The sequence below is a fragment of the Roseivirga seohaensis genome (assembly GCF_001592945.1).
Taxonomy (GTDB): domain Bacteria; phylum Bacteroidota; class Bacteroidia; order Cytophagales; family Cyclobacteriaceae; genus Roseivirga; species Roseivirga seohaensis.
Genome location: NZ_LRPB01000045.1, coordinates 1 through 230686 on the forward strand (window position 1 = coordinate 1; position 230686 = coordinate 230686).

192 protein-coding genes (1 of these 192 cut by a window edge) are annotated in these 230686 nt (G+C 39.0%); 77 read left to right on the forward strand and 115 right to left on the reverse strand.

Features of this window, described 5'->3' with window-relative positions:
* Window positions 1-85 precede the first annotated feature (85 nt).
* From AWW67_RS11820 to AWW67_RS11835, 4 genes are all read right to left on the reverse strand, one after another.
* Window positions 86-1060: a GSCFA domain-containing protein gene (locus AWW67_RS11820; protein ID WP_062301983.1), complete on the reverse strand. Its 975-nt coding sequence runs from the start codon at window positions 1058-1060 to the stop codon at window positions 86-88.
* A 106-nt stretch (window positions 1061-1166) separates the two neighbouring features.
* Window positions 1167-1673, reverse strand: a complete 507-nt coding sequence (locus AWW67_RS11825) for an energy transducer TonB (protein WP_062301984.1) — start codon at window positions 1671-1673, stop codon at window positions 1167-1169.
* A gap of 100 nt (window positions 1674-1773) precedes the next feature.
* Complete coding sequence (locus AWW67_RS11830; protein ID WP_062301985.1) at window positions 1774-3336, reverse strand: FMN-binding glutamate synthase family protein; 1563 nt, start codon at window positions 3334-3336, stop codon at window positions 1774-1776.
* Window positions 3337-3495: 159 nt separating this feature from the next.
* On the reverse strand, window positions 3496-4146 hold the full coding sequence (locus AWW67_RS11835) for a head GIN domain-containing protein (RefSeq protein WP_082338237.1): 651 nt from the start codon (window positions 4144-4146) through the stop codon (window positions 3496-3498).
* Window positions 4147-4290: 144 nt separating this feature from the next.
* On the opposite strand from AWW67_RS11835, the gene AWW67_RS11840 reads away from it, so the two are divergent.
* From AWW67_RS11840 to AWW67_RS11850, 3 genes are read left to right on the forward strand one after another with little or no spacing between them, the layout of a single operon-like run.
* On the forward strand, window positions 4291-5520 hold the full coding sequence (locus tag AWW67_RS11840) for a bifunctional folylpolyglutamate synthase/dihydrofolate synthase (protein WP_062301987.1): 1230 nt from the start codon (window positions 4291-4293) through the stop codon (window positions 5518-5520).
* A complete protein-coding gene (gene trmB, locus AWW67_RS11845) occupies window positions 5521-6189 on the forward strand; it encodes a tRNA (guanosine(46)-N7)-methyltransferase TrmB (protein WP_062301988.1) in 669 nt (222 codons plus the stop codon). It abuts the gene before it with no gap.
* Window positions 6179-6838, forward strand: a complete 660-nt coding sequence (locus tag AWW67_RS11850) for a phosphatase PAP2 family protein (RefSeq protein ID WP_062301990.1) — start codon at window positions 6179-6181, stop codon at window positions 6836-6838. Before trmB ends, AWW67_RS11850 begins: the two co-directional genes overlap by 11 nt.
* Window positions 6839-6923: 85 nt before the next feature.
* Here the strand turns inward: AWW67_RS11850 and AWW67_RS11855 are convergent, their stop codons facing one another.
* Window positions 6924-8501, reverse strand: coding sequence for an ArnT family glycosyltransferase (locus AWW67_RS11855; protein WP_062301991.1), 1578 nt, complete (start codon window positions 8499-8501; stop codon window positions 6924-6926).
* Window positions 8502-8714: 213 nt separating this feature from the next.
* Between AWW67_RS11855 and AWW67_RS11860 the strand changes: the two genes are divergently transcribed.
* Complete coding sequence (locus tag AWW67_RS11860; RefSeq protein ID WP_062301992.1) at window positions 8715-11255, forward strand: PIG-L family deacetylase; 2541 nt, start codon at window positions 8715-8717, stop codon at window positions 11253-11255.
* Window positions 11256-11391: 136 nt separating this feature from the next.
* The gene (locus AWW67_RS11865; RefSeq protein ID WP_062301994.1) at window positions 11392-13113 is read left to right on the forward strand and encodes a sodium:solute symporter family protein; all 1722 of its coding nucleotides are present in this window, start codon (window positions 11392-11394) and stop codon (window positions 13111-13113) included.
* Here AWW67_RS11865 and AWW67_RS11870 read toward each other — a convergent pair.
* The gene (locus AWW67_RS11870; protein WP_062301995.1) at window positions 13085-13924 is read right to left on the reverse strand and encodes an ATP cone domain-containing protein; all 840 of its coding nucleotides are present in this window, start codon (window positions 13922-13924) and stop codon (window positions 13085-13087) included. The genes AWW67_RS11865 and AWW67_RS11870 overlap by 29 nt on opposite strands.
* A gap of 47 nt (window positions 13925-13971) precedes the next feature.
* On the opposite strand from AWW67_RS11870, the gene AWW67_RS11875 reads away from it, so the two are divergent.
* The 6 genes from AWW67_RS11875 (at window position 13972) to msrA (ending at window position 18695) form a co-directional block, all read left to right on the forward strand.
* On the forward strand, window positions 13972-15348 hold the full coding sequence (locus AWW67_RS11875) for an exonuclease domain-containing protein (protein ID WP_062301996.1): 1377 nt from the start codon (window positions 13972-13974) through the stop codon (window positions 15346-15348).
* 206 nt (window positions 15349-15554) lie between these two features.
* Window positions 15555-15749, forward strand: coding sequence for a hypothetical protein (locus AWW67_RS11880; RefSeq protein ID WP_062301998.1), 195 nt, complete (start codon window positions 15555-15557; stop codon window positions 15747-15749).
* Between the two features lie 156 nt (window positions 15750-15905).
* The gene (locus tag AWW67_RS11885) at window positions 15906-16817 is read left to right on the forward strand and encodes a class I SAM-dependent methyltransferase (RefSeq protein ID WP_082794032.1); all 912 of its coding nucleotides are present in this window, start codon (window positions 15906-15908) and stop codon (window positions 16815-16817) included.
* Window positions 16818-16894: 77 nt separating this feature from the next.
* A complete protein-coding gene (msrB, locus tag AWW67_RS11890) occupies window positions 16895-17440 on the forward strand; it encodes a peptide-methionine (R)-S-oxide reductase MsrB (RefSeq protein WP_071387129.1) in 546 nt (181 codons plus the stop codon).
* A 63-nt stretch (window positions 17441-17503) separates the two neighbouring features.
* The gene (locus tag AWW67_RS11895; protein WP_053225094.1) at window positions 17504-17980 is read left to right on the forward strand and encodes a pyrophosphohydrolase domain-containing protein; all 477 of its coding nucleotides are present in this window, start codon (window positions 17504-17506) and stop codon (window positions 17978-17980) included.
* 52 nt (window positions 17981-18032) lie between these two features.
* Window positions 18033-18695 (forward strand): peptide-methionine (S)-S-oxide reductase MsrA, encoded by a 663-nt coding sequence (msrA, locus tag AWW67_RS11900; protein WP_089082043.1) that lies wholly within the window; start codon window positions 18033-18035, stop codon window positions 18693-18695.
* A 53-nt stretch (window positions 18696-18748) separates the two neighbouring features.
* Here the strand turns inward: msrA and AWW67_RS11905 are convergent, their stop codons facing one another.
* From AWW67_RS11905 to AWW67_RS11915, 3 genes are all read right to left on the reverse strand, one after another.
* Window positions 18749-20608, reverse strand: coding sequence for a cation:proton antiporter domain-containing protein (locus AWW67_RS11905; RefSeq protein ID WP_062302002.1), 1860 nt, complete (start codon window positions 20606-20608; stop codon window positions 18749-18751).
* Window positions 20609-20752: 144 nt separating this feature from the next.
* Window positions 20753-21250, reverse strand: coding sequence for a DUF6265 family protein (locus tag AWW67_RS11910; protein ID WP_062302004.1), 498 nt, complete (start codon window positions 21248-21250; stop codon window positions 20753-20755).
* 48 nt (window positions 21251-21298) lie between these two features.
* Window positions 21299-22624 (reverse strand): DEAD/DEAH box helicase, encoded by a 1326-nt coding sequence (locus tag AWW67_RS11915; RefSeq protein WP_062302005.1) that lies wholly within the window; start codon window positions 22622-22624, stop codon window positions 21299-21301.
* 80 nt (window positions 22625-22704) lie between these two features.
* Here AWW67_RS11915 and AWW67_RS18890 point away from each other — a divergent pair, with 80 nt between their 5' ends.
* Complete coding sequence (locus AWW67_RS18890; RefSeq protein WP_141655448.1) at window positions 22705-22857, forward strand: zinc ribbon domain-containing protein; 153 nt, start codon at window positions 22705-22707, stop codon at window positions 22855-22857.
* Between the two features lies 1 nt (window position 22858).
* On the opposite strand, the gene lspA is transcribed toward AWW67_RS18890, so the two are convergent.
* From lspA to AWW67_RS11940, 5 genes are all read right to left on the reverse strand, one after another.
* Window positions 22859-23374, reverse strand: a complete 516-nt coding sequence (lspA, locus tag AWW67_RS11920) for a signal peptidase II (protein ID WP_053225090.1) — start codon at window positions 23372-23374, stop codon at window positions 22859-22861.
* Between the two features lie 234 nt (window positions 23375-23608).
* Window positions 23609-24106: a hypothetical protein gene (locus AWW67_RS11925; protein WP_062302007.1), complete on the reverse strand. Its 498-nt coding sequence runs from the start codon at window positions 24104-24106 to the stop codon at window positions 23609-23611.
* A gap of 706 nt (window positions 24107-24812) precedes the next feature.
* Window positions 24813-25298 carry a hypothetical protein gene (locus AWW67_RS11930; RefSeq protein WP_062302008.1) on the reverse strand — a complete coding sequence of 162 codons (486 nt, stop codon included), beginning with the start codon at window positions 25296-25298 and terminating at the stop codon, window positions 24813-24815.
* A gap of 168 nt (window positions 25299-25466) precedes the next feature.
* Window positions 25467-26846 carry a sensor histidine kinase gene (locus AWW67_RS11935; RefSeq protein WP_062302009.1) on the reverse strand — a complete coding sequence of 460 codons (1380 nt, stop codon included), beginning with the start codon at window positions 26844-26846 and terminating at the stop codon, window positions 25467-25469.
* The gene (locus tag AWW67_RS11940; protein WP_062302011.1) at window positions 26836-28206 is read right to left on the reverse strand and encodes a sigma-54-dependent transcriptional regulator; all 1371 of its coding nucleotides are present in this window, start codon (window positions 28204-28206) and stop codon (window positions 26836-26838) included. Before AWW67_RS11940 ends, AWW67_RS11935 begins: the two co-directional genes overlap by 11 nt.
* Before the next feature lie 224 nt (window positions 28207-28430).
* On the opposite strand from AWW67_RS11940, the gene AWW67_RS11945 reads away from it, so the two are divergent.
* From AWW67_RS11945 to AWW67_RS11955, 3 genes are read left to right on the forward strand one after another with little or no spacing between them, the layout of a single operon-like run.
* Entirely contained in the window at window positions 28431-30812 is a 2382-nt protein-coding gene (locus tag AWW67_RS11945; protein ID WP_062302012.1) for an ABC transporter permease, read from the forward strand.
* A gap of 20 nt (window positions 30813-30832) precedes the next feature.
* Complete coding sequence (locus AWW67_RS11950; protein ID WP_062302014.1) at window positions 30833-33244, forward strand: ABC transporter permease; 2412 nt, start codon at window positions 30833-30835, stop codon at window positions 33242-33244.
* Window positions 33245-33262: 18 nt separating this feature from the next.
* Window positions 33263-35668 carry an ABC transporter permease gene (locus tag AWW67_RS11955; RefSeq protein WP_062302015.1) on the forward strand — a complete coding sequence of 802 codons (2406 nt, stop codon included), beginning with the start codon at window positions 33263-33265 and terminating at the stop codon, window positions 35666-35668.
* 79 nt (window positions 35669-35747) lie between these two features.
* Here AWW67_RS11955 and AWW67_RS11960 read toward each other — a convergent pair whose 3' ends face one another.
* Entirely contained in the window at window positions 35748-37295 is a 1548-nt protein-coding gene (locus tag AWW67_RS11960; RefSeq protein ID WP_062302016.1) for an SDR family NAD(P)-dependent oxidoreductase, read from the reverse strand.
* Between the two features lie 167 nt (window positions 37296-37462).
* On the opposite strand from AWW67_RS11960, the gene AWW67_RS11965 reads away from it, so the two are divergent.
* Together AWW67_RS11965 and AWW67_RS19085 are read left to right on the forward strand one after the other, a co-directional pair.
* Window positions 37463-37957 (forward strand): RNA polymerase sigma factor, encoded by a 495-nt coding sequence (locus AWW67_RS11965; protein WP_062302018.1) that lies wholly within the window; start codon window positions 37463-37465, stop codon window positions 37955-37957.
* A gap of 20 nt (window positions 37958-37977) precedes the next feature.
* Window positions 37978-38544, forward strand: a complete 567-nt coding sequence (locus AWW67_RS19085; protein ID WP_176700046.1) for a hypothetical protein — start codon at window positions 37978-37980, stop codon at window positions 38542-38544.
* 75 nt (window positions 38545-38619) lie between these two features.
* On the opposite strand, the gene AWW67_RS11975 is transcribed toward AWW67_RS19085, so the two are convergent.
* Window positions 38620-39507, reverse strand: coding sequence for a dienelactone hydrolase family protein (locus AWW67_RS11975; protein ID WP_062302021.1), 888 nt, complete (start codon window positions 39505-39507; stop codon window positions 38620-38622).
* Between the two features lie 169 nt (window positions 39508-39676).
* Here AWW67_RS11975 and AWW67_RS11980 point away from each other — a divergent pair, with 169 nt between their 5' ends.
* Complete coding sequence (locus AWW67_RS11980) at window positions 39677-40981, forward strand: M20/M25/M40 family metallo-hydrolase (protein ID WP_062302022.1); 1305 nt, start codon at window positions 39677-39679, stop codon at window positions 40979-40981.
* A 10-nt stretch (window positions 40982-40991) separates the two neighbouring features.
* Here the strand turns inward: AWW67_RS11980 and AWW67_RS11985 are convergent, their stop codons facing one another.
* The 5 genes from AWW67_RS11985 to AWW67_RS12005 form a co-directional block, all read right to left on the reverse strand.
* A complete protein-coding gene (locus AWW67_RS11985; protein WP_062302023.1) occupies window positions 40992-41483 on the reverse strand; it encodes a hypothetical protein in 492 nt (163 codons plus the stop codon).
* 13 nt (window positions 41484-41496) lie between these two features.
* Entirely contained in the window at window positions 41497-42174 is a 678-nt protein-coding gene (locus tag AWW67_RS11990) for a hypothetical protein (RefSeq protein WP_062302025.1), read from the reverse strand.
* The gene (locus AWW67_RS11995; RefSeq protein ID WP_062302026.1) at window positions 42171-43472 is read right to left on the reverse strand and encodes a hypothetical protein; all 1302 of its coding nucleotides are present in this window, start codon (window positions 43470-43472) and stop codon (window positions 42171-42173) included. Before AWW67_RS11995 ends, AWW67_RS11990 begins: the two co-directional genes overlap by 4 nt.
* Window positions 43473-43596: 124 nt before the next feature.
* Window positions 43597-45006, reverse strand: a complete 1410-nt coding sequence (locus AWW67_RS12000; protein ID WP_062302028.1) for an MATE family efflux transporter — start codon at window positions 45004-45006, stop codon at window positions 43597-43599.
* 262 nt (window positions 45007-45268) lie between these two features.
* The gene (locus AWW67_RS12005) at window positions 45269-45961 is read right to left on the reverse strand and encodes an SIR2 family NAD-dependent protein deacylase (RefSeq protein WP_062302029.1); all 693 of its coding nucleotides are present in this window, start codon (window positions 45959-45961) and stop codon (window positions 45269-45271) included.
* A 53-nt stretch (window positions 45962-46014) separates the two neighbouring features.
* Between AWW67_RS12005 and AWW67_RS12010 the strand changes: the two genes are divergently transcribed.
* Window positions 46015-47133 (forward strand): BF3164 family lipoprotein, encoded by a 1119-nt coding sequence (locus tag AWW67_RS12010; protein WP_062302031.1) that lies wholly within the window; start codon window positions 46015-46017, stop codon window positions 47131-47133.
* Here the strand turns inward: AWW67_RS12010 and AWW67_RS12015 are convergent.
* The 3 genes from AWW67_RS12015 to AWW67_RS12025 all read right to left on the reverse strand — a co-directional run bounded on the left by AWW67_RS12015 (window position 47130) and on the right by AWW67_RS12025 (window position 49196).
* Entirely contained in the window at window positions 47130-47669 is a 540-nt protein-coding gene (locus tag AWW67_RS12015) for an HD domain-containing protein (protein ID WP_062302032.1), read from the reverse strand. The genes AWW67_RS12010 and AWW67_RS12015 overlap by 4 nt on opposite strands.
* Window positions 47670-47805: 136 nt before the next feature.
* Complete coding sequence (locus AWW67_RS12020) at window positions 47806-48339, reverse strand: DUF1648 domain-containing protein (protein WP_260311438.1); 534 nt, start codon at window positions 48337-48339, stop codon at window positions 47806-47808.
* Window positions 48336-49196 (reverse strand): poly(ethylene terephthalate) hydrolase family protein, encoded by an 861-nt coding sequence (locus tag AWW67_RS12025; protein WP_062302034.1) that lies wholly within the window; start codon window positions 49194-49196, stop codon window positions 48336-48338. The genes AWW67_RS12020 and AWW67_RS12025 overlap by 4 nt, the downstream gene beginning before the upstream one ends.
* 367 nt (window positions 49197-49563) lie before the next feature.
* On the opposite strand from AWW67_RS12025, the gene AWW67_RS12030 reads away from it, so the two are divergent.
* On the forward strand, window positions 49564-50013 hold the full coding sequence (locus AWW67_RS12030) for a ferritin-like domain-containing protein (RefSeq protein ID WP_053222589.1): 450 nt from the start codon (window positions 49564-49566) through the stop codon (window positions 50011-50013).
* 158 nt (window positions 50014-50171) lie between these two features.
* Here AWW67_RS12030 and AWW67_RS12035 read toward each other — a convergent pair whose 3' ends face one another.
* The 6 genes from AWW67_RS12035 to AWW67_RS12060 all read right to left on the reverse strand — a co-directional run bounded on the left by AWW67_RS12035 (window position 50172) and on the right by AWW67_RS12060 (window position 55740).
* A complete protein-coding gene (locus AWW67_RS12035; protein ID WP_062302038.1) occupies window positions 50172-50645 on the reverse strand; it encodes a hypothetical protein in 474 nt (157 codons plus the stop codon).
* Between the two features lie 316 nt (window positions 50646-50961).
* The gene (locus AWW67_RS12040; RefSeq protein ID WP_062302040.1) at window positions 50962-51915 is read right to left on the reverse strand and encodes a transketolase family protein; all 954 of its coding nucleotides are present in this window, start codon (window positions 51913-51915) and stop codon (window positions 50962-50964) included.
* 9 nt (window positions 51916-51924) lie between these two features.
* Entirely contained in the window at window positions 51925-52773 is an 849-nt protein-coding gene (locus tag AWW67_RS12045; RefSeq protein ID WP_053222594.1) for a transketolase, read from the reverse strand.
* A 24-nt stretch (window positions 52774-52797) separates the two neighbouring features.
* Window positions 52798-53247, reverse strand: a complete 450-nt coding sequence (gene bcp, locus AWW67_RS12050) for a thioredoxin-dependent thiol peroxidase (RefSeq protein WP_062302041.1) — start codon at window positions 53245-53247, stop codon at window positions 52798-52800.
* Window positions 53248-53249: 2 nt separating this feature from the next.
* Window positions 53250-55145 (reverse strand): M23 family metallopeptidase, encoded by a 1896-nt coding sequence (locus tag AWW67_RS12055; RefSeq protein ID WP_176700047.1) that lies wholly within the window; start codon window positions 55143-55145, stop codon window positions 53250-53252.
* The gene (locus AWW67_RS12060; protein ID WP_062302044.1) at window positions 55132-55740 is read right to left on the reverse strand and encodes a fumarylacetoacetate hydrolase family protein; all 609 of its coding nucleotides are present in this window, start codon (window positions 55738-55740) and stop codon (window positions 55132-55134) included. Before AWW67_RS12060 ends, AWW67_RS12055 begins: the two co-directional genes overlap by 14 nt.
* Before the next feature lie 173 nt (window positions 55741-55913).
* Here AWW67_RS12060 and AWW67_RS12065 point away from each other — a divergent pair, with 173 nt between their 5' ends.
* From AWW67_RS12065 to AWW67_RS12090, 6 genes are all read left to right on the forward strand, one after another.
* Window positions 55914-56720 carry a M48 family metallopeptidase gene (locus AWW67_RS12065; protein ID WP_062302046.1) on the forward strand — a complete coding sequence of 269 codons (807 nt, stop codon included), beginning with the start codon at window positions 55914-55916 and terminating at the stop codon, window positions 56718-56720.
* A 570-nt stretch (window positions 56721-57290) separates the two neighbouring features.
* Window positions 57291-58013, forward strand: a complete 723-nt coding sequence (gene ubiE / locus AWW67_RS12070; protein ID WP_053222599.1) for a bifunctional demethylmenaquinone methyltransferase/2-methoxy-6-polyprenyl-1,4-benzoquinol methylase UbiE — start codon at window positions 57291-57293, stop codon at window positions 58011-58013.
* On the forward strand, window positions 57962-58696 hold the full coding sequence (gene porT / locus AWW67_RS12075) for a type IX secretion/gliding motility protein PorT/SprT (protein WP_062302047.1): 735 nt from the start codon (window positions 57962-57964) through the stop codon (window positions 58694-58696). The genes ubiE and porT overlap by 52 nt, the downstream gene beginning before the upstream one ends.
* 301 nt (window positions 58697-58997) lie before the next feature.
* Entirely contained in the window at window positions 58998-59744 is a 747-nt protein-coding gene (locus tag AWW67_RS12080) for an SDR family NAD(P)-dependent oxidoreductase (protein WP_062302048.1), read from the forward strand.
* A gap of 32 nt (window positions 59745-59776) precedes the next feature.
* The gene (locus AWW67_RS12085) at window positions 59777-60367 is read left to right on the forward strand and encodes a hypothetical protein (protein ID WP_062302050.1); all 591 of its coding nucleotides are present in this window, start codon (window positions 59777-59779) and stop codon (window positions 60365-60367) included.
* Entirely contained in the window at window positions 60364-62937 is a 2574-nt protein-coding gene (locus tag AWW67_RS12090; RefSeq protein ID WP_062302051.1) for a M1 family metallopeptidase, read from the forward strand. Before AWW67_RS12085 ends, AWW67_RS12090 begins: the two co-directional genes overlap by 4 nt.
* 108 nt (window positions 62938-63045) lie before the next feature.
* Here AWW67_RS12090 and greB read toward each other — a convergent pair whose 3' ends face one another.
* The gene (gene greB, locus AWW67_RS12095; RefSeq protein WP_062302053.1) at window positions 63046-63561 is read right to left on the reverse strand and encodes a transcription elongation factor GreB; all 516 of its coding nucleotides are present in this window, start codon (window positions 63559-63561) and stop codon (window positions 63046-63048) included.
* A 703-nt stretch (window positions 63562-64264) separates the two neighbouring features.
* Here greB and AWW67_RS12105 point away from each other — a divergent pair.
* Together AWW67_RS12105 and AWW67_RS12110 are read left to right on the forward strand one after the other, a co-directional pair.
* Window positions 64265-64693: a pepsin/retropepsin-like aspartic protease family protein gene (locus AWW67_RS12105; RefSeq protein ID WP_062302056.1), complete on the forward strand. Its 429-nt coding sequence runs from the start codon at window positions 64265-64267 to the stop codon at window positions 64691-64693.
* A gap of 170 nt (window positions 64694-64863) precedes the next feature.
* Complete coding sequence (locus AWW67_RS12110) at window positions 64864-65517, forward strand: hypothetical protein (RefSeq protein ID WP_062302057.1); 654 nt, start codon at window positions 64864-64866, stop codon at window positions 65515-65517.
* Window positions 65518-65713: 196 nt separating this feature from the next.
* On the opposite strand, the gene AWW67_RS12115 is transcribed toward AWW67_RS12110, so the two are convergent.
* The 4 genes from AWW67_RS12115 to AWW67_RS12130 form a co-directional block, all read right to left on the reverse strand.
* Entirely contained in the window at window positions 65714-66883 is a 1170-nt protein-coding gene (locus tag AWW67_RS12115; RefSeq protein WP_062302059.1) for a tetratricopeptide repeat protein, read from the reverse strand.
* 29 nt (window positions 66884-66912) lie between these two features.
* Complete coding sequence (gene gyrA, locus AWW67_RS12120) at window positions 66913-69459, reverse strand: DNA gyrase subunit A (protein WP_062302060.1); 2547 nt, start codon at window positions 69457-69459, stop codon at window positions 66913-66915.
* Between the two features lie 90 nt (window positions 69460-69549).
* Window positions 69550-70665 carry a hypothetical protein gene (locus tag AWW67_RS12125; RefSeq protein WP_141655449.1) on the reverse strand — a complete coding sequence of 372 codons (1116 nt, stop codon included), beginning with the start codon at window positions 70663-70665 and terminating at the stop codon, window positions 69550-69552.
* 109 nt (window positions 70666-70774) lie between these two features.
* A complete protein-coding gene (locus AWW67_RS12130; RefSeq protein ID WP_053222608.1) occupies window positions 70775-71239 on the reverse strand; it encodes a hypothetical protein in 465 nt (154 codons plus the stop codon).
* Between the two features lie 255 nt (window positions 71240-71494).
* Between AWW67_RS12130 and AWW67_RS12135 the strand changes: the two genes are divergently transcribed.
* Entirely contained in the window at window positions 71495-71842 is a 348-nt protein-coding gene (locus AWW67_RS12135; RefSeq protein WP_062302216.1) for an arsenate reductase family protein, read from the forward strand.
* Window positions 71843-71850: 8 nt separating this feature from the next.
* Here the strand turns inward: AWW67_RS12135 and rpe are convergent, their stop codons facing one another.
* The 5 genes from rpe to AWW67_RS12160 all read right to left on the reverse strand — a co-directional run bounded on the left by rpe (window position 71851) and on the right by AWW67_RS12160 (window position 75518).
* Window positions 71851-72507, reverse strand: a complete 657-nt coding sequence (rpe, locus tag AWW67_RS12140) for a ribulose-phosphate 3-epimerase (RefSeq protein WP_062302063.1) — start codon at window positions 72505-72507, stop codon at window positions 71851-71853.
* 15 nt (window positions 72508-72522) lie between these two features.
* A complete protein-coding gene (locus AWW67_RS12145) occupies window positions 72523-74127 on the reverse strand; it encodes a S8 family serine peptidase (protein WP_062302064.1) in 1605 nt (534 codons plus the stop codon).
* Window positions 74120-74839 (reverse strand): hypothetical protein, encoded by a 720-nt coding sequence (locus tag AWW67_RS12150; RefSeq protein WP_141655450.1) that lies wholly within the window; start codon window positions 74837-74839, stop codon window positions 74120-74122. The genes AWW67_RS12145 and AWW67_RS12150 overlap by 8 nt, the downstream gene beginning before the upstream one ends.
* A gap of 117 nt (window positions 74840-74956) precedes the next feature.
* Window positions 74957-75199, reverse strand: a complete 243-nt coding sequence (locus AWW67_RS12155; protein ID WP_053222612.1) for a DUF6952 family protein — start codon at window positions 75197-75199, stop codon at window positions 74957-74959.
* Window position 75200: 1 nt separating this feature from the next.
* Window positions 75201-75518, reverse strand: a complete 318-nt coding sequence (locus tag AWW67_RS12160; protein ID WP_053222613.1) for a thioredoxin family protein — start codon at window positions 75516-75518, stop codon at window positions 75201-75203.
* Between the two features lie 166 nt (window positions 75519-75684).
* Here AWW67_RS12160 and trpF point away from each other — a divergent pair, with 166 nt between their 5' ends.
* Together trpF and AWW67_RS12170 are read left to right on the forward strand one after the other, a co-directional pair.
* Complete coding sequence (gene trpF, locus AWW67_RS12165) at window positions 75685-76284, forward strand: phosphoribosylanthranilate isomerase (RefSeq protein ID WP_062302067.1); 600 nt, start codon at window positions 75685-75687, stop codon at window positions 76282-76284.
* 59 nt (window positions 76285-76343) lie between these two features.
* Window positions 76344-76844 (forward strand): SixA phosphatase family protein, encoded by a 501-nt coding sequence (locus AWW67_RS12170; RefSeq protein WP_062302069.1) that lies wholly within the window; start codon window positions 76344-76346, stop codon window positions 76842-76844.
* Here AWW67_RS12170 and AWW67_RS12175 read toward each other — a convergent pair.
* The 4 genes from AWW67_RS12175 to AWW67_RS12190 form a co-directional block, all read right to left on the reverse strand.
* Window positions 76841-77740: a lysylphosphatidylglycerol synthase transmembrane domain-containing protein gene (locus tag AWW67_RS12175; protein WP_062302070.1), complete on the reverse strand. Its 900-nt coding sequence runs from the start codon at window positions 77738-77740 to the stop codon at window positions 76841-76843. The two genes, AWW67_RS12170 and AWW67_RS12175, sit on opposite strands and share 4 nt — an antisense overlap.
* Complete coding sequence (locus AWW67_RS12180) at window positions 77721-78665, reverse strand: glycosyltransferase family 2 protein (RefSeq protein ID WP_053222719.1); 945 nt, start codon at window positions 78663-78665, stop codon at window positions 77721-77723. The genes AWW67_RS12175 and AWW67_RS12180 overlap by 20 nt, the downstream gene beginning before the upstream one ends.
* A gap of 76 nt (window positions 78666-78741) precedes the next feature.
* The gene (locus AWW67_RS12185) at window positions 78742-79113 is read right to left on the reverse strand and encodes a cupin domain-containing protein (protein WP_053222617.1); all 372 of its coding nucleotides are present in this window, start codon (window positions 79111-79113) and stop codon (window positions 78742-78744) included.
* Window positions 79114-79130: 17 nt separating this feature from the next.
* Window positions 79131-80177: an adenylate/guanylate cyclase domain-containing protein gene (locus AWW67_RS12190; protein WP_062302072.1), complete on the reverse strand. Its 1047-nt coding sequence runs from the start codon at window positions 80175-80177 to the stop codon at window positions 79131-79133.
* A gap of 220 nt (window positions 80178-80397) precedes the next feature.
* Between AWW67_RS12190 and AWW67_RS12195 the strand changes: the two genes are divergently transcribed.
* The 3 genes from AWW67_RS12195 (at window position 80398) to AWW67_RS12205 (ending at window position 82678) form a co-directional block, all read left to right on the forward strand.
* Window positions 80398-81219 carry a glucosaminidase domain-containing protein gene (locus AWW67_RS12195; protein WP_176700048.1) on the forward strand — a complete coding sequence of 274 codons (822 nt, stop codon included), beginning with the start codon at window positions 80398-80400 and terminating at the stop codon, window positions 81217-81219.
* The gene (locus tag AWW67_RS12200; protein ID WP_062302075.1) at window positions 81216-82256 is read left to right on the forward strand and encodes a polysaccharide deacetylase family protein; all 1041 of its coding nucleotides are present in this window, start codon (window positions 81216-81218) and stop codon (window positions 82254-82256) included. Before AWW67_RS12195 ends, AWW67_RS12200 begins: the two co-directional genes overlap by 4 nt.
* Before the next feature lie 71 nt (window positions 82257-82327).
* Window positions 82328-82678 (forward strand): bleomycin resistance protein, encoded by a 351-nt coding sequence (locus tag AWW67_RS12205; protein ID WP_062302076.1) that lies wholly within the window; start codon window positions 82328-82330, stop codon window positions 82676-82678.
* A 9-nt stretch (window positions 82679-82687) separates the two neighbouring features.
* Here the strand turns inward: AWW67_RS12205 and AWW67_RS12210 are convergent, their stop codons facing one another.
* The 12 genes from AWW67_RS12210 to AWW67_RS12265 form a co-directional block, all read right to left on the reverse strand.
* The gene (locus tag AWW67_RS12210) at window positions 82688-84031 is read right to left on the reverse strand and encodes a VOC family protein (RefSeq protein ID WP_071387126.1); all 1344 of its coding nucleotides are present in this window, start codon (window positions 84029-84031) and stop codon (window positions 82688-82690) included.
* 7 nt (window positions 84032-84038) lie between these two features.
* Window positions 84039-85700, reverse strand: a complete 1662-nt coding sequence (locus AWW67_RS12215; protein WP_062302079.1) for an amidase — start codon at window positions 85698-85700, stop codon at window positions 84039-84041.
* 294 nt (window positions 85701-85994) lie between these two features.
* Window positions 85995-88679: an ABC transporter permease gene (locus tag AWW67_RS12220; protein ID WP_062302080.1), complete on the reverse strand. Its 2685-nt coding sequence runs from the start codon at window positions 88677-88679 to the stop codon at window positions 85995-85997.
* The gene (locus AWW67_RS12225) at window positions 88679-89008 is read right to left on the reverse strand and encodes a PadR family transcriptional regulator (RefSeq protein WP_053222624.1); all 330 of its coding nucleotides are present in this window, start codon (window positions 89006-89008) and stop codon (window positions 88679-88681) included. The genes AWW67_RS12220 and AWW67_RS12225 overlap by 1 nt, the downstream gene beginning before the upstream one ends.
* Window positions 89009-89373: 365 nt before the next feature.
* A complete protein-coding gene (locus tag AWW67_RS12230) occupies window positions 89374-90108 on the reverse strand; it encodes a DUF3307 domain-containing protein (RefSeq protein WP_062302082.1) in 735 nt (244 codons plus the stop codon).
* Entirely contained in the window at window positions 90090-90755 is a 666-nt protein-coding gene (locus AWW67_RS12235; RefSeq protein WP_062302083.1) for a hypothetical protein, read from the reverse strand. Before AWW67_RS12235 ends, AWW67_RS12230 begins: the two co-directional genes overlap by 19 nt.
* Window positions 90756-91116: 361 nt before the next feature.
* Window positions 91117-91602 (reverse strand): Mov34/MPN/PAD-1 family protein, encoded by a 486-nt coding sequence (locus AWW67_RS12240; protein WP_062302085.1) that lies wholly within the window; start codon window positions 91600-91602, stop codon window positions 91117-91119.
* Window positions 91583-93361: an E2/UBC family protein gene (locus tag AWW67_RS12245; RefSeq protein ID WP_062302086.1), complete on the reverse strand. Its 1779-nt coding sequence runs from the start codon at window positions 93359-93361 to the stop codon at window positions 91583-91585. Before AWW67_RS12245 ends, AWW67_RS12240 begins: the two co-directional genes overlap by 20 nt.
* Complete coding sequence (locus AWW67_RS12250) at window positions 93358-94470, reverse strand: cyclic GMP-AMP synthase DncV-like nucleotidyltransferase (protein ID WP_062302088.1); 1113 nt, start codon at window positions 94468-94470, stop codon at window positions 93358-93360. The genes AWW67_RS12245 and AWW67_RS12250 overlap by 4 nt, the downstream gene beginning before the upstream one ends.
* A 2-nt stretch (window positions 94471-94472) precedes the next feature.
* Window positions 94473-95087 carry a Cap15 family cyclic dinucleotide receptor domain-containing protein gene (locus tag AWW67_RS12255; protein WP_062302089.1) on the reverse strand — a complete coding sequence of 205 codons (615 nt, stop codon included), beginning with the start codon at window positions 95085-95087 and terminating at the stop codon, window positions 94473-94475.
* Between the two features lie 415 nt (window positions 95088-95502).
* Window positions 95503-96288 carry a TspO-related membrane protein gene (locus AWW67_RS12260; protein ID WP_062302090.1) on the reverse strand — a complete coding sequence of 262 codons (786 nt, stop codon included), beginning with the start codon at window positions 96286-96288 and terminating at the stop codon, window positions 95503-95505.
* 91 nt (window positions 96289-96379) lie between these two features.
* Window positions 96380-97306: a C1 family peptidase gene (locus AWW67_RS12265; RefSeq protein WP_062302092.1), complete on the reverse strand. Its 927-nt coding sequence runs from the start codon at window positions 97304-97306 to the stop codon at window positions 96380-96382.
* A gap of 129 nt (window positions 97307-97435) precedes the next feature.
* Here AWW67_RS12265 and AWW67_RS12270 point away from each other — a divergent pair, with 129 nt between their 5' ends.
* Together AWW67_RS12270 and AWW67_RS12275 are read left to right on the forward strand one after the other, a co-directional pair.
* Window positions 97436-98215, forward strand: coding sequence for a S1/P1 nuclease (locus AWW67_RS12270; RefSeq protein WP_062302094.1), 780 nt, complete (start codon window positions 97436-97438; stop codon window positions 98213-98215).
* A gap of 316 nt (window positions 98216-98531) precedes the next feature.
* Window positions 98532-99023, forward strand: coding sequence for a c-type cytochrome (locus tag AWW67_RS12275; protein ID WP_062302095.1), 492 nt, complete (start codon window positions 98532-98534; stop codon window positions 99021-99023).
* Between the two features lie 165 nt (window positions 99024-99188).
* Here the strand turns inward: AWW67_RS12275 and AWW67_RS12280 are convergent, their stop codons facing one another.
* From AWW67_RS12280 to AWW67_RS12315, 8 genes are all read right to left on the reverse strand, one after another.
* The gene (locus tag AWW67_RS12280) at window positions 99189-101798 is read right to left on the reverse strand and encodes an ABC transporter permease (RefSeq protein WP_062302096.1); all 2610 of its coding nucleotides are present in this window, start codon (window positions 101796-101798) and stop codon (window positions 99189-99191) included.
* Window positions 101795-102133 (reverse strand): PadR family transcriptional regulator, encoded by a 339-nt coding sequence (locus tag AWW67_RS12285; RefSeq protein WP_062302098.1) that lies wholly within the window; start codon window positions 102131-102133, stop codon window positions 101795-101797. Before AWW67_RS12285 ends, AWW67_RS12280 begins: the two co-directional genes overlap by 4 nt.
* 184 nt (window positions 102134-102317) lie before the next feature.
* Window positions 102318-103646, reverse strand: coding sequence for a Gfo/Idh/MocA family protein (locus tag AWW67_RS12290; RefSeq protein WP_062302099.1), 1329 nt, complete (start codon window positions 103644-103646; stop codon window positions 102318-102320).
* A gap of 65 nt (window positions 103647-103711) precedes the next feature.
* Window positions 103712-104431 carry a 3-keto-disaccharide hydrolase gene (locus AWW67_RS12295; protein WP_062302101.1) on the reverse strand — a complete coding sequence of 240 codons (720 nt, stop codon included), beginning with the start codon at window positions 104429-104431 and terminating at the stop codon, window positions 103712-103714.
* Window positions 104432-104496: 65 nt separating this feature from the next.
* Entirely contained in the window at window positions 104497-105117 is a 621-nt protein-coding gene (locus AWW67_RS12300) for a 3-keto-disaccharide hydrolase (protein WP_082794034.1), read from the reverse strand.
* 110 nt (window positions 105118-105227) lie between these two features.
* Window positions 105228-105767 carry a HEAT repeat domain-containing protein gene (locus tag AWW67_RS12305; RefSeq protein ID WP_053222633.1) on the reverse strand — a complete coding sequence of 180 codons (540 nt, stop codon included), beginning with the start codon at window positions 105765-105767 and terminating at the stop codon, window positions 105228-105230.
* 93 nt (window positions 105768-105860) lie between these two features.
* Window positions 105861-106901 (reverse strand): hybrid sensor histidine kinase/response regulator, encoded by a 1041-nt coding sequence (locus AWW67_RS12310; RefSeq protein ID WP_053222634.1) that lies wholly within the window; start codon window positions 106899-106901, stop codon window positions 105861-105863.
* A 58-nt stretch (window positions 106902-106959) separates the two neighbouring features.
* Entirely contained in the window at window positions 106960-108801 is a 1842-nt protein-coding gene (locus AWW67_RS12315; protein ID WP_062302102.1) for a PAS domain-containing sensor histidine kinase, read from the reverse strand.
* Between the two features lie 176 nt (window positions 108802-108977).
* Between AWW67_RS12315 and AWW67_RS12320 the strand changes: the two genes are divergently transcribed.
* Window positions 108978-110216 (forward strand): sterol desaturase family protein, encoded by a 1239-nt coding sequence (locus tag AWW67_RS12320; protein WP_062302104.1) that lies wholly within the window; start codon window positions 108978-108980, stop codon window positions 110214-110216.
* Window positions 110213-110584 (forward strand): hypothetical protein, encoded by a 372-nt coding sequence (locus AWW67_RS12325; protein ID WP_062302105.1) that lies wholly within the window; start codon window positions 110213-110215, stop codon window positions 110582-110584. The genes AWW67_RS12320 and AWW67_RS12325 overlap by 4 nt, the downstream gene beginning before the upstream one ends.
* A gap of 260 nt (window positions 110585-110844) precedes the next feature.
* Here the strand turns inward: AWW67_RS12325 and AWW67_RS12330 are convergent, their stop codons facing one another.
* A complete protein-coding gene (locus AWW67_RS12330; RefSeq protein ID WP_062302220.1) occupies window positions 110845-111675 on the reverse strand; it encodes a CvfB family protein in 831 nt (276 codons plus the stop codon).
* 51 nt (window positions 111676-111726) lie between these two features.
* Here AWW67_RS12330 and AWW67_RS12335 point away from each other — a divergent pair, with 51 nt between their 5' ends.
* A complete protein-coding gene (locus AWW67_RS12335; RefSeq protein WP_062302107.1) occupies window positions 111727-112824 on the forward strand; it encodes an endonuclease/exonuclease/phosphatase family protein in 1098 nt (365 codons plus the stop codon).
* Window positions 112825-112833: 9 nt separating this feature from the next.
* On the opposite strand, the gene AWW67_RS12340 is transcribed toward AWW67_RS12335, so the two are convergent.
* The 9 genes from AWW67_RS12340 to AWW67_RS12380 all read right to left on the reverse strand — a co-directional run bounded on the left by AWW67_RS12340 (window position 112834) and on the right by AWW67_RS12380 (window position 121899).
* The gene (locus tag AWW67_RS12340) at window positions 112834-113412 is read right to left on the reverse strand and encodes a YqaA family protein (RefSeq protein ID WP_053222639.1); all 579 of its coding nucleotides are present in this window, start codon (window positions 113410-113412) and stop codon (window positions 112834-112836) included.
* 25 nt (window positions 113413-113437) lie between these two features.
* Window positions 113438-114790: a M24 family metallopeptidase gene (locus AWW67_RS12345; RefSeq protein ID WP_062302108.1), complete on the reverse strand. Its 1353-nt coding sequence runs from the start codon at window positions 114788-114790 to the stop codon at window positions 113438-113440.
* An 83-nt stretch (window positions 114791-114873) separates the two neighbouring features.
* On the reverse strand, window positions 114874-115899 hold the full coding sequence (locus AWW67_RS12350; RefSeq protein WP_062302109.1) for a c-type cytochrome: 1026 nt from the start codon (window positions 115897-115899) through the stop codon (window positions 114874-114876).
* A 9-nt stretch (window positions 115900-115908) separates the two neighbouring features.
* Window positions 115909-117258 (reverse strand): hypothetical protein, encoded by a 1350-nt coding sequence (locus AWW67_RS12355; RefSeq protein WP_141655451.1) that lies wholly within the window; start codon window positions 117256-117258, stop codon window positions 115909-115911.
* Window positions 117259-117263: 5 nt separating this feature from the next.
* Window positions 117264-117677, reverse strand: a complete 414-nt coding sequence (locus AWW67_RS12360) for a YeeE/YedE family protein (RefSeq protein WP_053222643.1) — start codon at window positions 117675-117677, stop codon at window positions 117264-117266.
* 10 nt (window positions 117678-117687) lie between these two features.
* Complete coding sequence (locus AWW67_RS12365) at window positions 117688-118263, reverse strand: YeeE/YedE family protein (RefSeq protein WP_062302112.1); 576 nt, start codon at window positions 118261-118263, stop codon at window positions 117688-117690.
* A 95-nt stretch (window positions 118264-118358) separates the two neighbouring features.
* The gene (locus AWW67_RS12370; protein WP_053222645.1) at window positions 118359-119768 is read right to left on the reverse strand and encodes an MBL fold metallo-hydrolase; all 1410 of its coding nucleotides are present in this window, start codon (window positions 119766-119768) and stop codon (window positions 118359-118361) included.
* A 52-nt stretch (window positions 119769-119820) separates the two neighbouring features.
* Entirely contained in the window at window positions 119821-121548 is a 1728-nt protein-coding gene (locus tag AWW67_RS12375; RefSeq protein WP_062302114.1) for a SulP family inorganic anion transporter, read from the reverse strand.
* A 99-nt stretch (window positions 121549-121647) separates the two neighbouring features.
* Window positions 121648-121899 (reverse strand): hypothetical protein, encoded by a 252-nt coding sequence (locus tag AWW67_RS12380; RefSeq protein ID WP_053222647.1) that lies wholly within the window; start codon window positions 121897-121899, stop codon window positions 121648-121650.
* Between the two features lie 168 nt (window positions 121900-122067).
* On the opposite strand from AWW67_RS12380, the gene AWW67_RS12385 reads away from it, so the two are divergent.
* On the forward strand, window positions 122068-123693 hold the full coding sequence (locus AWW67_RS12385) for a M1 family metallopeptidase (RefSeq protein ID WP_062302115.1): 1626 nt from the start codon (window positions 122068-122070) through the stop codon (window positions 123691-123693).
* 3 nt (window positions 123694-123696) lie between these two features.
* On the opposite strand, the gene AWW67_RS12390 is transcribed toward AWW67_RS12385, so the two are convergent.
* Window positions 123697-124356, reverse strand: coding sequence for a metal-dependent transcriptional regulator (locus tag AWW67_RS12390; RefSeq protein WP_062302117.1), 660 nt, complete (start codon window positions 124354-124356; stop codon window positions 123697-123699).
* Window positions 124357-124479: 123 nt separating this feature from the next.
* Between AWW67_RS12390 and AWW67_RS12395 the strand changes: the two genes are divergently transcribed.
* Genes AWW67_RS12395 through AWW67_RS12405 form a run of 3 tightly spaced genes read left to right on the forward strand, consistent with a single transcriptional unit; the run spans window position 124480 to window position 129189 of the window.
* Entirely contained in the window at window positions 124480-126792 is a 2313-nt protein-coding gene (locus tag AWW67_RS12395; RefSeq protein WP_062302118.1) for a TonB-dependent receptor, read from the forward strand.
* 6 nt (window positions 126793-126798) lie between these two features.
* Window positions 126799-127296: a thioredoxin family protein gene (locus AWW67_RS12400; protein ID WP_062302119.1), complete on the forward strand. Its 498-nt coding sequence runs from the start codon at window positions 126799-126801 to the stop codon at window positions 127294-127296.
* Window positions 127297-127314: 18 nt separating this feature from the next.
* The gene (locus AWW67_RS12405) at window positions 127315-129189 is read left to right on the forward strand and encodes an Nramp family divalent metal transporter (protein WP_062302121.1); all 1875 of its coding nucleotides are present in this window, start codon (window positions 127315-127317) and stop codon (window positions 129187-129189) included.
* Window positions 129190-129260: 71 nt separating this feature from the next.
* Here the strand turns inward: AWW67_RS12405 and AWW67_RS12410 are convergent, their stop codons facing one another.
* The 3 genes from AWW67_RS12410 to AWW67_RS12420 form a co-directional block, all read right to left on the reverse strand.
* Window positions 129261-130049 (reverse strand): TIGR00266 family protein, encoded by a 789-nt coding sequence (locus tag AWW67_RS12410; RefSeq protein ID WP_053222653.1) that lies wholly within the window; start codon window positions 130047-130049, stop codon window positions 129261-129263.
* A gap of 40 nt (window positions 130050-130089) precedes the next feature.
* Window positions 130090-130497, reverse strand: a complete 408-nt coding sequence (locus AWW67_RS12415; RefSeq protein ID WP_053222654.1) for a hypothetical protein — start codon at window positions 130495-130497, stop codon at window positions 130090-130092.
* Window positions 130498-130609: 112 nt separating this feature from the next.
* A complete protein-coding gene (locus AWW67_RS12420; protein WP_062302221.1) occupies window positions 130610-131515 on the reverse strand; it encodes a sterol desaturase family protein in 906 nt (301 codons plus the stop codon).
* Window positions 131516-131636: 121 nt separating this feature from the next.
* Between AWW67_RS12420 and AWW67_RS12425 the strand changes: the two genes are divergently transcribed.
* The 5 genes from AWW67_RS12425 (at window position 131637) to AWW67_RS12445 (ending at window position 140291) form a co-directional block, all read left to right on the forward strand.
* On the forward strand, window positions 131637-134105 hold the full coding sequence (locus tag AWW67_RS12425) for a zinc-dependent metalloprotease (RefSeq protein ID WP_062302122.1): 2469 nt from the start codon (window positions 131637-131639) through the stop codon (window positions 134103-134105).
* A 256-nt stretch (window positions 134106-134361) separates the two neighbouring features.
* Window positions 134362-135648, forward strand: coding sequence for an OmpA family protein (locus AWW67_RS12430; protein ID WP_082794035.1), 1287 nt, complete (start codon window positions 134362-134364; stop codon window positions 135646-135648).
* Window positions 135649-135882: 234 nt separating this feature from the next.
* The gene (locus AWW67_RS12435; RefSeq protein WP_062302125.1) at window positions 135883-137580 is read left to right on the forward strand and encodes an amidohydrolase family protein; all 1698 of its coding nucleotides are present in this window, start codon (window positions 135883-135885) and stop codon (window positions 137578-137580) included.
* A gap of 11 nt (window positions 137581-137591) precedes the next feature.
* Window positions 137592-138956 (forward strand): amidohydrolase, encoded by a 1365-nt coding sequence (locus AWW67_RS12440; RefSeq protein ID WP_053222658.1) that lies wholly within the window; start codon window positions 137592-137594, stop codon window positions 138954-138956.
* A gap of 9 nt (window positions 138957-138965) precedes the next feature.
* A complete protein-coding gene (locus tag AWW67_RS12445; protein WP_062302126.1) occupies window positions 138966-140291 on the forward strand; it encodes an amidohydrolase family protein in 1326 nt (441 codons plus the stop codon).
* Window positions 140292-140441: 150 nt separating this feature from the next.
* Here AWW67_RS12445 and AWW67_RS12450 read toward each other — a convergent pair whose 3' ends face one another.
* The 7 genes from AWW67_RS12450 to AWW67_RS12480 all read right to left on the reverse strand — a co-directional run bounded on the left by AWW67_RS12450 (window position 140442) and on the right by AWW67_RS12480 (window position 157814).
* Complete coding sequence (locus AWW67_RS12450) at window positions 140442-142826, reverse strand: ABC transporter permease (RefSeq protein WP_082794036.1); 2385 nt, start codon at window positions 142824-142826, stop codon at window positions 140442-140444.
* Window positions 142827-142971: 145 nt separating this feature from the next.
* Window positions 142972-145311, reverse strand: coding sequence for an ABC transporter permease (locus tag AWW67_RS12455; protein ID WP_062302130.1), 2340 nt, complete (start codon window positions 145309-145311; stop codon window positions 142972-142974).
* A gap of 122 nt (window positions 145312-145433) precedes the next feature.
* Complete coding sequence (locus AWW67_RS12460; protein WP_062302131.1) at window positions 145434-147794, reverse strand: ABC transporter permease; 2361 nt, start codon at window positions 147792-147794, stop codon at window positions 145434-145436.
* Window positions 147795-147930: 136 nt separating this feature from the next.
* Window positions 147931-150282, reverse strand: a complete 2352-nt coding sequence (locus AWW67_RS12465) for an ABC transporter permease (RefSeq protein WP_062302133.1) — start codon at window positions 150280-150282, stop codon at window positions 147931-147933.
* 176 nt (window positions 150283-150458) lie between these two features.
* The gene (locus tag AWW67_RS12470; RefSeq protein ID WP_062302135.1) at window positions 150459-152849 is read right to left on the reverse strand and encodes an ABC transporter permease; all 2391 of its coding nucleotides are present in this window, start codon (window positions 152847-152849) and stop codon (window positions 150459-150461) included.
* 172 nt (window positions 152850-153021) lie between these two features.
* A complete protein-coding gene (locus AWW67_RS12475) occupies window positions 153022-155415 on the reverse strand; it encodes an ABC transporter permease (RefSeq protein ID WP_062302136.1) in 2394 nt (797 codons plus the stop codon).
* Window positions 155416-155441: 26 nt separating this feature from the next.
* Entirely contained in the window at window positions 155442-157814 is a 2373-nt protein-coding gene (locus tag AWW67_RS12480) for an ABC transporter permease (protein ID WP_062302138.1), read from the reverse strand.
* 426 nt (window positions 157815-158240) lie between these two features.
* On the opposite strand from AWW67_RS12480, the gene AWW67_RS12485 reads away from it, so the two are divergent.
* The 3 genes from AWW67_RS12485 to AWW67_RS12495 all read left to right on the forward strand — a co-directional run bounded on the left by AWW67_RS12485 (window position 158241) and on the right by AWW67_RS12495 (window position 161532).
* Window positions 158241-158621 (forward strand): endonuclease domain-containing protein, encoded by a 381-nt coding sequence (locus AWW67_RS12485; RefSeq protein WP_062302140.1) that lies wholly within the window; start codon window positions 158241-158243, stop codon window positions 158619-158621.
* A 180-nt stretch (window positions 158622-158801) separates the two neighbouring features.
* Complete coding sequence (locus AWW67_RS12490) at window positions 158802-160187, forward strand: sigma-54-dependent transcriptional regulator (protein WP_089082044.1); 1386 nt, start codon at window positions 158802-158804, stop codon at window positions 160185-160187.
* A complete protein-coding gene (locus tag AWW67_RS12495) occupies window positions 160177-161532 on the forward strand; it encodes a sensor histidine kinase (RefSeq protein WP_062302144.1) in 1356 nt (451 codons plus the stop codon). Before AWW67_RS12490 ends, AWW67_RS12495 begins: the two co-directional genes overlap by 11 nt.
* A 207-nt stretch (window positions 161533-161739) precedes the next feature.
* Here AWW67_RS12495 and AWW67_RS12500 read toward each other — a convergent pair whose 3' ends face one another.
* The 6 genes from AWW67_RS12500 to AWW67_RS12525 all read right to left on the reverse strand — a co-directional run bounded on the left by AWW67_RS12500 (window position 161740) and on the right by AWW67_RS12525 (window position 168334).
* Entirely contained in the window at window positions 161740-162630 is an 891-nt protein-coding gene (locus AWW67_RS12500; protein WP_062302146.1) for a 3-hydroxyacyl-CoA dehydrogenase, read from the reverse strand.
* 39 nt (window positions 162631-162669) lie between these two features.
* A complete protein-coding gene (locus AWW67_RS12505) occupies window positions 162670-163722 on the reverse strand; it encodes a phosphotransferase family protein (RefSeq protein ID WP_062302148.1) in 1053 nt (350 codons plus the stop codon).
* Between the two features lie 281 nt (window positions 163723-164003).
* On the reverse strand, window positions 164004-165200 hold the full coding sequence (locus AWW67_RS12510; protein ID WP_062302150.1) for an acyl-CoA dehydrogenase family protein: 1197 nt from the start codon (window positions 165198-165200) through the stop codon (window positions 164004-164006).
* A gap of 237 nt (window positions 165201-165437) precedes the next feature.
* Window positions 165438-166490, reverse strand: a complete 1053-nt coding sequence (locus tag AWW67_RS12515; protein ID WP_062302152.1) for an agmatinase family protein — start codon at window positions 166488-166490, stop codon at window positions 165438-165440.
* Between the two features lie 3 nt (window positions 166491-166493).
* Complete coding sequence (gene speE / locus AWW67_RS12520) at window positions 166494-167771, reverse strand: polyamine aminopropyltransferase (RefSeq protein ID WP_062302154.1); 1278 nt, start codon at window positions 167769-167771, stop codon at window positions 166494-166496.
* Between the two features lie 65 nt (window positions 167772-167836).
* Window positions 167837-168334, reverse strand: coding sequence for a SixA phosphatase family protein (locus tag AWW67_RS12525; RefSeq protein WP_053222680.1), 498 nt, complete (start codon window positions 168332-168334; stop codon window positions 167837-167839).
* Between the two features lie 145 nt (window positions 168335-168479).
* Between AWW67_RS12525 and topA the strand changes: the two genes are divergently transcribed.
* From topA to AWW67_RS12560, 7 genes are all read left to right on the forward strand, one after another.
* Window positions 168480-170978 (forward strand): type I DNA topoisomerase, encoded by a 2499-nt coding sequence (topA, locus tag AWW67_RS12530; protein WP_062302155.1) that lies wholly within the window; start codon window positions 168480-168482, stop codon window positions 170976-170978.
* A gap of 323 nt (window positions 170979-171301) precedes the next feature.
* Window positions 171302-173572, forward strand: a complete 2271-nt coding sequence (locus AWW67_RS12535; RefSeq protein WP_062302157.1) for an AAA family ATPase — start codon at window positions 171302-171304, stop codon at window positions 173570-173572.
* A 174-nt stretch (window positions 173573-173746) separates the two neighbouring features.
* Window positions 173747-174250 carry a MepB family protein gene (locus tag AWW67_RS12540; protein ID WP_062302158.1) on the forward strand — a complete coding sequence of 168 codons (504 nt, stop codon included), beginning with the start codon at window positions 173747-173749 and terminating at the stop codon, window positions 174248-174250.
* Window positions 174251-174370: 120 nt separating this feature from the next.
* Complete coding sequence (locus AWW67_RS12545; protein ID WP_062302160.1) at window positions 174371-176212, forward strand: Xaa-Pro dipeptidyl-peptidase; 1842 nt, start codon at window positions 174371-174373, stop codon at window positions 176210-176212.
* A 243-nt stretch (window positions 176213-176455) separates the two neighbouring features.
* Window positions 176456-177772 (forward strand): DMP19 family protein, encoded by a 1317-nt coding sequence (locus AWW67_RS12550; protein ID WP_176700049.1) that lies wholly within the window; start codon window positions 176456-176458, stop codon window positions 177770-177772.
* A 597-nt stretch (window positions 177773-178369) separates the two neighbouring features.
* A complete protein-coding gene (locus AWW67_RS12555) occupies window positions 178370-178891 on the forward strand; it encodes a DinB family protein (RefSeq protein ID WP_260311444.1) in 522 nt (173 codons plus the stop codon).
* A gap of 92 nt (window positions 178892-178983) precedes the next feature.
* Window positions 178984-179535 (forward strand): GNAT family N-acetyltransferase, encoded by a 552-nt coding sequence (locus tag AWW67_RS12560; RefSeq protein WP_082794038.1) that lies wholly within the window; start codon window positions 178984-178986, stop codon window positions 179533-179535.
* Window positions 179536-179639: 104 nt separating this feature from the next.
* Here the strand turns inward: AWW67_RS12560 and AWW67_RS12565 are convergent, their stop codons facing one another.
* The 3 genes from AWW67_RS12565 to tgt are packed head-to-tail and all read right to left on the reverse strand — an operon-like array spanning window position 179640 to window position 182772.
* Window positions 179640-180560: a DMT family transporter gene (locus tag AWW67_RS12565; RefSeq protein WP_053222687.1), complete on the reverse strand. Its 921-nt coding sequence runs from the start codon at window positions 180558-180560 to the stop codon at window positions 179640-179642.
* On the reverse strand, window positions 180560-181642 hold the full coding sequence (locus AWW67_RS12570; protein ID WP_053222688.1) for an LptF/LptG family permease: 1083 nt from the start codon (window positions 181640-181642) through the stop codon (window positions 180560-180562). The genes AWW67_RS12565 and AWW67_RS12570 overlap by 1 nt, the downstream gene beginning before the upstream one ends.
* Window positions 181642-182772, reverse strand: a complete 1131-nt coding sequence (gene tgt, locus AWW67_RS12575; RefSeq protein ID WP_062302164.1) for a tRNA guanosine(34) transglycosylase Tgt — start codon at window positions 182770-182772, stop codon at window positions 181642-181644. Before tgt ends, AWW67_RS12570 begins: the two co-directional genes overlap by 1 nt.
* Window positions 182773-182845: 73 nt before the next feature.
* Here tgt and AWW67_RS12580 point away from each other — a divergent pair, with 73 nt between their 5' ends.
* From AWW67_RS12580 to rsmG, 3 genes are read left to right on the forward strand one after another with little or no spacing between them, the layout of a single operon-like run.
* On the forward strand, window positions 182846-183955 hold the full coding sequence (locus AWW67_RS12580; RefSeq protein WP_062302166.1) for a glycosyltransferase: 1110 nt from the start codon (window positions 182846-182848) through the stop codon (window positions 183953-183955).
* Window positions 183946-184554 carry an RNA polymerase sigma factor gene (locus AWW67_RS12585; protein ID WP_053222691.1) on the forward strand — a complete coding sequence of 203 codons (609 nt, stop codon included), beginning with the start codon at window positions 183946-183948 and terminating at the stop codon, window positions 184552-184554. Before AWW67_RS12580 ends, AWW67_RS12585 begins: the two co-directional genes overlap by 10 nt.
* Window positions 184555-184579: 25 nt before the next feature.
* Complete coding sequence (rsmG, locus tag AWW67_RS12590) at window positions 184580-185209, forward strand: 16S rRNA (guanine(527)-N(7))-methyltransferase RsmG (RefSeq protein WP_053222692.1); 630 nt, start codon at window positions 184580-184582, stop codon at window positions 185207-185209.
* Here the strand turns inward: rsmG and AWW67_RS12595 are convergent, their stop codons facing one another.
* Window positions 185210-185608, reverse strand: coding sequence for a hypothetical protein (locus tag AWW67_RS12595; protein WP_062302167.1), 399 nt, complete (start codon window positions 185606-185608; stop codon window positions 185210-185212). It abuts the gene before it with no gap.
* A 72-nt stretch (window positions 185609-185680) separates the two neighbouring features.
* Window positions 185681-186916 (reverse strand): ABC transporter permease, encoded by a 1236-nt coding sequence (locus AWW67_RS12600; RefSeq protein ID WP_053222694.1) that lies wholly within the window; start codon window positions 186914-186916, stop codon window positions 185681-185683.
* Window positions 186917-187031: 115 nt separating this feature from the next.
* Between AWW67_RS12600 and AWW67_RS12605 the strand changes: the two genes are divergently transcribed.
* The gene (locus AWW67_RS12605) at window positions 187032-188297 is read left to right on the forward strand and encodes a hypothetical protein (RefSeq protein WP_062302169.1); all 1266 of its coding nucleotides are present in this window, start codon (window positions 187032-187034) and stop codon (window positions 188295-188297) included.
* 23 nt (window positions 188298-188320) lie between these two features.
* On the opposite strand, the gene AWW67_RS12610 is transcribed toward AWW67_RS12605, so the two are convergent.
* On the reverse strand, window positions 188321-188926 hold the full coding sequence (locus tag AWW67_RS12610) for a MiaE family protein (protein WP_062302171.1): 606 nt from the start codon (window positions 188924-188926) through the stop codon (window positions 188321-188323).
* Between the two features lie 131 nt (window positions 188927-189057).
* Between AWW67_RS12610 and AWW67_RS12615 the strand changes: the two genes are divergently transcribed.
* Window positions 189058-189963 carry a DUF3078 domain-containing protein gene (locus AWW67_RS12615; protein WP_053222697.1) on the forward strand — a complete coding sequence of 302 codons (906 nt, stop codon included), beginning with the start codon at window positions 189058-189060 and terminating at the stop codon, window positions 189961-189963.
* A 108-nt stretch (window positions 189964-190071) separates the two neighbouring features.
* On the opposite strand, the gene AWW67_RS12620 is transcribed toward AWW67_RS12615, so the two are convergent.
* Together AWW67_RS12620 and lpxK are read right to left on the reverse strand one after the other, a co-directional pair.
* Window positions 190072-191997, reverse strand: coding sequence for a putative porin (locus AWW67_RS12620; protein ID WP_260311450.1), 1926 nt, complete (start codon window positions 191995-191997; stop codon window positions 190072-190074).
* 16 nt (window positions 191998-192013) lie between these two features.
* A complete protein-coding gene (lpxK, locus tag AWW67_RS12625; RefSeq protein WP_062302174.1) occupies window positions 192014-193072 on the reverse strand; it encodes a tetraacyldisaccharide 4'-kinase in 1059 nt (352 codons plus the stop codon).
* Between the two features lie 41 nt (window positions 193073-193113).
* On the opposite strand from lpxK, the gene AWW67_RS12630 reads away from it, so the two are divergent.
* From AWW67_RS12630 to AWW67_RS12640, 3 genes are read left to right on the forward strand one after another with little or no spacing between them, the layout of a single operon-like run.
* On the forward strand, window positions 193114-194211 hold the full coding sequence (locus AWW67_RS12630) for a Nif3-like dinuclear metal center hexameric protein (protein ID WP_062302175.1): 1098 nt from the start codon (window positions 193114-193116) through the stop codon (window positions 194209-194211).
* Between the two features lie 10 nt (window positions 194212-194221).
* The gene (locus AWW67_RS12635; RefSeq protein WP_053222701.1) at window positions 194222-195001 is read left to right on the forward strand and encodes a zinc ribbon domain-containing protein; all 780 of its coding nucleotides are present in this window, start codon (window positions 194222-194224) and stop codon (window positions 194999-195001) included.
* Between the two features lie 10 nt (window positions 195002-195011).
* Entirely contained in the window at window positions 195012-196499 is a 1488-nt protein-coding gene (locus AWW67_RS12640; protein WP_062302177.1) for a tetratricopeptide repeat protein, read from the forward strand.
* Here AWW67_RS12640 and AWW67_RS12645 read toward each other — a convergent pair.
* The gene (locus AWW67_RS12645) at window positions 196477-197094 is read right to left on the reverse strand and encodes a histidine phosphatase family protein (protein WP_062302178.1); all 618 of its coding nucleotides are present in this window, start codon (window positions 197092-197094) and stop codon (window positions 196477-196479) included. The two genes, AWW67_RS12640 and AWW67_RS12645, sit on opposite strands and share 23 nt — an antisense overlap.
* Window positions 197095-197154: 60 nt before the next feature.
* Between AWW67_RS12645 and AWW67_RS12650 the strand changes: the two genes are divergently transcribed.
* Genes AWW67_RS12650 through menD form a run of 3 tightly spaced genes read left to right on the forward strand, consistent with a single transcriptional unit; the run spans window position 197155 to window position 200504 of the window.
* On the forward strand, window positions 197155-197574 hold the full coding sequence (locus tag AWW67_RS12650; protein ID WP_062302180.1) for a hotdog fold thioesterase: 420 nt from the start codon (window positions 197155-197157) through the stop codon (window positions 197572-197574).
* A gap of 3 nt (window positions 197575-197577) precedes the next feature.
* Complete coding sequence (locus tag AWW67_RS12655) at window positions 197578-198804, forward strand: chorismate-binding protein (RefSeq protein WP_071387128.1); 1227 nt, start codon at window positions 197578-197580, stop codon at window positions 198802-198804.
* The gene (gene menD, locus AWW67_RS12660) at window positions 198801-200504 is read left to right on the forward strand and encodes a 2-succinyl-5-enolpyruvyl-6-hydroxy-3-cyclohexene-1-carboxylic-acid synthase (protein WP_062302183.1); all 1704 of its coding nucleotides are present in this window, start codon (window positions 198801-198803) and stop codon (window positions 200502-200504) included. Before AWW67_RS12655 ends, menD begins: the two co-directional genes overlap by 4 nt.
* Window positions 200505-200508: 4 nt before the next feature.
* Here the strand turns inward: menD and AWW67_RS12665 are convergent, their stop codons facing one another.
* Window positions 200509-201633, reverse strand: a complete 1125-nt coding sequence (locus AWW67_RS12665) for a carboxypeptidase-like regulatory domain-containing protein (RefSeq protein WP_062302184.1) — start codon at window positions 201631-201633, stop codon at window positions 200509-200511.
* A gap of 19 nt (window positions 201634-201652) precedes the next feature.
* Here AWW67_RS12665 and AWW67_RS12670 point away from each other — a divergent pair, with 19 nt between their 5' ends.
* Window positions 201653-202726 carry an AMP-binding protein gene (locus AWW67_RS12670; protein WP_062302186.1) on the forward strand — a complete coding sequence of 358 codons (1074 nt, stop codon included), beginning with the start codon at window positions 201653-201655 and terminating at the stop codon, window positions 202724-202726.
* On the opposite strand, the gene AWW67_RS12675 is transcribed toward AWW67_RS12670, so the two are convergent.
* Window positions 202723-203526, reverse strand: a complete 804-nt coding sequence (locus AWW67_RS12675; RefSeq protein ID WP_062302224.1) for an XRE family transcriptional regulator — start codon at window positions 203524-203526, stop codon at window positions 202723-202725. The two genes, AWW67_RS12670 and AWW67_RS12675, sit on opposite strands and share 4 nt — an antisense overlap.
* A 125-nt stretch (window positions 203527-203651) precedes the next feature.
* Between AWW67_RS12675 and AWW67_RS12680 the strand changes: the two genes are divergently transcribed.
* Together AWW67_RS12680 and AWW67_RS12685 are read left to right on the forward strand one after the other, a co-directional pair.
* Complete coding sequence (locus tag AWW67_RS12680; protein ID WP_062302187.1) at window positions 203652-204329, forward strand: hypothetical protein; 678 nt, start codon at window positions 203652-203654, stop codon at window positions 204327-204329.
* Between the two features lie 114 nt (window positions 204330-204443).
* Window positions 204444-207719, forward strand: coding sequence for a WD40/YVTN/BNR-like repeat-containing protein (locus AWW67_RS12685; protein WP_260311447.1), 3276 nt, complete (start codon window positions 204444-204446; stop codon window positions 207717-207719).
* 69 nt (window positions 207720-207788) lie between these two features.
* Here AWW67_RS12685 and AWW67_RS12690 read toward each other — a convergent pair whose 3' ends face one another.
* Window positions 207789-208166, reverse strand: coding sequence for a hypothetical protein (locus tag AWW67_RS12690; protein ID WP_062302189.1), 378 nt, complete (start codon window positions 208164-208166; stop codon window positions 207789-207791).
* A gap of 127 nt (window positions 208167-208293) precedes the next feature.
* Here AWW67_RS12690 and AWW67_RS12695 point away from each other — a divergent pair, with 127 nt between their 5' ends.
* The gene (locus tag AWW67_RS12695) at window positions 208294-210858 is read left to right on the forward strand and encodes a hybrid sensor histidine kinase/response regulator (RefSeq protein WP_062302191.1); all 2565 of its coding nucleotides are present in this window, start codon (window positions 208294-208296) and stop codon (window positions 210856-210858) included.
* On the opposite strand, the gene AWW67_RS12700 is transcribed toward AWW67_RS12695, so the two are convergent.
* Window positions 210836-212236, reverse strand: coding sequence for a sigma-54-dependent transcriptional regulator (locus tag AWW67_RS12700; protein WP_062302192.1), 1401 nt, complete (start codon window positions 212234-212236; stop codon window positions 210836-210838). The two genes, AWW67_RS12695 and AWW67_RS12700, sit on opposite strands and share 23 nt — an antisense overlap.
* Window positions 212237-212419: 183 nt before the next feature.
* Between AWW67_RS12700 and AWW67_RS12705 the strand changes: the two genes are divergently transcribed.
* The 3 genes from AWW67_RS12705 to AWW67_RS12715 all read left to right on the forward strand — a co-directional run bounded on the left by AWW67_RS12705 (window position 212420) and on the right by AWW67_RS12715 (window position 217406).
* Window positions 212420-213769 carry a short-chain fatty acid transporter gene (locus AWW67_RS12705; protein ID WP_062302194.1) on the forward strand — a complete coding sequence of 450 codons (1350 nt, stop codon included), beginning with the start codon at window positions 212420-212422 and terminating at the stop codon, window positions 213767-213769.
* 142 nt (window positions 213770-213911) lie between these two features.
* Window positions 213912-216179 carry an aconitate hydratase gene (locus AWW67_RS12710; protein ID WP_053222714.1) on the forward strand — a complete coding sequence of 756 codons (2268 nt, stop codon included), beginning with the start codon at window positions 213912-213914 and terminating at the stop codon, window positions 216177-216179.
* Between the two features lie 573 nt (window positions 216180-216752).
* The gene (locus AWW67_RS12715) at window positions 216753-217406 is read left to right on the forward strand and encodes a hypothetical protein (RefSeq protein ID WP_062302196.1); all 654 of its coding nucleotides are present in this window, start codon (window positions 216753-216755) and stop codon (window positions 217404-217406) included.
* 388 nt (window positions 217407-217794) lie between these two features.
* Here the strand turns inward: AWW67_RS12715 and AWW67_RS12720 are convergent, their stop codons facing one another.
* Window positions 217795-218586 carry a TspO-related membrane protein gene (locus AWW67_RS12720; protein ID WP_062302197.1) on the reverse strand — a complete coding sequence of 264 codons (792 nt, stop codon included), beginning with the start codon at window positions 218584-218586 and terminating at the stop codon, window positions 217795-217797.
* A 310-nt stretch (window positions 218587-218896) separates the two neighbouring features.
* Here AWW67_RS12720 and AWW67_RS12725 point away from each other — a divergent pair, with 310 nt between their 5' ends.
* Window positions 218897-219565 (forward strand): hypothetical protein, encoded by a 669-nt coding sequence (locus AWW67_RS12725; protein ID WP_053224867.1) that lies wholly within the window; start codon window positions 218897-218899, stop codon window positions 219563-219565.
* 9 nt (window positions 219566-219574) lie between these two features.
* On the opposite strand, the gene AWW67_RS12730 is transcribed toward AWW67_RS12725, so the two are convergent.
* The 10 genes from AWW67_RS12730 to AWW67_RS12775 all read right to left on the reverse strand — a co-directional run.
* Window positions 219575-220663, reverse strand: a complete 1089-nt coding sequence (locus AWW67_RS12730; protein WP_062302199.1) for an o-succinylbenzoate synthase — start codon at window positions 220661-220663, stop codon at window positions 219575-219577.
* Entirely contained in the window at window positions 220663-221247 is a 585-nt protein-coding gene (locus AWW67_RS12735; RefSeq protein ID WP_062302200.1) for a riboflavin synthase, read from the reverse strand. Before AWW67_RS12735 ends, AWW67_RS12730 begins: the two co-directional genes overlap by 1 nt.
* 13 nt (window positions 221248-221260) lie before the next feature.
* Window positions 221261-221824, reverse strand: coding sequence for a 1-acyl-sn-glycerol-3-phosphate acyltransferase (locus AWW67_RS12740; protein ID WP_062302202.1), 564 nt, complete (start codon window positions 221822-221824; stop codon window positions 221261-221263).
* A complete protein-coding gene (locus AWW67_RS12745) occupies window positions 221821-222630 on the reverse strand; it encodes a patatin-like phospholipase family protein (RefSeq protein WP_062302204.1) in 810 nt (269 codons plus the stop codon). The genes AWW67_RS12740 and AWW67_RS12745 overlap by 4 nt, the downstream gene beginning before the upstream one ends.
* Window position 222631: 1 nt before the next feature.
* Window positions 222632-223480, reverse strand: a complete 849-nt coding sequence (locus AWW67_RS12750; RefSeq protein ID WP_053224872.1) for an MBL fold metallo-hydrolase — start codon at window positions 223478-223480, stop codon at window positions 222632-222634.
* Window positions 223481-223599: 119 nt separating this feature from the next.
* Window positions 223600-224751 (reverse strand): acetylornithine deacetylase, encoded by a 1152-nt coding sequence (gene argE / locus AWW67_RS12755; RefSeq protein WP_062302205.1) that lies wholly within the window; start codon window positions 224749-224751, stop codon window positions 223600-223602.
* Window positions 224752-224829: 78 nt separating this feature from the next.
* Window positions 224830-226224 (reverse strand): YfcC family protein, encoded by a 1395-nt coding sequence (locus AWW67_RS12760; protein WP_062302207.1) that lies wholly within the window; start codon window positions 226222-226224, stop codon window positions 224830-224832.
* A 165-nt stretch (window positions 226225-226389) separates the two neighbouring features.
* A complete protein-coding gene (locus tag AWW67_RS12765; protein ID WP_062302209.1) occupies window positions 226390-226794 on the reverse strand; it encodes a hypothetical protein in 405 nt (134 codons plus the stop codon).
* A 143-nt stretch (window positions 226795-226937) separates the two neighbouring features.
* Window positions 226938-229940 (reverse strand): WD40/YVTN/BNR-like repeat-containing protein, encoded by a 3003-nt coding sequence (locus AWW67_RS12770; protein ID WP_062302210.1) that lies wholly within the window; start codon window positions 229938-229940, stop codon window positions 226938-226940.
* Window positions 229941-230133: 193 nt separating this feature from the next.
* Window positions 230134-230686, reverse strand: partial view of a PorP/SprF family type IX secretion system membrane protein gene (locus AWW67_RS12775; protein WP_062302212.1) — the 3' portion only. It continues 998 nt past the right edge of the window; only the last 553 of its 1551 coding nucleotides appear in the window; its start codon lies off the right edge, out of view; the stop codon is at window positions 230134-230136.

Sequence of the window (230686 nt, forward strand, 5' to 3'; positions counted from 1 at the left end):
ATGTGTATAAGAGACAGCCTGATCCCTGATCCCTGATCCCTGATCCCTGATCCCTGATCCCTGATCCCTGATCCCTGATCCCTGATTAACCGATCAACTGCTTCCTCAGTTTTACCAGTTCCTTATCCACCTTCACCAAACCTTTAAGTTGCTCTAGCTTTTCAATGGTCTTTTGAAGAAATTTCTGGTGTGCATCAGATTCGGGGTGAAATGCTTTGTGTTTCATGGCACTGCGTATTTCGCCCCAGTTTTTAATAAAGGCCTTCGTTTCTTTATCAAAATAGACGTCCATAAACTTCCCCCAAATGTATTCTTGTGCCAATTGATTAGGGTGCAACATGTCCTTTTCATAAAAGCGATAATCCCTCAAATCGTCCATTAATAGCTCATAGGCGGGAAAATAGTCTACATCATCGGCATAAGTGCTAATCTGATGACAAGCCAGCCTTAGAATGCTTTTGCTCACCATATTCAATTCTAGTGTGTCTTTTACGTGTCGAATAGGACTGACCGTTAGAATGAATTTCAATTCAGGATTTTGCGTATGAAGCTGTTCTTTCAACAACATAAAAGCACTTGAAATTTCTTCGGAACTTAACAGTCTTTTATTGAATTGGCTTGCAGGAGTTTTATGGCAGTTGGCTACCAGCATTTGTGTCTTTTTTTCTTCATACACCCAAGCCGTACCCAAAGTAACGATAATGGTAGTTGGTTTCTTTAGCACTTTGGTAAGTCGGTTGCGTTGGCGGTTTATATGAGATTCTAGCTGCTCTTTAGATTTTCCATACAGCTCAGAATGCACCTTGTAGTTTAGGTGAATTCCATCTCGAACCAAATAACTATCTTCTGGTAATCGAGTTTCATCCAATGCCATTTCTATCAATTCAAAAATGGAAAGGGGATTAAAGATGATACCGAAGGGGTTATACTCAACCTTGAATTTATGCTGAGAGAGTTTCTTCCCAATATTGTCTGCAAAGCAGGAGCCAATCGAAATCAATGGATTTGATAACTGTATTTTGTGAGAAGAGGGTTTTGGGTTTAATTCGGTTCGGAACATGGGCAAAGATAACCAATGTAAGAATGGCTAAAAATAAAAAATGGAAGCCCGCTTTAGAGACTCCCATTTACTTGACTATGCACTCTTCTGACAGAAAGAGGTGTTGTTATAAGCTAGAAAGTGCTTTTACGATGGCTTGAGAATCGTCATCCACTTTAGTATCACTTCCAGATAATTTGAAAGCTACTTTTAAACTCATTCGGGCATTCACCAGTTTGCCTCGTTGTTTGCCAGGTATCCAATCAGGAGACAATTCGAGCATACGAACGGCTTCGGTATCGCAACCTCCACCAATACCTCTAATAACCTGAATGTTCTCTAGCTTTCCTTCGGTAGTCACAACAAATGACACAAAAACATTTCCTTCAATTCCTTGGTTTTTAGCTTGTTCTGGATACTTAAGGTTGGTCAAAAGGTGTTTTCTGTAAGCATCTGCTCCACCTGGGAAGGTAGGTGACTCTTCTACAATAAGAAATACATCATCTGAATTTTGTACACCAGCAACACCGGTGACTTGGCCAACTTCATCAATCGATTCAAGGCTGATGTCCTCATCGGAACATGAGAGTGCGGTGAATAGCAACGCAGCAAGTAATAATGTTGATTTTTTCATAGTAACTAAGTTTTATCCGAAGAAAACTATTTTAATAGTTAATAGCAAATAAACTTAGTTGTTTTTAACGAAAGTTATTGAAAAAGAAATTGATAGGGGATTAAGCCTTATCTTCTCTACCACCTAAATGCTCGCATTCAATCAAGTTTTGCATACTAATAAAGTCTACTGGCACTTTTTCGTAATTGTAGATTTGTCGAAGAGTAGTGGTGTAATTATTATCGCCCATACTCATGTCAACATCCGTCATTTCTAATTGACAAGGATGTTCGTAGCCGCAAGCGTGCGTAATCTCTAAGATTTCCTTCCTTAGCGTTTTGGCGTAATTATAAAAGCGTTCCGATTTAAGGGTAGGGTCAATTCCTGCTTGTAGCCATTTGTTTTGGGTAGCCACGCCTGCGGGGCAGGTATTGGTATGGCACGAGAGCGCCTGAATACAGCCAATAGAAAGCATAGCTTCTCTGGCAATGTTAATTAAATCGGCTCCCATACTAAAGGCCATTAATGCGCTAGATGGAAAGCCTAATTTGCCAGACGCAATAAACACTACACGATCAGTAAGGTTTTTACGCTTAAACATTTGATACACCTGTGAAAAACCAAATACAAATGGTAATGAAACGTGGTTCGCAAAGGCTGGAGGTGCAGCTCCTGTACCGCCTTCACCGCCATCAATCGAGATGAAATCAGGACCAATATTACGTTCTACCATCAGGTCTGTCAGTTCTTCCCACATGTCTAATTTTCCAACGGCAGACTTAAAACCAACAGGTAGGCCTGTGTTATTGGCAATGTCTTCTATAAAATCTAGTAACTCAGGAATGGTGCTAAAGGCAGTATGGGTCGATGGCGAAATCACATCTTTTCCCATTGGTACGTGTCTGATTTCTGAAATTTCTTTGGTGATTTTGGATGCAGGTAAAACACCTCCTTTACCGGGCTTAGCACCCTGAGAAAGCTTTACTTCTATGGCCCTAATGTATTTGTAATCGTTTACCAATTTCACCATTTTATCCATATCGAAATTGCCTTCCGGGGTTCTTACCCCAAAGTAACCGGTGCCAAATTGGAAAACGATGTCAGCCCCATGCTGGTGATGATAAGACAAAGAGCCTTCACCAGTATTGTGATAACAGCCTGCCTTTTTTGCTCCTTTGTTCAACGATTCTATGGCCTTTGCCGATAAGGAGCCAAAACTCATGGCCGAAATATTAACGATGGATTTAGGTCGAAATGGCCTTTTTCTTTTGTTATAAAGCCCCATTACTTTGGCGCAAGGAATTAAGTCTACCTGAGTAACATTAGGGTGATTTGGTGCTGGTTTATAGGGCAACATGGTGGGGTTGATAAACACAAAACCCGGAGAGGCTTGGTCTTGATCTGTGCCAAATCCAGTATAGTTATTTTGCTTTTTTGAAGAGGCATACACCCACGTGCGCTGACTTCTGTTGAAAGGAAGTTCTTCTCGGTTATTGGCTACTATGTACTGTCGTAGTTCTGGGCCAATTTTTTCGAGCATATACCGAATATGCCCAATGATAGGAAAGTTATGCGTAATGGTGTGTTTACGCTGAATAATATCTCTTAAGAAAAGGATGAATAAGAAAAACAAAACCCAGCCCCACCAAGGTACTGTAGCTAGAAATGATTGAATTGACTCCATAATCACAAATAAGTGTATTTTGGTCAAAGTAGTATTTCTTTACCAGCATTTAAATTTATTGATGGGTATTTTGTTATTGGGATGTAGGTAAATTCTATTTCACCTACAAAAATAAAGTGAAGGGACTGGCTTAATATGGTCTAGTCCCTTGATTGATTATTAATAACTACGGATGATTCTGCCAGAGCCAGATACTTTAGAATTGATTTGTGGATCGCCCTTGTAATAAACATCCCCTGAACCTGAAATTTTGATGGTTAAGGTTTCTTCAGCCGTTACCTTAATATTTCCAGAACCCGAAAGGCTTGCGTCAACTACTTTTGCGTTTAGGCCATAAGAATTGATATCTCCCGAACCTGTAACCGAAGCGGTCAAATTATCGACCATACCGCAAAGGTTGATTTTTCCGGAGCCACTGATTTTCAGCTTCAAGTTGTCCAAATCCAGGCAGTTTTCACTTTCAATATCTCCTGAGCCAGTAAGTGTAATGTTTTGGAAATCGGGTGCCGAAATATAGACTTTCAACCTTCTGGCTCTTCTGATGTTGTGATTGCTTTTTATGATGAGTTCCCCATTACTTACATAAGTATCTACAATAGGTAGTAGGTTTTCATGAGTTTCAAGCCGAAGCGTTTGCTCATCGTCTTGCAATAAGTAAACATCCGCTTCAATTTGTAGCCTTACAGAATGGAAGTCTTCCATCACACGGGTTTCGTTAGTAATTGGTCCATTTCCTGTGATATCATCAAAAGAACAGCTAGAAAGAGCCAAAATGGCAAAGGGCATTAAGAGTAAATGTTGTTGTTTCATTTTTTTGAGTTTGTTGTTGTACCCTTATGACGGTTGATGTTTGCCTCACACGTATGGAGAAGAAATATTTTTTTAGTGATGTGAAAAGAAGAACAAGAAGATTGATTTAGCGGCAAATAATCTCCGAAATACTATCTTCGCGCAGTGAACTATCAACAGACGCTCGACTATTTGTTTTCCGCATTACCCATGTACCAAAGGGTAGGGAATGTGGCCTTTAAGAAAGATCTTACCAATACTTTAAAACTTTGCGAAGCGGTGAGTAACCCTCAGCATAAGTTTAAATCTATTCATGTAGCGGGCACCAATGGCAAGGGTAGTTCATCGCATATGTTGGCCTCTATTTTTCAATCGGCTGGTTATAAAGTGGGGCTCTATACAAGTCCGCATTTAAAGAGCTTTACAGAAAGAATAAGAATTAACGGCCAACCGATTCCAGAACAAAATGTGGTTGATTTTGTGGCAAGAATTCAACCTACCATTGACAAAATTCACCCTTCATTTTTTGAAATGACAGTGGCCATGGCTTTTAATTACTTTGCCGAAGAGCAAGTAGACATTGCCATTATTGAAGTGGGTTTAGGCGGAAGGTTAGACTCCACAAATATCATCACTCCTGAGCTTTCATTGATTACCAATATTGGCTTCGATCATATGGATATGCTCGGCAATACTTTACAAGAAATTGCTTTTGAGAAGGCTGGAGTGATAAAACGAAATGTTCCTGTGGTTATAGGAGAGTCTCAAAATGAAACAACTCTTGTTTTTACCAAGAAGGCAAAAGAGATGAATTCGGAGTTGGTATTTGCAGATCAGGAGCCCTTGAATACGAGCGAATATTCACTTGATTTGCCCGGTACTTATCAGGCTAAAAATATCAAGGGCGTATTGGCCGCTGTTAATGTGTTAAGAAAGAAAGGCTGGGAAATTTCCGAAGAAGCCCTAGCGCATGGACTCGCCAATGTGCGAACTCAAACAGGTCTGAAAGGCAGGTGGCAAATTCTTTCAGAAGCACCGCTCACCGTTTGCGACACGGGCCATAACAAAGAGGCCTTCGACTACATCATTCCACAAATAGAGTCTAGTTCTTTCGAGAAACTCTACATGGTTTTGGGCTTCGTTAATGATAAGAAGTTAGACACTTTGATTCCTCGCTTGCCAGCTCAAGCTGAATTTGTTTTCTGTGAAGCCAAAGTACCACGGGCCATGAAGTTGGAACGCATTGAAGAGTTGGTTTCACCTTTTGGTTTGAAAGCGGATTTTGTTCAGGATGTAAATGAAGCAATTACTCTGGCCAAGTCAAAAGCCACAAAAAATGACATGATTTATATTGGAGGTAGTACCTTTGTGGTTGCCGAAATAGAAGCGTTATAAATGTCGAGACAGAAGCAGAAAAGGTTTGAAGAGTTAAAAGAACGTGAAAATGTTCTGGAAGATTACAAAGCACTCTACACTCAATTAAAAGGAAACTGGAACAAATTATACTTCAAGAATGACCATCCGATTACGGTCGAAATGGGTTGTGGCAGAGGTGAATACACTACGGGTTTAGCCAGGGTTTATCCCAACAGAAACTTTGTAGGCGTTGACGTAAAAGGCGACCGATTGTGGGTGGGCAGCACGCAAGCCATTGAAGAAAATCTTACCAATGTGGCTTTTCTGAGGGCTCAAATTCAGAGTATAGAGAGCTTTTTTGCCCCAAACGAAGTAGAAACCATCTGGATTACTTTTCCCGATCCTTTCAGAAGAGAAGGCGATGCAAAACGCAGACTGACTTCACCAAGATATCTTGAGTATTACAAATCATTACTCACCAAAAACGGTCAAGTGTTCTTTAAAACAGACAATACACCGCTTTTCGATTATACGCTGGAGCTGTTAAGCGAACGAAATGATATCATGGATTTAGAATATACTCGTAACCTGTATGATTCAGAATACATGGATGACCATTACGGTATTAAGACTAAGTTTGAAGAGAAATTCTATAACCTTGGTGAAAGTATTAAGTACATGAAATTTAGATTCAACCATGAAAAATAGACCATTTATAGACAAAGGAATGCAATGGCTTATACTGGTTTATGTATTGGCTTTCGGTATTTTAATGCTTCTGACCAAACATGGTGACTTTGTGCTTTGGCTTAATGATAGGCATACTAGCTTTGGTGATTTCTTTTTTCAGTATTGGACCTACCTTGGTGATGGGGTTTTGCTGGCCATTGTGGCCTTATATTTTTTGTTCACCAATCTGCACAAGTTCTATTATATGCTGATTGCCATTGCGCTCCAAACAGTGTTTGTTCATATTTTTAAACAGTGGCTTTTTGCTGGCGAACCAAGACCCAAGACTTTCTTTGCAGATCAGGTGGATAGCCTCAATTTTGTAGAAGGAGTTACCACCCGCGGTTTTGATAGTTTTCCTTCGGGTCATACCGCTTCTGCCTTTACTTTGGCTTTCGTGCTCATCAGTTTATGCAAGAATAAAACTTTAAATGTATTGATCTTTATGTCGGCTGTATTGGTGGGAATATCAAGGGTTTATATTCTTCAGCATTTCTTGAGAGATATTTACATTGGAAGTGTTTTTGGAATACTGGCTGCGCTTATCGCTTGGTACATTATGAAACCTTATGCGGATAAACCTAAGCTCCAAAATGGTCTGTCGTTTAAAAAACCCTCCAAAAGTTAAGAGGGTTATCTAGTCAATGTAAGTCGTTTCCAACTCAAACCAAAATTAGAACTTTTGGAGGGTTGTTACAATGGAGACTGTTATACTAATCCATTCCCCACTTCATCACTAAAGTAGTCGGGTTTTCGAATAAGTCTCTGGCTTTGTCCTGAAACTCTAAACCGGGAATGGCTTCCAGTTCTTCTTGAAATTCGGTACGAGAAATCAAATAACCACTGGGCTGATTTCCCATAATTTGCTTGATGGTCTCCACATCATTGTACATCGGGATTTCGCGTTTTAAGGCGAACACAAATGCAGGGTTAAGCCGTTTGAAGGCGATAATTGTTTTGCTCGTGTCCATTTCTGGTAAAGTCTGTCGAACAGGGTTCTGCCCATCTACTTGCGGGAAAATCAAATGGAAGAAAAGCATTATCGTTACACACCAAACGCTGATGTTCATCCACAATACGCTTTCAATGTTCTTTCTGGCAATGCCTTGTTTCAAAATGAAAATTCCTACCACAGCAAGTGGAATGAAATAAAAGGCAAGGTTCGTCAGTTCACTTAAGGACTTATCGCCCTTCAGCCCAAAATAAATACCAACAGGGAAACCAATCAACAGTATAGCATAGAAAAACAGGCCAATTCGATTTCCGAGTTTAGCAAACCATTGGTTATCGATTTTAGCAATGTAAGCCCCAATTAAAATGGCAATCAGAGGATAAGACGGAACCGTGTAGTTGGGCAGTTTGGTGCTACTAATCGCGAAAAACACTACAATCACTGAAGCTGAAATCAGTACATACATCATTGCGCTGTCCTTCCTTTCTTTCCAAGCATTTTTGAACGATGGTACTGAAAAAGGTATAAAGGCCAACATGCCCAAACCAAAAACAAAGGCCAAGGTTAACAATGGACTGCCGCTATGGCCTTCCATTGAGTCGGAAAAACGAGAGAAATTATGTTTGAAGAAAAATTCCTGAGTCCAAGCGCCATCCGTTTGAACATGCACGGCATAAAACCAAGGTACAGAAATCAATAAAGTCAGTAATAAACCTCCAAAGGGTTGTAAGCGCCAAATCGTTTTCCATTTAAACTCTTTTTGGGTAAAAAGGAAGATGAGGGCCGCCAAGCCTGGTAAACCTATCGCCACAGGGCCTTTGGTGAGTACACCACAGCCAATGGCAAAGTAGAAAGACAGCAACTGCCATTTGTTATTGGTTTTATAAGCTTCGTAAAACGAATAAAACGCCCATGTTAAAAAGAAGACCAAATAAGGGTCGGGCACCGACATATGGAATTGCAATGCCAAATGAATGGAAGAAATAAGTACCAATGCCGCGTTCAATCCTGCCTTTTCGCCAAAGTGTTTTCTGGCAAACAAAAAGGTAATCATGATGGTAAAAACGCCCATTAAGGAAGAAAAGAAGCGTGCGCCAAATTCGTTTACCCCAAAAATAGAATAGCCCGCAGCCATAAAATAATAATGAAGTGGTGGCTTGTCGGTACGGAGTTGGTAGTTGTAATACGGAACCACATAATCGCCACTTTCAAACATTTCTCTGGCCGCTTCTGCATTTTTCGCTTCATCCAATGCGTAAACATCCAGTCCGCTATTATTGGCATAGCATACCGCAACGGCTAAAACGAGTATAAGTAAAAGGGTTTTTTGTTTGCTCATGAACTGCCTGCAAAGCTAATTGATAATGGTTAAGAATGGGAATGAAATCTGAAAAGGAATATTCGATGGTAGAATTGGAGATGAAGTCGTTAGTTCGACATTTCTTTCTAAAATTGAAAAACTTATGCTCCATTAACAGAAATGCCACTCGGATAATCGATAGAACCTGATAACTTAGAAGCCGTTACAAGCCTGAATACTCATTAAAACCAAATGAAACACCTTTCTAAACTAATGCTTTTCTGCATTCTGCTTACTGCCTTTTCATCAGTAGGTAATGCGCAAGCGCCCAAAAAATTAGATGCCGCAGAAATAAAACAAGCCCTTAATAAACTGGAAGTACTGGGTTCGGTGCTTTACTTGGCGGCTCACCCCGATGACGAAAACACCCGCTTGATTGCTTACATGGCCAATGAAAAGAACATGCGGACAGCTTATTTAGCCATGACACGTGGAGATGGGGGACAAAACTTAATCGGTACTGAAATTCGTGAGTATTTAGGGATTATCAGAACCCAAGAGCTTTTGGCGGCCAGAAGAAAGGATGGTGGGGAGCAATTTTTCACCAGAGCGAATGACTTCGGTTTTTCGAAAGATCCGAACGAAACGCTAAATGTTTGGGATAAAGACGATGCTTTGGCCGATGTGGTTTGGAACATCAGACGCTTTCGTCCAGATATAATCATCACTCGTTTCGATACTACTTTGGTGCCGAGCGGAACCATGCACGGCCATCATACAGCTTCGGCCCGTTTGGCAATGCAAGCCTTTGATTTGGCCAACGATCCTACTAAATACCCTGAGCAGTTGAAGTATGTTCAGCCATGGCAGCCTAAAACCCTCTATTGGAACGGTTATAATTTTGGTGGAAGAAATGATGGAGAAGAGTTTGACGGTACTCCGGGTTATTTCACTATAGATTTTGGAGCGTACAATCCACTTTTAGGGCTTTCTTATGACGAAATATCTTCTTTAGGTCGTAGCGAACATAAATCTCAAGGATTTGGAAGCACAGGCCGCAGAGGCGAAAGCAAAGAAGTATTGATGTATTGGAAAGGGGAAAAGCCAAAGTCCGATATTTTTGAAGATATAAATACCACTTGGTCGAGAGTAAAAGGAGGAGCAGAAATTGGGGCTCTTTTGGAAAAAGCAAATAAGAATTATAGCCTCAGTAATCCTTCCATAATTATTGACGACTTAATGCAAGCCCGTGAAAAACTGGTGAAGCTTGAAAACGAGTATTGGAAAAAGGTTAAACTAGAAGAGCTTGATTTGGTAATTAAATCTGTACTCGGCCTTTATTTAGAAGTAGTAGCAGACGAAGAAACCAAAGTTAGCGGAGAGAAGCTTAGAATTAGTGTCGAAGCCATTAACCGTTCTGATGTGATGGTTGCACTCAATTCAATTGATTTTCCTGAACTCAATGAGAAAGCCACTATTACACAACCATTGGCCAACAATCAATCTTTTAGAAAGAACTTAGAATTTACCCTGCCGCAACTTACAAACTCACAGCCTTATTGGCTTCGCGAAGAAGGAACTGTAGGGATGTATAAAGTAGATGACCAAGCATTGATTGGGCTTGCTCAAAACCCAGACATTTTGAATGCTACGTTTAACTTGACAATTAACGGAAAGCCATATGCTTATGCTACATCTGTAGTATATAAAGAGAATGATAGGGTAGATGGAGAAGTATACCGACCTTTTGTGGTTACGCCACCTGTATTTGTGAACATTGCCGAAAGCGTTTTGGTATTTGCCGATAATTCGGCCAAAGAAGTAAATGTGGTAGTAAAAGCGGGTACCGATAACGTTTCTGGAAAGGTAAGTTTGGATTTGCCTTCAGGCTGGAAATCTAGTCCAGAAAATTTTGATTTCAACCTAAAAGGAAAGCAGGAAGAAGCACGGTTCAAGTTTCAGGTGTTGCCTCCAACCACTCAGCAAGAGGGACAGGTAACGGCCAAAGTGACTTACAATGGCAAGTCATATCACCAAGGTTTGAAGGTGATTGATTACAAGCACATTCCTCGACAAACGATTTTCCCTGAAAGTACAGCCAAAGTGGTACGCCTTAATTTGGAAAGAAAAGGACAGTACGTGGGTTATATTATGGGCTCAGGCGATGCCGTACCAGAAAGCTTAACGCAAATCGGTTATACCGTATCTATTCTTGATCCGAATACCATAACTGCAGAAAGCTTGGCTGATTTTGATGCCGTGATTATTGGCGTGCGTGCTTATAATACTGTAGATAGAATGCCATTTATTCAACCTGATTTAATGGAATATGTAAAGCAAGGCGGTACCGTAATTGCCCAGTATAACACTAGCATGAGAGACCAGCCAGAGATTGGGCCTTATCCTTTTCAAATTTCAAGAGATAGGGTAACGGTTGAAGACGCTGAAGTGCGAATACTAGCACCCGACCATCCATTGATTAATGGGCCAAATAAGATTACCGAGAAAGATTTTGAAGGCTGGGTGCAAGAGCGAGGACTTTACTTTCCAAACCAATGGGACGATCGGTATACAGCCATTCTTTCTAGTAACGACCCAGGCGATAAACCAAATGATGGCGGTTTGATTGTAGGGCAGTATGGCGAAGGCTATTTTGTTTATACCGGTTATTCATGGTTTAGAGAATTACCCGCAGGTGTAGCTGGGGCTTACCGAATTTTTAGTAATATGATTTCGCTTGGTAACGAAACGCCTAAAAGCACCAAGCTTAACCGAATTGAAAACAAACGCTAATGAGTGCGCAAACAGAACAAGAACTGAGGGATGCTAAACCTCCATTTTTTAAGAAGTGGTCTGGAATGTACTGGTTACTAATGGGTACATTGGCTGTATTAGTTCTATTGTTTTACTGGTTTACAAAATCATACGAATGAGTTGGATCGACTGGGCAGTGCTTTTCGGCACACTGATTTCCATTGTAGTTTATGGGGTTTGGAAAACCCGAGGCAATAAGGATATTGATAGTTATTTACGTGGTGGAGACGATGTGAAATGGTGGGCCATTGGGCTTTCCATTATGGCAACCCAAGCCAGTGCCATCACTTTCCTTTCTACTCCTGGCCAAGCTTATACCGAGGGTATGGGGTTCGTACAGTTCTATTTTGGTCTTCCAGTGGCCATGATTATCATTTCGGTGTTCTTTTTGCCGATTTACTATAGGCTGAAAGTTTATACTGCTTACGAATATCTGGAAACACGTTTCGATGTAAAAACCCGAATGCTCGCGGCTTTTATCTTCTTAGTGCAACGTGGTCTTGCAGCCGGAATAACAATCTATGCACCTTCAATTATACTTTCATCGCTGTTGGATTGGGATTTAAGAGCGACCAATATCGTAATAGGCGTTTTAGTAATTATTTATACCGTATCTGGCGGAACAAAAGCTGTGACACAAACCCAAAAAACGCAAATGGCGGTAATGATGGGCGGAATGATCCTCGCTGGTGTATTGGTGTTAAACGCATTACCTACTGGTGTGAATATGAACGATGCACTCAATGTGGCTGGTAAAATGGGTAAACTCAATGTTGTTGACTTTACATTTGACCTAAAAAATAAGTATAGTTTTTGGTCAGGAATGACTGGTGCGGTTTTTCTCTTCTTGTCTTATTTTGGAACGGATCAATCTCAGGTACAACGGTATTTATCTGGAAAAACCTTATCTGAGAGTCGCTTAGGGCTGATGATGAACGGTCTTCTTAAAGTGCCAATGCAGTTTATCATTCTCTTTATAGGGGTAATGGTGTTTGTGTTTTATCAATATAATCAACCACCAATATTTTTTAATGAAACGCTGAAGGAGCAAGTTTATGAAACTGATAGGGCTGATGATTTCCGGGCGTATGAAGATGAATACTCAGAAATATTTACAGAAAAACTCACCGCAGTTGAGGGACTTAATGAAGCGGTAAGAACTGGTAACGAAAAAGCCATAGAAGAAGCAAAAATAGCATTGAATGCACTACAAGCTAAATCTGATGAAGTAAGGAGTAGGGCGATTATACTCGTTGGAGAAGCTGTTGAAGGATCAGAAACTAAGGATACGGATTATATTTTCATGGATTTCGTTCAGAAAAACATGCCTGTTGGTATCGTGGGCTTACTATTTGCGGTCATCTTTTCAGCAGCCATGTCTTCTACATCGTCTGAATTGAATGCGCTGGGGAGTACAACCACCATAGACTTTTATAAGCGATCAGTAAAAAAAGACGGTAATGATAATCATTACCTGAGGTATTCAAAACTGTTTACACTTGGTTGGGGAATACTCGCAATTATTGTAGCATCTACTTTATCTCTTTTTGACAACCTGATAGAAGCAGTGAATTTGATTGGTTCTTTATTCTACCCAACTGTTTTGGGTATTTTCGTAGTAGCTTTCTTCTTTAAAAATATTAGAAGCAATGCGGTATTTATGGGTGCAATACTAAGCCAAGCCGTGATTATATTGGTACACTACTTAAATGTTATAGGTGAAGCTGGAGCTTTCACCATGGGCTTTTTATGGTACAATGCCCTGGGTTGTATTTTGGTGGTTTTATTCAGTTATTTTTTCAATTTAGTTAAGCCTGAGAAGCCATCGGTAGCGTAAGTTCACGACATTCTTCCTGAACTTTTTTATGTTTTCTTTTATCGATAAGATCGAGTGCTTCGTCAGAGTCTAAAAGCTGTTGGCAAAGCACGATGTCTTCTTTTAAAAGCAATTGCTTTTCCGCCTTTGTAAGCGAAACCAAGCAACTAATAGGGTAAAGGCCTGAGATTTCAATTCGATCCTTTAGGCTTCCTTTAGAAGGGTAATTCCATGCCATAATTCTAAGGCCGCTGCATTCTGCATATTGTATAGCATCTGAGGTGAAATTGGTATTGTCGACAATCCACCCTGTAAATTTCTTATTTGGGAATTTAGGTTGGTAATTGGCAATAAGGTCATTCATCCTAGAATGCACGTACAATGCAATTTTTACATCTGATTTATAACCAGGGTTGCTGTGGTACTTACATTCCATAAAGTGTATTTCAGTATCATTTTCGGCCCTAACATCCACTTCGTGTGTTACACATTTTCCTTTTAATGTAATTCCTGATTCTACTTTATAGCCTTGATATTCAAATAAATGAGCAATAAAAGCTTCGAACGGATAACCAGAAGGCCCTAACTCAAGAATTGCTTTTTTAAGTTTATATCGGCCAGCCAAGGCATTAGAAGACTTTCTGAGAATGCTATAAGCCCTTTTATAAATTTCCTTGGTGGAAATTCCTTCAAATAAACAACTGAGTACTTCTTTGGTGATTTTTTCAATAAGCTCTGGACTTGCTCCAGATTTGAATAGTGAGTTTTCTAGTTTCTCAATTTCAAATGGAACCAGATCGCCAGAGTATTTCTTAACAAGGATAGTATTCATTCAGTTAATGTTACGTATTGAAAACAAAACTTATGTAATTTGAAGCTGTGTACGCCATAGTCGATATAGAAACCACGGGCAGTTCTGCCAATTACGGAAAAATCACCGAAGTAGCCATTCTAATTCATGATGGAAAGCGTGTGGTAGACGAATATCAAACGCTTTTGAATCCTGAGCGGGTAATTCCAATGAATATTACTGCGCTAACGGGCATTTCGAATGAGATGGTAAAAGATGAACCTCGATTCTTTGAAGTGGCCAAAGAAATTTATCAAATGTTGGAGGGAAATATCTTTGTAGCGCACAATGTCAATTTTGATTATTCATTCCTTAAAAATGAATTTCAACAACTTGGTGGCACTTTAAACTTAAAAAAACTCTGTACGGTTCGGCTTTCTCGTAAGGTATTTCCAGGGTTGAAATCCTATAGTTTAGGCAATCTCTGCGATCATTTTGGTATAGCAAACCATGCACGCCATAGGGCAATGGGTGATGCTAGAGCAACTGTTGAATTGCTTGATTTGATTATTCAGAATGATGAAAATCACATTGCTAACTTCTTAAAGAAAGATTCTCAAGAAGGCTTTTTGCCACCTCATTTACCTAAAGCTGCTTTCGATGCTTTGCCAGAGTTTACTGGCGTATATTACTTTCACGATGCCCACGGTGAGATCATTTATGTAGGAAAGGCCAACAACATTAAGAAGCGTGTTAAAGGCCATTTTTCGAATACCGATGTAGTGTACAAACAAGGATTGAAGGATAAGCTCTACGATATATCATATGAAGAATGCGGAGATGAAATGATCGCTTTTTTATTTGAGTCTTCAGAAATCAAAAAGCATTTTCCGATTTACAACAAGGCCCAAAAACTCTCCAATGCTAAATACGGCCTCTATCATTATCAAGATGGAAAGGGCTTCGATCGATTGTCAATTGGAAAGAAAATGAAAGGCACCTTGCCTTTAATAGGTTTTACTTCTTTCGATCGCGCTCGTGATTATTTGATTGAACTGGTAAAGAAGTTTGAACTCGATCCTGAATTGTGCAGTCTGCCTGCATCTATGATGATGTATTTTGGCTATACAATTAAAACAGGCGGAGAAGGAGCGACAGAGCAGCGCGAAAGATTCAAAAAAGCCATTCAGAGTATTAAAGAAAACTCTCAGTCGTTTTGTTTGCTGGGGCAGGGAAGAACCCTCACTGAAAAGTCTGTAGTATTGGTTGAAAACGGAAAGTATTTGGGCTTTGGCTTTTTTGAAAACGATATGGCTTTTGATAGTATTGAGGATGTAAAGGCTATTATTACCAGGTACCCCGATACGCCCGATATCCAACGTATTATAAATCAGTATTATACAAAACGAAAAGTGATTCAATTTGCTACTCAAGTTCAAGAGCCTAATTATGGTCTTTTTGCTTAAGACTATTAATACGAACTATTCGTTATTCATTTCATAAGATTCCATCACTCAATATCCCTTGTTTTGGGTATGGAAAAAAACTTTTAACAATTTACCTTGAGCAAGGTTAAACCGTTAAAATAATTGTTTCATCAATTGAAAGGATTACGAAACAAATTGATGAGATAATCGCTTAAATAAGTATAGAATTCTCAAACTATAATACGATGAAAAAGACTAAAGAAATTCGAGGTAAACTATTGAAATACGCTGAAGGTAAACTACATGAATCTCAGGAGAAATCTGGGCGTATTATTAAGTATGTTAATGATGTGAGTACTGTGGGTAAAGAGCTATTTTATTCTAGTGTGCTAATGGCCGGCCACAAGTACTTAAAAGTGGAACAAGAAGGACAAGCATAGCCTAAGAAATCCTTACTTCTTACGTAAGATTTTAGAATCCTTTTTATGGATTTCGATTCCCGATATGGGAATTTTTTTTAGCAAAAATTACTTAAAATCTATTTTTGGCGATCTGGTAGGGCATTTGCGTACGTTAGTGTAATAAACGCAAGCGCTGTGAAAGATAGAATGAATATGGAAGGATTAATGGTTTGTCCGTTTACAAAAAAGTCGTTAAGACTAATGACGGAAAAGGAGCTTATTTCATTAAATACTCAAATTAAACATGGCGATTTATTCTTCTACCCTGGAGCACCTGTAAATATTGAAGTAAAGGCAGCTTTGGTTACCTCTCATCTAACTCATATTTACCCCATAATTGATAACATAAGTTATTTACAACGTAGAACAGCTATTGTTTCAAAAAACAGAACGGCCAATCATCTTAAAAGAGTACCTCAAGAAGAAATTGATCAATTTTATAGAGACTATGGATTTGGAGAAGGCAATGCGATTGAAAAGCCTACCAAAGAGCTTAAGAGTAACCCAATAAGTCAGGAAAAAGTAACTCAGTTAGCACGACTACTTCCTAAAGGAGGAGAGTACTTTATGAGCGTGGTAACCCACGATGTTGATTCTATTCACAACCTAACTTATGGGCGTTCATTCAAATACTATTTTCATATGGACTTTTCATTGTCAAGGTTGATGGCAATAAAAGACGAACTACCAGGAGAAACCATTTTAGTGTTGGGCGATGTAGATCACTTGCCTTTTGATAATAATTCTGTAGACGCCTTATTCTCATTTGATTACATCAATAACTATGATAAGGAAGTTCAAGAAATGGCATACGAGGAGTTGAAAAGGTGCCTAAAACCTGATGGCGTTTCAATCATGCTTTATGATAATTCAAAACCCATGCATGCAAGCAGCCAACTTAAATCTGATCAGCGATCAAAAAGAGCTTTGGGCGTAATTGCTCCGTGGAAAAAGATAAAGCTTCCTAATATCTTCTTTTACCCCATCCATAAAGAAGGAGATGCCCCACAAAGTATGGGTTTCTTTAGCCAAAGTATCGCCTGGTAGACCTTTTGTGTAATTCTTGTCAATCCAGTCAAACTATTTTTACGTTTATCAAGTTGGGAAGAAAAAAAGATAGTGATATGAAAACTAAGGTACTACTGATTAGCGGATTAATGATCTTACTTGTAGCAAGTGTTATGACGGTCAGGGGCGAGGAAGACGAACTGTCTGGAGTGGCTTTTGAGCAAGAAAAACCAAAATACGAGATTCAGTTAACAGAGAAGGAGTGGAGAGAAAGATTAACACCCTTGCAATATGCGGTATTAAGAGAACAAGCTACTGAAACCATGTTTTCTGGCAAATACAATAAGTTTTATGAAAAAGGAACTTATTACTCTGCAGCTAGCTTACAGCCTATTTTTAGCTCAGAAACCAAATATGATTCAAAATCAGGCTGGCCAAGTTTTTGGAAACCAATTTCTGATGATGCCATTAAATTGGTGAAAGACACAAGCGAAGGAATGGTGCGCTGGGAAGTTGTAGATAGTAAAAGTGGATCTCATTTAGGCCATGTATTCGAAGACGGCCCTGCGCCAACAGGTTTGCGCTATTGCTTAAATTCAGCAGCTCTAATCTTTGTTCCAGAAGGCGGAACGCCTCCAAAGTTTAAAAAAGACAATAAGTAGTTTACCAACCGCAAATAATTATTTAACATTGGCCTGTTTAATACAGGCCTTTTTATTTATACCATGAAAGAACCACAATCACTCAACTCAGTTGCTGAATTTCACAAAACATTCAAACACCCAATTCTAGAAACTCCTCAAATTCCGTCTGCCGATAGGTGCAAGCTTAGGGTATCGCTTATTGCAGAAGAGCTGAAAGAACTAGAAGAAGCCATTCAAGCAAACGATTTAGTTGAGGTAGCCGATGCCTTGTGTGATATCCAGTATGTATTATCAGGTGCTATTCTTGAATTTGGTTTAGGTAATAGTTTCAAAACCTTGTTTGACGAAGTACAACGCTCAAACATGAGTAAAACCTGCAAAACAATGGAGGAAGCTGAAGCTACACAAAAGCACTATATGGACAAAGATGGAACGGAAAGCTATATTGAGGAGTCGGACGGACATTTTTTGGTGTATAGAACTGCGGATAACAAAACTTTAAAATCGGTAAATTACTCTCCAGCCGACCTTAAGAGTATTCTGAACGACACTATTTAAAAACATATCGCTTGTAGATGGCGTTAGGGCTGTAAATAAAATAAAAATACAAATGCACATAGCCTATACATTAATAACAAGCCTGTTTCTCAATTTTGGAGTTTCTTCATGCTCAAATGTGAACTCAACAGAGTTAGTTAATCTGGAAGCAGAAGTTCAAAAAGGGAATGAAATAGCCACTTTTGCGGGGGGCTGCTTTTGGTGTACCGAAGCGGTATTTGAACGCGTAAATGGCGTTAAAAATGTGGTTTCGGGTTACACAGGAGGAAAAGAGAATAACCCCACTTATGAAGACGTAAGTTACGGCAGGTCAACCCATGCCGAAGCTATTCAAATTTATTACGACCCTAAGGTGATTTCGTATCAAGAACTTTTAGAGGTCTTCTTCTATACACACGATCCAACCCAAGTAAATCGTCAAGGTCCAGATGTAGGAACACAGTACCGTACAGAGGTTTTTTATCATGATGAGAATCAGAAGAAACTAGCTACCGATTATATTTCAAAGTTGAATCAGTCAGGAAAGTACAATAAACCGATTGCTACAAAAGTGACTGAGTACACTAAATTTTGGCTGGCCGAAGATTACCATCAGAACTATTACGAGTTGAACCCAGGTAACCCTTATATTATCAATATAGCTGTACCTAAAGTGAATAAACTAAAAGAACATTTTCCTAATTTGGTAAAGAAGAAATACGCTTCTGAGAAATAAGAGCTTGGCCTTAAATCTTTAATAATATTCAATAGCACTTCTTTACAGGAGTGCTATTTTTCTAATATGCTTCTAAACTCAGCTAAGGCGGCATGACTGCCAATTACTGTCATAATATCGCCCACCAATAGATGCGTGTTTCCGTGAGGGATAAAGACTTCTCCAGCTCGCTTTTGAATGACTAATGAACCAGCAGGAGGAAAAGGTACTTCCTTTACCAGTTTTCTATTAATATCACCACGGCTAATTGTTATCTCCTCCAGACGGTAATCTCCAAAACTTTCTGAAAGTGAAGAAACTGAATCTGGACTGGCAATCATATTTTCAATGTGGTTGGCCAAAACTACATCATGATCGATAAACTTAATTTCTCCTTGAGGGTCAATCAAATCATGTGTAGCCGATTGCTTTCTAGTAATAATTTTACTGTGTTTTAATTCATTTTTGATGTATCGGGTCAGCTCCTGATTCAAGTTGTTTGATTCTGTAAGAACAATCACAAGATCTGCTGACCTCAGTTTTAATCCGTCTACAACGCTCGCACTTAGGTTTTGAATGAATTTATAGTTCAAACTCTTTTTATCGAAGTCTGGCAATATTTCCTTCTTCTGGATTAGGGTTATGAAGGACATATCGTGCATTTTAAGCCTTTCGGCTAAGAATAAACTTGCCCTGCTTCCTCCAAAAACATAAATATTGTGGTGCTCTTCTTTTCCATTATTAAAGATCTTGTAAATGGAAGGCGAGATTAGACTTACCAAAATGGCCGTGGTTACAATTCCGGCATTATCGGCAGAACTAATTACATTTAAAGAAAGCCCGATTTGGGCAGCGGCAATGGTCAACCCCATTCTAGCAGTAAGTAATACACCTCCGGCTAAAGCCTTTTTCAACCCAAACACTTTAATCATGATTAAGGCTGGAATAAGCTGAGTAACAAAAAAACCAACAATTAAGGTGAGAATAAAGGGTATGGATTCTTGAAACTGAGTAAGTGCCGACAAATCTAAGTTCACCCCAACCATAATAAAGAAGATGGGAATAAAGAAGCCATAACTCATACCATCCAGCTTAAATAGCAATGCCGAACGCTCTTTGCTTACAAACAGGCTTAACAGGGTACCTGCAAAAAAAGCACCCATGGCCAATTCTGTACCGATTAAATGGGCAATTACCACAAAGAATAATAGTAAGGCCACAGCACCACGTACTCTAATTTGGCTGGCGGCATGTTCCAGTCTATAGAGCAACTGCTGAAAACTGCGCACTTTCATTAAACGCTTACCAAGCCAGTACACAACGATGAATACAATGAAAATAATGGCGAAAAGGAGAAGTTCTACCTGAAACCCTTTTTTCAGTACGCCTGAATAAATGCTAATCAGTATGATGCTCATTACCGTGGCAATGGCACCTTCCATCAGTAGAATCTGCCCAAACTTGCGCTTCAATTCTCCTTCTGCTTTTAAAATAGGTACAGTTATGCTGAGGGCTACGGTTGGTAATAAGAACATGTAGAATACGATGTCTACCTCCATAAATTGGTTCATTAACCATGCAAAAGGCAATGAAAGCAATAGCGAACCAAAATAGATGAAAAGGGCTACCAAAAGTGAGTTACTTACTAAATCTACAAATTTGATTCGGCCTCGGGGGAAAGATGAAATAATTTTGTTGACATCAATTTCCATTCCTGCCAAGAAGATTAGGAATAGAAAGCCAGTTTGTGCCAAAAAGCTTGTAATGGCAGTTTCTTCAACCCAGCCCAATACGAAAGGGCCTACCATTACGCCCATTACGATTTCGACAATTACAGAAGGTACTTTTGAGATTTCTAACCTGGAGAGTACTAAGGGTACTACCCAGGCAATAGACAGAATGATAAAAATTGGCCAGTATTCGAGGTTGTTCATCAAGGTTGTGAAAGTTCGTAATTTCCCTAAAATAGGTAAAAATGAACTGAGCCACGACTATAAACTTCAAAGAATGCTCGAGCCCAAAATATTTAAGGCTTTGAAAAGTAGAAATCGAAAATTGAAGAAATAAAGCTCAAACTATTATTTGCTAAACCTAAAGTACTTGAATTCAACTTCTTCTGCTTCTCCTTCATCGCTGATGACCACATACATGTGAATTTCATTTGCGGAGATACGCTTAATCGTAAACCCATCAAAATAAACGGCATTCTTTTCCACTTTTACCAAAGGGAACTCTTCTCGTTCATTTTTCTCTTCCCAGCCTGTGAGGTCACTGTTGAAGTGCTTTAAGCGAAATGATAGGCTACCGTTTTCTTCTACCAACTGGCAGATTTCGTAAAAACTGGTTTTACCTTCTGAAACAAGTTTGAAGGAACCCATCATAGAATCGCCCAAAGGAGGAGACCAAATTTCTTCTGTTATGCCTCCAAACGCTTCGCCACGCCAATGACCACTCAGCCAAGCGATATCGGCTAAAGTTGCTTTCGGAGATTTATTATTGCCAAGTTTTAAGGTGTTTTGACTAAAGCTGCTTAAACAGATAAAAACGAATACGAGAGATAGACTTAGCTTTTTCATGTTTTATTGAATTGACGAACCACAATGCAAATAGGGGACAACGGCTTTCTAGATTTCCGTAATCCTTACCTTTTTATTCTTCAGTTTAGTGTTATTCAGGGTCTTAATCAAACGTTTGGCTTCTATGGCGGCTACGGCAACAAAAGCACAGTCGTTTTTAATTTCTATCATGCCCAACTGATCTTTCTGCAATTGGCCTTGTTTGAAAAATAGTCCAGCAATATCACTTTTAGAAATTTTATCCTTTCTTCCTCCCGAAATAAATAGGGTTTTCATCAGTGGTTTTGGTGCCGAAATTTCTTCCAATACATCACGAACCCTTCCACTTTTAGGCTTAAGCTCAGAAATGAAATCAGGCAATTCTTCTTTTTCCCATTGTAGCACGTAGGCCGTTCCTTCTGAGTTCATTCTGGCGGTTCTACCGTTTCTGTGGGTGAATTCTGGCCCAGAGTTAGGCAAATGGTAATGGATAATGAATTTCAATTCTGGAATATCAATTCCTCTGGCAGCCAAATCTGTTGCCAATAGCAATTGGTAAGTACCATTTCGGAACTGAATAAGCGCTCTTTCGCGGTCTACTTGTTCCATTCCACCATAAAACACACCATGGTTAATTTCATGATCGAAAAGGTATTGGCTAATGCGCTCAATAGAATCTTTAAAGTTGCAGAACACAATGCCCGGCTGATCTCCAAGTCGGTTGAGGGTATCTACTAAAGTTTCCAATTTATCTCTATCGGGAGAAAGCACCAGTTGGATTTCAAGCGATGAGTCGCCTTTATCTGAAAAATCGAGAATTTGAGGCGACTTGAGCTTTACAAAGCCTGGTATTTCGGTTTCGTTGGTGGCCGAAGTCAAAATCTTCTTTTGCACATGGTTAAGCAAAGCGATGATCTCCATCATTTCTAGTTCAAAACCCACTTCTAAAGACTTATCGAATTCATCTAATACCAAGGTTTGTATGTCTTTTACAGGGAAAGCGTCACGCCTTAAATGGTCCGCCACACGGCCAAGAGTACCAACAAGGATTGCAGGTCTGTGCTTCAATTCCATTCTGTCTTTCGATGCTGGGCGCCCGCCATACACGGCATTGGCTTTAAAACCCGTTCCCATTTCTCTAATCACCTGTTCAATCTGAATGGCCAATTCTCTGGACGGCACCAAGATTAAAGCTTGTACTTCAGCGCAGTTCACATCTAGTGATTGAATAATAGGAAGCAAAAAGGCCAAGGTTTTTCCTGTGCCCGTAGGGGAAAGTAAGACTACGTTTGAATGCTGGTGAATGGCTTCTTGGGCCGCTTCTTGCATTGGGTTGAGTTTTTCTATTCGAAGCTTTGCGAGGATTTCCTCTTGGTTTTTATGGGCAGTTTGCATGGTGCAAAACTACTTGTATTTCAGGTATAAATAGAAAAGTGAAACGCTTTTGCGCTTTTATATTTTTTTAAATTGCCGAAATGAAAAAAGAATGTCCTTCATGCGCCATGGAAATAGATGCAGCAGCAAAAGTTTGCCCTATCTGCGCTTATGAATTCCCTAGGCAGTCAAAGGCTTTAAGCTGGGTAGCTATCCTCTTAATTGTGGCCTTGTTGTTATGGTTGGTGTTGTAGATTAACTGGCTTCCTTTACTTTTTCTTGGTCTTTTTTTGTTAAGAATTGCTCTAACAGAATTAAACCTGTACCAATCATTACCGATACATCGGCAGCATTAAAAATGCCTGTTCTAAAAACGCCACCTAAATCTATATGCACCATATCGGTTACAGAACCATAAAGAATGCGGTCATATAAATTGCCAATTCCACCACCAACAATAAATGATAGACCTACAATTGCTAATTTGGTGAGGTCTTTTTTAATAAGAAGGAAGACAAAAAGGCCTACCATCACCAAACCTGGTAAACCAAGCAACAGAATGTTTTTGAAAATAGGAGACAAGTCGGAACCCATGCCTAAGAAAGCGCCTGAATTCTCCACTTTGGTAAGAATAAGGGTATCACCGATCACTTCAATGCGCTCGTTATATTCAATTTGCTCGCGTGCCATTTCTTTGGTGACTTGATCGCAGCCTATATTAACGATGATAATGGCGAGAATAGCGATGATACGATTAACGTTTGACTTCATGGGATTCTTTTCAGGCTGCTAAACTAATCAATAGCTTATAAAATGAAGGCTGGTATTGGTGAAAATTATTTGGTTATGGAAATCTTAGTGGATATTAAGAGTCTTTGAATATATGAAAGATTACAGGTCTGTGCGTAGGGGTTTTATAAAGAGAAATCAGACTCAGTACATGAGTAAGAACTTTTTGTTTAGTCTAAAACAGTAATTTTTTACATACCTTATGTTATAATGTTTTTACTCACCAATTAATTCAGTTGTAACCTTTTTTAATAATTCCAAATATTCATTGAAATCATTTCTTTGTATTAGCGATGGTCTATATTGTTCTGGTGGGTAATGAGAAAGAGCATTTCTTAACTTTCCCCATTCAAGTAATTTATTATAGTCCTCATTATTTATCTTTTTTGAAATTTTTCTAGTGTAATCTAATTTTACTTTTAGTCCATGCATATCCTTTTCAGGAAAAAACTCTTGCTTTAAAATCCCTTCAAATATTCCTTGTAAGCGCCAAATTCCGAATTGCCAGATGAATAAATTGTCGATGAAAGCGTAATAACTTAAGTCAGAAATAGCTTCGGAGTCAGTTTTTTTAGCTTCTAATTCTTTTTCTTTAATTTCAATTTGTTTATTTCTATCATCAATTAATTCTGTGATTAATCTGTCCGTATAGTCGTAGTCAGAAATTGATAATCCGTATATGTGCCAATTTGTATTTTTAAGTTCTTCTCTCACTATATACTTTGGTTTCTCAAATATGCTACAATCTTACATAACGCTCACATTTATGAGCGATATATTTCCAATAGTTTACAAAAAGTGAGCGTTAGCACCCCAATACGGTGTACTATACGCACCTATTAACAAGTTATAAGTTTAGCGAAATTAATTTTAGAACAGTAACATTCGTTGGCTATTTAGTATTAAAATACTAATAAAGCCTGCGTTACTCGTCATTGCGAACCTGCTAAAGTCTTGCGAAGTGATAGTGTTTACGTGAAGCAATCTCCCCGCCCAGTTAACGAACACCTTAGATTGCTTCGTCATAAGCTTTTGCTATCGCAACGCTTATTTCTCGCAATGGCGCTCTGATTGAGCGTTTGTGGTGATTTGCATTCAAGAATAATGTGTGATTGAGGCTGTTATTAACCGAACATATCTGCGTTCACCGTCATTGCTCCTTCGCTGTAGCTTCAGCTCAAGCGTTGCGAACCTGCTGTACTTCTTCGCAGTGATGGTGTTAACGTGAAGCAATCTCCCCGCCCAGTTAACGAATGCCTTAGATTGCTTCGTCATAAGCGTTCGCTATCATAACGTTTATTTCTCGCAATGGCGCTCCGATTGGGTGTTTGAGGTTAAGTGTGGTCAAGAGGATGGGAAACAATCTCAAAGAAATTTCTTATCAGGTTAGGGTAAAAGTAGTTGACCAATATGCCCCATACTATTCAAAGCCTTTTTCCCATTCACTTCCTTGAATATCTCCTGCAATAACTAGTTTGTTTTTGAAAACCCACATGGCCATTGTGAATTTTTGTTTTGTTTTATCAGAAAAGAAACGCCATTCATTGTTTTCAACATTTGGGCTTCCCAAAAGCTTATTGGCTACTTTGTTAACATCTATGCCATCTTTTGCAGTTAAAATTATTTCGTAAACTTCTGCTGTACTTGTGCTTACATAAAAAATAGCCGATTGAAACTCTTTATCGTCTAAATTTGAGAGGTATACCCTTCTGAATGATTCTTCTGTCTTTTGATCTACGCAATTATCACATTTATTTAAAAGCTCTTGCTCGGTAGAGCCCAAGAAGATCTTCATTTTTGTTATAGCTTTTGGGAAGTACTTTTTCTGTTGTTGAAGGCTTTGCGCTTGAATAGATGTATAACTTAGAAGTAGTACTAGAATCGAGAGCTTTTTGAATAGTTTCATAGCTAATAAAGTCAATAAGTTTGAGTCGGTAAATCATCTATTCATAAACTATATTGTGCCTATGTCTACCGAGTAGTTGTTAGAAAGTTATAAAAAAATCTTTCAACGATCAATTCTTTAACGGAGAATAGCGGTTTAGTTTGTAGTAAGAGCACATAGGTACAAGATTTAACTTAAAACATTCACAGCCAGCTTTATTTTGAATTCAGTTGTTCCTTTGCTTCCGTCTACACTAAAGCTAATTTCGCCTTTATGGGCTTGTACAATTTGTTTGACTAAACTAAGCCCAACCCCCGAACCATTGGATTTAGTTGTGTAAAACGGAATGAAAATATTTTCCTGAATTTCTTGGGGAATGCCTCCGCCATTATCCATAATCGAAATTTGAAAACCACCAGATTTTTCTTCTAACTGGCTAGGTTGTTTTACCACTAAACGGATAGTACCCGTATTGGCTTCCACCGCTTCTTTGGCATTCTTCAATAGGTTAATGAGGGCTTGCTCCATTAAATCTGGGTCGATATGTAAGGTGAAGGCTTCTTTAGGCAGCTCCATATGGAACTGAATATTGCTTTGTGCCAGTGTAGGTTTAAAAAGCGAGGCAACGCGCTGGAAGTAAAGTTGGCCTTCAACAGGTTTGATTTGGGGCAGTGGCACGCGTGTTAAACTTCTGTAGGCTTCGGTAAAGGTCATCAGTCCGCCACTGCGGTGTTGTATGGCATCGAGTCCTTCATGTAAGGATTGGAGCTGCGCTTCGGTTAAATCTTGACCCGATACCCTTGATTGGTTTACAAAATGGTTAAGCGTAGTAGACAGTGAAGTAATAGGCGCTACTGAATTCATAATTTCATGGGTCAGCACGCGAATCAACTTTTGCCATGCCATCATTTCATTATTGTCCAGTTCGGTATGGATGTCGTGAATGGAAACCAAAGTGTATTTGGTTCCTCTCAATTTGAAAATAGAAGCCTTAATAGAAAGCTGAAATTCCCTTCCATGAATATTCACCTTTAGTAATTCATTGTGTCCAACCTCTAGTTGAATTATGGAGTTGTAAAGTGTTGAACTGATTGTTTTTATACTGTTTAGTGTAATCAGTTCTTCTTTACCTAATAGCTGCTTGAGGGCTTTGTTCGCCAAATGAATTCTTTCCTTATCATCATAAGAAAGTACACCAATTTCGAGCTGTTGCACTAGCACCGATAGGTACTGATATTCGTTGGCTTCGCGCTGAGAGGCCTCGATGAACTTTTGGTTCACTTGATTGAAACTGTCATAGAGCTTTTTAAAACTCTTGCCTTTTTTATCGGCTGAATACTTCAGGGTGAAATCATTATGGAGAATAGCTTCTAAAAAGTTCTTGGTGTCTTTGTTCGTCCGATTGATATAATAGAAAAGCTCAATCAGAACCGACAGAATGAAAATGACAATAAAGAATAGGCGAATGTAATTGAGGTCCTCAAAAATGTAGAACAACAAAAAGCCCAAACCCACAGTGATAAGGAGCAGTCTTATAATAATCTGAAACTGGAAATGCTTAGAGTTCATATTTCTCCATTCTACGGTACAAGGCACCACGGCTCAGCCCTAGTTCTACTGCTGCATTGCTAATATTTCCTTGATGCTTTTTGATACAAGTTTCTATCGCCCATTTTTCTAACTCTTCTAAGTTAAAGCTCTCTATTTGTGCGTTATCGCTGGTGTTTTGGCTATTTAAGTTAAAGTCCTGAACATGAAGTTGTTTGCCGTCACTCATAATTACCGCACGTTCAATGCTGTGTTGAAGTTCTCTGATGTTACCCGGCCAATCGTATTTCTCAAGCTTGGTAATGACGTATTCGGGCACGAAAAGCCCTTTCTTTCCATATTTGGTTTTATACAAATGGATGAAGTGCTTGGCCAATACAGGAATGTCTTCTTTGCGTTCGCGTAGGGGAGGAAGGTGGATTTCGATGGTATTGATTCTAAACAGCAAATCCTGTCTGAATTCATCTTCACTGACCATTTGCGGTAGATTGGCATTTGTAGCACAAATCAAACGGACATCAATGGCTTTGGCATCATTGGACCCAACAGGCACAATTTGTCGGTCTTGAATAACGCGTAACATTTTGGCCTGAAGTGGCTTGATCAGGTTACCGATTTCATCTAAAAACAAAGTGCCTTCATTGGCTGCCTCAAATTTCCCAATGCGGTCCGTTTTAGCATCGGTAAAAGCACCTTTCTTATGCCCGAAGAGTTCGCTTTCAAAAAGGGTTTCGGTAATGGCACCCATATCAACATTCACAAAAATGGATTTGGAGCGGTTGGAAGCACGATGAATCGCCCGAGCAACCAGTTCTTTTCCTGTTCCGTTTTCGCCTGTAATTAGAATATTGGCATCGGTATGCGCTACCTTTTCAATTTGTTGAAAAACCTGCTTGATCTTATCTGATTCACCAATGATTTCAGTGAAGGGGGCATCGAGCATGTCATTCAATATGCTTTGCTTCGAACTTAATTCCTTGACCTTATGCTTTGATTTGTTGAGTTGAAAAGCAGCCGAAACCGTGGTCAGCAGCTTTTCATTCTGCCATGGCTTGGTAATGAAATCGAAGGCACCCAGTTTTATGGCTTCTACGGCCAAATTGATTTCTCCATATGCCGTGATTAGCACAATGGAGGTTTCTGGGGAAATGCTTTTTATTTGTTTTAGGTAGTATAAGCCATCATTTCCAGAGCTTTCGCCTGTTTTGAAATTCATGTCCAGAATAACAAGGTCATAATCGTTTTCGGCCAATGCCGTTTCAATTTGAAGCGGACTGTTAATGCCTCGAACATCGTCATAATGCTGCTCCAATAAAATACGGATGGAAAGCATCACATAATTGTCATCGTCTACAATTAGAATTCGACCTTTGTTTTTCATAACTGCCTAAAACACCAAATTTATACCAAGTTTACAATATGCTGATTCATTTACTTTTAGTAATATGAATGTATTGAAAAGTGCCCAATTTTGGGCACTCCTGTTTTACTGATGGACAATTGAAAGGGCTTAAATCGACATGTTTGTGCGTAACTTATTGATATACAGAAAAATATATTCTTGGTTCAAAATTGGCCATTGGGGCATTGTCAAATACTCAAACTATGATTAAGAACTACTTCAAACTCGCTATTCGTAACCTCTGGAAAAACAAGCTGGTAACTGGCACCAACCTGATTGGTCTTACTTTAGGGATTTCATGCAGCCTACTTCTATTGCTTTATGTGCAGTATGAGTACGCAATGGATGATTTCATTCCTGAAAGAGAGAATACGTATTTTCTATATGGTACTCAAACTGGTGTAAATGCAAGAAAAGTGGGGCTTTCCATTGAGAATGACTACAAAGATTTATCGAGCAATTATGCAGGAATTAAAGAAACTGCGATAATTAGAAATAACAGCAGTGATTTTTACCCAGAAAATAACTCGACCAAGAAACTGAACATTGATTATTGGTATGCGAGCAGCAACTTCTTCGAGTTTTTTGGTTTCCCTTTAATCGAAGGAAATGCAGCCCAAGTACTGAATGACCCTTCTTCCATTGTAATTACAGAAAGCACCGCCATTGCCCTGTTCGGTACTTCCAATGCCATTGGAAAAACAGTAACCATGGCTGGGGTTTCGTCTGACAAAGCCTTAGTGGTGCGTGGAATTGCGGCTGACGTTAAGAATTCACATATCAAATTTAAAGCGATTATTCCTTGGGAAATGACTTTTCCTGATGGATCGCAACCCGCTAAAGGCTTTGCTTACTCGCTTTACACCTATGTGAAAACCACGCCAGGAGCCAGTATTGATGAAGTTCGAGCTTTAAAGAATGAAAGGTTAGCCAAGGAACCCGGTTTTGATGGAGACTTTAGCTATGAGTTTCTACCCGTAACAGATATGTATTTAAAGTCTGGGGACATTCAGTTTATGTCTTTCGCATCGGGGAGTGCTTCGGCCATTCAAACGCTCTTATTTATTGCCATTATCATTTTGTTGGTGGCTTGTATCAACTACATCAATTTACAGACTGCAAAAGGAGCGAGGCGATCGATGGAGGTGGGTGTGCGCAAAGTAATGGGAGCGCACAGAGGGCAGCTGATCCGTCAGTTTTTAGGCGAAGCCGTTTTGATTACGATCATCTCCGCGATATTCTCCATTTTGTTGATTGATGTAGGCTTATCGTCATTCAATCAGCTGACGGGTAAAGAATTTACCACGGCTACTTTAATGAATGAAGGTTTGCTACCTGTTTTATTGGGGGTTGTTCTTTTTACTTCTTTGTTTTCAGGGCTTTACCCTGCATTAGTGCTGTCGTCATTCCAGCCTTCTCAGGCACTTAAAGCTTCGGCACGTGAATCTTTAAAAGGAGGAAGGGCACGTAAAACATTGATGTTTGTTCAGTTTGTGATATCTATATTTTTGATCGCTGTTACCGTAATCACATTTAGACAAAATGAATTTTTGCACAATAAGGATTTAGGTTTCAACAAAGATCAAGTCATTACTTTCAGTGTTTCCACCAAAAATTTAAGTAGAAATTATAGGTCCTTCAAAAGTGAAATTGATGCCTATCCGGGTGTTGTAGCATCATCGGTGAGCACCGATGTATTGGGAAGCGGCTATACAAATAACTCTGGGCCGATGATGTCCAAGACCAATCCGGACTTGAGCGCAGTCACCACCATTTTTGGAGTAGACTTCGACTTTATCAAAACCTATGATTTGGAGTTGGTCAACGGTAGAGATTTCGATATCCAATCTTCATCAGACTCCACTGCACTTATCGTAAACGAAGCTTTTATCGCTCAACTCGGCTTAGATAATCCGATGGAAGACGAAGTGACGCTTTATAACCCCAATAACAGGGGAATGAAGATTATAGGCGTAGTGAAAGATTTCCACTTTCAAAAACTTCATCAGAAAATCAGTCCGGTAGCTTTTAGAATTGCCAACAGAAATTTATGGAATCTATCGGTGAACATTAAGGCAGAAAACATTACTGAAACCCTCGCATTCTTAGAAAGTAAATGGGCCGAATTTGAGCCAGATCAACCATTTACCTACAGCTTTATCAATGATGAGTTTGCGCGGTTCTATGCCAACGAAACCAGATTATTGAAGGCCATTAGCTTCTTTTCTATTGTGAGCATTGTACTCACCGCTTTAGGCTTATTCGGCATGGTCACTTTCGTGATTGAGCGAAAATTGAAAGAAATAGGTATTCGTAAAGTTTTAGGGGCTTCTGGTACTAATATCAACTTCATTATTCTAAAGGAGTTTTTGGTTGTGTTGGCCATTGCGGCTTGCATTTCAATTCCTTTGGCGCTTGGTGCTGGAAAAGAGTGGCTTTCAAATTTTGCTTACACTACCAATATTGGAATAATGCCCTTCGTGGTCGCGTTGGTTATTTCTCTAGTGATTGTACTGATTACCGTTGGTTTACAGGCCATTAAAGCCGCTAAAGCCAACCCAATAAATGCTTTGAAAAGCGAATAAAAACTTCAAAACAGCAAAAAATGTTCAAGAACTATTTCAAAATAGCCATACGAACCCTCTGGAGAAGTAAAGGCTACGCTTTTATCAATATCCTTGGCTTGGCCATTGGTATCACGGGCGCTACATTGTTGCTAACTTATGTCAATAGCGAACGAAGTTTCGATAAGTTTCATACCAACTATGAACGCATTGTTCGCCCCGTTTTTATTCAAGGAGGTGGAGCTGAAGGTGATCGATATTTTAGCCGGGTACCAGCCATATATGCAAGAACGTTGGTTGATCAACTGCCAGAAGTAGAAGAAGAAGTTACCTTGACAAGGCTTAGCAGCCAATTCAATGCTAACGTAAACAACGTTAATTTCACAGAAACTAATTACTTCATTACCACTTCTGATGTATTCTCTGTTTTTGACTTTGAATTGCTTCAAGGTAATGAGAAAACGGCTTTGGATGAACCGTTTTCAATGGTGGTGACACAGTCGCAAGCATTGAAGTTCTTCGGTACAGAAGATGTAATGGGTAAAACCGTAGATGCCTCAAGCTATTTGGGCAACTTCAAAATCACAGGAGTAATGAAAGACCTCCCTCGGAACTCCCATCTTGAAATAGGCATTTTATTAGGTCAAGAAACCTTAAATGGTACGAACACTGCTGACCTCTATGGTTCTTGGTCGAGATTTTCTTCCTATTCCTATTTGCTGCTTAAAGAGAATACGGAGTTAACCACTCTTTCAAATAAGGCCAACAAAATCGCTAAAGACAACATGCCAAGTGAGGTAGTGGCATCTAGCAGTTTCATGTTTCAACCTTTAGAGGATATTCATTTTCATTCTGCCAATATTGAAGGAGATATAGCCGCCTTTAAAGGAGAGGAAACTTACAGTGTCATTTTTACAGTCATCGCTATTTTCTTGATTGTTATAGCAGCGGTCAATTACATGAACTTAGCTACCTCAAAGGCAGTATTTAGGGCAAAAGAAATTGGAATTAGAAAAGTAGTAGGGGCTATTAGGCAACAACTCATCTTTCAGTTTCTGATTGAATCGTTCATGATTGCCTTTTTTGCACTGGTTATATCGGTGGGTATTACAGACCTTTCAATGCCGTTTTTCAATGAATTAACAGGACGTACATTTGAATTCAACTGGAGTACACTTTTGGAGTATTTGCCATTATTGATGGGCATTACTTTAGCCATCGGTTTGCTCTCAGGTATATATCCAGCACTTTTTATGACCAAATTTAAACCTGTTTCGGTGCTGAAAGGTGAAAATGTAACGGGTAGTGCTTTCAATTTGAGAAAAGCTCTTGTAGTGTTTCAGTTTGTGCTTTCTACTGTATTCGTAATTTCTACTTTGGTGGTATCAGACCAAATGAATTTCATTCGTGAAAAAGATTTGGGCTTTGATAAGGAAAACCTTTTGGTAATTGATATTAATAATGGTTCAATACGGCCAGTTTTTAAAACTATGCGGTATGAGTTAGAGCAGATTCCTGGTGTACAAGAGGTGGCTGTAGCTTCTAGAATTCCTGGAGAATGGAAGAACATTAATGAGGTAGAAGTAAGTTCTTACGATCAAGAGGGTGAGATTAGAGACTCTGTAAAGAGCTATTATATGAGTTTTGACCCCAATATGCTCTCTACTTTTAATATAAAGTTGAGAGCAGGTGAATTTTTTAGTGGGAATGACCAAAGTGATAGTACAAAGATTTTAATCAATGAAACTGCAGCCAAAAAATTTGGCCTTGAGAACCCAGTAGGCACTGTAGTGCAGCTTGCAGGAAGGGGTAAGGCAAACTATACTATTATTGGTGTGCTTGAAGATTTTAATTTCCAATCACTACATACCAGCTTATCTCCTTTGGTTATTGGTGCATGGAACAATCCCAATGCAGTCATTGATTACTTTATACTGAAGACATCGGGAAACCCAAAACCTATTATCGATGCCGCTGGTTTGGTTCATTCAAAGTTCGATACTCGAACCGTAATGGATTATCATTTCCTTGACAATCAATTAGAGGCTTTTTACGAAACCGAAAGAGAGGCCAATGTGATTTTCATAGCGGGGGCGAGTTTGAGTATTTTTATTGCATGTTTAGGTCTTTTTGGCTTAGCCTCTTTTACAATCCAAAAAAGAGTAAAGGAATTAGGAATTAGAAAAATACTTGGCTCAAGTCAGTGGGGAATCTTCTTTTTATTATCAAGTTCATTCGCAAAGCAAATACTGCTCTCTTTTGTGATTGCTGCACCAATTGCTTATTACATTATGAACAATTGGCTTGAAAATTTTGAATACAGAGTTGGTATTGGAGTAGGCGCATTTTTGCTTGCTGGATGTTTTACTTTTCTAGTTTCTATGCTCACTATAAGCTACAGAACTATAAAGGCTGTCAATTCCAATCCAATTGACTCTCTCAGGACTGAATAAACTCAAAAACAACACATCATGCTCAAAAACTATTTTAAAATTGCCTTTCGTACCCTTGCCAGAAGTAAGGGCTACGCTTTTATCAATATCCTTGGCTTGGCCATTGGAATCACTGGGGCCACACTTTTACTCACCTATGTAAAAGATGAAACTTCTTTTGATCAGTTTCACAGCAAAGCAGATGAGATTGTGCGAATAATTGTGGTGGATAAAACTGGTGAAGCACCAAGAAGATTTGCCGTTAATGCTGCTGTTTTTGCTTCTACTTTGGTGGAAGAATTGCCAGAGGTAACCAGTGCCACTACCTTGTTTATGCGAGGTGGACATATGAATTTCACCATAGATGGGGTGCGTTTTGCACAACGAAATTACTTCATCACCGATCCATCTTTCTTCGAAGTATTTGATTTTGAATTTTTGGAAGGAGATAGGGTTACAGCATTGGCTGAACCAAATTCTGTGGTGTTGAGTGAAAATGAAGCCATTCGTTATTTTGGCACAACCGATGCGCTAGGCAAAACCATTACCTCGCCATTTGCCGGAGAATTTAAAGTAACAGGCATTTCGAAGAATACTCCCGCCAATTCGCACATTAAATTTGACGTGCTGATTTCGCAAAATTATTCTGACCCGCAGTGGCAACAGATGCTCACCAGTTGGGAACAAATTGGGCCTAGTTCTTATTTAGTGCTAACCAAGGGAGCGGACATTGCAGATGTGCAAAAGAAAGCCGAAGCCATTGCCAATGAAAGAATGGGGGTGCCAATGGCAGATATGGTTGATTTTGAACTGCAATCCCTTAGTGATATCCATTTCGAATCGGCCAATATTGAGCAAAGCATAGCTCAAACCAGTGGTAATAAGAGTTATATCCTTATTTTCATTTCTATTGCTATATTCTTGGTGGTCATTGCCTCGGTAAACTATATGAATTTGGCTACTTCTAGGGCTGTTTTTAGGGCCAAAGAAATTGGAATTAGAAAGGTAGTAGGAGCCGTTAAAAAACAGTTGGTCACTCAATTTTTAATGGAGTCTTTGCTAATCACATTAATCTCCCTCATTGTCTCCATTGGTCTTACCGATCTCAGTATGCCTTTCTTTAATGATCTTACTCAAAAGAATTTCGACTTTAGCTGGGCTACTTTAGGAGAATATTTACCGATGCTTCTTGGGCTTACGGCTATTATTGCTTTACTCTCTGGAATTTACCCTTCCTTTTTCATGACCCGTTTTAAAACAGTAGATGTACTGAAAGGAGAACGCAAAACCAGCAGTCCGTTTGCTTTGCGCAAAATATTGGTGATTGCTCAATTTGCCCTTTCCATTATCATGATCATTTCAACCATTGTGGTAACCCAGCAAATGAACTATATCAACGATAAGAACCTTGGTTTTGATGATAGTAATTTGGTAGTGATTGATATTAACAATGGAAACGTGAGGGCCAACTTTAAAGCCATGCGAACCGAATTGGCCAATGTACCTGGAGTCGAGTCGGTATCTGTTTCAACCCGAGTACCAGGTGAATGGAAAACCATTAATGAAATTACAGCAGTCACAAATAATGTTAATCAACAGACTCGGGATTCGGTGGATGTTTTCTATATGGGCTTTGATGAAAATCTGATTGAGACTTTCGGTTTTAAATTAAAGGACGGAGTGAGTTTTGCTGGCGTTGACGCTACTGACAGTACTAAAATATTATTGAATGAGACAGCTGCGGCCACTTTTGGTTTAGAGAACCCAATTGGGGAAACCATCGAGTTGACTTCACAGGGAAGAAGTTTACGGGTGCAGATCATTGGTGTGGTGGAAGATTTTAACTTTCAGTCACTGCACAATAAAGTAGCACCAATGATTCTTGGTTATTGGAATAACCCTGCGGGTACTATAGATTACTTTACAGTAAAAGCTTCGGGCAATATGGCAAATGTGGTAGCGGGGCTTACGGAAGTGCACAATAAGTTCGATCAAGCTACGGCCATGGAATCACACTTTTTAGACAGTCAATTGGCGAATTTTTATCAGGCAGAGCAGCAGGCCAGTGTAATTTACAAGGTAGGAGCAGGGCTCAGTATTTTCGTGGCATGTTTGGGCTTATTTGGTTTGGCTTCTTTTACGGTTGAAAAACGAATCAAGGAATTGGGTATCCGAAAAGTGTTAGGTGCAAGCCAGTGGAGTTTGTTCTATTTACTTTCTTCCACTTTCGCGAAGCAAGTATTCTTGGCCTTTATCATTGCTAGCCCCTTTGCATTTTGGATTATGAAAAATTGGCTGAGTGGATTTGTCTATCATGTAAACATCAGCCCAATTGCGTTTATTGTTGCGGGATTAATGACCATGGTGATTGCTTTATTGACAGTGAGCTATAGATCAATTCTCGCCACCAAATCCAATCCAGTAGATTCGCTAAGAAGCGAGTAATAAAGCGTCTATAATATTATATTAAAACAGCCCTTTAATGAATTTCATTAAAGGGCTGTTTTTTTAATTGAAGAATAGTCTACCAATCTATTGGTCTGTAGTCTTTTAAAAATTTACCACACCAATGTTTTCCGGTGTTAATTCCGTCAAACAAAGGATCTAAAACTCGGGCGGCTCCATCTACAATATCCAGCGGTGGCTGAAAGTCGTGAACCTCTTGTTTCAACTTAGAAAGCTCAGCAGGATCTTCATCGGTTACCCAACCCGTATCTACAGCATTCATGTAAATTCCATCCTTCGCAAAGTCAGAAGCAGAAGTATGCGTCATCATGTTCAAGGCAGCTTTGGCCATGTTCGTATGCGGATGTCGGTCTTCTTTATGGAAACGGTGGAACTTGCCTTCCATGGCCGAAACGTTAATAATATGTTTCATGCCCGTGTTTTCTTTTCGCATTAAATTCGAAAGTCGGTTACACAAAACAAAGGGCGCTACGGCATTTACGAGCTGTACTTCCACCATTTCAGGTGTTTCAATTTGACCCAACCTTAAGCGCCAGCTGTTGGTCTTTCTTAGGTCAACTTGTTGCAAATCAGCATCTAATTGCCCTTCAGGGAATACTTCTTTGGTAGGAAGCGAATTATCGAAACTGTATGGGATTTGAGACAGCTGAGCAGAAGCCCTGATTCCAATACCTGGTTCTGGTGCATGCCAAGTCACTGAAAGGGCATTGTTCTTCTTGTCTGAAACACCCGAAGAAAGCGTTCTCAATTCCTGCAAGCAGTAATGATGATCAGCCAAAAGGTCTTTCACATAAGGCGTGAGTTTTTCAATTGGTTTTTCTTCATTCTCCATCAGGTGATGGTAGAAACCAGAAGGTCTTCTTACGGTTTGTGCCGCATTATTGATTAAAATATCGAGTCGATCGTATTTCTGCTCTATGTAATTACAGAAGATTTCCACACTCGGAATATGCCTTAAATCTAAACCGTGAATCTTTAGACGATGTCCCCAATCGGCATAATCTGCTTCTTTCGAATAACGAATGGCAGAATCAACAGGGAATCGGGTAGTGGCCACTACGGTAGCGCCAGCCCTTAAGAGCATTAAAGTAATGTGATAACCAATCTTAAGTCTGGAACCAGTAACCAAGGCTACTTGGCCGGTAAGGTCTGCGGTTTGAAATCTTTTGGCATAATTAAAGTCACCGCAATCTTTGCACATGGCATCGTAGAAATGGTGCACTTTAGTGTACACCGCTTTGCACACATAGCAGTTTCTAGGTGATTCCAGTTCTGGGGTATCCAGCTTTTCTGGTTCAACCAAAGAAATGAGTTTTGGCGCTTCAAAAACAATTTGCTCTCTGGCACTTCGAATACCAGTGGTTTTTCGGGCGTGTTTATCGCGCTCAATCATTTTGCGTTTGGCGGCTTTTTTAGCGTCCTTTCTGCGCCTTGCAAATTCTTCTCGGTCGGGACGGGTTAATTTTCCAGCCGCCATAAATAAGGCTACTCGTTGTTCCTCAGGCATTTCAAAGAGTTGGTTGGTATCGCCAATAAGGCGTTCCATTACTTCAATACAGCGCTGTATTTCTTCCTGACTTAGCTGTTTATCGGCCTCTTCTTTCATAAAACAAAGGATTGAAAATTATGGCTGCAAAGGTATACATTAAACCTGATTTCAACTTTATAAATGAAGTAACTCACCGAAGCGCTAAGTATGAAATTATAAAAATTTACGTCCTTGTGTAAGAAATCCATTGCCTGTTGGTACTAGTAATTTGAGAATAAGGCAAAATGACGGAAAACGAAATCAATCACATTTTTCAAACCTGGTTAAAGCAGCATAAAGCTTTACTATTTAAAATAGTGAGGTCCTATGCCTTTAACGAAGAAGACAGAGATGATCTTTTTCAAGAAATCGCGATTCAGGTTTGGAAGTCTGTGGCGAGTTTTAAGCAACAATCAGCGGTAACCACTTGGCTCTATCGTGTTGCGCTAAACACGGCCATCAAATGGACTACCAAGGAGCGAAAGCACCAAGATGGACATGAGTCGATTGATATTAGTCAACACATCATTGAAAGTCATCAACTGCCAGACGATCGGTTAGCTTGGTTGTATGAGGAAATTGCCCAACTCAATGAGGTAGATCGTTCACTCACCCTCTTATTATTGGATGGGTTCAGCTATAAAGAGATGTCCAAGATTTTGGGAATTTCTGAAAGCAATGTAGGAGTGAAGATCAACCGAATCAAAAAACATTTAACCACGAAATCAGAAAAATCATGATCGCCATGGAATTTAAGGAAATGAAAAAAATATGGGATACGCAGAACGATGAGGCACTTTATGTCATTAATGAAGATGCACTGCACAGAAGAATTAAAGCGAAGAAAGTAGGTACAAAAAGAAGAACCAGTTTCTCAGAAGTGGTACTTATTGCCTCTAACCTTTGTGCGGGAGGTGTAGTAATTATATCACATTTACTGAAAAATAGTGGCAATGTAGTTGCGGTCACTATGGGAGCTATGATGATGATTGTTGGTATGTATATTTTGTTTCTGCGTTCGCAAAGAATCAAAAGAGACCAGCAAACAGATGTTTCTATTTTGGGAGACTTAGAGAATGCGATTGAGAACATCAATTATAGAATTAAGCTTTCTCAATCCATGATTTGGTTCTGTTTGATTGTGATTGCACTCACTATGTATACTGTACTTAATAGCGATCAATCTGTGTTTAACATTGTCTTGATCTCGGCTTTCTTTATTGTAGGCTTTATTATGAGCCGTTGGGAACACAAGCGATTTAACCTTGGAAAAAAGAAGCAACTGCTAGACTTAAAGGAAAAGTTGATCAATGAATTTGAGATGTAATTTCAATCACACCACAAATAAAATGGCTTTTCTATTCAATAGAGAAGCCATTTTTTCTTGGAGATTTAGGTAAAACTAAACCAAATTATCCTTAAAGAACTTGATGGTTCTTGACCAGGCTAAAGTAGCAGCTGCTTCATCATAACGAGGAGTGGTGTTATTGTGAAAGCCATGGTTTACATCAGGGTAAATAAAGGCTTCATACTTTACATTATTGGCTTTTAGTACTTCCTCGTAAGCTGGCCACCCCGCATTCACTCGGGTATCTAAACCAGCATATTGTAACATCAAAGGAGCTTTTACCTTTGCAGCATCTTCTGCCGAAGGTTGACCACCATAGAAAGGAACTGCTGCGCCTAAAGTAGGTACTTTTACCGCCATCATATTGGCAATCCAACCACCAAAACAAAAACCGACAACGCCTATTTTACCATTACAATCGGGGTGATTGCGTAAATACTCATAAGCTGCAATGAAATCCTCTAGCATCTCATTTCTATCGCGTTTGCTTTGCATGGCCCTGCCTTCATCATCATTGCCAGGGTAGCCACCCAGCGGAGTGAGGGCATCGGGTGCCAAAGAGATAAAACCATCTACAGCAGCTCTGCGTCCTACATCTTCAATATAAGGGTTTAACCCACGGTTTTCATGCACCACAACAATTCCAGGTAGTTTACCGCTCGAATTGTTGGGTTTAGATAACAAACCTTTGATAGTTCCTCCACCTTTTGGCGAATTATAGTTTATATAATCTGAACTAATTCTTTCATCATCTGGGGCTACCAGCATGGTGTCTTTATAATTGGGCATCATAAAGCTCATAAGAGAACCGATGGTTATTCCACCAACCGCATAAAGGGAAAGCCTTTCCATAAAAGCCCTTCGGTCAATTTTACTATGGGCATAGTCATCGTACAGATCAAAAATTTCCGGATTGACTTCTTCTTTGGTTAGCTTTTTCATTTGAATATGGATTTGGTGGGTTTAACTTATTGATTGACTGTTCAATATAGCTGAAAGTTTAAGGCGAGACAAGAGGTGTTGTGTGATGAAGAACATAAAACGTTCATCAAAAAGGCTTTAATCAACTCAGATTTAAACCCTATCTTCATTCCCAATAAAGACCTAAATAATGAAGAAACTAACCGCCATATTTTTTCTGACTTCCCTGAGTTTTAATCTTTTCGCTCAAAAGGCAGAGGTTGAAAAAGCCTATACGAAAGAAATCAAGAACCTTACTTTGGAAAAACAGCTTGAAAAGGCTTTCCAAGTGATAGATGAGCTTGAGCCTCAAAGTCAAAGTGATTTGGTGCTATTGACGGAAATTGAAGCGCCTCCGTTTAAGGAAACCAAACGAGCCTTAAAGTATAAGGAAATGCTAGAAGAAGCAGGTGCTGATCGAGTTTGGATTGACGAAGTGGGTAATGTTTTGGCTTTAAAGAAGGGTACGAAAGGTGGTAGAACTGTTGCCCTAGATGCACATTTAGATACCGTTTTTCCTGAAGGTACCGATGTAAAAGTAAAATACAAAGGAGATACCATGTACGCCCCCGGTATTGGTGACGATACTCGAGGTTTGGTGGTAGTATTAACCACCTTAAGGGCTTTGAATAAGGCCGAAATTCAAACCGAAGCCGACTTACTTTTTGTGGGTACTGTGGGCGAAGAAGGCTTGGGCGATTTAAGAGGCGTTCGTCATTTGTTTGAAAAAGGTGAAGTGAAAATTGACGCTTGGATTTCAATTGATGGAGGTGCTATCGGTCGTGTCAATAATCAAGCGTTGGGGTCTAAAAGGTATAAGGCCATTTTTAAAGGACCAGGTGGACATTCTTGGGGTGCTTTTGGTTTGGGAAATCCTCATCATGCTATTGGAAAAGCGATTGACTATTTCGTTCAAGATGCATCTGAATTCACGGCATCTGGACCAAGAACAAGCTTTAATGTGGGCCGAATGGGGGGAGGAACTTCGGTGAATTCTATTCCTTTTGAGTCGTGGATGGAAGTAGATATGCGTTCGGTAAGTCCTGAACGTTTAAATCAAATTGACAAAATCTTTAAGGACGCGATGAACCGTGCCTTGGTAGATTACAATAATAGTGATATCAAAGGCGAGAAACTTACTTTAGAGCTTGAGCAAATAGGAGATAGGCCAAGTGGCGAGCTGCCGACAAGCCTAGCTTTGGTGCAACGTTCCATGGCCGCTACTGAGTATTTTGGTGAAGAACCTTCATTGACCAGAGGTTCTACCAACTCTAATATTCCAATCGCCTTGGGCATTCCAGCAGTTACTTTGGGTCGTGGTGGTGTAGGCTCAGACGGACATTCATTGACAGAATGGTGGTTAAATAAAAATGGTGCTGATGCCATTAAATTGGCCTTACTAGTAACTGTGGCCGAAGCTGGCTTGGATAAAAATAGAAGGATTAGTAATAAGTGATTTGGGGTAGTTACTTGGTAATAGTGAGCTTTATGTTTGACTTTATCTTGTTGAAGAATTTTTCTTGCCCTTCAAAGGTATAGCCACCAGAAATTAATAATGCAGAGAAAGATGAAGTTTCAATTTTGAGCTCAGTTTCAGCAATATAATATTCCGAATACCGGAGTCTAAAATTTCGAGCAATTTGAATTCTGACTTTAAATTTGAGTAAAATCCACATGAGAGAAAATGGGATTGGCGTTATTCGCTCTTCTCCTCTCACCAAGTGGATTGATTTAATTTCTTCGAAAGGAATTGGAATTGCAATAGAATTTGAAATGTAAAAAGTATGGATGAGCAGACCTTTGGTATATATTTCAAAAATGGCTTTTCGCTTTAAAATATCCTTTGGAAACAAGGCTTCCTCATTACTTTTAAACTCCTTCACATAATAACTAGTGCTACCTTTTAACTTGGGTTTAATGGGTGAACCAATAGCTAGAAGTTTTTGTCGGGAGTTCATTAATATCTACAAGTCAATTTCTGAATTTATTGACATTCCTATTCCAATAGTCTTCGATAAAACCCCATTTATTGTCCTTGTAGGTATCAATGATTGAATAGGGGAGATTATCTATTTCCGTGGAGCTATTGTCAGGTAAATATTTAACTATTCTGATTTGCCAATCTTTATCGTTCTCCGAACAACCTTCTCCAATAATGGTGGCTATTTTAACCGTTTTGAAATTCTCAATCTTGAAAAGATGGCTCAGCCAGTTCATATCGGCACAACCATTCTTAATATAGGAGTAGAAATAATCATGATCATTTTTGATTATTTGTGCGTCTGGAAAATCCCAAAAATCGAATACTCTAATGAACTCCATACGGGCGCTATCAAACAGGTATAACCAACTACGCCAAGTGTTATATGTCCAAGTTATTTTTAAGTCTATAAATCCATCTTGATTAAAATCAACGAATTCTCTACCACCACTAGGACCAGTATAATCCATGGAGTCAAGGAAAATAACCCTTCCATTCTTAGAGAATTTCAGAAACGAGTGCGTGGGACTATAGTGTTCTTCATTAAACTCAAGTCTGTTCCCTAAAACCATGAAGGTGGTGTCCCAAACAAAATCTTGCGCTAGCAAGGATATAGGAGAACATCCTAAAATTAATAGAATCGATATTTTATACTTGAGAAGTTTCATTTCAACCCACTTGCAGTCTGCGGATTGCTCAATAAAACCTTAAAAACTTCCCAGCGTTTTTCTGGCTGGTCTGCCGTTCCGCCTTGTTTTTCAATATAGTTCGCAACCAAGTCTCTACCAAGGTTATAATTGATTACATAGCTTCTGTATTGGTCGAAAAAGCGGGTGCGTTGCAAGGCACGATCGGGTTCGTAGAGTAAATATTTCTCAAGCCACTGGGCAGCTTCTTCTCTACTAATTTCTTTGTTTAAATATTTTCTAGCGGCTTCATTTCCTGCATAATCTAGCTTAGCACGCAACTCTTGGATTTCATAATACTGTTCTGCTTTGTTGGGGTCAATTCCCGCCAAAGGAAAAAGTACTTCCTTTTCGAACTCGATTCTTTCTTTACCAGGAAAAGCCACGTTAATACCATAGTTGGCGCTTCCTTCTGCAATAAGCGATTGAGGAGAGAAAAGTGGATACACTGAAAACTCTTTCCAGCCTTTTCCATTCACTAAGTTTTGTTCTAGCAAAGCATTAAAAACATGGTGTCCAGGGTAGCCTTCATGACAAGCCAAATCGATGGCCCTTTCAATGTAAATAGGGAAATCTGTGTTCAGTTGAATTAAACTCTGGCTGTTGCCCTGATAATAATTGTAACCTGACCAAGATTTATCGTTCACGTATTCTAAAGCGAAATTCTCATTTTCTGGAAGGTTGAAATGTAAATCAGTACGTTTTCGGGCTTCTGTAATGGCGGCCCTGAACACAGCGTCTAATTTATCTTTAGGGATCACAAACTGACTCGCATAAGCTGCGTATCGTTCTGAAATAGAACCTTCACCTTCAAGTGCCTGATCCAAATCGTTTAACAAACTGTCAAAATGCGATAGCTCATAATGAGGCGGTTCGGCATCGTATAATAATTTTGCTTCGTCATCGAAAGAGAATGATTTTCCAGCCATCATTTCTACTTTGGTTTTCACAGCTGTCAACTGCTTTTTCATCATGTTCAAGCGAGACTGTTCCAGTTCGGTAAAACCGTTACTGTTCACCAATGCTAGCTGACTGAGCAGGGCAGAAGCCCTTTCTATAAAGTCTTCTGAAGGAAGTACTTCAAGCTTTTTGCCTTTAGGTTTCCATTCTTCAGGGCCATAGTAAGCATCCACAAAGTCAGAGTCGTATTGGCCAATTTCTAATACCAGCTTTACATAGGCTTCAGAAATTGAATTCATTTCTACGGTCGATTCATTTGGTTTTCCGCAAGAGAGACAGAAAAGTATGGATACGATAAGTAATAGGGCTTGCTTTTTCATGACTTCAAAAATAGTGACGAGACTCAAATGTAATGGATTTATAAAAGTGCTTGAAAGTAGACGGTTAAAAAAACGCCTTATGCTGAAAATTCAACATAAGGCGCTCTCTGAAATTTGCAATATGCTAAACTTTAAAGGTTTTCCATTTTCCTTTTTTGAACCAATACCACGACACCGCAGCAATCAAGGTTTCGGAAAGCGTAATGGCCAAATAAACGCCCAAAGGCCCCCAATCCAGGATTAAGGCCGCCACATAAGCCACAGGTATTTGGAACAGCCAAAAGCAGAAGAAGTTGATCACGGTCGGCACTTTGGTATTTCCCGCGCCATTAAATGATTGTGTGAGCACCATGCCATAGGCATAGAAAACGTAACCAGCAGCAATTACTTGTAAACTCAAAGCACCAGCTTCTACCACGGCAATATCACCTTTAAACCAACCCACAATGGTTTTGGCAAAGAGCAGGTAGATGACAGAAATACTCACCATAAAAATGGCATTGTATTTAGCTGTTGTCCATACCGATTTCTCAGCCCTTTCGGGTTGGCCTGCACCCAAATTTTGGCCAACCAAGGTTGCTGCAGCATTGCTCATTCCCCAAGCGGGCATCATGGTAAACATCATTACGCGAATGGAAATGCCATAACCAGCCAATACATCGCTACCAAATTCAGAAATAATTCTGGTGAGGATTACCCAAGAAGAAGTTCCAATAATGAACTGACCAATGCCTCCTAAAGAAACCTTGATCAATCCCCACATGATTTTGCCTCTGAATACTAAATCCTTAAGCCCAACTTTAATCCGACTTCCTCCCATAAAGAGGACAACGAGCTGACCAACTACCGCCACTCCACGGCCGATATTGGTGGCAATGGCGGCACCTTCCACGCCATAAGCTGGAATAGGGCCAAAGCCGAAAATGAACATCGGATCGAGAATAATATTGATCCCGTTGGAAAGTACTAAAGTCCACATGGCGATGGAGGCATTGCCTGCACCACGGAAAACTGCATTGATTAAGAATAGGAGTACTACCGTAATATTTCCCCCAATCATAATTTGGGTATAACGATATCCTTCTTCGATTAAATCGGGTTCTCCACCCATTAAACCAAGAATCTCCTTGGGATAAATGATACCGAAAACGCCAATCACTGTAGCGATAATTGTACCTAGAAATATGGCTTGAACTGCTGTTTTAGAAGCACCTTCCATGTCCTTTTCGCCAGTTCTACGCGCTACAACAGCGGTGGCGGCCATACTCAAGCCAATCGCTAAGGCGTATACCAAGGTGATTACGGATTCTGTGAGTACCACTGTGGCAATGGCGTTGGTGCTTACCTGAGACACAAAAATCATGTCGACCAAAGCAAAAGTAGATTCCATCAGCATTTCCAAAATCATTGGGATGGAAAGCATAAAGATGGCTTTGCGAATGCTACCAGTAGTGAAGTCTTCTTCTTTACCGGTAATGGCTATTTTAAAATAGCGTATAAACTTCTTGATAGAAGATTTTGAAAAATCTGTCATTGTTGTCTTGAAAAATAAATGTAAAAATATGAGTAATAGGGGGACGAGCTATTTTACTTGCTCGCTTCTGCGACCAGTGCACGGACGGCTACTATGGTAAACACAATTCTCATAACTTCATGATGACGCAAATGTGGAAGTTTTTTTTCTTTTCTCAAAATTCAAGTGTAATCTGTCAGTAAGATTTCTTAAGCCCCATCCATGCCTTCCCCAAAGGGGAAGGTTTTGCAGCTGTGGTTTATAGGCTTCAGGGATCATTAAATTAAACGTAATCTTTCAGCAAAATTTCTTTGAGCAATTCCATTCCAGTAGTTGCCTTTTCCTGAATAAAATGATGGTTTGATCTACGGCTAATTTCTGGTTGATGTGGGTCTACAATAAACACAGGCGCATGATTACCTACATAATGCACCAAACTGGCGGCAGGATACACCACAAGAGAAGTGCCTACAATCACTAGAATATCGGCTTCTTGGGTAATTTTAGCAGCGATGTCCATCATGGGTACGGCTTCTCCAAACCAAACAATGTTGGGGCGAAGTTGATGACCTTTCTCGCAAAGATCTCCCAGCTTTAACTCCCAATGATCCATATCGTAAATCAAAGATTCATCGGCCACGCTACGGCTCTGAAAAAGCTGACCGTGTAGGTGAATTACTTGGTTTGAACCAGCTTGTTCATGGAAATTGTCTACGTTTTGCGTGATGATACTTACCTCGAAATGAGCTTCTAATTCTTTGAGAATTTCATGTGCCCTATTGGGTTTAGCCTCTAAGGCTTGCTTTCTGCGTTGGTTGTAAAACTCCAATACCAATTCCGGATTTTTGCGCCAAGCTTCGGGTGTGGCTACTTCGCTTACGGAATGGCCTTCCCAAAGTCCGTCTGCATCGCGAAAGGTTTTTAAACCACTTTCGGCACTTATGCCTGCCCCTGAAAGTACAACTAGCTTTTTCATAGAAATAACTTAACTTTAATCATTCTGAAATTCAAAGTAATATTTTTTCTTCTATGAGAGCCATAAGACATACTGCTACCTACTTAATTATTTTTTCTGTTTTTTCATGTAGTGCTGACAAAAAAGAAGCCTTGCTGGAAGAGGAACCATTGGTCAAAACCATTGAGGTGACTGAATTTCCAGTAACTATTGACCTCAGATCCAATCTAGATTCCGTTCCTATTTCAAGTCCTTTATATAAAATAAGGCAGATGATCAGTACGAAAGATCACTTGGTTTTCATGAACTTGGAAGAACCACTTTTTTCTGTCTATGACAATCAAACAGGGGAATACAGAGGAGCTTTCGGTTTTAAAGGAGAGGGGCCACTTGACTTAGAGTTTAATAACGCTAATGCCAGTAGTTTTAAGAGTTACGGAGATAACTTTCTGATTACTGATATGTCACGGATTAGAGTCTTATCGATCGACAAAAAGGAGGGGTCACAATTATTGACAAATGATGATGTTAAGATTTTGGAAAGTAAAAAACGAGCGAAAGATGCTGGCTTTTTTAATAATGCTTTTTTAGCAAACGACAACATGGTTTTCACCACCGATATGTTTACAAAGAAGCATTTTGTTTATATCGACTTAGAAACTGGGGAACAAGGAGATACAATTGATTTTCCTGATTTTCACCCCGAAATACCAGTTGAAGCTTATCATCACTTATATACAAGTCATACTGCACCGAGCCTCGATAAAAGAAAGTTTGTATTAGCTTATCAGCGTTTTCCAGTCTTAAGAGTTTATGATTTAAAGAAAGGTAGTTATACTCAGATCAATGTAAAGCCCGAAAATGAGCAAAAAAAGGATATTCAGGCAGACGCTCGAGGAAGAAGCATTCAAGGGTTAGGTATGTTTACCTATTACCAAAAGGTCGTAGTTAGTGAGAAATATATTTATGCTAAACACCAAGAAGGTAGCCTTGAAAGGGTGAATGGTGAGTTCGGGTCAGTGAAACACACTGGTTTAGAGATTCATGTGTTTGACTGGAATGGAAACCCGGTTAAAAAGTTACTGCTTCCAGATTGGGTGAATCCCTACACAGTTACCCAAAATGATGAATTCATCTATTTCTTTCACCCAGAAAACGAGAACTATTTGTACAGAAAATCAATGAAGGATTAAATATTCAACTCTTTTCTGTTTTCTTCCAACACCTTGATAATGAATTCAATGTGTTCGGTGAGGCCAACGCCTAAGAGTTCAACCCCTTTTTCTATTTCATCGCGCTCTACCTTGGCCGCAAAGCTTTTCTGCTTGAGCTTTTTCTTTACTGATTTAGCTGTTAAACCCTCAATGCTTTCTGGTCGAACTTGGCAACAGGCAATGGTAAAGCCTGTCAATTCATCGCAGGCGAGTAAGGCTTTGTCCAGTTTGGTTTCATATTCAACGCCCCATTTGGTGTAGTGGGCAGAAATGGCATGAGCGATTTTCTCTTCACCCATTTCCCTAAGCATATTTACAATTCGATTAGGATGTTCTTCGGGATAAGCCTCATAATCAGCATCGTGTAACATGCCTGTTATAGCCCATTCCTCAGAATCTTCTCCAAAATGCTTTCCGTAAGCTTCCATTACCAATTCTACACTTCGGGCGTGACGTAATAGACTTTCCCCTTTGGTCATGGATTCTAGAATGTTTCGTGCTTCTTCTCTGGTCATAGTGTCAAAATACGAGCAAAACCCTGATTTTAAAAATCGCAATGCAAATAACTAACCTTAGCAATTTACCATCACTCTAAGTTTGAATATTGAAAAGGGAAATCGTGAGAGTCTGTCTGTTCGGAGTGGTAGTCGCTTACTTAATCTTCGTTTTACCCAGCTTTATGGATTTTATGATGTAGTAGGTCATTGGAATAAAGATCATTCCTAATGTTAAAGGTAAGAACCAAACCCCTAAGCCTTCAGCCGTTCCGTTAATATTCTGTATAGTTCTAAATACAATCAGGCTAAAGATTATCACTAACACTAACTTCAACACACGTAATAACCGGGTAGCCATTGTATAGTTTTTTAGGGCATTTTCTTCAGTTAATACTTCAGTAGGATAGTTAAAAACATGAGGATATTTGTTCAGAATCGTCATGCCAATGTACAGCACCGAAGCAACGATTGGTAATGTTAACATGTTCCATTTGTTTCCAAAGCCATCTGCTTTTCCAGCTGCATTAAAGTGAATGGGTATGGTTTCAGGTAAATCCTGAAAATTAATGAATACTAAAACCCAAACTCCAATCAAGATCAGCCAGCCAAAAAGCTCCATGGCAACATCTAAACCCGACAATTTAAGTCTCAATATTGGGCGATCGTTTTTATCCTTTTTTGAATTCAATTTAAATTACTTTGATGTTTTGAAGCTGTTGAGTTTTGATTAAGTGCATTGGTACTTAGTAATTGACTATAACAGCCGTTTCCACGTACAAACAGTTCGAGCCAAGCGTAGGCTACATTACCTAAATCTCCGTTTCCTGTGTTTGGATAAAGCGGAGTAGAATGATTTCCTTCTGTAATTTCAAAAAGCATTTTTTTAGTGTTTGAAGGAGTGTAGTCATAATGCACATTCGAATGACTTGCTGGAGGGGCTGTAGGGTCAACTTGTCCGCTTAAGATCAATACTGGTGCGGTATGGTTTAAATCCGTTTCCACAAGTGTTTTAGGGTATAACCAGGGTGTTATCGCAATCACGGCTTTCACTCTTTTATCGAGCGCTGCGGCTAATTGTGCGCCACCGCCTCCCATAGACCAGCCGCCCACAGCGATGTTTTCAGCGTCTAGCTTATGGAATAAGGGCGAATCCGTTCTATTATTTTCTTGTCGAATGGTTTCCATACCATCTAGAAGTGCTTTGGCCCTTAATGCGGGGCTGTCGGTTAGAGCGTTTGTGCCAATTGTCATGGTAACATAACCACGTTCGGCAAGGTACCTTGCCCATAAGCTTACAGACCTTTGTGTGGCTTTGTAGCCAGGTACCAATACGATACTTTTTAAATTCCCTTCGCTATTGGTTGGGAAGTACAAAGTGGCACCATCATAATCATCACCGTTTCGTAATCCATCAGCTTCATACAGTGAATCCAAGGAGAATGGTGTGTAGGTTGAAACACTTTTTACTGTTATAGATTCGCATTGTCCGTAAACAGAATGCGATAACACACATATTAACAATACTAATAAGGTTCTGACTTTCATAATAGGTGATGGTTAATGGTATTTTTGATTAGGTGTAATGAAGATAAAAATACTTTTTACAAAATTATTTCTGTAGCCATGCTATCCCTCAAATTTTAACCTTTTTTATTTAAAGGGTAGTCATCACATTCCGTGGCAACCAGACTGATTTTAAAGGAAGTATTTGGGAAGTACATAATTGATTTTGGATGGCAAATATATTGGACTTTTTAACCTGTAGCTTCTTTCACCACTAGTGTGGAATTCACTCTACTGTTTTTTATTGATATGTTGATCAAAATCGCATATAGACTTAATTGAGAGGCCCTTATAGAACTGGCATAGTTCTTTCAAAAGGCTAGGTAACTTTTAATTAAAATATAGAAACATGAATTATACAGAAAAATTAGTCGACAAATTAAATGATGTTTTAAGACGTTCATATGATGCGATTCAAGGGTATGAAAACGCTATTGATGACATGAACGATGCCCAATTGAAAAACTTCTTTAAAAACCAAGTAATGGAAAGAACTAGGTTTGCTGGAGAATTGGCTTCTGAAATAACGGCTTTAGGTGGAGAGCCAGTAACTGAGAGCAGCTTTAAAGCAGCTTTACACAGGGCATGGATGGATTTGAAATCTTCAATAGCCTCTAATAACGCAGAAAAAGTTTTGCAGGAGTGTATTCGCGGAGAAGAAACGGCTAGTGAAGACTATAAAGACATTTTAGAAAGTGATCTTTCGCTTCCGCCAAGTGTAACTAACATGCTAAGAAGCCACAAAGCCAGTATTGACGCAACAGTAGTTAAGCTGAAAATGATGGAAAAAGTAGCTTAAGATACTAGAGTAGTTTATTTGTTTAGAGCACCGCATTTAGCCTTATAGTTAAATGTGGTGTTTTTTTATACCTAGATATTAGAAAAGAAAGCACCAAGATCACATAAGATTCTTTGTAGTGATTAGCTTAGAAAAAAAATGTCGTTGAATTGAAAAGGTTACATTATAAGAAAGGCTAAATCAGCTAAGGTAAGGGTCTGCATAACGAAAATTAGTGCACTCATTTTTCTTCCATGGCGATAAGCAAACCCCATAACCACGAGCACAAGCAATGGAAGGATAAGACCAGAATACCTCCTCAAAGAATCCGTGTGTATACTTTCATCTTCGCTTAGTTGATAGCGATTAACTTCTTTAAATATGCGAGAAAGACGGTAGTTCACAGTATCACCTTCATTAACTGTTTTTGCAAAGTCTTCCGACACAGAAAAATCGTGTTGTCCAGTAGTTAGCTTGAATGAATAATGATAGTTCTGGGCGGCATTGTAATACTGTTGGCGTTCGGCTTGTACTTTTATCACCTGATCTGTAAAGGATTTTCCGGGTAGCATAAAGTCCGTAATAATTACCAAGGCAATCAATATGAATAGACTGTATAAAAAGGGGCGCAGCTTAAATGTAGACTTGTTCATTGGCAAGCCCTAAATTAACAAAGCTTTTGGCCTTTGTGACATAATAAGAGAATTGGTTTTTCACCGCAAAGAACGCAGAATTCTACAATTTACCGTCACTCTGAGGTTGAAGCTTGAAAAGCGAAACCGCGAGAGTCTGTCTGTTTGGAGGGGGAGTGCTTAGTAATGACGCTTCGAATGAGGTTTGTTTATTTTAGACCTTGGTGTTATTTTGAAACATTGAGATTCTCATAGTTTGACAAATCCTGAAATAACAAAGCAAAAAAGCCCAATTCTCTCGAATCGGGCTTTCAGTATTTTAGGGTTTGAAGTGAAATTATTTTCTCTTCATTACTCTTTTAACGGCTTTCACGATGTTTTCAGCATCGATACCGTATTTCTTCATCAATTGCTCTGGCGTTCCACTTTCTCCGAAAGAATCATTCACCGCTACCATTTCTAATGGGGTAGGGAGGTTAAGCGCTAAAGTCTGTGCTACGCTATCGCCCAAGCCACCGTTCATTTGGTGTTCTTCGGCTGTTACTACACAACCTGTCTTTTTAGCTGATTCAATAATCGCTTGAATATCCAAAGGCTTAATGGTGTGAATGTTAATCACTTCCACGCTAATACCTTCCTTGGCCAATACCGCTTCTGCTTCAATGGCTTCCCATACCAAATGACCCGTAGCAAAGATGGTTACATCATTTCCTTCAATCATTTTAAGGGCTTTGCCAATTTCGAATTTCTGATCGGCTGGTGTAAATACAGGCACTTTTGGTCTTCCAAAACGCAAGTAAACAGGGCCTTCGTATTCAGCAATGGCTATGGTGGCCGCTTTGGTTTGGTTATAATCACATGGATTGATCACCGTCATGTGCGGTAACATTTTCATCAAACCTATGTCTTCCAAAATCTGGTGCGTTGCACCATCTTCACCCAAAGTTAAGCCTGCGTGAGAAGCACAAATCTTTACGTTTTTACCAGAATAGGCAATTGACTGACGGATTTGATCGTAAACACGACCCGTAGAGAAGTTGGCGAAAGTACCTGTAAAAGGAATTTTACCGCCAATGGTTAAACCAGCTGCTACACCCATCATGTTCGCTTCAGCAATACCTACTTGGAAAAATCTTTCAGGAAATTCATCGATGAAATCCTGCATTTTTAAAGAACCCACAAGGTCGGCACAAAGCGCCACCACTTCAGGGTTGGTACGTCCTAATTCCAATAAACCAGCACCGAAGCCAGAACGCGTATCTTTTTGATCTGTATATGTAAATTTCGTCATTGCTGCTTATTAATAGTCTCCAAGGGTTTCTTCTAACTGGGCCAAAGCGGTAGCCAATTGTTCATCGTTTGGCGCTACACCGTGCCATTTGTGCGACCCCATCATAAAGTCTACACCAGCACCCATTTCGGTTTTCATAAGGTTCACCACTGGTTTTCCTTTACCAGAAAGTGATTTAGCCAAAGTCATCGCGTTGATTACAGACTTCATGTCGTTACCATCGCTTTCGATCACATCCCAACCAAAGGCCTGCCATTTGGCTTTCAAGTCCTTAAGGTCCATTACATCAGAAGTAGGGCCGTCAATTTGCTGACCGTTATAGTCTACAGTAGCAATAAGATTATCAATTTTGTGGTGAGCTGCATACATTGCTGCTTCCCAAACCTGACCTTCATCAAGCTCTCCATCGCCCATCAAAACATACACGCGCTTGTCGTCCTTGTTCAGTTTTTTAGCTTGGGCTGCTCCACAGGCTACAGAAAGGCCTTGGCCTAATGAACCTGATGCTACTCGAATTCCGGGTAAACCTTCTTCAGTAGCAGGGTGGCCCTGAAGCCTAGAGTCCAATTTTCTGAAAGTGGCAAGTTCGGATACCGGGAAGTAACCGCTGCGGGCCAAAATGCTGTACCAAACTGGAGAAATGTGCCCGTTCGATAAAAAGAACATGTCTTCGTCTCTTCCATCTGGATCAAATGGCTTTTTGATGTCCATAATGTTGAAGTACAAAGCAGTAAGGAAATCGGTGCATCCTAAAGAACCACCTGGGTGACCAGAGTTCACGGCATGTACCATTCGTACAATATCACGCCTTACCTGAGAAGCTGTTTTCTCTAGGGTTTCAATACTAGGTTTATTCACGCTGTATTTATGATTGGTTAAAAATTATTTCAATATCTGAGCGGTGTGGTCTTTGGTTTTTACTTTCGAAATCACCTCTTCAATCACTCCGTTTTCATCAATTAAAAATGTTGTGCGGGCGGTTCCCATATAAGTTCTGCCATACATCGATTTTTCTACCCAAGTTCCAAACTGCTCATGAATGCTTTTGTCTTCATCGGCAATTAGCGGAAATGGAAGTGCGAATTTATTAATAAAATTTTGATGCTTCTTTGCCGAATCCGAACTAATCCCAACAATTGCGTATCCGGCCTCTAAAAGGGCATTATAATTATCTCTAAGGTTGCATGCTTCTGCTGTGCAGCCGGGGGTGTTGTCTTTTGGGTAGAAGAACAGAACTAATTTCTTTCCAGCAAAGTCAGAAAGCTTAATTGGGTTACTATCTTGATCAATTCCTTCAAAATTTGGGGCTTTATCGCCTGCTTGTAATGCCATGATTAAAGTTTTAATGTTAGGGTTTTCTTGTTTCCAGCGTAATCTGTAACTGTTAAAGCAAAATCTCCCTTTAATGGTTTGCTCTTATCTAAAGTTTCTGACCAAATTAATTTTCTTTTGGAGTCGTAGTTCATTAAAAGCCATTCTCCGTTAATGGTGGCCTCGTATTCTTTAATGCCCGAAAGTTCATCGTCAATATTGAAGTAGAGAATTCCGTTGCTTGATGCGCGTTGCTTAATTGTAGGGGGTATTACATCTTTCATCAATGTAAAATTACCAAAGGAGGAAATGGCAAACCTGATTTTACCCTCGTTCCAATTTCCACCTACAAAGCTTGCATTGCCCGAATTACTTAGCGCATAAGCTTTATATTGTTCAAGTGTATCGTATTCCAAAAGTGGAACTAGCTCTATTTCAACAATTCCTCGTAAAGCAGAAATTTCATCACCAATCTGTAGTACTTCTATTTTCTTTTCTTCATTTACGTAGTGCCTCGCTTTTAGGTAAAGCGTATCGAACAGAGTGTTTTTGCCGAAGGCTGCAGAAAAAGATTCAGAAAGATAGGAGTGTTCCTTTTCTGAAGGAATCATATCTATAAAGTCCATTTCCTCTTGATTGTCTCCGAAATCTATAGTTTTTGGCAGACCTTTATTCAAATCTATCAAGTAAACGTTTTCCTCGCTATCAGAATAGGCGGGTTCTAGAATGTGTGAACCTTGTTGGGTATACACAGTAATGTTGTTGAGTTCGTCTTTACGCTTTCTGTGAATTTGTAGCGTATTGTCTAATAAGTAAGAATGATTTCTACGGTCAATTTGAGTGAGCTCGGTGGGAGCAGCCTTTTCTCCTTTTACATTGAATGACACCCTACGTTGGTTGCCATAGGCATCGGCCAAAAGAATTTGGAAAAGGTAAATCGAGTCTTGCTGTGGATAAAAGAATCCACGGTCTTCCATGTCGTTGTAAAAGCCCAAACTATTACCATCATCAATATAAAGCTTATTATAGCGCCTTCTTGTTTCTTGCTCAGCTTGGTAATTTGTAAATGACTTGATATTGTATTGTAGAGAAAAATTGACAGAGTCAATTCTCTGACTGAACAGTAATTTTCGATTTTGATACACATCAATTTCCGGAACACCATTTTTATTAGCAGCGCCATCGAGTTTGTCGTGTGCCCAAATTTCGAAACCAATTTTGCCTGCGGTGCGAATGGTGTCGGTAATCACATATTCATTTCCTCGCTTTTCTAGGTTGAATTCGAACCTACCGAATTGCCCATTTACCCTTGAGTTGATGTTCATGGTTTTCAAGGCAATTTTTTCAGCAATAGGGGCGATATTGTCTTTGATTTCGGTGAAGCCGATTCGAAGAGGATCGAGCACCTCTTGATTGGCATCTCTAATTTCAAAATGAAGGTGTGGACCTGTAGATGAACCAGAATTACCTGAGTAACCCAATACTTCTCCTTTCTTCAATTTAAATCTTCCGCGATCAGGAAATAGGTTTACAGTAAATGACTTTTGCTTGTACTGACTTTCCAATACGTATTTGGCCAATTCATCATTAAATCGCTGTAAGTGGGCATACACCGTTGTGGTGCCATTGGGGTGAACCACGTATACAGCATTTCCATATCCCCCTGTAGACACCGCAATACGACTTACATAGCCTTCGGCAGCTGCATAAACATTGAGCCCTTCTACGCCATTGGTTTTAATGTCGAGCCCAGCGTGAAAATGCGAGGCACGCAATTCACCCATATTTCCAGCCAAATAATTCGTGCGCTCTGGCTGTATGGGAAATTGATAATAGCCTTTTTCGATCTTGCTATATTGGGCAAAGGTCGAAACAGTAATAAATAAAAAGGGTAATAATAAGAGTCTACTTAACCTCAACTTCCAACATTTTTTCATTCTCAATATAAGCAGTAAGTGTATCGCCAATCACCGTTTTACCAACACCCGCAGGTGTACCAGTAAAAATGATGTCTCCCTTCTTCAACGTAAAGTATTTCGAAATATGCTCAATGATGTCGTCAAAACTGAAAAGCATCATGTTAGTATTTCCATTTTGCTTTACTTCGCCATTTTGCTGTAAACTGAAATTCAAGTTGTTTAAATCAAACTTGTCTTTGTTCACAAATTCAGAAATAGGGGCAGAGCCATTAAAGGCCTTGGCTTTTTCCCAAGGTAAGCCTTTTTCTTTGCAGCGTTGCTGAACATCTCTGGCGGTGAAGTCAATTCCCACGCCAATTTCATCATAGTATTTGTTGGCGAATTTCTTTTCAATGTGTTTTCCTTCCCTACTTATTTTTAAAAGAATTTCTACTTCGTAATGAATATCATTTGAGAAATCGGGATGATAGAAAGGCGCATTATTTCTCAATACAGCGGTATCGGGCTTTAAAAACACTACTGGTTCTGTGGGGCGTTCATTGTTTAATTCTGCAATATGTTCTGCATAATTACGGCCAATAGCAACAATCTTCATTCGGATAAGTTTAGTTAAGGTTGGATAACTATAAAGGTAACAATGGACAAAATTAAAACTTCGATCTGATTTGACAACCTGTCATTTATGATCAATTTTGTGTAACGAAAGAATATGCCAGTATACCTTGTTGTTCAGGAAGATAGATTTTTAATAAAAGAGAATTTTTAGTGATGAGAAAATTAATAGCACTGAGTTTTATAGTAGCTTTAGTAATTGGTTGTACTACTGTGCCGATTACAGGTAGAAAACAACTTACTGGAGTGGTAGGTAGTGAAGAAGTGATTGCCATGAGTGCTGATGCTTACAAGCAAGTGATTGATTCGGTACAATTATCGACTAATCAAGAGCAAGTAGCCATGATCAGACGAGTGGGGACCAGAATTCAAAAAGCTGTAGAGCAATACATGAATAATAATGGTTATGAAGGGCTTTTGGATGGTTTTGATTGGGAGTTTAATTTGATTGAAAGTAATCAAGTAAACGCTTGGGCTATGCCAGGCGGAAAGGTGGCTTTCTATACAGGAATCCTTCCTATTTGTAAAGATGACCTAGGGGTAGCTGTAGTTATGGGGCACGAAGTAGCGCATGCAGTTGCTAAGCACGGTCAGGAGCGAATGAATCAGAACTATGCTAAACAAGTGGGTTTAAGTATTGGTGCTGTGGCACTAGGGCAGGATCCAACTTTAGCTCAGCAAATGGTATTTCAGGCAGTAGGCATTGGTACCGATATTGGACTGTTGAAATTTTCAAGAACGCATGAATCAGAAGCCGATGAATTAGGCTTGACTTTTATGGCCATTGCGGGTTACGACCCAAGTGAAGCACCCAAGTTTTGGGAAAGAATGTCGGCAGGAAGTAGTGGACAAGCACCACCAGAGTTTCTTTCTACACACCCAAGTCATGAAACTAGGATTGAAAGGCTGAATGCTGCTTTGCCTAAGGCTATGGAGTACTATAATAAGAGTACATTGAAGTAATTAATATTCAGCCTTTCGGGGCTTTTGAATATGTCAGGTAGTTATGCGGAGGGCTTTTGTCCTCCGTTTTTTTGTGGGTAAGGTTGTTTTGTTCTTTCAGGACTGTAGAATAGGGATTAGGTGTTTCGAAGGGCTTTACCCTTCGTTTTGATATATAGCCCTTTCAGGGCAATTCATGACTGGCCATGTTGGTGAAAGCACCAACGGGTCGTAATATGATAGGGATGGGCTGCAACCCATCCCTAGTTCTGTATAGTTTGATTTAGCCCTGTAGGGGCGGTAGGAAGGCTAATGAAAAAAGAATTGAGCTCCAGTCGTCTGTTGGGGAAAGCACCAAACAGGAGCAGAACTTTTTATATTACTGAAAAACACCGAAGCTTCGAGGCTTACAGCATAACTTAGCCTTGAAGTTAGTGCTGATGATTTCATTGAATTGGTAAAGCAATCTAATCCGCGTAATCCTTCAACCCCTAAAAATCTGCGATCACTCACAATTTTCACTGTAATTAATCGCAACAAAACTCTTATCCCCCCTGTTTCCTTCGTATTATTGCACCCAAATTCGAAAAAATGGCGGTTGTACCTTACAAAGAGAACCAAGCGAGTAAAAAAGAACAGGTGGCTGAAATGTTCAATAACATAAGCCACAAGTATGATTTCTTGAATCATTTTTTAAGCCTAGGCATAGATATTCTTTGGCGAAAAAAAGCCATTAGAATGCTGAAATCGCATCAGCCGAAGCAGATTTTAGATATTGCCACTGGTACAGGTGATTTCGCTATTGAGGCTTTAGCCCTTAATCCAGACAGGGTAGTAGGGGTCGATATTTCTGCAGGAATGCTAGAAATAGGTAAGCAGAAAATGAAGAAGAAGGGGCTCGATCATATCATTGATATGCAGATGGGCGATTCAGAGAAGTTACTCTTCGAAGACAATACCTTTGATGCCGTCATCGTTTCCTTTGGCGTAAGGAATTTCGAGAACTTAAAGAAAGGTTTGAGCGATATGCACCGCGTATTGAAGCCAGGAGGGAAGGTAGTCATTGTAGAGTTTTCGCAACCAAGAACTTTCCCAATGAAGCAGCTCTATAATTTTTATTTTAAGTCGATTTTACCTGTCATTGGTAAAGTAGTGTCTAAAGATCAGTCGGCTTATACGTATTTGCCAGAATCAGTAGCTGCTTTTCCTGATGGCGAAAGATTTTTGAATATTTTAGGGGAAGTAGGATTTAACAAAACTGAATGCAAGCCACTAACTTTTGGTATAAGCTCAATATACATCGGTCAAAAATAGTTTTCTTTTTAGCACTGTTCATTGCCAATTTAGCATTGGGGCAAAAAGCACCCATAAAGCTGAATAGGATTGGCAGTGATGATAAAAAAGCAAATTATGGCTTCTTTTTGGGCTATCATCAGAACTACTACGGAATAAAATACTCCGATGCCTTTGTAGGCCCCGATTACGACAATGTAACCTCTATTGTGTCTAAACAAAACTCTGGGTTTAACTTGGGTTTCATGGTGAATTTTAGGCTTGCCGATCAATTTACCCTAAGGTTTGTGCCGGTAAAAATTGGTTTGTACCAACATATGGTGCAATACAATATGACAGATGGCACAGTGGATGAACAGTTGATTGAAAGCACCCGAATAGAGCCTGGCTTATTTCTTAAATACCGCTCTATCAGACGCGACAACCTTAGAATGTACGTGATTGCAGGTGTAAGTGCTTCCATGCGTTCGGGTAAGGCTGAAGACTTGGTTGGTGTGGATAAGTTGGAAATAAGGAAAGGAAACTTGAAAGCTGAAATTGGCTTTGGCTTCGAAAATTATTTTGAGTTCTTCAAGCTTGAACCTGAAATACGCTACTCCAGAGGCTTGACGAATGTGCTTAACCCTTCGAACAACTTCTACTCGAATGGCATAGGCCAAATTACCACGCACAACTTCTCTATCTATTTCCACTTTACGGATTAGTTGTATCGTCCTGAAATAGGTTGACAAAACATTTCCTAAACCCTCTTAATAAAAGGGAATTGACCAGTGCTAATTTCAGGTGTTTGAAGTCAAACCTCAATAATGACCACCGAAGTACTCCCTCCTTGAAGGTGAATAATCGTTTCAACCTATTTGAGCATGAGACAATCCTAGTTACAAAAACGAGGATTAGTGGCGTATCTTAACCAATTGAAAATAAGCTACAACTCACATCATAAATAATACCTTCATACTTACCCATATTTCTTCTAAATTCGAACCTCAAGAATTTACAACAGGAATGAGCAAAATAGCAATGGTTACCGGAGCTACCTCTGGTATTGGTTGGGCTACTGCCGAAGCACTTGCCAAGGAAGGTTATCAATTGATTATCTGTGGAAGGCGAAAGGAACGACTTCAAGAATTGTCTGCGAAAGTGAGCGTTAAAACCCTAGAACTCATTTTTGATGTGAGTGATAGAGCTGCAGTCGCAGAAGCCCTTAATTCGCTTCCAGAGGAATGGAAACAGATCGATGTGTTGATCAATAATGCTGGAAATGCACATGGTTTGGGCAAAATTCACGAAGGAAATATTGATGACTGGGATGCCATGATTGACATTAACGTAAAAGGCCTGTTATATGTCACCAAAGCCATTGTGCCGAATATGGTAGAGCGAGGTGAAGGTCATGTGGTGAATATCGGGTCTATTGCAGGAAAAGAAGCTTACCCGGGAGGAAACGTATATTGCGGTTCTAAACATGCGGTAGACGCTATTAATACCGGCATGCGAATGGACTTGAACGGAACAGGGGTGAAGGTTTCTCAGGTTTGCCCAGGTTTGGTAGAAACCGAGTTTTCATTGGTCCGCTTTAAAGGCGATAAAGACAGAGCGAAAATGGCCTATGAGGGCTTTGATGCGCTTCGTGCCGAAGATATTGCAGACCTTATCCGCTTTATAGTCACTCGTCCTGCACATGTAAATATTGCCGACACGCTCATTTTACCTGCTGCACAGGCTTCCCCAACTTTGGTGGATAGAAACTGAGCTCTAATTTCTAGGAAAGAACAAGAAACACGATGAACGAAGAAGAATTCAATGACGAAGTGCCACAAGAAGGCCTTCCCATTCCAGAAATATTTAGAAATTCCGACACCAAGGGTTATATCACGCACTGTATTCAGTGCGATTACGAATTACTTAAAGGCGATCGGTCATACATGATCGAAAAGGTATTTAAAAGATACCCAAACCTTGATTCCACCCAAGTGCTTTTTGAGTACGGTATGTGCAGCGTTTGTTATGAAAAAATGAAGGACAGCCTGTCCGCAGAAAGCATGCAGAACCTTTCCAATTACATGATGAACAACATGGATTTTTCGGCCATGCAGCAGCGTATTGAAGAAAACCCAGAAGATCCTGAGAAATGGATGTCGCATTGTATGATTCACGGTACCCCAAAAGAAGAAATGACTGAGTATCAGGTGGCGGCTTCCTTTAAAGGTGATCGTTTGATGACGAATTTTATGCCTCCCTATATGATTGGAGGTTTGGCTTTAGAAGAATTAAACGGTTTGCTTTCAAAAGAAACCAAAGAAGACATGGACGGATTTATTGACCAGCATTTTGGCATTCCTCCTGAATTGAGAAAAGACTTTATTCTGATATGAAAAAACTACTTTTATTCTGCCTGCTTCCCTTTTTAATCTTTTCGTGTAACAGCAAAAATGAATTTGAAGGAATTGAAAATGGCGTTTCGTTGGCCTTGGCTAAATCCAGAAAGGCCATTGTTTCTAATATCAATTATACGCTCGAATTCAGGGTGCCAGAAGCGCTAGCTCAGCCCATTCAGTCGCTGGAAACTTTGACTTTTAACCTGAGCGATAACTCTGAAGACCTGCTTTTAGATTTTAGAGAATCAGCCGATAAGCTTAAAGGCATTATTGTCAACGATCAATCCACTGAAATCAATTTTAAGAATGAGCACATCATTATCAGTAAGGATTTATTGAGAAGAGGGAAGAACATCATTGAAATCAACTTTTTTGCAGGAGAAACCTCGCTCAACCGAAAGGAAGAGTTTATGTACACCTTGCTCGTTCCCGATAGAGCAAGAACCCTTTTTCCTTCATTCGATCAGCCTAATTTAAAGGCGACCTACGACTTAACTTTAGACTTACCTGAAAGCTGGACAGCCATAGCCAACGGGCCTGTGGCACTTTTAAGTGTGAAAGATGGCAGAAAAAACATTCAGTTTGAAAAGTCTGATTTGATCAGTACTTACTTGTTCTCTTTTGTAGCGGGCAAGTTCAAAACCGAAACTCGAAATGTGGGAGGTATGGAAATGACCATGCTCCATAGAGAAACAGACAGCGAAAAAGTAGCTAGAAACCTCGATTTGATTTTTTACCTCCATGGCGCTTCAATTCAATGGTTACAAGAATACACGGGCATTCCATATCCCTTTAAAAAATTCGATTTCGCGCTAATTCCTAGTTTCCAATACGGAGGCATGGAACATGTTGGCGCTATTCAGTACCAGGCGAATAGCCTCTTGTTAGATGAAGATCCTTCGCAATCTCAGTTATTGAGTAGGGCCAGTTTGATTGCACACGAAACCGCCCACATGTGGTTTGGCGATTTGGTCACAATGGACTGGTTCAATGATGTTTGGACCAAAGAAGTATTTGCTAATTTTATGGCCGCCAAAATGGTAAATCCAAGTTTCCCTGAAATCGATCATGAATTGAATTTCTTGGTGCGCCATTATCCTTCAGCTTATGGGGTAGACAGAACCGAAGGTGCCAATCCAATCCGACAAGAACTGAACAACCTGAATGAGGCTGGTCAAATGTATGGCGCCATTATTTACAATAAAGCACCAATTATGATGCGTCAGCTAGAAATGCTGATAGGAGAACAATTGTTTCAAGAAGGTATGCAAGAATATTTAAAAACCTATTCGCACTCCAACGCCACTTGGCCTGATTTGATCAATATTCTGGACAAAAAAACACCTGAGGATTTAAAAACTTGGAGTGAGGTTTGGGTAAATACGCCTGGTCGCCCAGAGTTTCAGTTAGAACTTGTTCGTGAGCAAGGAATGTTAAATCAGATGCGATTGAGTCAGTTTGACCCATTAGGAAAAAACCGAGTATGGCCTCAGGTATTCAGTGCGGCAGCTTGGCTCGATCAAACCAAAGTGTATAAGAAAATCATTTCAAAGCAGGCGGTTTTAGATATTGATCTACCTATTCTACGATTAGGAGACCTTGTTTTGAATGCAGACGGAAGAGGCTATGGTCTTTTTGAAGCAGACATCAATATGGTTACTCAGCGGTATTCACGCATGACCGATGTGGAAAAAGGGACCACTTTTGTGAACCTTTACGAGAATTTCCTCGATGGTAGAGTTCCTCGTGTTGGCTATATAGAAATGGTGAAATGGGTGATTGCGAAAGAGGAAAATGAATTGATTCTGAACTTGGTTTTAGGGCAACTCAACAATATTTACTGGTCGTATTTAACGGAAGATGAAAGGGCCAGCGTAGCACCTGATTTGGAACGTACCTTATACTTTTTAATGGAAACCAAATCTGAAAAGCCAAGTGTAAAGAAAATTTACTTCAATGCCTTCCGAAACATTACCATTACCCAAAACAACGTTGGACGTTTGTATGACATTTGGAATGGTACCAAAGTAAAAGGCTTGAATCTTTCTGAAAACGATTTGGTGGGGCTGGCTTCGCAATTGGCCATCCGTTTACCCGATAGGGCAGATGCTATTTTAAAACAGCAATTAGATTCCATTAAAAACCCTGACACCAAACGTAGATTCGAATTTGTGATGCCTGCGCTTTCTAATTCAAAACAAGTGCGTGATGCATTTTTTGAGTCGTTGAAGGATGAGAAAAACAGACAGACCGAGTCTTGGGTGCTTTCTGCTTTGGCTGCCTTACATCATCCATTGAGAAAAGAGTCTTCTGAAAAGTACATTCTGCCAAGTTTAGAATTGCTGAAGGAGATTCAAGAAACGGGCGATATTTTCTTCCCAACGCGTTGGTTAGATCAAACTTTAGGCAATTACAATTCGGCTTCGGCAGTAAAAACAGTGCGTAATTTCTTAAAGGATAACCCTGACTATAATGCCCAGTTGAAAATGAAGATTTTGCAAGCAGCAGACAATCTTTTCCGTTCAGAAAGAATTCTAGGAGGGAAGGAGAGTTTACAGCAGAAGTAAATTCTTATGAAACTCTAGCAATCTAAGTAAGTAACCCAATTATACTAATACCTTACTCATTTAAGCTAGAAAGTAGTTAACAAATAATGGAGTTAAACAGCTTGAAGTCTATTTCTGATACTCAATTTTAAGGATTTCCCATACAAAATCACCCATTTTGGTTTTAACGATTACTTCATCTCCAACCGTTTTATCAAGAAGGGCTTTAGCCATAGGGGAGTCCATAGAGATATAATTTTTGTTACCTATTAGTTCTTCGTAACCAACAATACGAAAACGGTTTTGAAGCCCTTTTTCTTTATTTTTAATTTCTACCCAAGCCCCGAAATTCACTTTTCCTTCTTGGTTGGGATGGTATTCAATCACTTTAAAATCATCAATACACTTACGCAAATAACGAACGCGATTATCAATTTCTCGAAGACGCTTTTTGTTGTAATGGTAATCAGCATTTTCTGAACGATCACCCAAACTTGCGGCCCATGTAACCTTAGCAGTAACGTCTGGACGCTCAACTCGCCACAAGTGATCATGTTCTTCCTTTAATTTTTCTAAACCTTCGGAAGTAATCAATTGCGAGCGGTTGAGTTTTGGTAGCGTTGATTCTGGGATTTTTCGCCTCATAATAAATGCCTTGTTTTGAAAAATTTCCGCAAGATAATAAATGATGGATAGCTTGTTAGTGCTTAAGCAGCAATGGATATTGTATAACTTCAACGGTTTTACCCTCCTGCAGAATCGTAGTGTTAGCAGGTTGTTGTTCCCAAAGGTGTTTTATGCTAAGAAGTGTAGCCAATTAGCCACATAGGAGGTGAGCAATGGCGCATGTTTGTGGTATTTGGATTTATCAAGAAATTCGAGGCCAGATTTGGTAATCCCTATAGCTCAAGGTCATAAGGTTATAAATTCTAAAAATCCAGTCCTGAGCCTCTTGTTCAGAACCAAACCCTTTTTTTAAAGGCTCCATAATTGGTAGTTTACCAGACTCAGCTTCATAATGAATTTTATATGCATCCCAAACAGTCTTCATGTTCAAAAAATCGATTAAATTTCTCTACATTAATAAAGCAATAGTTACGTAAATTCAAGTCTTAAAGTTTAGGGCTAAATCATCGGAAGTAGAAAACTTTCGATTAACATTACTCCTAAATTCGGAATCAATGAAACGTTTTTTATCGGAATTTAACTAATTGTTTATATTATAAATTAAATAGAAAAATTAATTATTTAAATCCTGAAATTCACCTTCAGAATTAAGGTTTATTACGGAATAAAAGATTTTGATTTACCTTATAGAATACAGATTTGAAGACCAAATAGCTAAAATATGAAATCAGAGTCTTATAAAATTAATAGGATTGGTCTTAATAACCTTCCAAAGCTCATGGTTCCAATAAAGCTCACGAACCCAGATAATGGGAAAGAGTTTTGTACTGAGGCCTTAATAGATACTGGTGCTGAAAAGAGCATATTCCCTTCAATGACAGTCCGAATGACAGGAAGGGACTTTCAGAAGACTAAATCCAATTTGGTTATTAACAATGGTTTAGGAGGTAAGAAGGAGTGTTATGAGCATGACTTTATCGTTCAAATTATGTCCAAAGGTTTTAAAGAAGTTATTTGGGCTTCAGGAGCTATATTAATTGACTGTTGTGAGGACCTAAAAAGTACCCCACTGCTTGGCGTTAAGAATATATTAGAAAATTTGAGAATTGAAATTAATTACCCCACTGGCGAGTTATCAATACACGCATAATATTATTTTAGATAAAAATTTTCTCTTTAGAAAAACGGGGGCAGAAGGAATCGCGGGGATGTGTCCGCCTTGTGCGGCTGGCCGATTATTCCTTCTTGAATTCTTTGTTTGCTTTCTGTTTAAAGACAGAAAGTAAAAGCCCAGCGGCTTGAGCGTTTAACTAAGTAAGAATGAGTAGTAAAGTAATAGTCTTAGGTACAATGCACGTTTCAGAAGGAGAGTGTAACGCCTCATCACTTCTCCAGATCGTCCACGAAATTTCTCCTAATACGATATACTTTGAGGCAAGCGAAATAAAATACCCTCAAATGCTTAAAGCAGTTGATTATTTTAATACTCCCGAAATTCAGGTATTACGAAAAATCGAAAAGGAATCTGCAATTGGAATAAAGCCAGTAGACTTAGATGATGACCCATTTGATGGCCGATTAGAAGCAATGCTAGAATTGTTTCCTAGACATGTCCCTGATTATGAGTACGCTTCTCTAATTCAAAGAAACGAAGCAATTAGGCTTGGATTCGGATTTTTGAATTCATCAGATAATGATAAAATAAACAGTGACAAGGCAGCGATGGAGAGAATCTTTATAGATAAAGTTCAGGATAAATTTATCAAGAAGACATACTCTGAGTGGCTTGAATGGAATGACCTAAGAGAGAATATTTGGATATCTAAAATTCACGAGCATATTCTAAAAATGCGAGCAGACAAAACGATGCTCATAATTGGATCAGCACACAGAATAAGATTAAAAGAGAAAGTTAGTAAGTTAAAGTTCTTAGACCAATCTATACCTGATTGGGAATTCAATTATTTCGGCTAAACGGACGTAAACGAGAAAATAGAGCATCAGCTTTGCCTGGCAAATCTTATGTGAAAGGCTGGCCAATGCTTATGTTAAATACTCCGCAAGCTCCGTATTACGCAAAACACTATGATTGTTATATAATTTATATTATGTTAAATTATAGTGTTAAAGAAGAAGGGAGATTGTTAAACCTCCCTTTCTCTTTATAATATTATTCTCCTCCGTCTAGGGCTTCTATTCTTGCTAGGATTGCATCTCTTTTTGCGTCCATTCCTAACTGATCATATACAGTACTTAAAGGGTTAAGAATGTAAATATCATTTGGTTTAGATTTCTCTGCTTTCTCGAAGTGAGGTAATGCCAATCTAAATTTAGCGTAAGCTTCTTCTCTTTTCTTATCGTACTCTGCATTGTCAGTAATATCGTTTGCAGCTTTTAAGATCTCAACTCCCTCGTTGAAATACACACTACCTACAACATAAGAAGCATCTGGGTAATCAGGCTGTAATTCTAAAGCTTTGTTAGCCGATTCTAAAGCTGCAGGATAATCTCCGGCATTATACTGTAAGAATGCAAGCGTATAATAAAGAATCGCAGTTTTATCGCCATTGTCGATATTCTTTTGAATTCCAGCAATCGCCTCATCTAATTTATCACCTTGAATTAAGATATCAATTTCGAAGTCTCTGTATACCTTTTCATCTGGAAATGCCTTTTGAGCCATTCTAGCATACTTCAAAGCGTTATCAAAATCCTTTTTAGTAAGATACATGTCGATAAGACCGTTGTAAGCGAAATTAGTATTCTCAAACTCTTCAGTTGATTCTACTACTCTGGTATAATACTTAATCGCATCATCTACCTTATCTGCATTATAAGCGCTATAACCCGCATAGAAATTCATAATCACATCTGCTTTAATATCAGCCGATAAACTAAAGTACTTATATGCATTTTCGAAATCGTCAACTTCGAAGTATTCGTTTCCTTTTTTGTTTAAAAGATTTTGAAGAAAGATAAAACCTTCACCACCACCAATAAAGTCATTGTTATTATTCATTACTGGCGGAAAATATAAGTCTTCCTTAAGGTCTGCATCTCCCTTTTCCACTGCAGTGTTAAAGTAAGCGAATGATTCTTTAGCAAGGTCAATGTTCTCCATATCAGCCTTAAACTGATATAATTTCGCTTTTCCAAGGATTACATACACCTCTGCATCGTCTTTGGTTTCAGCATTTTCTGAGGCCTGTTTGGCCAATGTAAGTGCTTCTGCGTATTCGCCTTTTTTCAGCGCCTTTTCGGCACTTTTTAGCACTTTCTTTTGTCCGTATACCCCCGCTACAAAAAACAATAGCAAGGCGGTAAAAAATAGCTTTTTCATGTTTTCTAGTCTCTTGTTTAGTTTAAAATTTACTCTTCTGTTTTATTTTCATTTTGGTTTTCGCCTTCAACTTCTGGTGTGTCAGTAGAACCTTCAATTGATTCTACATTTTCTACCTCATCTTCCGATTCTATTTTTTGAATCTTCTCAACTGATGAAATAGCATCACCTTCGTTTAAGCGAATAAGTTTAACACCTTGGGTGGCTCTTCCCATTACCCTAAGTGATTCCACCGATATTCTAATGGTAATCCCTGATTTGTTTATGATCATAAGGTCATCGCTATCGACCACCTCTTTTATGGCCACTAGGTTACCGGTTTTCTCAGTAACGTTAATGGTTTTTACACCCTTACCTCCTCTTTTGGTAATTCGGTAATCATCTATTGGTGAGCGCTTCCCATATCCGTTTTCAGACACAACTAATAGGTTAGCTTCTTCTCTGTTTACACATACCATGCCAATCACTCTGTCGTCATCTCCAGCAAGCCTAAACGCTCTTACTCCAGCTGCTGTTCTACCCATTGGCCTAACATCGCTTTCGTGGAAGTGAATTGCCCTACCAGACCTAGCTCCAATAATGATGTGATTATCACCGTTTGTGAATTTGACCTCAAGTAAGCGATCTCCTTCGTTAATAGTTATCGCATTTATACCATTGGTACGTGGACGAGAATAAGCCTCTAAAGAAGTCTTTTTAATGGTTCCGAGTTCGGTACACATCACTACATAATTGTTATTAATGTAGTCTTCATCCTTTAGGTTCTGAACATTGATTACTGCTCTGATTCTGTCACCTGGTTCTATATTGATCAGGTTTTGTACTGGTCGTCCTTTAGCAGTTTTACTACCTTCAGGTAATTCCCAAACTTTTTTCCAAAACACTTTACCAAACTCTGTAAATATGAGTAGGTAATCGTGAGTCATTCCAGTGAAAAGGTATTCGGTAAAGTCATCTGTTTTAGAGCCAGCACCTTTAGAGCCCACTCCTCCTCTACCTTGAGTTTTATATTCAGACAGCAGTGTTCTTTTTACATAACCCAAGTGAGAAATAGTGATTAACATTTCCTCATTCGGAATCATGTCTTCCGCACTAAAATCTTCGTATGAATGAATGATGTCTGTTCTGCGTTCATCGCCATAGCGATCTCTAATCTCAATCAATTCATTTTTGATGATTTCCATCCTAAGCTCTTCTTTTTCAAGAATTTCCTTTAGGTGGTTAATCAGCTCCATAATCTCATCATATTCCTTCTGAATTTTATCTCTTTCCAGACCTGTCAGTCTTTGGAGACGCATTTCCAAAATGGCTTTTGCTTGAATTTCAGAGAGTTCAAACTTCTCCATCAAGCCGTTTTTGGCTATTTCAGGATCTCTTGAATTTCTGATCAATGAAATTACTTCATCCAAATGATCTAAGGCTATTAAATAACCTTCTAAAATGTGGGCTCTTTTTTCGGCTTCATTCAGTTCGTACTGAGTTCTGCGAATAACTACTTCATGTCTATGTTCTACATAATACTTGATTAAGTCTTTGGTGTTGAGTGTATGCGGTCTGCCTTTTACAAGGGCCACATTATTTACACTGAAAGAAGATTGTAGCTGAGTGTATTTAAACAAATTGTTCAACACTACATTTCCAATAGCATCTTTCTTCAATTCATAAACAATGCGCATTCCATTACGATCCGACTCGTCACGTAAATCCGAAATACCTTCAATTCTCTTTTCATTAATTAATGCAGCCGTCTTTTCAATCATACTGGCCTTATTCACCATGTATGGAATTTCAGTAACGATGATTCGCTCACGACCTGAAGGCATGGTTTCAATTTCTGATTTTGCTCTCAGAACAACTCTACCTCTTCCGGTTTCAAAAGCTGATTTTACTCCAGTATAACCGTAAATGGTACCTCCCGTTGGGAAATCTGGTGCAGTAATATGCTGCATCAATTCCTCTGAAGATATATCGTTATTTTCTATATAGGCAATGGTTCCGTTTACCACTTCGGTTAGGTTGTGAGGAGCCATATTAGTAGCCATACCTACTGCAATTCCTGAACTACCATTCAATAATAGATTTGGAAGCTTACTAGGAAGCACCGATGGTTCTTTTAAGGAATCATCAAAGTTGAATTGAAAATCAACGGTTTCTTTATTGATATCAGTTAATAGCTCATCTGCAATCCTCCTTAGTCTGGCCTCGGTATAACGCATGGCCGCAGGTGAATCACCATCTACCGAACCAAAGTTTCCTTGCCCATCAACCAGCGGATAACGTAAAGACCAAGGTTGGGCCATACGCACCATCGTGTCGTAAACTGATGAGTCGCCATGTGGGTGATACTTACCCAACACCTCTCCTACAATTCTGGCCGATTTTTTATATGGTTTGTTCCAGTTTACCCCAAGGTCTAACATACCATAGAGTACTCTTCTATGAACGGGTTTTAGGCCGTCTCTTACATCTGGTAAAGCTCTTGAAATAATCACCGACATGGAATAGTCGATGTAGGCTCCCTTCATTTCATCTTCAATATTGATAGGGATGATTGTTTCGTTCGTTCCTTCTGCCATTTAGTCTAAAAATAGTTCGAAATATAATGTGGCAAGATACTAAAATTTGTTAGAGTAAAAGGGTAAAATGAAGACTAAAAATGGCGGTTTTTAATCGTTTCCTCCGCCATATTTCACTTTCTTCTTTTTGGTTTGACCGAACTGGCCAGTACGTGGATTTTGCGGTTGGAATATAGACCTTCCACGATAGATTTTACCGTTGAAAATATGCTCCATTTGTACCCGGTTTGCCCCATGTCTATTTCTAGGATATGTTGGGTATTTAATGAGTGCCCCAACATCAATGGTAAACAGGCTTAGCGAGTGTGCTGTGGTGATGAATTCATCCGACAGACTGTATTTCCTCATTTCGAAAGAAGGGCGCAAATAGAGTTTGAAATACTTCGAAACTTTCTTCTCTATAATAAAACCAACATTAAAGAAAGGATCATAGGTGACCAAGTCTTGATTAAGATGAGATGATTTGGTTTTCCAAACTCCCCCACTGGCATCGACTAGGAAGGAGAAGTCCATAAAAGTGTAAGCATTGTACGTTAGTGACCCAAAGAGTTTGGTAGTCGAAATTTTGGTTTCAGGTATATTGAAATATCTCAACCTGTCGTCCACCTCTTGATAATGAACTTTATTTGTAAACTTTAATGCACCTGTACTTATTCCTAGGCCTACACGAAGCATCTCTTTGTCAGACATTACGCGCTCACCTGTTGTTTTTAACCTCAGCTTATCTACTTTATTTAAAGAGAAAGAAATTCTTAAAGTAAGAGGATTGATTCTTCCACTATTTTTATAAATCACCGAAGCTGTATCGGTTCTTACGATTTGAGAATCGTCATCAACTCTATAAATATTTGTGGGTGTCAAATCATTGAACCAGTTAGAGTAAGCATTATATGGGCCTGAGGTAGATTCTTGACCAATCGGAACGATATAAAGCTGATCTCCTCTTGGATTACGAACTACAGATACATCTGTTAATTCATTCTCATAAAGAAAAAAACCATAGCCTTTCTCCAGTTGAAGATTGAACTTATTGAGCATTTCCCGCATGGGGCTTACCATTTTGGCCTCTTTTGGTTCTTGGGCTTCTCCAGGGGCAAAAGCTTGTACATCGCTTTTGTTTTTCTTTTTCCAAAATTGCGCATTAGCCTCTGCTGAAGCTAATGCTGAAAGTAGTACCAGAAGAATGAGTAAGCGTCCGTTTTTCAAGATTTGCAATGTTTAGACTAATAAAGGAAAACTATCGGATTTATTATCAATGACAAATAAAAAAAGGCCGCATCACTGCGACCTTTCTGACTTAGTATGTTAAGGTTGATTAAGGTTTCTCTGCTGCTAATTCAGCCATCATGGCGTCAATTTTAGCTTTAGTTTCTCCACCACTTGCATATGCTTTTTTTACCGCATTATATGCCGAAGCTCCTAAAGAATATTTAGCTAAATTATTCACTACAACACCTGCTGCATCTGTTCTGTCTTTCACTCTTTTCTGAACAATACCATAGAATTGTTTTTCAAAGTCTGAAGCATCTGCTGGTAATTTATTTACATCTCCTTTTGCCGCAGCATCTAACTCAGCGTATCTATTTCCATCAATCCCCTCTTGCTTTTCAATCAGATCATTAACATATGGGCTAATTTTGTCCGTAATAGCTTTTTGTGCCAACATAATAATGGCATAATCTTTCATGTCTTGATCAGTGATTCCTTGAGCTTTTACTGCGGTTGAAGTCAAAGTTACCATCAAGCAAACCAATACAGCTTTAGTTAAGTTTTTCATCATGTTTTCTCCTCTTAGTCGTTTAGTGTTAATTTTGATTTTACAAATAATAGCATTCGATCAAATAATACAAGAGAAAAATTGCCTAATGACTCAATTGACCGATATTTTTTTTTGTGTTCACCATTAGTTAGCACTATTTAACGATCTTTTTAGTTTATAGGCCAGAAATGCTTAATCATTGCAAATGAAAAACCTAGATTAGCTTTGCATTTAGTTTTTAGAATAGAAATTTGAAATATGAACCCAAATAGCACTATGAAAAAAGTATACTATCTCTCCACTTGTTCTACTTGTAAACGAATAATGGATGAGCTGAACCTGTCAGATTTTGAGAAGCAAGACATTAAAACAGAAGCTATCACTGCTGATCAGTTGGAGCAGATGAAGGAAATGTCGGGCTCTTATGAATCACTTTTCAGCAGAAAAGCAATGAAATTCAGGTCGATGGGGCTAAATGAAATGAACTTAGAAGAAAAAGATTACCGTAAATACATTTTAGAAGAATACACCTTTCTCAAGCGTCCAGTGTTTATAGTTAACAACCAAATCTTTGTTGGAAACAGTAAAAAGGTAGTAGAAGAATTAAAGGCCTTATTAAACTAAGGCCACTACTACCCAATTCTTTTCAATTCTTCTATGGTAGCCAAAGGGTCGATTGATTTAAACACGAAGCTTCCGGCTACAAGCACATCTGCACCTGCCTCCATTAACAGTGGTGCGTTTGTAGCATTTACTCCACCATCAATTTCAATTAGGGTTTTGGCATCGTTTTCGGCAATTATCTCCTTTAATTGACGTACTTTTTTATAAGTGTTTTCAATGAATTTCTGCCCGCCAAAGCCAGGGTTAACCGACATTATACATACCATGTCGATGTCGCAGATTATATCTTCGAGTAACTGAACATTGGTATGAGGGTTTAATGCCACTCCTGCTTTACAGTCGAGCGACTTAATTACCTGAAGGGTTCTGTGCAAATGATCGCAAGCCTCGTAATGCACGGTAATAGTGGCTGCTCCTGCATTTCTAAAGTCTTCCAAATAACGATCAGGCTGTTCGATCATTAAATGAACATCTAAAGGCTTTTTAGCATGCTTGTAAATGGCTTCACAAACAGGTAATCCGAAAGAAATATTCGGCACAAACATTCCGTCCATAACATCAACATGAATCCAGTCGGCTTGACTTTCATTCAACATTTCAACATCTCGCTGCAAATTGGCAAAGTCGGCAGCTAAAACGGAAGGGGCTATAATGGGTGCGTTCATGCCCCAAATATAAGGCTAATATTTTATGATTTTCTTCTTGAAACTGGTTCTTTGACCATTGATTCTAAGAATATAGATTCCAGCCGTTTGATTGCTCAAATCAATCTGAACACGGTTACTGCTCCTTTGTGGTTCAATTTGAAAGCTATTTACTTGCTGACCATTTATATCGATTAATGTTACAGTTGCAGATTCGCTCAAGAAGCCCTCTGGAAAGACGAGGTTAATAAAGCTATCTGAAGTTGGGTTTGGGTAAGCCAAAACTTCATTTTCTAACGGTTCTGGGGTAAAAGCCAATTCATAAGCCCTAATATAATTTGGTATGCCATAGCCCAATTCATTGTCTGGGCTATCGAATTGATGACCACTTTTTCTAATTAAATCCAACAACTCTAGGTTAGTGAGTTCAGGAAAAGCCTGCCAAAGACATGTTGCAAAGCCTGTTACCACAGGGCCAGAAAACGAAGTTCCATTCTGAAATGAGATATTACCAGAAGCGGTTATAACGGCTGTTCCCTGTCCTAATGCACTTACATCAGGTTTTATTCGGTTATCTGCAGAGGGACCAAAACTGCTAAAACTCGCCCTAAAGCCAGTAGCATCTATGGCGCCAACTGACAGAACATTTTCACTATCGGAAGGTGCAGTTATAAAACGCCATACTTTATTTCCTTCATTCCCTGCGCTGTTGATCAATGCTATGCCTTTAGTAGCTGCAATGTTAGCGGCTTTAGTGATAATTGCTGTTTCGCCATCCATATCGCTATAAGTATAACTCATGGTAGCATCATCAAACACACTGTAACCCAGTGATGTATTGATAACATCTACTCCGACACTATCAGCCATTTCTGCAGCAAAAAGCCAATTATATTCTTCTACTCGATACTCTCCTGATGCTTCGGTAACACATAAAATATAATTGGCGGCTGGTGCTGCCCCTATATATTCATTTGGGTTGTTGGCTGCTAGAATGGATAAAACCCTTGTGCCATGTGATTCATTGTTTTCAACAGTAGTGGTATTCGTCACATAATTCTTCTGAGCTACAATTTTGTTGGAAGTAAATAAATGTTGCAATGCCGCAATTTGACCAATGTTCTGAAAACCACCATCAAACACTCCTATTAACATTCCCTGTCCTTCAAAACTATCTTCATGCATTTCATCAATACCTAGCATGTTGTTTTGAAAGTCTGCCGCTCCTGCGTTAGCAAACTTACTGTTGGCTTCATTACCGCCTATGCCACCAGAGGGCACTTGGCCTGGCGCAACATATTCTACTCTTTCCACAAAACTTAAGGCTTCCACAAGGTTCACAGAGGACGTTTCCATTTCAACCAAAATGCCATTCATCCATTTGCTTCGGTGAATTGCCTTGATGCCTAAGTTGCTTAAGGCATCTATATAAGCCTGGTTTACGGGCAGGTCGTTTTCAGCAATTGAGATACGCTGTTTTTCCCTTCTTTGAATTGATCTTTGGGAAAGGTATTGACTTGGATTGCTAATGGAATATGGAGAGTTTAACTTATCGGTAAAGAAAACCATGTATCGGTCTTGGGCCGAAAGGCTAAAACCAATAAAGATTAATATTACAATTAGCTTAGTTTTTCTACTCATTTATAAAACCATGTGCATAAATGGTTTCTCTGTAAAATCGCCCTGATTCAATTTTTTCTTCGCCTAAGCATTCTTGGCGAGAACATATCTTCACTACATTATAGAGCTTAGAAATTAAACCAATACTATCGGCATAAATTTCTCGTCTTATGTTTCTGAAGGTAATTCCATCTTCATCATTTTCTTGCTCTATGGTCATGGTAGAGGTAGTCTCCAGGTCATTATTCACCGCTATATTGGTGAGCACCCCAAAGTTCAATATCTTAAACTGATCGGCTTCTTTAGTATTAAATATGTTTCCGTCCCAAACGCGTTCGGCCTGCGAAGGGAATACCATTTTTACGATTGAAATGTTGTTCTCGATCGAAACGGCCCTATCCTTTTCTATCCTAGCTGTCCAAACTGAATCTAAAACCCATGGTTGAGTATCGTTGTCGCGTGTTAAGCGATGGATGATTCTCGATTCCTCTCCTTGACTATTGACAAAAGATTGATGAACCTCTTCTCTCAATTGGTACACAAGTGTGTCGCTGATATCTACTGCTGAATACCTGATTTCACGTACATTATATTCGCGATACTTATTCTCCACCATAAAGAAATAACTCTTTCCTTGGTCGGCATCCGGTGCAGGAATTGGGTCTTCACCTGTTTGGCAAGATGAAAGTGCAAGAATGACAATGAAAAAGGATAAGCAGGCTTTTTTCCACATAGGACAAATATAGAACTTCAAAACAAACGAAATATCAATAGAATCAGTATAAAAAAAATGGTACTGCAAAAAGTATTGCACTACCATTTCTCTTTTTACCCGAACAAATATAAGGCTTTAGCTTATAGATGTCCTCACTTTTTGAGTGTATTCACGCAAGGCTGTTTTAAAATCAACCCCATTTTTTTCCATTTTCTCTAATATAAAAATGGCCGCAAACACATGTGTAAGTTGCTCACCCTCATCATCTCCTTGAATTTCTATGGCTGGTTTCTGCTCTTCCATCAAAGCTTCTTCAGCTGCTTTTAAATCTTCTAAGGCTACTTCCTCAACTAATTTTTTTATTACCGGAATCTTCATTTCAATTCAATTTCGAAATCATTTCTACTACTTGATCTTCTTTGTTGGAAGCAATGGTTTCTACCAACTCACCATTCTTAAAAATAGCGAAAGTAGGTAAATTAGATACTTTACCTAGGTTACGAGCAATTGGGCTTTCTTCTGCATCTACATCTAAGAATTTAATACCATCAAAACGCTCATCTGCTGATAGTCTTTTGAATTTCGGTGAAAACAATCTGCAGCTACCACACCAGCCAGCAAAATACTTTACTACCACTTTCTCATTTTCTTGAATTTCCTTTTCAAAACTCGTGTCGTTTACTAATACAACTGCCATTTGATATATTGTTCTTTGTTAAATATGCTTAAAAATCGAATTCTGATACTGTCTCTGCAAAGTAATCAGAAGCTTTAAAATTGTATGCAAAACAGCATTAATTCTATTAGTTTTGCCAGCATTCCGAATTCAAACAATCAATTGATTATAGAAAAACTCAATAGGCATGGCATTAAGAACTTTTGTAAAAGTAAGCGGTATAAATAACCTGAGCGATGCTCGCTATTGTGCAGGCATGGAAGTAAATCAGCTTGGATTTGAAATTGAAGAGAGTGCATCTAATTACACTGATATTCAGAAATATAAAGAAATTACTGAATGGCTTTCTGGTGTAGAATATGTAGGTGAAATATCCTCAGCCAATAGTGTTATAAAAGCGGTAATTGAAGGTTATCAGCTGGACGCCATCCAAGTTGAACATATTGAACAGATTAACGAAGCATTAGAAACTGGATTGGCAGTAAGCTTTTTAGCCCATGATATGGATTTGGTAAAAGCGGCCTGGGAAACTTCAGGTAAAAAATTGGCTTATATACTTCTCGATGCTTCTGAGATTGACCAAGCCATGCTTAATACTTTATCCAAAGATATTCCAATAGTTTTGGCCTCTGGGTTTACAGCAGAAACCGTAACAGAATTAGCCAAAAGTGACCTAAAAGGAATTGCCATTCAGGGAGGAAGTGAAATAAGACCCGGCTATAAAGACTTTGATGAAATGGCCGATATTTTGGAAACCCTTGAGATTGATGACCTTGCCGATGAGTAGTTTCCTTTACTAAACGCTAAAGAACTTTTTCTATATTGGCTTCAAATAATAATCAGACCATGAAAAAGTTCTTACTCGTTGCCCTGTTTTCTTTAAGCTTTTTAGGCTGTATTGCTCAAACCAATACGGAAGCGACTACTTTTATTTTAGTGCGCCATGCAGAAAAAGGAACGGATGACCCACGCGATCCATCATTAAATGAAGAAGGTAAGCTAAGGGCTGAAAAACTACACCGCATGCTATCTTCGGCTGAAGTTGCGGCTATTTATTCATCACCTTATAAAAGAACCAGAGAAACAGTTGTTCCCCTAGCCTCCCAACTCGGACTTGAAATTCAGGAGTACAACCCGAGTAAAAATAGTTTTGCTGATGATATAGTAAAGAACTACAAAGGAAAAACGGTTTTAGTGTCAGGTCATTCTAACACTGTTCCTGGTTTAGCGAATTACCTTTTGGGTGAAAAGAAATTTGAACAGCTGGATGAAAGTGAATACAGTAAAATATTCATTGTTACAGTTAATGAAATAGGAAAAGCCAGCGTAATGGTTCTGAATTATTAATTGCCTTTGCTTTTTGCCTCAATAGATTTTACCTGACGCAGGTAAATTAGCCCAATGAGCGAGCTAAACAGCGTGATTAGGAAAAATAGCGAGGCAAAAGCTAATGCCGCATTCTTATCTAAGTTGAAAAGATCTGGAGCAGCACCCAAAACCATTATACCTTCTCTTACACCAAGTCCACCGGGTAATGATATTGGAAATGCAGCAGCTACAGAGGAAGTTAAAAATAGCGTGAAGTAGTCTAAATAACCATCAGCAACGCTCAGGCTTTTCAGCATAAAAAATGCACATAGCACTTGCAGTATTTGCGAAACCAACGACTGTAAATTGGTAATATGGTTTACTTTTTTAAAGGTTGGAAAAAGAAAATAAACCAGAAGGTAATAGCATGGATAAGCGACAAACAATCCCACCCAAATGAGAAATCCGTAGCCTTGCATTAAGCTATATGCCTCTCCGCCAATAAGGGCCATAAGAAAAGTTAAGAAACCAAGTGCTACTACTCCGCTGATACGATCGAGCAGTGTGGCTGCAATTAAGCCTTTAACGGGTGATTTAAAACGTTTATTGAGCAAGTACACTTTATAGCCATCTCCCCCAATTCCTCCGGGGAAAACCTGATTATAGAGCATTCCCACATAATATAGCTTGAGGTTAAATTGGGCATTTAAATCAAGTTGAATGGCCTGAAAGAAATGATTGAGCCTAAATGCCGCTATTAGTTTGGATAAATTAAATGCTAAAACGGCCAAAACAAGCCAGCCAATATCCACCCCTAAAAGTCGGTTTTTATACTCTTCTAAGTCGATTTCGCCAATTACAAAGTAAATAGCAACTACGGCTATCACCAATTGGGCGGCTAGCTTAAGCCATTTATTACGCTTCTGCTTGTCCAACAAAGACTTCTTTTAAACGATAGACTTTCTTGTCTTGCGACTCATAATAAGTACGCATCATCAGTTCGGCAATAATTCCTACTGTAATGAACTGTATACCACCAAGTAATAGAATGGCTCCTAATAGCAATAATGGCCTGCCCCAAATATCTTCACCATAACCAAACTTTACCACTAAAAGGTAAATATTGATCATCATTCCTATGGCAAAGGTTAAAATTCCTAAACCTCCAAAAAGGTGCATGGGTTTTCTGAAGTACTTTTGGAAGAAGATCATTAGCATCAAATCGGCCATTACTTTAAATGTTCGATTGATACCGTATTTAGATTCTCCGTGAATTCGTGCGTGATGATTCACATTCACCTCGGTCATTTTAGCACCTTGAAGTTTGGCTAAAACTGGAATGAAACGGTGTAATTCACCATAAAGACCAAGGTTTTTGGCGATGTCTTTTTTATAAATTCTTAATGAACAACCATAATCTGAAAGACGAACGTCTGTCAGATTTCGGATCATCCAGTTGGCTATTTTACTCGGAAACTTACGCAACACAAAGCCATCTTGACGGTTGGCACGCACACCAGCCACCACATCAAATTCGCCTTCTTCTAGTTTAGCAAGCATGGTAGGAATATCGGCAGGGTCGTTTTGAAGGTCACCATCCATGGTTACGATGTATTCGCCTTGTGCCATATCAATACCAGCAGACATGGCGGTACTTTGCCCATGGTTCTTATTGAAAATCAAAAGCTTGGTGCGATTGTTTGCAAAAGATTTGATGTTTTTTACGGTATCATCAGTAGAACCGTCATCTACTAAAATTAACTCGTAATCAATGCCTTCTAGGGCTTCGTATTCTTTCTGACAAAGGGGAATAACGTTGTCTTCTTCGTTGTAAACCGTAACAACTACCGATAGCTTCATAGTGTATTTTTCTGCTTGCAAAATAAATGCTTTCAATCTTGAATACCTAACAGGACGTTAAGAGACTGAAAATGGTTCAAATCCATTCCTGATCGTTGTGCGTGCGCTCATGCTGCACTTCACCGGTATGTTGTGTTGCGGCAGGTTCGAAAAGCATCACCCAAACCTCTTCTCCGTTTTCTGTTCGTGGGTTGTGCTCTACTCCTTTCGGAACAATAATCATTTCTCCTTCTTTAATCGTTTCCGTTCTATCTCTAAATTCCATGATCAAAGTGCCCTTCCACACCAAAAACATTTCGTCTTCATTTTCATGGCTGTGCCAAACAAAATCATCCTTCAGTTTGGCCAATTTAACTAATTGACCATTGAGCTCTCCTATTATTTTGGGGGTCCAATGGGCTGAAAACTTGGAAAACTTCTCTGAAATATTGGCTTTAGTATTTTCCATAAGTTGATAGTGGCTTTTTAGGCCCTTTCTAGTGAGTAAATTTTTATCAGTTCATGCTTACCTCTCAATTCTTCTTCGCCAAGCAATTCTGGCTTAAAACCTGTCTGATGACGGATTTTATTATAGTAGCATTCTGAAACCAATAAAAGGCGATCGTATTGATTACATTTCTCTTGTATCCGAGATGTGATATTCATGGTATCTCCATGATAAGCGATTTCTCTTTTGATTTCACCGACTTCAGCCACACTAACTTCACCCTCGTTGATGCCCGCTTTAAAAACAGGCACAAGTCCGTATTTGGCCATATAATTGGCTTCACGTTTTTTTAGTTGATCTTGAAAAGCCCAAAAAGCCTTTAAACAAACTAAGTAGTCCATCGAAGGAGTCGACTTCCAGCTCAAAACCACTTCATCGCCTACATACTGGTAGACTTCAGCACCATATTCATGAATGGCTTGTAAATCGAAAAAACAATCCTGTATAAACTGACTGTAGCGAATATGCCCAAGAGTTTCGGCTATTGTGGTAGAACTCTTGAGGTCGATAAACATAAACACTCGGTTTTCTACGCGGGGAGTATAAAAATCACCTCTCAGTAATTTCCATAAATTACCATCGCCCAACGAGAGGTTGATTTGCCTTAACAAGGCCATAATAAAATTGACAAAGATGGAGTAAAAAAAGGCCAAAATTGCTGAAGGGTTGCTTATAAATTGCCAAAAATCGATTGGTTCATTAAAGCCAAGTGTAAATTTGATCATGAAATAAGCCATTATAAACATAATAGACATTATGACCACGTTGCTCACTAGCCCAAAGAGCTCTAATCTCCACAGAGGAATCCTTCGATATAAATAGCGCTCAATTTTAATTTGAGTTAAGCCAAACATAATACCAGCCAAAGGCCCAAAGATAATTACTAAGCGTAAAGCTTGTGCTGGTTCAGCAGTAGTAGGAACATGTAACGTTACACCATAGCTACGCATTATTACCCAAAAAATAATAGCTATGATCCAACCAATGATGTAATCTCGTAATATCCTTAGGTTTCTTTTCTTCATGCGAACTGTTAATGCGGCCCTAAGTTAAATCAGATATATTTAATGGCAATTTTTGAGTCAATCGAAATCTCCAGACTGGTAGAGAACTTAAGTAATGTTTGGAGCTTACGGAATTTATAGTGAATAAATCCAATATTGATTGCACATTTTTTTAAAGTAAAGTATTAGAACGAATATTTAATATCTTTGGCCCATGCCTCAAAGCTACAAAAGGTATAATTTGAAGACACCACTTTCGTTTAGCGTTTTGCTCTGTTTTTTCATTTTTGCTTGCTCAACACCAGAGGTTTCAAACACGGTAACCTTAGAGGTAAAGCATATAGAATTACAAAGCCCCAATGACATCCTTCCGCTGAAAGATTCACTAGTGGCTCCCCTATTGTATTCTCACATCAAGGGCATAGATACACTTGATGTGATTGAGAAAAAGAATAAGTTTATTTCTGCAGTTCTGCCTGCGGTTTTAGTAGCAAAATATAGAATTGAACAAAACAGAAATAAGGTAAAGAACTTACTCAAAAAAGAAAACTGGAGCGAACAGGACAGTACTTTCTATAAGCAACTTTGCACAGATTTTGGTACTGATAACCAAACGGTATTACTGAACCGAATGGTAACCCACCCCAACAGTATTATTTTAGCACAAGCCATAATAGAAAGTGGCTGGGGAAGTTCAAGGGTTTTTCAAGAGGCCAATAACATGTTTGGAATCTGGTCATATAGCCCAAATGAACCCAGAATAGCAGCTAAGTTTCAAAGAGATGGAGAAACTATTTACTTGCGTAAATACGAAGATTTTGCAGATTCTATTGAAGATTATTTAAAGACAGTTGCAAGAGTGAATGCTTATCGTGAATTTAGAGCAGCAAGACTTGTTACTTCAGACCCATATAAACTAATTTCCCATCTGTCTCATTATTCTGAGAGGCGCGAAGAGTATGTAATAGAACTCTCTGCTATGATTCGGTTTAATGAACTAACCAAGTTCGATAATTATATAATCGATCCTTCTTACATCAATTTAAGCGGCAGTATTCAATGAAATACCTTTTAACCTCAGCCTTACTTTTAATAAACACCCTAAGCATTTTAGCACAAGCAAGCATTAAACACGAAGTTACTTCTTTGGTGTATCACAGGTTTGGTGACGACCGATTTCCATCTACAAATATTGCTACTGAAACTTTTGAAGAGCATTTAAAATTTTTAAAAGCCCAAGGTTATACTTCTCTCACCATTTCCGAGGTGGTAGACGAAGTGAATGACAGCACAGCTGCGAAACGAAAGTTGGTAGCCATTACTATTGACGATGGTTACAAAAGTTTTTACGAAAATGGACTTCCATTACTCAAGAAATATGGTTTTAAAGCCACTCTGTTTGTAAACACTAAATCAATAGGTTATACCGATTACATGTCGTGGGAAGATATTCGCGAAGCACAAAAAGCAGGCGTTGAAATTGGAAACCACAGCCACAGCCATCCTTTCTTTTTAAGCGTTTCTGAACGAACACGAAATAGCTTTTTCAAAAGCGAAGTGCAGGAGAGTCAAAACCTGATGAAAACCAATCTCAACTTTACACCTAAAGTTTTTGCCTACCCTTATGGTGAACATGACGAAGAAATGAAGATTGCATTATCTGAAATGGGCTTTAAAGGTGCTGTTGCCCAGAATTCTGGAGTAATAACTGAATATTCCGATGTGTTTCAGTTTCCGAGGTTTCCCATGTCGGAGTCTTACGGAGATGTAGATCAGTTTAAAGACAAGATGAAAATGAAAGGATTAGCGGTAACCAATGCCGAAGCCATTTCTACGGGTTATAGTGGCAGTACCGAAAAGCCTAAAATACTTATCGAATTTAAAGAGAATGGCCTTTTTGTGGAATCCATGCAATGCTTTGTGCAAGGCAGTAAATGCGCTAAATCCATGAGAATTACGCGTGACGGAAATGTAGCTCTATCCATTCGTCCGCAAACAGATTTAAAAGCCCGAAGAACTTTATTCACCATTACCATTCCGGATTCTAATGGCAACTGGCATTGGTATAGTTTCTTGTGGGTCATTCCTGAAATTCAGTAACTTAAGTAGCAAATCAAACTTTCGCTATGGGGTTTTAGTTCTAATGTAAGGTGTTCCTAAACTATTGAATTATGTTAACCAGAATATGTCCTAAACTTCCAATGCGCATGAAGAGCGTGACTCAGGATTTCTATATTTCAAAATTGGGTTTTAACGAATTTGGAAATTATGAAGGCTACCTAATGGTAAAAAAGGATGATATTGAAATCCATTTTTTCGAGTTTAAGGAATTGGAGCCATCAGAAAATTACGGTCAGGTTTATATCCGAACCAATGATATTGATGGCCTTTATCAGTCTTTTGTAGACAACAACATTGAAATACATCCTGCAGGACATTTGCAATTAAAACCTTGGGGACAAAAAGAGTTTGCCATCCTTGATCCTGACAACAATTTGCTCACTTTTGGTCAATCAATTTAGGTTTTGTAGCTAATCATTGCCCAATGCCTCTAACAACTTTCCGTTTGCTGAATGTTCATTGAATTTATTAAACTCTAAAAAATAATTCCCCGGATCGAAGCCAACAAACCCTGAGTATTTACCTTCTTTATCGTTAGAGATACTATTCTCCCTCAGCTCAAAAGCTTTATGACCTTGCACATAGTTAAACCAACCTTCTAGGTCGTTTACCATAAAGCCTACGTTTACCGCTTTGTCCTTAGCATAAGAATGCATTCCCCTGCTCACATCTACCAAACCTATATAACTATCATCAGTAGTCCTATAAATCTTTGTCCATACCTGATCAGCGGCCAATTCAAAGCCCATTACATTTTCATAAAAATTCTGAAGTGGCAATAAGTCTTTGTAGTACAGCCAAGTAACTGAAGCATGAAAAGCCAAGGCTGTTTCATTATGTTTTGCTGAGGTCAATACATCATTGGTTTTAGCCAAATAAGGCACAAAGTTTTCATTCTCTTGGTGTTGTTTAAATAATTCAAATTCAAGCAAATAACCTTCTGGATCAACGGCAACAAATCCATCGTGAGGACCTCCCTCCTTTGGTTTATAAGTATACTTTATCTCTACTTTTTTCTCTTGCAAATAATCATACCATTCAGCCAACTGACGGGTAAGAAAAGCCACTGCCACAGACTTGGGTTCATCAGCAGAGTGCATTCCCTTGGCGGCATCAACCAGCGTAAGATATGACGAGTTTGAAATCTTTAATAAGTTTGCGTTATCGCATTCGGCCATAAGCGCCAAACCCATTACTTCAGTATAAAATTCAGTGGCCTTTTTTAAATCTTTGTAATACAGAAATACATTACTGGCTTTTACGCCAAAATCAGAAAGTCTTTTGTAATCAGTATTGGAAGCAATTTTATTGTTAATTCCCTTTGCCGAGTAACCCAGTAAGCGTCCAAGTCTTCTGGCAATTTCTTGCCTTTCTGCTCCTTCATATAAACCCGATTTTTCTAGCTTTTCTCTGTCTTCCTTTAATTGTATATAGGCATCATAGCTGTTGCCTTTATACAAAATGAGCACTTCTTTTCCTTCTGCTATTTCGCTATCAAATAAGTCAGTTTTTATCAGGTCAGCCTCTCGAACTAGCTTTACCCCATACTGATCGGCTATGGCTTTGGCCTTGGGCATAAACGCTTCCATATCCTCAATCGTCATCGGTTCGCTGAAAGCAATTTGCTTTGCACCACTATCGACCATTTCTGCAAATGCGGTTAAACTGCCCAATTCGCTACTCCATTTTTCGGGCTTATTACAGCCCATTAAGCAGTTTATTATCAATATTATAGCTAATGACTTAATTCTCATTTTAATATTATTTAGAAAACAAAGGTGGATGCTTTTCGTCAAAATCCGTCACATTTTGATACGCTCTGGCCAAGCCTAAAATCACCCCCTCATCGTATAAATTCCCAATTAAGGTAACACTAGTAGGTCGATTTCTTTGGTCGAAACCTGTAGGAATTGTCACTACAGGGTGTCCCGTTAGGTTAGTAGTTAGCAATTGGCTACCGCGAGAAGTTTGCGAAATGATTACATCATATTGCATAAAAAGGGCATTTACTTCTTCAATCAATTGTCTTCTCTGGCGGTTGGCCTGTAAGTATTCCACAGCGGGAATAAAGCGGGCTTGTCGTAACGAATTGGCCCTTGAGCCTCTTGTCTGCTCTACCATAAAATCTACTTCACCCGAGCGCACTAGATCATCGAAAAAGGCACCTGCTTCGGAACGCAAAATAATATCAAAAACATTGAAGGGATAATCTGAAGGAAGTTCGATGGCTGTGGGCGTAATTCCCATATCTTTAAATACAGCCAATGCCGACCTGATGTTATTTCCGGTAGCAGAAGAGTCTCGATCAATATCTCTTTTTAAATAAGCTACTTTAAGCTCGCTTGGCTTTTTGGTTGAACGATTAAAAGGTGCTGTGTTGGTTGTAGGATCTTTCGGGTCCTTGCCATAAATGGCGTCAAATACAATTTCGCAATCTTCAGCCGAACGACACATAGGGCCGATTTTATCCATCGACCAGCTTAAGCTCATTACGCCATAGCGGCTCACCCTTCCGTAAGTAGGTCGTAAACCGGTAATTCCGTTTCTAGACGAAGGTGAAGTAATCGACCCTAAAGTTTCTGTGCCTAAAGAAAAAGCCACTAAACCTGCTGCAGTGGCCGAACCTGGCCCCGCAGACGATCCGCTTGCTCCTTGGCTTAAGTCCCAAGGGTTTTTGGTTTTTCCTCCAAACCAAACATCTCCCCTGGCCAATGAACCCGACACCAGTTTTGCAATTAGCACCGCTCCTTGGGCTTCTAGTTGTTTAACTACGCTAGAAGTGTAATCGATCATTTGATGCTCATAAGGAGCCGCTCCCCAAGTGGTTGGATAACCTTCAACAGCCATCAAGTCTTTCACACCATAAGGAATGCCATGCAACATTCCTTTGTAGTTTCCTGCCGCAATTTCCTGATCTGCTTTTTTGGCTTGGGCCATTCCCAATTCTTCCGTTAGGTTGATTACGCTTTGAAGCTGGCCATCATAGCGCTTAATTCGGTCGATGTAGAGTTTGGTAAGTTCTACGGAAGTAATCTTTCTATTCTTTAACAGCGAAGCCAATTGCGGAATACTATAAAAGGCCATTTCCTCTTTATTGACAGGCAATTCTACGTTATCAGGAATAACAAATGGAGCGTTTACTTGAGCTTTTGGAATTTCAAAACCTGCAGGGTGCGGATCGAAAGTCATGGCAGGGAAAGTTTCGTTATGGGTTTCGTACTTCCTCAAGGTGTCATAGCCGCGCTTATTTCTACCCAAATACTGATACATGGTATCGATGGCATCTTTCCCGAAATTCATACCCATTAGCTTCTGCCCGCTTCGAATGTCCCTTTTTGTAAAACCATATTCATTGGTTTTACAGGCAGTGGAAAAGGCCAGAACAAAGCAGGTGGCCAAGATGATCGAGAATTGCTTATTCATAATATTTAGGTTAGAGGTTTTGTAATTGAATGTACAAGATGAAAGCTCAATAAAAAGTAAAAATAGGACGAGACACATTTTGCACGTTATTACAATAACCGAAATTCGGCAGTGATTTATAAGAGCAATTTACATCAGTGGAAAATATTATTTGGTGCACTATGTTCTCGCTATCAATAGAACATTTTTAATGTGAACAACGGAAACTGATCAATTCAACCTTTACTTATATAAAAAAATAATGGACTTCTCTTTCCGGGAAGTCCATTGTAGTCATAAATACATCTGTCTTGATTATTCCGTTCTCAAAGCCTTTACCGGGTTCGATTTGGCTGCTCTAATGGCATGATAACTAATTACCAGTGTGGTTAAGGCAAAAGCCAAAATGCCGCTTAGTAAAAACATGTCCACTCCTATATTGATTTGGTAGGCAAAGTCTTTAAGCCAATTGCTCATTAAATACCAGGTAAGCGGCACCGACAATACAATAGCGATAATCAGCTGCCAAGAGAAATCACTGAACAACATAGCAAATATTTTAATGGGTGAAGCGCCCAAGATTTTCCGGATTCCAATCTCTTTTACTTTCGTATTCACAATCAGAATAGTAAGGCCCAATAGCCCAATGCTGGCAATCAGTATACTTAAAACTGTAGCAATACCTACAATTTTATTTACCCTTGCTTCATCCTGATACATCAGACGCAACTTTTCATCTATGAAATCGAACCTCAATTCTTCGTTAGGGAAAGTGGAAGCCCAAGCTTGATCTAAGATAGATTTCACTTCCAAAAGGCTTGCTCCATTATACTTGAAAACCAATTTTGGAGTAGGCGAATCAGAGATACTAACATCGTTAATGCCAGAGAATATGAGTTGATCGTTTTGCGTAATCACCAAGGGTCTCACTGAACTATGCAGCGACTCAAAATTGAAATCTTCGGTAACGCCAATTATGGTGTGATTACCGAATTCTTCACCGGGTATTTTCTTTCCAATGGGTTCGGTTAAACCGAAATAGTCAACTGCCGCTTGATTAAGAATAACAGACTCTCTCTTGTCTAAATCCAGCGCAGGGTCAAAGTCTCTGCCTTCTTTTATTTGTATGTCAAAGCTGGAAATATAATAAGGGTCTACCACTAGCAAATTGAACTGCTTAAAGGCATCATTTTTATCATTAAAACCCACTTTCATCCATCCATTCGAACCAAAAATATGGCTTCCCATGGCTACATCCGATACATCAGGGTTGGCCTCCAACTTAGTTTTCAATAACTGACCATTCTTAAAACCTGATGTAAAATTATCGCCTAACCCCTGCCCCTCAGGATCTGGATATAAAGCCACCGACACCATGGCCTCACGGTTAAAGCCCAAATCTTCGTTCTGAATATAATTGAGCTGTTTTTTCATAATCAAAGTACTCGAAATCAGAAATACCGTGAGCAATAGCTGAAAAACCAAAAGTGATTTACGCAAAACGTTTTTTCCGCCCATGCTAGATTGACCACCCCTCAGTACATTGGTTAATTTAAGACTGGAAAGCACCAAAGCAGGATAAGCGCCCGTAGCCAAACCAATGCCCAAAGCCATTACAAAATACACCCAAAGCGACTCGAAATCAAAGGGCATTACCAAATTTGTATTGGCCAAATTGTTGAAAAACGGCAAGAGCAAATAGGCCACCACCAATCCAATCGTCATGGCAATAAAAGTAATTAGAACACTTTCTGATAAATACTGCCAAACCAAACCTGATTTCTGTGCGCCCACTACTTTTCTTACCCCAACTTCTTTGGCGCGCTTCATAGACTGCCCCATAGAAAGCGTGGTGTAGTTAATGCAAGCAATAAGTAGCACTAACAAGCCAATGGCTCCGAGTACATACACATATTTAGGATTACCCACGGGCATATTTCCCAAAGGGAAGTCAGGGTTTAAGTGGATGTCGGTGAGGGCTTGCAAGCCCAAAGTATATTCGCCTTCTTCCATCCTATCACCCAATACCGTTTTTATCATTGCAGGAAGTTTTTCTTCAACCGCTTTCAATGTAGAATTCTCTTTTACTAGCACAAATGTCTCTGGCGAAACATGAAACCAAGCTTGTAAAGCCCGTTTTTCGTACAGTAGCTCATCATTTGCATTCGAGATCATCATGTCAAAACTAAAGCCTGTATTCTTGGGCAAGTCTTGCATAATGGCCGACACATTGAATATTCTATTTTCTCCATTCATGAGTATGGAAATTGGTTCACCAATGGGCGTTTTGTTGCCAAAATACTTGGTCGCATAAGCCTCGCTAATTACGATGGAAGTTCTATCTGCCAATGGCTTTTCCTGATTTCCCATAACAATAGGAAATGTAAACATCTCGAAGAATTCCGGACTGGCTATGGCAATAGGCTCGTTGATTCTTGCGCCTTCTTCGCCTACCAAAAAGTTATTGCGGTTGTATTGCACCACTATTTCTATATCGGGAATGTGATCTTCCAGCGCCTTTTCTAAAGGAAGTGGCGAGTTGGTGTAAAAAAACTGTTGGTCGCCACCGTAATCTTCTAAAGTCCAGGTGCGGTAAATTCTATCTCCTTTTTCATGAAATTGATCGAAGCTGAGTTCTCGCTTTACATAAAGTGAAATAAGCAAAAAGCAAGCAATGCCAATTGAGATTCCAGTTACATTTAAAAGGGTATTTACCTTCTGCCGCCAAAGTACCCTTGCGGCAATTTTAAAGTTGTTGCGTGTCATTGTTACAATATTTGAGTTGAACCTTGTTGTTTTCTTGATATTGGACCATTTAAAAAAGCGCAGCACATTCCAGGCATAGCGCCAATTGGCACTTCGTTTTCCATGCACCCGATAGTTGACATGATAGATTTCTTCTAGGTCACCACTGATTTCTTCCAGAAATTCTTCCTTGCAGAAGAAAGTGAGGAAGCGAAACACCCAGCGTGGTGGCCTTATGAATTGTTGTTCTTTCATTAACTGCTGAATGAGATGTTGGGAATGCGGTTGTACAAGCTCATGCGCTGTTCTTGCACTTCGTCCAATGCCTTTTTACCAAAGGCAGTGAGTTCGAAAATGCGCTTTCTGCGGCCTCCCCTTTCATTAGTAGACCCGCCCATTTCAGATTTAACAAAACCCTTTTCATCTAACCGCCTTAAGGCAGAATGAATGGCACTGATATTTACCGATCGACCTGTCTCTTTGGCAATCTCATCCATAATGCCTACCCCATAGGCTTCTGGATAAAGGGCGCCTACGGTAAGCAGCACCAGTTCTTCAAATTCTCCGAGGTATGTTCCTTTCATGTGTATGGCTACGATTTGATTACTTACACAAATATAAAAGAAATATATCTTTCACTTATGTACAACTAATTAATATTGATACTGTAGTGAACTGTGGAATGGGTGTATTGGAATGTGAGGAAAAGTATTTAAGTGTGGAAGTATTGAGGTGTTGAGGTGTTGGAGTGTGGATGTATTGAAGTCGAAACCTTTGATAATTGCTTTTTGGTATTTGTTGTTTAGAAATGGACAGCCCTAATATTGCTACTACCCTAGTTGTCTTATTTGATTATGCTCTTCAGTATAGGCACACTTTTAATAATTATTGGCGCAGTCGTTTTAGCGAGAAGGAAAAGAGCTTAGATGGTCAAAAACAATAGAAGCGACTAATTAATCATCAGTTGAACGAGCAAGCCAATAAAAATAGCGAGCGTAAAGCTTAACAGCGTCCCGATTAATATGTACTCTGTCTTCTTTTGTTCTTTACCTTTCTTTAAATCTCCAAATCGAAAAACTGATTTTGCTGCTAATAAAAAGCCTATAGGTTCCCATTGGTTGAAAATGATAAAGGTTAAAATGAGTAGTCGTTCTATTATGCCAATCCATTTGCCTGCATCTTTTAGGCTTTCTTGGTTTTGTTTATCGCTTAATTGCTCTTGCCATGATTTGGTGAGGTAGCCAATCAGTACACCTGAAGGAAGAGCTACTATAATGTATGCAATAGCGATTATGAGGAACGTTGAATGAAATTCAAAGGAACTTAGATCAATCATTGCTGCGAATGGTTTTGGTATTAACAGCATCCATAGCAAGATAATGCTGATAAAGTGAGCAAATTGATCACCTAGATAAATCCACATGTTATCTTTCTTAATACTGATTTTTATCCAATCAATAATACCATGCGCAATTGCCATGGCCATTGGTGCCCACCAATTCGCCCAGTCGGCTATAAAGAGATAAGTCAACACCGCTACGATGACTAGGTGCCACCTGAATTGGGAAGACCTTGGGCCTTTTTCCCTCTTGCCTTTGACCATGCCGTTGGTTTGAAAAACAAAATCGGCCAAGAGGTGAGCTATTATTAACCTAAGGAGTATTGCTATTTCTGGTGAGTCCATTGTTGTGTCTGAGTTTCAAACCGTTTGATATAGGGCATCAATGCATCTATTCTACTGATGTCTAAACTTTTACTTACAGCTACCTGTGTTTTTCCTAGTCTATCTCCTATCTCTTTTTGTGTGATGCCTTGGTAGAGCAGGTTTAGGTAAACTGCATTGGCTTGAGCGGTTGTCCATCTTGCAACAATTGCTTCAACCATGGGTAAAACTGCTTTAAGCTCATTGTCTTGTTGCTCTTCACCAGTAACAATTGTTATCTCTTTATTCTTTTCTTTCATACTGTCTAAACTCCTACCCGACCTGGTAAAAGGTGCTCCACTTAGCTCGCGTAGCTGATTGTATTCAGGGTAATGCTCCAGCTTACCTATGCCCATAGCCATTCGAGCGTCCCATTGTATGGTTTGATTATTCCTTTCTGTCTGTTGTCTTTTTAGCCCTGCTTTTATTAAAAGGAGCATCAATAAACCTTGCTCAGGCTTTTTAGAAATGGCTTGAAAACTATCTCCCCTATAAACATCAATTAGGAATTGTTGATCTATTTGATCTCTTATGTCATTCGCTATTCGGTGTAAAACCTCTCTGAAATCACCTTCTATATCCGTAGACCTAATAATATCACCCGTAATAACAGCAGCAACTATCTTCATAGCCTTGAATTTATAACCTTCTTACGTTATAAACAAAGAATATAACCTTTAAAGGTTCTAAACAAGTAATAGAACCTCTAGCGGTTTTATTTACTCAGCTTCTTGTATCTCTATTATATTGATCTGACCTGTAATTGCTGCTGTAATTAAGGTTTCCGCCCTAGCAGACGAATGGTTATTTGAAGCCGCTGGCATTGCCGACTTTGTGGTCATCCAGCGCAATATGTCCTATTTGATTATGCTCTTCAGTATAGGCACACTTTTAATAATTATTGGCGCGGTGCTTTTGGCGAGGAGGAAAAGGGGTTAACCTTAAACAAACTCATCAGACTTATTGGGGTGGTCAGGCGAGTAACTTTTTCTAGCTTTTACATTTGCAGTGGAATTGATCGTTTATATTTATTCCAGTTAATCCGTTGTTGTTAACAAATCCGATGTAAAGCCCCCCGGTTCCTTGAATAATCAGAAGCAGAAAGGGTTCGTTTAAGTTGTTTCGTTTATACTGATCAAAGATCATCTTTAGATCAACCCCAGATGGTTTAGGGTGCTTTTCAGGGTGCGTATGCCATTCTCCAAGATAGATTGTCTTTTTTTTACTATTCGTAAACTCGTAATCAATGATACTCTGAGCAACTTTCTTGTTTCTTATAAAAGAAGTGCGACTTGATCTATCCCGAATTGAAGGCGTAGATACCTTCATAATGTAAACTCTATTGTTCTTTACCTGACCTAAAAGTACACCTCCAGCTTCTGGAGATTTACGGTCAGTCTGCTTGTAATTCCCCATTATCTCCAAAACGGAATCCAAAATGTAAATCTGGTATTCTTCAATCTGAATTTCCATCATCACCTAGCAAATTATAATTTATTGAACCTTCTATTAATCCCTTTCCATAATCTGATGCTTGAAGATTGAAATTATTCAAAATAGTTTTATCCCCAACCCAAGTAAAAGACTTGGCATTCGGCTCACCATTCGCAATGATTTTTGAAATATGTGGATAAAGAGCACCTAAAAAACTCAATACTTGATCAGCCGAATAAGGGGTGAAATTAGTTTGACATCCAGCCTCCTTCGATGAGAGAGCGGGATTACTCGATAGATACTCTGTACTACTAATAACGTTGAATTTAAACAGACCATTCTCATCGAATAGGCTACCATAATTGTTATGATTTGGTGTAATGTAAACACAATGCCCACCAACCAGATATGGTTCAACCCAAACAAACAGGATCGGGATTTTTATAATGTTTTCTGCTAGTTTACTTGCTATCCATTTCTCAATATTTTCTTCACCAATACATACGATCAAAAGGTTTGATTCATTTACATACTCAGGCTCATTTTCAACAACTCTGTGTATCGAAACATCTCTAGCAGTTACTTCTCTCGTTGGATTATTTTCTTTCAAAAAACCTTCTAAACCAAAAGCCTTGTTCTTATTCAAATAATCAAAGCCTAAGAAGTGTCTGCCGAGGTTTTCAACTTTTAGAATTTCTTTATCGATTAGACGAAACTCTGCACTTGGATGACTTTTTAGAAAATGAATGAGGTTCGACCCTATGCTCCCTACACCTGCAATTGAATAAATAATGGAGTTTACGGTTTTAGAATTCCGCCCCGAACTCCTTTTCTGCAACCTTGTTGAATTGAATAATTCTGGGCTGATTCTCTTTACCGGCTCACTATATTGAAAGGTAGAAAATGCTTGGAATGCCGTCAGTGAGCCTGACCGAAATCCATTTCGATTAAGCTTAGGGCGATTGTGTGACCAACCAAAATACCTCTGTTCGCTACTTAACAGTTTTGAGAACATAATAAGTTTAGGGTACTCCTGGCTATTCAGAAAAGCTTTATATGCATCGAAACTCTCAGGAGTCTCCTTTTTGACCAATTCAATTACATCCTTATTGGTTAGGTCGAATGGTGGGGTAAATTCACCTGTAAGGTTTCCAAGAAAGAAGGCCTGAGATTCTTTGAATTTTCTGCCGTGATTATTAAGAAAGGCCTTAAACCTTCTGGCAATACCCTCTTCCTGATGAATCACGTAAGATATTCTATTCGCAGGATTTTCTAACGAGATTAGTTTAATATTCGGGTTCAATGGTACTTCTACTAATAGGAGAAGATTTGTGAGGACTGTGTCTTTATTAGAATATTCGCCCTCCCAATATGCTGCAAACTCATCGTCAAAGTCGGGTTTGTTGGTGCCATTAATACCTTCTTCAATGATCCTCTTGGCTTTCCGTAAAGTTTCAATTACGACTTCTCCAGGAAGGTCAGGGTCAGGCTGCGCTTGATTGTCATAAGTGCAAACCAAGCGACTTACATCAACATGAGGAATGTATTTGATGCCTTCATAATCATCAGTTCCTAATATCACCTTTGGAAGTGATAGCGGAAAATCTGGAAGGAATATGAGATTCAACTTTACGTCTTGCTGCATCACATCTGGACCAGTAACTTCTGTAGAAACCTCCCATATATCTAATTTAGAACCAGGTAGAACTTTCTGCGCTTCCTTTTCAGAAAGAATTCGAACATTCTCTATGCGGCTTAGACTTTCATAAGCTACTTTCTTTGCCTCTTCATGACTAATCATGCACTCCTTGAATTGTTACTTTTTATCACCGGAGATGCTAAATAGGTCTTAGCTCCTTCAATTTCATCTTTTGCCAAATGAGTCGGAAACCGACTTCCCAAATGTTTTTGCCATTTTAGACTAGCGTCCTTTTGGTTGGGGTTTTCAAGCGCCTGATTCGCACTAGTAATAAAACTGTTAAGTACATTTCGGAAGTACTCCTTCTTTTCATCTGAATAGCCTCTAAATAAATCCTCACCTTTTGGAGTAGTAGGCCGGGGACATTTAAAACCGTTAAGTTCTAGCCAATTTTTAATGTTGACCAAAGTGTCGCGCAAGGCTACATCATCCCGATCACCTCCAGCAAAATTTGAATCAGAGCCCGCCAGTATTGTCATTACTACTCCTGGTGGCATATCTCCTTTCAAATGATCACCCCATGCTTTTAGGTACCGTACGATTCTCCGAAGCTGATGATCTGCCTTTCTTCGGTCATTTAACCACTCTTTATATTCTTCTTCAAAGAACTTGCTTTCCAAAATAAATTCAGCCTTAAATCCGGATTGAACCAAGTCTTCAAACCAAACTATGAATTCGATGGGGTTGCTTGTGTACCATCCATCTTTAGTATCAGCAAGGTCTGGTTCCTTGACGTTTATTGCATAATATATAGGAAGATCTACATGATAGTTGAAATCTCCGTTGACACCCTTATATTTCACCCTGACACACGTACTTCGGTCTTCTATCTCCTCAATTGTATTCTTACTTTCTCCTTTCTTGATGGACTGTATCACAAATTCATGAAAGGCTTCAGGATCAGGTCTGCTGTAACGGTCTCGACTACCCATAAAATAAACACCGTCATCAATATCGTATTCGTCTTCTTTTCTACTAGGATTGATGATCGTATCCATCACATAGGAACCTTGACTCTGAAACTCCATCTCCTCTTCGATGGTTATATTCAGACCTTCTAGCAGTAGCTGTTTCTCTTGTTTCAGTTCTCTAAATCCTCCTTTTATTCTGGATCTAAGATCATCTCGTCTCACTTTTAACAGGCCTCTCCTATCCCCATCAAGCTTAATCTCCCTATTGTACTCTTCAAATAAATTATGTGTGTTCGCCATTTTTAAAAATCATGTTGTTCGTTCTTACTTACCCATTTCAAATCGATGAATTTTCCTTTAGTGCTATATGGAAGTCTTTCTGTAAAATATCTCCCAGACAATACCTTGTCATTTGTACCGATCACCTTAATTATTTCGGTTCCGTAATGTGGAGGAAAACCTTGTTCCTGACTACCTTGATTTAGATATGAGTAAATCAGGTTGAAGTGTTTGTCACCGTTGGTTTTCTCAACATACATGCCTTGACTTTCGGAAAGTGAAGATGGCGAGCCATCAGTCTTTATTGTGAATGATACAACGGAGATTTTGCTACCTGTCTGATGGATGATCTTAACATGCTTCAAAACACCCTTCTTCACTTGACAATTCTCATCACGGAATTCATACTCTAATTGGCCTTCATATCTTCCTGAGAAATCATCAACCCAAAACATCCATGAAAAAAATTTGGTGTTCCAAAGCCACTTATCAATAACATACAGCAAACCTGTTATTACCGAAACTATGGAAATTGAAAGACCCCAGTAGTCCTTGGCTAAATACAGTACTACTGCCAGTATTGCTAGAAGAGTTACGAGAACTCCAGATTTATAATATTTGAAGTACCCGTTATTCATACGAGTTGTAAAAAAATGAAAAAGTACTTTCACCTCCTACTTTAATAGTATGTTGTGTCAAATTCATGAGCTGTTGATATCAGTAATAGTGCCAATCTATGGTTAACATGAGAATTACAGATTTTCATGACACAATTTCAGTGACATCTAGAATAATGTTGCATAAAAACCATTTTTTACCAAATATGTCAGAATTACTGACAGCGGCTATTCACAGATGACATATTTCAGTCTTAACTAGAAAGGATTTGTGTTACGGCTTTTATAGGCATGGGTACTTACTTCAATATACCTCCCAGTCGCCCCATAAAAAACGGCCATTTCGTTGACGAAAAACTGGTGAAACTCTTTCTCACATAAAAGTAGCCTCCATTGCCACTTCGTATTTAGGCTTTCCATCTGATCTTACATCAAATCACTTACTTACCAACTTTCTAAAAGGATTTGTCTCGTGGTTTTTATAAGCATGGGCGCTTACGGCAATGGTCAGTACTACAATCCAAAAAACAGCCGTCCATTGTATGCTCGGCATTTCGCCCCAATGTCTTACAGCTATGGCGGTGATGGCCCAGATGTCTACCACAGCAAACTCACGCATATTGCGGGTATAGACCATAAAAAGGTTAAGTAGTCCGGCCACAGAAATCATAATTAGGGTCCATGTGAGTTCACCAAAAACAGCTTCCCAACCTATTTTAGCCAAATAAGCGGCAATGTTGGCAATGGTAGCCACGGCTATCCAGCCACTATAGGCGCAGATGGGCCACCAAACCCAAGCAATTACTTTTAAAGGGGCATCCCAGCGCTCCATGTTTAACCTCAGAATAATCTGAACCAGGGAAAACAAGATCAAAAACATTACCATCACGCTGATGCCTGTTTGTTCATTCAACCAAAACCACAGCCATGCCGCATTACCAAAGTTGGCAATGATCAGCCAAGGGCCAATTTTTAAGATGCTGTCACAGTAGTCTGAGTTGGTAAAGGCCAGTTTAATCTGATGGATCCCCAAAACGATAAGGCCAATAAAGATGATCCCCCAAATGGAAAAAGCATAACCTGCAGGCGTAAATAGGTTGACATACTCAGCACTTAAGCCCCCTACCGTATTTCCATTGATGCCCGCAGTATTGCTCCAGTAGTTCCAAAAAATAACAGCAAAGATGACTAGGGTATTGAGGATGGCGTAGGTCTTTTTCATTTGATGGTTTTTTCTGTTTTGAACTCCAAACCCATAATTGATCGCGCTTGTTTAAAAATGGCATTACCATTATGGAAACGGGTTAAGGCTCCTACCTACTCGTCACCCCATAAAAAACGGCCATTTCGTTAACAAAAAGCTGGTGGAACTCATTGCTGATATAGAAGTAGCCACCATCGCCCCAATCAGTTCCCCACGAGTTTTTCAGGATAAAGCCATCGCTATCAAAACCTACAATTACTACTTCGTGTCCGCCATAAGCTTTTGGGTTTGGGTCGGTGCGTACTACTTTCAGTTCGCCTTTATGAATTTTCGGCAGTAGTTCATCGCCATACAGCCGCTTAGCTGCGTCCATAGTGATATTCGAGCTAATGCCCTTAATGGCAAAGCCCGAGCCTTCCAGCCTTAGCCTATCTTCTGGCTTTCCAGAATTATTCTGCCATTGCGGAGCATACACCGTATACCCCACGGGTATGGCTTTGTGGCCTTGGAGTAGCAATTGACGAATCAGATTAATATCTCTTCGCTCTTCCACACTAAAAACCTTCGATTGATTTTCGCCTACAAAAACTTTGGCTTTCGGAACATACTGCGCCATTAAAGAAACCGGCCCAATATCGCCTTCTAAAATCACTTTCCTCAGGTTAGAATCAAAGTCAGACCATTCTGTATAAATGGGGCTGTAAGGCAATTCATATTCGTTGATGAGTCCGTATTTGGCCAAACCAATGGCATAATTGGCTACAAAATCGCCAGCGGTAATATTGCCTTCCCCCATGTCCCATTCTACCATTTTACGAATGCCATAAATGTATTTTTCACTGATGTCTTTCGGGGCGCCTGGTAAAATTTCTAAAGCCGCAGCCACGGCAAAAGCAGTGCAAGTACCTCGGTAGCCTTGATTTTTTACAGGCGACTGATAGGAGCGATAATCGATTTTCAATTGCTGTGCCTTGGAAGTTTCAATTCCACCCCAAAAGAGAAGAGCAATACCAAAAAAATTGAACAGTGTTTTCATAAAAGTAATTTTTACTGAATCTATTAGATAATTCGGTTATTTCAAACTTTATTCATCTTGTCATGATAATTCAGTAATGCAGAAGCGATTGAATTTTTATAATCTTGCACTTGAAAGTATTTCGATTTTATGAAGAAGATTTTATTACTAGCCGCACTATTTATTTTCAGCGGCCATACGCTTAAAGACGAAACCGTTTTTTGGGGGCAAATTGGGCACCGTGCCGTAGGTCATATTGCTGATGGCATGTTAACAAAAAAGGCGCAGAAGCATGTAAAACGAGTTTTGGGCAATGAAACCCTGGCCGTTGTTAGTACTTGGATGGACGATATTAAATCGGACCGTTCGTACAGCTATGCCAACCCTTGGCATTATTGCACCATTCCTGATGGAATGACTTACGAAACCGCTCCTACTCAGGAAGGTGGTGATGTAGTTTGGGCCATTGAAAAAATAATTAGGGAATTGAAAGCGGGTGGTCTTACGCCTGAGCAAGAAGCGACTAACCTTAAATTCCTTGTGCACCTTGTGGGCGATATTCACCAACCGATGCACGTGGGCAATGGAAAAGACAGAGGCGGAAATGACACTAAAGTGGAATGGTTTGGCAGCAACACCAACTTACACAGCGTTTGGGACAGCCGTATGATTGAGGGCAAACAATACAGCTATACCGAGTTTGCGGATGTGGTAAACCACCCTACCAAAGCGCAGGTTAAAGAATGGCAATCGGCTACGGTTCGTGATTGGGCAATGGAATCAATGAGCTACCGCGATAAGATTTATGATATTCCTGAAAATGGAAGGTTGAGTTACGAATACTCTTATAAGTACTTCGATATTCTAGAACTTAGAATTGCCCAAGCGGGAGTTCGTTTGGCAGGCATTATAAATGATATTTATAAGTAAGCCAATCACATTCTTATTGTGTTCCGTCCCAAAATAGGTTGACGGTTTTTAAATAATTTATGTTGAACCCTTGGGGCTAGCCTCAAGGGTTTTGTTGTGTATAGGGAGGGCTACTTGATAATCAAGCCCTATGCATAGCAAGCACTTCTCTACTTAGGTTTTGGAGCTGAATTTTGAAGAATGGAAAGCTCAGCGTGGTGGCCTGTCATGTCTGCTATTTGGTAACAAATGTTACTCACTTTTAAATTAGAAATGTGTCTATTTACTTCGGGCTGCGTTAGCAGATTTTTTTCAACTTGATGAGACATTAAATTACATGAAACAGAAAAACATATTTTTGGCCTTAGGCCTATTATTTACAGCTATGTTATCAGCATTGGGCTGTAATAGTAAAAGCGATGTTAGCACAGAAGAGACTCAAAACTCGACCGATCAACCCACAGAGGTTATGGCGAATATTGATGCCGCTAACCTGCTTACAACAGTTTGTTATGCCTGTCATAACCCAAAAAGTGGGTCGCATGATGAAATGCTCGCTCCGCCCCTCGTTGGTGTAAAACAGCATTACTTAAATGCTACTGAAGGTCGTGACGGTTTTGTGGAACGCATGGCTGCATTCGTTATGAATCCGAATGAAGAATCTGCATTGATGAAGGGACCTATAAGACGGTTTGGATTAATGCCTAAGCCGCCAGTAACTGATGAGCAAATTAAGGCGATTGTTGCTTTTATTTATGATAATGAGCTTGCAGCTCCTGATTGGTTTGCGAAGCACGAAGAAAATATGCATGGCACGGATAAGAATTAAAGAAATAGCCAACTAATAGCTATTTCTTTAATTCTAGGATCTTTTTTTGTTACCAAAGTGAGCGTCTATCGCGGTTTCGTTTTTACTCAACTTCAAGCTTAAAAGAGGTTTATAAAGTGAATTATGTACTTGAACAGTCCAATAAATACCGTGACCTACATTTTTTTATTCATACCTCAGTGAATCGACCGGGTTGAGATAAGCGACTCTCAGGGTTTGCCAACTAACCGCAATTAAGGCAACCATAGTTACCACAAGCCCTACCAAACCGAAAACCCACCAACTAATGGCAACGCGATAGGCAAAATTATCGAGCCATTGTTTCATTAAATACCACGCCACAGGGCAGGCTAGAATGAAAGCAATGATTATAGAGTTCAGAAATGAACGGCTCAAAAGCCAGAACACATTGCTAGCATTGGCTCCATTTACTTTTCTAATGCCTATTTCTTTGGTCCTACGCTTGGTTTCGTGAAAAGCAAACGTGAATAAACCTACTGAAGACAACAGTAACGCAACGATGCTTAATGCCAAGTAGATTTTGCCTGTCTGTTGCTCTTTTGAGTACTGCTGAGCAATTTGATCTTCCATAGTGGTATAGGTGAAAAAAGCTTTTGGATTGATTTCTTGAAACAAACCTTCTAAAAACGCAAGCACCTCAGCTTGCTTTTCTGGCTTTACACGAATCAGTATATCGCTGTCCATATAGGTATAGTAAGAAAGCACTAAGGGGCGTATTTTTTGCGATAGGTGTTCATAATGGTAGTCTTTTACCACACCAATAATTGTATAACTCACTGATTCATTGGAGCGAGAATTAGTAGTAAGCTTTACTTGGCCAATATCATCGATGCCCCAATATTTCATGGCAGCCTCGTTAATCACCAGTTTTGGAGAGTTGTTCGTATCCAACGAATCAGTAAAAAAGCGACCTTTGACCAACTGTAAACCGAACAATTCTCTGTAATGTGGATCAACAGACATGCTGTTAACAGAATTGTAACCATCCTGCGAACCCACAACTTTCCAATCGTTTTGATAGGCAATATCATTAGGCATACTTCCTTGCGAAACAGCCAAAACATTAGGTTGTTCCTCGATGCGCGACATCACATATTGAAACTGGCGCTCCATGTTTTGCTGAGCTAAACTGTCTTGTGCGCCATTAGGCGACAATTCAAAAAAGTCAGTTTTAATAATGTTGGCTTGATTCAAGCCTGTGTCCTTATTCAGCATAAAACGCAGTTGAAGAAACACCACCGAAGTTGCAACCAAAAGCAATACAGTTACACTGTACTGTATGGTCGTCATTACCCGTTGTGAACGGGGAATTTTGAGCATATTCGCTTCCCCCGAAATGGCCTGCATCGTTTTAATTTTAGAAATTTGAATAAGTGAAGTGATAATCGAAATTATTACGATAACACCTATGGATGTCAGTAAGTTGAAGAGGTTACGTACTGGATTAGGATCCAGAGAAAGTCCTATTGTATTTACAAACCATGGGAAGGTAAATTGATAAAGCAGAAAAGCCATTCCTGAGGCTACTAAAAAATAGAGTAGCCTACTCACCACCACCTCAAAACCAAGGTCGAATTTACTCGCACCCATCACCTGTTTTACTCCGAGCTTCTTTACTAAAGTCAGTTGCAGTGTAGATTGTAAATTCACAAAACTGATGAGCGTAATAAGGAAAATGATAGCAGCGACAAACTGCATGGTCTGAAAGCTGGTGCTGTCGCCATATTTCGCAAAAAGTGAAATATTAAAGGGGCGATCATTATAGACCGTATTCAAGGGTATGGTGGAAATTTGGCTTTCAGGGAAGCGGGCATTTTCCCTGCCTAATGATTCAATTTGCTGATTGAAAGCCTCCCGATCAAAACTATAATTTGCCAAGAGCAAATCTTGCGGCATTCTTCGCCAAAAGCGCTTTGATTGCCTTGGAACTATAAAATCAAAAGAAATAGAACTGTTTGAAGGAATATTGGCTGTTATTCCAGCTACCTTATAGGTGCCCGTTTGGTCGCAGCGGATTGAAACCAATTTGCCCATTGGGTCTTCGTTACCAAAAACACGTTCTGCAAATTCCTGAGTGAGAACAATACTACTTGGATCGTTCAAAACTAATTCATCGCCTCGAATCAATTCAAAATCAAAGAAATCGAAAAATGTGCTGTCTGCAATCAATGCTTTCCCTCCAAATGCAACCTCATCCTTAATCAGCTTGATTTCATCTTCCCCATAAGTATGTACAATCAGGCTTTTCTCTATTTGCGGAAACTTACTGTAATCTAGATTGAAGATTCGTTGAACATGTAGCGGTGATAATTCAGCCTTGGGATTCAGTTTTGCTACAGCAATGTGAATTCGATCTGACTTGCCATGAAACTGATCCATGCTTTGCTCATTTTGAAGCCAAGCATTAATTAGTTGAAAACAAACGACCCCAAAAATGAGCGTAAGAAGGCTCATGGTGGCTACCATTCTGTGTTTGATGTAGTTTCTTGTTGCGCTTTTGACCATTAGTTTAAACATGCCGAAATAATTTAATTGATAGGAACCAGACATTCCACGGAGCAGACTGGGCCTTAATAGTTTGAGTGTTTCTATGATATATCGCCTTTTGGCACGGGCAGGAGAATACGCTTCTAGGTAATCTGTAAAAACCTCTTCCATGTCTCCTTCAATCTCTTCTAAATATCGAGGCTTGACCAAGCCTCGAAGAAGTTTAAGTGGCCATTTAGGTGGGTATATATGCTCTTTGGAATTCATAAATTTTGAAAACTTACTGAAACGTTTGGAATTGCGTTCCACAATTGAGCGCGAATATCTTTCATTTCGTTCAGTACTTTTGAGCCCGATGCGGTTACGGTATAAATTCGTTTGCGCTTACCCCCTCTTTTCTGGGTTGCTTCTCCAAATTCAGAATCTAAATAACCCTTCTCTTCTAGTCGCTTTAATGCTGATTGAACTGAACCTACGCTTAATGATTCTTTTAAACGAACTTCCAAATCGCGCTTAATTTCAACTCCATAAGCCTCTTCTCTTAAAACTAGCACAGTCAGTAGCACCAACTCTTCAAATTCACCAAGTTTTGTTTTCTTCATTTTATATTAATCGTAATTGCAGTAAATATATGTAAAACTATTTTATTCGCAATTGCAGTTTTAATAAAAGTGAATACGGTTGGCTATAATGTATACAGTTTAGCACAACAAAAAAGTCCCAGCCGTTGATTCGACTGGGACTCTAAGTAAGAAAATAAGTTTTTAGGAAATGAACCGAAGTCCATTAGAATTTTCGATACTCACCATCTAAAAAGGCATTGGCCTCTTCTTCTTTAAAACGGGCAGTTTGGCTGTTCCAGTGTAGCTTTTTGTTTGGGAATCGACCAGCAATAACACCTAATAGTATTGTTTCTGTCAGTCGAGCAGCGTATGAAAATGGTGCGCTAACCTGATCTTTCCCCATACAAGCATCCACAAACTGGTGATAATGCTTTTTACTCTCTGCACCATAGTCTTCCGTAGGACTACCTACATTTGAGAAAGGCTCCAAATCTATATCCACATATTCACCTTTCACAATGTGCTTAGGTAATTGCATAAAGTGCGGTAATAAAAGTCTCCCCTTCTCGCCCACAAACATAGCTCCTTGGTCAGGAAGCTGGTCGCCATTTGGCAATTTTAGATCTTTATGGTTTTTAGGCGCTCCCGGGCCATCGTACCAAACCCATTTAAATTTCTTGGTGGTATATTCTGTTCCTGGAAATTCGTAAGTAACAATATTGTTTTCTGGAAAGCCAAAACCTGTTGGTTTTCGGCATTTAGTGCGAATAGTTTTTGGAATATCTAAGGCCAAGGCATTGTAAGGAGTATCGAAAATATGTACGCCCATATCTCCTAACGTACCACAGCCATAATCCATAATTTTTCTCCAGTTCCCTGGATGATAAACTCTTTCTTTGTAAGGTCTTTCAGGGGCTGTTCCTAACCAAAGGTTCCAATCTAAAGTATCAGGCACAGGGTCGCTTCCTTCAGGGGCTGGACCATCAAAACCCCAGTTCTTTGGAGACCAAGCGTGCACAGCTTTTACTTTACCGATTATACCTGATTGTATTAAGGCTGTTCCTAATTTGTAATCATAAAATGAATGCACTTGAATACCCATTTGGGTAACTATGTTCTTTTCTTCTGCCATTTTACGCATGGCCCTGGCTTCAGTAACGTGGTGGGTCAATGGTTTTTGACAATACACAGGCTTATTCATTTCCATGGCCATCATTGAAGCAGGTGCGTGTGTGTGGTCTGGTGTAGAAACCACAACTGCATCAATGTCACTTCCCATCTCTTTCAACATTTGACGATAATCAGTATAGGTTTTAGCCTTGGGATGCATTTTAAGCGCAGCGGCCAGATTTTTAGCGTCTACATCGCAAAGGGCAGTAACTTCTACCGCGGGGTGCGATGCGATGGCTTTCAAATCTTCCATACCCATTCCTCCTACTCCAATATGGGCAGTTCTAAGTTTATCGTTCTTAGCTAAAGCCCAAAGAGATGAGGGCAACATAGAAGCTGAGGTAATTATAGCAGCGCTTTTTAAAAAGTCTCTTTTGTTCATAATAATGAATTAATGAGGGAATTAATTAATTGATAAATGAAAGAATGAGTCAATAAAGAAATTAATTATAGTTTTCTGATTTTGATGTTCTTAAACCAAAGCGGACTGTCGTGGTCTTGTAAACCGATATAGCCTGTTTTGAACGAACCGTATTTTGGGTAATCTTTCCATTTTCCAGCAGATTTTCGCTCATACCAATCGTCTGACCATGGCACAAAAGACACAATCATTTTCCCATTCAACCAATGCTCTACTCGCTCTGGGGTGAAAATAATTCTTGTTGTGTTCCACTCTCCTGCTGGCTTTACAATTTTTTGAGTAGTATCAGGTAAGTGCATGGCGTAATCTGCACCTGTCTTTTGCCATTCTTGGAGTTTGGCATTATTGATTTCCTCCCATTTAAGGTCATCTAACAATTGGTATTCAGGAGCTACAGCTGCTGGACCTCCTTCAATGCCTTCTTTCAAATGATAGAAAACACCACTGTTTCCACCTTCTGGAATTTTCCATTCTAAATACAATTCAAAGTTGTCAAACTCTTCTGCAGCATAAATAATATCTTTTCCTCCTTGGTGGTCAGATTCTAATCGTTTTTCGGTATCGAAGGTCAGTGCACCATCTTCGATAACCCATTGTGGAGGAAGTTTATCTCCATTATATGCCCTCCAACCCTCTGTGGTGGTGCCGTCAAATAGGTGAATCCAGCCATCGTCTTCAGTTTGAGAATTAGTACTACAAGCCGAAACAGTGGCTGCTAAAAATGTAAGTAGAAAGAGTTTTTTCATATTTAAGGTTGTTGTATTTGAAATTATGGTTTTGATTAGTTTTCGAGGAAACAATGCCAAGAAGTTTATTCTGTCACTATCGGGGTTAATTTTATGTTCTTCCAGCTTACTTTAATTCCTCCGCCATCGTGAATCTGAAGTGCTACTGCGCCCTTTCCAGCACCAATTTTTTCATCTACTAAGTGTACCATTTGAGTACCATTTAGCCAAGTGGTAACTTCAGGCCCTTCCACTCTAATTTTCATGGTATTCCACTCTCCCATTTTTAATACTTTGTCTTTTTCCGGATCAGGTTGAATTAACCAACCACGCCCATAAGATTCGTAAATACCACCCGTATTATCACCAGGAGGAGCTACTTCTACTTGCCATCCACTCACTTTAGTACCTTCAACAGTCGATCGGATAAACACTCCGCTATTGCCGTTGGCTTCTTGTTTAAAATCAAGTGTCAATTCAAAATCATCATAAAAGTCTTCCGTAGAAAGATAACCGTATTGGGCAGCAGGGCCACTTTCGCAAACCAGCAGTCCATCTTCTACATACCATTTTTCTTCACCGTGATTCACCCAACCATCTAAATTTTCACCGTTGAATAATTCAATGGTATTTGATTTTGGAGTGCATCCTGCAAAAAAGAGTGATAAAGCGATTGTAGCAATCGAATATTTGGGATTAAATCTCATAAAGCGTATCTAGTTTGGCCTATGGGCAAATTGAAAAAAATATCTAGCGCTGAATGTAAAGAATTACTCGGTTAAAAACGAAAGAAAATAGCTGACTGGTTAAATCACAATTAATTCTCGCTTTCGAGATTCTCTAAAAAACTCTTCAAATCATTTAGCCTTTGTTCGACTTCGATTTTTTGAAGGGCAAAAGCTTCGTCTTGTTTTACATTATTAGAATAATGTGCCCAATGCTTCTGCGCTTTTTTTAACACACGAGGTGTGATATTAAATTCTTTATGATCAAGTAAGTCTTCGGCTATTTTTGACACCTTAAAGCTTCCAAAAAGATAGAGTTTAAAAAGGTCTACGTAATTATTGCTTACATCAAATCCTTCAAGAGACATTAAAAGATCACCGAGAATTTCTTTGTTTTCTTTCTTATCAAATGCTTCGAAAAGTGGGGATAAAGCCGCTGAATTATTTTCCACCAAGCCTAAGGTTCTGGCAGCCATAAAGCGTGTTTCAGGGTTAGGATCGTTGAGCAAAGCAATCATTGCATTTACTACTTCTTCAGAACCAATACTTCCTAAATAATTTGAAGCGTTGAAGCTTTTGTCGTTTAGCTCGCCTGTGAGTTCTTTCAGTGCATTAGTGATTTCTATGGTCATTTGAAGGATTGGTTAGGTTTCGAAATTACATAAAATACTAGTAAGCACAATTGATCAACAAACGAGTAATTGTGTAAGCAACACTATTGGTCTTTAACACATTGGAAAGCTGATCTCATAGGAAGTACCTTCTCCCTTTTTCGACTTAAGAATGCATGTACCATTCAGCAGCTTTATTCTGCTGTCAATATTATTAATCCCAAATGTTGATTTAGTTTTTTTAATAGTTGACAGATCGAACCCACAACCATTGTCTTTAATCAGAATGTTGACAATGTTTTCTTGTTGAGTCATAGAAACGAGACAGTGCGTGGCCTGCGCATGCTTAATCATGTTATTGAATACTTCCTGCATAACCCTATAGATAGTCATGTATTTATCATCCGATATTTGGTCAGAATCAATTTGATATTCAAAGTCAACTTTTATGCTGGCCAGTGAACGAATATCTTCCATCAATTCATTCAATGCTAGCTTCATTCCGATATTCTGAAAAGCATTAGGTACAAGTGAATGAGCTATATTTCGAACCTCGTCTACGGAATTCTTTAAATGCTTCCTAGTTTTATCCATAAGAGCACTGTACTCTTCATTTACATTTTGGCTTTTCTTAATCAGTAAATCTAAGGTCAGCAAGCTTATTGTTAAAGTTTGAACCACTCCATCATGCAAATCTCTGGCAATCCTTGTTCTTTCTGTTTCCGCCCCTTTAATAATGGCATTAACGTAATTCCGCTCCATTTTATACCTATCCATGTACCATTGATGTCGTTCAATAGAGTATTCAATAGATTTCATTAAGTCTTTTGGTTGATAAACTCCTTTGACTAAATAATCTTGGGCTCCGCTCTTGATAATCTCTTTTGCTGTTTCTTGGTCTTCAAGGCCAGTAAGAACTATAATTGGAAACTTCGGTGAACAACTCATAAGTGACTCAAAGCTCTGAATACCGGTGGTGTCGGGCAGCGTTAAATCTAGAAAAGCCAAGTCAAATGTTTCATTTTTTAATAACTCTCTTACTTCTAATGAAGTAGAAAGTGCAGTCACATTGGAATCTGAAAGCCCTATCAATCGGAGGTATTCATTGAAAAGAAATACATCATTTTCATTATCCTCAATGAGTAAAATGTCCATAGTACATTATTTTAAGTTCGTAGTTTGGCCTAATAGATTTATGTCTATCGGCAATTTTCTATGCTTTTGGTATAGTAAAATAAAAAGTTGTGCCCACTCCTTTTTCAGAATCAATCCAGATTTGGCCATTATGTTGATTAACGACTCTTTTACATAGCGCCAAACCTATACCATTTCCTTCATATTGAACCTTTGAATGTAGTCTTCTGAAAGGCTCAAAAATTGACTCATGGTACTCAGGGGCTATTCCAATTCCGTTATCAGATATTTCAAATAAATATACTCCTTCATTCAGCTTCCAATCTATGCGAATTTCCGGAGTAGAATTCGTTTTTTTAAACTTGATGGCATTTGAAATTAAGTTCTGAAAAAGAATGTTGATTCTTCTCGAGTCACATTGTAGAGTTGGTAGTTTGTTTTTTGTAGTAATATTGACTTTGGATTCATTGATACTCGTAGCGAGGTCCTGCTCTAATTCACGAAACATGGCATCAAGATCCGTCATTTCAATTATCAAATCGTTGTTTTCTAGTCTTGAAAAAGAAAGTAGATCCGATATAAGGCCTTTCATGCGTCCAGCCCCTTTTTCAATAATTTCTAAGTATTTTTCACAGTTCTCGTCAACTTCACCAATTTCCATTCTGAGCAATTGAATGAAGCTGGTAATGGTTCTTAAAGGTTCTTGTAGATCGTGTGAGGCAACGTAGGCAAATTGCTTTAGTTCATCATTTTTCTTTTCTAGAAGCTCATTATATAACATCATAGATTCTTGAATCTGGATGTCTAATGTGTGGTCTTTTACTGCCCCTCTAACAACAATTACATTACCCGATTTATCAAATACACACTCTCCTTTTACGTGAATATGTTTTACCTTCTCTCCTATTTTGATTTTATGCTCAACATTGAAGTCTACTCCATTGGTTACGGTTTTTTCAATGGCTTTTTGAATTCTTTTTAAATCATCTGCATGAATGTAGTCAATATAGTTCTGTACAGAGAGAATTTTATCAGGGTTATATTCTCTTTCAAATAAATCATAGGTGCCTTTTGACCAATATAAATCATCAGTAGATACAAACCATTCCCAACTTCCTACTTTCGAAAGTTGTTCGGTTGTTTCAAGAAGGCGGGTTTTGCTTTTGAGTTTATGCTGAAGTTGATAACGATCAGTTATTAATCTGCCTTCTGGAATAAGTAAAGTTACTTCTCCTTTTTCATTAAGGATTGGGCGTATCGAAAAATCAACGGTCTCTCTAACATTAGCACCAATCACATGAGCATCAAACCTTATAAACTCGCCTTTTGCAGCCTTTTGAACCGATGAAATAAGGTTTGTTCTATCTTCCTCTTCTTGATATAAATCAGAAATTTCCCATATTTTTTTCCCAATAAGCTCATCTCTGGTTTTGCCGGAAAATCGAGTAATGGCTTTGTTTACTTCAATGAGCGTTCCATCGGTCTTCATCAACCCAATGAACTGAAACGTATTGTCAAAAATGCCCTGAATTTTCGTCTGCTGATCTTTGATTTCATCTTGAAGCAACTTGGCTTCAGAAACATCTTTTACAAAAGAAATAACAGTCTTCTGACCATCCATCTTTTCTCCCATAAATACGCTAAGCTCTGCCCAAAGCACTTTTCCTGATTTTGTAATATATCTTTTACTAATCTTATATTGATCAATTTCCCCACGAATCAAACTATTAAGTAACTCTTTGTTATACTTTATATCTTCAGGGTGAGTAATCTGCGCGAAATTCATCTCTACCAACTCTTCGTTAGCGTAACCTAGTAAACTAGAGAAAGTCTTATTTGCTTTAATTATCTTACCTTCACTATTTATGAGAGCAATGCCTATTACTGGGTTGTTAAAGATTTGGTTAAAAATGACTTTCATAAAAAGTGTCGATCATTGACTAGCATTATAAATTAAACTAAACATAAGCATATTTAAGCACAAAATCACACTCAATTTTGCGTAATGATTGCTTAATTACCACAATAGGACTTATGTTTAAAAACGCTTGAAACTTATTACCGAAGGTTATACATTAGGAAACTGATCGTTACAGTATGATAATTGACCCGACCGTTATTGCTATACCCGTTTATTTTCTTTTGATAGGAATTGAACTCATTGTACATCGCGTTCAAGCAGTAAAATCATACCGCCTTAATGATGCCATAACAAATATTAATTGTGGTGTAACCTCACAAGTAACAGGGGCTTTTCTCAAAGTATTGAGCATAGGAGTTTATACTTTAATATTTGAGAAATTTAGAATAATAGAATTGCCAAACTCAGCTCTTGTCTGGATAATGGCATTTATAGCTTACGACTTTTTCTATTACTGGGCTCACAGAATGAGTCATCAAGTAAATTTGTTTTGGGGTGGCCACAGCGTGCATCATCAAAGTGAAGAATATAACCTTTCTGTTGCCTTGCGGCAGAGTTCAACCCAAACTATTTGGACATTTGCCTTCTATATACCCATGGCTATTGCAGGTGTTCACCCTATTCTTTTAGTTTCGGTTTCAGGGTTCAATTTGCTATATCAATTCTGGATACATACCGAGTCGATCAACAAACTTCCTCGCTGGTTTGAGGCAATTTTTAATACGCCATCACATCATAGGGTTCATCATGCCAGAAACCCAAAATACATCGATAAGAACCATGCTGGAACATTTATAGTTTGGGATAAACTATTCGGCACATTTAAAGCTGAAGAAGAAAGACCTGTTTACGGTATCACAAAAAACCTCAACAGTTGGAACCCTATTTGGGCAAATATTGCGCATTATTCCGACATGTGGAGTGATGTCAAAACTATTCCAAAGTGGAGTGATAAGTTCAGATATGTTTTTGAAAAGCCAGGCTGGTTACCAGATTACATGGGTGGATATAGAGCACCAGAAGAAGTTGATTTAATTAAGTATAGAAAATTTGACACCCATACTGCTGCCAAACTAAACGTTTATGTATTGGTGCAGTACATCATTTTACTGGCCGGAACAGCCATGTTCCTTTTCAATTTAGATAAGATGGGCACCTCAGATAAGCTAATTTTTGCGGGAGTTATTATTTACTCGGTAGTAAGCTTTGGTGCTTTATTTGAAAACCGTAATTGGGGTTTCGCCATGGAATCGTTAAGGTTGATTTTTTTAGCACTCACAGCGTTCTATGCATTTTTTGGCCTTAATCCCGATCCCATAATGATTACAGTAGCTGCCGCTATTCTTATCATGTTTCAAATTTGGTTGATGCTGGTGCGCAAAGTACCTTTGCCAGCCAAAGCCCAATTGAAATGAAGTCATCAAAACTGGTTGTAATTATTCTCTCATTCTCATTACTAATCACAGCTTGTACAAAAAAAGCAGAAGTTGGTGATTTCGATTCTGTAAAATGGATTGGAGATCAAAACGGCTGTTTGAATCAGAGGTCTGAAATGGTACAGGACTTAATTAAAATCAAACCGAAACTATTGGCCTTATATCATAAATCAATAATAGAAGTATTGGGTAAGCCCGATGCTGAAGAACTTTACGAACGAAGTCAAACTTATTATTGGTACTATATTGATCCTTCTCCTAAGTGCGACCAACCTTCGGAAAACCCTAGAAAATTATCGATTCGTTTTACTGCAATGGGCATAGCCAACGAAATTGATATTAAGTAGCGATAAATGGATTTTCCTAATAACAGCTGTAAAACGCGGCATTACCACCTAAAAAATCCGTTATTCTATTTATTATAAAATAATATTTTACAATTCGGGAAAATTACCTAATTTAATGGTACCTATCAATCTAGCAATGATAGGTACTAACAAGCTTTAAGCCCTCTGTTTTCGAATGGAGTGTGTTAGTTTAATTAAACTAAGTTTAAGTTAGTTTTAGTTTTATAGGTAGTTTATGTGAAGGTTAGTCTCTCCTCAGGCTAACCTTCCGCTTTTAAACGCACCTCGTGATCAAAAATTTCTATTTGACCAGCTTTATACAAGCCTCCTAAAATTTTCTTGAAGTTCTTTTTACTCATACCCAGCTTATACTTAATTTCTTCTGGGTTGCTTTTATCTCCTAATGCCAAGCTACCAGTAGCTTTAATTTTATCCAACACCAGCTGGCTCATATCCTTTACGGCTTCATAACCTTGCTTTTGTAGCGAAATATCTATTTTACCATCTTCTCTAATGGCCTTTACAAAGGCAGTCCGCTCATCACCAAGCTCAACGTGGTCAAAGATTTCGTTATGGAAAATCAAGCCTTGAAAAGTTTTGTTGATGATTACCTTATAACCCAAAGTTGTTTCTTGCCAAATTAAAATGTTTACCTCCTCTCCTTCTTGTAGTTCATCATGATGCTGGCTAAGAAAAGGACCGATCTTAGAGGTTCCAATCATTCGATTAGTTTTAAAATCTAGTAACACCTTAACAACGTACTTTCTACCCACTTCCATTTTTTGACCTTGTTCTTTAAAAGGAACCATTAAGTCCTTTTCTAAACCTATGTCCATAAATGCGCCAACACTGGTGACTTGTTTTACTTCTAAACTTGCAATATCACCTACTTTAGCTAAGGGTTGAGCAGTAACCGCTACAGGTCGGCCAAGTGAATCAACATAAACAAAGACTTCAATTTCATCTCCAATACTGGTATCGGAAGGCACATATTTCATTGGCAAAAGAATATCTTCTTCGCCATTAGTTAAGTATAGACCAAAATCTACTTCACGAGCTACTTTTAATGTGTGATTTTTACCTATTTCCATGCCCATTATGATTTATCTTTTAACTAATTTGGTTCACTGATTGACAAAGTTATGATTAACCAATCGTGTTTTAGGTATTATGGTCAAAAAATAAACGCTGTATTATGCGGTTACTTCTTATTGATCTCTGTCCATGTTTATGGTCAAAAAGCGTATTTGGCCAGCGAATCCTTTGATCCAAGTCCAAGAAATGAAGATAGGGTCAGACTTGCCTTCTACAATGTAGAAAACCTTTTCGATTACTTTGATGATAGTTTAACGATAGACGAACAGTTTTTACCTCGAGGAGATCATTATTGGACCAAATCACGCTATACTGAAAAACAGAATAAGTTAGCCAAAACTATTTTGGCGATGGGCGGATGGGACGCCCCTGAATTAATTGGTTTTTGCGAAATTGAAAATAGGTATGTATTAGAGTCGCTGACACAGTTTACTCAGCTTAAATCGCTAGGATATGAAATTATACATAAAGACTCTAGAGACGCAAGAGGAATTGATGTGGCTGCTATTTACAGACCCGATAAGCTCAAATTGTTGAATTACGAATATTACCAACTCAATTTTCCCTTTGACATTGCAAGTCGTACACGCGATATTTTACATACAGTAATGGAGCTACCTAATAAAGATACCCTGCATTTCTTTGTAAATCATTGGCCATCAAAATTTGGAGGTGAATTTGAAACACAACCTAAACGTATGTTTGCAGCTCAGTTTGTTAGAACAAAGGCAGACTCTTTGCTTAAATTAAACCCTAATGCTCATATTGTAATTACGGGTGACTTTAATGACGAACCTGATGAGGAAAGTATGCTCAATGGGTTAGCGGTAAACACCGACATTAACACACTTAAACCAACAGACCTTTATAATTTAATGTACGAACTAAGGTTTGTGGCTGGTACTCATAGTTTTGAAAACAAATGGGGAATACTGGATCAGTTTGTGGTTTCTGGCAATTTACTGTTGAAACAATCTAGAACCCGCGTTCGTGATCGAACGGCTCAAATATTTGATATGGACTTCTTAATTATGGAAGGCGCTACTGGTGCAAGAAGACCATTCAGAACCTATCAAGGCCCAAAATACATTGGAGGTTATAGCGATCACCTGCCCATCATTCTAGACTTAATTTTAGCTTATTAAGCTTCTAGGTTAAATATAACCATCCAATTGCCAAACTATAATTCCATATACCACAAACCTTAAAATTCTGAATGAGGAGTAAATGAAATACTTTTTAGCTGGGTACGACATTGAACCCGTAAACAAGCTGATGAGTGAAAATGGAAGTGGAGTTAAAGCGGCAACAATAATAAATCCTCCCCCATACTGTTCATAGCGCCTCTGAAATTTGCGTAGTCGTCTTTTAAAAATTCGGTGAAAGAACTTCTTAGTACTTATCTTTTTTCCAACCCAATAATTAACCCATCCGGCAAAGAGTGAAATAACCGTCATTGTAGCTACAATTCCCGTATAAACCATAATTGGGTCATCAATGGACCATATCATAAAAAGTTCTGGAGGCAATATGCCCACGAAAATTTCGGAGATAAGGAAAATAACGAGCATAAGCCCATAATCATCTGAAACCCAATGCTCGATGGCGTCATGCTGTTCTTGAAAATAACTCTTAAAAAGTATAATGGCGAGAACCAGAACAGCCAAATATAAAAAGCCCTTAATCAGGTTTTTAGTAAAGTAGTTATAGAAACCCTTTTTCTGCTTTTTCATCTGCTGAAACTAATCAACTTAAGACTTATTTAGATCTTGCTGGCAACCTTGGAATGGTCATTATTTCATTCTGACGACCATCAATGTACCAAACACCCGATTTATCGAAAAAGGCCTCTTCTTCCAACATTATTCGAATTTCTTTTTTCCATTCTTGAATATATGTTGCAGCATTCAATTCAATTGAATAGGCAGTATTAAGATGCAAAGGGTAATCGCCTGTAACTGGTACGCCTCCTTGCGAATCCCACATACCCAAGGTAGTGCCTGATGCGTGACCATGATACCCAATTGGATGGGTATAAATTGAAGGTTTAATCCCTTCAGCAATGGCTTGTTCGCGAGACATTTTTAATACTTCGTTGCCGGTTCTTCCCTCTTTAAAATTATTGGTGAAAATATCTTGAAGGCGATTTCCATTTTTAAATGCTGTTTGTAAATATAGAGGTACTTCTGTTTCACCTGGGCGTAAAACATAGGCATGTTGCTGTTGGTCAGTGTTGAGTCTTAAGTAAGTAATTCCGAAATCGCAATGCAAAAGGTCGCCCGGAAGTATAACATTCTTTTCTGGTCGTTTAGAAAAAGTGCGTAAATGATCAAAGTTTTCTGGATCGGCCCTTTGTACATCAACTGTGGGGTGAAACCATGTTTGAAGACCAAGTTCTACCACTTTATCGCGCATCCACCACACTACATCTTCAGTAGTTGTTACTCCGGGGGTAATCACTTTGTCGGAGAAGGCTTCTTGGATAATCATGTGTGAAATTCGAACGATATGCGGATAAATTGCCATTTCGGCTTCTGTCCGGGTTTCTAACCAACCAATAGCTACTTTTTCTGCCGAGATGATTTTTGCTTGATCTTTCTTATCTAAAGCAGCAGTAAACTCTTCTAAATCGGTGGCTACTACCCCGTCTGTAATTCCAAAATACTTAGATTTATTGACAGCAATTTTCTTTGGGTTTCTTTCACGAATAATTTCAGCTACTCTTGCCCATTGGTCGGGTTGTTCTTCAGGGTTCCAAGCACTTTTAAAGCTTGAGCCTACATCGTAACGGGCTACGGCAATCGATTCAATTCCTTCCTTTTCCCCACGATCGAACATGATTAGAATTGTTCTTCTTCTGGCCGCTAGCCAAGTTGCTGGCAATAAAGTCTTGATTACGGGATCTTCATTGTATTCACGAGACATCACTACCCACATATCTACCCCTTCTCTTCTCATGATGCTTGGGAGGTAATTCTGAATTTTATCTTCCAGTAACCGATCAATAGTTTCGGCCCTGTCTTTCATAGAAAGAATGTGAGTACTATTGGCTTGAGCGTGTGCGGATGAAATGGCATAGGCCAGAAAGGCAAGTGTCAGAAATTTCTTCATGGTTTAAGGTTGTTTCCTAAAGCTATACAGATTTCCACTATACACAAAACCTAAAACCATTGTAGACTAAAGAATCCTTCTTACTATTTCGATTTCTTCATGCCAAACTCTTTTTCGTAATATTCCATTATGGGTTGAAATGGGCCATATTTGTGCTGCTCAGCGGAAAAAGCGTCTGTCCATGGACCATAAGGTGTGGAAACAGGTTTAAGTTTCTTATCAGGGAAATCGAGCTCTTTATTCGCCTTTTCTGGTCGGTCGAAACTGTTGATATATGCCGCTACATGATAAGCCTCTTCATCGGATAAAACAGGGTTATCCCAAGTGGCTTGTAAATATGGCATGTTACCCTTTATAAATTCTGCTGCGGTAATTACTCTGTGCATTCCAGCGCCATCATTAAAGGTATCATTGCCCCAAAGTGGTGGGTATTGATAAAGGCTGTTTTCATTAAGTCTTACCCCTTGACCATCGGCACCATGACAGCTTACACAATTTTTTTCATAAATAGTTTTCCCAGTTAACAAATCAGCCTTTACGTTCGGTAATTCGACCTTAACAAAGCCTTTATAGATATCCACTTTTTCTTCGGGCACATCTTCACTCAGCCACTTGATATAAGCAATCATGGCTTTCATTTCTAAGCTGGTTTCAGGTAATGAATCACCGTTCATGCTACGTTGCATACAGCCATTGATACGCTCTTCAAGAGTACCTATTTTATTTTCCCTCCCTCTAAACTGTGGGAATCGGTTAAAAACTCCAACAAAAGACCCAGCACCAGGTTTGGTGCCAGCCTCTAAATGACAATTCTGACAGGTGAGATTATTGCCTGCCAAACGCTTTTTTTCGTCAGCCGACAATGGCCCAATATACTGTGGGGTTTTGGTGATCAATTCGTGACCAAACCTAATCAATGAAGCCTGACTTTCGCCTTCTAAATCAGTAAGTACTGAGCGGGGTTTCCAATTGGCGGGGTCTACTTTTTTTGAGCGAAATGCTTCTGGATTAAATTGAAGCATCAAAACAAAAACAATTAGAACTACTAAAACCGACAATATCAGTTTCAGTATTTGACTAATCGCTTTTATTCCTTCAATAGGGTTCATTTTCCAATTTTAGAAAATGTAACTCAAAATCAAGTCAGAATGAAAGAAATCGGCACGATTAATTAGATAAGCGGAATTTGAAACCGTTTCTCCGGCCAAAAATCGTCCGGCCACATAGAGTTCTGCCGAAAAACCACGTAACTTATTTTTAGGGCTATACTTAATTGAACCATCTAAATGAGCAGTAGATGGTACTTGATATTTATTCTTAGAAGCATCTGTTGGATTTGGTAAACTGTGGTAGCCTAAACTTGAAAACATATTAAGCTTATAGTTTTCTTGATCTAAACTACTTTCCCATTTCACAACTACAGCTGTAACATCACTAATCCCCTCCACTCTAGTTCTTCTTTGGAAAGTATAGAAAGGCTCTTTCCCCCATTCTCTAGGCAAAAGTAGTCGACTTCCATCTCCAATTCTTGTGAAGGCCAAAGACAAAGCGCTTTTTGAAATGTCCTTCTTTACCATAAACCCAAAACCACTCGCAGATTCATCTTGCTTGTACTGAAGAATGCCAGAATTATTCCCTCCATCTCCTACTTTGGTTTGGTAAATAAACTGACCAGCAATATGCCAATCCTTATCCTCTCCTACATCAAATTTAGCTTCTGTAAAAATTGTGTTCGAAATATTGTCGGTGTAATAATTCCAAAATGCTAAATCTAGACCACCCGAGAATCGGTAGCCTAATTTTGTGATGGCTACAAAATTGGAATTAGTAGCTGTCCAGTATTGACTACCGCTGCCGTCTGTTCCCACACCAAGGCCTCCGGCCCCTATGGTATTACCAATATTCTCGAAATCTCCTGAAAATCGAGAGGCAATTCTGTCAATAAATGCGGCTTCGGCATTAAAACCTACTAGGGGTTGATATTTATACCAAAGCCCTTTTAGTGCATTTGGAAATGGCCAGCCCTCGCCATTTATGGTTGGTGAGTCTTCGATAAACCTTCCTACTCTAATCAAATGACTATCAAACTTAAAATCGAGATAAAGTTCAGGTAAACTAAATTCTGCTGAGCCAGACATTAGCCTACTGTTCCAAAGGTTGGCTTCATAAATCGGCCCTGAACCTGTTGTTTGATCTCTTTTGTCAATTCCGTCTGTACCATAATGAATCAATCCATTTCCAGAAACCCCAAATTTAAGCCAGTCGCGCAGCTTAATATGATAGCCAACTTTACCATAAGATGTTAGGATAGAGAAATCCTCTAAGTTTCCTTTATTGGAAGTTTGCATGTAGCGGGTGGTAACTGATCCAGACCAAAAACCACGTTCCCTTTCTCCTTCTTGGGCTAAAGCTGTAACAAATGGAAGGTTAAAAAAGCAAATCAAAAATAAAGAACGAGTCCGTTTCATAGTTTCTAATGTGGTAGTTTATGTCTTATTTTTCCGTAAACAAAAGTGCCCAAAAGCCCCGATGCGATGGCCACGAAAATAACAAACACACCATTACCAGCCAAAATAAACATAGGGCCTGGGCAGGCTCCGGTTAACGCCCAACCAAAACCAAAGATGATTCCGCCAAGTAAGTAACGCCAAATAGAGAGTTTCTTTGGTGCTATGACAATAGGTTCGCCCTTGGCATCTTTCATTTTGGTTCGCTTGATAATTTGAGTGATTATCACTCCTAAAACTACAGCAGAGCCTATAACCCCATACATATGAAACGACTGAAAACGAAACATTTCATAAATTCTGAACCATGAAATTAATTCTGCCTTGGTAAGTACAATACCGAATACAGTACCTAATATTAAATATTTAAAGTATTTCATTATCAGTAATTTAAGCAGGTAATATTAAAGGAAGAATAAAGTAGGTAATGGTGAGTCCACCGATAAAGAAACCAATGACAGCGATTAAAGAAGCAGGCTGCAAATCGCTCAAACCTGAAATGGCATGCCCTGAGGTGCAGCCGCCCGCATAGCGTGTTCCGAACCCAACACAGAAACCACCTAAAACAATAAATATCAATCCTTTCAGTGTGAACAGTGACTCGAAACTAAAAATGGACATTGGCACAATGTCGGCACCAGGGTTTTCTAATCCGTAGCCTTGAAGTTCAGTTATGGTTTTCTCTGAAAGCGCAATAGCATCACCGGAAGACAGGTATTGACTAGCAATGAATCCACCCAAAATAGCTCCTATGGCAAACACCAAGTTCCAGGTTTGTTTTTTCCAATCGAAATCGAAGAAATCGCATGACTTGCCTGCGCCAAACATGGAACAGATGGTTCTGAAGTTTGCAGAAAAACCAAAGCTGTTTCCGAAATAAATTAATGCAAACATTAATAATGCAATAGCCGGACCTGCAATCCACCATGGCCAAGGAGAGCTAACAATCTCAATAATATTATTCATAAGAAATCTGACGTGAGTAAAAAATAAAACCAGCTACCCTTGATCTAGTAGAGATCAAAAGTAGCCGGAAGAATGCTGTTTTAAACTTTATTTAGTTATTTAAGCGTTGTAGGGCAAACGAAATTTGTGATTGGTAAATCGGTTTCGCTTATGGCTTTAAAACCACCTGCCACATCAATCACTTTATCAAAACCTCTAGACTTAAGGATTGAAGAGAAAATCATAGAGCGATAACCTCCCGCACAATGAATGTGATAGGTTTTGTCTTTGCTGATTTTATCCATATTCTCATTAATGTAATCAAGAGCTACGTTTTCAGCACCATCAATATGTTCAGCAGAATACTCTGTTGGTTTTCTAACATCAAGCACATTCAAATTACCAGACTTAAATTCTTCTGCCAATTGAGTAGCCGGAATAGACTCAATCGTGTCAATCTCTTTTCCTGCCTTTCTCCAAGCCTCGATTCCGCCTTTTAAGTAACCTAATGTGTTATCATAACCTACTCTTGATAAACGAGTTACCACTTCTTCTTCTCTGCCTTCATCGGCCAAGAAAATGATCGGTTGTTTTAAGTCGGTAATTAGAGCACCCACCCAAGGGGCAAAACTTCCATCTATACCAATGAAGATAGAATTTGGAATAAATCCATCTTTGAAATCAACTTGATTTCTGGTGTCTAAAATTAATGCTTCCTGATGGTTAGCAATGGCTTCAAAAGTATCAACATCTAAAGGAACACTTCCTTTTTCAAGAATTTCGTCTAATCCAGAAACTCCTGTTTTATTCAACATTGCATTTTTCTGGAAATATTGCGGTGGAGGTAAAATACCTGTGGTAACTTCTTTAATAAATTCTTCACGTGTCATGTTCGCGCGAAGAGCGTAGTTCATTTTCTTTTGATTCCCCAATGTATCAGAAGTTTCTTTACTCATGTTTTTACCACAAGCCGAGCCTGCACCGTGTGCTGGATAAACAATTACATCGTCAGGTAAAGTCATGATTTTATTTCGAAGGCTATCGAACAACATGCTCGCTAAATCTTCTTGGGTTAAATCAGATTTAACCGCCAAATCGGGTCTACCCACATCACCAATAAAGAGAGTATCTCCACTAAATAGCGCTACCTCTTTTCCATTCTCATCTATCAATAAATAACTTGAGCTCTCTTGAGTATGGCCTGGAGTATGTAGCACTTTAAATTTCACATTTCCCAATTCAAAAATCTCACCGTCTTTGGCCTCATGAATATCAAAACTGGTTGTTGCATTTGGGCCATATATAATGGTAGCACCAGTTTTATTGGCCAAATCTAAATGGCCAGAAACGAAATCGGCATGGAAATGCGTTTCGAAAATATACTTAATTTTTGCTCCATTTTTTGCCGCCTTGTCAATATAAGGCTGAGTTTCACGAAGCGGATCAATAATAGCCACTTCTCCATTGCTTTCAATGTAGTAGGCTCCTTGAGCCAAACACCCTGTGTAAATTTGATCTATTTTCATCTCTTTATATTTTCCTTTTCATTGTACTTTATCAGTACTATATTTTTAACAATTACAATGTTTTTTCGTTCGCTTGCACGGCTAAATTTGCGTGCTGATTTTTAAAATCCTCTGATATACAATATGTCACAGCTTCATCGGTAGTCATAAAGAAAATTTCAGAAGCCTTTTCGCTAAACAAGTGATTTCTGTGGAAGGCATCGCGCACTGGACCAATTACTTCCGAAAAAATCAACTCTATTTCTTTCTTCTTCAAAGTATCAATCAAGTCACGAATGCCATCAATGCCAGTGGCATCAATGTATGATACTGGGCCTGCATCTATTATTACTTTTTTTAGTTTTCCTTCTCTCTTTTGTATTTCATTCAAAACCCATTCTTTAATGGTTTGAATATTTACAAAAGCAAATGGGGCATCAATTCTGATGATAAGTAGGTGTTCCCAAGATTCTAAATCTTTAAACCTTTTTTCATTTCGGTATTCTGTAAAGCCTTTTATTCTACCTAAAACAGCCATATGTGGGTTTGCGGCTTTAAAAAGTAATAGCAAGATTGACAGTGCCACTCCAGTAACGATACCTTCTACCATGCCAAAACTAAAAGTAACCAAGAAGGTAATTAGCATTAGCGCAAACTCCATTTTACTTGTTCGCCAAAGGTATTTGAGGTAAGCAAATTCTATCAAATTGACCACCGCAATCATAATAATAGAAGCTAGAATGGCCTTGGGTAAATAGTAAAATAAAGGAGTTAGGAATAGTAATGTAAGCGTTACAATTACCGCACTGATAATTCCTGCCAATGGTGTTTTAGCACCAGATTCGTAATTCACAGCTGATCGAGAAAAGCCTGCTGTGGCAGGGAAGGCTTGAAAGAATGAACCGAACATATTGGAAGCTCCTAAGGCAATCAGTTCTTGGTTTGGAACAATCTTATAACTCTTCGCTTTCGACTCCATGGCTTTTCCCACAGAATAAGCTTCAATAAATGAAATAACGGCTAATGTACCCGCCAAAGGCACCAGTGTTTTGAAATGTGATAATGTAATGTCAGGAATTATAAACTGAGGTAAACCAGATGGAATGTTTTCTACAATACTTACTCCTTGATTGTGAAGGCCAAGCCCATAAACCGCGGCAATACCAAGTACTAAAGCCAGAAAAGCACCTGGCAACTTCTTATTCCAACTTTTTATAACCTTGATTAATATAATTCCTAAAATGCCAATAACTAAAGTCAATACATGGGTACTCCCAATATTTTTGATTGCGGAAATCAGAATTTCATGACTGCGATTGCTCTTTACCAACTCCACCCCTATTAAATCTTTCAGCTGGTTAAGCGCAATGATGAAAGCTACTGCAGAGGTAAACCCACTGATAACTGGCTTTGAAAGCAAATTGGTAATAAACCCCATTTTTAGAACCCCCAATAAAAACTGTAATGCGCCTACGAAAAAGGCAAGTAGTATAGCGAAGGCCAAATAGGTTTCAGTTCCTTCTGTAGCCAGAATAGATATACCAGAAGCTACCAATAAAGAATCCATCGCTACGGGGCCAACTGCCAATTGGCGTGAAGTGCCCATAATAGCATAAATCAGTTGAGGGAAAATGGCAGTATATAAACCATATACTGGTGGTAAACCCGCAATCATAGCGTAAGCCATGCCTTGAGGAATTAACATTACACCAACTGCTAATCCAGCGAAAACATCACCATTCAGATTTTCTTTCTGGTAATTCGGAAGCCAACTAAGAATAGGAAATAATCTTCTAATCACTGAATGCTAGTTTGTCGAGTGTTGAATTACCCGATTGCAGAACAAAGATAACCAAAGTTAAAAGAAATGAATTGGCTATGTAACCTATGTTACATAGGGCTAGCAGTCGCAAGTAAAATCTTCAATATGTTTATAATTTTCAGCGTAGCATCCGTTAATGCTAATCACTTTGTCTAAAGGGATTTCAACCCCAGTACTCAGAATAATAGTTTCGCCTGCTTCGCTCTGACCTATACTTTTTATTAGTGCATCTACAGAATAAAACTCTCGGTATTCATTAAAAAAAGTGATTTTGGAAAACTGCTTACCAATGAAGCATTCATGAATTTTAGTTTCGAAAGAAGTAAGCATAGTAAGATCAGCAGTTAGGGCTTAATAAGTTTTCTCATTAACATAAAACGTGCGAAAACCCGTTTCAAATTGGGTAGAATAATTGACAATTACTTTATTCCATTTTTACACTTTAGTCGAATTGAAAAATAAGCCCAATAATTCTTAATTTCGATCAAAATTAAAGCCATGAGATTTACCTTTTTAATTTTCAGTCTTGTAATATCTGTATCGCTGAATGCTCAAAACTTTACTAGGCAAGATACGCTTCGCGGAAGCATAACACCCGAAAGAGCATGGTGGGATTTGACCTATTATCATCTTTCCATTAAAACCGATATTGACAATAAGTTTTTGAAAGGCTCAAACCTTGTGCAATACAAGGTGCTAAAACCAGCTCAGCGCATGCAAATCGACTTGCAGTCTCCTATGCGAATCACAAGAGTAACTCAAGCAGGAAAACCACTTAAGGTAGAACAAGAGGGCAATGCTTATTTCATAGAACTTGTTGGAAAGCAAACTAAAAATAGCGTAAACGAGATTTTAATCGAATTTGAAGGTAACCCTGTAGTCAGTAAAAACCCACCTTGGAGTGGTGGTGTAACATGGAAGAAGGACAGTAACGGTTTAGATTTTATCGCTACCAGTTGTCAAGGCGATGGAGCTAGCCTGTGGTGGCCAAATAAAGACCATATGTACGATGAAGTAGACAGCATGCTAATCAGTATTACCGTGCCAGAACATTTAATGAATGTTTCAAATGGTAGATTAAGGTCGGTAGATCAAAATGCAGACAAAACCAAAACCTATAATTGGTTTGTGAATAACCCCATTAACAACTACGGAGTGAATATGAACATTGGCGACTATGTTCACTTTTCTGAAGTTTACAATGGAGAAAATGGCCCATTGGATTGTGATTACTATGTACTGCGCGATAACCTAGACAAGGCCAAAGAACAGTTTAAACAAGCTTCATTGATGTTAGAAGCCTTTGAGCACTGGTTTGGTCCTTACCCTTTTTATGAAGACAGCTACAAACTGGTAGAAGTGCCTTATTTGGGTATGGAACACCAAAGTTCGGTAACCTACGGCAATAAATACGCAAATGGATATTTAGGGCGTGATGTAAGCGGAAGTGGTTGGGGATTGAAATTTGACTTTATAATTATTCATGAGTCTGGTCACGAATGGTTTGCCAACAATATAACCTATAAAGACATAGCCGACATGTGGATTCACGAGAGCTTTACCTCCTATTCAGAAAACATATATGTTGATTATCATTTTGGAAAGGAAGCGAGCCAAGAATATGTAGTTGGAATTCGTAAAAACATAGCGAACGATAAACCGATAATTGGTCCATATAATGTGAATGCCTCTGGTTCTAGCGATATGTACTACAAAGGCGCCAATATGCTCCACAACATCAGAACCATTATTGACAATGATGAAAAATGGAGAGGCATATTAAGAGGCTTGAATAAAGAATTCTACCACCAAACCGTAACCACAGCGCAAATTGAAAATTACATCTCTAAAGAGGCAGGAACAGACTTGTCGAAAGTCTTTGACCAATATTTAAGAGACACTAAAATTCCTGAGTTTGAATATAGCATTCAAGGAAGTCAACTTACATACCAGTGGAAGAAAGGTGTTAGTGGGTTTAATATGCCACTTGATATTATAGTCAATGGCAAAAAGGTAAGAGTAAAGCCATCCACAAAAGCACAGACTAAAAAGTTCGATAGCGCTATTCAAACAGTAGAAGTAGATCGAAACTATTACGTAACAAAAAAGGAAGTCGAGCAGTAAGGTTTAACCCACTCTTTCTACTAATAAACTTTCGCACACAGCTTGTGTGAAAGTTTCAGAAGCGCGGTTTTGATAACTTAAAACCATACTTCCATCGTAAGGCTCAATAGATTTGATTTCTATCTCCGTGCCTAAACTAAGTTCACGGCTGTTCAGAAATTTTAAAAATTCAGTAGAAGAATGACCAAGGGCTGCAAGTTTAACTTTTCGGCCTACACTAAATTTACTTAGGGGTTCATAAGCCGATTCGGATATATTACCATTCCTATCGGGTATTGGCGAACCATGCGGATCTACCAAAGGAAAATCCATTAGTTCATCCATTCGATCGAACAGTTTGGACGAGCTAACATGCTCTAGTTGCTCAGCAATCTCATGTACTTCTTCCCAACCAAATCCCATTTTCTCTACCAAAAACATTTCGGTAAGTCTGTGCTTACGAACAATTAACGCAGCAGCCTTTCTCCCCTTTTCCGTTAGCGAAAGTGGCTTGTACTTTTCATACTTCACCAAGCCCTTAGTTTTAAGGTTTTTCACCATGCTGTTTACGGTGGGATTACTCACGTTAAGGGCAGCGCTTAATTCGGAAATATTGACCTCAATTTTCCCAACAGATAGCGAGTATAATGCCTTTAAATAATTTTCCTCAGTTTGTGAAGCCATGTCTTTTCGTCTCTGTGAAAGCAAAAGTATAAAATTTGTTTTGATAAAATTTGTTAGAAGACTCTAACATATTAGTTTTGCATATCGAATTAATAAAATCGATTACTCTAGCACCTCCATTTTATGAAGCATTATATACTGATTACGCTTTTAGGAATTTGCTTACAATCAACTTCATTTGCACAAACAGGAACAATCTCTGGCACTGTTCGCGATCAATATGACGTACTTCCATACGCCACCGTAATCCTAGCAAATTCTAATATAGGAACAAGTACAGATGCGCGCGGTAAATTCAAATTGGAAAAAGTACCGAATGGCCAATACACTTTAACGGTTAGTTCTGTTGGCTATGAAAACTTTAACCAAGCCATTGAAATCACTGACGGAAAAACACTGTCAATTGAGGTATTCTTAACAGAAAGTAAATTAAACCTTAATGAAGTAGTAGTAACGGGTACCAGAACCGCCAAAAGGAAAATCAATACGCCTGTAATTGTAAACCTGATGGACAGTAAAGAATTGGACAGGGTTGTTGCTACAAATTTATCGGAAGGGTTACGCTTTCAACCTGGTTTAAGAATAGAAACGGATTGCCAAACCTGCAACTATACTCAATTAAGAATGAATGGTTTACAAGGTGGTTATTCTCAAATCCTCATCAACGGTCGCCCAATATTCAGTCCATTAACTGGACTGTATGGAATGGAACAGATTCCGGCCAACATGATAGACCGGATTGAGGTGGTGCGAGGCGGTGTATCGGCCCTATATGGCTCAAGTGCGATTGGCGGTACAGTAAACGTGATTACCAAAATTCCAGATCGAAATGAATATACCCTTACCAATACCTTTCAAAGTATTGATGGCCAAGCTGCCGACAATATTCTTTCCGGAAACGCCACTTTAATTAACGAAGATGAAAACGCTGGAGCAACATTCTTTGTGAACAACAGAACCAGACAAGCATTTGATGCCAATGATGATAATTTTTCGGAAGCACCTGAATTGAAGAATACTTCCTTCGGCACAAATCTTTTCTATTTACCTACCGAGGACCAAAAGCTTTCCATAAGCCTAAGCAGCATTAATGAATTTCGCTATGGCGGAGAAATGGTAAATAAGCCTGCACATTTGGCCCAACAGTCTGAGGAGCGCACGCATAATGTTTTTATGGGCAGCCTCGATTATCAGATCAACTTCAACGACAATAAAAACTCTTTCATCGTTTACTATGGTGGTCAAAAAACTGATCGGCAACATTACACGGGCATCATTCCTGATGATGATGATGAGTTAAATGAATTTCTGGCCAGCCCGCCTTATGGAGTTTCGGATGTAGTCACTCATCAAGGAGGTCTTCAAATGAATAATAGGTTCGATGAATTTTTAGGCGGAAACGCGGTTTTAACTTTTGGTACCGAATATGTTTATGACAAGGTCTATGATGAAATTGAGGCTTACAATTACCTTGTAAATCAAACCACCAGAAACATTGGCGCCTTTGTTCAGCATGACTGGGACGTGACTCCAAAGTTAAATTTCCTTTCAGGATTTAGGCTCGACAAGCACAATATGCTAAACAAGGCCATCTTTAGTCCAAGGCTATCGCTGCTGTATAAATTACAGCCTACTGCCCAAATTAGGTTGGGTTGGGGAACCGGCTTTAGAGCACCTCAGGCCTTTGATGCCGACCTTCATATTGCATTTGCGGGTGGCGGAATTTCAAGAATTTCATTGACCGATAACCTGAAAGAAGAACGTTCAAATAGCCTAACTGCCTCTTTCAATTACGATAAAGCTACCGAACATTTTATTGCAGGCTTCACTCTTGAAGGTTTTTACACCAATTTAAATGACGCATTTTTCCTTGCCCCATTAGGAACAGACGCATTTGGTGAACGTTTCGAAAAACGGAATGGTGATGGCGCCACCGTACGCGGAATTACCTTAGAAACTAGAGCAAATTTCGATTATGTTTTTGAAGTGGATGCTGGGTATACTTTCCAATCGAGCTTGTTTTCTTCGCCCGTTGAAAACATTCAAGGCTTGCCTAAAAAGCGAGAATTTTTAAGAACTCCAAACCATTATGGCTATGCTACACTTACTTATACACCCGTTAAAAATTGGTCGTTAAGCGGAAACTTGATTTATACAGGCGCTATGGAATTGGTTCATTTTGGAGGTGCAGCTACAGGGAACAATGAAGACAAATACTTCACCTCTCCTACTTTTACTGAGTTAGGAATAAGGCTTGGGCATATGGTAGACTTGCCTAAAATCAAAACAGGTATCGAGTTTTTTGGGGGAATCAAAAACGTATTCGATGCCTATCAAAGCGATTTCGACTTTGGTAAAAACCGTGATAGCAATTACGTTTATGGGCCAAGCTTACCTCGTACCTTTTTCTTCGGACTAAAAGTAAAATCCAATTAGGTGAGAATGGTAAAGAAGGCTCTCAACATATTCATCATATTCTTAATTTGCTTCAGCACAACCAGCATTACTGATAATGGGCTGTTTGCACAAAAGACAAGTCAGGTGAATTGGCTTAATTTTGAGCAATTAGAAGATTCTCTACAAGTGAAGCCTAAAAAAGTATTTGTCTTTTTTTATGCAGATTGGTGTACCTATTGTCATAAAATGGAGCGCGTTGCTTTTGAGGATGAATCGGTGATTGAGACTTTACAGAACGACTATTACGTAGTGAAAATGGATATTGAATCGGAGGAAACTATTGTGTTTGGCAATACCGAATTCAAGAATAAAAATATCAATAAGCGGAAGTCTGTTCATGAAATTCCTCTGATGATGGCCAGCAGAAAAGGGAAGCCATTTTCATTGCCTGCAATGGTTTTGTTAGATCAGAATTTCGAGGCTAAAGCCCGCTACTTTCAATATATAGATGCTCAACAAATGCTTGAGATATTAAAAAATTAGAATATACTTGATCAATATATGAACTCAGAATCGTTAAGCGAAGTCCATTCTTCGGTACGTACCGACAAAAAAGGTTGGAGAAAGGTTTTGGCATTTCTAGGCCCAGCCTATTTAGTAAGCGTAGGCTATATGGACCCCGGAAACTGGGCAACCGATATTGCCGGAGGTTCTGAATTTGGCTACAAGCTTATTTGGGTATTACTCATGTCCAATATCATGGCTCTGTTGCTTCAGTCGCTAAGTGCCCGATTGGGAATTGTGAAAGGATTAGATTTAGCGCAAGCTTCAAAAAATGCTTATCCAAAATGGGCTAATATTCCACTTTATATTCTAGCTGAAATCGCTATTGCCGCCTGTGATTTAGCTGAAATTGTGGGTATGGCGATTGGTTTAAGCTTACTATTCGACTTGCCTTTGATTTGGGGAGTAAGTATTACTGCCCTAGATACTTTTCTGCTGCTTTTCCTACTCAAAAGAGGAATGCGAGTAATGGAGGTGTTTATAATTTCATTAGTTTTCATCATAGGCGTCTCTTTCATCATACAAATGGTAATTGTAGCCCCTGTTTATGGCGATGTAGTGAAAGGTTTTGTTCCTTCAGATCTTGGCGGAAATGCATTGTACTTAGCCATAGGAATTATCGGGGCTACGGTTATGCCACATAATCTCTATTTACATTCATCATTAGTACAAACCCGTAAAATAGACCGTTCCTTTCAGGGTTTAAAAAAGGCCATTAAGTACAATTTTATAGACACTGCTATTGCCTTAAACATGGCATTTTTTGTGAACGCTGCCATTCTAGTTTTGGCAGCAGCAGCCTTCTATACCAACGGCTTTTATAATGTAGCCGAAATACAAGACGCTTCTTTACTACTAGAAAACCTCTTTGGCAATATTGCACCAACATTCTTCGCTATAGCGTTAATTGCCGCAGGGCAAAGCTCTACAATAACGGGCACGCTTGCTGGTCAAATTGTAATGGAAGGCCATTTAAACTTAAGAATTCAGCCTTGGCTCAGGCGATTAATCACGCGTTTACTGGCTATTGCTCCCGCCCTATTTACTATTATTTATTTTGGGGAAGAAGCCTTGGGAAGCCTTTTAATTCTTAGTCAAGTAGTTTTGAGTTTACAGCTAGGTTTTGCTGTAATTCCGCTTATTCATTTCAATTCAGATAAAAAAATGATGGGCGAATTTGCCATCAAACCTTGGGTTAAAGCGCTTGCATGGTTAATTGCCGCCATTATTGTTTATCTCAACATTACCCTAGTTATTGATGAAATAACTTCTTGGGCAGTAAACTCTGGAGATAATCAGATTTATATTTATACGATTGTTATTCCACTAGCCGTGGCTTGCCTTGCTCTATTGGTTTATGTATTTATTCATCCATTCCTTAAAAAGAACGAGCAGAATGAACAAACAGAAACCAACCATTTGCCTCACGGAAAAGCCGAAGACTTTTCTGAAGGAAAAATGATAGAATACAAGCACATAGGAATCACCATTGATTTCTCTGGGAATGACCAACTTGTAATTCAAAACGCTTTAAAGCAGGGAGGGAAATCGGCTACTTATATTTTTATACACGTAGTGGAAAGTGCGGCAGCGCGTTATTTAGGTAAGAATACCTTAGACAACGAAACCCAGTTGGATATTGATAACCTAAAACAATATCAGGAAATGTTGGAAGAGCTAGGTTATAAAACAGAGCAAAAAATAGGCTTTGGTAGCGCTCCAACAGAGATTGTTAAAATTGTGCAGGAGAGTAAAATTGATATGCTTGTAATGGGTGCTCATGGCCACAAAGGCCTTAAAGATTTGGTTTTCGGAACCACTTTAGATGTGGTTCGTCATAAAGTAAGCATCCCTATTTTGATTATTAGTTAATCGCAACAGGCTATAAAAAAGTAAAAAGGCATTAAGCGGAAACCTCCATTTAATGCCTTTTTTGATCGATATTAATCTCCGTCAATAATTCTTCCCAATCCTCCCAAAATAGAGCCCTCTCCTTTTGAAGAACCGCCCGCTCTTGGCGCGTGTTGGATGATTCTGTCGGCCAACCTAGAGAACGGTAAACTTTGTAAATAGACTGTTCCCGTACCCCTTAAAGTGGCTAAAAACAAACCTTCTCCACCAAAAAACATGGATTTTAAATTTCCTGCTCGCTGAATGTCATAGTCAATACCAGGAGAAAATGCTACGATACAGCCCGTATCAACACGCAAGGTTTCACCATTTAATTGCCTTTTTACTACCGTGCCGCCAGCATGCATAAATGCCATTCCATCGCCCTGGAGCTTCTGAAGAATAAAACCTTCGCCACCAAAAAATCCAGCCCCTAATTTTCTATTAAAAGCAATAGAAACGTTTGTTCCCATTGCAGCACATAAGAATGCATCTTTCTGACAGATAATGCTTTGGCCTATTTCGTTTAAATCAATCGGAATGATTTTACCGGGGTATGGCGCTGCAAACGTCACTTTACGTTTGGTATACCCCATATTCGTAAAGTGAGTCATAAAAATGGATTCACCAGTAAGCACTCGTTTTCCTACGCTTAGTAATTTCCCGAAAATGCCGGTATCTGGTTCAGAACCATCACCCATTTTGGCCTGAAAATCAATGTCCTCTTCCATCCAGTTCATGGCTCCTGCTTCTGCAATAACCGTTTCTTGGGGATCAAGCTCTATTTCTACCATCTGCATGTCATCGCCATGCAATTCATAATCTATTTCGTGCGATCTCATATATGAAATTTGATTTGAAATTTATCAAAAAGGAATATTCTCATTCTTTAGAATTAAGCCATTTCTCTGCTTTCTTTCTTTCTTTAAAAGCATGAAATTCAACGGGTTTCATACGTAAGCCTAAATCTATACCAGAAAAACGTGTAATAAATTTAGGAGATAGTACATGAGCCATATAACGCAAGCCAGATTGAACTGCCACAGGTACAACGTTTGCCTCAATCCACTCATTTATTTCTAAAAAATTACTAGTAAGTAAACTATTATCGTTTAATAGTTTTCGGCAGCCAGAAATTGCAAGAAGGTCTAAAAAAGCTTGAGTTCCTTTTTTAACATCCTCTAACTCTATATCTCCAATCCAGTTGATATAGATCCAACCGTTCTCCTGATCGAGGTTAGCCTCGTAGAAAATCTCGTTTTGGGCGTTTCTAATTATCTGTTTATTCATGTCGTTCTCTCTGCCATGATAAACCAAAAAATTGAAAAATTGATCTAAAACAGATGAAAAAAATAAAAAATCATTGTTTTAACTAAACTGAGGTTGTTTCACTATGGTACAGTTACCCGTTTTCAGATGTGTTCTTTTTACTAAAACCATAAGAAATTTGACCCCAAAACCCTTTAGGGAATTTCTTAACCCCAGGAAATCCAAGTTTGATGTTTTGGCCGCTATGCGGAATATAAGCTGTTCCGAAGATGTAATCCCAGAGGCTTAATGTCAGCCCAAAATTCACTCCTGTTCTTCTTTCCTTAGGTAAATCGTGCGCATGGTGCCACATGTGCATGTTGGGGTTATTAAAGATGTATTTTAAAAAACCTAGTCTAACATTAATATTGGCGTGGTTCCAATGCCCCACTGCTAATGTAAACATATGGACAAAGAAGAAATCATCGATACCAAAACCAATCATGGCCAACGGCAAGTATTCAATAGTACGATATACTATCGTTTCCATCCAGTGATAGCGCAAATGCGCAGCAAAGCCCATTTGTTCTACAGAATGATGCACTTTATGGAATTCCCAAAGCCTTGGCGAAGCATGTAAAAGTCTATGCACCCACCATTGAATAAAATCACGAATGATGAAAAGCATAAACAGTTGAGCAATTTTAGGCCAGGCTTCAATCTTTAGTGCTACTACATTGGTAAGCCCAAAAATGCCTAAAAAGTCGTTGAATAGATTTACAAATACATCAGAAAGGGCATTAAAAACGATAAGCGAAAAAAGAAAAAAGTTGAAGAACATATAGAAGGCATCGAGCCAAAAATCCTTTCTAAACTTTGGTTGTTCTTTTCTCCAAGGCCTCACCCATTCCCAAATAAAAAAGAACACTGAAAGAAGAATCAAACCCCAAAAATAATTTTGCCAAAGTGGCTTATAATCGTATTGAAATGTGATTTCATTCCAGATATAATTCGCATATCCGCTGTAAGACTCCTTTGCTAATTCCCAATACTTGTTCATTTCAATATTATCTGCAACCACTAACATAACCATTTACCCTTTGTGTTAAATAAAAGTTCCACAATAATGTCATTCAGTGTTCATTTACTCATTGGTCAAAAATTCATTTAACCACTTTAATATGAAATTGAAATTAAGAAACACAGCAATTTTAGCGTTGTCTTTCGCTACAATTGGGGCATTGCCTACGGAACTCAATGCCCAAAGAAAAAAGAATCAAACTACTACAGAACAGTCGGTTCCAGAAGTAAAACCAGAGAAAAAAGAAAAAGGATATTCAGACCTTATTAAAGGGTTAAACGAAGATGAAGGCCTATTCAAGCTTTATCAGAAAGACGATAAAGTCATGTTTGAAATTCCTAAATCTGAATTAGGAAAAGACATGCTTTGGGTAACGCGGGTTGTGGCTGTACCTGAAAATTTCGGTGGCTTTATTGGTAGTGGCTGGAAAATGAGCGAGCAAGTAGTTAAATGGGAGAAAGTGAATGAAAATATTCTACTTAGGTCTATTTCTTTTAACAATGTTGCCGACACTACAGATGCCATTTCTAAATCAGTAGCCGATAACAACCTATCTCCCATTATTGGCGCTTTTAAAATTGAAGGTCAACCTGATGATAAAGAAGCTTACTTAGTAGATGTAAGTAAATTCTTTACTCAAGACACAAAAGCCATTAGTGCGATAAGTAATAGCATGCGTTCACAGTTTCAGGTGCGTAGACTCGATACCGAAAAGAGTTATTTATCTTCAGTAAAAAGTTTTCCTATCAATATAGAAGTACGTCAGGTAATGACCTACGATGCTGGCAGACCACCTTCAAACTCTGAGTTGGGTTCAATGACAGTGGAAGTAAGTCAGTCTATGATTAAGCTACCAGAGAATAAAATGATGCCGAGATTGGCCGATGAGCGTGTAGGTTGGTTTACGCAAAGCAATATCAATTATAGCTCTTTAAAATTGAAAGGTGATCAACAGACCTTTTTACAAAGGTGGAGATTAGAACCAAAAGATCCAGCCGCATATGCCAGAGGCGAATTGGTTGAGCCTATCAAACCTATTATTTATTATTTAGACCCTGCCACTCCAGAAAGATTCGTAAAATGGTTTAAACTTGGAATTGAAGATTGGCAAGTAGCATTTGAAGCGGCTGGTTTCAAAAATGCCATTATCGCCAAAGAAGCTCCAAGCAAAGAAGAAGACCCAGATTGGTCTCCAGAAGATGCCCGTTATTCAACAGTACGCTATGTGGCCAGCATGACAAGAAATGCGGTTGGGCCTAGTACAGCCGACCCTAGAACAGGTGAAATCATTGAAAGTGATATTGTTTGGTTTCACAATCATTTAAGATCATACCGAAACTGGTACATGATTCAAACTGGCGCTGCCAATCCTTTGGCCCGAAGCCTTGATGTGCCTGAAGATGAAATTGGTGAAATGATGAGAGCGGTAATAGCGCATGAAATTGGCCACGCTTTAGGTTTGCCTCATAATATGAAAGCAAGTTCGGCCTACCCTGTTGAAAAATTAAGAGACCCTGAGTTTACCGAAGAATACGGTGTAGCACCTACTATTATGGATTACGCTAGAGTAAACTACATTGCTCAGCCTGGTGATGGTGTAACGCGCTTTATTCGTAAAATTGGCCCATATGATAAATATTCTATCAATTGGGGCTACAGAGTAATTCCTTCTGCCAAAACACCCGAAGCCGAGTCTAGCACATTAGACCAATGGATTATGGAAAAAGCCAATGACAAAATGTATCGTTTTGGAAGCAGCAATGGAAGTAACCCAGAAGCTCAAACAGAAGACTTGGGCGACAATGCAGTGAAAGCGAGTATGTATGGAATGGAAAACCTTAAAAAGGTAGTACCTAACTTATTGACTTGGACAACCACTCCTGGTGAAGATTATACCGAAACCAACGAAATTTATAATGAGATCATCGGCCAATGGAGACGTTTTACTGGGCATGTTACTACGGTAATAGGCGGTATTACCGAAGATTTAAAATCAGCCGATCAATCAGGGACTGTTTATAATGTAGTTCCTGAAGCATACCAAAAGGAAGCCATGGCATGGATGCAGAACTATGCTTTCAGTACACCAGATTGGTTATTAGATGAAGAATTGCTGCGCAGATTAGAAAGTTACGGTGCGGTAAATCGTATCAGTGCAACTCAATCTTCTTTCCTCAATTCGGTTTTAGACCCAACCAGAGCCCAAAGATTGATAGAAGCTGAAGCCTTTAAGGGCAGAAACACTTATACTATATATCAGCTATTTGGTGATATGAGGTCTGGCTTGTTTTCGGAACTTAAATCTGGTGCTCAAATAGATACTTACCGTAGAAACTTACAGCGAGCATTTGTTGAAAAACTTGAATCATTGATGACCACTGACTCGAATTCATTTCAAGCAAGACAGGTGAATGTTGCACAATCAGATATTCGCCCAGTAGTGAAGTCGGAATTGAAAACCCTTCAGCAAGAGATTAAAAGCAACAAAGGCAAATTTACCGATAGAGCAAGTTCTGTTCATCTAGAGGATTTGCTAGATCGAATTGCTGAAATTCTTGATCCGAAGTAGAGGTTTTTACATTCTAAAATTAAGGCTGTTTCAGTTAATTCTGTAACAGCCTTAATTTTTTATAAGCCAAAAATGGCAATCACTGGTATACCAATGTTCCCCACTTAATTACACAGTTGTGTAGAAAAACCACACACCAAATTTCTTATTTATATAACTATTATTAGTATCAATGTTATTATATTTGTTTTTAAGCCATAATTCATTGTCGGCAAGGTTCTAGTCACTCTGAGGTCAAAACCAAAAATTTAAAAACATGAAAAAGATAATAATACTACTAACATTCCTCTGCATCGGTGCAATGGCCATGGGTCAAACAAGTTATGACCGTTGGAGATTTGAAATCGGAACTACTCATAATAAATTGCGACAGAATTACGATGACGGTATGTTCAACTTCAGTGATATAGACCATGTAGGGTTTAGAGTTGCCGCTGACTATTACATTAACCCTAGCTTAAACGCAGAGTTAGCTTTATCACGAGGTAAAATGCAACACGAAAATGAGTTTAGAGCACTAATTACAGATGTTGTAACTCGTTTAACTTATAAGTTTAATAATGGATACATTATGAAAGAAGATGCATTTTTTGCACCATTCTTATCCACAGGTTTTGGTATCACCAATATGCAAGACCAAGAGTATTTTTACGGTGAATATGACGGTACACATGCATTAATTCCATTTGCAGCAGGTTTTAACCTTAACATAAACGATAAGACTAGTCTTGTAACCCAAGCTACTTACAAAAACACTATTGATGATACCTATAGCTATCTACAATATAATATCGGTGTTAAATTTTCTTTCCAGAAAGATACAGACTCTGACGGTGACGGCATAATTGATAGAAAAGATGCATGTCCTGATGTAGCTGGTGTTGGAGAAAATAACGGTTGTCCGTTAGCAGATGATGACAATGATGGTGTTGCAAATATTTATGATGCTTGCCCTAACGTAGCTGGAACAATGAACGGTTGTCCTGATAGCGATGGAGATAAAGTACCAGACATTTATGATGCTTGTCCAAATACAGCTGGTAACCCTGCACTTGGCGGATGTCCAGATTCAGACAACGATGGTGTAGCAGATGCTCAAGACCCTTGTCCAAATACTTACGGTACAGTAAACGGATGTACTCAGCAAGCTATTGACGCAATGAACCCACAATCAGAAGAAACTATTAAAGTGAAATTGATTGAAGCTGCTCAAGACATTCTTTTCGAATTAGATAAAGCTACCTTGACCCAAGGTTCATACGAAGCACTAGATGATATTTTGAAAGTTTTACAAGAAAACCCGAACATCAAACTTGACATCAACGGTCATGCTGATAGCACAGGGTCTGCCGATTACAATTACCAGTTATCTAAAAAAAGAGCTGAAACGGTAAGACAATACTTTATTGACAAAGGAATTGCCGCAAATAGGTTAATGTCTGAAGGTTTTGGAGAAAAAGCACCTAAAACAGGTAACGCAAGTTCAGGCGAAAGAGCCTTAAACAGAAGAGTTGATATTGATTTTGTAATCAACAACAACTAAGCACTAACTAGTTAGCATATATTGAAAGGTCATATCGAGAAATTCGATATGACCTTTTTTGCTTTAATGCCCCATATTCACTTCCTACTTAAAAATTGTATTTCAAGATTATCAGAAATTTGACTCTTCTACTCCTTCAAATCGAATAGTTACCACTCTTATATTTGCCTTTGAAAACAGCAACCGTTTCTTATATATTACATTTTTTATTTTCAACAATTCAAAGCGCTAAGAATGAAACTACTACTAATGAAAACCATTCGCGCGGTTTTCCTTATGCTGCTTACGGTAAGCACAATTGGCTTAAAGGCCCAAAGTGACCCTACCGGTGAATCAGCAGTAACCCGAACCTTCGCCATCACCAATGCAACGGTGATTCAGGCCCCTGGTAAGGAATTAAAAGGAGCAACCGTGGTGATTAAAAACGGCTTAATCGATGCCGTAGGCACCAACGTAACGGTACCTAAAAACGCTCAATTAATTGACGGCAAAGACATGTACGTTTATGCAGCTTTTATTGATGGCTTGTCTAACACAGGTGCAAAACGCCCTGAAAACATGCCTCGTCCTAACAACCTTTTTAGCCCAGATCCTCCAAACGATTATGCCGGAATTACCCCTGAGCGTAGTCTTGTAGATCAACTGGACATAGAAAGCAACACCATCGGTTCTTTGAGAAAAGAAGGTTTTGCTATCTCACACTCTGTACCTTACGGTAGAATGTTACCAGGTTCAGGTTCTATCATCCTTTTAGGTGATAAGAAACATGCCGATGACCTTGTTTTATCAAAAGATGTTTCAATGTTCACTCAATTTGCTGGAGCTCCTGGTGCTTACCCTGGTAATGTATTGGGTATTATGGCGAAATTCAGAAACCTATATCGCAATGCTGAAAACGACAAAAAGCATTTCGATTCTTACGCTCAAAACCCAAGTGGATTAGAAAGGCCAGAAAGAGACAGAGTAACTGAGGCATTCTTCCCAGTTGTGACTAAACAACGTCCGGTTATGTTTGATGTATCTGGTGTTCTTGAAGTGCAAAGAGCTATAAGGTTACAAAAAGACCTAGGCTTTAAACTGATGGTAGGTAACGTAAAACAAGCATGGGATTTAGGTCAAATGTTTAAAGAAAACGGCACCAATGTGTTCTTATCTCTTGATTTACCTGATGCGCCTAAAGAAGCTAAAGGAAAAGATAAGGATGAAATGACTGAAGAGGCCAAAAGATTAGAAGCTAGAAAAATGGACTTCTATAAGAAATATACAGGTCAAGCAGCCTCTCTTGCTAACACAGGAGTAAAGTTTGGCTTTTCTTCGCTTGATGTAGCCAGTAATAAAATAAAGGCTAATCTTTTGACTATGATTGAAAATGGTTTGAGCGAAAATGATGCACTTGCTGCACTTACTACTAACCCTGCTGGAATCTTAGGAATCGATAAAATTGCCGGTACAGTAGAGGCTGGTAAAATTGCCAATATCATGATCAGTAACGCACCATACTTCACTAAAGACTCTCAAATCAAATTTATGTTTGTAGACGGTGATAAATATGATTTCGAAATCAAAGAAAAAAGTGCTGCAGGAAATGGTAACAGATCTGCTGCTGCAGGAAACGACCCAGTGGTAGGTACTTGGACTTATAATTTCGAAACGCCACAAGGGGCTACTACCGGCAAAATGATCATTGGAAAAGAAGGTTCGGAATATAACGGAAAATTAACCAGCAATGATGGTGGCCCAGACAACGACATGCAAGAAGTGAGCTTCGTAAATGGCACACTTAGCTTTTCGTTCTCAATTGACGCAGGAGGTCAGTCTGTTGAACTAGTGGTCACAGGAACTGTTACAGGCAAGCAATACGATGCCGAGGTTTCTGTTTCTGCATTCAATTTCTCTACTCCGTTAACTGCTACTAAAGATGACGGCCAATAAAATCTGAAAACATGAAAAAGAATATTTTAATACTAACCCTTATTCTCTTTACTGGCTTTATTGCAAATGCTCAGGTAAAGAAGGGAGATGTGCTAATTAAGAACGCCACTGTTTTAACCATTACCAAAGGTACTTTGGAGAATACAGACGTTTTAGTTCGCGATGGCAAAATCTCTAGAATTGGCAAAAATCTTAAAGCTCCAAACGGAGTTCAAGAGATTGATGCTACAGGTAAATTTGTAATGCCTGGAATTATTGATGCTCACTCTCATATTGCCCTTAGTGCAGTAAACGAAGGAACAAGTCAGGTAACTGCAGAGGTAAACATGGGCGATGTTATAGATCCTTTCGATGTTTCTATTTACAGAGCATTGGCTGGTGGTGTAACTTCTACACACGCACTTCATGGTTCGGCCAACGTAATTGGTGGTGAAAGCGAAACTTTAAAACTTCGTTATGGAACTACCAATCCTGAGGAAATGAAGTTTGAAGATGCGCCAAGAACTATCAAATTCGCTTTGGGTGAAAACCCTACTAGAGGTGGTCGTGCTCGTGGTATTCAGCCATCTAGCCGTATGGGTGTTGAGGCCATGTTAAGAAACTCGTTTAACGATGCAATTGCCTATAGAGCCAAATGGGATGCCTACAAAGCAGACAAAAACCCAAGGAAAGTAGCGCCAGAATACGATTTAAGAATGGAGACCTTGGTTGATATTCTTGATGGAAAAGTTCTTGTTCATTGCCACTCTTACCGTGCCGATGAGATTTATATGTTGATGAAAGTTTTTACCGATTTTGGAATCAAAAAACTTACCTACCAACATGCTAACGAAGCTTACAAAGTAGCTTCAGAATTGGCCGAATTTGGTGCAGGTGCCTCTGTATTTGCCGATTGGTGGGCTTACAAATTAGAAGTATACTGGTCTACAGCCTATAATGCTACCATACTTACAAGAAATGGTGTATTGACTTCAATCAACTCTGATTCAGGTGAGTTGATCCGTCACTTATTTCACGAGGCGGCTAAAACACAAAAGTATGGTGACTTAAGCGATGATGAAGCCCTTTCTTTAATCACATTAAACCCTGCCAAACAATTAGGAATCGACAATAGAGTTGGTTCAATTGAAGTAGGAAAAGATGCAGATATCGCAATTTTCGAAGGTCACCCCCTATCTGTTTATGCCATTCCGGTAATGACTTTTGTGGATGGTGTTAAATATTTTGACAGAGCTACCGATGTTGACGATCAGCGCATCTATATCAACCCTGAAGAAACGGTTGAAAACATTTCTATTTTCAACCGTCATGATGAAGACAGATGTATGGAAGAAGGCGTAGTTAGTTTCGAGGCATTATTCTCCAACAAAAAATAGAAAGAAGCTATGAAAAGAATATTTCAAATACTCATTATCGCTTTAATCGTTCCACTTCTTTCTTTTGGGCAAGAAGACGACCAAGTGATGAAAGCAAGAGCGGGTAAATTCGCGCTCACAAATGCTAAAATTTATACCGTAACAAATGGTATTATCGAAAACGGTACATTAATCATCAACAATGGAATAATTGAAGCCGTTGGTGCCAATATTACAATTCCAGATGACGCGGAAGTAATTGACTGCAAAGGCAAAGAGATTTACCCAGGTATGATTGATTCTGGTACCAAAGTAGGTTTACAGGAAATTGAAAGTATTGATGTATCTCAAGATTACAGTGAAAGTGGTGCTTTAACTCCTCAAATGCAGGCTTTAACTGCGGTAAACCCTAATTCTGCTGTAATTCCTGTTACACGTGTGAGCGGTGTTACTACTGTATGGACAACTCCTAGCGGAGGGTTTTTACCAGGCACGGCTGCAGCGATCAACTTGTTCGGTTACACTCCAGATCAAATGTTTGCGGGTGCTAAAGGAATCATCATGAACTTTCCTTCTACCGCTGGTGGAGGACGTTTCAGAAGAAGATCTCCAGAAGAACAAGCTAAGGCTACTGAAAGAGCATTAAAAACAGTAAACGATGCTTGGGACAAAGCAGAGCTTTATGCTAAAATCGAGGGCGCTAATGACGTAAGGAATTACCCTGAAATTGAAGCTTTAGTACCTGTAGTAAAAGGCGAAATGCAACTTTTTATCGAGGCAAATGCAGCTAAAGATATTCTTGCAGCTATTGATTGGGTGAAAACTAGAGGATACAAAAAAGTAGTTTTAACTGGTGTTTCTGAAGGCTGGAGAGTAGCTGAAGAAATTGCTAAGTCTAAGATTCCTGTAATCGCTGGTCCTATTCAGGCCATTCCAACACGTGGTTCGGATAGATATGATGCAGCTTATGCCAACCCAGGAATTATGAGTGCAGCTGGTGTTAAAGTGGCTCTACGTACTGGCGATACTGAAAATGTAAGAAACTTACCTTACCATGCTGGCTTCGCTGCTTCGTATGGAATGGGAAGAGAAGAAGCATTGAAAGCTATCACTATCAACGCAGCAGAAATTTTGGGCGTTTCTAATAGTATCGGATCAATTGAAGTAGGTAAGAAAGCAAATGTTTTTGTTTCTACTGGCGACCCATTCGAAACGGCTTCTAAGATTACTGACTTGTTCATTGATGGCTACAAAGTACCAATGACTTCTCAGCAAATCAGATTGTATGATGAATTCTTAGATAGAACCCCAGGTGTTAAAAAGAATGACCCTGCGATTAAAATCATTAAGAAATAAGCACATTTCTATTACCATAAAAAAAGCGACTAGTGATAGTCGCTTTTTTTATGTCTATACCTCCTTGAGTTATTCGTGTATTGGTTATTCGTTAAGAGTGGGCTCCCGTCTTCTGACTTCCAGCAATAAGTATTCACTGACTGAGCTCTTTTATTCTTTCAATTTATCAATAGCGTTAACCCTAGAAGTTTTTAACAATTGAAATCCAACCACTAGAAGAACGGCCAGAAACATAATGAAGCTTACTAAAATAGCTTGTAATGGATTCAGGTCAATTCTTACAGCATAATCATTCAAGTACTGATTCATAAGCCAATAAGCTATTGGCAGCGCTATGGTCAAACTAACCCCAAGACTGGTGAAAAAGGGTTTTACTAAATGAAGGAAAAGTTCTAAGCTTTCGGCTCCGAGAATTCTTCTAATGCTGATATTCTTGAGTTTACTTCCTGCATACATCACCGAATAGCCAAGCAAATTCAACAAGGAAAGCACAAACACCATTGTAGATAAAAAGCCTGTTAATGTGGTAGCTTTCTCTTCCCTATCAACTGTCCAATCTTTCTTAGTTTCTAGGTTAATTACCTCAGGAGAAATAACTCTTTCATGACTTCTCCAAACTGCTTCTAGTTTCCTTATCAATTGGGCTGTATGTTCTCCATCATGTTTAATCAATATACTATGAAAACTATTTTTCTCACTTACCACAAACACTCTTGGATCAGCATCGGGGCTTGAAAGTCCCCAATCAGTGTAGTCCTTCGCTACCCCTAAAACCCTTCTGTTCACATCTCCAAAATTGATCACCTGACCAACTATATTATCTCCTAACTGCTTGGCCAAGGCTTCATTGATCACACAGGTACTATATATTGAAGGCACGTTAGATTCCGTGAAACTATTTCCTTCAACTATATCGATATCCATTAGATCAAAATAGTTATTGGCAACAAGTACGAGTGCTACATCATCCTGAATCAGTGTATCACCTTTATCATATTTTAAACTTCTATAACCATTCATAGTATATGGGAATGGCCCACCGGAGGTTCTTTTAACACCTTCAAGCGACTGTATCTCATTCAAAATTGCGGTGTAGTTCTCTTGAATTTTAGTGTCTCGCTCTATCTGAAATGCAAGCAGTGACTCTTTATTATAACCAAAATCGAAGCTAAGCATCTTTTTCACTTGCTCAATTTGAACCACCGTTCCGAAAACCAGAATGATAGTCACTACCAATTGAATTATCAATAAAACTCTTTTTAATCCAAACCCAGCACTTTGGGGGCCATTGTAACCCGTCAATATCTTAACAGGATTAAGCTTGGAGATTACAAAAGCTGGATAGAGTCCCGCTAGGATTCCTGTAATTAAGGTAAAAACAAACAATTCAATCAATAGATCAAATTTTGAATAATCAATACCAATGGGCACTCCAAAAAGTTTGGTGAAATAGTCACCAGTAAGCTCTAAGCTAACTATGGTGATCAATAAGGCCATAAAAGCATAGAAAATAGATTCTGATAATAGTTGCTGTTGAATGTCCTTTCTGTTGGCACCATTTACCTTCCTCACTCCTATCTCCTTAGATCGTTTAAGGGAAAGCCCTAAGGATAAAGACAAATACCCCACAATGGCACACAGCAAGATTCCCAAGGCTACATAACCCACGGTGTTAATTAATGCTTTGTTCGCTCCAATAAATGAAGAATTTTGAGCACCACCAGCATAATCGGCATAGGAATATCCCCAATAAGTATCGTTGAGGTTCTCCGAAAAAACACCGACAAATTTACCCTCGGGAAATAAGTTTTTATAGGTTCTAAAAAGGTTTTCCTCTAACTCATACTGATTAACTCCATTCATTACTTTAACATGGGTAAAGTTTACCCACGAATCCTTCCTTCGAGGATCATCCTTGTACATTTGCTCCCTAGTAAAGACAATGCCAGGATTAAGCAAGCTTTTAGATGGTACATCTTCAAAGACTCCAGAAACTTGAAAAGTGCCCTTTTTATGAACATTTATAGATTTACCTATTGGGTTTTCGTCTTTAAAAAGAATTTCCGAGAGGTTGGCGGAAATGACCACATTATTTATCTCACTGAAAGCATTAGCTTGACTACCAAACTTCAACGGAAAAGTAAAAACATCAAAGAGTCCCTCATCTGCATAATAACAGCTTCTCTCTTTAATGTAATCTTCCTCATTAGTGGTTAAGTATAACTCACCACCAGGCACAATATCTAACAAGCTTACGGATTCAATTTCAGGATGCAATACGCCTATTTCAGAAGCGAAACTGTAAGGTAAATAGGTGTGTCTCCCATCTTCTACCATTTCAACCATTACTCGATAAACCCTATCCGCATCTTTGTGATTAGAATTTCTCGTGTACTCAAAATCGATATATACACTGGCTATAATAAAGCAAAACATACCAATGGCCAATGAAAAGACCATGAGGGAGATGTACCATTTATTGTGTATGAAGTTTTTCCAAGCCGACTTTATATAATGCTGAGTATTTGAATTCATGGCTTTATCAATTTTAATTTAGTCCATTAGTCATTAGTGAAAACGAAAAACCACTTCTGACTTCCTTCTTCGGTCTTCCAACTTTCTTTCATTAATTTCCTTTTCTCATTCTTTCATTAATTCCTTCTCTCATTATCTCATTATTTCATTCATCTTTCAATATCTCCACTGGGTTAATCAAATAGGCTTTTATGCTGTGAATGGAAACAGTAATAAAAATCACGATGGAGGCAACGGCAATGGCTCCGAAGATTAAGAAGACAGGCATTTCAATTCGATAAGCAAAAGAACTGAGCCAATTGTCCATCCAGTACACGACTACAGGTACTGCAATAGCCACCGCAATCAGTAGTTTCCATACACTTGAAACATTAAGTGTTTTCTGAATACTCAAAAAGCCGGCTCCCAGCACTTTACGAATGCCCATTTCCTTTAACCTCCTTTTTACAGAGTATCCAGCAATACCGAACAAGCCAATAAATGCTACCAAAGCCGCAATCACCGTAAAGGTGTTTAACATGGTAATCATCACGTTTTCCTGTTTGTATTGAGATTCAATGCGGTCTTCAAAAAAGAAGTAAGAAGGTTCTCTCAGATTAGGGATGTCGTTGTAATAATCTAAAACTCTTTTAGTACTCACAGCCCAATTTGCTCCATCAAGTTTGACTAAAAACTGATTGCTTGGCGAGCCTTCAATTACCTGTTTAAAAATTACAGGTTTTATGAGTTCCTTTTTAGATGCAAAATGGAAATCACTGACTACACCAATAATTCTCCACGAAGAACTTGGGCTTAACGTCTTACCTACTGCAGTGTTTTCATCATAGCCTAATTTATGAGCAGCAGTGGCATTAATCATCACCAGATTAGCGGAATCGACATCTTCAGGTAAGAAATCCCTCCCTTCCAATAGCCTTACCCCCAAGGTTTGAAAATAATCGTCATCTATCTCAAAGAAGCTAAAGTCATAATCTTGTCCCTCAATGCTTACAGAAGACCCAACGTCATTTGGGAGTTGACTGCCACTACTGACCGACAATACACCTGGCAATTTTAACAATTCATTTTTATGTACTTCTCTAGTTCTCCAAGGCATGTTTTCCAATACAAGCTGATGATCTTTATCAAAACCTAGGTTTTCGTTTCGCATAAAGCGCATTTGTCGGTTAGCAGTAACCGAAACGCAGATAAGCACTACAAAGACCATGATTTGAAAAATACCAATCGCTCCAATCAATCGTTGGGAAGAGAAAATACCTTTACCATTTTTAAAGACTTGAACCACCTTTAATTTTGTACTCAAATAAGTGGGATAGAACGAGCAAACAAGGGCTATAAGCGAGGCGAACATAATGCCTTGGAGCAAAAGCATGGGCTGTGCTAAAACGCTGATGCCTAAATTCCTTTCTACTAAAACTTCTAGTTGAGGAATCAATAATTCCACTAAAATCATGGAAAGCACAAAGCTGATAAGGACATGCAATAAAGACTCGATTATAAATTGTTTACGCAGCTCTCTGCTGCTGGCGCCTGCCACTTTTCGAACTCCGATTTCTTTTGCTCTTTCTATGGATTGAGAGACTGATAAACTGATATAATTAAAAATGGAGCTCGCTAAAATGAAAATGGCTACAAATGCAAAAATAGAAACGTACTGACGGTCAGTTTTCTCATTCACTTCATCTTTTACATCTAAGGAGTAATGAACATCGGAAATGGGTTGTAAGGTGAGTTTTTTTCCTTTTGCCCATTCATTATTAGATGTATAGTGTTGTGTAAGTTTTTCCTTTAGGTCACTTATAATTGCATTCTCATCTAGGAGTAAATAACATTGCGCACCTACGTTCCAACTCCAAGAACCCTGACCATAACGGGCATGTATAATTTCATTGAGCATAATAACATCACCCTTGATGGATGAACTACTTGGTAAATCACGAAAGACACCATCAACTACATAATTCGCCTTATTATAATTAATTACTTGACCCAAAGCATCAGAAGTTCCATAAAATCTCACTGCTGTTGACTCGCTTATCAATACCGAATTAGGAGCCTCCAGAACCGTTTCATTAGTTCCATAAATATAATCTATGGTGAAAAAATCTAGAAACTCAGGATCAACAATTAGGGCTCCTATACCTGATTCTCCTTCGCTATCCTCGTTAAATGAAAATGGAACCGGCTTCTGTATGACTCTACTAAAAGCCTCAATACCTGGTATGCTCTCCACAAATTCAGGGGAAAAAGCATAGGACATATTGGCTTCCTTTTCTACACCGAAATCGCTTTCAAAAGTCTGTACTAACCTATAAATCCTGTCCTTCTTTTCATGAAACTGGTCATAGGCCAATTCATTCTGAAGAAAAAGGTAAATGATAAAGAATGAGCCCAAACCGATACTCAGCCCAAGGATGTTCAGACTTGCATAGAGCTTGTTCCTTCTCAGGTTTCTAAAAGCGACTTTGATGTAGTTTCGTAGCATGGCGATTTAGTTATTGGTTAATTAGTCATTAGTCATTAGTGAAAACAAAAAACCACTACTGACTTCCATCTTCGGTCTTCCAACCTTCTTTCATTAATTCCTTAATTTCTTCTCTCATTATTTCACTCATTCCTCAAAATATCCACAGGGTTTGTTCTAATGGTTGAAAGTGCTCTACTCAGTAATATTAATGCTGAAAAACAGAGAATGCTGATCACTGTAATGACTCCAAACGAGGCGTTCAAATCAATCCTGTTTGGAAACTGGTTGAGTGCGCTACCCATAAAGTAATAGGCCAATGGTATGGAAACCAGAGACGACAGCAGAATCAACCAAGCATAGGGTTTTCCTAAAATAAAGAGAATGTTATTTGCACTCGCGCCAAGTACTTTTCGAATACCGATTTCCTTGATTCGCTGTGAGGTTTGAAAAGTAACAAGTGAAAAAAGACCAAAGAGGGAAATGACTACAATTGCAGTGGTCACTCCATTAATAATTAAAGTAATGTTTTGTAGCATACTTAGCTTGGCCTCATAAGCGTCATCTAAAAACTGGTATTGATACGAATTCTTATAATCAAACTGATCCCATATGGCATCAATCTGCCCTAAAGTACTAGCCATATTCTGAGCATTTATCTTGATTAATAGGTTATTTACTCTTCCGCTGATTAATGGTGTTAACATCAAATCTCTCACTGTCGACATAGAACCACTAATGTGAAAATCCTTAATTAAGCCAATCACTCTTTTGGTACTTCCTTCAAAGATCAGTGTTCTCCCTATGGGATTCTCCATTTCGAGCTTTTGGGCTAAGGATTCATTAATTATGATTGAATTGTCGAAATCAGATGAAATTTCAGGATCAAAATTCCTTCCTGCTAGTAATGGAACTTCAAGCATCGTGATGAAACTTTCATCTGTTTCAACCCGAGGTACATTTCTAAAAGTTTTTCCTTCATATTCCAAGGTATTAAAGCCAAATGCACCTCCAGGAAGTGGCCCCGTTGTTACCCCTTCTACACCGCTAATATTCTTCACCTGCTGCATAAAAACCTGAGGCTTTTCAGACATCTCCTTCGTCATGCGAATACTCACCACCCTTTCTTTATTAAAGCCAAGATCGAAGTTGAGGTAATGGTTGATCTGCTTATTGGCCACCAAAAGCACAATGATCATAAAAGCGGAAATGGTGAACTGAAAAAAGAGCAAAATGCTGCGATGAGAAAAGCGAGAATGACCTTGCTGTTTTTGTCCTTTTAGTGCTTTCACTGGGTTAAAGCGAGACAACAACACTGCGGGGTAAATACCCGCTAAAAGACCACAGAACAGCGCATACCCCACTAAATAGCCCAAAATGGTAATGTCTTGATAGTCCATCTTTAGACTAATTCCCATAATTTGAGAAACGGAAGGCAAAAGGATTTCTACCATAATAACTGCCACCACCAAACAGAGTAAAGCGAAGAAGAGTGTTTCACCCAAAAACTGTTTGATCAGTTGATTTTGAGTAGCTCCATTAACTTTACGAATACTTACTTCTTTGGCCCTTTCCATGGCTTTGGCAGTCGCCATATTCACATAATTAGCCAAGGCTATAAATAACAGCAGAAGTGCCATTCCAGAACAGATGTAAATGATGTCTTTATTGGCACCTAATCCACGCTCACGATTGTTCATTGCGGCCCCACTGCCAGTTTGTGCCCAATAAGAATCAGCAAAGGAACCTAAAGCGGCATCCTCATATATTGAACCTTCAGGTTTATTAGTGTTATATAAAGAAGCTATTCGTTTTTGAATGTCATCTAAGTTGGCATTGGGCAAAGTTTTAATATAGATGAAAAATGTATTATCGCTCCAAGAGCCTAGGCTGGACATGCCATTCAGTGAAAAAGAAAAATGAGGCTGGAATTGAGAATTCTTAGGGAAGTCCTTTAAAACACCAGTCACTCTATAGTCTCCTTTGGTATCTACAGAAAGAATTTCTCCTACTGCGTTTTCCTTACCGAAATACTTCAGTGCCATTTCTCTAGAAATCACTACCGATTTGGGGTCGGTTAAGGCATTGGCTCTATTTCCATGGATAAATGGAAATGTAAAAAGATCAAAAAATGAATTTTGTAAAGTGTAATACTTCTCTGGTAAATAGTCTTGTTCATTCTTAACAACATACATGCTCCCAGCGCCAGACAGCGTGGTGGTCACGCCTTTCAAACCTGGTACACCTTCTCCTATTATATCAGCAAAAACAGCAGGGAGCAATTGGTTATAAGACCCTCCCATTTCCTCAATAAATTTGAGTTGAACAATATGAATATCTTCTACATCCTCATGAAACTGATCATAGGAAAGCTCGTAACGAACATACAGCCCAACCAAAATAAAACAGGCCATACCCACCGAAAGCCCTGTCAGGTTAATCAATGTAAATACCTTGTTTCTCTTTATTCCTCTTAGCGTGGTGGTGATGTAGTTCTTTAACATAGTGTATTGGTTTATTAGTTAATTGGTCATTGGTCATTGGTGAAAACGAAAACCCGCTTCTGACTTCCAACATTGTTTCATTAATTCCTTATCTCATTACTTCATTAACTCATTAATCCCTTCTCTCATTAATTCATTATTCACTTCTCAATACATCAACTGGGTTTTTCTGAACACTGAAATAGCTATGCAAACCAAGCACAGTAATGGCCAATACACCTACCATAATGATGGCTTGAACAAAGAATGGAGTGAGGTTTTCTAATCTGTATGGGAACTCGGCAATCCATTGTTCCAAGCCATAATAGGTAAGCGGAACGGCTGCTATAAAGGCCAATACTATCAGCCAAGTGAATCGCTTATTTAAAGTTTGCGCTAAGTGCAAATAGCTTGCGCCAAGTACTTTTCTGATCCCCACTTCTTTTTCTCTTAACTTATTCTCGAAAGAAGAGAGCGCAAAAAGTCCTAAGAAAGCCACCGAAACAACCATCAAAGTGAGGAAATCGAAAATAGTAATGAGCTGCGATTCTTTCTCATATGCAGGTGAGAAAAAGCCTTCAAGCTCAGTTAAGTTAGGGTCTGCTTTAACCCCTAGTTTATTGAGCGCCAAACGTACTTGCGCTTTCACGCTTTCCTTATTATTAGCTCTATACTTAAACTGAACAAAACCACTTGGATTAGCAGAATAGGTAATCATAGCGGGTTCGATTACATTTTTAGCAGAAGAGAAATGAAAGTCTTTCACTACTCCTACCACCCTTCTACCATTAGGCATTTTTGCGCCAATGGCTGGGTTCAAGCCGAGTTTCTTTTTTGCTGTTTCATTGATGATGACCAAACTGTCCAATTGAGATTTTGGTAAGTTAGAGAAGTCCGTCCCCTCTAAAACTTCAAGTTCAAAGAGCTCATTAAAATTTTGGTCAGCTGCACCAGAATAAATGGTAATGGGAACAGGTTTTCCATCTACCAAGATCATCATAGGTGGCGGAGGCGCAAACATAGGCAAAGGAGAAGAAGTTACTTTTTCGATTTGCGGAATAGCTTCTAGCGCATTTCTTACCGTCTGATAATCGAGCGATCGGCCTTCCTGATAAAGGCTAAAAGTCATTATGTTTTCCTCGTTATAGCCCTTATCCAAATTTATTAGGTAATCCGATTGCCCACGAATAACCAAGGCTGTAATGAGCAAACCAGTACAAATCATAAACTGTAATACGAAAAGTGATTTTCGTAGAATATTCACTTTGGATTGAGGCAGGACTCCTCTGAGTACTCCTGAAATACTGAAAGAACTCAATGAAACGGCTGGATAAATCCCAGAAATCACCACTACAAGAATGAGCACAGCAATAGGTAACAATAATAGCTGTGGAGCTTGACTAAAATTGATATCCAATTCTTTACCAATAAGTGGCTGGGCGTATGGCAATGCTAATTCGAGCCCAATTAACGCCACTATTAAAGCGCAGAAAGACAAAGCAAAAGTTTCTACCATTTGAGAAAGAACCAAACGGCTGCGACTCGCACCCATTATTTTTCGAATGCCCATTTGCTTTACCTTAGAAAAGGAAAGGGCTGTAGTAAGATTGATGTAGTTAAAGCAAGCAACAAATAGAATTAAGCCTCCAACAAGAGAAAAAATATATAAGTACTTTGATTGACCACCAAACAAGTTTTTAGCATCATAGCGTTCGGTTTGCCCATTGAGGTATAGATCAGAGAACTTAAGAAATGTAAGGCCATCCGCCACTTGAGTAACATCATGCAAGGCCAAAATTTGCTTGGCATCTGCCATCAACTCATTTGGTGAATGTCCTTCTTTTAATAGAAAATAGCTGAAGCCTGACCCATTCAGCCAATTGTCTTTATTGTAATCATAATTCGATATTTCGGCATTAATCGGCCCTAGAAAATCAAATTTCAAATGACTGTTTTTAGGAATAGGGTTGAGTACTCCTGCTATTCTAAAACTACCTTTATTTTGAAAAGTAAGCGTTTCTCCTAAGGGGTTAACTCCTGGAAAAAGGGTTTCTGCCATGGCTGAAGAAAGAATAATATCCGAGGGATCTGTCAGTGCCGTTTCTTCATTGCCAAATTTTAAACCAAAATCAAAGACTTTAAAAAGTGATGGAGAAGAGAAAAACAGTTTATCCGTTCGTATCCATTCATTATTGACCTTATAACTAGCATAAGAGTTTCTACTTATACTAACAGCGTCCAAAACAGCAGTACTCTCCTCTTTCAATGCATGCATCAGTGCATCAGATGGCCTTACTTTAAATGAAGTACCATCTTCTTTTTTCAACTCCAAAGACGACATATAAATGTTGTCAGCATTCTTATGCCAACGATCATAGGTCACTTCATCTCGAACATAAAGAGCTGTCACTAAAAAGCAGAACATGCCAATACTTAAACCTATAAGGTTAATCAATGTAAAGGCTTTCTCGCGTTTTAAGCTTCGGAGTATATTCTCAAAATATTTCATTAGTCGTTATGGTTTATTGGTTCGTTGGTCATTGGTGAAAATGAAAATCTGTTTTTGTCTTCTAACCTTCTTTAATTAATTCATTGTCTCATTCCTTCATTATTTCATTATCTCACTCATTCCTTATTTCATTAATTCATTAATTCATTAATTCATTCATTCCTTATTTCATTGATTCATTCATTCCTTAAAGAGTCCACAGGATTAGCATTGGCAGTTTTAAGTGATTGAAAGCTTACAGTGAGAAAGGCAATTCCAAAAGTGATTATCGCTGGCAGCAGAAATAAGCCCACACCAATTTCTATTCTATAAGGGAAACTCTGAAGCCATGTATTTACCAAGAAATAAGCAACTGGAACTACTATAATGAAAGACAGCAATACCAGTTTGGAAAACCCTGCATTCAACAATAGTAGCAGGTTTTGCACCGAAGCCCCTAAAACCTTCCGTACTCCAATTTCCTTCTTGCGCTGTTCGGCAGACAAGTGTGCCAAGCCAAATAAACCCAAGCATGAAATGAAAATAGTCAAGAAAGATGCGTTTGTAATAATGCTCTTCCATCGTTCTTCTTCGGCAAAAGCATTTTGATTTTCTTCTTCCAAAAACTTGAAAGATAAAGGCTGATATGGCTCAATCTTTCTCCACGACTTGAGTAATTCATCTTGGATCAGGCTGTCGTAACCAGACCTGTACCGAACCAACACCTCTGCATATTCCCCTGTGGATTTCCCTGAAAACAATACTAAAGGGCTAATTTTAGAACGAGCTGTCGCAAAATCGTAGTCCTTTACCACACCTACTATTCTAAAAACCTCATTGCCACTTCCATCGCCAAGAGTCGTATTTAAAGGTTCTTCAATGCCCATTTCTTTGATGAAAATTTCATTGACAATTACATTTTCTAGGGTGTCTGTGCCTCGATAAGTGTAATCTCCTCCTCCTATTAGCCTTCGACCTTCAATAACTTCAAGGCCTTTTAAATCCATATAATCTCCATCTATGATATTGGATATTCCAAGCAGTTTTTTACCCTTGAAATCATATTCTGAACCGGAACCGTAGCCATTAGAAAGTGCCACTCCAGTGAGGTTGGGGTTTGAGGAAAGGTCTGTTTTAATAATCGAAGCTTTGTCTTCGAACATAAACATGTCCATATAGACAAGGTTGGAGTCATCGAAACCTAAATCCTTATTAACCATAAAGCCAATTTGCTTATTAATCGCTACCGTTCCGACAACGAGAATTCCTGCTATGGCGAACTGAAAGAGCACAAGCGCCTTAGATACATAGCGTCTATTCGAAAGTCGGAGTTTGCCGTTAAGGCTGTCAATAGTAGAGAATCTCGAAATTGAAAATGAGGGATACACTCCTGCTAACAATGCTGTAGCTAATACCAAAAGAAGACATAAAACGAGTAAAATTGGGTTGTCTATTATACTCGAAGAAAACTGTTTATTGGTAAGTTGACCGAAGGCGGGCAGAAATAACTCAGCCAAAATAAGACCCAGAATAAAGGAAATTGACGATACAAAAAGCGCTTCACTCAAAAACTGTTTGGTCAATTGTGATCTTTTGGCACCAAGTACTTTTCTTACCCCTATTTCTTTTGACCTCGGCAATGACCTAGCAACAGTTAAATTGGCAAAATTGATGCACGCCAAAGCCAATATTAAAATTGCAATCCCACCCAATGTCAAAGCATGCGTGGGGTTACTATTCTTCTTTATTCCAGCCGAACCTCCGTTATAGCCTTTTGTAAAGTGAATGGCCGTTAAAGGTTGAAGGAAATTTTCTATTCCTCTGGCAAACTCACCGTCTTCTCCTGGGTTCTGAAGGTTTCGCACCTCTTTCATTTTTTGCTGAACCAGGTTGACATCCGCATCTTTACGAATCATGATAAAGGATGTGTTGCTAATATTGCCCCAATCGCGACTGGTAATAGCGCCTTTTTTGGCAGTTGTTGACCAAGGCAATATCACTTCAAAGTTTAGTGAAGAATTAGATGGAAAGTTCTCAATTACTGCATCTACAAAATAAGACTCGGGTTCACCAGAAATTTTGATTCGTAGCTCCTTACCAACCACATCCGTTTTTCCAAAGTACTTAGCCGCTACAGAACGCGTTATGACTATACCGAAATTGGATTGCAATGCAGTTTTAAAATCTCCATGAATCAGTTTAAAATCAAACAAATCAAAAATCTGAGGGTCAGCATACACTCCTTTAAACTGCCTTACATATTCTTCACCTTTCTGAACAATCAAAGTAGCATTGTTAATTCTGGCAAAGGCCTCAATCTCAGGAATAGATTCGGCATAGGCAGCAGCTTCAATTTTATTTGTTGCCGCTATTTTCCTTTCGTTGCCACCAAAATTCACCTTGGAGTTAATACGGTATATTCGATCTGAATTATGATGGAATTTATCGAAAGTGACTTCATCGTTGATGTAAAGAAAAATCAGCAAACAGGCTGCAATTCCAATGGCCAAACCACTGATATTAATAAATGAATACCCTTTATGTTTGATTAAGTTTCTAACCGCAATCTTGAAATAGTTCTTAAGCATATTATTGGTTCATTAGTACATTGGTCATTGGTGAAAACGAAAAGTCACTTCTGACTTCGGTCTTCCAACCTTGTCTCATTAATTCCTTACCTCATTCCTTCATTATTACATTAATCTCCTCTCTCCTTCCTTCATTGATTCCTTATACCCTTTACTCCTTATATCCGTTAACTCACTCATTCCTTAAAGAATCCACTGGGTTTGAAAATGCTGCCTTCACAGATTGATAAGAAACCGTTACCATCGCCACCATAACAGTCATCAAACCCGCGACAAGGAAATAATACCAACTCAAGTCAATACTATAGGCAAAGCCCTGTAGCCAGCGACTCATGGCGATATAGGCGATTGGCCAGCCGATAAGGTTAGAAATCAAAATAATTCGGACATATTCTTTAGAAAGCATCATCACAATTTTGGAGACATCGGCACCAAGCACTTTCCTGATACCAATCTCCTTAGTGCGTTTTTCGGCTAAATAGGAAGCCAAGCCAAACAGGCCTAAACAACCGATGGCTATGGCTAAAACCGTAAAAGTCAGAATGATTTGACTCAGTTGTTTATCCTTTTCGTAAAGCGCTTTAACAGCTTCGTCTACATACTTTAATTCAAACGGACGATTGGGAACTAGTGAAGTCCATACTTTAGCCATTTCTGCCTTAACCGACTCAATTCGAGCCATATTTACTTTAGCATATAGCAGTTGCTTATAGTCTTGTGGGCCAGTATAAACCGCCCAAGGTTCTATATCATTGTGGAAACTGGTAAAGTGGAAATCGTCAACTACTCCAGCGATGGTGCCCATCATACTTTCGTCTATTCCAAAGCGCTTGCCCACTGCTTCTTCAGGTGTTAAACCGAGCTTTTCAATGCCAGTCTTATTTACCAAATAGTAGACTGTAGTATCCCAATCCGACTTGTTCTTAAAACCTTCGCCAGCCAAAAGATCGAAACCAAAAGTTTCTAGAAAGTCTTGGTCGCCATACATACCTCTAAAGGAAATGCTGACATTTTTTGGCAGTCCATCCATCACTGCTCCCCAGCCAGAAAGCACATTAGAAATTTCGTTGTTACTTCCCGTTACTTCTTCTACTCCCGTAATGGTTTGGAATTGAGTTTTTAAAGATTTATAGGCATTTCGGGCTGCGCGATCTGGAAGTTTGAGATACACTACCTGATCTTGATTGTAACCTATATCGGTATTTTGAACATACCGGAGTTGATAGAAAATCACTAAAGTGCCAGTGATAAGAAATACACTCACAGTAAACTGAAGGGTCACTAGAATTCTTCGGAACATATTCCCCCCTTGAACATTGAAAGTACCTTTGAGTACTTTTACAGGCTGAAATGAGGAAAGGAATGAAGCAGGATAACTGCCCGAAATAATGCTAACCAGCAAAACAAAGCCGATCAATATGAGCATTAAACTAGGATCGCTTTGAAGGTCAATAGCCAGTTGAGTACCTGCCATTTGATTAAAAAAAGGCATTAAAACTTCGGCTAACACTACACCTATTACCACTGACAAAAGCGTAATCATAAATGTCTCTCCATAAAACTGAAGAATCAACTGCCGTCTATGAGCGCCCATTACCTTACGAATACCAACTTCTTTGGCTCTTTTTTCAGACTTAGCTGTACTTAAGTTGATGTAATTGATACAGGCGATTAGTAGAATAAAGGCAGCAATTCCCACTAAGGAATACAATAACTCCCTTGATATTTTCTCTGAGTAGTCGGATCCTTTGCTAGTATCAAAATGCATTAGGGTGATGGGCTCTACATCGAACGACATCTTGAACCCTCCAGCCGTCATCTGATCACCAAAATCATCTTCTATATATTGATTTAGCTTGCTTTTAAAGCTTTCGGCAGCTGATTTATCATTGAGTTTTACATAGCTATAATAGTTCATAGGAAACCACCTAGTATTATCAATTTGGCCAAAAATTGAATTCATAGATATGACCATATCAAAATCCAAAGCGGTGTTTCCGGCAGGGTTAGCTACTACCCCAGTAACTACAAAATCGCTACCGTTGGCATTTATCGTTTTGCCGTATGCATCGGCTGCGCTAGCAAAATACTTCTTAGCAGTCGATTCAGTCAATACAATCGATTGTTCCTCTGTAAGAGCATTGCTGGAATTGCCATCCAAGAAACGATATTGAAATACCTTAAAGAAGCTTGAGTCAGCATAAAAGACATTTGTTTCCGTAAATGTATTGTCTTCATACCTCACCAAAAACTCTCGGCCTACGCTCCAGTCAAAAACAAAAGTGGCTAATTCGGTTTCAGGAATATGCTCTAATGCCACCTGAGTAACTTTACTTGGGGCGATTGCAATCTGTTCTGTTTGTCCAGATGTTTCAAAAATGGAAGTGACTCGGTAAATTTTATCCGCATCGGGGTAAAATTTCTCGTAAGAGGATTCATTTCTGACATAAAGCAAAATGATGATACAGGCCATAATGCCCACCGACAATCCTGAGATGTTGATCAGTGAGTAAGCCTTCTGCCTTTTTAGGCTTCTAATCGCAATGTTGATATAGTTCTGTAACATGACCTTGTTGTTTTTAATTTTTGAGTTTATTCGTTACGTAATGAGTCCACTGGGTTTTTTCTGGCCGAATGAACTGACTGATAAAGTGTAGTAAGCCAGGCAAAAAGCATTACCAAGACCACTGGCAATGCAAAAAGAGGCCAATCAAGTTTAATTCTAAAAGCGAAAGTGTTGATCCAATCTTCAAGGAAATAATACACCAATGGAATCACCAATGCGGTACTGATCAGCAGCATACGACTGATACCACTGTTCATTAACCAAACCAAATGAATGTTTGAAGCGCCAAGTACTTTTCGTATACTGAATTCTTTTAGTCGTTGCTCAGCCAAGAATATAGTAAGCCCAAACAAACCGAGCAATGCGATTAAAATGGCCACTCCACTAAACGTGGTAAATATGCTGGCCAAACGCTGTTCCTTTGCATATTGGGCAGCAAATTCTTGATCTAAAAACGAGTATTCAAAAGGATAAAGATTGGCGAACTTTTCGTAAGTGGCTTGAATAGAAGCAATCGTGGCTTCCATGTTTTCAGGCTTTACCTTTACATAAGCCAAGTTATTGTCGTTAGGCCTATAAAGGTAAGCTGCTGGAGTTACCTCATCCTTCACCGAAAAGAAAACAAAATCTTCTACTACTCCCCCTAAATTTGGAACGCCCACATCATCCTTAAACACGTTCTTACCCATTTTATCTTCAATCTTCCATCCGCCCACTTTGGCCAAGGCTTCATTTACAATTAGAAAATCATTTCCCTCCTTACCTAATTCAGGTTGATAGAGCTTTCCTTCAAGCAGTTGTATGTCAAATTTTTGAAAGAAATCTTCGTCCACAGGAAAAATAGAAATGGGTGTAACGTCTTCGCTTCCATCAATTTCTAAATAAAACTGAGCCTGACCACCAAACACTTTTGGTCCTGCTCCTGTCATCCATTCAATTGATGGGTTTGAACTCAGCTCATTTTTGAAAGCCTTATATGATTGTTTGATAGCTTGGTCATTCAACGGAATTATAATCACTTGCTCTTTATCAAAGCCCAAGTCTAGCCCCTTTAAGTGCTTGAATTGCTGATAGATAACATTGGTAGAAATAAACAAACCAATACAAATAAAAAACTGAACTACCACCAATACATTTCTGAAAAGCAGACCTGATTTTCCTTTGGTTACACTGCCCGATAAAATTTGGGTGGCACTAAAACGGCTGAGGAAAACAGCGGGGTAAAGCCCTGCAAAAACGCCAATGCCTAAAACAGCCAATACCATAAATAAGTAGGTAATAGGGCTTTGATAATCAATGAATATGGAAGAGCCCGCAAAAGCATTAAATGAGGGCAGAAGTATTTCCGTAAAGCAAACTGAAAGCACTACTGCTATAAAAGCAAGAGCAATGGACTCGATAAAAAACTGCATGATAATCTGGCTTCTGTAACCGCCAACTGTCTTTCTTATCCCCACTTCTTTGGCTCTTTTAAGGCATCTGGCTGTTGATAAATTGGTGTAGTTTATACAAGCAATAAACAGAATCAGAAGCCCAACAAGCATGTACAACCTTATGAATTGCTTATCGCCAGTCTTCTTAAAAAATGAGTATAATTTACTGAAGTAAACTTCACTCACAGGTTCTAAACGAACACTCATGTTCTTAATATGAGGTTGAAGAAGTGCCTTAGCTTTGCTTTCAATAGTAGCAACCTCGGCTTCTTTATCAACCTGAACATAGAGTGGAAATGCAGACATCATTCCCCAATCTCGATAACGGCCATCTTCACCATAAGCTTTATCTGATTGCTCTATGGGTAGAATATACTTGAAGTCCATGTGGGTTTCTTGACCTAGGTCATTAATTACTCCAATCACTTTAAACACTCCATAGCCATTCAATTTTACGGTTTTGTTAATGGCGTTTTCCGCAGAATCAAAGAGCTTGTCAGCCTCAGACTTCGCCAAAACAAGCTCACTTACCGCTTGTTGATCTAGTGGCTTAGATTCCTCTAATACATCAAAATCAAATACATCGAATAACGAAGGATCAGCATAATGAAGAGACTGAATTTTAAATTTTCGCTGACCTGCCTCAACAACTAATTCAGAGGTTTGACCGAACCTCACTGTATTTTTAACCTCTGGAATACCTTCTTTTAGCAAATTCCCCATTGGAAATTGAGTCATGATTTCCCAATTGGGCTCAACTTGAGTAGAGTCATCTCTGGCAACCAAAACCCTATAGATTTCTTCTGAATGAGTGTGATAAGAATCTTTATCAAACTGCTCCCTCACATATAAGCTTAAGATTACAAAACAGATCAAGCCTACGGTTAATCCGAATATATTCAGAACAGAGTAAAGCTTGTTCTTTACTAGGTATCGAAATGCAATTCTAAAAAAGGAGGATAACATGAATTCTATTTAGGTTAAAACTAGAATGATTGAATTATTATACAAATACTGTTTGCTGCTATCCAACTGTCATACCAAAGTTAATTAACTATATATCAATAATTTAAAACAAACAAACTCTTACTAATTGGTCGCCATCGCACTTTGCCGTCCGCTAGCGGACGGCAGCATTTGTTTGTATATTCGACAAGCTTTTGATTTGTATCAAGATTGAAAGACAAATGTAAACCCATACTAAGGCGAGACATGATGAGACAAAATCCCCCCAACCCCCTTTAAGAAAGGGGGAAGGCTCCGAATAGACAACATTGGTTAGTTAAAGCCGAATACAGAAGGGTAAAGAAAAGATGAAGCAATATTGAAAGGAAATGGCATCGTTAATGCCTCCCCCTTGGCCAAGGGGGTTGGGGGATTGATAAGTAACTTATGACTAAATCATATTACAATAAGAAGCTAAAACCATTAGCTCGTGAGCTCCGAAAACATGGAACTCCCGGTGAGGCCATCTTGTGGGCTCATGTGCTCAGGGCAAAACGGTTTTATGGGCTTCAGTTTAACAGACAATTCGCCATCGAAAATTACATTGTTGATTTTATATGTAGAAAAGAAAGGTTGATTATAGAACTTGATGGCCGATCGCATGATGGTAAACAAGAACAGGACAGAACAAGAGATTTACGACTAAATGAGCTGGGTTATAAAGTCGTTCGAATTGCGGAAGTAGATGTTAAATATGACTTAAAAAATGTAATTAGAACGATTGAGGGCCATTTATCTGAAGAAACATTGAATAAACCAATAGAGTAGATGAAATCCCCCTAGCCCTCCCGAAGCTTCGGGATAAAAAAGGGGGACAGCTCCGAACAAGCATGAAAGGTTACTTCAATACGAAAGATGAAAAGACCAATAAACAGAAGGTGCAAAAATTGAAAGGAATCCATATCGTTACCGCCTCCCCCTTGGCCAAGGGGGTTGGGGGATTGTAAAATAGACATAATGAAACAAGGAAAAATACTAATCATAGACGACAATGAAGATTTACTAAAAGCAGCAAGGATTTATCTGAAGCGGCATTTTGGTCAAATTGATTTGGAAAAAGACCCCACACTTATTCCTGATTTACTTCAGAATGACGCTTACGATGTGATTCTGCTCGATATGAATTTCACCCAAGACGTGAACTCTGGGCAAGAAGGTTTTCATTGGTTGGATAAAATATTAGAGATCGACCCATCCGCAGTGGTTGTACTGATAACCGCTTTTGGTTCAGTGGATTTGGCCGTAAAAGCCATTAAAGCAGGTGCTTCTGATTTTGTAATGAAGCCTTGGGAAAACGAACAACTGTTGGCCACACTCCTTTCTTCTATTCGTCTAAGGTCTTCTAAAGAAGAGCTAAAGTTGATGAAAGATCGGGAGGATACTTTGACCCAAGACCTCGATCATAAATTCAAGGAAATTATTGGTCAAAGCGGATCGATGATTCAGGTTTTCGATACCATTGATCGAGTAGCCAGCACAGATGCCAACGTTTTAGTATTGGGTGAAAATGGAACAGGTAAGGAGCTGATCGCCAGATCAATTCATAGAAATTCAAAAAGAGCAGAAAAGCCTTTTATCAGTGTTGATTTAGGGGCTATTTCTGAAAATCTTTTTGAAAGCGAACTCTTCGGTCACGTAAGAGGATCTTTCACCGATGCCAAAACAGATCGGGCTGGACGCTTTGAAATCGCCAATGGAGGCACCTTGTTTTTAGATGAAATCGGTAACCTTTCGCTTCCCTTGCAAGCCAAACTCTTAACCGCAGTGCAAAACAGAAAAGTGAATCGAGTGGGGTCGAATAAGACAATTGATGTGGACATTCGCTTGATCTGCGCCACCAATATGCCACTTTACGAAATGGTGCAGAAAGGTGAGTTCAGACAAGATTTGCTCTATCGGATTAACACCATAGAACTGAAATTACCAGCTTTGAGGGAACGCATAGAGGACATTCCCCTATTGGCTGAACATTACCTAAAAGACTACGCTAAGAAGTACAATAAAGATATTTACAAGTTCAGTGAAGCCACCCTTAAGCGCTTGGAGAAATACAGCTGGCCCGGGAATGTGCGTGAGCTACAACATGCCGTAGAGCGAGCGGTCATCATGAGTCGTGACAACATTCTTCAACCCGAAGACTTCTTCTTCAATAATAATCAGCCTGTTCGCGATAAAGATGATATCAATTTGGAACAGTTTAACTTGGAAGATGTCGAGCGAATTCTAATCAGAAAAGTATTGGCCAAACACAATGGAAATATTACCCATGCAGCTCAGGAACTGGGTTTAACCCGTTCATCCTTGTACCGAAGACTAGAGAAATATGGGCTTTAATCGCTTTAGAATATTCGTGCTGATTCGCGTTATCGTTTTGTTCGTTACGGTAGCCACTTTCGTGTATTTGCTCTTCTTCGATCAGAAATATGTCACTACGGTGGTCACTGGTTTCTTAATCATTTTCGAAGTATTTGAGCTTTTTAATTACATAGAAAGCACCAATAAAAAGCTAGCTCGCTTCTTCGATGCTATCAAATACAACGACTTCAACATGAGTTTTACCCACGATAATAAACTGGGAAAAACTTTTAAAGCCCTGAATCTGGCTTTCAAAGATGTAATTGACGCCATATTGGAAGAACGTAAAAAGAGTGAGCAGTCTTTTCAGCAGTTGCGCGTAGTCGTTGAAAATATTGGTACAGGAATCATCGCCATAAATGAGACAGGAGAAGTGAAATTAATCAACCGTTCTGCGCTTCACTTATTGCAGCTAGAAAGCCTTAGAAGCCTTGATGACCTCAGACAAAAAGCACCTAACTTTCACTTTACTATCGATCATCTTAACCCCTCTAAAAGAGCGGCTTACAAAAACGAAAAAGGACAAGAATTGGTAATTCTTGAAACCATGTATAAACTGGGTGGTGAGCTTTACAGATTGATTGCCCTACAAGACATTAAGGCAGAACTGCAAGCCAAAGAATTGGAAGCTTGGCAGAACCTTACTAAAGTACTTCGGCACGAAATCATGAATTCCATTGCCCCTATTTCTTCGCTCACTTCTACCCTAAGTGAGGTGTTGAAGGAAGACGTAATTAAGAAAAACGGACTCAATACCATCGAAGATGAAAGTCTTGAAGACCTGACCGAAGGCTTGAGCACCATTTCCAGCCGGAGTGAAGGCTTAATCAATTTTGTGAATGCCTATCGCGATTACACCAACCTACCAGAACCCGACAAACGTCCAACGGATGTTAAGTCATTGGTGCAAAACACCACAGCTTTACTTAAGAATGACTTCCTTAAAGCGAATGTAGTTTTAGAGGTGATTCATGCTGAAACCCCAATTCAACTAAATATTGATTATCAATTGATTGAGCAGGTGCTGATTAATATTCTCAAAAATGCCTTAGAAGTGGTTGAAAACAAAGAAAACGCTAAAGTGAAACTAGAAACCAGTGTGCATGGAGAATTGGTGACTGTATCAATTAGCGACAATGGCGCGGGCATTACGCCAGAAGCCACTGAGAAGATTTTCATGCCTTTCTTCTCTACAAAAAACCGAGGTTCAGGTATTGGTCTCAGTCTTTCTAAGCAGATTATGCAGTTGCACGGAGGAGATATTCAGCTAGAAACAGAACTGGGTAAAGGCGCTACTTTTAGGATGGTTTTTCATAGTGAATAAGCCTTTTAGATCCTTCGTCCCTCAGGATGAAAAGCATTGTGCGTTTAGTGATGGTTGGACTCGTTTTTACCTTGTCAAGTTCATTTTAGCAAAACGTAGTTTAGCGTTTATTTCAGCTCCTCTCGTTGATTGAAAGTTAACTGCCCATTTTCCTTTCCTGAGGAACGAAGGATCTAAGTCTTCTACCCTATAGAAAACAGGGAGCTATCACACAAACCCCTCTACTTTAAACCTTGGGTTCGGATAAGTATAAAAGCCCTCTCCAGTTTTTACACCCAGTTTACCTGCATCAATATAGCTTTTCAGTAAAGCCGCAAAAGCCTGACTTTTCTTATCGGATTGACTGCTGGTGATATGCCAAGCCGTATCTAGCCCCACCGTATCTAAAATTCCGAAGGGTCCCATTTCCATTTTAAAGTTACCCATCCAGCTTCTGTCAATATCTTCAATAGAACCAATGTCCATTGTTCTGAGTGAACCTGCAGCTCCCAAAAGCGCCATCAGCATGTAGTTGAAGATGTAACCCGTGTTTTCCTTTTGAACGAAGACTGGAGTTTGCCAAAGCTTCTTACCTAATTCCATCAATAAATCATTGATCCAAGCTTCTGTTCCCGCATGCGGCATTACGTCCACCACATTGGAATAGAATACATCATGGAAATGGAAGTTGCAAAAACGCTCAGGTCGGCCAGAAGCATCTGCTATTTGCGAACCGAGTAAATAGGAAGTGTTGGTCGTAAATAGCGTCTTTTCAGGGCAAAGCGCACCAAACTGCGCCCAAACCTTACGCTTCAATTCGAGGTTTTCGGTGACAGATTCGCTCAGGAAGTCGGCATCATCAGCCGCGGCTTCTGGGTCAGTGGTGAAAGTCAAGCGGCCTTTGGCTTGCTCTGCTTGTACCTCGGTGAGCTTTTCATTACGAATCAACATTTTAAGAATGCTGGCCTGAGTTTTAATGGCAGTATCGAGTGCTTTATCTGAAATATCATAAATGGTTGTTTCAAAACCACTAATGGCGCATTGCAGCCCTACCCTTAAACCAAGCGTTCCAGCCCCTAGGATAAGTACTTTATTGATGCCTTCTATTTTTAGTTTCATAGTATCAGTTCAGTGTTTAATGTTTAAAGAATTACATTTCTAAATTCTCCCCTTTTCTAAAGCCTTTACCGCATTGGCACCACAGGCTTTAACGGCATAAATCAAATTCGCAAAACGTGGATCTTGGGTCAGCCCTTTTTTATAACGAGCGTAAATCTGCTGAATGATTACTCCAATTTTAAAAGCCCCAAAGACATAATAAAATACTTGATCTTTCAGGTCGAAGCCTGTTTTTTCTGCATAACGCTCTACCAATTCATTTCGAGTATAATTGCCCGGTAACCAAGTGAGACTGAAAGGTTTTAAGGCGTCAGAATCATCGGCTTGCGCCCAATAGGCCAAGGAAGTGCCTAAATCCATCAATGGATTGCCCACAGTCGACATTTCCCAATCCAATACCGCAATAATTTCATCTAGCTTTTCGGGGTTCAATACGAGGTTATCGTACTTATAATCATTGTGAATAAAGCTGATATATTGCTGCTCTGGAATGTGCTTTTGCAACCATTCGGCTACCGTATCCATATGCGGCAGCTTATCCGTTTCGGATTTATAATAGCGTCCAATCCAACCTTCCACTTGTCTTTGGGTATAGCCCTCAGGTTTACCGAAATCTGCCAAACCAGCCGCATTCAAATCCATGGTGTGAAGATCTGCCAAGTTATCAATGCAGGCTTCAGAAATAGACCGCATTAATTCAGGTTTGAGCGCAATGTCTTTCGGGGCTTGACTTCGTAGAATCACGCCTTTTACACGTTCCATAAGGTAGAAATCGGCTCCCATCACCGAATGGTTGTCGCAAAATAATACAGGCTTGGGTACTTTGGAATACACAGGTTTTAAAGCTGAAAGCACCCGAAACTCTCGGTGCATATCATGTCCGCCTTTGATATTCGCTCCAAATGGCGGACGCCTCAATACATATTCCTTTTGGCCTGATTTGATTAAATAGGTTAGGTTCGAAAAACCGCTTGGGAATTGAGATACTTCTAACTCTCCAGAAAAGCTAGCTAGGTGATCACCCAAGTATTCAGTCAGCTTTGTGAGGTCTAACTCCTCTCCTTTCCTGATGTCTTTTGCCTTGTCAATCATTGGTTAGTTTAATAGTTATTGGTTATTAGGGAAGAGTGTATTAGTTATTAGTCAATAGTCAATAGTGAAAACTCAAGAAAACGCTAAACATGCCGTCATTCTGATGACGAGGAACGAGGAAGAAAGAATCTGTTAGCCCTTGACTATAGAAGCATAGAACAGACGGATACTTACGGTTTCGCCCCAAAAGGCTCTACCTCAGTATGACGGCTACTTTATACCTCAGTCTTCCCACTTCTTACTTCTGCCTTCGGACTTCCGTCTTCTAACTTCCAGCTTCCTCACATCCCATACCCTTTCAAAATCGCCTTGGCCAAACTCGCTTTATGCACTTCGTCTGGACCATCGTAAATTCTTGCACCACGCTCATGCCTGTGCCAAAACGAAAGTAAAGTATCATCGGTAATGCCCAGCGCGCCATGTACCTGAATAGCACGATCGAGCACTTTCATTAGCACATCTGCCACATAAAACTTAATGGTAGAAATCTCTAAACGCGCTGCTTTAGCTCCTTCATTATCAATCTTTTGCGCAGCATGAAGCACCATATACCTTGAAGCATTAATCTCTGCCCTACTTTCAGCAATCCAGTTCTGAATGGTCTGTTGGTGCCCCAACATTCTGCCGTCTCTTAATTCTCTTGAAGCGGCTCTCTTGCACATTAGATCAAAAGCACGTTCGCAGATGCCAATCCAGCGCATACAGTGGTGAATTCGGCCTGGGCCTAAACGCTGCTGCGCCAACATAAAGCCACTACCCATTTCGCCAATCAAATTGCTTTTCGGCACACGGCAATTCACATAGTGGATTTCGGCATGACTCAAATAGCCTTCTCCCACATCGCCCATAATGGGGATATTTCGGGTGAGTTCAAAGCCTGGGGTATCAGTAGGCACTACAATCATACTGGCCCTTTTGTGTGGTTCCGCATCGGGATTGGTCACTGCCATTACAATGGCAAATTCAGCCCCATCAGCCGCTGTGGTAAACCATTTATGGCCGTTGATAACGAATTCATCGCCCTCCAAAACGGCCGTGGTGCCCATATTCACGGGGTTCGAACCCGCAAAATCTGGCTCGGTCATGGAAAAGCAGCTTCTGATTTCTCCTTTCATTAAAGGCGCTAAGTATTTTTCTTTCAATTCAGCCGAAGCAAATTGATGCATCAGTTCAATATTACCAATATCTGGTGCTTGGCAGTTGAGCACATAATGACCTAATGGCGTTCTTCCCAATAGTTCAGACAATTGCGCAAACTCTGTAAGTGTTAAACCTGCTCCGCCTTCTTTTTCAGAAAGATAAGGTGCCCAAAGTCCCAATTCCTTTGCCTTTTCGCGCTTGGCTTTCAAAATATGGTTCACTTCGTCCCAAGGGTCTTTCAAAAAATAGAGTTCCGAAGGGTACAATTCTTCCTCTATAAACTGCTTTACTTTAGGGTAAAGGGCTTTTAATTTATCGGTAGCGAATAATTCAGTCATGGGGTGTGTTTAGTAATTATTGGGTAATTAGTTATTGGTTAAGGGTTAAGGGTTAAGAGGGATCAGTAAATCGGTGATCAGGGGAATATAGGATAAGTTAATTGATCTTTGGTTTCTTAACAAAAACTCTGGGTCATTTATTGAATGATTCTCTTTCATTTCAAGACATAAAAAAATCCCAAACTTATTGAAGTAAGGGATTCTAAATTCTTAAACCAAGAATTGTATGTCGTATAATTAATTCAATTGTAGCATCCCTTTACTGGCAGCCATCAGGTTGATCATTCTGTAAAGCGCCCTAGCGCCCACGTTAGCATCCCATTCGTCTTCGCTAGGCGAAACTTCATTCAGGTCGCAACCAATGATTATACGTCCTGATTTGACTACCTGCTTGATTAAATACATTACCTGCTCCAAATCAAAACCTCCTGGGACTGGCGTTCCCGTATTCGGGCAAAGTTTTGGGTCAAGACCATCAATATCGAATGAAATATACACCTGCTGCGGAAGTTCTTTGATGATCTCTTCGCACTGCGTAGCCCAAGTTTTCCCTGCGTATTGGTCGTGCTTTAACTGCTGATCGAAGAAAGTGACTACTCGCCCATTAGAATTGGCAATTAGCTGCTGTTCTTCGTCACAGAAATCACGAATCCCCACCTGCACCAACTTGGTTAACTCCTTAATTTTAAGTGCATTCGTCATGATACTGGCATGCGAAAACTCAAAACCTTCATAGGCACCACGTAAATCGGCATGGGCATCAATTTGCAGTAAACCGAACTCGCCATAGTGTTTTGCGCAAGCTTGGAAATGGCCCAATGGAGTACTGTGGTCGCCACCGACTAAAATGGTGGTTTTCCCCTGCGACAGCCAATATTCCGACTGTTGCCTTACATATTCCATCAGCTGATGCGTTTCTTTGTTGATTTCGGCCAAAATAGCCTCCATCTCTTCACGCTCATCTTCATCGCTGCCTTCTTCCAACCAAGCAATATATTCTTCCGATTTTTCGCGCAATTCGCTTCCTAACGAATACCAAACTTCAGGAATATCGGCCATTGCTACCCCGAGTTTCCAAGGTTCCGCAATGTCTAACTGACTAAAGTCGATTTGAGAAGAAGCTTCTAAAATAGCTTCTGGCCCATCGGCTGTGCCCGCTCCATAAGATACGGTAACGTCCCAAGGCACTGGAATCACCACTACTTTGGCGGAATCGGTATCAAAAGGCAACCCGAAAAGGGTGCCCTTTACGCCTACGTCATTAGGATTAAAATTGTCTATATCGGCCATATATTAACTGATCATTTCAGCTACAAAACTAGGCAAAGCAAAGGCAGCTTGGTGAATACCTTCGTTATAATATTTCAAACCATGCTTTTTAGCAAAAGCCTTGCTCTCCTCTGCATTGAAATCCTTTAATGGATGTGCTTTTCCTTTAGAAGAATAAGAGAAAGACCACATGCCTGTTGGGTAAGTTGGGATGTAAGCCAAGTAGCAATGCACCTGATCTTGCCCAAAAATAGAACGATATACTTGGTAAATTTCTTTAAATACTTTGCTGTTGAATCGAGGAGATTCACTTTGCGTGATCATAATTCCGTCATCGCTCAAAATACGGTACACTTCTTTGTAGAATTCAACTGTAAACAAGCCTTCTGCAGGCCCTACTGGGTCGGTAGAATCTACAATTACAATATCGAAAGAGCCATCTGCTGCATCTTTCACATATTTGATTCCGTCATCTACAATCAGGTTCAATTTTGGATTATCGAAAGCCGAAGCAATACCTGGTAAATGTTCTTTGCAAGCCTCAATTACTTTATCGTCAATCTCTACCATCACTACTTCATCGTAGCAATCGTGGCGCAATAATTCACGGGCAGTACCGCCATCTCCACCACCAATCACCAAAGCTCTTTTTGGCTTAGGGTGTGTTAAAGTAGGAATGTGCGTAATCATTTCGTGGTACACATACTCATCCTTTTCGCTGGTCATTACCATGCCATCCAAAGTAAGTAGGTTACCGTAAGCTTGTGTTTTATATACTTCTACTTTCTGAAAATCAGATTGTACATCGTAAAGCTTTCCATCATGCTTTAAAGAAAGTGCGATTTTATCGTCACGTTCGGTAAACCATACATCTCTGGTGCGGATTGGACTGCCTTCTTCGCTGCTTTTTTCATCGCGCATGGCTTTGATATCGAAGTCTCTTTCTTTCAAAAGCGCCTTCTCTCCTCTTAATAACTCTACTGCCGAACCATGCCCGGCTTCAAATTTTTCTTTAAGAATTTGATAAGCCACCCAAGGGTTTACGGTATCGCCACAAGTAAAAATATCTACTGAAGCATAACCGTATTCTGGCCAAGTATGAATAGCCAAATGGCTTTCTTGAATTACCACAACACCTGATACGCCATAGGGCGAAAAGTGATGGAACGTAGAGTTAATAATGGTAGCGCCTGCATCTTCCGCAGCGCCTTCCATACTTTTTTCGATGTGTACTACATCGTTTAAAATTTCTGATGAGCAGTTGTAATACTCGACAATGATGTGTCTACCCAATGAAGCCATTTAATATAATTTTTACACAAATATGAGGTCTTCATTTTAAACGGACTAAAACAAAATAAAAAAACTTACTTCGAGTTCATTCCAGGATAGTAGTAATCTTTGGTTTCTGCCATTCCTCCCGACACTTGTTCCCATTGATCTGCCAGCACTTGAAGCCATGCGCAGCCTGCTGTTACAAAGCCCCCTTGCGAGTCGCCAGTAAGGTATTCATACAAGTGGCTAATGGATGGATTATGGGCTAAAATCGCCACATTTTCAAAAATATTATCCACCCTATTTACAGCCGCCATCATCACATTTCGGGTAGCTTCATAATATTCTTCAGACGATATTATGCGTGGTGACACTTCTAACTGCTGTATGATTTCGGCACAAGTTTGTAAAGTACGCACCGATGGACTTGTATATATAGTATCTATTTTAAACGGAAGTTTCTGTAAGTACTCACCCAGCAATGCCGATTCACTTCTCCCTTTCTCACTTAACTTCCTTTCAAAATCACGCTCGTTTCTTTGCGGCATTTGCGCATCGGCATGTCTTATTAATAAAAGATTCTTAACCATTCTTCCTCCTCCTTAGTTACGGTTGCTAAAACGTGTTTTTTTCCTTCTTCATATAAATAGATGCAGGGTAAAAATGGTTTCGTTTGTTTTTTTGAAACATTTATGCCCATCTTTGGCGCGGTCAAAATTAAAAAATCACGAGTTTATGTCTAAAAATCTAGTCATTGTAGAGTCCCCAGCCAAGGCCAAAACCATAGAAGGTTTTCTGGGAAAGGATTACAAAGTTGTATCGAGTTATGGCCATATACGTGACTTACCTAAAGGCAACAAAGCCATAGACATAGCCAATGGTTTTAAGCCAACTTACGAGGTAACTGCAGACAAAAAAGAGGTAATAAAAACCTTGAAGAGATTGGTCAAAGAATCGCAAATGATTTACCTCGCAAGTGATGATGACCGCGAAGGAGAAGCCATTAGCTGGCACTTAAAAGAAGCCCTAAAACTTAAAGATGATAACACGAAACGTATCGTTTTTCGTGAGATTACTAAAACAGCTATTCAAAAGGCAATTGACAACCCCAGAACAATTGACATTGATTTAGTAGATGCGCAGCAAGCCCGTAGAATCCTTGACCGACTTGTGGGTTTTGAGCTGTCGCCAGTACTTTGGAAAAAAATTAAACGAGGCCTTTCTGCCGGTCGTGTGCAATCGGTTGCGGTGCGCATGGTGGTAGAAAGAGAGCGTGAAATAGAACAGTTCACACCAGTTTCTTCTTACAAAATAACCGCCATTTTCAACCTTGGCGATGGTGTTGAATTAAAAGCTGAACTTCCTTCAAAATTCAATAGCGAAAACGAAGCCCACGAATTTTTAAAAGGGTGTGTAGGTGCGAAATACTCAATTCTTGACTTACAGAAAAAACCAGCCAAGCGTTCACCAGCGCCTCCATTTACTACTTCTACCCTGCAGCAAGAAGCCAGTAGAAAGCTAGGTTATTCGGTGTCGCGAACCATGTCGTTAGCGCAAAAGCTATATGAGGCAGGTAAGATCTCCTATATGAGAACTGACTCTTTAAATCTTTCTGATGATGCCATAAAAAGCGCGGTAGGTGAAATTTCTTCTGCCTATGGTAAAGAGTTTGTAGAAACCAGAAAATTCAAAACCAAATCGCAATCGGCACAAGAGGCCCACGAAGCCATTCGCCCAACGAATTTTGCTAACCACTCAGCAGGCGCAAATTATGACGAGCAAAGGCTTTACGACCTGATTTGGAAACGCGCCATTGCCTCGCAAATGGCTGATGCTCAATTGGAAAAAACTACGGCTTCTATTGCTATTTCCACCCGAAAAGAAACCCTTTCTGCTTATGGTGAAGTAATTAAGTTTGAAGGTTTCTTAAAGGTTTACATCGAATCGACAGATGATGAAGACGGTGTAAACGAAGCCAAAGGAATGCTACCTCCATTAACGGTAGGCCAAGCTTTGGAACTCAGCCATATGACAGCCAAAGAAGGTTTTTCTCGTCATGCAGCAAGATTTACCGAAGCCAGTTTGGTAAAGCAACTGGAAGAAATGGGCATTGGTCGTCCGTCTACTTACGCTCCTACTATTTCCACTATTCAAAAAAGAGAATATGTGGTGAAAGAAAACCGTGAGGGCGTAGAAAGAAATTACCAAGAATTGGTTTTAGCGAACGATAACATCAAAGTAAAAACCAAAACAGAAATTACCGGAGCCGAAAAAATGAAGCTCTTCCCTACCAATATGGCCATGATTGTGAATGACTTTTTGGTAGAACACTTCCCGAATGTGATCGATTTTTCTTTTACGGCTAAGGTAGAAGAGCAATTTGATGAAATTGCCAGTGGTAAGCAGGAATGGCCAAAAATGATTGCGGCCTTTTACGGAGATTTCCACCAAAAAGTAGAAGACACAGAGCAACTGAACAGATCAGACATTAGCTCGTCTCGCGAATTGGGTATCGATCCGGAGAGCGGAAAGCCATTGATCGTTCGTATGGGTAAATTTGGTCCTATGGCGCAAATTGGCGAGGCCGATCCTGACGATGAAACAGCCGAAAAACCAAAGTATGCCAGTCTTAGAAAAGGCCAGTTTATAGAAAGCATTACTTTAGAAGAAGCGCTTGACCTGTTTAAGCTACCGCGTACTGTTGGCATGTATAAGGACAAAGAAATTATTGCTGCCATTGGGCGTTTTGGGCCTTATGTAAAGTATGAAGATAATTTCGTTTCATTGCCAAAAGGCGTTGATCCTTTGGATGTTGAATTGGAAGAAGCCATCTCGTACATTAAGGAAAAACTAGACGCAGACGCCCCTATTTATACTTACAAAGGTTTGCCTGTTCAGAAAGGAAAAGGACGTTTTGGGCCATTTATCAAATGGAACAATATGTTTATCAATGTCAATAAAAAGTACGACTGGGATAATTTATCTGATAATGACATTGTTGAACTGATTGAAGATAAGCTTCAGAAGGAAATCGACAAGGTGGTTCATAATTGGGAAGATGCCGGAATCAGGGTAGAGAAAGCCCGTTGGGGACGACACAACATTATTAAAGGAAAGACAAAGGTTGAGCTTGCTAAAAATGTAGATGTTACCGACATGACGCTAGAGCAGGCCAAAGCCGAAATAGAAAAGGCCGCGCCAAAGAAAAAACCTGCCAAGGCCAAGAAGAAGTAAAAGCATACCCAGACCTATAAGGTTTTTAAAACCTTATAGGTCTTTTTTTTAAGATAACCTACCTGCTACTTATACAGTAAAAGTCCACTTTTCCGTCATTGCGCCTTCGCTGAAGCTTCAGCGCAAGCGTTGCGAACCTAGCAGAATCTAACAATTATAAAGGTGCGTAGTGAACAATCTTATCTAAGCGAAGCTATACCCCCAATAGCTGCCATTATTTGGTGTTTAATAAGAAAGTTTTAATAAATTACATGAAAAATATACGTAACTAGTTGCGTGTATAGACACGTTAGCAGTAAGCCTATAGAAACAACACAATCATTATGATTTCTTCCTTAACTATAAAAAACGTTGCGACTTATAACAATATAAATGGCGTGACTATAAATGACTTGAAGAAAGTCAATTTCTTTTTCGGGTTCAACGGATCAGGTAAATCGACCATCTCTAAATACCTTAGAAATCTGAGCTTAGCTGCACCACAACAAAGCCAGAATTTTAACAGTTGCTCAAATATCGGTTATGACAATTCACTACATCAAATATTGACATTTAACGAGGAATTTATTGAAGAAAATTTCCGAAGAAGCGCTGACCTCAAAGGAGTATTCTCTTTAAATCAGGCTAACGCAGCAATAGAACAACAGATCACAGACGAAGAAGCAGCAATTCAAGCATCCGAAATATTAAAAAGTAAATATCAGAGTAAGATTGATGGTCTTGAAGCTGACAAGAGGGCTAAAAATGATGCACTTTTAAACCATTGCTGGAATCAAAGACCTACATTCTCGACCTTTTCAAAAATTAGCCTAACCCATTCTGGGAGTAAACCAAACCATTTGCATGAAATCCGTAGAATTCTCCAAAACCAATATCAGATTTTAACCATACAGCAATTAACAGAGCAGTATCAAACACTCTACGAGCAAGACCTGAAGGAGATTCTTCAAAAAATAAATACACATTCCTATTTGACAATAAGGAGGACAGAAGTTCATCTAGAAAAATTATTACAGGAGGTGATTGTAGGAAATGAAGATGTCGATATAGCTGCTTTGATTACAGCCCTTGGTTCAAGGAACTGGGTAGAACTCGGATTAAACTTTGTAAAACCTGATAATAATACTTGTCCTTTTTGTCAAAATGAAACTATTGACTCAGACTTGAGGGAGCAGTTTGAAAAGTATTTTGATGAAACTTATAAAAACAAACTTGCCGAGATTTCAAAGCTGAGAGATCGCTATCAACAGGAATCAAATAACTTGATTGCTAGCATCACAGCTATACAAAATGTTTTTAATCCAAATAACCAAGTTTCAAATCTTGTTCTTATACTCACTACTTTTTTTGATAATAACCTTGAAATTATAGATTATAAAATCTCGCATTCAAACGAAAAAAAATCTATAAGATCCATTAGTACTTTAAAAAATACCTTGTCAGATGTTCTAGATAAAATAAAGACCAACAATCAACTTTATAAAGACCTTGACGCAAATAGGCAAACGCTTCTTAAGGACATTTGGAATTTCATGGCGGAACAATGTAGGACAGAAATTAATAAATATGATGAAAGGCTAACTAAATACTCTCGAATCGGTGGGGTAGCGGCAGAATTAAAGAATAAATATTCCGACAAAATTGTAGCCTCTAAGCAGAATATTGAAAATTTGAGAAGCCAAACTGTAAACACAAAAGACGCAGTTGACAACATTAATCTAATTCTAAAAAATGCTGGATTCGAGGGCTTCGAAATTGCCGAAAAGGATAAAGTCAACAATATATCGAGATACTTCCTCAAGCGACTAAACGCAACAACCGCTAATCCAATTTTTAAAAGCCTTAGTGAGGGGGAAAAAAATTTCATCTCTTTTCTGTACTTCTTCCAGCTTTGCGTAGGAACCGATGATTTGCAAAATAATAGCACCAAGAAGAAGATCATTGTAATTGACGACCCAGTTTCTAGCTTGGACAGTCAAGCGTTGTTTATTGTGGCATCTCTAATTCATTCATTAATACTTAGAAAAGGAGATAACCCCAAGGCCGATAAAATGCTTCTAAAGAATACTACCCTTGCCCAAACTTTTATATTTACACACAATATTTATTTCTACAAAGAAGTAACGTTTGAAAGAAGACCCATTTGCACGGACTACTGGCATTACAGAATTACAAAGCAAAATAATCAAACTTCAATAACAGGAAACTACAACAAATCTGTCTTTGATGACTACTCCCTGATGTGGAAAAACATTAAAGATTTAAAAGCTAATATTCCGAATGACTCTTCCTTGAACATTATGATCTCTAACTCGATGAGAAGAATTATTGAGAGTTATGTGAATTTCATTGGATATGGAAAAGACTCTTGGGCAGCATTAATCAATGAAAATCAAAACGACCCAACTTATTATGTAAAGTACTCTTTCATTGCGACAATAAATGATGAAAGCCATAAGGTATCTGCGCTGGACAACGCCTATTACCAAAAGATCATTAACGAGCAACCACAGACACTCTTCACAACTTTTGCCAGCATTTTTAAGTCAATTGGCAAGGAACATTATGAAATGATGATGAACGAACAATTATAAAATAAATGAAAAAAAAGCCTACTGCTAATCGAATACACAGCCTCGCCATTTGTAACTGACGAGGTGCGCTTCCCGATACTTCGTTAGGGACACACCACCAAGCATACAAGTATTCACGAAACAAGAGCTCTGGAGAGGCTGAAATTACCAAATCATCACCTTTATTTAACTCAAATGCTCAACCCAAACCTCCAAATCATTACAGACAATTTCTACAAGCCACTAGGCTTTGAACTCACCAACTTTGAAGCAGAAAGGGAAAGTCAAGATTACGGAGCCTGCATATTCCAGCTTAATGGCTTACAGATTGTTAGTAGAAAAGCGAAGGTCACTCCTACTAAAATTGGGCAGTTTGTTACACTTTGGAAACGATTGAACAATGGTTCCATCCAGCCTTTTGATGTTTCGGATCACATTGATTTTGTAGTCGTTAATGTAAGTGCTGAAAATGAACTAGGGCAGTTCATTTTTCCTAAAAAGGTGTTGCTAGAAAAAGGGGTTTTCTCCACCGCTTCCAAAGAAGGAAAAAGGGCCCTTCGAGTTTACCCTTTATGGGACAACCCCACAAGCAAACAGGCCCTCAAAACGCAGCAATGGCAATTGGATTACTTCCTAGCGATTGGTGAGAACGGTAAAACAGATGTAGAGCGTGCTAAAGCGTTGTATTTGAATGTCTAAACTTGGCCATTTAAATGATATCACTTGTCTTATTGATGGGCTTGGGCTATCTTTCTTTTCAGATTCCTTTATACTTTTTTAGGAAATGACCCTATTACACTAATAACTAAATTACAGTTTATGAAGAAATTATCGGTACTGAATATAGCGGCTTGTTTTGCGCTGCTCTTTTTGGGCTTTTTACCCATGGCCAATGCACAAAAGGCCGTTCCTGTATTCGAAAATGGCGAAGCACAAATTGTTCCCGCCTTCAACGATCCTGAAAAATGGATTCGACATGACCTTTGGGTTGAAACAGAATTTGACACGGATGGAGACGGCAAACCAGACCGCATGCATGTAGATGTTACTCGCCCGTACCAAACCGATACAGAAGGTTTAAAACTACCTATTGTTTATGAATCGAGTCCTTATTTTGCGGGAACCGCTTCTTTGTCGGATGGTGTATTATGGAACGTTAAACACGAATTGGGCGCTACCCCACCTGCAAGGGTAAACCCTACGGTAACGCGCAGAGGCGAGCGACCAATCATTTCAAATTCTCAGATTAGAACATGGGTGCCACGTGGCTATATCGTGGTGCACTCTTCCTCTCCGGGCACAGGCCTTTCTCAGGGCTCTCCTACCGTGGGTGGCGACAATGAATCATTAGCCCCCAAAGCGGTAATCGACTGGCTAAACGGTAGAGCAAAAGGCTACACCAGCCCAAACGGAAATGAAGAAGTAAAGGCCTATTGGAGTACTGGAAAAGTTGGTATGACGGGTACTTCCTACAATGGAACCATTCCATTGGCCGCAGCCACCACAGGCGTTGACGGTTTAGAAGCCATTATTCCTATTGCACCAAATACTTCCTACTACCATTATTATAGATCGAACGGATTGATCAGATCTCCGGGAGGTTATTTGGGCGAAGACATTGATGTGCTTTATGATTTTATTCACAGCGGTGATGAATCGAAACGTGCTTATAATAATAAGACTGTAAGAGACACGGAAATGAAGAACGGCATGGACAGAATTACAGGCGATTACAATGACTTTTGGGCCGGCCGTGATTACTTGAATGATATGGGGCCGATGAAGGCGGCACTATTAATGTCGCATGGTTTTAACGATTGGAACGTAGTACCTGAGCATAGCTTACGTATTTATGAAGCCGCAAAGGCCAAGGGCATTCCCAGCCAAATATTTTACCACCAAGGCGGACATGGTGGCCCTCCCCCAATGAGCATGATGAACCGTTGGTTTACCCGCTATTTACATGGGATAGAAAATGGGGTAGAAAATGATGCAAAGGCTTGGGTAGTGAGAGAAGGCGATGCAATGGACAAGCCCACCGCTTATACCGATTACCCCAATCCAGAAGCAAAACCTGTGCAATTCTATCTATCGAAAGGCGCTCCTAAAGCAGGTGGACTTAGCACTAAGCGTTCGGCAAATCAAGGCAAAGAGACTTTGGTAGATAATTATTCTTTCTCGGGTGCCACTTTAGCGCAAGCCGAAATCACCGAACATAGATTGTTATATGTTTCTCCAGTGCTTACTGCCCCAGTACATATTTCTGGTACGGTGAAAGTTTCAATTAAACTAGCCAGCAGTAAGCCTGCCGCTAACCTTTCGGTTTGGTTGGTTTCTTTGCCTTGGAGAGAAGGTAGAAATTCTAAAATTACCGATAACCTCATTACCCGTGGTTGGGCCGATCCTCAGAACTATAAATCATTAAGAGAAAGCAAGCCTTTGGTACCAGGCAAATTCTACGAAATGTCTTTTGATTTACAGCCAGACGACCAAATTATTGCTGCCGGACAGCAAATTGGCGTGATGATTATGTCTTCTGACCGTGAGTTTACGCTTTGGCCAGCACCAGGCACCGAACTCACCGTTGATTTAGACGGCACCAGCATTTCCATTCCTATTGTAGGCGGAACAGCCGCTTTTGAAAAGGCAATGAAGAAGTAATGAGTACTGTTTAATTAGTATTGAGTAAAAGGATTAACGCCCGTTTCTTATGGTAGAAGGAACGGGCTTTTTGTTGGGAAAATAAAAACACCCTTTGAGAATATATATCCGCAATAAGTTTCTTTACAACTACCATTATTTGGCGTGTAATAAGAAACTTTTAATAAATTACATGAAAAATATACGCAACTAGTTGCGTATATAGATACGTTAGCTGTGATGCTAAAAACACGACCGTACAAAATGACAAAGACTAAAAAAACATTATTCGGTGGACTTTTAATAACTGCAATTACAATATTGACAATGAACATATTTAACTTATTCGGACAAAACAAACAACAAGACGACCCATATTGGGAGTTTGACCAGACTAAGCATTTCAGACCAAAACTGGACAGGGGCGAGTTTTTCAAGTTAACAGGTTTTGACTTTGGTTGGTTTATTCTTGAGCCAATTTCAGGATTTATCCAAGACAGAAAAGGCGAACTGACAAAAGGTAACACAATATCTTACGGACAAAAGGCACTTTATTATTGGTGGTATGTTGACGCTCAAGTTACAAATGGTGGGTTTACTCAATTTTATTATAACGATTATGGAATATATGTGCCGACAATAATTAAAGGTCTAAAACATATTGGCGACAATAAAATGGCGGAACTTGTAAATCGTTCTTACGAATTATATTTGAAGAAAAACAAGAAAATAAAAGATGCTAGAAAAGGTGGTTTAGAAGCTTTTAGTAATCTGTACAAAGAAATCACAGATTTTGACGAGCTTGATGACGAATACTACAAACTCAATGAACAGACAATGAAAAACATTGAGAATTACATTCGTAAAAATCCAAATGAATTTTGCTTAGATGAAGACGGAAATGAATTTGATATGTCATTTGTTGGCGAATTAAAAATATTCTATTCCCCAGACAAACCAAAAGAAGTTATTCCAGTTTCCAATGGTGTTGTTTCAGGCACGTACAAAAGCTACTATGAAAATGGTAACCCAAAAGAAATAATTGAATACTTAAATGGCGAACAAGCAATCGAAAGAATTGAATTTTACGCAAACGGGAACAAGAAATTTTCAATCTCAAAATCAGACAACCCAAAGGGTTACTTGCATTCACATTTTTACGAAAATGGAAATTTGAAATCAACAGAAATCTATGTTTCTAAGTATGACAGAGATGGGAAATGGGTACAATATTACCCTAATGGTCAAATGAAAAGTGAAACAGAATTTATTCAAAAGGAATTTTTTGTTAAAAATTGTTGGAAAGAAGATGGAACGCAAGTTCTTAAAGACGGAACAGGTTTGTACATAAATGAGTATTCAATCTTTGACGGTGTTGTTGACAGAAACGAGCAGGAATATAAAAATTATAAAAGGGACGGAAAGCAATATTCATATAGTAATGGTAAACTGATATTGTACCAAGAAATGGTTGATGGAAAAGAACACGGAGTGACAAAGACCTATGACGAAAATGGGAACGTAAAGGAAGAAACTATCTATGAAAATGGAAAGGAAATATCAAGAAAGAAAATGAAGTAACAATAAAAGCACCACAGCAAACAGCACCTACCCAAAAGTGGCGGTTCAGTGGTTAAATCAAGCTCCACTGGTCTTAGGTCTCGCTGAGACTCCACTAATCCTCGTTTGCAACGAGGATTACCTCCCTTACATAAAGACTAACACTTTATTAAGCAGACGTCACTCCGTACAACTTAGCGACTGAAAGTAATAGCCTAAAAATGGTTAAAACCATTGCTCAAAACATTCATTCACATAGCCCACGGTTTAAACCGTGGGCTATGTGCTCCCCTACCAATTTCAACCGTTTTAACGGTTTCTACTGATAAACCGAGACTATCCCCACTAATCTTCGGTTGCAAGAAGGATTTAAGCCCACCCCTACTGAAAAATCTAATAAGCTTTGTATTATAGTCTTAGCGAGACGATAAGACTAGTGGATCTCGCTGAGCCCCCATTTAATATTTAAAAACAGAAATGTAATTAGCCCTTCAATCTAAGTAACCAAGCGTTCTACTGAAATCTAATCAGCTTTGTATTTTTGTATTAGCGATACACAAATACAAGCGGAATCTCCATTGTTGACAGTAAGACTTTTATTAATTTTTAAATTCACGAATGCTTATATACTTCACCGTTGTGATGTATTACAAAAATTACGAAGTAAAGAAAATGACCCAATCCGAACTTATCATTTTAAACCTGGAAGAAATAAGGAGAAGAAGCATCAAGCTTTGGAAAGGACTTCCTGAAAATTACTACAGCTGGAAACCAGATGAAAAAGCTATGACTGCTATAGAAATGGTGAGGCACGTTTTAGAAGCCGATTATGGATGGAATATTATTATCAATAATGGGAGCATGACAAATTATAAAACGCCTTGGGAAAATCAACCGTTTATAAGCGTTGCCAACGAACTTGAGTTTGTCAAACCTTACAGAAAAGCCTTTTTAGAAAGTATCCATCAATTTTCGGATACAGAATTAAACCAAACTGAAATCATTCACCCCGGAAATGGAGAGAAGAAAAATCTTGGAAAATATTTGTTGCGAATCGGGTATCACGAATCTGTTCATGCAGGACAATTCCTCTCCTATTTAAGAGTAATGAATATTAATCGGCCAAAAATATGGGACTGACAATGACGCAATTCAATGTTTATAGTTAATACTACTAATAAAGCCTTTACCGTAAACCAACATAGAAAATTGGGCTTAAATAAATTATTCTAATGCGTACTCCCCTATTTTCAATGAGAAAAAGTAATACACTCAACAAAGACAATATGAATTGCTCACAAAGTAGGCTAAGGTTTAGAGAACTAAAGATGGACGATGCTAAACGTTTATATGAAGTTTATTCTGACAAAGAAGCAATGAAATTTAGAGGCAGTAAACCAATGGAAACTTTAGAGGATGCAAAAGAATTCATAAGAAATCAAAGACTTGTCAATCAAGAACTTGTTACGGTTAGGCAAGGTGTTGAATCATTAAAAGAAGCCGAATTAATTGGGAGTATCATGTACAGATTCAATCGCGTTAAAAAAAATGAATGTGAAATAGGTTATTCAATTGGTCGAAAGTTTTGGGGACAGGGGTTTGGGAATGAAATTGTAAAACTCATGGTTGAAACACTTAAAAAAAATACCGAAATAGAAAATGTAATTGCATGGAGTAATAAAGCCAATATCCCATCAATTAAAATTTTAGAGAAGAATGGATTTACCTTTATTGAACAAGAAGGTCAACCATCAGACAACTATTTTTTAGGGTTGCACATTTAGTTCTCAACTGATTGATTATCAAACAAAAAATGTTTTATGATTTGTATCCTGATTTCTGAAGTTTCGGGAAAAGGAACTGTAATTAAGCTCTATAACACAGAAAACTAACCCAGCCCCAACTTTTTCTTACGCTCTAAGGCTTTGCGTTGGCTGCGTCTAATCACCGGATAACTCAAAACAGCGGCCAAAATAATGAGGGTTCCGTAGTAAAAACCTGCGCTCATTTCTTCATTTTCTCCATAAATAATAACAGCCAAAATGATTCCGTACACTGGTTCTAAATTGATAGTAAGGTTAACTACATAGGCTGTAATACGCTTCATTAATTCTACAGAAGCAGAAAACGCATATACCGTACAAACCACAGAAAGAATTAGTAGCAGTCCCCAATCTCTGGTTGTGGGTAAGGCATAAGTGGCGGTTTCAGCCAAAAAGAAATATTTATAGAACGGAATAAAAATGGCTATACCAATGGCTGCGGCAGCCATCTCGTAAAAGGTGATGGTGTATTGAGATAACTTATGAGTCATTTTACCATTCAATACTGAAAAAAGGGCAGCCATAAATGCCGAAGCCATCGCCAAGCCTAAGCCCAAAGCATTATTGAATTCAAAACGAAAGATGACGTAAAGCCCACTAATAACAACCAAGCCTAGAATTACCTCAAACAACCTGATCTTCCTTTTATTGAAAAGTGGTTCAATAAGGCTCGTCCAAAAGGTGGTGGTGGCCATTCCTGCCAAAGAAACCGAAACGTTCGAAACTCTGGCCGATTCAAAAAACAAAAACCAATGAATGGCAATGATAAACCCCGTAAGTACGAGTGGCATCATATCCGCTCGGCTCACCTGAAATGTTTTTGACTTCAAATACATGAAACCCGCCAACACTATACTGGCCAAGGCGGTACGGTACATCACCACATCGGTAGCCGGAATGGTCATTTCATTACCCAGAATTGCGGTGAAACCCCATAGAAAAACGATAAAATGGAGTTTGAGAAAATCCTTAGGAGAGGCTTCCATTACTTAGGAACAAAGCGATAGATAGAGAAACCAAGCATAGCAAAAATAATATTGGGCATCCAAACTGCAAGCAGCGCATCCATTGAGCCTGCCTCAGCAATGCTCTTTGTAGCGATAAACAAAAGTATGTAAATAAAAGCCAAAAGAAAGCCTAAAGCAATCTGAAAACCTACCCCTCCCCTTGTCTTTTTTGACGACAAAATCACACCAATAAAAGTCAGAATTATGGCCGTAAATGGAGACATAAACCGAATCAATTTTTCGATATGATAAATCGGTATGTTGTCAGCTCCTTTTAGCTTCAGGTCGTCTATATAGCTGTATAGCTCTGGAATCGTAAGCGTTTCTTGCAGTCCGGTTTGACTAGAAAAATCATCGGGACTCATGTTGATTTTAATTAAAGTATCGTTTACACTCTGATATTGGAATTCTTCATCTAGCTCGTTAAACTCTCTTAAATTCCACTTTCTTAAAATCCATGAGGTAGAAGTTGAATCCCAAAAAATTTCGTCTGCCGAAATTTTATAAAGCATCTCTTTATCAACAATCTCTTCAAGGGTGAAATCTCTACCAGAATTTCGGTAACTATTATAGCTGCGCAAATAAACATAGGTGGTAGGGCTCACTTTAAAATGAACGTCCTCACCTGTATACTGATAGGGCTTATCGGCAAAGAATTGTTGTTCAAATTTAACCCTGAATTTATTGGCTTCTGGAATAATCCAACCTGTGAAAACAAAACTGATAACGGCTATAATTACCGCCCCAGTTAAGAATGGCTTCAACATTCTGGGGTAACTCACTCCACTGGCTAGAATAGCGACAATCTCAGTATGACTGGCCATTTTTGAAGTGACAAATACTGCTGCTATAAATACTGTAATGGGCGTAATTAAATTGGCAATATAGGGGGCGAAATAGAGGAAGTACTTAATAATCAACCAAGTACCTACTTCATTTTTAATGAAACTCTCATTCCTTTCTGAAAACGTAAGAATGAGTACGATGGCTACTAAAATACCTACTACAAAAAGGAAAGTTGTGAGGAACTTTGTTAATATGTACTTGTCCAGTATTTTCATCAGAGGCGTTGTGTCACTTTTTTGACCATTCGGTTTTTCCAATCAACAAACGTGCCTGCTAATATCTGTTTTCGTGCTTCTTTAACCAACCATAAATAAAAAGTTAGGTTATGAATGCTGGCAATCTGCGCCCCTAAAATTTCTTTGCTGGTAATCAAATGCCTTAAGTAGGCTTTTGAGTAAAAGGTACTGTTATAGCCTCCCAAATTCGAGTCAATTGGGCTATGATCGTTTTTCCACTTTTCGTTGCGCATGTTTAAAATACCTTCACTAGTAAAGAGCATTCCGTTACGGGCATTTCTAGTTGGCATAACACAATCAAACATATCTACTCCTAAGGCAATTCCTTCCAAAATATTTTCGGGTGTTCCCACTCCCATTAAATAACGTGGTTTGTCTTTAGGAAGAATATCACAGACGATCTCGGTATGCTCATACATCATTTCTGCTGGTTCCCCCACAGACAATCCTCCAATGGCATTTCCCTCGCGCTCATACGAAGCAATCGTTTCTGCCGACTTCACCCTTAAATCTTTGTAAGTACTCCCCTGCACTATCGGAAAAAGCGTTTGGCTATAACCGTACTTTCCTTCAGTGGCATCAAACCTATCGCAGCAGCGCTTGAGCCAACGGTGTGTCATTTCCATAGACTTGCGGGCGTATTCGTAATCGCAAGGGTATGGCGTGCATTCGTCAAAAGCCATCATGATATCGGCTCCAATGGTGCGCTGAATATCCATTACTCCCTCTGGGCTGAAGATATGTTTGGAGCCATCAATATGAGATTTAAAGGTTACCCCTTCTTCCTTTATTTTTCTGGTGCCCGAAAGTGAATACACCTGATAACCACCACTATCGGTCAAAATCGGTTTGTCCCAGCCATTGAATTTGTGTAAACCACCAGCAGCCTCAATTACCTCTAAGCCAGGTCTTAAATACAAATGATAAGTATTTCCTAAAATGATTTGTGCCTGAACATCATCTTTCAATTCGCGCTGATGAACCGCTTTAACCGACCCTGCTGTGCCTACAGGCATGAAAATAGGTGTTTCAATTACACCATGGTCTGTGGTTATTTCCCCTGCTCGGGCCTTAGATTGTTTGTCTACTCCAGCTAAATTAAACTTCATTCCTCATTTTTGATCGCACAAAAATAGCAGGAATCATTTATTCTTATTTCATTCATGCATCATTTCATTTTCTGTGAGTTTAGAAATTATCTTTTGTTTCGTATTTATTCTGGTTGCAGCCGTTCAACTGTACTACCACTGGGCGTATTTCAATCTGTTGCCCAACTGTGTAATTTCAGACAAGAAAAACACAACACCATCGCCCGTTTCTATAGTTGTTGCTGCCAGAAATGAAGCAAAACTTCTACCTACATTGATTATTAAGTTACTGGATCAAGACCACCCTAATTTTGAGTTGATTATAGTCAACGACAGGTCTGAGGATGAATCAGCATCTATTTTGAATGAACTAGAAGCTAAACATAAGAAACTTAAAGTCATTCACGTTTCGGAACTACCTCAAAGCTGGAACGGTAAGAAAAATGCTTTGCAATTAGGCATTGAAGCTGCTCAGCATGAGATTATTCTACTTACAGATGCCGACTGCATTCCTAATTCAAACCAATGGATTAGCCAAATGGCTGGCAGTTTTAAAGACGAAACTGACTTTGTATTGGGCTTTTCTCCTTACGAAAATAAAAAGGGTTTTCTGAATCAAATAATACAGTTTGAAACCTTACTTACGGCCATACAATACCTTTCATTTGCAATTAAAAGACAGCCATATATGGGGGTTGGAAGGAACTTGGCTTATCGTAAGTCGGTCTTTTTAAAGCATTCATTCCAAGGTTATGAGTCTAAAACTGGAGGTGATGATGACTTATTTGTGAATGCACATGCTACTGCTGCAAATACTGAAATCTGTATTCACCCAGACGCTCATGTCACCTCTATTCCAAAGTCTACTTGGCGTGATTATTTCAGACAAAAACTGAGGCATTTGTCGGTTGGCAAAAACTATCGTAAAAAAGATCAAACGAGACTAGGTCTTTTTGCGTTAAGCTCGCTGACAGGATGGATAATGCTATTTTGGGCAATTTTAGCAAGCTTCAATATCGGACTCATTTTGGTGATTGTCGGTATCAAGAGCTTGTCATTTTATGTTATCTTTACCCGTTCAGGTCGCAAGCTGAAAATGAACATGGCCTACTGGGCACTTCCATTCCTCGATCTGTGTTTAAATTTGTATTACCCAATGGTGGGATTAGTGGCGCTAATAGCAAAAAAGGTTAAATGGAGTTAGGTAAGCAGTTTTCTGAAAAGGCACTCAAAGATTTTAAGTTAATAGACCTGGCAGTTGAAAATCATGATCAACAAGCGTTTGCGGAGTTATTACAACGTTACCGTAAACCTGTATACCACATGATTTTGAAAATGATTCGGAACGTTGATGATGCAGAAGACCTTACAATTGAGGCTTTTGCAAAAGCTTTTAAGAACCTTCATAAATTCAAAAAGGATTTCACCTTTAGTACTTGGCTTTTTAGAATTGCCACAAACAATACCATTGACTTTATCCGTAAAAAAAGGCTCGACACCATGAGTTTGAACACAAGCTTTAGTGATGACAATGGTGAGTCAGTCAATATTGATGTTCAAGACAAAAACCTGAACCCACAAGAAGAAGCCATTAAAGCGCAAAAGATTGAATTGGTTCAGCTCTTTGTTACGAAGCTTCCTGCCAAATATCAGCGATTGGTAAAGCTGCGTTACTTTGATGAGCTCAGCTATGACGAAATTGCGAAAGAATTAAATGCGCCTTTAGGCACAGTTAAGGCACAATTGCACAGGGCTCGTGAATTAATGTACGACCTTGTAAAGGGTAAAAAGGAACACATCTAATTCTTTTTTGTTAATTCGCACTCAAATGGAATTAATCAAAAAGCATTTCCCCTTATTAACAGAGAAGCAAATTGCTCAATTTGCCCAATTAAAACCTTTATATACCGAATGGAATGAAAAGGTAAATGTGGTATCTAGAAAAGACATTGAAAACCTTTACGAGCGCCATGTATTGCATTCTTTAGGCATTGCTAAGGTTTTTAAGTTTCCTGAGAATACCGATATTCTAGATGTAGGAACGGGAGGTGGTTTTCCTGGAATTCCATTGGCAATAATGTTTCCTGAGTCTAATTTTCATTTGGTAGACTCCATAGGAAAAAAAATAGTAGTGGTGAAAAACATTAGCGAAGCACTAGGCCTTAAAAATGTAATTGCTGAACAAGTTCGTGCCGAAGCCATTAAGCATAGAAAGTATGACTTTGTGGTAAGTCGTGCGGTAGCCCAACTTAAAGAGTTTTATCCGTGGGTAAAACATAAGTTTAAACCCACTTCAGAAGTAGCTTATAAAAGTGGCTTGCTTTATTTAAAAGGTGGCGATTTAACTGCCGAAATCAAAGAGTCTAAACTGGTGAAAGTGCGTGTTCACAATCTCGAGAAATTCTTTGAACCAGAATTCTTCGAAACCAAAAAAGTGGTTTTCGTTCCTCGACAATAACTAGTTTGTTCTTCTTTCAAAATCATCCTCTTCACGAGGTTTTGCAGTATAAATTAATATACTGTATATACCTATTAATGTACCAACTGGGAAACTTATAATGCCGATAATTCCATAAACCAAAGCTGGCATCATTGCCCACCTACGCCCATTTACCAAACCAAAGCCAATTACGATTTTAGGAATAAGGAAAAGGATGGCGATTGCCCATAATATGGAATCTATAAAATCGAAAATCCATAGCGCTTCTGGAGACATAGGATCGTTATCCATAGCAGCCAAATTGAGTACAAAATCCATGAAGAAATCATAGAAAACTAAACCCAGTAACCCTAAAGCGCTGAAAGCAATAAAAAGTATACCTAAGATTTTCTTGTGCGAAGATTCGTTAAAGTTCATAGTTTCTAAATTTACTTCAATATAAAAAAAGCCCCGATAAATCGAGGCTCTTTCGTCAGCAGCATATACCGCTTATTCAAATCTTAAGGCTTCAATTGGGTCAAGCTTAGATGCTTTATTCGCTGGAATAACTCCTGAGGCCAAACCTACAAACACACAAACAATTAAGCCCACAATAATCCATAACCAAGGAATAACAAAGGCACCACCAAGGGCAGTGGCCAAAATATTCCCTATTCCAATCCCCATTAAAGCCCCAGCAATACCTCCCATCTGACAAATTACAATGGCTTCAATTAAAAACTGTTGACGGATTCTATTTGGAGTTGCTCCTAAGGCTTTTCTAATCCCAATTTCTCTAGTTCTTTCTGTTACAGACACCATCATAATATTCATTAAACCTACGGCCGCGCCTAAAAGCGTAACAGCTCCAACTACTAAACCGCCAATTCGTAAACCGTTGGTCATATCGTCTAAGGCCTCCGTAGCAGAATCTGACCTAACTACTTCGAAAGAACTTTCTTCACCCAATTTGTTTCCTCTGATTTTACGCATGTAGCCCGTGGCTTCGCCCATAGCGTAGTCTATTTGCTCTGGCTCATTAATCATTACGGTGATGTTGTAACGCATTCTACCGCTCCTGTCTAGCCTTTTAGCATTTAAAAGCGGGATGATGATATTTCTATCTTCTTCAGTATCACCTCCAAAGCCCCCTTTTTCTTCCAAAACACCAATAACACGATAATTATTACCGTAGAATTTCACTGTCTTATTTAAGGGATCTTCATTTTTATCGAAGAGTGCTTTAACTACTTCAGTACCCAGAATACAAACATAATTTCCGAATTCGATTTCTAATGCCGAGAAATTTCTACCTCGCTCAATCTTAACATCCTTAATCGAAAAGTAATTTTCATCTCCGCCAGTGATACTCGTATTTGGGTTGGTCTTTTTATCTTCATATTTGATTTCAGCCGAACCAGAGGCCCTAGTGTAAATTGTTACGGTTGATGGAAAATTGAAGTCTTCTTTGAAGCGAACCGCTTCATCGTATTTAATTGGTGTATAAGATTTCTCCCTAACCCCATTCATATTTCTTCTACCAGAAGTACGACTTTCCACATCGAAACTGTTTGCTCCTAAGCCCGACATACTGGCTTCTATTTCACTTTGAATACCGTCTACTGCGGTAAGCATTCCTACCAAAGAGGTAATACCAATAGCGATAATTAAACCTGTTAAAATAGTTCTTAGGGTATTCGATTTAATCGACTTTATTCCTTCCCTGACGTTTTCTCTGAAATTCATTGAGATAAAATGAGTTTTTGATCGTTACGAATTTAATCAACCATTGGTCACATATTGCCAACAAATTTATAAATTCAACGATCGTTCTGTTAAACGGTTCATAATCCAGTTCACAATGAGAAGACTTTCGATTTTATTGATTTTGGCAATGTTTAGCCTTTCCAGCTACGCCTCCAAAATTTTGATCCCAATGGATCTTTCACAATCAAATCACCTAAAAGCTTACGGCATTGCTTACTGGGTTCTCAGTAAAGACGCATCAATCGACTGGATGTTAAATTTTAGAGGCGGAAGTTTTTTATTACCCTCTTCTGCGGCAATAGAAAAGGAATTGGTAATTCGCGGAGTGAGCTACGAAGTGATATCTGACGCCACAGCTACGCAATACGAAAATCAGATTGCCTCTCCTTCATCTAACATGGACATGATGAAATTAGAGAAGGTGCCAAAAATTGCAGTGTACTCGCCTAAAACAAAAATGCCATGGGATGATGCCGTAACCTTGGCCTTGACCTATGCGGAAATTCCATACGATATTATTTATGATGATGAGTTAATGGCCGATGAACTTCCGAAATATGATTGGCTGCATTTACACCATGAAGATTTTACAGGCCAGTATGGTAAGTTTTATGCCACTTACTCTCCTTACAGTTGGTACCAACAGCAACAAAAAGACTATGAAGCTTCTGCCAGAAAACATGGTTTCGCAAAAGTATCGCAACTAAAATTGGCCATTGCTCAAAAGATAAGAACTTTTGTGGCAGGCGGAGGCTTTCTCTTTGCCATGTGTTCTGCCACCGATTCTTTCGATATTGCGCTAGCTGCCAATGGACTCGACTTTATTGAAGCCATGTATGATGGAGACCCTGCCAACCCAGCTGCCGAATCTCAGTTCGACTTCTCTCAAACTTTGGCTTTTGAAAATTTCAAACTAAAAAAAGATCCTCTCGAATACGAGTTCTCCGATATTGATAATACCGATGCAAGACGTTCAAGATCATTAAATGAAGGCAACGATTTCTTCAAACTTTTTGAATTTTCTGCAAAATGGGATCCGATTCCAACCATGTTGACCCAAAACCATACGCGTTTAATTAAGGGGTTTTATGGCCAAACCACAGCATTTAAAACCAGAGTAATCAAGCCCGATGTGGTAACCATGGGGCAAAACGATGCGGCTGAAGAAGCAAAATATGTTCATGGAGTTTTCGGAAATGGCTTCTGGACTTTTTATGGCGGCCACGACCCAGAGGATTATCAGCACAGAGTAGGCGAGGAACCAACCGATTTAAATCTCTATCCTAATTCTCCTGGTTACCGATTAATTCTGAACAACATTCTATTTCCGGCAGCTAAGAAAAAGAAAAGGAAGACTTAAATGAAGAAGTAAAAGGTGTATTCTCAATGCATTCTATCTCCTCTAACTTCAAGAGACTTTAAAATATTTGCTTCCTCGATTAAGAACTCTTTCCAGCGGGTAAGTACATATTCTTCTGGCATGTAAATTTTAGCCAAACTTATGAAGTTCTTATAATGACCTGCCTCTGAGACCATAAGTTCATAATAGAAGTTTTTAAGCTCCTGATCTTGAATGTTTTGAGAGAGAATCTTAAACCGTTCACAACTCCTTGCTTCGATTAGAGCATTCATCAATAGTCTTTCTACTAATTGCTGATCTCGGCTACCTCCTTTTTTAACTACTTTCTGAAGTTGAATGACATATTCATCTTTTCTAGCTTGACCAAATGACATTCCTCTTTTCTTAAGTTGCTCCAAAACCCTTTCAAAATGATTCCATTCTTCCGCCACAACAGGCGTTATCATTTCAACCATTTCTGTTTTTTCTGGGAACAAAACAATCAACGAAATGCACGATGAAGCTGCTTTCTGCTCACAATAGGCATGATCTACCAGAATATCCTCTATGTTCATCTGGGCAATATTTACCCAACGAGGATCAGTTGGTAATTGTAATCCTAAAAGGTGGTTGCTCAGTTCTTCATTCATTCTACAAAGTTAAGCCTACTACTCAAATATTAAAAAGTAGTAACTTTACGCCCTTAATTTTTATTGAACCTGCTAAATTGCAAAGCATTTTAAAATCAATTTGATTATTTCAATTTCCAAACATTGACATTATGAAGAAAACACTACTCATTTGCCTTACCCTCTTGGTGGCGTATACTGCTCAGTCGCAAACAACGGCTGACTCCGTAAAATGGGAAAGAAATGGCTCTTTAGGATTCACCTTCGCAAACGTTGGTTTATCTAATTGGGCTGGAGGAGGCGAAAGCTCGGTTTCGTTGGGTACAATTTTTAACGCATCGGCAATCAGAAAAGCCAATCAATCTACCTGGAAAAATCAAATTGACTTTGCTCTTGGTGGGGCCAAACTAGGCGACAAAGACTTTAGAAAAACAGATGATGCTATCATTCTATTAAGTCAATACAAAAGAAAAATTAACGAGAAATTTGGCTACAGCGTGTCTAGTATTTTGAGAACGCAACTACTTGAAGGTAATAATTATGTGGCTGATCCCTTAAATGCTGGAGAAGAAATTGCTGAGAAAATATCCAATTTTATGGCACCTGGCTACCTTTCTGTTAATTTAGGTATGGAATACAGCAGCGGTGACGTACTTACGGTTTCTTTTGCCCCTGCAGCGGGTAAATTCACTTTTGTAATGGACGATGAACTTTCAGCCGCAGGTGCTTATGGTGTTGACCCAGGCGATAAAGTTAGAGCTGAATTTGGTGCAAACATGCTTACTACATTAAACTTGAAGTTAATGGACAACATTACTTTCCAATCTAACCTTAACTTCTTTACAGCTTATGATAGCTTTGGTAATGTAGATACCAACTGGGAGACTTTATTGGTGATGAAAGTGAACAAATGGTTCAATGCTACCTTTGGTACACAGTTGATCTACGATGACGACATTTTAATCAAAGGTGAGGACGGAAATGTGTCTAGAGAAATTCAGTTTAAACACGTGTTAAACCTTGGCGTTAACTTTAAACTATTTAGCACAGGTAACTAAGGTTTAATAAACACAATTCAGAGAGTCATTCTGGAAGGCCTAATCAAATTAATTGATACCGCTTTCAGAATGACTTTTCTATTTTAAGGCTACTTAATGCGAAGATTTTTAATTGTAGAATGACCAACGAACGCCCATGTCTAACGTACGTTTTACGCCAGTATAATAAGGTGTTAAGAAATAACCATCGGCAGTAATGCCTTGATTAAAATGAGCTGACTTAACGAAGAAATGAAAATTCTCAACTTTGAAATTCAAGAATAAATCGGCCTTAACAAAAGCATCATTTTTAAAGTCGTTTTGAAGATAATATTGCTGAACAATAGGGTTATAAGCATTGGCATAATAGGCAGAACGGTAGTGCAAATCTATTCCAGTATGAACAATCATTTTTCCGTTAAAAACTACATTTTTATACGCCAATTGCCCATTCGCTAACATATCGGGAAGGCGATAAAGATCTGACGAACCTCCAGAAACTGTATTATAATAAAAACTACTCGACCATTTCCATTTTGGCGACAGATTGAAATCAAAATGGAACCCCGGAGCCAAAATTACGATATCGCTTCCCGCTTGATTTGGGCGCTTATCTTGACCATAATAGAGGTAATTAGCAATTCTATTGAATCTGATCAATGGCCTGAAACTCATGCCCTGAGTGTTAATTTTAATTTCACCATAGAGGTTTTCGGACTGCTCGTTTTTAAACCCGTTGATCCAATAGCCCTGCTGACCAGCATAAAGTTCAGAAAGGTAAGAGGGTTGGCTAGATACTTTAGAAACTCTAGCATCGAAGAAATTACTAGTAAAGTCTCCTTCAACAAAAAAGCCACCTCCAATCAAATATTCTCCAGAAGCTTTCAAGAAAATTTTTGGCGTAATTTTCTGCCTTAAAGTTCCTCCCAAATAACTTTCTAAATCAGCACCTTCTCCACCTAAAATTCTATTGTCATATTTCAAATAACGAGAGCGATAAAAAACTGTGTATGAAAAACTTTTGGTATAACCTTTAACTCCAAATTCATTAGAAAGCTCATTATAAGTAGTTCTGTCCATGATGGAATCTCTCACCAAATTACGCCCCACAGGTTTATAAACCAATGAGTCTGAACCGGCCAAATTATACACATCAGTATACCTTACTACCTGATTATAATAAGTACCAGAATGATACACCTGCAATACTGAATCTAAATTGTATTGCTGAAAAATATGTACTCCCCCACGCTTATCATAGCTTTCGGCATCATCGAGTAACACGTTGGCATCTTTATACTTAAAATAGGTAGCTTCTGCACCGTTCTCATCATTAGCAGGGTCGATGGCAGGGTCAAGAATTCCTCCCTGCTCATCTACGCTAAATTTCATTTGAGTTACATTAAACAAGGCCAAATAGCGAGGTAGTTTTTTGGGACGAATAAAGCCGAAGAAGTTATAATTGGTTCCTTTCGACTGAAAATCGCCAGTGCTTAAAAATGCCAACTGTTTTTCGGCCCTCACACTTTTATACTGAAAGCCCAAATTCAAATAAACACTGTCGTTTAGAGCGAAGACAATATCTGTTTGTCCTCTTCGGCCACCTCCATACACCACATTGATTTCTGTAAATGGAGATTTGGTATCGAAATACTTAATATCGTCAGGGCCAACATAAAACTCATCATAAGCATTATAGCCTGACCGCCTTCCAATAGTCATAGATGGTTCATAATACAAACCTCGGTAGGCTGTCCCCAAATTGCCCAAATTTTGACCAAGATTGCCATTTCTTTCAATATCAGTATAGCGATGAAGGTTATCAGGAATAGTATCTGGATAATTGAAAATGAGGTTATTGAATTTGAAATTCTTCTCGTAAGTGTAGCGAGTGGTCAAAGGACCGTATACACTCTCAACAGTATCTTTTAAAAGTCGATTTTCTCTCTGACTTTTCAGTGAATCTCTATTGACACTAAACGTGGTGTTACCTTGAGAAAAAGCCGCAGCACTTAACACCAAAAAACTTGAAATAAATAATACCCTCTTCAGCACGCCCAAAATTAACAATTCAATTGAGGTTTTTCTTTTGTTCTAGCACTTTAAACAAGCGACTGGTAAACTTCTCTTCTTCTTCCATTTCAAAGCGAATGGGAATATAAAAAGCTGTTGTCTTCTTAAAAAGTGGATGTTCGGCAAGTGTCAAAAGTCGTACCATGTCTTTCTCTGTCGTTACAATCTTTATCTCTTCTTTCTGTGTCTGTAAATAAGTCAGTAAACCGTCTAAGTCTTTTGCAGTAAAACCGTGATGATCTTGAAAAACAAATTCCTGTTTTATACTATAGCTTTTTTCAACCTCAGTTTTGAACATTTTATTGTCGGCAATAGCTGTTAGCAATAACACAGTGTTTCCTTTCATTAATTCACCTAACTGCTCCTTAAACACTGGCTTTGGTTCATCATAAATAATCCTACTAAAGAACACTGGCTTTTCTCCTAAATAGACTTTTACGTTCGCCTTAATTTCTCTTCTCTCCTGTTCATCAATGGTTTCTGGGCTTTTGGTGATAATAACACAATCTGCCCTTTTGGCTCCACTTCTACTTTCGCGTAATTCACCAGTCGGTAAAATATAATCTTCGTAAAAAGGGTGATTAAAATCGCTCAAAAGAATATTGAAATCTCTGGCCACTTTTCTATGCTGATAAGCATCGTCTAAAAGAAAAACCTCAATATCTTCCTTCTCCATAAGAGCCGAAGGAATGGCTATAACTCTTTCTGCACCAACGCACACTGAGATATTTGTTCCGAACTTTCTATAATATTGATAGGGCTCATCTCCCATTGTTTCGGCAGTATCGGTTTCGGAAGCCATTCTATAGCCTCTTGTTTTCCTTCCGTAGCCTCTACTCAAAGTGGCCAATCGATAATCCTTTTGTAGTAACCTGATTAAGTACTCCACCATGGGCGTTTTACCCGTTCCACCCATAGAAAGGTTACCAACTGAAATAATGGTACGATCAAATTCTACCTGAGGCTTCTTGCCTATATTGTAGAGGTGATTTCTGAAACTCATCAGCCCACCATAAAGGGCAGAAATGGGAAATAATATCCATCGTAAGAGTTTCATTCTATTCAGGTTTCTATCTTAGCATTCTAAAAGTTACAAAGATGGTAAAAATCAAGGAGATCATTGAAGAACTGGAAAAACTTGCACCTCCAGCATATCAAGAGTCTTACGACAATTCAGGCTTAATCACCGGAGATAAAAACTGGAATGTAAGTGGAATAATGGCGAGCTTGGACTGTATTGAAGCCGTTATTGACGATGCTATTAATAAGAAGTGCAATCTGATTGTCGCCCATCACCCGATCGTTTTCAAGGGCCTTAAAAAGCTCAATGGAAAAAATTATGTGGAGCGAACCATCATTAAAGCCATTAAAAACGATATTGCTATTTATGCCATTCACACCAATTTAGACAATGTGTATTTGGGCGTTAATCAAAAAATCGCCAATAAAATCGGACTAATCAATACGAGAATTTTAGCACCAAAAAAACAACTTTTAGAAAAGTTGGTGGTGTTCATTCCCAAAGAAGATACCAACAGGGTGCTTGATGCACTTTATGCTGCTGGAGCTGGAGAAATAGGGAATTATTCACACTGTAGTTTTAAAGTAAATGGAACCGGCAGCTTTAAGCCCAACGAAAAGGCCAATCCGGTAATTGGTGAAAGAGGTCAGCTAGAACATGTGGATGAAGATCGGGTAGAAATCATGTATCCGAGTTATTTAAGCAGTAAGGTTATTCGCACTTTAAAAGAAAATCATCCTTATGAAGAAGTAGCTTATTATATCAGTCAGTTAGAAAATGAAAACCAAGAAGTAGGTTCTGGAATGATTGGGCAACTGGAAAAGGAAATGACAAGCCATGAATTCCTAGCGCATTTGAAACAAACCATGGAACTGAATACCATTCGTTACACCGCTAAAAACACGGATTCAATCAAGACAGTAGCACTTTGCGGTGGAGCCGGCAGCTTCCTTTTATCTACTGCTATGGCTCAAAATGCCGATGCTTTTGTGACTGGAGATTTTAAGTATCACGAGTTCTTTGATGGGGAAGGAAAAACGCTAATTGCAGACATAGGGCATTATGAAAGCGAAAAGTTTACAAAAGAGCTTTTGCATTCATTATTGACAGAAAATTTTGCTAATATTGCAACCTATTTGACAGAGGTGAATACGAACCCCGTACTGTACTTCTAAAAAAACGTGAATGGAAAAGACTGTAGCACAAAAACTTGACGCCCTTACTAATCTTCAGAGAATTGATTCTGAATTGGATGAAATCAAAAAAGTAAGAGGTGCCCTACCTGATGAAGTAGCTGATTTAGAAGATGAGATCGCTGGATACCAGACAAGAATTGATAAATTCAAGTCTGAAGCTGGAGATCTTGAAACTAGTATTGCAGATTATAAAACCCAGATTAAAAACTCTGAGGCGCTAATCAAAAAATACAATGAGCAACAAATGAACGTGCGTAACAACCGTGAATATGATGCCATTACAAAAGAAATTGAGCTCCAAAATTTAGAGATTCAAATTTCTGAAAAGAGAATTAAAGAAGCCTTCGCAAAAATCGAAATCAAAAATGGTGAAATCGCCAAAACTGAAGAAGAATTAGCGGAGAGGGAAAAAGATTTGAATAGCAAAAAAAGCGAACTCGAAACTTTGACCAAAGAAAGTCACGATGACGAGCAGAAGCTAATGAACGCAAGAACAAAAGCTACTAAAGACATCGAAGAAAGACTTTTGGTTTCTTACAACAAACTTCGTGACAACGCAAGAAATGGTTTAGCAGTAGTACCTGTAGATAGAGGAGCTTGTGGTGGTTGTTTCAACGTTGTTCCTCCCCAAAGACAAGCCGATATTCGTGAGCGTAAGAAAATTATTGTTTGTGAGCACTGTGGAAGAATTTTAGCAGACGTTACGGACGAGATTGTTGTAGAAGAAGCTAAACCAAAAAGAAGCAGAAGAGCTGCAACTAAAGCTTAATTTGATATTAATGTATCTAAAAATAAAAAAATGGATAGGCGTTTTCGTCTATCCATTTTTCATTTTAACACAAACAATTAGCTTTGCCCAAAGTCAAACTCCCAACTTTGACTTGGCCTACCACACCACTTTGAATTTAAACTTCAAAGCATCAAAATCTATTCTATCCTCGTTAGAAAGCACAGAAATACCGATGGGCGAGCTATATGTTGCTAACCTGAACGATGTATTAGAACTTATTTTTAGTGAAGATGAAGAACGCTATGATATTCTGAAAAAGAATGAAAGTGAAAGATTAAAGCAACTTGAAAATACTTCAACCGAATCTCCATATATCGATTTCTTCAGAGCTGAAATTAAAATGCAATGGGCGTTTGTGAAACTTAAATTCGGCAACACGCTGAATGGCGTATGGGGGTTAAGAAATGCTTACAAAATTACGGAAGACAACATTGAAAACTACCCAGATTTCAAACTCAATTTTAAAACCATGGGCTTGCTCCAGGTTATTTTTGGAGCTGTTCCTGATAATCAACAATGGATATTAAATGTGTTGGGGCTTGAAGGTGACGTAGAAAATGGGTTAATGCATTTAAAGGAGCTCTCTAAGGAATCTACTCCTTTTACACTTGAAGCAACGCTCATTTCTTCCATGATTGAATCCTACCTTTTAGAGCAGCATGAAGAAGCTTTAAAGAACCTTAAAAACAATACTTCTGATCAGAAAACAATGGCTGAAGTGTATATTTCTTCTCTCATTTTGATGAAAGCACACAATGCAAATGCAGCTGCCCAACTACTTACAGAAGCCTTAGAAAACCAAGAGGCCAGAGCTCCCCTATTATTTGAATACTTACTGGCCGAAGCACTTTTTCAGGGTGGAATGTACAATCAAGCCAAAACACATTATTTAGCATATATCAATCAGTTTAAAGGTAGAAACCAGCTAAAGGACTCGAGAATGAAGGTGGCAATGTGTGAATATTTCTTAGGAAAAAACACTTCATTTAAACAATACTGGGAAGAAGCAAAGACCACGGAAGGCGCTACCTCAGAAGCTGATAAAAATGCCTCAGTTATTTTGGAAGCAGACGCGCTGCCTAATTTTAAACTACTCCAAATCAGATACGCTATTGATGGTGGTTATTATACATTGGCCAGTAAAGCCATTTCTAAACTGAACCTTGAGAAATTAACCATTATGGAGGTTCATGAAATCACCTATAGAAAAGCAAGATTAGCGCAACTAAAGTCGAATTACGCTGAAGCCATGGAGCTTTACGAGGAGGTAACTTTTAACGAAAATATACTCCCTGAGTCTTATTTCATACCCAATTCTTTCCTTCAAATGGGCTACATAAAATTGGAAGAAAAAGATAATGAGCAAGCAAAAGCATACTTCAAAAAGGTATTAGAATTTAAAAAGCATCCTTATAAAAACAGCTTAGATAGTAAAGCTAAAATAGCCTTGGCTACTATAGATGGCGCAAATGACTAATTTCATTATACCTATCTAACACAAAAGTTTTTCCGGTGTAGGTAATCTCGTAAAGGCCCAAATTATTGTGTAGAAAGTAATCCATTCCACTAATTGGGTAATTAAAAATAGTGGCCAGCATTAAACGCATAGCTCGGCCGTGCATGCAAATCAAAACGTTATTTTCGTTCTCTTTGGCCATAATATAAGATAGCCCTGCACGTAACCTCTTCGCCAAACCCTCAGGGCTCTCTCCGCCTTCAATCGACTTGTGCGTTTCACCCCTTTGCCAACTGTTTATCATTTCGAAGTAATAAGCGTGCTGCTGTTCGTTTACTTCTGCCCCTTCGTGAATACCCCAGCTAATCTCGTCTAACTCAGGTAGCGCTTCATAAGGTAAGCCTTGCTGAATAAAATTCTCCATAGACTGCGCGGTTCTTTTAAGCGAAGAAATGTAGAGCTTATCAAAAGGAATATGCTTGTATGCTTCATGAAATGCCTGAGCCTGAGCCCTTCCCATTTCATTTAGGTCAGAATCTACACCTCTGCCTTGCACAATACCCTGTTTGTTAAAATCCGTCTGTCCGTGGCGCGTAAGGTAGATTTTTTTGATCATCAATTTTGTTCTATTTTTGCCCAATTCAGGCACAAATCTAGAAACTAATTCAGAACCTTCATGTTTCATCCGGGAGTTAATATTTCAATGGTTAATCAGTTCAGCAAGAATACCATGGTTGAACATTTGGGTATAGAGATTACAGAAATAGGTGCTGACTTTATGCGCGCCAAAATGCCTGTTGACCATAGAACAAAACAACCTTTGGGGCTGTTACATGGCGGGGCGTCTATGGCATTGGCAGAAACACTTGGTAGTATTGCTGCGCACTCTGTAGTAGACCCTGAAAAGCAATATTGCGTAGGTTTAGAAATCAACGGAAATCATATTAAGTCTGTAAAAGAAGGCTGGGTTTATGCAGTGGCAAGACCACATCATGTTGGAAGAAAAACACAGGTTTGGGAAATTAAAATTACCAACAAAAATGATGACTTGGTCTGTATCAGTAGAATCACCATGGCAGTGATGGATAAAAAGTAAGAAATGAATCAAAAGCAATCTGCAATATCATCCCTTGATTTTACGGGATTTGAAAAGACTCATACGCTAAGATCAATATTTCAGGTAGCCGTAAATTTAGGGCTACCGTTGGCCGTTTGGCGAGCACCGCATCAAAAGGAAGTCAATCTAATGGTATCTTTTAGCAACGCCCAAGAAGTTGAAAGACCCAATTTAGAAACTTCCGAGAAAGGCTTTATCTTCTCTCCTTTCAACCCAAAAAGTAGTTCCACATTATTTATTAAAAGTGATTTCCACGTCTCTTTTGATTTCGATGAAGTCATTCAGCATGAAGACTTAACAAGCCAAGAAAACATGCTTCATGCAAAGTTCTTCATGCAACTAAAGGAACAACTCAAAAAGCCAGAGGAGAAACTAAACTACCATGTAAAAGATCAGGAGAAAAAAGGTGCTGACCTTGATTATAAAGATTTAGTGCAGCTTGGGGTTGATGCCATCAAGAATAACGAGTTCCAGAAAGTTGTACCCGCTAGGTCGAAAGCTATTTCTCTTAATGTAGATTTTGATTTAATCACCAAGTACCTTCAATTGTGCGATGCTTATGCAAACGCCTTCGTTTCAATTGTTTCTATGCCCGAAACAGGAACTTGGTTGGGCGCTACTCCGGAATTGCTTTTAGAGGTCAATCACTCGCAGTTTAAAACTGTAGCCTTGGCAGGAACGCAAAGAAGAGATATCGCTAAATCCATTTCTGACACTGCATGGACACAAAAAGAAATCGAGGAACAGGCGCTGGTAAGCCGATACATCATTAATTGCTTTAAGAAAATCAGACTTAGAGAATACGAGGAGAAAGGGCCAAAAACGATTATTGCAGGAAATTTACTTCACCTTAAAACAGAGTTTGAAGTAAACATGAAAGAAACGAATTTTCCTGAACTTGGCACCGTAATGTTAGAGTTATTGCACCCCACTTCCGCCATTGCCGGAATGCCTAAAGAAGCAGCTTTAAACTTTATTCAACAACACGAAGGCTTTGACCGATCGTTTTATTCAGGTTATTTAGGGCCAGTTCAAAATGAGCAAAAGACTTCTATTTTCGTTAACCTTCGGTGTATGCAATTACTCGAAAACAATGCAATTCTTTACGCTGGTGCTGGAGTAACAGAAGACTCTGTTGCTGAAAAGGAATTTGAAGAAACTGAAATGAAATTCAATACATTACTTAATATCTTGAATTCACAATCTTGATCCTTCAACACATCTACGATATCGCAAGTGTTTGTGCCTCGCACGGCATTCAATCTGCTATTATTTCACCAGGTTCAAGGTCGGCTGCGCTTACTTTGGCTTTTGTTCGTCACCCAGAAATTGAGACTAAAATCATTCCTGACGAACGTTCTGCGGCCTTTATTGCCATGGGAATGGCGCAGCAACAAGGTAAACCAGTGGCTCTAATCTGCACTTCAGGATCGGCTGCTTATAATTATGCACCCGCCATAGCCGAGGCTTTTTACCAAGAAATTCCATTACTCATACTTACTGCAGACCGCCCCCCAGAATGGACAAATCAGTATGATGGACAAACTATTCAGCAATCAAACATTTACGGAAAGCATGTTTTAGCAAGTTTCGACCTTCCGGTTGAGGTAAATCATGAAGATGCTAAATGGCATTGCAATAGAATTGTGAATGAAGCCATTAACGCAAGCATAGGTAGAAAAGGTCCTGTTCATATCAATGTACCAATTAGAGAACCGTTCTATCCTGATTCAAATGAACTTGTAAACTTTCCCAAAGTTAGAGTAATCAAGAATACTCCATTTCAAGAGAATATTCATCTCGCACAATGGATGAACCTTGGCAAAAAATGGCAAAATCATACAAGAAAAGCCATTGTGCTAGGGCAAATGGAATATTCTAAACCGTTGCACACTGCTCTGTATCGTTTTGCGGAAAAAGCTGGCATTCCAATTATAGCAGACGTAATCTCCAATCAACATGACTTACCTGGAGTAGTCTTCAACCAAGATTCTTTCTTGAATCCTCAGCTCAATACTAACAATAGAGAATTAGCTCCAACGCTACTAATTACGCTAGGCAAGTCTCTAATTTCTAAAAACTTAAAGCTGTACTTAAGAAACAACCCTCCTACGGAACACTGGCATATTTCTTCTTCAGAAAAATTAAACGACAGCCTGCAGCACCTAACAGAATTGATAAAAATTGATCCAGAAATTTTCTTTGGTGAATTTGTTCAGCATGTAGGTGGCAAAAGTAGCTTCAGCTACTTAAATCAATGGCAACAGGCAAACCAAATTGTTGAAACTGCTAAGGCTAGTTTCATGAAAATGAAGAAGTTTAGTGAATTTCAAGCTTTTAATACTGTGCTTGAAATGGTTCCTAACAAGGCAAAGTTGCACTTCGCAAATAGTATGGCAATTCGCTACGCAAACATTATTGGCGCGCCCAAAAATAAGCAGGTAGAGATTTTTGCAAATCGCGGAACTAGTGGAATAGATGGCAGTAATAGTACTGCTGTTGGAGCTGCCTTATCTCAAAAATTACCTGTCGTATTATTTACGGGCGATATGGCCTTTTTCTATGACCGCAACGCTTTCTGGCACAATTACAATCTCAAAAATGTACGTGTTATTGTTTTCAACAATCATGGAGGCGGAATTTTCAGAATGATTGACGGACCAAAACGCCAACCCGAATTAGAAGAATACTTCGAAACCAAACAAAAGCTAAATGCCGAAAATACAGCAAAAGATTTTGGCTTTGAATATCACGGTTGCTCGAACCTTAAAGATTTAAAAGAATACTTAGAAACCTTCTTCAACACTTCTAAAAATGCCAAAATTCTAGAAATACAAACTAATTCGGAGCGCAATACAGAGGTGTTTGCAGAATATAAGAGAGCTATAATAGAAGCGTTTAAGTCCTGATGTGCTATTTGTCAGTTGAGCGTGTATTGATATAGTCAATCGGCATTAAATCTCCCATTTTTTCAATCGCCCAATAGTCGGCAACAAGGTAATCAAGCGGGTTATAAACGTAGCCATTCTTCTCAAACTCAATAAATGTTTTTCCTTCCAGAAGATAAAACTGCGAACGCTGCTTATTACCACTCACTGGTACTTTTGATACGTTAATAACAGAGCCCATTTCTTCTGAAACCAACTCTTTAGTGTAAGTAACATAGAGTATGTGTTCAAACTCTAAACGTTTAGAGTTCTCTGTAGCCCCTGGCTTCACAAACTGATACAAATCCAGCTCATTTCTATCTAAATACCTTTTGCCCTCAATATCTCTTGCCATTTGAACCACGTAACCATCCTTCTTCAGGTTATTATTAAATAAACTACTAAAAAAATGGTCGACAGAGCCTAAATAGGCTATTTCTCTATTTTTTAACCATCGTGCTTTCGGCCTCTTATCTCCTCTTAATTCTTCGTATGATGGGTAACCCCAATAAGAAGAGTATTTCTCATTAAAATAGACATAGTAACCTTCCAATACATATTTAATTTTGTACCCAAGCGCCTTATTCTCAATAATAAGCGGTTCGCTGGCAAAGGCTTCAAAAATATTATTCTCTTCATCAAAGTAGAAATCAATTACTTCTTCATTAAGAATCTTACATTGTTCGGCAAAAGGAGAAGTACCTAAAAAGCCAATTTTGAAATCTTCCAAATTACGTCTCCATTTCTCATCTTTCTTCGCCATAACGGTTACACCACTCACCTGCCGAGTGTCCACATCTAGTTTCGCTGTAACCACAATGGTTTGAGGCTCAAAAAACTGAATAGATTGGGTGAAGGTTTTATAGCCAGCAAATTTGATAATTAAGTCATATGAGCCTGATTTTGGTACATTTAAAACAAAATCTCCTTGATGATTTGAGACCGTTCCAACGGTAGTATTGGCTAAAAAAACAGAGGCATACGGAAGCGTTTCTCCTGTCTGCTTATCCGCTACATTTCCCTTAATCACAAACTGTGAAGCGTTTTGGCCAAAAACTGAAAGTGTAACAATGAAAAGAAAGGCAAGTGTAAGGGTTTGAACTCTAATCATAATGAACTAAAATTGGCCTATGAGCGGCAGTTTGATATGGAATGGTACAAAAAGTTATTTTTCAAAATTGCTATTATCGCAAGAATCAAGCCACGACCAAGCCTATATTTCAGCAGCTAAGTTCATAAATGAATGGCGCACTGGCAAGCAAAGTTTTGCCCAAGAAACATCCGGTTCCACTGGAAAGCCTAAAACTATTCACATCTCAAGAGCACAAATGATTGCAAGTGCTCAAAGAACCGCCAAAACACTAAATCTCGAAAAAAACATTTCAGCATTACTATGCATCAACCCTGAATTTATTGGTGGTAAAATGATGCTGGTAAGGGCTATGGAGTTTGATTGGAATCTTACGTTGGTTTGCCCAAGTTCAAACCCCGAAGAATATTTGGAAGAAGACCAAAAGTTCTCTTTTGCTGCACTAGTTCCACTGCAGCTTGAACGCATGTTGACGACTGACAAAGGAAGAAAGCAACTTAACAACATTGAAAGCATTATTGTAGGTGGCGCACCAATAAGCGCTCAATTGGAAAAAGAAATACAATCACTCTCAACACAAGTTTTCAATACTTATGGTATGACGGAAACCGTTTCGCATATCGCCCTCAAGCCTATGAATGGTATGAACAAAAGTGATCTTTTTACAGTGTTGGATGGGATTTTGGTAGAAACAGATTACCGCAATTGCTTGCGAATAAAAGCGGACGTAACGCTTAACGAATGGATTCAAACCAATGATGTAGTGGAGCTCAAAGGAAGGCAGTTTAAATGGTTAGGAAGGGCTGATTTTGTAATTAATTCGGGGGGAATAAAAATACACCTTGACCAACTAGAAAACCAGCTTAGTCAGTTATTAGCTACTGAAGTAGTTCTTTTAAAGAAAACGCATCCGCAACTTGGTGAAACCTATGTAGCGGCAATTGTAAATAAAAATGATAGTACAATTGAAACGATTAAATCGGTCATAGAATCTTCCTTAACCAAATACTATAAACCTAATGAATTATTCTTGATTGACACTCTGCCTAGAACTGCCTCAGGAAAAATTGACAGAATAGCACTTTATGAAAAGCTCAATATCCAAAAGCATTAATTCAATCTTGGATGATGATCTTTCAACTTAATTACCTCTTGTTGAAGGTCTAAAACAATACTCTTCAATTGCTCAAAGTCCATGGTATCGTCAGAATAATCGGGTAAATCCATGCTCAAATACGCTTTTGCTTCCCAAATTTCAATAACATCACTTACAGGAATGTCGTAAGGCGAGTAAGCTTTATTATCCGACACCAAAAATAGCTTTCCATTTTCCAGAGTATAGTCGAAAACACGTTTGTACACCACTCCTTCTTCTTTAGAAAGAATAACATAGCAGCGTCCATTTTTAATATCCGTCACATCTTCCAAGTACTTACCAATCACAATCGTACCTGGTCTTAACGGAAGCATAGAGTCGCCTGTGATTTCAAAAGCACGGTAAGTACCCGACTTTGGTAAATTTGGTAACTGAAATTTTGGAAGTTCCTCCAAATACTCTGGATCGGCATAACCGTTCAGGTAACCAGCAGAAGCCTTTTGAGGAATTAGATCAATTAATTCCTCGTTATTTTTATCCACTGTAATAGAAAGCACTTTTGAAGACGGTTTTCTTGGTGCTGATAATTTCAAGATTTGCTCTTCACTCAGGCTAGAAAGATCTTTCGATATTAGAAAATCTACTGGCACCTTAAATACCTTTGACATATTCAGCAGGTTATTCAGCCTAGGGTCTGCCCTGCCTTCTTCATAAGCCCCAACTAGCGATCGCTTAATGTCGATTTTTTCTGCAAAATCACCCTGTGTCCAGTTTTTAAGTTTTCTAAGGTGCTTTATGTTTTCTGAAACTATGCTCATGTCAAAGATTTTGAAACCAAAAATACTAATTATTTTAGACACACATCAAAGTATTTTAGCATTGATAGTGCTGAATTTTTTGGCACATTATTGGCTTAAAACCAAAAGTCAAAACAACCAACAACATGTCAAAATACTTTTTAATACCTGCATTACTTCTCTTTTTCCCTGTATTCTCTAAAGGTCAATCTACTTTCGGTTTAAGCCTCAATGGCTTTGCCCCTATGGGCGACCTAAAAAAAGACTCCCCTGAAATCTGGGGTGGCGGTTTCAGTTCAGATATCGCTTTTCAAATCAACGGTTCTCCTATTCATTTGGGCGGTATGCTCGGGGTAACTCGTTATGGTTCCGAAGTTCGTGATGGATGGCATGGTGATGATTTAGGTGATGTCAGAATCAGAAGAAATAATGAAATGGCCTATATGCTCGGACTCATCAGGATTAAGCCACCGGTTTCAGAAGGCTTTCAACCCTATGCCGACTTCTTTGGAGGCTTTAGCTACATTGCCACTACGGCTCATTTCAGAGATGGTCCATTGCAAGAACAATGGGATGTAGTTAGAGACATTGATGACTTTGCCATGAACTACGGCTTGGGTGGAGGATTAGAAGTTTTTATTAACGAGTTTCTAAGCTTAGACTTTAACATAAAAGCCATTAAATCTTCTACTGCAGAGTACCTAACCCCACAAAGCGTGAGTTACAACAAAACCGATGAAGTGTATGATTTGACCGTGAAAAAATCACGATTCGATCACCTGAATTTTGGATTAGGTATTAAGCTTCTGATAAGTGAATGGTAATTGAAATTCTAACCATTCATACAGCATTGTTTGCGTTCTTACGAATTGAATTTCTGTTTTTAAGTTCTTGGTTTAAATTGTTAAAATTTCATTTTCAATCAAATCAACAACTTAATGAGTATTCAGCATTTAAAGCTATTTAGACCTTCAAAAATCAGATCGATTTTGGGCCTAACATTCATGCTACTCTCTGCTTTGGTTTATGGCCAAAAAGTAGACATGGATCTTTTCAAAGACATGAAAGCCAGGAGCATCGGGCCAGCCGCCATGAGTGGTAGAATCACGGCCATTGATGTAGTGGAAAGTAATCCTGAGATCATCTATGCAGGAGCTGCATCAGGTGGTTTATGGCGTTCAACTGGTGGTGGCCTTAACTGGGAGCCTCTTTTTGACGATGAAGCCGTGCTTGGAATTGGTGCCATTTCCATTTACCAGAAAAATCCAGATATTATTTGGGTTGGAACTGGTGAAGGAAACCCGCGTAACTCTGTGAGCGGTGGATATGGTGTTTACCGTTCTATCGATGGTGGTGAAACTTGGGATTTGATGGGGCTTGAAAAAACCCGAAATATCCACAGAATTTACATTCACCCAGATAATCCTAATATTGTTTATGTTGGCGCAATCGGTTCTCCTTGGGGCGAACACGAAGAAAGAGGCCTTTTCAGAACCAAAGATGGAGGAAAAACTTGGGAGAAAATACTTTATACCAACAGCCTTACTGGTGTAGCCGATATGGTGGCTGACCCTTCTAACCCAAACAAGATATTCGTTGCCATGTGGGAACACAAAAGATGGCCTTGGTTCTTCAAATCTGGCGGCCCAGGTTCAGGACTTTATGTGACTAACGATGGTGGAGACACTTTCAAAAATCTTACTGGAGAAAAAGGATTACCAAAAGGCGATTATGGTAGAATTGGTTTGGCGATTTCACGCAGCAGACCAGATTATGTTTATGCCATGATCGAATCAAAAGCCAATGGTCTTTACCGTTCTACTGATGGAGGCAATACTTGGGAACTAAGAGCAGCCTCTGCAACTACTCAAAACATTGGAGATCGTCCATTCTATTATGCTGACATCTTTGTAGATACCAAAAACGAAAACAGAATATATAGCCTTTTCTCTAGGGTTTCCAGGTCTGAAGATGGCGGAAAGTCTTGGGAAGAAATCATTCCTTACTCTGGAGTTCACCCAGACCACCACGCTTGGTGGATTCATCCAGAGGATCCTTCTTACATGATTGACGGTAATGATGGAGGTTTGAACATTACACGTGACATGGCTAAAACATGGAGATTCACAGAAAAACTTCCTGTGGGTCAGTTCTACCATGTAAATGTAGATAACGAAATGCCTTACAATGTGTATGGCGGAATGCAAGACAACGGTTCGTGGGTTGGGCCTGCTTATGTATTTAACTATGCAGGAATCAGAAACCACGATTGGCAAGAATTAAGCTTTGGTGACGGTTTTGACGTAGCACCAATTCCTGGTGACTCAAGGTATGGTTACACCATGTCGCAGCAAGGAAGTGTTTCGCGTTACGATAAACTAAGTGGATATACAAAGGGTATTCAGCCAACAGCACCTGATACTGCTACAAGCCTTCGCTTCAACTGGAACTCACCAGTAGCCGTTGATCCACACAATTCAAACGCTGTATATTTTGGGTCTCAGTTTGTTCATTATAGCACAAACAGAGGAGATGACTGGACAATCATTTCTCCAGATCTTTCGACTAATGACCCTGAAAAACAAAAGCAAAACGAAAGTGGTGGTTTAACGCTAGACGCAACTGGTGCTGAAAATCACACTACTATTATTGCCATTGCTCCTAGCCCACTCGACAAAAACGTAATTTGGGCTGGTACTGATGACGGAAATGTGCAGGTAACCAAAGACAAAGGAAAAACTTGGACTAACGTAGCGGCTAAACTTCCTGGTTTACCTGCAGGTAGTTGGATTCCTCAAATAAAAGCATCACACCATAATGCGGGTGAAGCTTTTGTAATTGCTAACGATTACAGAAGAAATAACTTTACTGCTTATGCATATCACACTACAGACTATGGTCAAACTTGGACTAGAATTGTAGATGATAGCGATGTATTTGGGTATACACTTTCCATTCTTCAAGATGAAAGAGAGCCTAATTTGATTTTCTTAGGTACTGAAAATGGTTTGTACGTAAGTTTCGATAAAGCTCAAAACTGGAACAAATGGAACCACGGTTATCCAAACGCTTCAACTATGGACTTGGCTTGGCAAGAAAGAGAGGATGATTTAGTAATCGGTACTTTCGGTAGAGCGTTCTATATTCTTGACGACTTGAGACCTTTGAGAGAGTTTGCTGCGAAAGGAGTTGAAACGGTGAAAAATTCTGACATCGTAATGTTTGATGTAGCTGATGCATATCAAATGACTTACCGTCAGCCTCCAGGCATGCGCTTCCCTGCTGATGGTGGCCCATTTGAAGGTGAAAACAAATACTTAAGCTCTGCTAACGTGAAGTTCTGGGTAAGAGATGACGCCAAAAAAGAAGAGGCTGTAGAAGACAAATCATCACGTAGAAAGCGTAATAGCAAAGAAGCTGAAACAACAGAAACTCCTGAAAAGAAGCTACCTACTAAAGTGAAAATGATTGTTCTAAATGCTAGTGGCGATACCGTTAGAACTAGAACTTCAAATATTAAGAAAGGAGAAATCAATACCATATCTTGGAATTTAGATAGAAGAAACCCTTACCCAGTTGAATTCTCTGGTGGTGGAAACCGTTTCGGTGGCGGAACTCAGAACCGTGAGCAATCTGCTGGATCGGCCCTGCCAGGTACTTACAAAATAGTGTTAGAATTTGGTGATCAACAGGTTTCTAAAATGGTAAAAGTACACCTCGATCCAAGAATGGAAATCAGCATGTCTGAGCTACAAGCCAATAAAGCCTTTGAAGATCAAGTACTGAAAATGTCTCAGTCTTTTGCTGAAATCACAAACAAGGTTAGATCTGCGAACGAAATCATTGAGAAAGTAGAAGCGCAAATGAAAAACGTTGATGCTGACAGAGTGAAGGATTTGAAAAAGGCTGTTGAAGAAGTAAAAGAGAGTTTCTTACCCGTTAGAAAACTTACTATTGGTGTACCTGGAGAAAGAGGACAAGCCGTAGTAAGAGAGCGTTTTACAACTGCAAATAACTATATTCAGGAAGCCAGAAGATACAACAACTCTCGTATGGGAGCACCTGGTGAAACAGAAAGAAATGCGGTAAGAAAAGCAGAGCAAATGATAAAGCTAACAGAAGAGAAAACGAATGAGTTTTTCAATACTACATGGCCTAAATTTAAAGCAGCTTACGATAAAGCCGATTTGAGTTTCTTCAAGGATTTTGAGTAAATATTAGTTTAACTTATTAGCAAAAAGGCCATTCAACATTTTTGAGTGGCCTTTTTCTTTTGGTTCGAATTACTTTGTTTGGGTTACACTAAATTGAAAATTTTCATTTTCATCTAAGCTAATCACATATTGGTATGTCGCCCCTATTTCCGCACCAATCCATTGAACTAGGGCATTATTTGGCTTAATCACAGCTGACTGAGAATCGTATTTAAATGTAATGGAATCGGCTATATAAGTATTCTTAAATGGGAATGTGCCTGAAGACTCTAGGCTACCAATCGATCCATAGTTTTGAATGGCTCCACCTAAATAAATGGTTAGCTCATCTAAAGGTAGCGTTGCCTCATTCTTTACCATCAAATAAACTAAAGCATCTTCATCTGAATTCTCACAGGAACAAAAAAACAAGGGAATCAAGATGACTGCAACAATTAACTTTTTCATATTTCAATAGGTAAGCACTCATATAGACACAACCAAGTATATGTGAGTTGTAAAACCCGACATAGACAATTTTAACAGATTTTATTTGAGCTTCAAGAACATTAAGCAGAAAATGGGTTTATAACATATGAAATCACCTTCCGATTTTAGTATTAAGAAGAAAGTATGGGTAACCTTCATTATCATTATTCTAGTGATTGGAGGTGGAATTTATTGGAGTTATGAAAGCTATCAAAAACTCAGTCACTCCATTAACCTACTTTCTCAACCTGATGAGAAAACCCCTCTTATTCAGAAAACCATTCAGGGCATTACTAAAGCTGAAAACTATATTCAGTATTACATCTTATCCAATGACGATAACGCCTATACAGCGTATCAGAATGAAATAAAACAAACACAACTCAGTATTGATGAGCTAAACAAGAGAATGACTCAAGATAGTCTTCAGATACAAAGAATAGATTCACTGGAAATACTTTTTCTTCAGAAACTCAATTATCTAAGCGACTTCTTACTTACCAAAAAGAATAGGCAAACCAAGAATTTCAGCAATGAGGCCCTTGAAAAAATCACAGAATCTACTGAAGACAGCGCAAGTACTGAATCAAAAGTGCTCGCCAAAATTAAAACCACAGAAGAAACAAAGCCTACGATTAAGCATGATTTGGTAGCAACTGAATACAAAGAACCAGGTTTATGGGAAGGTGTCAAGCGTCTATTTGGAGCCAAAAACATTCGAGTGGATACTATTACTACAGTTCAAAATGATACACTTCGCACAACAGAAGTAGTTATCGACACACTCACCTTGGTGAATTACAACCCCGACAGCATGCTGCTTAAAGTGAAAGAAATCCTTCAGCAGGTGGCAAATCAAGAGTTCAGAAGTCAATACAACCTTTCTTCTAAGGAATTAAATCTACTGCGGCAAGATATGCGCCTACGCGCTGAAATAGATGAAATAATTCAGCAGTTACAGAATTATGAGCAACAACTTGCCGCAAAAAAACGACAAGAGAGTTATCAGATTTCTCGTGATTCTACCTTTGCTGTGCTCATTATCGGCATTTTAGGAATCGGTCTTGGAGGTTTTTTCTTAGTTGCAATTGGCAAAGATTTAACAAACTCTTACTACTTAAGTAAAAGGTTAGAATTAGAAAAGAACAAAGCAAATCGATTGGCCAAAGTGAAAGAAGAATTTTTGGCCAATATGAGCCACGAAATAAGAAATCCGCTAAACAGTATACTTGGTTTTTCAGACCTTATAAAGAACACCAAACTGAATGAAACCCAACGAAAATATTCCAACGCGCTTTCGGAAAGTACAGAATATTTAATGACGCTTGTGAATGATATTCTCGACTTTTCGAAATTAGACTCAGGAAAGGTAAGCCTACAGAAAAAGCCATTTTATATTCCAGATTTGGTTAATCAAATGGAAGATATTTATGCCTTGCAATGCCAAGAAAAGGAATTGAATTTTCTGGTTTCGTATGACCCTGAATTACAACACATTGATTTGATTGGAGATGAATTTAGGATAAAGCAAATATTGATTAATCTGCTGTCTAATGCTGTTAAGTTCACCCATAGAGGCCAAGTGGCCTTACAGGTTTCTGCTCAAAAAAAGCATGATAAATATGACTTAACCATAAGAGTTAAGGACAGCGGAAAAGGAATAGCTCCTGACAAGCTTAAAGGTATTTTCAATTCTTTCGAGCAAGAAGATGCCTCTGTGACCAAACAATATGGTGGCACCGGTTTAGGCTTGGCCATTGTAAAAAAATTAGTGGAAGCAATGAAAGGCAAAATAAGTGTTGAAAGCCACCCAGATCAGGAAACTACTTTCACCCTTAAATTAAAATTACCGTACCAAAAACATATTGTAGAGGCACAGAAACTGAACCCAGAAAACTTAACAACAGATATAGCCAATATACATGTAGTAATTATTGAAGACGACCATTGGAATGCCACTTTGCTCAAAACCATACTTCAGCCTAAAGTGAATAGATTAACTGTTTTTGAATCTGGAACAGAAGCTTTAGACTTTATTCGAGAGGAACATCAATCCATACAACTTATTCTCACCGACATTAATATGCCTCAATTGAGCGGTATAGAAATACTAAAAGAAGTGGGTAAAATTAATAATGAACTACCTATAGTTGCTGTAACAGCCCATTCTCTGCCCCAACAATTGAAAGAGTTTAAAAGCATGGGTTTTTCGGCTGTGCTTACAAAGCCTTATCAAGAACTAGCCATTGACCAAATACTGAAAGATATGCTTCATCATTCTAACAGTGCAAATAGTAATGCGCAAAACAATGTAGATTCCGTAACGACAAAATTTAATTTCGACCGTATTAAACAGTTTTCAGGCGATGACGAGGAATTGTTGGCTGATTTGGTGAGAGAGTTAATCCGAAGTAATGATAAAAACGTATCTGACTTCAATCGATTTCTTGAATCTAAAAATCTAGTGCTTCTGGCCAATACGGCCCATAAAATGGTGCAAACTTATGACAGCATAAACCATACGCCAATTTCCGAAACACTAAAAAGCATTGAAGTTTATCATCAGCTAGAAAAGCACGAAAAAATGCTTGAAACAGCACACGAATTGCTTCCTACGCTTATTCAGATGAACAAGGAATTGTTAGCGCTTAAATCTCAATGTTATACTTAGCTATTTTGTTATAAAGCGTTGATCGATCGATATTTAACAGTTCTGCGGCTTTAGATTTATTATACTTTGTTTCTAGTAGCACCTTCTCGATCGTTTCCTTCTCTTGAAGTTCTTGCATAGCTTTCAAATTGTGTAATAAACCTCGGCTTTCTGGTTTGGTGGCTATCGGTTTTTCGTGTTCTTTTTCTTCCAAAACCTCATTTTCATTCATTAAAGTATTTGGAATTTGAGCCAATTCTATCAGATCGGTTTGACACAATAGCACTGCTCGTCTCACAATATTTCTTAATTCCCTTAAGTTACCAGGCCAACTATACTGTTGAAAAACCTGAATTACTGCCGAAGAAAAACCACTCACCGTCTTTTCTAACTCACTATTGGCTTGGTCTAAAAAAAAGTTCAAGTATTCATCTAAATCGCCCAAACGCTTTCTAAGTGGCATTAGCTTTAGTTCAAACTCATTTAACCTATGAAAAAGATCAAGTCTAAATTGCTGTTCATCAATGGCTTGTTGCATTTTTTCATTCGTGGCCGAAATTAATCTAACATCCACAGAAATATCCGTTTCACTCCCCACCCGTTTAATTTTTCGCTCTTGCAACGCCCTTAGCAACTGTACCTGAACGTCATAAGGTAAATTTCCTACCTCATCTAAAAACAAAGTTCCACCTTCGGCCAGCTCAAACTGTCCTTTTTTATCTTTAAGCGCCCCAGTAAAAGCCCCTTTTACATGCCCAAACAATTCACTTGCCGCAAGCTCTTTTGAAAGTGCTCCACAGTCTACTGCTATAAAAGTTTTATCGGCCCTTTTACTGCTTTCATGAATCATTTTTGCAGCATACTCCTTCCCGGTACCACTTTCACCCAAAAGCAAAACGCTCATTTGAGTTGGTGCTACAAGCTTTATATGTTCCCAAAGTTGCTTAGAAGCCGCTGACTGACCGATAATGTATTTTTTATTTGAAGATGGTAGATTTCTCTTCTTCTCAGGTTGTGCAATGTCCACTTTCTTTTCCTTCTGATTCAAAGCGGCCTTAATAGTAATTAACAGTTCGTCTGGATTTACTGGCTTCGTTACAAACTCAAAAGCCCCAAGCTGAATTGACTTCACTGCCGTACGAATATCAGAGTAATTAGTCATCAGAATAATGGCCATTTCAGGAACTTTAGCTTTAATAAGCTCAATCAACTCAAGTCCATCTAAATCAGGTAGTTTGAAGTCAGTCAATACTAAATCGGGCATTTCATTGCCCATACTTTCCATGGCTGATTTTGAGGTATAAACTGAATTTACCAAAAAGCCATGCCGCCCTAAAAAAGCGGACAGCATTTTGTTGAACGAAGGGTCATCATCAACTACAAGAATTCTTTTCTGCATTGGGCGAAATAAAAAATGTGTGTTTTGTACCAACGCATAGCTTTGCGCTATGCATATATGTATTCAAACTGTACTTCATGATAAATCTTGTAAAGGGCAAAAATGTTTAAACGAATTGATCAATGGCTTAAAATTCCTATTTATGAAATCGTAAAGCATTTATCATTTTGCTAGCTTTGAGTTATGTCTAGAAACAGTCTCTACCTCCGTTTTGTCCGTCAAATTCTTCCCTCTCCATTTTCTATTGCAGTTATTCTAACCTTGGTCACCTTTATTCTGGCTTTAGTTTTTACTGAACGACCAGAAAATTCGGGCTCTACTTACAGTATGGTCATTTTAGGCTATTGGGAAATAGGCTTCTGGGAACTGTTAGAATTCACCATGCAAATGGCCTTAATTCTTATTTTGGGACATGCATTAGCACTCACCTCATTTGTTAATAATATCATCGATCGCTTTACTATTTATTGTAATACATCGGCCAAGGCAGCATTTACCATTAGTTTACTCACCATTTTAGTAAGCATGATCAATTGGGGTTTGTGTTTGGTTTTTGGGGCTATTTTCGCTCGAAAAGTAGCCGAAAGGGCAAAGGCTCATGGGTGGAAGATGAATTACCCATTGCTTGGTGCTGCTGGTTATAGTGGTATGATGTGCTTTCACGGAGGCTTTTCAGGTTCGGCTCCTTTGGCTGTAGCCAGTAAAGATCACTTCCTCATTCAAGAAATTGGACAAATAGGGATTGGGCAAACGCTGCTGGCCACCCCTAACATTATCACTTTTGTCCTACTCCTTATTATCGTTCCTTCAGTATTCTATCTGTTAGGAAAAAGAGGCCACGATACAGAAATTAATGCAGTGTTTAAAAAAGAAACACATCATGTTGGGGAGAAAAGTCAAGGTGCAGAAAGGATTGATAACTCTAAAATTGCAGCCATTGTCTTAGGTGGAATCATCTGTTTTATTGCCTTGCGTAAAATATGGGTCAGTCCTTCTCTGGTTGGCTTGTCATTTATCGACCTAAACTACATCAACTTCTTCTTTTTCGGTTTAGCAGTTTTGCTTCACGGTTCCTTCGCTAAATTTCTCTCTGCGATTGAAGAAGCCATTGGAGGGTCGGCTGGAATCATTATCCAATTTCCGCTTTATGCTGGTATTATGGGTATCATGACCTATTCAGGACTAGGCGCCTTATTCTCTCAAGGCTTTATGGAAATATCAAATGCCACTACATTGCCGATTTTCACCTTCTTCAGCGCAGCCATTGTAAATATATTCGTTCCTAGCGGAGGTGGCCAATGGGTAGTACAAGGCCCAATAGTAACCGAAGCTGCTCAAAATCTTGGCGCTTCTATTCCTAAAACAATTATGGCACTTTCTTATGGCGATCAACTGACCAATATGCTTCAGCCTTTTTGGGCCTTGCCACTATTGGGTATTACTAAGTTAAAAGCAAAAGATATTCTCCCCTATTCCTTCTTAATCATGCTTGTAGGAATGGCCATCTTTCTGATTTCATTGTTGCTCTTTTAGACTTTGATAGAAAAACTTGAAAAATACAGCTTGGTAAGGCTTTTTAGTCTGCTTTGTTAATTTTATTATTTACGAAAAGTGATAACTTTGTCAACCCTTGACGAGTTATATTTTATTTACCCAAGAACCCTAAAATTCCATTATGGCATTTGACATAGACATGATTAAAGCTGTTTACGCGAAGTTCCCTTCACGTATTGCAGCGGCTAGAAAAGCGGTAGGGAAACCCCTAACCCTATCTGAAAAAATTCTTTATTCACACCTTTGGGACGGAGACGCCAACACGGCATTCGAAAGAGGTAAGTCTTATGTAGACTTTGCTCCTGACCGCGTAGCCATGCAAGACGCTACGGCTCAAATGGCGCTACTTCAGTTTATGCAAGCAGGAAAGCCCACTGCGGCAGTTCCTTCTACCGTTCATTGCGATCACCTTATCCTTGCCAAAGAAGGCGCTAAAGATGATTTAAGAAATTCATTGACTGCCTCTGGTGAAGTTTTCAACTTCTTAGAATCAGTTTCTAACAAATACGGCATTGGTTTCTGGAAGCCAGGCGCTGGTATTATTCACCAAGTGGTATTAGAAAATTATGCATTCCCTGGTGGAATGATGATTGGTACCGATTCGCACACGGTAAACGCTGGCGGATTAGGTATGGTAGCCATTGGTGTAGGTGGTGCTGATGCTGTAGATGTAATGGCAGGTATGCCTTGGGAGCTTAAATTCCCTAAACTAATTGGTGTTCACCTTACAGGGAAATTGAATGGCTGGACAGCCCCTAAAGATGTAATCTTGAAAGTAGCTGGTATTCTAACTGTAAAAGGTGGAACTGGAGCCATTGTAGAATACTTCGGGCCAGGTGCTAAATCAATGTCGGCTACGGGTAAAGGAACCATCTGTAATATGGGTGCCGAAATTGGTGCTACTACTTCTACTTTTGGTTATGACGAATCTATGGATCGTTACCTAAGAGCAACGGATAGAGCAGATGTAGCAGATTTAGCCAACGAAATCAAAGAACACCTTACTGGTGATGATGAAGTTTATGCTAATCCACAACAATACTTCGATCAAGTAATCGAAATTAACTTGGACGAGCTTGAGCCGTACATCAACGGACCATTTACGCCAGATAGAGCTACTCCAGTTTCTAAAATGAAAGAGGAAGCTGAGAAAAACGGCTGGCCAATGGATGTAGAATGGGGATTGATTGGTTCTTGTACCAACTCTTCTTACGAAGATTTATCTAGAGCTTCTTCTATTGCTCAACAAGCCATAGATAAGAACTTAAAAACGAAATCGGAATTCGGAATTAACCCAGGTTCGGAGCAAGTACGCTATACAGCCGAAAGAGATGGCCTTTTAGGTATTTTCGAAGACTTAAACGCCACTATCTTTACCAACGCTTGTGGACCATGTATTGGTCAGTGGGAAAGATCAGGTAATAATACAAGAGTAAACACTATCGTTCACTCATTTAACCGTAACTTCTCTAAAAGAGCAGATGGAAACCCTAACACCCATGCCTTTGTAACCTCACCAGAAATGGTAGCGGCCATTGCAATTTCGGGTAATTTAGGTTTTAACCCATTAACTGATACCCTAACAAACGAAAAAGGTGAGCAAGTAAAATTAGACCCGCCTGTAGGTTCTGAGTTACCAGCCAAAGGTTTTGCAGTAGAAGATAACGGTTACCAAGCACCAGCCGAAAATGGAAGCAGCGTAGAAGTTATTGTTAAGCCAGATTCTAAGCGTTTACAATTGCTTGAGCCGTTTGCTCCTTGGGATGGTAAAAATATTACGGGCGCTAAGCTTCTGATCAAAGCATTTGGTAAGTGTACTACTGACCATATTTCTATGGCAGGTCCATGGTTAAGGTTCAGAGGTCACTTAGATAACATTTCTGACAACTGTTTGATTGGCGCAGTAAATGCATACAACCAATCAACCAATTCAGTAAAAAATCAATTGACAGGCGAATATGGTCCAGTACCGGCTACAGCCCGTCAATATAAAGCGGCAGGTGTTCCTTCTATTGTGGTGGGTGACCATAACTATGGCGAAGGATCTTCTCGTGAGCATGCAGCCATGGAACCAAGACATTTGGGCGTGAAAGCAGTATTGGTAAAATCATTTGCCAGAATTCACGAAACCAACTTGAAAAAACAAGGAATGCTAGGTTTAACATTTGCTAACGAAGCAGACTACGACAAAGTACAAGAAGATGACACCATCAACTTCTTAGACTTGGTTGACTTCGCTCCTGGCAAGCCATTGATGATTGAGTTTGTACATGCAGACGGCAGCAAAGATGTTATTGCAGCTAACCACACATACAACGAAGCTCAAATTGGCTGGTTTAAAGCGGGTTCTGCCCTTAATCTGATTAAAGAAGAAAGCAAAAAAGGCTAGTATTTAGTAGCTAGTACTTAGTATTTAGAAATATTGAAAAGCCTGATTCGTGAGAGTCAGGCTTTTTTGTGTTGGTTAAATCAGAAGTTTTGGGGAACTTCCCTCTAATCACTCGACTAATCCTCGTTTATAACGAGGATTTAGCAACGAAGCTTACAATATAAACTTCAGGCTTAAAACTGATGTCCTATGTGTTTCTGAAAAAAAACCTTACAGGGTGACAGAAAAGCAAGCAGAGCCACTGAAAATAAATTAATAGCAGAAGCGTCTAACTAAGTCATGTTACAAACATCATCTCCGAACAGACAGACTCTCACGGTTTCGTTTTTCAAACATCAACCTCAGAGTGACGGTATGTTGTAGGGTTCCCCACTAATCCTCGTTTATAACGAGGATTTAGCACCGAAGCTTACATTATATTTCAGGCTTCTAACGATTTGACTTACACGGTTTTCAATACAGACGAACTCTTTAAATGGAATTGTATAACTAAGATCTCAAGAAGGAAATAAAAAAAAATAAAAAGTGAAAAATGTACTATTTTTTGAAAACAAATCCCTTAATTTATTAATCATGAGGTTTACATATTTTATTTTTCTACTCTTTTCAGTAAGTACGGGACTTTTTTCGCAAGACTGCAAGCAAGGTACACTTAAGGAATCGATTTATGAAAGCATGGAATTAGATTCTGTTTATTTAATAGATATTGACTTTAGAATTAAGTATTACGCCAAACTCAGTAAAGAAATACTACCAAAATATAGTATGCTGAAAAGTCAAATCAAGGAACAAATCAAAAACTCTGATTTAGAAAAAATAGAAGAAATAGCTATTCTCTATGATAACACACGAAAAATAATATTGAACGAGATAAAGGAGAGTCAACGAAGAATTTATCAAGATGTTAACGCCTATAGCAAACTTAATTCTATACTTATCTTTGAAACCCTAGATCTTTTTCCTGATAGCTATGCCCTACTCACAAATAAAAGCAGGATTGGCAATCAACTAAAGGATCAAGAATATCAATTAATTCTAAATATATTCTCGAATTACGAACACTTGCTGCAAGAGAATAATGACTGCATAAATAGTTTCTTTAACGAAATGAGTCAATCGAAGAAGGAGTTAAACATTATTGAAATTTTCCAAAATACCGGCAATAAAACAGAAAGCGAAACTAGGCAAGGCAACCTTATTGATTTACTTATTTGGGCGATAAATTAGATATACTTGCGATTTTTTCGATAATTGAAACTCGGCTAATCCACATTTGTAACACCCACTAATCTTCGGTTGCAACGAGGATTTAGCAACGAAGCTTACAATATAAACTTCAGGCTTAAAACTGATGTCCTATGTGTTTCTGAAAAAAAACCTTATAGGGTGACAGAAAAGCAAACAGATCCACTTAAAATAAATTAATAAGCAGAAGCGTCTAACTAAGTCATGTTACAAGCATCATCTCCGAACAGACAGACTCTCACGGTTGAGTTTTTCAAACATCAACCTCAGAGTGACGGTATGTTGTAGGGTTCCCTACGAATCCTCGTTTATAACGAGGATTTAGCACCAAAGCTTACATTAAACTTTAAACCTTAAACTGTTTATCAAATTAACCTTCACTGCTTACCATTTTCTTAAATGGATTGGTTTTACGGTTTTTATAGCCATGAACACTTACTGCAATTAACAAGATAACCACCCAGAAAACGGATGTCCATTGCAATAATGGTATTTCATTCCAATGTCTGACGGCAATGGCGGTAATAGCCCATACGCCCACCAAAGCAAACTCACGCATATTTCTGGTGTAAATCATAAAAACATTTAGAAGCCCAGCAATACTGATCATTATCACTGTCCATTGCTCGGCAGAAAAAAACACTTCCCATTCTATCTTACCCAAATAGGCCGAAATATTGGCGATGGTTGCTACGGCTATCCAGCCACTATAAGCACAAATCGGCCACCAAACCGTTGCTATTACCTTTAAAGGTGCATCCCATCGTTCCATGTTCAACCTTAGAATAATCTGAATTAGCGAAAACAGAATTACAAGCATTACGATTACGCTGATCCCCGTTTGTTCATACAACCAAAACCACAACCAAGCAGCGTTACCAACATTCGCAATAATTAACCAAGGTCCTATTTGAAGAATACTTTCACTGTGACCCGCATTTGAAAAGGCCAATTGGACTTGATTTACTCCTAATACAATCAAACCAATGAAAATGAAACCCCAAATAGAAAACGCATAGCCTGCCGGAGTAAAAAGATTGAAGTACTCACTACTTAGTTCACCAACGGTTTTACCATTTATGCCTCCGGTATTACTCCAATAATTCCAAAAAATTACCGCAAGTATTACCAGCAGGTTGAGTACAGCATATAGTTTTTTCATCACAAGTATTTATCAGTTGTATCGGGTTAACACATAATATGGCGCTTGTGTTTAAAGCGATAATAAACTTGATGACTTGCCCTTATATTGTTCTGGTTGTTTCAGCTTTGGTCATACCGTGAGTGGCGGTTTTGTCTATGCTTTTTCTTTTTATTCTAAGTAGAAGAATAAAGACAGAAACAGCTCAATAGGCTTCTCGATTTTTAAATAATTATAATCAATATGCTTTGATTATAATTTTCTAGCACTGATATTCAAAACGCAATCATTGATCTGCTCATTACTTGAGTATTTAAACTATAAAACGAATATGAAATTCTCGCTTTCCCTACTCCTTTTAATCATTTCGATTTCCGCAACCGCTCAAACTTGGGCTGTAACTCAAAAGGGCGATACCATATACATTTATGACGATGGAACATGGAGCTTTGACAGGGACGACAGACCTCAAGAAACAGGTATTCTAGATTATCTCAAAACATCGTTTAAATATGATACTCTTTCAACCCCTTATTCTGTTTCACCAAATGCTAAGAAAAACATAGCGAGCAAATACGGTTTTTTTGAAGTGTTTTACGATGAAAATGTTTGGAGAAGAGTGCCACCTGCCCAGCTTAATGATGAAGCAGAATTCGCTTTTATGGGAAAAGACAATGACATTTATGTAGCTATTTTATCTGAAGAGATAGAAATTGGACTTGATAATATTTATAAGATTGCCAAAAACAATATTGAAGAAAACCTAAATACAGAGGTGGACATTCTTAAATCTGAAATAAGAAACGTAAATGGTTCTGATTTAATACGAGGAGTAATGAGCTTCGATTTGAACGGATTAGACTTAGTTTTTGATTCTTATTACTACTCTGATGAAAGAGGAACCGTTCAGTTTACTACATGGACAGCCACCAATTTGCACGAAAAGTATGAAACCAAAATTCTCGAGTTATTAAATGGAATTGTAATTAAGAAGAAATAGAGTCGCTTTTTAGATTTCTTTGGGGAAATCTCCCCAACCCTTTACCTTATTATAAAGCAGCTCGCCTTTTCTGATTTCTAAGGGAGAATCTATGTTATTATGATAGAGTTGGCCTGTACCTAAACCTTGTGGTAAGGTGGGTTGGTACTGAGCAGTAAATTGCGCAATGGCATTTAAGCCAATATTCGCTTCAAGCATAGAGGTCATCCACCAGCCAATATTGAGGCTTTCAGCTATTTCAATCCATTCTTGGCAGGAAAGAATACCACCCAATAAAGCGGGTTTTAAAATGATAAACTGTGGTTGAATGCGTTCTAAAAGTGCCTTTTTATCTTCTTTAGTACTTACACCAATAAGCTCTTCATCTAAAGCAATAGCCAAAGGACTTTCCTCACAAAGCCTTTTCATGAGTTCATATTGATGAGGCTTTACGGGTTGTTCTATTGAATGGATTTCCAAAGCAGCCAATTCCTCCAACTTATGCATCGCATCAGCCTCGGTGAAAGCACCATTGGCATCTACTCTTAATGTTATGTCATTGACGGAATACTGTTCTCTAATACCTTCCAATAAAGCCAATTCAGTAGCAAAGTCGATCGCTCCTATTTTTAATTTGATGGTATTGTACCCTTCCTTCAGCTTTTCATCAATTTGCCTTTGCATAAAGGACTTCTCTCCCATCCAAATCAAACCATTGATTGGAATTCGGGCTTTGCCTTGCGTAAATGGAGTATCAAAAATTATTCGTTTGCCTCCGTTATGTAGATCGAGCAACGCAGTTTCTAAGCCAAAGCGAATGGAAGGTTTTTCAGTTGGTGTATTGGCGGAAATGAACTCAAGCAACTCGTCAGTTTCTTCTGGAAAGTCTAATGCAGTAAGGGTATTCAACAAAGTTTGAAGTTCGGTTTCGTAGTTAGGGCTATAGTCTATGCTCAAACCTTTAAGCGGACTGGCTTCTCCCCAACCAACGCAGTCAGGATTTTCCTTTTCCCAAACCTTGATAAACCAAGTTTCCTTTTCCGTAAATGATCCCCGGCTGGTGCCAGCTTCGAAACGAAATTTTAAGAGGTGCGGAATAACTTCGAACTGTAAACGCATTACTTTCCTAATAAGCGCTTGACGTACTTTCCTATAATATCGAACTCAAGGTTTACCTTGTCACCCGCCTTCAATTGGTGGAAACAAGTATGCTCGTAGGTATATGGAATAATGGCTACTCTAAAACTTCCTTCTTCAGAATTGAAACAGGTCAAACTTGTGCCATTCACACAGATAGAGCCTTTTTCTACGGTAACATTCCCTAAACTAGAGTCATATTCAAAGTCGAAAAGCCAACTTCCATCCTGTTCCTGCACTTGGGTAACTGTACCGATTTGATCCACATGACCTTGCACCACATGCCCATCAAAACGGCCATTAGCTACCATACAGCGCTCTAAATTGACTACAGTTCCTGTTTGCCAGCTGGCCAAGTTTGTCTTTTGAAGTGTTTCATCAATGGCGGTTACCACATGAATACCGTCCTTCACTTCTACTACGGTAAGGCAAACACCATTGTGCGCTACACTTTGGTCTATTTTTAGCTCAGCACTCAAGTTACTTCTCACAGAAAAGTGAACGTTCCTACCTTCTCTTTCTACTTTCGTAATCTCGCCTGTGGTTTCTATAATCCCTGTAAACATTGCTTCCCCTATTCTATTTTACACCTAGCTCTGGATATTTACCTGTTTTGGTACGGTAAAATGCCTTCATTTTTTCAATATCTTCTTCTACATTTCCCGAAGGATAAATGGTTGGGCCAATGCCTGCTATTTTATGCTTGTAATCTAAAAATCCCAACACAATGGGCACCCCTCCTTTAATCGCAGTATAGTAAAAACCGGTTCTCCATTCGGGAACATATTTTCTGGTTCCTTCTGGTGTTACCATAACCGCCAGTTCTTCTCGGCTTTGAAACAAACCAGCCATAGCGTCTACTGTGCTCTGGCGTTTTTCTCCGGGTTTCTTGGGTGATCGATCAATTGGAATTGCCCCCATACTCTTCAGCATCCAACCCAAGGGACCTACCATAAATTCCTTTTTGATAGTGTAATTCAATGGTACTTCTAACAAATAGAAAGCAGCCCTAGCATATACAAAATCCCAATTGCTAGTATGAGGTGCTGCCGTAATTACCACCTTCTTTACTCCTTCAGGAAATTTTCCTTCAAGCTTCCAGTCCGTAATCCAAAACAAAAACCTAGACAATAATTTCATCATGAGGCAGTAGTTGAAGTTTGTGTTTTGGCTTTGGTTAAGAGTTTAATTACAGCAGGGTCGTCTTGATGAGTATCAAAGTAATGATGAGCCGATTCGTAACCAATTTTATAAATCTCGTGAGCTTTCTTCATGTCGAAAGTAGAGTATTTTCTTAATGAAGTGGGTTCAATTAGAATATCACAATGCTCTTTGCTAGCCGACACATTGGCGTTTATACCTACCATTGAAATTCTTTCAATCATACGCTTTGGCCCTCCCAATTCATTTTCGCGAATGACTGGCGCTACGCTCACTCCAATCACGATATCACAAGTGGAACGTAGAACCTCAGCAGGCAAATTATTTACAATTCCTCCATCTACATAGGCTTCATCACCAATTCTTACCGGATCGAAAATAAAGGGAATACAGCTCGATGCCATCATGGCTTTTACCAAAGGGCCTGTTGAAAACACATGTTTTCTTCCTTCATTTAAGTTTGTAGCAATAATTTGTAAAGGAATTTGAGCATTATCGAAGGTATCTTCTTTAAAGAATTTCTTAAAAACATCTTCACTTTTGCTCATGTTAATCAGGCCAGAAAGACTAAAAGCAGGCCAGATAATTTTAAAAAGATTAGTTTTAGAAATCAATTCCAAAGCCTCTGTAGGCTTATAACCATGGGCATAAAAAGCGCCAGCAATAGAGCCCGCACTGGTACCTGAAACTGCATTAATCTCTATACCAAGTTCATCTAAAGCCTGTAAAACACCAAAGTGGGCAAATCCTCGAGCACCTCCGCCCGATAAAGCTATTCCTGTTTTCATTTTATAATACTTCTGACAATGGAAAAGTGCGATCTAATCTTACTCCTTTTTCCGTGTTTTTGACAGTACAACACTCGTTCACTGAATCGTGTTCAAGAAAAAGGATGTATTCGTTATCTGCCGCTTCTTTCAAGAATTTTTCCTTTTCTGAAAGGGTGAGCAACGGACGCGTATCATAACCCATAACATAAGGTAATGGAATATGACCAGTAGAGGGTAGCAAATCAGCCATAAAAACAATGGTTTTGTCCTTATACTTGATTTTAGGAATCATCTGCTTGTCGGTATGGCCATCAGCAAAGAAAATATCGAACTGAGAAAAGGGAGATTTTCCATCCAAAGGAACTTGATTCAAATGTCCGCTTTCTTGAATGGGCAAAATGTTTTCTTTTAGAAACGAAGCCTTTTCACGTGCATTCGGTTCGGTAGCCCATTTCCAATGATCGGCATTGCTCCAATATTTTGCGTTGGGGAAATGTAGTTGAAGTTTATCTTTATTATCTCCCACGTAATCAACTCCGCCTCCGCAATGATCGAAGTGCAAATGGGTTTGAAACATGTCTGTCACATCATTGGGTGAAAACCCAGCTTTCTTTAATGAGCTGTCTAAACTGGCATCTCCGTGTAAATAATAATGACTGAAGAACTTTGCGTCTTGTTTGTTGCCAATACCATTGTCAATTAAAATCAATTGATTTCCATCTTCAATTAAAAGGCAACGCATGGCCCAAGTGCACATATTATTTTCGTCTGCTTCGTTGGTTCTTGTCCAAAGCGATTTGGGCACAACACCAAACATGGCACCACCGTCAAGTTTAAAAAAGCCTGTATCTATAACGTGTAATTTCATAAGCAATGGATTTCAATACATTCAGATTATTCCTGAATTCGTGATTTACTGCAAGGTCGCTTAATTCAAATATTTGCCCAAATGGAATTATGAATTTAAGGTCGCTCCGCTGGAGCTGATCAACTCAACTTCTCAATCAGTTTACCCATAAACTCCATCCCTTGAACCAGTTGGTCTTTATGGATGAATTCATTGGCACGGTGGGCTTGGGCAATATCACCTGGGCCACAGATTACGGCCTGAAAACCACCTTCTGCAAACTGGCCTGCTTCCGCAGCGTAGGACACAGCATCCAGTTTGGGATTGCGAACCAAATCTTTCACTAAAGCCACAACCTCTTGATCATTGGCAGTATTTAAGCCCGGTACGGCAGGGTGCACATTGCTGGTCGAGATTTTAAAATCAGGGTGAATTTTTCTTAACTCAGCCTCTCGCTGCCTACAATAGAGATCGAATTCCGCTTTGATTTCTTGTGGTGTTTCCGATGGAATGGTGCGCACATCCCAACTGAATTTACATTCTTGGGCAATTACATTGGGGGCAATTCCACCCTTCACCATTCCAATATGAATGGAAGTGTGATTAGGAGTAAAACGATCATCGGTTCTGCCCGCTTCAATCAGTGAATTCATTTTGTTCTCAAGCCACAGAATTAAACGCATGGCTTCGTGAATGGCGCTTACTTCTTGCTTAATTCGGCTACTATGGCCTTCAGAACCGCTCACGGTAGTTTCAAAAATACAGATCCCTTTTTGGCCTGTTACCGGGCGCATCATGGTAGGTTCTCCAATAATGGCGAACTTAGGTTTTACTTTGTAGTGGGCATTGATGGCTTTCACCAAATCGGGAGCGCCTAAGCAGCCAATTTCTTCATCGTATGAAAAGGCAAAGTAAATTGGTGTCTTTAAATCGGCCTTGAGCATGGCAGGTAAAGCAGCCAAACAGCAAGCCACAAAGCCCTTCATATCGCATGAACCACGGCTGTACAGTTTACCATCTTCTTTATCGGTCAAAACCCAAGGATCGGTATTCCAAGCTTGACCTTTTACAGGCACAACATCCATATGTCCAGAGAGAATCACACCACCTTCCGCTTCTGGACCAATACGGCAATGGAGATTGGCTTTAGTTCCGTCTTCATTTGGCACACGGTGATGTTCTACCCCATGTTTATCGAGGTACTCTTCAATCCAACTTAAAATAGAAAGATTACTTTCGCCCCCTAATACTGGGAATGAAACGAGTTTGGTTAGTATTTCTTCTACGGTCATAATTTGGTCATTGGTCAATAGTTATTGGTCATGGGTCATGGGTATGAGCTTCTCAATACCTAATACTTACCCTATACCTTAAAAAGGCCCCCAGTCGATGCTCACACTGAAGAGCAAAAATAGCCATGAAACTACCAGAATCACCCCCACAACAGGCATAATAAATCTGAGCCAGCGGTCGAAGGAAATTCGGCACATGGCGAGCATGGCAATTAAACCGCCCAAGGTTGGGTTGAAAAGGTTAGTCACTCCATCTCCTATCTGAAAAGCGAGAATAGTGGTTTGACGCGTTAAGCCTAAAACATCCCCTAATGGAATCATAATGGGTAATGTAGCCAAAGCCTGTCCGCTTCCCGAAGGAATAAGAAAATTAATACCACACTGCGCCAAAGACATTGAAACAGCGGATGCATATGTGGGTAGGTCGCGAAGCGTTTCTGCCAAATTGAAAGCGATGGTATCGGAGATATTGCCCATTTCCATGGCTACCTTAATGGAAGTCGCTAAACCCACCATAAAAGCCCCTGGAGCGACAACGGCTACGGAAGATAAAACGGTCTCTCCTATTTCTGTTCCTGACATTCGCGCAGCAAGGGCCGCCACGATGGAGATAATAATGAACATGGCGCTGATTTCAGTAAGGTACCAACCAAAGGTGAATACGCCATAAAGCATTACTACCAAACCACCAACGAAAATGATCAGCATTAACCAATCTTTGCCTTTCATTCCATAAGTATCCAATGGCTTTGAAAGTTGAAAACCCTTAGTGTCTAGCCCAATGGAAAGGCTCTTTTCTGGGTTCTTCAATATTTTTCTGAAGTAACGAACATTGACATAAGCCAAAGCGCTAAGCGCTACAAAGCAAAGCACTGAACGCAAGAGCCACCCCGAAAACATGGGCATTTCGGCCAAAGAGTGGCCAGTACCAACAGTGTATGGATTGACGGGCGAAAGACCAAAACCCACCGTAACTCCTCCTACGGCAATTCCTGCAGCCAACATTAAATCGCCCCCTAAAGCCAAGCTAGCAATGGCCGCAATTGGAATCATGGCGATGTTATTTTCATAGCCAACAAAGACACCGAGAGCACCAAAAAGGTATGTCATTATTACAACCAGCAGCATTCTTCTTTCGAAGCCCATTTTCTTAACGAAGGTACCGACTGCGTTTTCGATCATTCCAGTCTTTTCCAAAACCCCGAACATGATACCGCTGGAAAGCACAACAAAAATGATAAGAATGGCAGAGGAGAAGCCTCCTGGAATGGCCCTGAACATGTCTAGAAAAGACAAAGGCGTTGGGTCGATTTGATGGTAAGAGCCCGGTTCTACCATTTGGCGACCATCTACTTCTACTCTATCATAAGCACCAGCAGGAATCAAGTGGCTTAATAAAGTAATGAGTATTAGAATACCGAAGAGCATCACAACTGGATGCGGAATACTCGAATACCATTTCTTCTTTTCCATAGGCTATTTTGGTAGAAGCTAAACAGGTCAATAGTAAGTGAAAAATTTCGGGGTAACACTCATCCTAAACATTGCATTTAGTTTTAATTTATTCATTCTTAAAACCACTTTGTTAAGCCACCGAATGCCCTATTTACTATATATACTATTTGGCTCATGTTCATTCTACTTTCTTTTCGTTCTTCCTATCAACTGTCCGACTAAATAAACTATCAACAAATACGGTGAATAGAAAACAAAAGTCATGATAGCTTTTAAGGGCCAACCAACTCCGAAATATCCAATTTCCAGTTGCTTAACTCTTTCGAAATTTTCGGGTTCAACATTTACAAATCGTCTATTGTCATTCATTGCATCAAAGTCATATCCATAATGACTCATTAAAAGTCGGTTGGAATAGTCCCCCCACCATACAAATGTCCACATGATACCTGCGGTAATTATCAAGCCAAAAATAAGATAGGTCCAAAAGTCAAATTTTAGGCTAATCCATTTTCTTATTCCTACAAACAGAAGGATAGGAACTATAATCAGCGCGATTAGAAGAATGGATGATATTATCGTTGCCAATGTTGCCTTTTATTATTCTTAGTCTTCAGTTTTTAGAATTGCACCTAGCTCTTCATTACGAAACCTAATACATAAATCAGGTTAAAAAAAAGAACCCTCCAAAAATTCGAAGCTTTTGGAGGGTTCACTTAAAAGGTTGGTGTTTATTTCAATTCTTCTAAAGCTTTCTTAATTGCGTTGTATTCTGCTTTAAGCTCTTCTAAACGTTCGTAAACATCTTGTCCTGGCGCTTGGTCTGCTCTGCTTAACATACCATTTAGGTAGCCTAGCTGACTTTGTAGCATTCCCTGCATGTATGTGCCTGGAGGGGTTACTATTCTATAGTATAATGCATCCAAAGTATCTTTCTTCTTTTGATCCTTTTTACTGATTTTCTCCTTGTTCAATGAGTTATCTAAAGCTTCCCTAGCCTCGGTAACGCTGATTAACAAACGAGTAACATCCTCTGAAAAATCCTGAAGTAGTAAGGCTACTCTTTCTTGTTCCTTCACATCAGCATCGGTTACCAAAGTAGCTCTTGGGTCTAAACTCAAAGTAAACTTCTCTGTTAACACCTTATCGCCTACTTTTAATTTTACAGTAAACTCACCTGTTGACACCATTGGACCAAAACCCTGATAAGATCTTCTTGGGTTGGCATCCCAGCCACCTGCATTACGCATATTCCAAGAAAAACGATTCAGACCTTTGTCTTTGCTCAAACCAGAAGATGGAGGAGGCATAGAGAAGCCTGTTGCCATATCTACTTCAAGGTTTTCTACTGGAGCCGGTCTACCACTGGTAAACGACTTCACGATTCGCCCTTCTTCGTTAATAATATCCAATTGAACTTCTTCATCAGTGTCGTTCAAGTAGTAATCAATTGCTACTGCCGAATTTGGATATTGAGGAACACCTCTTCCACCACGATACCTAAATCTGTAAGTATCTTTCGGTTTGAAGAGGAAGGCATCAGCCTTAACGGCAGCCTCCATATTATAAAGGCTAGTGATGTTATCTAAAATCCAGAAGCCCCTACCCATGGTAGACATGGCGATGTCGTTCTTGTAAATCTTAAGGTCTGTAATTGGTGTAACAGGAAGGTTGTTTTGGAATGTCACCCAATCTTTTCCATCGTTCATAGACATGAACAAACCGAACTCTGTACCTGCAAAAAGAAGTCCCTCTTTGGCCGGATCTTCTCTTACCACTCTCACTGGATAATCATTAGGAATACCTTTGGTGATTAGCTCCCAAGTTTTGCCATAATCTTCTGTTTTGTAGATATATGGTCTGTAGTCATCTAACTGATAACGTAATACGGTAACATATGCTTTTGCTGGGTTATGCGGTGAAGGTTCAACCGAATCCACACGACCATCCTTCGGCATGTTTGGTGTTACGTTCGTCCAGTTTTTACCGCCATCGCGTGTTACATGAACAGGGCCATCATTGGCTCCAACCCAAATTAATCCAGGCTGAATCCTTGATTCTTGAATAGAATAAATCGTGCTGAAATACTCTTCACCTGTAACGTCTCTTGTTATTGGTCTACCTGCAGAAACTTGCTTAGTTGGATCGAAAGCGGTTAAATCTGGAGAAATAATTTCCCAAGTTTTACCGTTATCTGTCGTTTTATGTAAATACTGAGAACCGTGATAAACTACATCTGGATTATGAGGTGAAACGGTAATTGGCGCTACACGCTGGAACCTAAACTTTAATTTATCGCCATCGTGACCATAAATATTCATGGCACCCACACTGTACTGCATTTCTTGACCTGTACGTTTATCATACACTCCAAAATTTCCTTTACAGTTTGAATATACCACGTCTGAATTTCCTGGTTTTGGTACTGCCGGTCCAGTTTCGCAACCGCCTAAGTTAAAGATTGGGAAATCGTTTGAACCTGTTGGTAAACTAGGTACAGCCAAAGTAGAATTATCTTGCTGACCTGCATATAACCAGTATGGTTCTTGGTCGTCAATATCTACTTGGTAAAGCTCGGCAGTAGGTTGGTTCAATTGTGTGGACCATGTTTTACCATTGTTGATGGTTACGTTTGCGCCACCGTCATTTCCTTGTACCCAAATTGAAGTATCGTTAGGGTTGATCCAAATGTCGTGGTTATCACTATGTGGGGTTGAAACTCCTCGCCATGTTTTACCTCCATCAGATGACTTAATAAAACGCAATGCACTATTATACACTACATCGGCATTTTTCGGATTGGCATAAATGTTAGTGTAATAGAATGGTCGATTAGTAAGGTTTGAATTATCGCTTACAAACTCCCAAGATGCACCACGATCATCAGATCTGTAAAGTCCACCTTTATTATCTCCTGCTTCAATATTTGCATACACTCTATTTGGGTTTGCTGGAGAAACAGCAAAATCTATTTTACCAATCAGGCCATTTGGAAGACCGTTGGTTAGTTTTTTCCAAGTTTCACCACCATCAGTAGACTTGTATACTCCGCCTTCCATAGACCCAGAAATGATATCCCAAGGTTTTCTTTCGGCACGCCATGCTCCAGCGTAAATTGTATTCGGGTCGTCTGGTGCAAATTCTAAATCAGAGAAACCAACACTATCAGAGTGATAAAGCACTTTATCCCAGTTCTTACCACCATCTTTAGTTCTAAAAATACCTCGTTCAGTATTTCTTCCAAACGCGTTACCAATAGCGGCTACAAAAACAACATCAGGATTATTGGGGTGAATTTCTACTGCTCCAATTTGGCCTGTTTCTTTCAGTCCAATAAACTCCCATGTTTTACCTGCATCTGTAGATTTATACATTCCTTTACCGGTAATAACGTTTGATCTAAGGCCATCAGAACCAGTTCCTACATAAATAATATCTGGTTTCTTTTGGTATACCGAAATGGCGCCAATTGAAGGGGTTGAAAAATATCCGTCTGAAATGTTTTCCCATGAATTTCCATAATCATCGGTTTTCCAAACGCCTCCACCTGTAGCTCCCATATAGAACGTAGAGGGTTGTGATTCTACCCCCATAACGGCTGTTACACGGCCACCACGGTTTGGACCTACATTTCTAAATTGAAAGGCATCGAGTTGAGGGTTATCCTGCGCTTGGCCGAAATTAAAAATCAGCAAAAAAAGCGCGGAAAGGGTTAGTAGTCTAGTTTTTCGCATATCCTATAATTCTTGAATGGGAAGATAAGAAACTAAGATTTAGAACCCTTCAAAAATTGGTTGACTGGTAATATGCTTATGGTTACGACATGAAATGAGCTAATTATGCGGTTCAATGCACTGTCAATTAAAGAAAAGGCCAAACTCGGATAATTGACCTTTTCTTCATTCACCAGATTATAATTTCTCTATTTTATTTCTCTAAGCTCAACCTTACAATATGCACCCAGCTATCAGAGAATTTATTTTCTTTTTTCAGTGCCAACATGGCCTCGATTGCTTTATCAAAATCTGAGAAAGCCATAATATAAACATAATCATAGCCGCGTTTTTTACTCTTGAAAATTCCTGAGTTTGGATAAGTTTCCTTTAAGCTATTTAGATTTTTTGCTGCCAAGGCACTATTGTATGTAAATGAATTCACTACTAAAATATAATCTCCATTCACCTGATTATCATCTACTTCCTCTTTGATTACTGATTCTCCCTCCAATAATTTACGTTCGGCCAAAGCTTTTTCCTTGGCTTCTTGAGCTAAGCGATCCTCTTGCTCTTGTGCTCTATTTTGGGCCTCCAACTGAGCTAATCGCTCTGCTTCCTTTCGTTCATTAGCTTCTGCTTGTAAACGCGCTAAACCTTTGTTTTTTACTGCTGAAAGAATATCTTCAAAAGCTTCATTTGCTTTTATTTCCCTTTCTTTCTTATTCCCTTTTTCTAATGATGATAGGTAAGCAAGCACCACTTCC

What these genes read in the sequence shown, in the direction of transcription:
- AWW67_RS12005 (WP_062302029.1), bottom strand. Translation starts at nt 45,961, where the DNA reads ATGAAAAAGCTAGTTGTACTTTCAGGGGCAGGCATAAGTGCCGAAAGT.
- AWW67_RS12465 (WP_062302133.1), bottom strand. Translation starts at nt 150,282, where the DNA reads ATGAAATATTTTGAGAATATACTCCGAAGCTTAAAACGCGAGAAAGCC.
- AWW67_RS12400 (WP_062302119.1), top strand. Translation starts at nt 126,799, where the DNA reads ATGGTAAAGAAGGCTCTCAACATATTCATCATATTCTTAATTTGCTTC.
- AWW67_RS11975 (WP_062302021.1), bottom strand. Translation starts at nt 39,507, where the DNA reads ATGAAAAAGCTAACCAAAGAAGAAGTCAATCCGGAAATTTTTGATCTG.
- AWW67_RS12680 (WP_062302187.1), top strand. Translation starts at nt 203,652, where the DNA reads ATGTCAAAATACTTTTTAATACCTGCATTACTTCTCTTTTTCCCTGTA.
- AWW67_RS12135 (WP_062302216.1), top strand. Translation starts at nt 71,495, where the DNA reads ATGAAAAAAGTATACTATCTCTCCACTTGTTCTACTTGTAAACGAATA.
- rsmG (WP_053222692.1), top strand. Translation starts at nt 184,580, where the DNA reads ATGGAATTAATCAAAAAGCATTTCCCCTTATTAACAGAGAAGCAAATT.
- AWW67_RS12330 (WP_062302220.1), bottom strand. Translation starts at nt 111,675, where the DNA reads ATGGAAATAGGTAAAAATCACACATTAAAAGTAGCTCGTGAAGTAGAT.
- lpxK (WP_062302174.1), bottom strand. Translation starts at nt 193,072, where the DNA reads ATGAAACTCTTACGATGGATATTATTTCCCATTTCTGCCCTTTATGGT.
- AWW67_RS12180 (WP_053222719.1), bottom strand. Translation starts at nt 78,665, where the DNA reads ATGAAGCTATCGGTAGTTGTTACGGTTTACAACGAAGAAGACAACGTT.
- AWW67_RS12235 (WP_062302083.1), bottom strand. Translation starts at nt 90,755, where the DNA reads ATGAAGATAGTTGCTGCTGTTATTACGGGTGATATTATTAGGTCTACG.
- AWW67_RS12740 (WP_062302202.1), bottom strand. Translation starts at nt 221,824, where the DNA reads ATGATGAAATTATTGTCTAGGTTTTTGTTTTGGATTACGGACTGGAAG.
- AWW67_RS12700 (WP_062302192.1), bottom strand. Translation starts at nt 212,236, where the DNA reads ATGCAGAAAAGAATTCTTGTAGTTGATGATGACCCTTCGTTCAACAAA.
- AWW67_RS12060 (WP_062302044.1), bottom strand. Translation starts at nt 55,740, where the DNA reads ATGAAGATTGTTGCTATTGGCCGTAATTATGCAGAACATATTGCAGAA.
- AWW67_RS12595 (WP_062302167.1), bottom strand. Translation starts at nt 185,608, where the DNA reads ATGAACTTTAACGAATCTTCGCACAAGAAAATCTTAGGTATACTTTTT.
- AWW67_RS12255 (WP_062302089.1), bottom strand. Translation starts at nt 95,087, where the DNA reads ATGAATAACGGGTACTTCAAATATTATAAATCTGGAGTTCTCGTAACT.
- ubiE (WP_053222599.1), top strand. Translation starts at nt 57,291, where the DNA reads ATGGCGGTTGTACCTTACAAAGAGAACCAAGCGAGTAAAAAAGAACAG.
- AWW67_RS12445 (WP_062302126.1), top strand. Translation starts at nt 138,966, where the DNA reads ATGAAAAGAATATTTCAAATACTCATTATCGCTTTAATCGTTCCACTT.
- greB (WP_062302053.1), bottom strand. Translation starts at nt 63,561, where the DNA reads ATGAGGCGAAAAATCCCAGAATCAACGCTACCAAAACTCAACCGCTCG.
- AWW67_RS12170 (WP_062302069.1), top strand. Translation starts at nt 76,344, where the DNA reads ATGAAAAAGTTCTTACTCGTTGCCCTGTTTTCTTTAAGCTTTTTAGGC.
- speE (WP_062302154.1), bottom strand. Translation starts at nt 167,771, where the DNA reads ATGGCTTCATTGGGTAGACACATCATTGTCGAGTATTACAACTGCTCA.
- AWW67_RS12550 (WP_176700049.1), top strand. Translation starts at nt 176,456, where the DNA reads ATGACAAAGACTAAAAAAACATTATTCGGTGGACTTTTAATAACTGCA.
- AWW67_RS12675 (WP_062302224.1), bottom strand. Translation starts at nt 203,526, where the DNA reads ATGAGCATAGTTTCAGAAAACATAAAGCACCTTAGAAAACTTAAAAAC.
- AWW67_RS12485 (WP_062302140.1), top strand. Translation starts at nt 158,241, where the DNA reads ATGACTAAATCATATTACAATAAGAAGCTAAAACCATTAGCTCGTGAG.
- AWW67_RS12275 (WP_062302095.1), top strand. Translation starts at nt 98,532, where the DNA reads ATGAAACAGAAAAACATATTTTTGGCCTTAGGCCTATTATTTACAGCT.
- AWW67_RS12395 (WP_062302118.1), top strand. Translation starts at nt 124,480, where the DNA reads ATGAAGCATTATATACTGATTACGCTTTTAGGAATTTGCTTACAATCA.
- AWW67_RS12295 (WP_062302101.1), bottom strand. Translation starts at nt 104,431, where the DNA reads ATGAAAAAACTCTTTCTACTTACATTTTTAGCAGCCACTGTTTCGGCT.
- AWW67_RS11850 (WP_062301990.1), top strand. Translation starts at nt 6,179, where the DNA reads ATGAAAAATAGACCATTTATAGACAAAGGAATGCAATGGCTTATACTG.
- AWW67_RS12130 (WP_053222608.1), bottom strand. Translation starts at nt 71,239, where the DNA reads ATGATGAAAAACTTAACTAAAGCTGTATTGGTTTGCTTGATGGTAACT.
- AWW67_RS12150 (WP_141655450.1), bottom strand. Translation starts at nt 74,839, where the DNA reads ATGTGGAAAAAAGCCTGCTTATCCTTTTTCATTGTCATTCTTGCACTT.
- AWW67_RS12735 (WP_062302200.1), bottom strand. Translation starts at nt 221,247, where the DNA reads ATGTTTACAGGGATTATAGAAACCACAGGCGAGATTACGAAAGTAGAA.
- AWW67_RS12355 (WP_141655451.1), bottom strand. Translation starts at nt 117,258, where the DNA reads ATGAAACGGACTCGTTCTTTATTTTTGATTTGCTTTTTTAACCTTCCA.
- AWW67_RS12640 (WP_062302177.1), top strand. Translation starts at nt 195,012, where the DNA reads ATGTATCTAAAAATAAAAAAATGGATAGGCGTTTTCGTCTATCCATTT.
- AWW67_RS12185 (WP_053222617.1), bottom strand. Translation starts at nt 79,113, where the DNA reads ATGGAAAATACTAAAGCCAATATTTCAGAGAAGTTTTCCAAGTTTTCA.
- AWW67_RS12525 (WP_053222680.1), bottom strand. Translation starts at nt 168,334, where the DNA reads ATGGTTAAGAATCTTTTATTAATAAGACATGCCGATGCGCAAATGCCG.
- AWW67_RS12455 (WP_062302130.1), bottom strand. Translation starts at nt 145,311, where the DNA reads ATGCTACGAAACTACATCAAAGTCGCTTTTAGAAACCTGAGAAGGAAC.
- AWW67_RS12570 (WP_053222688.1), bottom strand. Translation starts at nt 181,642, where the DNA reads ATGAAAATACTGGACAAGTACATATTAACAAAGTTCCTCACAACTTTC.
- AWW67_RS12305 (WP_053222633.1), bottom strand. Translation starts at nt 105,767, where the DNA reads ATGACCATAGAAATCACTAATGCACTGAAAGAACTCACAGGCGAGCTA.
- AWW67_RS12270 (WP_062302094.1), top strand. Translation starts at nt 97,436, where the DNA reads ATGAAGAAGATTTTATTACTAGCCGCACTATTTATTTTCAGCGGCCAT.
- AWW67_RS12410 (WP_053222653.1), bottom strand. Translation starts at nt 130,049, where the DNA reads ATGAGATCGCACGAAATAGATTATGAATTGCATGGCGATGACATGCAG.
- trmB (WP_062301988.1), top strand. Translation starts at nt 5,521, where the DNA reads ATGTCGAGACAGAAGCAGAAAAGGTTTGAAGAGTTAAAAGAACGTGAA.
- AWW67_RS12010 (WP_062302031.1), top strand. Translation starts at nt 46,015, where the DNA reads ATGAGAGCCATAAGACATACTGCTACCTACTTAATTATTTTTTCTGTT.
- AWW67_RS19085 (WP_176700046.1), top strand. Translation starts at nt 37,978, where the DNA reads ATGAAAAAAATATGGGATACGCAGAACGATGAGGCACTTTATGTCATT.
- AWW67_RS12725 (WP_053224867.1), top strand. Translation starts at nt 218,897, where the DNA reads ATGAAATTCTCGCTTTCCCTACTCCTTTTAATCATTTCGATTTCCGCA.
- bcp (WP_062302041.1), bottom strand. Translation starts at nt 53,247, where the DNA reads ATGGCATTACAAGCAGGCGATAAAGCCCCAAATTTTGAAGGAATTGAT.
- AWW67_RS11830 (WP_062301985.1), bottom strand. Translation starts at nt 3,336, where the DNA reads ATGGAGTCAATTCAATCATTTCTAGCTACAGTACCTTGGTGGGGCTGG.
- AWW67_RS11980 (WP_062302022.1), top strand. Translation starts at nt 39,677, where the DNA reads ATGAAGAAACTAACCGCCATATTTTTTCTGACTTCCCTGAGTTTTAAT.
- AWW67_RS11880 (WP_062301998.1), top strand. Translation starts at nt 15,555, where the DNA reads ATGAAAAAGACTAAAGAAATTCGAGGTAAACTATTGAAATACGCTGAA.
- AWW67_RS12480 (WP_062302138.1), bottom strand. Translation starts at nt 157,814, where the DNA reads ATGTTATCCTCCTTTTTTAGAATTGCATTTCGATACCTAGTAAAGAAC.
- AWW67_RS12670 (WP_062302186.1), top strand. Translation starts at nt 201,653, where the DNA reads ATGAGCGGCAGTTTGATATGGAATGGTACAAAAAGTTATTTTTCAAAA.
- AWW67_RS12280 (WP_062302096.1), bottom strand. Translation starts at nt 101,798, where the DNA reads ATGAATTCCAAAGAGCATATATACCCACCTAAATGGCCACTTAAACTT.
- AWW67_RS12225 (WP_053222624.1), bottom strand. Translation starts at nt 89,008, where the DNA reads ATGAAAGGAACATACCTCGGAGAATTTGAAGAACTGGTGCTGCTTACC.
- AWW67_RS12065 (WP_062302046.1), top strand. Translation starts at nt 55,914, where the DNA reads ATGAGAAAATTAATAGCACTGAGTTTTATAGTAGCTTTAGTAATTGGT.
- gyrA (WP_062302060.1), bottom strand. Translation starts at nt 69,459, where the DNA reads ATGGCAGAAGGAACGAACGAAACAATCATCCCTATCAATATTGAAGAT.
- AWW67_RS12560 (WP_082794038.1), top strand. Translation starts at nt 178,984, where the DNA reads ATGCGTACTCCCCTATTTTCAATGAGAAAAAGTAATACACTCAACAAA.
- AWW67_RS12190 (WP_062302072.1), bottom strand. Translation starts at nt 80,177, where the DNA reads ATGAAGAAAAGAAACCTAAGGATATTACGAGATTACATCATTGGTTGG.
- AWW67_RS12695 (WP_062302191.1), top strand. Translation starts at nt 208,294, where the DNA reads ATGAAATCACCTTCCGATTTTAGTATTAAGAAGAAAGTATGGGTAACC.
- AWW67_RS11945 (WP_062302012.1), top strand. Translation starts at nt 28,431, where the DNA reads ATGATTAAGAACTACTTCAAACTCGCTATTCGTAACCTCTGGAAAAAC.
- AWW67_RS12730 (WP_062302199.1), bottom strand. Translation starts at nt 220,663, where the DNA reads ATGCGTTTACAGTTCGAAGTTATTCCGCACCTCTTAAAATTTCGTTTC.
- AWW67_RS12080 (WP_062302048.1), top strand. Translation starts at nt 58,998, where the DNA reads ATGAGCAAAATAGCAATGGTTACCGGAGCTACCTCTGGTATTGGTTGG.
- AWW67_RS18890 (WP_141655448.1), top strand. Translation starts at nt 22,705, where the DNA reads ATGAAAAAAGAATGTCCTTCATGCGCCATGGAAATAGATGCAGCAGCA.
- AWW67_RS11910 (WP_062302004.1), bottom strand. Translation starts at nt 21,250, where the DNA reads ATGAAAAAGCTAAGTCTATCTCTCGTATTCGTTTTTATCTGTTTAAGC.
- AWW67_RS12750 (WP_053224872.1), bottom strand. Translation starts at nt 223,480, where the DNA reads ATGAAATTACACGTTATAGATACAGGCTTTTTTAAACTTGACGGTGGT.
- AWW67_RS12205 (WP_062302076.1), top strand. Translation starts at nt 82,328, where the DNA reads ATGTTAACCAGAATATGTCCTAAACTTCCAATGCGCATGAAGAGCGTG.
- AWW67_RS12085 (WP_062302050.1), top strand. Translation starts at nt 59,777, where the DNA reads ATGAACGAAGAAGAATTCAATGACGAAGTGCCACAAGAAGGCCTTCCC.
- AWW67_RS12105 (WP_062302056.1), top strand. Translation starts at nt 64,265, where the DNA reads ATGAAATCAGAGTCTTATAAAATTAATAGGATTGGTCTTAATAACCTT.
- AWW67_RS12315 (WP_062302102.1), bottom strand. Translation starts at nt 108,801, where the DNA reads ATGAAAGTCATTTTTAACCAAATCTTTAACAACCCAGTAATAGGCATT.
- AWW67_RS12265 (WP_062302092.1), bottom strand. Translation starts at nt 97,306, where the DNA reads ATGAAAACACTGTTCAATTTTTTTGGTATTGCTCTTCTCTTTTGGGGT.
- AWW67_RS12310 (WP_053222634.1), bottom strand. Translation starts at nt 106,901, where the DNA reads ATGGACATTTTACTCATTGAGGATAATGAAAATGATGTATTTCTTTTC.
- AWW67_RS12380 (WP_053222647.1), bottom strand. Translation starts at nt 121,899, where the DNA reads ATGCTTACTTCTTTCGAAACTAAAATTCATGAATGCTTCATTGGTAAG.
- rpe (WP_062302063.1), bottom strand. Translation starts at nt 72,507, where the DNA reads ATGAACGCACCCATTATAGCCCCTTCCGTTTTAGCTGCCGACTTTGCC.
- AWW67_RS11955 (WP_062302015.1), top strand. Translation starts at nt 33,263, where the DNA reads ATGCTCAAAAACTATTTTAAAATTGCCTTTCGTACCCTTGCCAGAAGT.
- AWW67_RS11935 (WP_062302009.1), bottom strand. Translation starts at nt 26,846, where the DNA reads ATGAACTCTAAGCATTTCCAGTTTCAGATTATTATAAGACTGCTCCTT.
- AWW67_RS11995 (WP_062302026.1), bottom strand. Translation starts at nt 43,472, where the DNA reads ATGAAAAAGCAAGCCCTATTACTTATCGTATCCATACTTTTCTGTCTC.
- msrB (WP_071387129.1), top strand. Translation starts at nt 16,895, where the DNA reads ATGAAAACTAAGGTACTACTGATTAGCGGATTAATGATCTTACTTGTA.
- AWW67_RS12155 (WP_053222612.1), bottom strand. Translation starts at nt 75,199, where the DNA reads ATGAAGATTCCGGTAATAAAAAAATTAGTTGAGGAAGTAGCCTTAGAA.
- AWW67_RS12415 (WP_053222654.1), bottom strand. Translation starts at nt 130,497, where the DNA reads ATGAATAAACAGATAATTAGAAACGCCCAAAACGAGATTTTCTACGAG.
- AWW67_RS12405 (WP_062302121.1), top strand. Translation starts at nt 127,315, where the DNA reads ATGAACTCAGAATCGTTAAGCGAAGTCCATTCTTCGGTACGTACCGAC.
- AWW67_RS12475 (WP_062302136.1), bottom strand. Translation starts at nt 155,415, where the DNA reads ATGTTACAGAACTATATCAACATTGCGATTAGAAGCCTAAAAAGGCAG.
- AWW67_RS12015 (WP_062302032.1), bottom strand. Translation starts at nt 47,669, where the DNA reads ATGACCAGAGAAGAAGCACGAAACATTCTAGAATCCATGACCAAAGGG.
- AWW67_RS12435 (WP_062302125.1), top strand. Translation starts at nt 135,883, where the DNA reads ATGAAACTACTACTAATGAAAACCATTCGCGCGGTTTTCCTTATGCTG.
- AWW67_RS11950 (WP_062302014.1), top strand. Translation starts at nt 30,833, where the DNA reads ATGTTCAAGAACTATTTCAAAATAGCCATACGAACCCTCTGGAGAAGT.
- AWW67_RS11870 (WP_062301995.1), bottom strand. Translation starts at nt 13,924, where the DNA reads ATGAATACTATCCTTGTTAAGAAATACTCTGGCGATCTGGTTCCATTT.
- AWW67_RS12510 (WP_062302150.1), bottom strand. Translation starts at nt 165,200, where the DNA reads ATGACTGAATTATTCGCTACCGATAAATTAAAAGCCCTTTACCCTAAA.
- lspA (WP_053225090.1), bottom strand. Translation starts at nt 23,374, where the DNA reads ATGAAGTCAAACGTTAATCGTATCATCGCTATTCTCGCCATTATCATC.
- AWW67_RS12540 (WP_062302158.1), top strand. Translation starts at nt 173,747, where the DNA reads ATGCTCAACCCAAACCTCCAAATCATTACAGACAATTTCTACAAGCCA.
- AWW67_RS12040 (WP_062302040.1), bottom strand. Translation starts at nt 51,915, where the DNA reads ATGACGAAATTTACATATACAGATCAAAAAGATACGCGTTCTGGCTTC.
- AWW67_RS11965 (WP_062302018.1), top strand. Translation starts at nt 37,463, where the DNA reads ATGACGGAAAACGAAATCAATCACATTTTTCAAACCTGGTTAAAGCAG.
- AWW67_RS12770 (WP_062302210.1), bottom strand. Translation starts at nt 229,940, where the DNA reads ATGCGAAAAACTAGACTACTAACCCTTTCCGCGCTTTTTTTGCTGATT.
- msrA (WP_089082043.1), top strand. Translation starts at nt 18,033, where the DNA reads ATGCACATAGCCTATACATTAATAACAAGCCTGTTTCTCAATTTTGGA.
- AWW67_RS12325 (WP_062302105.1), top strand. Translation starts at nt 110,213, where the DNA reads ATGAAGTCATCAAAACTGGTTGTAATTATTCTCTCATTCTCATTACTA.
- AWW67_RS12630 (WP_062302175.1), top strand. Translation starts at nt 193,114, where the DNA reads ATGGTAAAAATCAAGGAGATCATTGAAGAACTGGAAAAACTTGCACCT.
- AWW67_RS12250 (WP_062302088.1), bottom strand. Translation starts at nt 94,470, where the DNA reads ATGGCGAACACACATAATTTATTTGAAGAGTACAATAGGGAGATTAAG.
- AWW67_RS12585 (WP_053222691.1), top strand. Translation starts at nt 183,946, where the DNA reads ATGGAGTTAGGTAAGCAGTTTTCTGAAAAGGCACTCAAAGATTTTAAG.
- AWW67_RS11940 (WP_062302011.1), bottom strand. Translation starts at nt 28,206, where the DNA reads ATGAAAAACAAAGGTCGAATTCTAATTGTAGACGATGACAATTATGTG.
- AWW67_RS12500 (WP_062302146.1), bottom strand. Translation starts at nt 162,630, where the DNA reads ATGAAACTAAAAATAGAAGGCATCAATAAAGTACTTATCCTAGGGGCT.
- AWW67_RS11905 (WP_062302002.1), bottom strand. Translation starts at nt 20,608, where the DNA reads ATGAACAACCTCGAATACTGGCCAATTTTTATCATTCTGTCTATTGCC.
- AWW67_RS12495 (WP_062302144.1), top strand. Translation starts at nt 160,177, where the DNA reads ATGGGCTTTAATCGCTTTAGAATATTCGTGCTGATTCGCGTTATCGTT.
- AWW67_RS11930 (WP_062302008.1), bottom strand. Translation starts at nt 25,298, where the DNA reads ATGAAACTATTCAAAAAGCTCTCGATTCTAGTACTACTTCTAAGTTAT.
- AWW67_RS11990 (WP_062302025.1), bottom strand. Translation starts at nt 42,174, where the DNA reads ATGAAACTTCTCAAGTATAAAATATCGATTCTATTAATTTTAGGATGT.
- AWW67_RS12535 (WP_062302157.1), top strand. Translation starts at nt 171,302, where the DNA reads ATGATTTCTTCCTTAACTATAAAAAACGTTGCGACTTATAACAATATA.
- AWW67_RS12605 (WP_062302169.1), top strand. Translation starts at nt 187,032, where the DNA reads ATGAGAAGACTTTCGATTTTATTGATTTTGGCAATGTTTAGCCTTTCC.
- AWW67_RS12340 (WP_053222639.1), bottom strand. Translation starts at nt 113,412, where the DNA reads ATGAAAAAGCAGAAAAAGGGTTTCTATAACTACTTTACTAAAAACCTG.
- AWW67_RS12645 (WP_062302178.1), bottom strand. Translation starts at nt 197,094, where the DNA reads ATGATCAAAAAAATCTACCTTACGCGCCACGGACAGACGGATTTTAAC.
- AWW67_RS12420 (WP_062302221.1), bottom strand. Translation starts at nt 131,515, where the DNA reads ATGAACAAGTATTGGGAATTAGCAAAGGAGTCTTACAGCGGATATGCG.
- AWW67_RS12215 (WP_062302079.1), bottom strand. Translation starts at nt 85,700, where the DNA reads ATGAATAAGCAATTCTCGATCATCTTGGCCACCTGCTTTGTTCTGGCC.
- AWW67_RS12565 (WP_053222687.1), bottom strand. Translation starts at nt 180,560, where the DNA reads ATGGAAGCCTCTCCTAAGGATTTTCTCAAACTCCATTTTATCGTTTTT.
- AWW67_RS11825 (WP_062301984.1), bottom strand. Translation starts at nt 1,673, where the DNA reads ATGAAAAAATCAACATTATTACTTGCTGCGTTGCTATTCACCGCACTC.
- AWW67_RS12000 (WP_062302028.1), bottom strand. Translation starts at nt 45,006, where the DNA reads ATGACAGATTTTTCAAAATCTTCTATCAAGAAGTTTATACGCTATTTT.
- AWW67_RS12505 (WP_062302148.1), bottom strand. Translation starts at nt 163,722, where the DNA reads ATGATTGACAAGGCAAAAGACATCAGGAAAGGAGAGGAGTTAGACCTC.
- AWW67_RS12705 (WP_062302194.1), top strand. Translation starts at nt 212,420, where the DNA reads ATGTCTAGAAACAGTCTCTACCTCCGTTTTGTCCGTCAAATTCTTCCC.
- AWW67_RS12370 (WP_053222645.1), bottom strand. Translation starts at nt 119,768, where the DNA reads ATGAAAATAGATCAAATTTACACAGGGTGTTTGGCTCAAGGAGCCTAC.
- AWW67_RS11835 (WP_082338237.1), bottom strand. Translation starts at nt 4,146, where the DNA reads ATGAAACAACAACATTTACTCTTAATGCCCTTTGCCATTTTGGCTCTT.
- AWW67_RS11820 (WP_062301983.1), bottom strand. Translation starts at nt 1,060, where the DNA reads ATGTTCCGAACCGAATTAAACCCAAAACCCTCTTCTCACAAAATACAG.
- AWW67_RS12240 (WP_062302085.1), bottom strand. Translation starts at nt 91,602, where the DNA reads ATGATGGAAATTCAGATTGAAGAATACCAGATTTACATTTTGGATTCC.
- AWW67_RS12665 (WP_062302184.1), bottom strand. Translation starts at nt 201,633, where the DNA reads ATGATTAGAGTTCAAACCCTTACACTTGCCTTTCTTTTCATTGTTACA.
- AWW67_RS12430 (WP_082794035.1), top strand. Translation starts at nt 134,362, where the DNA reads ATGAAAAAGATAATAATACTACTAACATTCCTCTGCATCGGTGCAATG.
- AWW67_RS11865 (WP_062301994.1), top strand. Translation starts at nt 11,392, where the DNA reads ATGAGTTGGATCGACTGGGCAGTGCTTTTCGGCACACTGATTTCCATT.
- AWW67_RS11915 (WP_062302005.1), bottom strand. Translation starts at nt 22,624, where the DNA reads ATGCAAACTGCCCATAAAAACCAAGAGGAAATCCTCGCAAAGCTTCGA.
- AWW67_RS12555 (WP_260311444.1), top strand. Translation starts at nt 178,370, where the DNA reads ATGCTTATATACTTCACCGTTGTGATGTATTACAAAAATTACGAAGTA.
- AWW67_RS12635 (WP_053222701.1), top strand. Translation starts at nt 194,222, where the DNA reads ATGGAAAAGACTGTAGCACAAAAACTTGACGCCCTTACTAATCTTCAG.
- AWW67_RS11985 (WP_062302023.1), bottom strand. Translation starts at nt 41,483, where the DNA reads ATGAACTCCCGACAAAAACTTCTAGCTATTGGTTCACCCATTAAACCC.
- AWW67_RS11855 (WP_062301991.1), bottom strand. Translation starts at nt 8,501, where the DNA reads ATGAGCAAACAAAAAACCCTTTTACTTATACTCGTTTTAGCCGTTGCG.
- AWW67_RS12110 (WP_062302057.1), top strand. Translation starts at nt 64,864, where the DNA reads ATGAGTAGTAAAGTAATAGTCTTAGGTACAATGCACGTTTCAGAAGGA.
- AWW67_RS11895 (WP_053225094.1), top strand. Translation starts at nt 17,504, where the DNA reads ATGAAAGAACCACAATCACTCAACTCAGTTGCTGAATTTCACAAAACA.
- AWW67_RS12745 (WP_062302204.1), bottom strand. Translation starts at nt 222,630, where the DNA reads ATGAAAACAGGAATAGCTTTATCGGGCGGAGGTGCTCGAGGATTTGCC.
- AWW67_RS12335 (WP_062302107.1), top strand. Translation starts at nt 111,727, where the DNA reads ATGATTAACCAATCGTGTTTTAGGTATTATGGTCAAAAAATAAACGCT.
- AWW67_RS12615 (WP_053222697.1), top strand. Translation starts at nt 189,058, where the DNA reads ATGAAGAAAACACTACTCATTTGCCTTACCCTCTTGGTGGCGTATACT.
- AWW67_RS12300 (WP_082794034.1), bottom strand. Translation starts at nt 105,117, where the DNA reads ATGAGATTTAATCCCAAATATTCGATTGCTACAATCGCTTTATCACTC.
- AWW67_RS12345 (WP_062302108.1), bottom strand. Translation starts at nt 114,790, where the DNA reads ATGAAGAAATTTCTGACACTTGCCTTTCTGGCCTATGCCATTTCATCC.
- AWW67_RS12090 (WP_062302051.1), top strand. Translation starts at nt 60,364, where the DNA reads ATGAAAAAACTACTTTTATTCTGCCTGCTTCCCTTTTTAATCTTTTCG.
- AWW67_RS12460 (WP_062302131.1), bottom strand. Translation starts at nt 147,794, where the DNA reads ATGTTAAAGAACTACATCACCACCACGCTAAGAGGAATAAAGAGAAAC.
- AWW67_RS12365 (WP_062302112.1), bottom strand. Translation starts at nt 118,263, where the DNA reads ATGAATAATATTATTGAGATTGTTAGCTCTCCTTGGCCATGGTGGATT.
- AWW67_RS12610 (WP_062302171.1), bottom strand. Translation starts at nt 188,926, where the DNA reads ATGAATGAAGAACTGAGCAACCACCTTTTAGGATTACAATTACCAACT.
- AWW67_RS12145 (WP_062302064.1), bottom strand. Translation starts at nt 74,127, where the DNA reads ATGAGTAGAAAAACTAAGCTAATTGTAATATTAATCTTTATTGGTTTT.
- AWW67_RS12360 (WP_053222643.1), bottom strand. Translation starts at nt 117,677, where the DNA reads ATGAAATACTTTAAATATTTAATATTAGGTACTGTATTCGGTATTGTA.
- AWW67_RS12710 (WP_053222714.1), top strand. Translation starts at nt 213,912, where the DNA reads ATGGCATTTGACATAGACATGATTAAAGCTGTTTACGCGAAGTTCCCT.
- AWW67_RS12025 (WP_062302034.1), bottom strand. Translation starts at nt 49,196, where the DNA reads ATGAAAGTCAGAACCTTATTAGTATTGTTAATATGTGTGTTATCGCAT.
- AWW67_RS12655 (WP_071387128.1), top strand. Translation starts at nt 197,578, where the DNA reads ATGAATCAAAAGCAATCTGCAATATCATCCCTTGATTTTACGGGATTT.
- AWW67_RS11860 (WP_062301992.1), top strand. Translation starts at nt 8,715, where the DNA reads ATGAAACACCTTTCTAAACTAATGCTTTTCTGCATTCTGCTTACTGCC.
- AWW67_RS12290 (WP_062302099.1), bottom strand. Translation starts at nt 103,646, where the DNA reads ATGAACAAAAGAGACTTTTTAAAAAGCGCTGCTATAATTACCTCAGCT.
- AWW67_RS12685 (WP_260311447.1), top strand. Translation starts at nt 204,444, where the DNA reads ATGAGTATTCAGCATTTAAAGCTATTTAGACCTTCAAAAATCAGATCG.
- AWW67_RS12450 (WP_082794036.1), bottom strand. Translation starts at nt 142,826, where the DNA reads ATGAATTCAAATACTCAGCATTATATAAAGTCGGCTTGGAAAAACTTC.
- AWW67_RS12035 (WP_062302038.1), bottom strand. Translation starts at nt 50,645, where the DNA reads ATGAACAAGTCTACATTTAAGCTGCGCCCCTTTTTATACAGTCTATTC.
- AWW67_RS12260 (WP_062302090.1), bottom strand. Translation starts at nt 96,288, where the DNA reads ATGAAAAAGACCTACGCCATCCTCAATACCCTAGTCATCTTTGCTGTT.
- AWW67_RS12200 (WP_062302075.1), top strand. Translation starts at nt 81,216, where the DNA reads ATGAAATACCTTTTAACCTCAGCCTTACTTTTAATAAACACCCTAAGC.
- AWW67_RS12220 (WP_062302080.1), bottom strand. Translation starts at nt 88,679, where the DNA reads ATGAAAGAACAACAATTCATAAGGCCACCACGCTGGGTGTTTCGCTTC.
- topA (WP_062302155.1), top strand. Translation starts at nt 168,480, where the DNA reads ATGTCTAAAAATCTAGTCATTGTAGAGTCCCCAGCCAAGGCCAAAACC.
- AWW67_RS12650 (WP_062302180.1), top strand. Translation starts at nt 197,155, where the DNA reads ATGTTTCATCCGGGAGTTAATATTTCAATGGTTAATCAGTTCAGCAAG.
- AWW67_RS12515 (WP_062302152.1), bottom strand. Translation starts at nt 166,490, where the DNA reads ATGGCCGATATAGACAATTTTAATCCTAATGACGTAGGCGTAAAGGGC.
- AWW67_RS12115 (WP_062302059.1), bottom strand. Translation starts at nt 66,883, where the DNA reads ATGAAAAAGCTATTTTTTACCGCCTTGCTATTGTTTTTTGTAGCGGGG.
- AWW67_RS12760 (WP_062302207.1), bottom strand. Translation starts at nt 226,224, where the DNA reads ATGGAAAAGAAGAAATGGTATTCGAGTATTCCGCATCCAGTTGTGATG.
- AWW67_RS11960 (WP_062302016.1), bottom strand. Translation starts at nt 37,295, where the DNA reads ATGAAAGAAGAGGCCGATAAACAGCTAAGTCAGGAAGAAATACAGCGC.
- AWW67_RS12390 (WP_062302117.1), bottom strand. Translation starts at nt 124,356, where the DNA reads ATGGCTTCACAAACTGAGGAAAATTATTTAAAGGCATTATACTCGCTA.
- AWW67_RS12285 (WP_062302098.1), bottom strand. Translation starts at nt 102,133, where the DNA reads ATGAAGAAAACAAAACTTGGTGAATTTGAAGAGTTGGTGCTACTGACT.
- AWW67_RS12690 (WP_062302189.1), bottom strand. Translation starts at nt 208,166, where the DNA reads ATGAAAAAGTTAATTGTTGCAGTCATCTTGATTCCCTTGTTTTTTTGT.
- AWW67_RS12245 (WP_062302086.1), bottom strand. Translation starts at nt 93,361, where the DNA reads ATGATTAGTCATGAAGAGGCAAAGAAAGTAGCTTATGAAAGTCTAAGC.
- AWW67_RS12230 (WP_062302082.1), bottom strand. Translation starts at nt 90,108, where the DNA reads ATGGACTCACCAGAAATAGCAATACTCCTTAGGTTAATAATAGCTCAC.
- AWW67_RS12385 (WP_062302115.1), top strand. Translation starts at nt 122,068, where the DNA reads ATGAGATTTACCTTTTTAATTTTCAGTCTTGTAATATCTGTATCGCTG.
- AWW67_RS12470 (WP_062302135.1), bottom strand. Translation starts at nt 152,849, where the DNA reads ATGCTTAAGAACTATTTCAAGATTGCGGTTAGAAACTTAATCAAACAT.
- AWW67_RS12715 (WP_062302196.1), top strand. Translation starts at nt 216,753, where the DNA reads ATGAGGTTTACATATTTTATTTTTCTACTCTTTTCAGTAAGTACGGGA.
- AWW67_RS12600 (WP_053222694.1), bottom strand. Translation starts at nt 186,916, where the DNA reads ATGAATTTCAGAGAAAACGTCAGGGAAGGAATAAAGTCGATTAAATCG.
- porT (WP_062302047.1), top strand. Translation starts at nt 57,962, where the DNA reads ATGCAAGCCACTAACTTTTGGTATAAGCTCAATATACATCGGTCAAAA.
- argE (WP_062302205.1), bottom strand. Translation starts at nt 224,751, where the DNA reads ATGACCGTAGAAGAAATACTAACCAAACTCGTTTCATTCCCAGTATTA.
- AWW67_RS12425 (WP_062302122.1), top strand. Translation starts at nt 131,637, where the DNA reads ATGAAATTGAAATTAAGAAACACAGCAATTTTAGCGTTGTCTTTCGCT.
- AWW67_RS12160 (WP_053222613.1), bottom strand. Translation starts at nt 75,518, where the DNA reads ATGGCAGTTGTATTAGTAAACGACACGAGTTTTGAAAAGGAAATTCAA.
- AWW67_RS12320 (WP_062302104.1), top strand. Translation starts at nt 108,978, where the DNA reads ATGATAATTGACCCGACCGTTATTGCTATACCCGTTTATTTTCTTTTG.
- trpF (WP_062302067.1), top strand. Translation starts at nt 75,685, where the DNA reads ATGGCATTAAGAACTTTTGTAAAAGTAAGCGGTATAAATAACCTGAGC.
- AWW67_RS12720 (WP_062302197.1), bottom strand. Translation starts at nt 218,586, where the DNA reads ATGAAAAAACTATATGCTGTACTCAACCTGCTGGTAATACTTGCGGTA.
- AWW67_RS12545 (WP_062302160.1), top strand. Translation starts at nt 174,371, where the DNA reads ATGAAGAAATTATCGGTACTGAATATAGCGGCTTGTTTTGCGCTGCTC.
- tgt (WP_062302164.1), bottom strand. Translation starts at nt 182,772, where the DNA reads ATGAAGTTTAATTTAGCTGGAGTAGACAAACAATCTAAGGCCCGAGCA.
- AWW67_RS12350 (WP_062302109.1), bottom strand. Translation starts at nt 115,899, where the DNA reads ATGAACCCTATTGAAGGAATAAAAGCGATTAGTCAAATACTGAAACTG.
- AWW67_RS12440 (WP_053222658.1), top strand. Translation starts at nt 137,592, where the DNA reads ATGAAAAAGAATATTTTAATACTAACCCTTATTCTCTTTACTGGCTTT.
- AWW67_RS12210 (WP_071387126.1), bottom strand. Translation starts at nt 84,031, where the DNA reads ATGAGAATTAAGTCATTAGCTATAATATTGATAATAAACTGCTTAATG.
- AWW67_RS12030 (WP_053222589.1), top strand. Translation starts at nt 49,564, where the DNA reads ATGAATTATACAGAAAAATTAGTCGACAAATTAAATGATGTTTTAAGA.